204 protein-coding genes, 16 pseudogenes and 6 riboswitches (2 of these 226 cut by a window edge) are annotated in these 230,686 nt (G+C 49.8%); of the genes and pseudogenes, 78 read left to right on the top strand and 142 right to left on the bottom strand.

Annotated elements, in window-relative coordinates:
• The 5 genes from L0M14_RS29685 to L0M14_RS31730 all read right to left on the bottom strand — a co-directional run.
• On the bottom strand, positions 1-231 hold the 5' portion of the coding sequence (locus L0M14_RS29685) for a DUF4188 domain-containing protein (protein WP_235119981.1). It extends 285 nt beyond the left edge of the window; 231 of the gene's 516 nt are visible here — the first part of the coding sequence; its start codon is at positions 229-231; its stop codon lies off the left edge, out of view.
• A 2-nt stretch (positions 232-233) separates the two neighbouring features.
• Positions 234-404: a hypothetical protein gene (locus L0M14_RS31740; RefSeq protein ID WP_311198802.1), complete on the bottom strand. Its 171-nt coding sequence runs from the start codon at positions 402-404 to the stop codon at positions 234-236.
• An 11-nt stretch (positions 405-415) separates the two neighbouring features.
• Positions 416-889, bottom strand: coding sequence for a TetR/AcrR family transcriptional regulator (locus L0M14_RS29680; RefSeq protein WP_311198801.1), 474 nt, complete (start codon positions 887-889; stop codon positions 416-418).
• Between the two features lie 215 nt (positions 890-1,104).
• Positions 1,105-1,476 carry a hypothetical protein gene (locus tag L0M14_RS31735; protein WP_311198800.1) on the bottom strand — a complete coding sequence of 124 codons (372 nt, stop codon included), beginning with the start codon at positions 1,474-1,476 and terminating at the stop codon, positions 1,105-1,107.
• On the bottom strand, positions 1,460-1,780 hold the full coding sequence (locus L0M14_RS31730) for a stalk domain-containing protein (RefSeq protein ID WP_311198799.1): 321 nt from the start codon (positions 1,778-1,780) through the stop codon (positions 1,460-1,462). The genes L0M14_RS31735 and L0M14_RS31730 overlap by 17 nt, the downstream gene beginning before the upstream one ends.
• Before the next feature lie 331 nt (positions 1,781-2,111).
• Between L0M14_RS31730 and L0M14_RS29670 the strand changes: the two genes are divergently transcribed.
• The 4 genes from L0M14_RS29670 to L0M14_RS29655 are packed head-to-tail and all read left to right on the top strand — an operon-like array spanning position 2,112 to position 6,499.
• Positions 2,112-3,164, top strand: coding sequence for a cadherin-like domain-containing protein (locus L0M14_RS29670; protein WP_235119980.1), 1,053 nt, complete (start codon positions 2,112-2,114; stop codon positions 3,162-3,164).
• Complete coding sequence (locus L0M14_RS29665; RefSeq protein ID WP_235119979.1) at positions 3,128-3,736, top strand: Ig-like domain-containing protein; 609 nt, start codon at positions 3,128-3,130, stop codon at positions 3,734-3,736. Before L0M14_RS29670 ends, L0M14_RS29665 begins: the two co-directional genes overlap by 37 nt.
• A 37-nt stretch (positions 3,737-3,773) precedes the next feature.
• Positions 3,774-4,748, top strand: coding sequence for an immunoglobulin-like domain-containing protein (locus L0M14_RS29660; protein WP_235119978.1), 975 nt, complete (start codon positions 3,774-3,776; stop codon positions 4,746-4,748).
• Positions 4,745-6,499 carry an S-layer homology domain-containing protein gene (locus tag L0M14_RS29655; RefSeq protein ID WP_235119977.1) on the top strand — a complete coding sequence of 585 codons (1,755 nt, stop codon included), beginning with the start codon at positions 4,745-4,747 and terminating at the stop codon, positions 6,497-6,499. The genes L0M14_RS29660 and L0M14_RS29655 overlap by 4 nt, the downstream gene beginning before the upstream one ends.
• A 94-nt stretch (positions 6,500-6,593) precedes the next feature.
• On the opposite strand, the gene L0M14_RS29650 is transcribed toward L0M14_RS29655, so the two are convergent.
• The 4 genes from L0M14_RS29650 to L0M14_RS29635 form a co-directional block, all read right to left on the bottom strand.
• Entirely contained in the window at positions 6,594-7,094 is a 501-nt protein-coding gene (locus tag L0M14_RS29650; RefSeq protein ID WP_235119975.1) for a DinB family protein, read from the bottom strand.
• Between the two features lie 69 nt (positions 7,095-7,163).
• Positions 7,164-7,985 carry an MBOAT family O-acyltransferase gene (locus L0M14_RS29645; protein ID WP_235123070.1) on the bottom strand — a complete coding sequence of 274 codons (822 nt, stop codon included), beginning with the start codon at positions 7,983-7,985 and terminating at the stop codon, positions 7,164-7,166.
• Positions 7,970-8,590: an MBOAT family O-acyltransferase gene (locus L0M14_RS29640; RefSeq protein WP_235119974.1), complete on the bottom strand. Its 621-nt coding sequence runs from the start codon at positions 8,588-8,590 to the stop codon at positions 7,970-7,972. The genes L0M14_RS29645 and L0M14_RS29640 overlap by 16 nt, the downstream gene beginning before the upstream one ends.
• Positions 8,587-9,528 carry an SGNH/GDSL hydrolase family protein gene (locus L0M14_RS29635; RefSeq protein ID WP_235119973.1) on the bottom strand — a complete coding sequence of 314 codons (942 nt, stop codon included), beginning with the start codon at positions 9,526-9,528 and terminating at the stop codon, positions 8,587-8,589. The genes L0M14_RS29640 and L0M14_RS29635 overlap by 4 nt, the downstream gene beginning before the upstream one ends.
• Before the next feature lie 973 nt (positions 9,529-10,501).
• On the opposite strand from L0M14_RS29635, the gene L0M14_RS29630 reads away from it, so the two are divergent.
• Positions 10,502-10,822 carry a hypothetical protein gene (locus tag L0M14_RS29630; RefSeq protein WP_235119972.1) on the top strand — a complete coding sequence of 107 codons (321 nt, stop codon included), beginning with the start codon at positions 10,502-10,504 and terminating at the stop codon, positions 10,820-10,822.
• A 196-nt stretch (positions 10,823-11,018) separates the two neighbouring features.
• Here L0M14_RS29630 and L0M14_RS29625 read toward each other — a convergent pair whose 3' ends face one another.
• Together L0M14_RS29625 and L0M14_RS32365 are read right to left on the bottom strand one after the other, a co-directional pair.
• Positions 11,019-11,855 (bottom strand): sulfurtransferase, encoded by an 837-nt coding sequence (locus L0M14_RS29625; protein ID WP_235119971.1) that lies wholly within the window; start codon positions 11,853-11,855, stop codon positions 11,019-11,021.
• A complete protein-coding gene (locus L0M14_RS32365) occupies positions 11,840-12,358 on the bottom strand; it encodes a GNAT family N-acetyltransferase (protein ID WP_311198798.1) in 519 nt (172 codons plus the stop codon). The genes L0M14_RS29625 and L0M14_RS32365 overlap by 16 nt, the downstream gene beginning before the upstream one ends.
• A 98-nt stretch (positions 12,359-12,456) precedes the next feature.
• Here L0M14_RS32365 and L0M14_RS29615 point away from each other — a divergent pair, with 98 nt between their 5' ends.
• Positions 12,457-13,293 (top strand): HAD family hydrolase, encoded by an 837-nt coding sequence (locus tag L0M14_RS29615; protein WP_235119970.1) that lies wholly within the window; start codon positions 12,457-12,459, stop codon positions 13,291-13,293.
• On the opposite strand, the gene L0M14_RS32140 is transcribed toward L0M14_RS29615, so the two are convergent.
• From L0M14_RS32140 to L0M14_RS29605, 3 genes are read right to left on the bottom strand one after another with little or no spacing between them, the layout of a single operon-like run.
• Entirely contained in the window at positions 13,274-13,525 is a 252-nt protein-coding gene (locus tag L0M14_RS32140; RefSeq protein ID WP_350340531.1) for an acyltransferase family protein, read from the bottom strand. The genes L0M14_RS29615 and L0M14_RS32140 overlap by 20 nt on opposite strands.
• On the bottom strand, positions 13,411-13,758 hold the full coding sequence (locus L0M14_RS29610) for a hypothetical protein (protein ID WP_235119969.1): 348 nt from the start codon (positions 13,756-13,758) through the stop codon (positions 13,411-13,413). The genes L0M14_RS32140 and L0M14_RS29610 overlap by 115 nt, the downstream gene beginning before the upstream one ends.
• Positions 13,759-13,769: 11 nt before the next feature.
• Positions 13,770-14,507, bottom strand: a complete 738-nt coding sequence (locus L0M14_RS29605) for an acyltransferase family protein (protein WP_235119968.1) — start codon at positions 14,505-14,507, stop codon at positions 13,770-13,772.
• Positions 14,508-14,560: 53 nt separating this feature from the next.
• Between L0M14_RS29605 and L0M14_RS29600 the strand changes: the two genes are divergently transcribed.
• Positions 14,561-15,049 (top strand): GNAT family N-acetyltransferase, encoded by a 489-nt coding sequence (locus tag L0M14_RS29600; RefSeq protein WP_235119967.1) that lies wholly within the window; start codon positions 14,561-14,563, stop codon positions 15,047-15,049.
• Between the two features lie 149 nt (positions 15,050-15,198).
• Here L0M14_RS29600 and L0M14_RS29595 read toward each other — a convergent pair whose 3' ends face one another.
• The 3 genes and pseudogenes from L0M14_RS29595 to L0M14_RS29585 all read right to left on the bottom strand — a co-directional run bounded on the left by L0M14_RS29595 (position 15,199) and on the right by L0M14_RS29585 (position 17,700).
• Positions 15,199-15,501: a 4a-hydroxytetrahydrobiopterin dehydratase gene (locus L0M14_RS29595; RefSeq protein ID WP_235119966.1), complete on the bottom strand. Its 303-nt coding sequence runs from the start codon at positions 15,499-15,501 to the stop codon at positions 15,199-15,201.
• Positions 15,502-15,516: 15 nt separating this feature from the next.
• A pseudogene (recQ, locus tag L0M14_RS29590) lies at positions 15,517-17,324 on the bottom strand (DNA helicase RecQ).
• 82 nt (positions 17,325-17,406) lie between these two features.
• Entirely contained in the window at positions 17,407-17,700 is a 294-nt protein-coding gene (locus tag L0M14_RS29585; protein WP_235119965.1) for a hypothetical protein, read from the bottom strand.
• 252 nt (positions 17,701-17,952) lie between these two features.
• Between L0M14_RS29585 and L0M14_RS29580 the strand changes: the two genes are divergently transcribed.
• Both L0M14_RS29580 and L0M14_RS32295 read left to right on the top strand, forming a co-directional pair.
• Positions 17,953-19,545, top strand: a complete 1,593-nt coding sequence (locus L0M14_RS29580; RefSeq protein ID WP_235119964.1) for an SWIM zinc finger family protein — start codon at positions 17,953-17,955, stop codon at positions 19,543-19,545.
• A pseudogene (locus tag L0M14_RS32295) lies at positions 19,542-22,407 on the top strand (DEAD/DEAH box helicase). Before L0M14_RS29580 ends, L0M14_RS32295 begins: the two are co-directional and overlap by 4 nt.
• Positions 22,408-22,692: 285 nt before the next feature.
• Here the strand turns inward: L0M14_RS32295 and L0M14_RS29565 are convergent.
• Positions 22,693-23,118: an EAL-associated domain-containing protein gene (locus tag L0M14_RS29565; RefSeq protein WP_235123068.1), complete on the bottom strand. Its 426-nt coding sequence runs from the start codon at positions 23,116-23,118 to the stop codon at positions 22,693-22,695.
• Positions 23,119-23,232: 114 nt separating this feature from the next.
• A pseudogene (locus L0M14_RS29560) lies at positions 23,233-23,882 on the bottom strand (EAL domain-containing protein); the annotation flags it as partial.
• A gap of 252 nt (positions 23,883-24,134) precedes the next feature.
• Between L0M14_RS29560 and L0M14_RS29555 the strand changes: the two are divergent.
• The 6 genes and pseudogenes from L0M14_RS29555 to pyrH all read left to right on the top strand — a co-directional run bounded on the left by L0M14_RS29555 (position 24,135) and on the right by pyrH (position 29,536).
• Positions 24,135-24,434 carry a CHASE3 domain-containing protein gene (locus L0M14_RS29555; protein WP_235119963.1) on the top strand — a complete coding sequence of 100 codons (300 nt, stop codon included), beginning with the start codon at positions 24,135-24,137 and terminating at the stop codon, positions 24,432-24,434.
• Positions 24,406-26,559, top strand: a complete 2,154-nt coding sequence (locus L0M14_RS29550) for a sensor histidine kinase (RefSeq protein ID WP_235119962.1) — start codon at positions 24,406-24,408, stop codon at positions 26,557-26,559. Before L0M14_RS29555 ends, L0M14_RS29550 begins: the two co-directional genes overlap by 29 nt.
• Positions 26,560-26,579: 20 nt before the next feature.
• Positions 26,580-27,035, top strand: coding sequence for a response regulator (locus L0M14_RS29545; RefSeq protein ID WP_235119961.1), 456 nt, complete (start codon positions 26,580-26,582; stop codon positions 27,033-27,035).
• Positions 27,036-27,382: 347 nt separating this feature from the next.
• A pseudogene (locus L0M14_RS29540) lies at positions 27,383-27,943 on the top strand (MFS transporter); the annotation flags it as partial.
• Positions 27,944-27,989: 46 nt separating this feature from the next.
• Complete coding sequence (locus L0M14_RS29535; RefSeq protein ID WP_235119960.1) at positions 27,990-28,640, top strand: MFS transporter; 651 nt, start codon at positions 27,990-27,992, stop codon at positions 28,638-28,640.
• Positions 28,641-28,801: 161 nt separating this feature from the next.
• Positions 28,802-29,536, top strand: coding sequence for a UMP kinase (gene pyrH / locus L0M14_RS29530; protein WP_235119959.1), 735 nt, complete (start codon positions 28,802-28,804; stop codon positions 29,534-29,536).
• 75 nt (positions 29,537-29,611) lie between these two features.
• On the opposite strand, the gene L0M14_RS29525 is transcribed toward pyrH, so the two are convergent.
• Complete coding sequence (locus L0M14_RS29525; RefSeq protein WP_235119958.1) at positions 29,612-30,409, bottom strand: GNAT family N-acetyltransferase; 798 nt, start codon at positions 30,407-30,409, stop codon at positions 29,612-29,614.
• Positions 30,410-30,946: 537 nt separating this feature from the next.
• Here L0M14_RS29525 and L0M14_RS29520 point away from each other — a divergent pair.
• The 4 genes and pseudogenes from L0M14_RS29520 to L0M14_RS29505 all read left to right on the top strand — a co-directional run bounded on the left by L0M14_RS29520 (position 30,947) and on the right by L0M14_RS29505 (position 33,816).
• Entirely contained in the window at positions 30,947-31,147 is a 201-nt protein-coding gene (locus L0M14_RS29520) for a PspC domain-containing protein (protein WP_235119957.1), read from the top strand.
• A gap of 51 nt (positions 31,148-31,198) precedes the next feature.
• Positions 31,199-31,552 (top strand): PspA/IM30 family protein, encoded by a 354-nt coding sequence (locus L0M14_RS29515; RefSeq protein WP_235119956.1) that lies wholly within the window; start codon positions 31,199-31,201, stop codon positions 31,550-31,552.
• On the top strand, positions 31,489-31,857 hold the full coding sequence (locus L0M14_RS29510; RefSeq protein ID WP_235119955.1) for a hypothetical protein: 369 nt from the start codon (positions 31,489-31,491) through the stop codon (positions 31,855-31,857). The genes L0M14_RS29515 and L0M14_RS29510 overlap by 64 nt, the downstream gene beginning before the upstream one ends.
• A 463-nt stretch (positions 31,858-32,320) precedes the next feature.
• Positions 32,321-33,816, top strand: a pseudogene (locus L0M14_RS29505) (malate:quinone oxidoreductase).
• Between the two features lie 445 nt (positions 33,817-34,261).
• On the opposite strand, the gene L0M14_RS29500 reads toward L0M14_RS29505, so the two are convergent.
• Positions 34,262-35,818: an ABC-F family ATP-binding cassette domain-containing protein gene (locus tag L0M14_RS29500; protein WP_235119953.1), complete on the bottom strand. Its 1,557-nt coding sequence runs from the start codon at positions 35,816-35,818 to the stop codon at positions 34,262-34,264.
• A 249-nt stretch (positions 35,819-36,067) separates the two neighbouring features.
• Between L0M14_RS29500 and L0M14_RS29495 the strand changes: the two genes are divergently transcribed.
• The 3 genes from L0M14_RS29495 (at position 36,068) to L0M14_RS29485 (ending at position 39,610) form a co-directional block, all read left to right on the top strand.
• Positions 36,068-38,254 carry a PAS domain S-box protein gene (locus L0M14_RS29495; protein ID WP_235119952.1) on the top strand — a complete coding sequence of 729 codons (2,187 nt, stop codon included), beginning with the start codon at positions 36,068-36,070 and terminating at the stop codon, positions 38,252-38,254.
• Between the two features lie 114 nt (positions 38,255-38,368).
• Positions 38,369-38,920 carry an EVE domain-containing protein gene (locus L0M14_RS29490; RefSeq protein ID WP_235119951.1) on the top strand — a complete coding sequence of 184 codons (552 nt, stop codon included), beginning with the start codon at positions 38,369-38,371 and terminating at the stop codon, positions 38,918-38,920.
• A gap of 39 nt (positions 38,921-38,959) precedes the next feature.
• Positions 38,960-39,610, top strand: coding sequence for a histidine phosphatase family protein (locus tag L0M14_RS29485; protein ID WP_235119950.1), 651 nt, complete (start codon positions 38,960-38,962; stop codon positions 39,608-39,610).
• 11 nt (positions 39,611-39,621) lie between these two features.
• Here the strand turns inward: L0M14_RS29485 and L0M14_RS29480 are convergent, their stop codons facing one another.
• The 17 genes and pseudogenes from L0M14_RS29480 to L0M14_RS29400 form a co-directional block, all read right to left on the bottom strand.
• Complete coding sequence (locus L0M14_RS29480) at positions 39,622-40,917, bottom strand: voltage-gated chloride channel family protein (protein ID WP_405031165.1); 1,296 nt, start codon at positions 40,915-40,917, stop codon at positions 39,622-39,624.
• A gap of 77 nt (positions 40,918-40,994) precedes the next feature.
• Positions 40,995-41,054, bottom strand: a riboswitch (Fluoride riboswitch).
• Between the two features lie 67 nt (positions 41,055-41,121).
• Positions 41,122-42,348 carry a Fic family protein gene (locus L0M14_RS29475; protein ID WP_235119948.1) on the bottom strand — a complete coding sequence of 409 codons (1,227 nt, stop codon included), beginning with the start codon at positions 42,346-42,348 and terminating at the stop codon, positions 41,122-41,124.
• Positions 42,349-42,520: 172 nt separating this feature from the next.
• Positions 42,521-43,192 carry a GNAT family N-acetyltransferase gene (locus L0M14_RS29470; RefSeq protein ID WP_235119947.1) on the bottom strand — a complete coding sequence of 224 codons (672 nt, stop codon included), beginning with the start codon at positions 43,190-43,192 and terminating at the stop codon, positions 42,521-42,523.
• A gap of 12 nt (positions 43,193-43,204) precedes the next feature.
• Entirely contained in the window at positions 43,205-43,918 is a 714-nt protein-coding gene (locus tag L0M14_RS29465; protein WP_235119946.1) for a GNAT family N-acetyltransferase, read from the bottom strand.
• A gap of 30 nt (positions 43,919-43,948) precedes the next feature.
• A complete protein-coding gene (locus L0M14_RS29460; RefSeq protein ID WP_235119944.1) occupies positions 43,949-44,812 on the bottom strand; it encodes a carbon-nitrogen hydrolase family protein in 864 nt (287 codons plus the stop codon).
• A 224-nt stretch (positions 44,813-45,036) separates the two neighbouring features.
• Positions 45,037-46,028: pseudogene (locus tag L0M14_RS29455) on the bottom strand (acrylyl-CoA reductase family protein).
• Positions 46,029-46,116: 88 nt separating this feature from the next.
• Entirely contained in the window at positions 46,117-47,025 is a 909-nt protein-coding gene (locus tag L0M14_RS29450) for a response regulator (protein WP_235119943.1), read from the bottom strand.
• Positions 47,026-47,030: 5 nt separating this feature from the next.
• The gene (locus L0M14_RS29445) at positions 47,031-48,314 is read right to left on the bottom strand and encodes a sensor histidine kinase (protein WP_235119942.1); all 1,284 of its coding nucleotides are present in this window, start codon (positions 48,312-48,314) and stop codon (positions 47,031-47,033) included.
• 294 nt (positions 48,315-48,608) lie between these two features.
• Entirely contained in the window at positions 48,609-49,259 is a 651-nt protein-coding gene (locus L0M14_RS29440; protein WP_235119941.1) for an amino acid ABC transporter permease, read from the bottom strand.
• Positions 49,260-49,594: 335 nt separating this feature from the next.
• Positions 49,595-50,248, bottom strand: a complete 654-nt coding sequence (locus tag L0M14_RS29435) for an amino acid ABC transporter permease (protein ID WP_235119940.1) — start codon at positions 50,246-50,248, stop codon at positions 49,595-49,597.
• A gap of 72 nt (positions 50,249-50,320) precedes the next feature.
• Positions 50,321-51,145, bottom strand: coding sequence for a glutamate ABC transporter substrate-binding protein (locus L0M14_RS29430; RefSeq protein ID WP_235119939.1), 825 nt, complete (start codon positions 51,143-51,145; stop codon positions 50,321-50,323).
• Between the two features lie 81 nt (positions 51,146-51,226).
• Positions 51,227-51,955, bottom strand: a complete 729-nt coding sequence (locus L0M14_RS29425) for an amino acid ABC transporter ATP-binding protein (RefSeq protein WP_235119938.1) — start codon at positions 51,953-51,955, stop codon at positions 51,227-51,229.
• A gap of 522 nt (positions 51,956-52,477) precedes the next feature.
• Positions 52,478-52,783, bottom strand: coding sequence for a hypothetical protein (locus tag L0M14_RS29420; RefSeq protein ID WP_235119937.1), 306 nt, complete (start codon positions 52,781-52,783; stop codon positions 52,478-52,480).
• A gap of 322 nt (positions 52,784-53,105) precedes the next feature.
• Complete coding sequence (locus tag L0M14_RS29415; protein WP_405031163.1) at positions 53,106-53,159, bottom strand: hypothetical protein; 54 nt, start codon at positions 53,157-53,159, stop codon at positions 53,106-53,108.
• A gap of 594 nt (positions 53,160-53,753) precedes the next feature.
• Positions 53,754-55,331 carry a UDP-glucose--hexose-1-phosphate uridylyltransferase gene (locus L0M14_RS29410; protein ID WP_235119936.1) on the bottom strand — a complete coding sequence of 526 codons (1,578 nt, stop codon included), beginning with the start codon at positions 55,329-55,331 and terminating at the stop codon, positions 53,754-53,756.
• 102 nt (positions 55,332-55,433) lie between these two features.
• The gene (galE, locus tag L0M14_RS29405) at positions 55,434-56,423 is read right to left on the bottom strand and encodes a UDP-glucose 4-epimerase GalE (RefSeq protein ID WP_235119935.1); all 990 of its coding nucleotides are present in this window, start codon (positions 56,421-56,423) and stop codon (positions 55,434-55,436) included.
• A complete protein-coding gene (locus L0M14_RS29400) occupies positions 56,424-57,605 on the bottom strand; it encodes a galactokinase (protein ID WP_235119934.1) in 1,182 nt (393 codons plus the stop codon).
• A 207-nt stretch (positions 57,606-57,812) separates the two neighbouring features.
• Between L0M14_RS29400 and L0M14_RS29395 the strand changes: the two genes are divergently transcribed.
• Positions 57,813-58,670: an AraC family transcriptional regulator gene (locus tag L0M14_RS29395; protein ID WP_235119933.1), complete on the top strand. Its 858-nt coding sequence runs from the start codon at positions 57,813-57,815 to the stop codon at positions 58,668-58,670.
• A gap of 238 nt (positions 58,671-58,908) precedes the next feature.
• Positions 58,909-59,188: pseudogene (locus L0M14_RS32135) on the top strand (chorismate mutase).
• A 141-nt stretch (positions 59,189-59,329) separates the two neighbouring features.
• On the opposite strand, the pseudogene L0M14_RS29385 reads toward L0M14_RS32135, so the two are convergent.
• From L0M14_RS29385 to rluF, 16 genes and pseudogenes are all read right to left on the bottom strand, one after another.
• Positions 59,330-60,314 (bottom strand): annotated as a pseudogene (locus L0M14_RS29385) (ABC transporter permease).
• 1 nt (position 60,315) lies between these two features.
• Positions 60,316-61,395 (bottom strand): ABC transporter permease, encoded by a 1,080-nt coding sequence (locus tag L0M14_RS29380; protein WP_235119931.1) that lies wholly within the window; start codon positions 61,393-61,395, stop codon positions 60,316-60,318.
• Positions 61,388-62,935: an ABC transporter ATP-binding protein gene (locus L0M14_RS29375; protein ID WP_235119930.1), complete on the bottom strand. Its 1,548-nt coding sequence runs from the start codon at positions 62,933-62,935 to the stop codon at positions 61,388-61,390. The genes L0M14_RS29380 and L0M14_RS29375 overlap by 8 nt, the downstream gene beginning before the upstream one ends.
• Before the next feature lie 120 nt (positions 62,936-63,055).
• Positions 63,056-64,123, bottom strand: coding sequence for a BMP family lipoprotein (locus tag L0M14_RS29370; protein WP_235119929.1), 1,068 nt, complete (start codon positions 64,121-64,123; stop codon positions 63,056-63,058).
• Between the two features lie 281 nt (positions 64,124-64,404).
• Positions 64,405-66,069: a putative bifunctional diguanylate cyclase/phosphodiesterase gene (locus L0M14_RS29365; protein ID WP_235119928.1), complete on the bottom strand. Its 1,665-nt coding sequence runs from the start codon at positions 66,067-66,069 to the stop codon at positions 64,405-64,407.
• A gap of 84 nt (positions 66,070-66,153) precedes the next feature.
• A riboswitch (cyclic di-GMP riboswitch) is annotated at positions 66,154-66,240 on the bottom strand.
• 71 nt (positions 66,241-66,311) lie between these two features.
• Positions 66,312-67,567 (bottom strand): annotated as a pseudogene (ilvA, locus tag L0M14_RS29360) (threonine ammonia-lyase IlvA).
• 210 nt (positions 67,568-67,777) lie between these two features.
• Positions 67,778-70,129: an S-layer homology domain-containing protein gene (locus L0M14_RS29355; protein ID WP_235119927.1), complete on the bottom strand. Its 2,352-nt coding sequence runs from the start codon at positions 70,127-70,129 to the stop codon at positions 67,778-67,780.
• A gap of 196 nt (positions 70,130-70,325) precedes the next feature.
• Positions 70,326-70,925: a response regulator transcription factor gene (locus tag L0M14_RS29350; RefSeq protein ID WP_235119926.1), complete on the bottom strand. Its 600-nt coding sequence runs from the start codon at positions 70,923-70,925 to the stop codon at positions 70,326-70,328.
• Positions 70,849-72,057 (bottom strand): sensor histidine kinase, encoded by a 1,209-nt coding sequence (locus L0M14_RS29345; protein ID WP_235119925.1) that lies wholly within the window; start codon positions 72,055-72,057, stop codon positions 70,849-70,851. Before L0M14_RS29345 ends, L0M14_RS29350 begins: the two co-directional genes overlap by 77 nt.
• 31 nt (positions 72,058-72,088) lie before the next feature.
• A complete protein-coding gene (locus L0M14_RS29340) occupies positions 72,089-73,195 on the bottom strand; it encodes a Delta(5) desaturase DesA (protein ID WP_405030809.1) in 1,107 nt (368 codons plus the stop codon).
• A 208-nt stretch (positions 73,196-73,403) separates the two neighbouring features.
• On the bottom strand, positions 73,404-74,294 hold the full coding sequence (locus L0M14_RS29335; RefSeq protein WP_235119923.1) for a carbohydrate ABC transporter permease: 891 nt from the start codon (positions 74,292-74,294) through the stop codon (positions 73,404-73,406).
• Between the two features lie 15 nt (positions 74,295-74,309).
• Positions 74,310-75,200, bottom strand: a complete 891-nt coding sequence (locus L0M14_RS29330) for an ABC transporter permease (protein WP_235119922.1) — start codon at positions 75,198-75,200, stop codon at positions 74,310-74,312.
• A 70-nt stretch (positions 75,201-75,270) separates the two neighbouring features.
• On the bottom strand, positions 75,271-76,932 hold the full coding sequence (locus L0M14_RS29325; protein ID WP_235119921.1) for an extracellular solute-binding protein: 1,662 nt from the start codon (positions 76,930-76,932) through the stop codon (positions 75,271-75,273).
• 238 nt (positions 76,933-77,170) lie between these two features.
• Positions 77,171-78,577 (bottom strand): response regulator transcription factor, encoded by a 1,407-nt coding sequence (locus L0M14_RS29320; RefSeq protein ID WP_235119920.1) that lies wholly within the window; start codon positions 78,575-78,577, stop codon positions 77,171-77,173.
• 2 nt (positions 78,578-78,579) lie between these two features.
• Positions 78,580-80,286 carry a sensor histidine kinase gene (locus L0M14_RS29315; RefSeq protein ID WP_235119919.1) on the bottom strand — a complete coding sequence of 569 codons (1,707 nt, stop codon included), beginning with the start codon at positions 80,284-80,286 and terminating at the stop codon, positions 78,580-78,582.
• A 335-nt stretch (positions 80,287-80,621) separates the two neighbouring features.
• Positions 80,622-81,323, bottom strand: coding sequence for a 23S rRNA pseudouridine(2604) synthase RluF (gene rluF / locus L0M14_RS29310; RefSeq protein WP_235119918.1), 702 nt, complete (start codon positions 81,321-81,323; stop codon positions 80,622-80,624).
• A gap of 133 nt (positions 81,324-81,456) precedes the next feature.
• On the opposite strand from rluF, the gene L0M14_RS29305 reads away from it, so the two are divergent.
• On the top strand, positions 81,457-82,035 hold the full coding sequence (locus L0M14_RS29305) for an NAD(P)-dependent oxidoreductase (RefSeq protein ID WP_311198797.1): 579 nt from the start codon (positions 81,457-81,459) through the stop codon (positions 82,033-82,035).
• 358 nt (positions 82,036-82,393) lie between these two features.
• Here the strand turns inward: L0M14_RS29305 and L0M14_RS29300 are convergent, their stop codons facing one another.
• The 3 genes from L0M14_RS29300 to L0M14_RS29290 all read right to left on the bottom strand — a co-directional run bounded on the left by L0M14_RS29300 (position 82,394) and on the right by L0M14_RS29290 (position 86,882).
• The gene (locus tag L0M14_RS29300; RefSeq protein ID WP_235119917.1) at positions 82,394-82,705 is read right to left on the bottom strand and encodes a hypothetical protein; all 312 of its coding nucleotides are present in this window, start codon (positions 82,703-82,705) and stop codon (positions 82,394-82,396) included.
• 101 nt (positions 82,706-82,806) lie between these two features.
• Positions 82,807-84,855, bottom strand: a complete 2,049-nt coding sequence (locus tag L0M14_RS29295; RefSeq protein ID WP_235119916.1) for an ABC transporter ATP-binding protein — start codon at positions 84,853-84,855, stop codon at positions 82,807-82,809.
• A gap of 281 nt (positions 84,856-85,136) precedes the next feature.
• On the bottom strand, positions 85,137-86,882 hold the full coding sequence (locus tag L0M14_RS29290) for an ABC transporter ATP-binding protein (protein ID WP_235119915.1): 1,746 nt from the start codon (positions 86,880-86,882) through the stop codon (positions 85,137-85,139).
• A 460-nt stretch (positions 86,883-87,342) separates the two neighbouring features.
• Here L0M14_RS29290 and L0M14_RS29285 point away from each other — a divergent pair, with 460 nt between their 5' ends.
• Positions 87,343-87,522, top strand: coding sequence for a hypothetical protein (locus tag L0M14_RS29285; protein ID WP_235119914.1), 180 nt, complete (start codon positions 87,343-87,345; stop codon positions 87,520-87,522).
• A gap of 337 nt (positions 87,523-87,859) precedes the next feature.
• Here L0M14_RS29285 and L0M14_RS29280 read toward each other — a convergent pair whose 3' ends face one another.
• From L0M14_RS29280 to L0M14_RS29270, 3 genes are all read right to left on the bottom strand, one after another.
• Positions 87,860-88,360 (bottom strand): DUF2231 domain-containing protein, encoded by a 501-nt coding sequence (locus L0M14_RS29280; protein ID WP_235119913.1) that lies wholly within the window; start codon positions 88,358-88,360, stop codon positions 87,860-87,862.
• 238 nt (positions 88,361-88,598) lie between these two features.
• Positions 88,599-89,438, bottom strand: coding sequence for a M56 family metallopeptidase (locus tag L0M14_RS29275; protein ID WP_235119912.1), 840 nt, complete (start codon positions 89,436-89,438; stop codon positions 88,599-88,601).
• Positions 89,439-89,441: 3 nt separating this feature from the next.
• Entirely contained in the window at positions 89,442-89,858 is a 417-nt protein-coding gene (locus L0M14_RS29270) for a BlaI/MecI/CopY family transcriptional regulator (RefSeq protein ID WP_235119911.1), read from the bottom strand.
• A gap of 417 nt (positions 89,859-90,275) precedes the next feature.
• Between L0M14_RS29270 and L0M14_RS29265 the strand changes: the two genes are divergently transcribed.
• Complete coding sequence (locus L0M14_RS29265) at positions 90,276-90,872, top strand: pirin family protein (RefSeq protein WP_235119910.1); 597 nt, start codon at positions 90,276-90,278, stop codon at positions 90,870-90,872.
• A 67-nt stretch (positions 90,873-90,939) separates the two neighbouring features.
• Here the strand turns inward: L0M14_RS29265 and L0M14_RS29260 are convergent, their stop codons facing one another.
• The 9 genes from L0M14_RS29260 to L0M14_RS29220 all read right to left on the bottom strand — a co-directional run bounded on the left by L0M14_RS29260 (position 90,940) and on the right by L0M14_RS29220 (position 101,396).
• Complete coding sequence (locus tag L0M14_RS29260; RefSeq protein WP_235119909.1) at positions 90,940-91,197, bottom strand: hypothetical protein; 258 nt, start codon at positions 91,195-91,197, stop codon at positions 90,940-90,942.
• Between the two features lie 129 nt (positions 91,198-91,326).
• Positions 91,327-93,828, bottom strand: a complete 2,502-nt coding sequence (locus L0M14_RS29255; RefSeq protein WP_235119908.1) for a trypsin-like peptidase domain-containing protein — start codon at positions 93,826-93,828, stop codon at positions 91,327-91,329.
• A gap of 240 nt (positions 93,829-94,068) precedes the next feature.
• Entirely contained in the window at positions 94,069-94,908 is an 840-nt protein-coding gene (locus tag L0M14_RS29250) for a MerR family transcriptional regulator (RefSeq protein WP_235119907.1), read from the bottom strand.
• A 45-nt stretch (positions 94,909-94,953) separates the two neighbouring features.
• Entirely contained in the window at positions 94,954-95,907 is a 954-nt protein-coding gene (locus L0M14_RS29245; RefSeq protein ID WP_235119906.1) for an SDR family oxidoreductase, read from the bottom strand.
• A 49-nt stretch (positions 95,908-95,956) separates the two neighbouring features.
• Entirely contained in the window at positions 95,957-96,541 is a 585-nt protein-coding gene (locus L0M14_RS29240; protein ID WP_235119905.1) for a hypothetical protein, read from the bottom strand.
• 172 nt (positions 96,542-96,713) lie between these two features.
• Complete coding sequence (locus L0M14_RS29235; RefSeq protein WP_235119904.1) at positions 96,714-97,112, bottom strand: MmcQ/YjbR family DNA-binding protein; 399 nt, start codon at positions 97,110-97,112, stop codon at positions 96,714-96,716.
• Between the two features lie 139 nt (positions 97,113-97,251).
• On the bottom strand, positions 97,252-98,046 hold the full coding sequence (gene fdhD, locus L0M14_RS29230) for a formate dehydrogenase accessory sulfurtransferase FdhD (protein ID WP_235123065.1): 795 nt from the start codon (positions 98,044-98,046) through the stop codon (positions 97,252-97,254).
• 416 nt (positions 98,047-98,462) lie between these two features.
• Positions 98,463-100,817 carry an FdhF/YdeP family oxidoreductase gene (locus tag L0M14_RS29225; RefSeq protein ID WP_235119903.1) on the bottom strand — a complete coding sequence of 785 codons (2,355 nt, stop codon included), beginning with the start codon at positions 100,815-100,817 and terminating at the stop codon, positions 98,463-98,465.
• 219 nt (positions 100,818-101,036) lie between these two features.
• Positions 101,037-101,396, bottom strand: coding sequence for a Na-translocating system protein MpsC family protein (locus L0M14_RS29220; protein ID WP_235119902.1), 360 nt, complete (start codon positions 101,394-101,396; stop codon positions 101,037-101,039).
• A gap of 339 nt (positions 101,397-101,735) precedes the next feature.
• On the opposite strand from L0M14_RS29220, the gene L0M14_RS29215 reads away from it, so the two are divergent.
• Positions 101,736-102,377, top strand: coding sequence for an NAD(P)H-dependent oxidoreductase (locus L0M14_RS29215; RefSeq protein WP_235119901.1), 642 nt, complete (start codon positions 101,736-101,738; stop codon positions 102,375-102,377).
• Positions 102,378-102,560: 183 nt separating this feature from the next.
• Here the strand turns inward: L0M14_RS29215 and L0M14_RS29210 are convergent, their stop codons facing one another.
• On the bottom strand, positions 102,561-103,079 hold the full coding sequence (locus L0M14_RS29210) for an NADPH-dependent FMN reductase (RefSeq protein ID WP_235119900.1): 519 nt from the start codon (positions 103,077-103,079) through the stop codon (positions 102,561-102,563).
• A 107-nt stretch (positions 103,080-103,186) separates the two neighbouring features.
• Positions 103,187-104,038 carry a DUF72 domain-containing protein gene (locus tag L0M14_RS29205; RefSeq protein WP_235119899.1) on the bottom strand — a complete coding sequence of 284 codons (852 nt, stop codon included), beginning with the start codon at positions 104,036-104,038 and terminating at the stop codon, positions 103,187-103,189.
• A 184-nt stretch (positions 104,039-104,222) separates the two neighbouring features.
• Here L0M14_RS29205 and L0M14_RS29200 point away from each other — a divergent pair, with 184 nt between their 5' ends.
• The 5 genes and pseudogenes from L0M14_RS29200 (at position 104,223) to wsfD (ending at position 109,633) form a co-directional block, all read left to right on the top strand.
• Entirely contained in the window at positions 104,223-105,707 is a 1,485-nt protein-coding gene (locus L0M14_RS29200) for a spore germination protein (RefSeq protein WP_235119898.1), read from the top strand.
• A pseudogene (locus L0M14_RS29195) lies at positions 105,704-106,902 on the top strand (Ger(x)C family spore germination protein). The gene L0M14_RS29200 and the pseudogene L0M14_RS29195 overlap by 4 nt, the downstream one beginning before the upstream one ends.
• Entirely contained in the window at positions 106,899-107,843 is a 945-nt protein-coding gene (locus tag L0M14_RS29190; RefSeq protein WP_235119897.1) for a GerAB/ArcD/ProY family transporter, read from the top strand. Before L0M14_RS29195 ends, L0M14_RS29190 begins: the two are co-directional and overlap by 4 nt.
• A gap of 152 nt (positions 107,844-107,995) precedes the next feature.
• Positions 107,996-108,121 (top strand): hypothetical protein, encoded by a 126-nt coding sequence (locus tag L0M14_RS31280; protein WP_260115408.1) that lies wholly within the window; start codon positions 107,996-107,998, stop codon positions 108,119-108,121.
• Between the two features lie 66 nt (positions 108,122-108,187).
• Entirely contained in the window at positions 108,188-109,633 is a 1,446-nt protein-coding gene (gene wsfD, locus L0M14_RS29185) for a glycan biosynthesis hexose transferase WsfD (RefSeq protein WP_450091466.1), read from the top strand.
• Between the two features lie 140 nt (positions 109,634-109,773).
• Here the strand turns inward: wsfD and L0M14_RS29180 are convergent, their stop codons facing one another.
• The 8 genes from L0M14_RS29180 to L0M14_RS29145 form a co-directional block, all read right to left on the bottom strand.
• Positions 109,774-110,064 (bottom strand): hypothetical protein, encoded by a 291-nt coding sequence (locus L0M14_RS29180; protein ID WP_235119895.1) that lies wholly within the window; start codon positions 110,062-110,064, stop codon positions 109,774-109,776.
• Positions 110,065-110,180: 116 nt separating this feature from the next.
• Positions 110,181-110,350, bottom strand: a riboswitch (cyclic di-AMP (ydaO/yuaA leader).
• Between the two features lie 203 nt (positions 110,351-110,553).
• The gene (locus L0M14_RS29175) at positions 110,554-111,138 is read right to left on the bottom strand and encodes a hypothetical protein (RefSeq protein ID WP_235119894.1); all 585 of its coding nucleotides are present in this window, start codon (positions 111,136-111,138) and stop codon (positions 110,554-110,556) included.
• A gap of 81 nt (positions 111,139-111,219) precedes the next feature.
• Positions 111,220-111,447, bottom strand: coding sequence for a hypothetical protein (locus tag L0M14_RS29170; RefSeq protein ID WP_235119893.1), 228 nt, complete (start codon positions 111,445-111,447; stop codon positions 111,220-111,222).
• A 119-nt stretch (positions 111,448-111,566) separates the two neighbouring features.
• Positions 111,567-111,800: a hypothetical protein gene (locus L0M14_RS29165; protein ID WP_235119892.1), complete on the bottom strand. Its 234-nt coding sequence runs from the start codon at positions 111,798-111,800 to the stop codon at positions 111,567-111,569.
• A gap of 20 nt (positions 111,801-111,820) precedes the next feature.
• Complete coding sequence (locus tag L0M14_RS29160; protein ID WP_235119891.1) at positions 111,821-112,045, bottom strand: Blp family class II bacteriocin; 225 nt, start codon at positions 112,043-112,045, stop codon at positions 111,821-111,823.
• A gap of 279 nt (positions 112,046-112,324) precedes the next feature.
• Positions 112,325-113,083: a hypothetical protein gene (locus L0M14_RS29155; RefSeq protein ID WP_235119890.1), complete on the bottom strand. Its 759-nt coding sequence runs from the start codon at positions 113,081-113,083 to the stop codon at positions 112,325-112,327.
• Positions 113,084-113,146: 63 nt separating this feature from the next.
• Positions 113,147-114,553 carry a sensor histidine kinase gene (locus L0M14_RS29150; protein WP_235119889.1) on the bottom strand — a complete coding sequence of 469 codons (1,407 nt, stop codon included), beginning with the start codon at positions 114,551-114,553 and terminating at the stop codon, positions 113,147-113,149.
• Positions 114,547-115,251, bottom strand: coding sequence for a response regulator transcription factor (locus tag L0M14_RS29145; protein ID WP_235119888.1), 705 nt, complete (start codon positions 115,249-115,251; stop codon positions 114,547-114,549). Before L0M14_RS29145 ends, L0M14_RS29150 begins: the two co-directional genes overlap by 7 nt.
• A gap of 160 nt (positions 115,252-115,411) precedes the next feature.
• On the opposite strand from L0M14_RS29145, the gene L0M14_RS29140 reads away from it, so the two are divergent.
• The gene (locus L0M14_RS29140) at positions 115,412-115,618 is read left to right on the top strand and encodes a hypothetical protein (RefSeq protein ID WP_235119887.1); all 207 of its coding nucleotides are present in this window, start codon (positions 115,412-115,414) and stop codon (positions 115,616-115,618) included.
• Between the two features lie 8 nt (positions 115,619-115,626).
• Here L0M14_RS29140 and L0M14_RS29135 read toward each other — a convergent pair whose 3' ends face one another.
• A complete protein-coding gene (locus tag L0M14_RS29135; RefSeq protein ID WP_235119886.1) occupies positions 115,627-116,178 on the bottom strand; it encodes a GNAT family N-acetyltransferase in 552 nt (183 codons plus the stop codon).
• Between the two features lie 157 nt (positions 116,179-116,335).
• Positions 116,336-117,987 (bottom strand): annotated as a pseudogene (locus tag L0M14_RS29130) (glutamine--tRNA ligase/YqeY domain fusion protein).
• 84 nt (positions 117,988-118,071) lie between these two features.
• Between L0M14_RS29130 and L0M14_RS29125 the strand changes: the two are divergent.
• Positions 118,072-119,301, top strand: a complete 1,230-nt coding sequence (locus tag L0M14_RS29125; RefSeq protein WP_235119885.1) for an aminopeptidase — start codon at positions 118,072-118,074, stop codon at positions 119,299-119,301.
• A gap of 166 nt (positions 119,302-119,467) precedes the next feature.
• Here L0M14_RS29125 and L0M14_RS29120 read toward each other — a convergent pair whose 3' ends face one another.
• The 3 genes from L0M14_RS29120 to L0M14_RS29110 all read right to left on the bottom strand — a co-directional run bounded on the left by L0M14_RS29120 (position 119,468) and on the right by L0M14_RS29110 (position 121,366).
• Complete coding sequence (locus L0M14_RS29120) at positions 119,468-120,271, bottom strand: hypothetical protein (protein ID WP_235119884.1); 804 nt, start codon at positions 120,269-120,271, stop codon at positions 119,468-119,470.
• A 116-nt stretch (positions 120,272-120,387) separates the two neighbouring features.
• Entirely contained in the window at positions 120,388-120,879 is a 492-nt protein-coding gene (locus L0M14_RS29115; RefSeq protein WP_235119883.1) for a CBO0543 family protein, read from the bottom strand.
• Complete coding sequence (locus L0M14_RS29110; protein WP_235119882.1) at positions 120,872-121,366, bottom strand: CBO0543 family protein; 495 nt, start codon at positions 121,364-121,366, stop codon at positions 120,872-120,874. Before L0M14_RS29110 ends, L0M14_RS29115 begins: the two co-directional genes overlap by 8 nt.
• A gap of 302 nt (positions 121,367-121,668) precedes the next feature.
• Between L0M14_RS29110 and L0M14_RS29105 the strand changes: the two genes are divergently transcribed.
• The 6 genes and pseudogenes from L0M14_RS29105 to L0M14_RS29080 all read left to right on the top strand — a co-directional run bounded on the left by L0M14_RS29105 (position 121,669) and on the right by L0M14_RS29080 (position 128,052).
• Positions 121,669-122,577 carry a helix-turn-helix transcriptional regulator gene (locus L0M14_RS29105; protein ID WP_235119881.1) on the top strand — a complete coding sequence of 303 codons (909 nt, stop codon included), beginning with the start codon at positions 121,669-121,671 and terminating at the stop codon, positions 122,575-122,577.
• 101 nt (positions 122,578-122,678) lie between these two features.
• Complete coding sequence (locus L0M14_RS29100) at positions 122,679-123,179, top strand: DinB family protein (protein WP_235119880.1); 501 nt, start codon at positions 122,679-122,681, stop codon at positions 123,177-123,179.
• 212 nt (positions 123,180-123,391) lie between these two features.
• A pseudogene (locus L0M14_RS29095) lies at positions 123,392-124,545 on the top strand (glycoside hydrolase family 30 protein); the annotation flags it as partial.
• Between the two features lie 94 nt (positions 124,546-124,639).
• Entirely contained in the window at positions 124,640-125,212 is a 573-nt protein-coding gene (locus L0M14_RS29090; protein ID WP_235119879.1) for a fascin domain-containing protein, read from the top strand.
• A 244-nt stretch (positions 125,213-125,456) separates the two neighbouring features.
• Positions 125,457-125,612, top strand: a riboswitch (cyclic di-AMP (ydaO/yuaA leader).
• A 133-nt stretch (positions 125,613-125,745) separates the two neighbouring features.
• Positions 125,746-127,563: an APC family permease gene (locus tag L0M14_RS29085; protein ID WP_235119878.1), complete on the top strand. Its 1,818-nt coding sequence runs from the start codon at positions 125,746-125,748 to the stop codon at positions 127,561-127,563.
• Between the two features lie 114 nt (positions 127,564-127,677).
• Complete coding sequence (locus tag L0M14_RS29080) at positions 127,678-128,052, top strand: hypothetical protein (protein WP_235119877.1); 375 nt, start codon at positions 127,678-127,680, stop codon at positions 128,050-128,052.
• 243 nt (positions 128,053-128,295) lie between these two features.
• Positions 128,296-128,384: riboswitch (cyclic di-GMP riboswitch) on the bottom strand.
• A gap of 129 nt (positions 128,385-128,513) precedes the next feature.
• Here the strand turns inward: L0M14_RS29080 and L0M14_RS29075 are convergent.
• The 4 genes from L0M14_RS29075 to L0M14_RS29060 all read right to left on the bottom strand — a co-directional run bounded on the left by L0M14_RS29075 (position 128,514) and on the right by L0M14_RS29060 (position 132,006).
• A complete protein-coding gene (locus tag L0M14_RS29075; protein WP_235119876.1) occupies positions 128,514-129,560 on the bottom strand; it encodes a zinc-binding dehydrogenase in 1,047 nt (348 codons plus the stop codon).
• Positions 129,561-129,715: 155 nt separating this feature from the next.
• Positions 129,716-130,324 carry a TetR/AcrR family transcriptional regulator gene (locus tag L0M14_RS29070; RefSeq protein ID WP_235119875.1) on the bottom strand — a complete coding sequence of 203 codons (609 nt, stop codon included), beginning with the start codon at positions 130,322-130,324 and terminating at the stop codon, positions 129,716-129,718.
• A 107-nt stretch (positions 130,325-130,431) separates the two neighbouring features.
• Positions 130,432-131,343 (bottom strand): alpha/beta hydrolase, encoded by a 912-nt coding sequence (locus L0M14_RS29065; RefSeq protein ID WP_235119874.1) that lies wholly within the window; start codon positions 131,341-131,343, stop codon positions 130,432-130,434.
• A 54-nt stretch (positions 131,344-131,397) separates the two neighbouring features.
• Entirely contained in the window at positions 131,398-132,006 is a 609-nt protein-coding gene (locus L0M14_RS29060) for a TetR/AcrR family transcriptional regulator (protein WP_235119873.1), read from the bottom strand.
• Between the two features lie 278 nt (positions 132,007-132,284).
• Here L0M14_RS29060 and L0M14_RS29055 point away from each other — a divergent pair, with 278 nt between their 5' ends.
• The gene (locus L0M14_RS29055) at positions 132,285-132,941 is read left to right on the top strand and encodes a DUF421 domain-containing protein (protein ID WP_235119872.1); all 657 of its coding nucleotides are present in this window, start codon (positions 132,285-132,287) and stop codon (positions 132,939-132,941) included.
• Positions 132,942-132,988: 47 nt separating this feature from the next.
• On the opposite strand, the gene aguB is transcribed toward L0M14_RS29055, so the two are convergent.
• The 6 genes and pseudogenes from aguB to L0M14_RS29025 all read right to left on the bottom strand — a co-directional run bounded on the left by aguB (position 132,989) and on the right by L0M14_RS29025 (position 141,910).
• Positions 132,989-133,867: an N-carbamoylputrescine amidase gene (aguB, locus tag L0M14_RS29050; protein ID WP_235119871.1), complete on the bottom strand. Its 879-nt coding sequence runs from the start codon at positions 133,865-133,867 to the stop codon at positions 132,989-132,991.
• 106 nt (positions 133,868-133,973) lie between these two features.
• Positions 133,974-135,008 (bottom strand): agmatine deiminase family protein, encoded by a 1,035-nt coding sequence (locus tag L0M14_RS29045; protein WP_235119870.1) that lies wholly within the window; start codon positions 135,006-135,008, stop codon positions 133,974-133,976.
• 548 nt (positions 135,009-135,556) lie between these two features.
• Positions 135,557-137,295 (bottom strand): annotated as a pseudogene (locus L0M14_RS29040) (glycerol-3-phosphate dehydrogenase/oxidase).
• Between the two features lie 124 nt (positions 137,296-137,419).
• The gene (gene glpK / locus L0M14_RS29035) at positions 137,420-138,928 is read right to left on the bottom strand and encodes a glycerol kinase GlpK (RefSeq protein ID WP_405031161.1); all 1,509 of its coding nucleotides are present in this window, start codon (positions 138,926-138,928) and stop codon (positions 137,420-137,422) included.
• A 26-nt stretch (positions 138,929-138,954) separates the two neighbouring features.
• Entirely contained in the window at positions 138,955-139,521 is a 567-nt protein-coding gene (locus tag L0M14_RS29030; RefSeq protein ID WP_235119868.1) for a glycerol-3-phosphate responsive antiterminator, read from the bottom strand.
• 379 nt (positions 139,522-139,900) lie between these two features.
• Positions 139,901-141,910 (bottom strand): GTP-binding protein, encoded by a 2,010-nt coding sequence (locus tag L0M14_RS29025; protein ID WP_235119867.1) that lies wholly within the window; start codon positions 141,908-141,910, stop codon positions 139,901-139,903.
• A gap of 289 nt (positions 141,911-142,199) precedes the next feature.
• On the opposite strand from L0M14_RS29025, the gene L0M14_RS29020 reads away from it, so the two are divergent.
• The gene (locus tag L0M14_RS29020) at positions 142,200-143,189 is read left to right on the top strand and encodes a cation diffusion facilitator family transporter (RefSeq protein ID WP_235119866.1); all 990 of its coding nucleotides are present in this window, start codon (positions 142,200-142,202) and stop codon (positions 143,187-143,189) included.
• A 141-nt stretch (positions 143,190-143,330) separates the two neighbouring features.
• Here L0M14_RS29020 and L0M14_RS29015 read toward each other — a convergent pair whose 3' ends face one another.
• Genes L0M14_RS29015 through L0M14_RS29005 form a run of 3 tightly spaced genes read right to left on the bottom strand, consistent with a single transcriptional unit; the run spans position 143,331 to position 144,776 of the window.
• Positions 143,331-143,801 carry an SRPBCC family protein gene (locus tag L0M14_RS29015; protein ID WP_235119864.1) on the bottom strand — a complete coding sequence of 157 codons (471 nt, stop codon included), beginning with the start codon at positions 143,799-143,801 and terminating at the stop codon, positions 143,331-143,333.
• Positions 143,802-143,832: 31 nt separating this feature from the next.
• A complete protein-coding gene (locus tag L0M14_RS29010; RefSeq protein WP_235119863.1) occupies positions 143,833-144,273 on the bottom strand; it encodes an SRPBCC family protein in 441 nt (146 codons plus the stop codon).
• Between the two features lie 5 nt (positions 144,274-144,278).
• Positions 144,279-144,776 carry a MerR family transcriptional regulator gene (locus L0M14_RS29005; protein WP_235119862.1) on the bottom strand — a complete coding sequence of 166 codons (498 nt, stop codon included), beginning with the start codon at positions 144,774-144,776 and terminating at the stop codon, positions 144,279-144,281.
• Between the two features lie 354 nt (positions 144,777-145,130).
• On the opposite strand from L0M14_RS29005, the gene L0M14_RS29000 reads away from it, so the two are divergent.
• Positions 145,131-145,829: a DNA-3-methyladenine glycosylase family protein gene (locus tag L0M14_RS29000; protein ID WP_235119861.1), complete on the top strand. Its 699-nt coding sequence runs from the start codon at positions 145,131-145,133 to the stop codon at positions 145,827-145,829.
• Positions 145,830-146,190: 361 nt separating this feature from the next.
• On the opposite strand, the gene L0M14_RS28995 is transcribed toward L0M14_RS29000, so the two are convergent.
• Together L0M14_RS28995 and L0M14_RS28990 are read right to left on the bottom strand one after the other, a co-directional pair.
• Positions 146,191-146,778: a TetR/AcrR family transcriptional regulator gene (locus L0M14_RS28995; RefSeq protein WP_235119860.1), complete on the bottom strand. Its 588-nt coding sequence runs from the start codon at positions 146,776-146,778 to the stop codon at positions 146,191-146,193.
• Between the two features lie 33 nt (positions 146,779-146,811).
• Positions 146,812-147,525, bottom strand: coding sequence for an MBL fold metallo-hydrolase (locus L0M14_RS28990; protein WP_235119859.1), 714 nt, complete (start codon positions 147,523-147,525; stop codon positions 146,812-146,814).
• A gap of 273 nt (positions 147,526-147,798) precedes the next feature.
• Here L0M14_RS28990 and L0M14_RS28985 point away from each other — a divergent pair, with 273 nt between their 5' ends.
• Positions 147,799-148,878, top strand: coding sequence for a M42 family metallopeptidase (locus tag L0M14_RS28985; RefSeq protein ID WP_235119858.1), 1,080 nt, complete (start codon positions 147,799-147,801; stop codon positions 148,876-148,878).
• Positions 148,879-149,267: 389 nt separating this feature from the next.
• Positions 149,268-149,705 carry a GNAT family N-acetyltransferase gene (locus L0M14_RS28980; protein WP_235119857.1) on the top strand — a complete coding sequence of 146 codons (438 nt, stop codon included), beginning with the start codon at positions 149,268-149,270 and terminating at the stop codon, positions 149,703-149,705.
• Positions 149,706-150,107: 402 nt separating this feature from the next.
• Here L0M14_RS28980 and L0M14_RS28975 read toward each other — a convergent pair whose 3' ends face one another.
• Both L0M14_RS28975 and L0M14_RS28970 read right to left on the bottom strand, forming a co-directional pair.
• Complete coding sequence (locus L0M14_RS28975; protein ID WP_235119856.1) at positions 150,108-150,980, bottom strand: ABC transporter ATP-binding protein; 873 nt, start codon at positions 150,978-150,980, stop codon at positions 150,108-150,110.
• A 29-nt stretch (positions 150,981-151,009) separates the two neighbouring features.
• A pseudogene (locus L0M14_RS28970) lies at positions 151,010-151,240 on the bottom strand (iron chelate uptake ABC transporter family permease subunit); the annotation flags it as partial.
• Between the two features lie 199 nt (positions 151,241-151,439).
• On the opposite strand from L0M14_RS28970, the gene L0M14_RS28965 reads away from it, so the two are divergent.
• Entirely contained in the window at positions 151,440-152,339 is a 900-nt protein-coding gene (locus L0M14_RS28965; RefSeq protein WP_235119855.1) for a helix-turn-helix domain-containing protein, read from the top strand.
• 79 nt (positions 152,340-152,418) lie between these two features.
• Here L0M14_RS28965 and L0M14_RS28960 read toward each other — a convergent pair whose 3' ends face one another.
• From L0M14_RS28960 to L0M14_RS28950, 3 genes are all read right to left on the bottom strand, one after another.
• Positions 152,419-154,464, bottom strand: a complete 2,046-nt coding sequence (locus tag L0M14_RS28960; protein ID WP_235119854.1) for a bifunctional diguanylate cyclase/phosphodiesterase — start codon at positions 154,462-154,464, stop codon at positions 152,419-152,421.
• A gap of 549 nt (positions 154,465-155,013) precedes the next feature.
• Entirely contained in the window at positions 155,014-156,108 is a 1,095-nt protein-coding gene (locus L0M14_RS28955; RefSeq protein ID WP_235119853.1) for a sensor histidine kinase, read from the bottom strand.
• Positions 156,105-156,782, bottom strand: coding sequence for a response regulator transcription factor (locus tag L0M14_RS28950; RefSeq protein WP_235119852.1), 678 nt, complete (start codon positions 156,780-156,782; stop codon positions 156,105-156,107). The genes L0M14_RS28955 and L0M14_RS28950 overlap by 4 nt, the downstream gene beginning before the upstream one ends.
• Before the next feature lie 215 nt (positions 156,783-156,997).
• Between L0M14_RS28950 and L0M14_RS28945 the strand changes: the two genes are divergently transcribed.
• Positions 156,998-157,483 (top strand): hypothetical protein, encoded by a 486-nt coding sequence (locus tag L0M14_RS28945; protein ID WP_235119851.1) that lies wholly within the window; start codon positions 156,998-157,000, stop codon positions 157,481-157,483.
• 8 nt (positions 157,484-157,491) lie between these two features.
• On the opposite strand, the gene L0M14_RS28940 is transcribed toward L0M14_RS28945, so the two are convergent.
• The 8 genes from L0M14_RS28940 to L0M14_RS28905 form a co-directional block, all read right to left on the bottom strand.
• Positions 157,492-158,748 (bottom strand): ATP-binding protein, encoded by a 1,257-nt coding sequence (locus L0M14_RS28940; RefSeq protein ID WP_235119850.1) that lies wholly within the window; start codon positions 158,746-158,748, stop codon positions 157,492-157,494.
• Between the two features lie 219 nt (positions 158,749-158,967).
• Complete coding sequence (locus L0M14_RS28935) at positions 158,968-159,657, bottom strand: Na-translocating system protein MpsC family protein (RefSeq protein ID WP_235119849.1); 690 nt, start codon at positions 159,655-159,657, stop codon at positions 158,968-158,970.
• 78 nt (positions 159,658-159,735) lie between these two features.
• Positions 159,736-161,523 (bottom strand): methyl-accepting chemotaxis protein, encoded by a 1,788-nt coding sequence (locus L0M14_RS28930; RefSeq protein WP_235119848.1) that lies wholly within the window; start codon positions 161,521-161,523, stop codon positions 159,736-159,738.
• A 230-nt stretch (positions 161,524-161,753) separates the two neighbouring features.
• The gene (locus tag L0M14_RS28925) at positions 161,754-162,290 is read right to left on the bottom strand and encodes a PadR family transcriptional regulator (protein ID WP_235119847.1); all 537 of its coding nucleotides are present in this window, start codon (positions 162,288-162,290) and stop codon (positions 161,754-161,756) included.
• Between the two features lie 192 nt (positions 162,291-162,482).
• Positions 162,483-163,277, bottom strand: coding sequence for an ABC transporter ATP-binding protein (locus L0M14_RS28920; protein WP_235119846.1), 795 nt, complete (start codon positions 163,275-163,277; stop codon positions 162,483-162,485).
• Positions 163,277-164,182 (bottom strand): ABC transporter permease, encoded by a 906-nt coding sequence (locus L0M14_RS28915; RefSeq protein ID WP_235119845.1) that lies wholly within the window; start codon positions 164,180-164,182, stop codon positions 163,277-163,279. The genes L0M14_RS28920 and L0M14_RS28915 overlap by 1 nt, the downstream gene beginning before the upstream one ends.
• Positions 164,183-164,258: 76 nt before the next feature.
• Complete coding sequence (locus L0M14_RS28910) at positions 164,259-165,311, bottom strand: ABC transporter substrate-binding protein (RefSeq protein ID WP_235123064.1); 1,053 nt, start codon at positions 165,309-165,311, stop codon at positions 164,259-164,261.
• Between the two features lie 185 nt (positions 165,312-165,496).
• Positions 165,497-166,474, bottom strand: a complete 978-nt coding sequence (locus L0M14_RS28905; protein WP_235119844.1) for a Gfo/Idh/MocA family protein — start codon at positions 166,472-166,474, stop codon at positions 165,497-165,499.
• 362 nt (positions 166,475-166,836) lie between these two features.
• Here L0M14_RS28905 and L0M14_RS28900 point away from each other — a divergent pair, with 362 nt between their 5' ends.
• Positions 166,837-167,208, top strand: a complete 372-nt coding sequence (locus L0M14_RS28900) for a VOC family protein (RefSeq protein WP_235119843.1) — start codon at positions 166,837-166,839, stop codon at positions 167,206-167,208.
• A gap of 474 nt (positions 167,209-167,682) precedes the next feature.
• On the opposite strand, the gene L0M14_RS28895 is transcribed toward L0M14_RS28900, so the two are convergent.
• From L0M14_RS28895 to L0M14_RS28880, 4 genes are all read right to left on the bottom strand, one after another.
• Positions 167,683-169,461, bottom strand: coding sequence for an ABC transporter ATP-binding protein (locus tag L0M14_RS28895; protein ID WP_235119842.1), 1,779 nt, complete (start codon positions 169,459-169,461; stop codon positions 167,683-167,685).
• Positions 169,462-169,582: 121 nt separating this feature from the next.
• Positions 169,583-170,530 carry an alpha/beta hydrolase gene (locus L0M14_RS28890; RefSeq protein WP_235119841.1) on the bottom strand — a complete coding sequence of 316 codons (948 nt, stop codon included), beginning with the start codon at positions 170,528-170,530 and terminating at the stop codon, positions 169,583-169,585.
• A 300-nt stretch (positions 170,531-170,830) separates the two neighbouring features.
• Positions 170,831-171,781 (bottom strand): DMT family transporter, encoded by a 951-nt coding sequence (locus L0M14_RS28885; RefSeq protein WP_235119840.1) that lies wholly within the window; start codon positions 171,779-171,781, stop codon positions 170,831-170,833.
• A 176-nt stretch (positions 171,782-171,957) separates the two neighbouring features.
• Positions 171,958-172,110, bottom strand: a riboswitch (FMN riboswitch).
• A 95-nt stretch (positions 172,111-172,205) separates the two neighbouring features.
• The gene (locus L0M14_RS28880) at positions 172,206-173,162 is read right to left on the bottom strand and encodes a YbhB/YbcL family Raf kinase inhibitor-like protein (protein ID WP_235119839.1); all 957 of its coding nucleotides are present in this window, start codon (positions 173,160-173,162) and stop codon (positions 172,206-172,208) included.
• Positions 173,163-173,317: 155 nt separating this feature from the next.
• On the opposite strand from L0M14_RS28880, the gene L0M14_RS28875 reads away from it, so the two are divergent.
• The gene (locus L0M14_RS28875) at positions 173,318-174,112 is read left to right on the top strand and encodes a PaaX family transcriptional regulator C-terminal domain-containing protein (protein WP_235119838.1); all 795 of its coding nucleotides are present in this window, start codon (positions 173,318-173,320) and stop codon (positions 174,110-174,112) included.
• A gap of 141 nt (positions 174,113-174,253) precedes the next feature.
• A complete protein-coding gene (locus tag L0M14_RS28870) occupies positions 174,254-175,417 on the top strand; it encodes an iron-containing alcohol dehydrogenase (RefSeq protein WP_235119837.1) in 1,164 nt (387 codons plus the stop codon).
• A 205-nt stretch (positions 175,418-175,622) separates the two neighbouring features.
• Here the strand turns inward: L0M14_RS28870 and L0M14_RS28865 are convergent, their stop codons facing one another.
• The 3 genes from L0M14_RS28865 to L0M14_RS28855 form a co-directional block, all read right to left on the bottom strand.
• Complete coding sequence (locus L0M14_RS28865) at positions 175,623-176,204, bottom strand: NAD(P)H-dependent oxidoreductase (protein WP_235119836.1); 582 nt, start codon at positions 176,202-176,204, stop codon at positions 175,623-175,625.
• On the bottom strand, positions 176,201-176,620 hold the full coding sequence (locus L0M14_RS28860; RefSeq protein WP_235119835.1) for an SRPBCC family protein: 420 nt from the start codon (positions 176,618-176,620) through the stop codon (positions 176,201-176,203). Before L0M14_RS28860 ends, L0M14_RS28865 begins: the two co-directional genes overlap by 4 nt.
• 66 nt (positions 176,621-176,686) lie before the next feature.
• Positions 176,687-177,340 (bottom strand): TetR/AcrR family transcriptional regulator, encoded by a 654-nt coding sequence (locus L0M14_RS28855; protein ID WP_235119834.1) that lies wholly within the window; start codon positions 177,338-177,340, stop codon positions 176,687-176,689.
• A gap of 190 nt (positions 177,341-177,530) precedes the next feature.
• On the opposite strand from L0M14_RS28855, the pseudogene L0M14_RS28850 reads away from it, so the two are divergent.
• Positions 177,531-177,898: pseudogene (locus L0M14_RS28850) on the top strand (VOC family protein).
• A gap of 13 nt (positions 177,899-177,911) precedes the next feature.
• On the opposite strand, the gene L0M14_RS28845 reads toward L0M14_RS28850, so the two are convergent.
• Positions 177,912-180,452, bottom strand: coding sequence for an ATP-dependent DNA helicase (locus tag L0M14_RS28845; protein ID WP_235119833.1), 2,541 nt, complete (start codon positions 180,450-180,452; stop codon positions 177,912-177,914).
• A gap of 146 nt (positions 180,453-180,598) precedes the next feature.
• On the opposite strand from L0M14_RS28845, the gene L0M14_RS28840 reads away from it, so the two are divergent.
• From L0M14_RS28840 to L0M14_RS28805, 8 genes are all read left to right on the top strand, one after another.
• Positions 180,599-181,036: a MarR family winged helix-turn-helix transcriptional regulator gene (locus L0M14_RS28840; RefSeq protein WP_235119832.1), complete on the top strand. Its 438-nt coding sequence runs from the start codon at positions 180,599-180,601 to the stop codon at positions 181,034-181,036.
• A gap of 34 nt (positions 181,037-181,070) precedes the next feature.
• The gene (locus L0M14_RS28835; protein WP_235119831.1) at positions 181,071-182,924 is read left to right on the top strand and encodes an ABC transporter ATP-binding protein; all 1,854 of its coding nucleotides are present in this window, start codon (positions 181,071-181,073) and stop codon (positions 182,922-182,924) included.
• On the top strand, positions 182,917-184,932 hold the full coding sequence (locus L0M14_RS28830; protein WP_235119830.1) for an ABC transporter ATP-binding protein: 2,016 nt from the start codon (positions 182,917-182,919) through the stop codon (positions 184,930-184,932). The genes L0M14_RS28835 and L0M14_RS28830 overlap by 8 nt, the downstream gene beginning before the upstream one ends.
• A 313-nt stretch (positions 184,933-185,245) precedes the next feature.
• Positions 185,246-185,716 carry a hypothetical protein gene (locus tag L0M14_RS28825; RefSeq protein ID WP_235123063.1) on the top strand — a complete coding sequence of 157 codons (471 nt, stop codon included), beginning with the start codon at positions 185,246-185,248 and terminating at the stop codon, positions 185,714-185,716.
• Positions 185,716-186,228 (top strand): hypothetical protein, encoded by a 513-nt coding sequence (locus tag L0M14_RS28820; protein WP_235119829.1) that lies wholly within the window; start codon positions 185,716-185,718, stop codon positions 186,226-186,228. The genes L0M14_RS28825 and L0M14_RS28820 overlap by 1 nt, the downstream gene beginning before the upstream one ends.
• A gap of 158 nt (positions 186,229-186,386) precedes the next feature.
• Positions 186,387-186,725 (top strand): TM2 domain-containing protein, encoded by a 339-nt coding sequence (locus L0M14_RS28815; protein WP_235119828.1) that lies wholly within the window; start codon positions 186,387-186,389, stop codon positions 186,723-186,725.
• A 73-nt stretch (positions 186,726-186,798) separates the two neighbouring features.
• Entirely contained in the window at positions 186,799-187,131 is a 333-nt protein-coding gene (locus L0M14_RS28810) for a TM2 domain-containing protein (RefSeq protein ID WP_235119827.1), read from the top strand.
• 289 nt (positions 187,132-187,420) lie between these two features.
• Positions 187,421-188,485: an ion channel gene (locus L0M14_RS28805; RefSeq protein WP_235119826.1), complete on the top strand. Its 1,065-nt coding sequence runs from the start codon at positions 187,421-187,423 to the stop codon at positions 188,483-188,485.
• 190 nt (positions 188,486-188,675) lie between these two features.
• On the opposite strand, the gene L0M14_RS28800 is transcribed toward L0M14_RS28805, so the two are convergent.
• The gene (locus L0M14_RS28800) at positions 188,676-190,148 is read right to left on the bottom strand and encodes a M23 family metallopeptidase (RefSeq protein ID WP_235119825.1); all 1,473 of its coding nucleotides are present in this window, start codon (positions 190,146-190,148) and stop codon (positions 188,676-188,678) included.
• A 213-nt stretch (positions 190,149-190,361) separates the two neighbouring features.
• On the opposite strand from L0M14_RS28800, the gene L0M14_RS28795 reads away from it, so the two are divergent.
• A complete protein-coding gene (locus tag L0M14_RS28795; protein ID WP_235119824.1) occupies positions 190,362-190,898 on the top strand; it encodes a hypothetical protein in 537 nt (178 codons plus the stop codon).
• Between the two features lie 126 nt (positions 190,899-191,024).
• On the opposite strand, the gene L0M14_RS28790 is transcribed toward L0M14_RS28795, so the two are convergent.
• Positions 191,025-191,252: a cold-shock protein gene (locus L0M14_RS28790; protein ID WP_235119823.1), complete on the bottom strand. Its 228-nt coding sequence runs from the start codon at positions 191,250-191,252 to the stop codon at positions 191,025-191,027.
• Between the two features lie 108 nt (positions 191,253-191,360).
• Positions 191,361-191,561: a cold-shock protein gene (locus L0M14_RS28785; RefSeq protein WP_054817005.1), complete on the bottom strand. Its 201-nt coding sequence runs from the start codon at positions 191,559-191,561 to the stop codon at positions 191,361-191,363.
• A 447-nt stretch (positions 191,562-192,008) separates the two neighbouring features.
• Between L0M14_RS28785 and L0M14_RS28780 the strand changes: the two genes are divergently transcribed.
• Positions 192,009-192,506, top strand: a complete 498-nt coding sequence (locus tag L0M14_RS28780) for a PepSY-associated TM helix domain-containing protein (RefSeq protein WP_235119822.1) — start codon at positions 192,009-192,011, stop codon at positions 192,504-192,506.
• A gap of 83 nt (positions 192,507-192,589) precedes the next feature.
• Here the strand turns inward: L0M14_RS28780 and L0M14_RS28775 are convergent, their stop codons facing one another.
• From L0M14_RS28775 to L0M14_RS28760, 4 genes are all read right to left on the bottom strand, one after another.
• The gene (locus tag L0M14_RS28775; protein WP_235119820.1) at positions 192,590-192,967 is read right to left on the bottom strand and encodes a PH domain-containing protein; all 378 of its coding nucleotides are present in this window, start codon (positions 192,965-192,967) and stop codon (positions 192,590-192,592) included.
• A gap of 70 nt (positions 192,968-193,037) precedes the next feature.
• Positions 193,038-193,529 carry a hypothetical protein gene (locus L0M14_RS28770; RefSeq protein WP_235119819.1) on the bottom strand — a complete coding sequence of 164 codons (492 nt, stop codon included), beginning with the start codon at positions 193,527-193,529 and terminating at the stop codon, positions 193,038-193,040.
• A gap of 70 nt (positions 193,530-193,599) precedes the next feature.
• Positions 193,600-193,977, bottom strand: a complete 378-nt coding sequence (locus L0M14_RS28765; protein WP_235119818.1) for a winged helix-turn-helix transcriptional regulator — start codon at positions 193,975-193,977, stop codon at positions 193,600-193,602.
• A 97-nt stretch (positions 193,978-194,074) separates the two neighbouring features.
• Positions 194,075-194,995 (bottom strand): DMT family transporter, encoded by a 921-nt coding sequence (locus tag L0M14_RS28760; RefSeq protein WP_235119817.1) that lies wholly within the window; start codon positions 194,993-194,995, stop codon positions 194,075-194,077.
• Positions 194,996-195,240: 245 nt separating this feature from the next.
• Between L0M14_RS28760 and L0M14_RS28755 the strand changes: the two genes are divergently transcribed.
• The 3 genes from L0M14_RS28755 to L0M14_RS28745 all read left to right on the top strand — a co-directional run bounded on the left by L0M14_RS28755 (position 195,241) and on the right by L0M14_RS28745 (position 197,679).
• The gene (locus L0M14_RS28755) at positions 195,241-196,161 is read left to right on the top strand and encodes a LacI family DNA-binding transcriptional regulator (protein WP_235119816.1); all 921 of its coding nucleotides are present in this window, start codon (positions 195,241-195,243) and stop codon (positions 196,159-196,161) included.
• 250 nt (positions 196,162-196,411) lie between these two features.
• Positions 196,412-197,419: an MFS transporter gene (locus L0M14_RS28750; protein ID WP_235119815.1), complete on the top strand. Its 1,008-nt coding sequence runs from the start codon at positions 196,412-196,414 to the stop codon at positions 197,417-197,419.
• Positions 197,416-197,679 carry an MFS transporter gene (locus L0M14_RS28745; RefSeq protein ID WP_235119814.1) on the top strand — a complete coding sequence of 88 codons (264 nt, stop codon included), beginning with the start codon at positions 197,416-197,418 and terminating at the stop codon, positions 197,677-197,679. Before L0M14_RS28750 ends, L0M14_RS28745 begins: the two co-directional genes overlap by 4 nt.
• Positions 197,680-197,685: 6 nt before the next feature.
• On the opposite strand, the gene L0M14_RS28740 is transcribed toward L0M14_RS28745, so the two are convergent.
• Both L0M14_RS28740 and L0M14_RS28735 read right to left on the bottom strand, forming a co-directional pair.
• Positions 197,686-198,408 carry a response regulator gene (locus tag L0M14_RS28740; RefSeq protein ID WP_235119813.1) on the bottom strand — a complete coding sequence of 241 codons (723 nt, stop codon included), beginning with the start codon at positions 198,406-198,408 and terminating at the stop codon, positions 197,686-197,688.
• 11 nt (positions 198,409-198,419) lie between these two features.
• Positions 198,420-200,012, bottom strand: a complete 1,593-nt coding sequence (locus L0M14_RS28735) for an ATP-binding protein (protein WP_235119812.1) — start codon at positions 200,010-200,012, stop codon at positions 198,420-198,422.
• Positions 200,013-200,249: 237 nt separating this feature from the next.
• On the opposite strand from L0M14_RS28735, the gene L0M14_RS28730 reads away from it, so the two are divergent.
• The 9 genes and pseudogenes from L0M14_RS28730 to L0M14_RS28690 all read left to right on the top strand — a co-directional run bounded on the left by L0M14_RS28730 (position 200,250) and on the right by L0M14_RS28690 (position 208,453).
• Positions 200,250-201,320, top strand: a complete 1,071-nt coding sequence (locus tag L0M14_RS28730) for a Bug family tripartite tricarboxylate transporter substrate binding protein (protein ID WP_235119811.1) — start codon at positions 200,250-200,252, stop codon at positions 201,318-201,320.
• Between the two features lie 63 nt (positions 201,321-201,383).
• Entirely contained in the window at positions 201,384-201,845 is a 462-nt protein-coding gene (locus L0M14_RS28725; protein ID WP_235119810.1) for a tripartite tricarboxylate transporter TctB family protein, read from the top strand.
• A 1-nt stretch (position 201,846) separates the two neighbouring features.
• Positions 201,847-203,373 (top strand): tripartite tricarboxylate transporter permease, encoded by a 1,527-nt coding sequence (locus tag L0M14_RS28720; RefSeq protein WP_235119809.1) that lies wholly within the window; start codon positions 201,847-201,849, stop codon positions 203,371-203,373.
• A gap of 95 nt (positions 203,374-203,468) precedes the next feature.
• A pseudogene (locus L0M14_RS28715) lies at positions 203,469-204,391 on the top strand (AEC family transporter).
• Between the two features lie 54 nt (positions 204,392-204,445).
• Entirely contained in the window at positions 204,446-205,906 is a 1,461-nt protein-coding gene (locus L0M14_RS28710) for an NAD-dependent malic enzyme (RefSeq protein WP_235119808.1), read from the top strand.
• Positions 205,907-205,930: 24 nt separating this feature from the next.
• Positions 205,931-206,620: a TerC family protein gene (locus tag L0M14_RS28705; RefSeq protein ID WP_235119807.1), complete on the top strand. Its 690-nt coding sequence runs from the start codon at positions 205,931-205,933 to the stop codon at positions 206,618-206,620.
• 34 nt (positions 206,621-206,654) lie between these two features.
• Entirely contained in the window at positions 206,655-206,897 is a 243-nt protein-coding gene (locus L0M14_RS28700; protein WP_235119806.1) for an HPr family phosphocarrier protein, read from the top strand.
• 530 nt (positions 206,898-207,427) lie between these two features.
• Positions 207,428-208,045 carry a TetR/AcrR family transcriptional regulator gene (locus L0M14_RS28695; RefSeq protein ID WP_235119804.1) on the top strand — a complete coding sequence of 206 codons (618 nt, stop codon included), beginning with the start codon at positions 207,428-207,430 and terminating at the stop codon, positions 208,043-208,045.
• A gap of 72 nt (positions 208,046-208,117) precedes the next feature.
• Entirely contained in the window at positions 208,118-208,453 is a 336-nt protein-coding gene (locus L0M14_RS28690) for a hypothetical protein (protein WP_235119803.1), read from the top strand.
• Between the two features lie 155 nt (positions 208,454-208,608).
• Here the strand turns inward: L0M14_RS28690 and L0M14_RS31725 are convergent, their stop codons facing one another.
• Together L0M14_RS31725 and L0M14_RS28670 are read right to left on the bottom strand one after the other, a co-directional pair.
• The gene (locus L0M14_RS31725; RefSeq protein WP_311198796.1) at positions 208,609-212,937 is read right to left on the bottom strand and encodes a rhamnogalacturonan lyase family protein; all 4,329 of its coding nucleotides are present in this window, start codon (positions 212,935-212,937) and stop codon (positions 208,609-208,611) included.
• Positions 212,934-213,218 carry a hypothetical protein gene (locus L0M14_RS28670; RefSeq protein ID WP_235119802.1) on the bottom strand — a complete coding sequence of 95 codons (285 nt, stop codon included), beginning with the start codon at positions 213,216-213,218 and terminating at the stop codon, positions 212,934-212,936. Before L0M14_RS28670 ends, L0M14_RS31725 begins: the two co-directional genes overlap by 4 nt.
• A gap of 495 nt (positions 213,219-213,713) precedes the next feature.
• Here L0M14_RS28670 and L0M14_RS28665 point away from each other — a divergent pair, with 495 nt between their 5' ends.
• A complete protein-coding gene (locus L0M14_RS28665; protein ID WP_235119801.1) occupies positions 213,714-214,475 on the top strand; it encodes a DUF3800 domain-containing protein in 762 nt (253 codons plus the stop codon).
• Between the two features lie 310 nt (positions 214,476-214,785).
• Here L0M14_RS28665 and L0M14_RS28660 read toward each other — a convergent pair whose 3' ends face one another.
• Positions 214,786-216,009, bottom strand: a complete 1,224-nt coding sequence (locus tag L0M14_RS28660) for an RNA polymerase sigma factor (RefSeq protein ID WP_235119799.1) — start codon at positions 216,007-216,009, stop codon at positions 214,786-214,788.
• Between the two features lie 6 nt (positions 216,010-216,015).
• Positions 216,016-216,363, bottom strand: coding sequence for a YciI family protein (locus L0M14_RS28655; protein WP_235119798.1), 348 nt, complete (start codon positions 216,361-216,363; stop codon positions 216,016-216,018).
• Positions 216,364-216,894: 531 nt separating this feature from the next.
• Here L0M14_RS28655 and L0M14_RS32130 point away from each other — a divergent pair.
• Together L0M14_RS32130 and L0M14_RS31275 are read left to right on the top strand one after the other, a co-directional pair.
• Positions 216,895-217,119, top strand: coding sequence for an FRG domain-containing protein (locus L0M14_RS32130; protein ID WP_350340486.1), 225 nt, complete (start codon positions 216,895-216,897; stop codon positions 217,117-217,119).
• A gap of 31 nt (positions 217,120-217,150) precedes the next feature.
• Positions 217,151-217,273: a hypothetical protein gene (locus L0M14_RS31275; RefSeq protein WP_260115403.1), complete on the top strand. Its 123-nt coding sequence runs from the start codon at positions 217,151-217,153 to the stop codon at positions 217,271-217,273.
• A gap of 182 nt (positions 217,274-217,455) precedes the next feature.
• Here the strand turns inward: L0M14_RS31275 and L0M14_RS28650 are convergent, their stop codons facing one another.
• The 9 genes from L0M14_RS28650 to L0M14_RS28610 all read right to left on the bottom strand — a co-directional run bounded on the left by L0M14_RS28650 (position 217,456) and on the right by L0M14_RS28610 (position 229,711).
• Positions 217,456-218,940, bottom strand: coding sequence for a methyl-accepting chemotaxis protein (locus tag L0M14_RS28650; protein WP_235119797.1), 1,485 nt, complete (start codon positions 218,938-218,940; stop codon positions 217,456-217,458).
• 244 nt (positions 218,941-219,184) lie between these two features.
• The gene (locus L0M14_RS28645) at positions 219,185-220,075 is read right to left on the bottom strand and encodes a glycoside hydrolase family 43 protein (protein WP_235119796.1); all 891 of its coding nucleotides are present in this window, start codon (positions 220,073-220,075) and stop codon (positions 219,185-219,187) included.
• Between the two features lie 84 nt (positions 220,076-220,159).
• Positions 220,160-221,809: an MGH1-like glycoside hydrolase domain-containing protein gene (locus L0M14_RS28640; RefSeq protein ID WP_235119795.1), complete on the bottom strand. Its 1,650-nt coding sequence runs from the start codon at positions 221,807-221,809 to the stop codon at positions 220,160-220,162.
• A 78-nt stretch (positions 221,810-221,887) separates the two neighbouring features.
• Complete coding sequence (locus L0M14_RS28635; protein ID WP_405031158.1) at positions 221,888-223,201, bottom strand: ABC transporter substrate-binding protein; 1,314 nt, start codon at positions 223,199-223,201, stop codon at positions 221,888-221,890.
• Positions 223,202-223,362: 161 nt separating this feature from the next.
• Positions 223,363-224,202 carry a carbohydrate ABC transporter permease gene (locus L0M14_RS28630; RefSeq protein WP_235119793.1) on the bottom strand — a complete coding sequence of 280 codons (840 nt, stop codon included), beginning with the start codon at positions 224,200-224,202 and terminating at the stop codon, positions 223,363-223,365.
• A gap of 4 nt (positions 224,203-224,206) precedes the next feature.
• On the bottom strand, positions 224,207-225,124 hold the full coding sequence (locus L0M14_RS28625) for a carbohydrate ABC transporter permease (RefSeq protein ID WP_235119792.1): 918 nt from the start codon (positions 225,122-225,124) through the stop codon (positions 224,207-224,209).
• 86 nt (positions 225,125-225,210) lie between these two features.
• Complete coding sequence (locus L0M14_RS28620; RefSeq protein WP_235119791.1) at positions 225,211-226,821, bottom strand: response regulator transcription factor; 1,611 nt, start codon at positions 226,819-226,821, stop codon at positions 225,211-225,213.
• Positions 226,796-228,622 (bottom strand): sensor histidine kinase, encoded by a 1,827-nt coding sequence (locus L0M14_RS28615; RefSeq protein WP_235119790.1) that lies wholly within the window; start codon positions 228,620-228,622, stop codon positions 226,796-226,798. Before L0M14_RS28615 ends, L0M14_RS28620 begins: the two co-directional genes overlap by 26 nt.
• A 183-nt stretch (positions 228,623-228,805) precedes the next feature.
• Positions 228,806-229,711, bottom strand: coding sequence for an NAD(P)/FAD-dependent oxidoreductase (locus L0M14_RS28610; RefSeq protein WP_235123061.1), 906 nt, complete (start codon positions 229,709-229,711; stop codon positions 228,806-228,808).
• A 299-nt stretch (positions 229,712-230,010) separates the two neighbouring features.
• On the opposite strand from L0M14_RS28610, the gene L0M14_RS28605 reads away from it, so the two are divergent.
• A protein-coding gene (locus L0M14_RS28605) for an MATE family efflux transporter (protein ID WP_235119789.1) crosses the window boundary here: on the top strand, positions 230,011-230,686 show its 5' portion. The gene runs 689 nt beyond the window's last position; only the first 676 of its 1,365 coding nucleotides appear in the window; the start codon lies at positions 230,011-230,013; its stop codon lies off the right edge, out of view.

Raw genomic sequence — 230,686 nt, 5'->3', positions numbered from 1 at the left:
CGATCTCCAATACTGAACGATAGATACTCCACGCCAAGACAAATGAAAACTAGCGTCTAAGAAACCCAAATCTTTGTTGCGGTATAATTCTTGAAGCATCGGATTCATAGCCATAAAAACCGGCAGCCACTTATGTAAGGCCCAGAAGTTATTCACTCGCATTCCAATGATAAATACAACGAAAGACCCTTCCATCTGAGCCGTATATCGGCCAGGTATCACTTTACTCATGGTCACATCGCCCCTTCGCCCGGACTTTCCAACAGTTTAAGTTGGCCTTCATAGAAATCCATAATCTCCGTGGAGCCGTACAACTGCGCAGTTAGAAAGGCTCCGTAAAAAATCGTGAACAAACTCTTAACCGCCATTTCCGGCGTAACGCCTTCTCGAAGTGTTCCATCCATACGCGCCTCTATCATGCAGCGATGAAACAGCCCGAACATGTTCGGGGTCTGGGAGCCCAGCTCCTCCTGTTCTGAAACAGCAGCCTAACCTCAGCTCTACTCAGCACCGGCATGCAGGGATGCATATTCATTTCAGCAAGAAAAGCAATTAAACTTGGCATGATTCCGGGCTTTTCTCGAAAAGATTCCGCCACTTTCAGCAGTACATGCCGAATAGCCGAAAATCCCCTTTTGCGCTTAGCTTCGATCTCAATGACACGTTCTGTTAGCCAGATTCGCATAAAATAAACAAGGAGCTCCTCCTTTCTTTGAAAAAATTTAAAGAAGGTTACTCGAGATACTTCCGCTTTTCGGCAGATATCATCCAGCATCACTTCCTTAAACATCCTAGTTTCAATCAATTCCAAGGCAGCTTCATACAATGCTACTTTGTTACGTGCTTTTTTCAATTCCCTCAAGGAAAGATCCTGATCTGAGTAAGTCATATAAACCGCCCTAATAAAAGTTAACTTCAATAAATAAATTAACACAAGTAAACTTTGTTTGTCAAAATAAATTGCAGTTGTGACTCAGGACGATAAAATGAAAAAGAGCCGTGACCGCTGCCTCTCGGCAGCTTCCACGACCCTACAACCCGCGTCTAACACGGCCTCCCTCTACCTTCTCAACTGTTTCCTTCCCAGCTCATCCACAACTTACGTTATTTGTAATAGGACGTAGTCAGCGGGATAAATACGCCTCCGCCCTCTTGTACATCTTCAGCGTGGACATATAGCTCCTTCGATCCGGCTATATCGACTTCAATCGTCTTCATACCGTCACTGATGGACACCTGGGTGGACTTCAGGATGACGTCCTTATCACTGTCCTCAATGATAAACTCATCGATATCTGAGCCGGTTGCCGCAACCTGAAGATAGAGCTTCTGATACTTGCCCTCCGGATAGAGCATGAAGCTTGCGGAGCGCCTGCTAGGATAGTTATTGAAATACACGTCCTTATAATCTTTGCCTTTGTACACCGTATATTGAGGATCTTGATAGTGGAACGAATCATTAAATCCTTTTCGCAATCGGCACTCCATCCTGTTTTTCACCGAGGTAGACCGTATTGGTATCAGGGTCGTAGTCAACTGCTGTTTTTAGTATGTTAGCAACTCCTCGCAAAGGCATGTACGTGGAACCTTCATATGTAATGGGCAGAACCACTTGACCTTGTTCATCCTGTAACTGTACCGGTTCTCCGTTATACTTAATCTGGATATCTCCGTTTAAATAGGCCTTAATCTCCTGTAGATTGGAACCTGCATATACCCCTGTCCCCAAACTCACAAACATCCCCAGACCAATCGCGACTGCAGCTAGTTTCTTCTTCATTATTTCCTCCTGTTTAGGTATTCAGTTAACATTACAATGCCCTAGGATGAATTGTACCAACTCCGCTTTGTAGATAGTGTCGAACCATGCTCAAAACATGTAGGGCAGCGGCAGGAATTTACATAGGCTTCTGTCCCCCGATTTGGCTGCTGCCAGCTACTATGAAGGATGCAGTTAGCGTACTTATTTTCATTAAAATCAAAGGCGATTGCAGTATTTTCATGATATTCAAGCATTGTGTTGCATCTTAGAGGGGTTTTTCTTTTTTTTGTCGAATGAAAATGTAGATTTTTGTCGAACCGCAACCATACATCAGAGAGGACTGCTTTCATTGAAAAAGCATTTTATCGTTCTAACCGTTTCATCTTTCATTTATCTAGGTTCACAAGCAGCATTACCGGCACATGCCATTACTGTACCTGCCAATGACCCTATTGTAACAACCGCAACCATCGAGGAAGACAGTATTAATTCTTCCGGTTTGGTCATTACAGCAGATGCTTCAAATGGGGGGACGACTAATTTTTATAAGATTACAGGAATTACTGGTGGAGTTTTATACAAAAACGATGAAACTACGACCATCTCTAATGGGGACTTCATTACGTTAAGTGAAGGGCAAGCAGGATTGAAATTCAGACCGGATGAAAACGCTTATGGAACATCAGGTTTTGGTTTTGATGTGCAAGCAGCTACGACATCCGACGACACAGGATTAAGCAGCAAAGTTCCTGCCAGCATTACGGTTACTGAAGTGAATGATTCGCCTACTGCAACAAATGATACACTAGATAGCATTAATGAAGATTCCACATCTATTCGCATTCCCGTCGAAGCTTTGTTAGCTAATGATTCTGCAGGGCCTTCCAATGAAAGCGCTCAAGAATTGACTGCCATACCTACGGGTGTCGCCACAGGGGGAACTATCTTTCAAGATGGTAGTGACATGGTTTTCACCCCTACTCCTAACTATAATGGACCGGCAAGCTTTGGATACCAAATCACAGACAACGGAACTACCGATGGCTTACCTGCCCCTAAAACTTCCATGGGAACCGTATCCTTTACCATTGATTCGATTGCAGATATCCCTACGGTATCCGATGCTTCTACAGAAGAAGACAGCCAGAGCATGTCCGGGTTGCAAATCGAAAGAAATAGCAATGACGGTATCGACGTTCAATATTTCAAAATTAGCAATATTCAAGGCGGAACGCTGTATAAGAATGATGGATCGTGGGAGCTTGGTAATAATAGCTACATTACAGTCTCTGAAGGAGAAGCCGGTTTAAAGTTTACCCCTCTGCAGATGCAAATTCAGAGACCGGCGGCACGTTCTCGTTTGACGTGCAAGCATCCCTTGATGACAGTGGCACAGGTCTGAGTGGAAAAGCAACAGCAACCATTACCGTTAGTGCAGTTAACGACGATCCTGTTGCATCAGATGATACCTTGGACCCCATTGCTGAAAATTCTAGTGAGTTTGAGATACCAATTAGCACTTTACTGGTAAACGACCGTGTAGGACCAAGCAATGAATCCGATCAGACTTTACAAGTTACCTCCGTTCTGAAAATCGATGGTGGCGAAGTGAGACTTGACGACAGCAAACAGCATGTTATTTTCACCCCAGAGCAGGACTTCACCGGGACTGCTTCATTTACGTATACGATTCAAGATAGCGGCAGTTTGGAGGGAGAAGCTACTGCTTCATTCACCGTTCTTTCACGCCCAGACCTGCCAACAGTAACCAATGCAACTACTCTTGAAGATACACTTAGTACGGATGGTCTTGAAATCACCCCCACTGCGGCTGGCGGAGCTACTACAGAATACTTCAAAATCACCGGCATTTCCGGCGGTACGCTGTATCAGCACGATGGAATGACACCAATTATAGATGGTGACATGATTAACGTCGCAGAGGGAGCAGCAGGATTAAAATTTCTTACCTAATGCCAATGCGCATGGTACCACTGACTTTGGTTTTAACGTGCAAGCTAGTGCAGATGCAGCCGGTACTCTTGTAAGTGATGCTGTTCCAGCTTCCATCTTAGTTAGTGAAGCAAACGATGCTCCGGAAGCCTATGACGATACGTTAACCACGGTGGCGAAAGGAACTTCGCTGGTCGCCATACCCTATGGAAATGTTACGGTGAATGACATTGTAGGACCAACGGATGAACAATCCTGGCAAACCCTCACGATAACAGCTGTACAGTCCATTACAGGTGGTACCGTTCAATTGGCGAACGGCCAGATTGAATTTAGTCCTGACCCAACCTTCATGGGTAACGCACAATTTTCATACACTGTGGAGGATAATGGCCGAACTGACGGCATGGATGACCCGAAGACAGCAACAGCTACAGCCAGCTTTGCCATTGCGGATGAAGAAAAGCCTGAATTAACTCTAAATGGTGATGAAACCCTGTACCTACTACAAGGGGAATCCTATCAAGAGCCTGGCTACAGCGCTAATGACGAAACGGACTCCGACTTAACGGATCGCGTAGTCGTAACAGGCTCCGTTGACACCAGTACCTTGGGCACTTACGAGCTGCACTACAATGTACAAGATAACAGTAATAACGCAGCCATAGAAAAAGTTCGAACTGTGAAAGTTATATCCAAGAAATTGACATCTTTAGCCGTTGAGACCAAGACGCTAACGCCAAGCTTTGATCGAGATCAAGAGTCCTACAGCCTCACTGTTCCAAGCAGTAAAGGCACAGTCACCATTTCAGCGGGCAGCGAAGATCCGACAGCTACAGTATCCATTAACGGTGAAGTCACCGAATCAAAGGCGATCAACCTAAATGTGGGTACCAATTCTATTACCCTTGTTGTTACTGCCAAGGCGGGGCCACAAAGCTTTATACGATTAACATCACACGCCAAGCCCCCGATGAAACCAAGCCGATCATTAGCGGGGTTGCTGAAGGAGAAACGTACAATCACGATGTGACCATTACATTTAACGAAGGCCAAGCGACCTTAAATGGTCAACCTTTCGAAAATGGTGCATCCGTAAGTGCAGACGGACTTTATACGATCGTGGTTACAGATGATGCAAACAACCAATCGACCGTGAATTTTGGCATTGATACAAGAATACCCGCGCTAGCAAGCTTAATTATCAGTGATGGCGATCTTAGCCCTACTTTTAGCAGGGATGTGATGACCTATAGCACTACGGTATCTAATGGTGTATACGGCGTTTCGGTAACTGCAGCCACGTACAGTCCGAATACTGAACTAATGATTAATGGGCAAACCACAACGAATAATACACCTATTTTTGTAAACCTGAAGGTGGGAGCCAACGAAATCCCAATTACGGTTAGCGTGCCGAATAGTGTACAAACCGAGACCGTAAAGACTTACACCATTAACGTTTATAGAAAATCTAAATCCTCAGGCGGTTCTAACGCCTCCGCAGGAAGCTCTCCGTCGAACACCGGATTCGCTGTCATTGTAAACGGGGTCAAGCAAGAACAAATTGCAACAGCAACAACTACGCAAGAGGGCAACCGTACAGCGGTGACCGCTACTCTTGATAACGCTAAACTAGCGAATCAGCTTGCTGCTTTAGGTGAAAATCCTATGGTCATTGTCCCCGTAACTACAAGTGCAGACAAGGTATCCGCTGTGCTCACAGGTGAATCTGTTAAAATGCTGGAAAATAAGCAAGGTACACTTCGTATCGAAACACCAATAGCAGCCTACGACATTCCGGCAAATCTGATTGCGATCGACAATGTCTCTGCGCAATTCGGAAGTACTTTGCCACTTTCCGATGTTATGGTTCATGTCAGCATTGAGATCAGCTCTGCAGACAAAGCTTCCAAGCTTACAGCTGCCGGGAACCGCCAAGGCTTTACGTTATCGGGCGCGCCAATCGACTTCTCGATTCAAGCTTCACATGGCGAACAAACAGTGACTGTAGACAAGTTTCCTACTTACGTGCAGCGTGAAATTGTAATCCCTGACGGTGTAGATGCCTCAAAAATCACAACAGCTGTAGTACTTAACCCGGACGGCACCGTACACCATGTTCCTACAACCATAACTGTACGTGACGGCAAGTACTTTGCTTCCATTAACAGCTTGACTAACAGTACTTACAGCCTGATATACAACCAAAAAACGTTCGATGATATCAGTAGCCATTGGTCCAAAGACGCTGTGGAAGATATGGCTTCCCGCCTCGTCATCAATGGTGAAGATGCCACCCATTTCAATCCGGATGCATCTATTACGCGTGCTGAATTTGCTGCCATTGTCGTCCGCGGTCTTGGCCTAGCTGAAGATCAAACAACGAACCAATTCAAAGACGTAACAGCAAGCGACTGGTTTAGCGGCGCCGTAGCCAAAGCCGTGGAATACCATTTGATCCAAGGCTATGAAGACGGCACATTCGGTCCTAATCAGACAATTACTAGAGAAGAAGCCCTTGTGCTTGTATCTCGCGCCATGGATGTCGCTGGTAAAGAAGGCATTTCCGTGAATGTCCATTCAGCATTAGGAAAATTCGCGGATCATCTAGAAGTTAGTGATTGGGCCGCTAAGGATGTAGCCAAAACCGTAACTAGCGGACTTGCGCAAGGAACAGGTGAAAAGCTGGAGCCTCAAACCAACATCACCCGCGCGGAAACAGCCACATTGATTCAACGGTTACTGTCGAAGTTTAGCCTTATTAATAAACGGATGAAGTAAGTTATGGATGAAAAAAGCAGAGGGGGCGTTAGTAGTGCCTCCTCTGCCTTTTTTTCGTTGTGCAGCAATTACGGCTCTTCACAGCAATACCGATTCAGGTAAAAAGTCCGCCTAAACGATCATCGGCTGGAGGCGGGCAACCCAGAATTCTTGCCATCGATACGATTTGGCCTTTGTGATGGAATTCATGTGTTTCCACATGAGTTAGCAGCAGTAAAGGAGTAGGTGTCTTCGGGTAGCCCTGCCAGCTCTCATCCTGCTCGATAGGCTCAGACCACCGCTCGCAATATTCGTTTAAGAACCGCTGTACCAATTCGTCCACTTCCGCAAATTTTTCACGGACGTACTTTACATCGGCTCGATCTATCTCGTGTACGGCTATATCCCTATGTTCATTTAACTTCTTAAACGCGAAAGATCCCAACCAGAACTGATAACAATCAACAACATGTACATGGGTTCCCATGATCGTCCCACGGCCAAATCCGGGAACCGTTTGATGTAAGATTTGAGGGGGCAGCTCTTCTAAGAACGTAAACATGTTTTGCCTTACCGATCTGATATAATCGTATTGTTGCCGCAGCTCTTCCAACAAACTCAATCACTCCTCGAAATTTCGAATCCTATCTATCCATCTTGCCATTTCAACTTCTCCGTTATTAATCTAAAACTGGAAATAAATAAAAGAGCTTTGTTCATGTTTATAAAAGAGGATCAGCACAACTAAGAATAAAGTATAGACCGCACCTCTTACTGGAGCAGGAAAAAAACGATGCCATTTCATCGATACTTGTTTCATATTGTTCATAACTAAATGTTCAATTACATGGAGAAGCATCATCAGCAGTATGACGATCCAAAAGCTTTGCACCCATGTCGGGAAGATAAAGGCTTCTGGAAAAGTCAGCATTTTTTTCATAAGAACTAAAGCATCCGTTAATCGTTCCACTCGAAATAATACCCATCCCAAGCACGTTAGTGCAAAAAAGACGATTACGCTAACCGTCGTATATAACCAGGACTTTCTGTAAGTTGCAAGACCAAGTTTATCGAGTGCGGTCACCCAAAACTTGTGCCCGATCAGCAGTCCTCCCTGATACATCCCCCAGGCGACAAAGGTCCAACTGCTGCCATGCCAAAGACCTGATAATGTCATTGCCATGAATAGGCTTGCATATTGACGAAGTTTGCCGTGACGTGATCCTCCAAGAGAAATGTAGATGTAATCTTTAATCCAACTAGATAAAGTAATATGCCACCTTCGCCAGAAATCTGTAGCGCTGCCGCTTAAGTAAGGCGTACGAAAATTCACGGCTAATTCCAGTCCAAACAGATACCCAATGCCAACGGCCATGTCACTGTAGCCAGAGAAATCAAAGTAAATTTGAAAGGCGTAAAGAACGGCAGCCGTCCATCCTTCCGCACCATTTAGCCATTCCGGATGTGCAAAAAAGCTATCGCAATAGGGGGCTAGATGATCTGAGATAAAAACCTTTTTACAAGTCCAAGGCCGATTAAGAAAACACCCATTCTCATATTTCCCATTTGGAAGCGAATGATGGCTAACTTCTTGATTTGTGGTAAAAATTCAGATCCCCTCATGATCGGTCCTGCTATCATATGCCCGAAAAACATGATGAACATCCAAAATCGAAGGATCGAAGTCTCTGGTTCAACCTTCTCTTTGTACACATCGACTACATACGCAATAAGCTCGAAGGTATAGAAGGAAATCCCCAGCGGCAGTGCAAGCTTCAGCCAGCCCGTGTCTGGAGAAACGAGTGTAAATGAAAAAAAGCGCTCGATAGATTTGAAAATAAAAGCTGTATATTTAAAGAAAATGAGATTGATGAGCGATACGCTAATCCCAAACCAAAGGAAAAATCGCTTGCTGCCTCTCTTCATGCATCTGGCGCATATAAATACAATCCCAGACACCACAGCAAAAAGGAGCAAGTACCTCAATCCCACCACAGCATAAAAAAGGATATTAGCAATAGTTAAAAGCATGAGGCGCGTCCTTGGCACCGCATAATACAAAATCATAGTTACGATAAGCAGCAAAGCGAACTCCGGCGTATTAAACATCATGATTGAATCCGCTCCTTGTTTGTGAAAGCTTCCCATACGAAATGTCCAAGTTCCCGATAACCCTCTGGCAATAAATGTGTATGATCTGTAAACAGGTTATCTGGGACTTTACCTTCAAGATTCAAAAATTGCACGGGCAAAGCAGATAAGTATTCGTTTATTCTCTTTGCGTTTTCTTGATAGCCAGGCATATCGATAAAGGATTTCATAAGACTATGATTCGTTCCCGTCATGACAATCAGTGTATCTTTCATTTTTTGATGATTAATAATTTTATTCAAAAAGTATATGTCCACATTCCGCTCCGACAAATCGAAGGGAGCGTCCGAGAAGGCCCTTTTGATTTCTAATTGCTCCAAAGCGTCTGATGTATCCTTCTCATACCAGGGTATAGAAGGACCGAGCTCGTCGCTGGGAATAACTCCGCCTGTTCCTCGCGCCCAAGCATGGTTCAAGGCTTCATTTAAATAATCTCTATAAGCATATAAACGGTAATAAGGCAAAATCACTTGTTCGAGCTCACCCTTGAATTTCACATAAAGGTTGTTTGGCCGAGCAGTCTCTTCACTAGGCAGCGATCGCTGATAGGCTATTGGATCTACAGAGCGCAGGTCGTCCAACCACCAGAATAAGGCTGATTCATAGCTGAGGCGTGGAACAAAACTTGCATATCGGACATTGAAAATAAGATGGTTTGTTGAAATCCCGTACTGGTCTAACTTTAACAGCATGGCATAGATGTCTCCTATTTGCGAAGCCGGTAAAGATAGATTATAAATCTGCCGTGGGTGTTCATTGGTCAACTCCTTATCAATTACTGCGGTAAAGGCATCTTCCGATTTTCCAGGACTTCCATAGAAAACGGAATCCCCTAAAACAATGACATAATCCTGTAATTGTTTGGCGCTAATATCTCTTTTTATTGCCTCCAGTGCCACATTTAGATCATGACGGTTATTGATGATAAGTTTGTAAGACAGCCGATTATGATAGATTTCATTTATAGGAACGAATAAGGGCATGAAGAATTGAAGAATGAACAGAAATAAAATAATAAACACAATCGAGATGGGGATTTTCTGTAGATTCCTTGAGGCAACTTTCGTTAAAATGGTTGATACCTCCCAACAAGTGCAATTCCTTGAAAATACTAACATTATTATAAACCACAAAGGGTATTTTTGGAATTAACATGGTAAGAGTACAGCCAAAGGCCGACCTAATTGAAAGGGATTTGCGACTGGCGTTGGCTTCTCGTTGACTTCAAATAATCCTGGAAAATGAAAACACTAGTATCTGATGATCTACTAGCACAGATGTGAAAGCGTCCCCTTCACTTTACTCGGGGGACTTAGGAAGCACAAAGCGAGGAAAACCACTACTGAAAGTAAAGATAGGGCCTATAAAAAAGCATTTTCCATAAATATAGAGGAGCATGTTTAGGTGAGAAGAGCTGAAGATGAAGACGTATACGAGGAATATAAACTGCAAGCTTAATGTTAGTTCCAAGACAGCAATAACTCTAAGTCTACTAATACATATTATAAATAACCCCATTTCATACTATATATATTATATGTGTTAAATTCTGTGATATTGATACTATTAAGATGATTCTACTTATAAAGGAGAGATACCGTTTATGAAGCAAACTTTTAAGAACGCTTTTCTATTCACTGCTCTTAGTGCCACATTAGGCCACCTATAATGTTATAGAATATCTCCAATGTGATGACCTTGATGTCTCAGCATGGGTGTCGAACAGCTAAACTACATATAAATTACTGGTCTAGTGGAAAACACCGCTAGGTCCTGTTGTATTCTGACAAATCATAGTATCAGCGCAATCAATCTTGGTATTTCCTTAAACAAATGTTAATATTTAGTTATTAATGAAAGGAGGAACTACCGTTGAAGATCTGGAGCCTGTTTCTTATCCAGCTGCTAGAGGCTATCTTTATACTAGCTATCGGTTATATGTTAACTGACTATGTACTGAAGCCTATGTACGTAAACTATGGTATCACCTTCATCGGCAATGTATGGGTGAACTGGGTTAGCGTCTCCTACTTTGTTTTTTTTCTTTACACCGTTGTCAGAGCTTGGCTCGGTTTAAGGCGCAACCTTGCGTACTTCACGAAGCGCATAACCTCCGTCCTTTTTACCGTTCTCTTCTTTTGTTCGGTGTATGTAATGATAATTCCCTTTGTCAAAGGGTACAATCCCTTCTAAATTTCGCACTTCTAAACTATACAACGGCCCTTAGAATGGCATGTTAACAACAACATACACAACTTCCCATTTTGAAATGCACATTTGGATATATGACATGACATTATAGACAACGTCTAAAAAGAGCTGTGAGCAGCCCGCCTCCCGGCAACCTGTCACAGCCCTCCATCTCGTGTCCGACTCTGCCTCTTCGCTTTTACTCCTCACCCGTCGCAATCGGGTTCTCTTCCCAACTGATCCAGTCGCTCCAGCTTCCGCTGTATAGCTTCACATTCGCAAAGCCCGCTTCCTGCAGCGCGATCACGTTCGGACATGCGGTTACACCGGAACCGCAGTATACGATGATCTCTTCTGCGTCCCGAAGCTCCGCGAAACGCTCCCGCTGCTCCTCCGCAGATTTCCAGGCGCCGCCCTCATTCAGCACGCCTTTCCAAAAGAAATTGCGCGCGCCCGGAATATGTCCGGCAGCAGCGTCAATCGGCTCCTCGAGACCGAGGTAGCGTCTCTCCTCGCGGGAATCCACCAGCACGGTGCCTTCGCGTCCGAGCTTATCCTTCACCTCATCCATGCTGGCCAGCATGGCGCGGTTGACCTTCGGGGAGAAGGTGCGCGGATGTACCGCAGGCACTTCATCAGTGACCGGGTGGCCTGCCGCCTTCCAGGCGGAGTAGCCTTGGTCAAGGACATAGACCTCGGTATGTCCGAGGAAGCGCAACATCCACCATAGACGAGAAGCCATCGCTCCGCCCTGGTCGTCGTAAGCAACGACAGTCTTGTTACCGTCGATACCAAGGCTGCCCACAAGGATCGAGAACGCGCCTAAGTCCGGCAGCGGATGTCTGCCGCCGTGCGCCATAATCGCACCGGATAAATCTTTTTCCAGATCTACATAAACAGCACCGGGTATATGATCCACGTTGTAATTCGTTCTGCCTGACTCCGGTTGGCCCAGTGCGAATCTACAATCCACAATGACCGTGTTTGCATCTTCCAGTTGGCCAAGCAGCCAGGCCTGGCTTACGATATTTTCCAAAATAAGGGCACCACCTTCGTTAGATAACGTTTAATCTCCGATCCCGATGGTCGGGTTGATAGAGTATGTGAGCCAGTCCCCCAGCTCTCCTCCCATTTTATCGTAAAACCGCTGCGCGCGGAAATTATCCTTGGCCGTTTCCCAGGACATCGAGGCATAGCCATATCTGGCCGAATACCCTTTGCAAGCGGCGAACAGCTTCTGAGCCGTCCCTTGTCCCGCTCCGCGTCCACGACAAACATATCATTCATGATGGCAACCTTCGATGCCCGCAGTGTGCTGTATGTAAAGTATAACGTAGCGAAGCCAACCAACGCGCCCTCTTCCGTCTCAGCAACAAACTGAACGCCTTCCTTTTGCTCCAGCAGCGTACGGATTAGTTCTTCCAGCTTGCTGTCTTCGGGCTGCCGATATTCGTAGAAGTCGACGATATAAGCGATCATAAGTTCTTTTAGCCGAGGAATGTCCTTCTCTAGGGCTTCCCTTACCGTGATTTGAGCCATGCATGTACCTCCTTAGCCAATCTCATATGCTATATTTTACATGATAGAGAGCGTTTTGAATAACTTATAATGGATATTATGTAGGAGGTGTCGCCACTTTGTATAAAGCTCTTGTAATTGATCTGGACGGAACGCTGCTTCGCTCCGACAAACAGCTATCACGTCAAAGCGTTGATGCCCTAATCCAATCCGCTGCCCAAGGAATAAAAATCATCGTTGCAACCGCCAGGCCTCCACGTTCCGTCAGGCAAATTTTGCCCAAAGAAATTGTAAGCATATGTTCGTTTGTTTACTATAACGGTGCACTCATTGAAGATGCCCAAACTGGGTTTGAAACGCATATATCCATCGACAAGTCCGTCACGTCAGCGCTACTGGATTATTGCAGCATCCATATGCCGAACTGCAGTATTAGCGTAGAAGTAAAGGACAAATGGTTTGCCGACGACGGCGTTATTGATGAAGAAATATTCCAAACCTCTCACTTCCAGCCTCATATCTGCAGCCATGAAGTATTGAAGACTCTAGATGCCACGAAGCTGCTCATCACCTATTTTGAAGATCCGCAGGACCTCATTCAAGTCTTTAAAGAGCAAGCACATGTCGTGCTCACTGACCGCGGAACACTGATACAAATGATGAACTGCTCCGTCAGTAAAGCTACAGGTATATCACTGTTGCTTAACCGCTTCGCTATTTTTTTGCCTCAAGTTATAGTATTTGGAGACGATTATAACGACTTAGAGCTATTTACGCTGCCCTGCTGCAAAGTGGCTATGTCAAATGCCATAGATGAGCTGAAAGCGCTGGCGGACTTCGTTACGGACAGCAATGACAATGACGGCGTCGCAAAAATCATAGAACTTGTTTTGAAGCAACAACTGCCTGCATCCTTCCCTAGCCCAAACTCCTTCGCTAAATCACCTTCCGCATGACCGCAAACCGCCGCAGCACATAAGTCAAGGCATAGCTGGTGACGACACCTAATATCGCAGCTAGAATAAATTTGGCAAACGGACCCAGTTCGATTCCATCCAACGCATATTGATAGACTACGAGAATCGGAAGATGGAAGATGTAGACGCCGTAGCTGTTTTCCGATAAGATCCGATACAAGCGGTTTGTACCGGAGACCCTTCGATGAAAAAGTAAATGAGTCCGACACATAACCCGTAGCACATCGCTGTCTCTGTCACTGCATAGACGAAAGCCTCTGCACCAGCGCCTCCTCCTGCATAAGGAATCCAGTCCGTCGAGTAGCGGAGAACGGCGATACAAATACCAAGCAAAAGCCACGTCAGTCCTACCCGATGCGGGATCCGATCCAGCCACTTGTTCCGGTAAGCTATCATGCCGAATAGAAAGCAGCTGATATACTGAATGACATGCGCGTATTCCATTTGAATGAACCCTAACAGTCCTGTCCATTGGTCAATTGGAGCTTCGATACGGACCCAATAGGTAAGCAGCGCGGTAGGCAGTGCAAACAGCAGGATCGTTCTGTGCAGCAAGCTCTCGCCAAAAAAGTGGTGCAAACTCCCAGCCGATTCCCCACTGCGAACCTAATGATCGCATAAATAACGGAATAAAAGAGCAGCTGCTCAATGAACCAAAGATGACCAAACTGCAAATCGGGAAAGCTCGGCCCCGTCCAATCCGATGGCTTGCCTGCTAAACCGAAATAGACATTCAAATAATAGTCTGAAAATGAGATGAAGCCATATCCGCGATAGTGGATGTAATAAACATACAACAGCAGCGGCATGATGATGAGGAAGCCGGCAAGCAGCGGAATGCCGAATCTAACCAGGCGGTCTTTTAGAAATGCAGCAGCTCCTTTACGATCCAGGGATCCCGGTAAGAAATAAGCCGATATGAGGAAAAATAAACTCATGAAGAATCCGGCATTCACAGAGAAGAACCGTCCCAGGTCGGCTTGCTGAGACGTCTTGAAATACCAAAAGCCATTGGAGCCGCCATAAGGCTGGCCCGCATGATGAATGACAACCAGTATCGTCAGCCACACCTTCAGATTGTCCAAATCATATCTGCGCCCCGAAATGCCAGTTTCTTGAACAAACTGACCCGGAAGGGCATTGCCTTTGAGCGGCGCCTGCACCTCCGCCATATTCGATTTTGCCGTAACCACAGTGAACCTCTTCTCTTGGATCTAGTATCGATATGAAAAGGATGAATACAAGAATGAATCCTTATATGAATAAAATCGTTCCCTTTACGGAGGACCATGGCATAGAAGTGTGTACATGGATCTATCCCCCGCCCTATGAAACCTATAACTGGCCCTCTTGGCAGGCTATGCTCCAGCATGAATTCGAGTTTGCGGATCCGGACATTCGCAGAGATCAGTATGCGGCCATCGTTGACCAAGACGGAAAGCTGAGCGGGTTTGCACAGTTCTTCCCCTTGGCTGGAGTTACCCGACTAGGCCTGTCCCTGCGGCCGGAGCTATGCGGACAGGGCCACGGCGCCCAGTTCATGGGTATCATTGTGCAAGAGGCCAAGCGGCGTGCGCCAGGTCAAGAGATCGACCTGGAGGTGCTTGTGAGCAACGAGCGAGCCATACGTACTTATGAAAGGAAGGGCTTTGTCATCACCGACACCTATGAGAAAATGACTCCCGAAGGTTGGGACGCCTTCCACTGTATGGTCTACCAGGACCAAGAGTCGTAGCGTGCTTCATCCATCTGGGAGCCGGCAGCGGGCAACGGGTAGCAGTAGCAGTAGCAGTAGCAGTAGCAGTAGCAGCAGTAGCAGTAGCAGTAGCAGTAGCAGTAGCAGTAGCAGTAGCAGTAGCAGGCAGCAGGCACCGGTCACTGCCCTTAAGCATGCTCGCCGTATGCCTGCTCGACCAAAGCGGCTGTATGAAAGTCCAGATCCGTTAATCCCCCAGCGCTCCAAGTCGTGAACCGAACGGTGACCAATTTGTAATCAATCGCGATCATTGGATGATGATTGTTGTCTTCGGCGATACGGGCGACCCTGCCGACAAAGTCGACGCCCGCCATAAATTCGGCAAAACGGTATCTTCGAACGATCCATTTGCCGTCCTCCACTGTCCAACCAGGCAGCCCCTTCAGTCGGGCTATAAAGTCCTCAGCAGTTAGTTTTCCAGCCTTCGCCATCGGCACACTCCCCGCCTATTCGTAATCGTATACGGCCATGTCGGCCTCGCTTTCTCCTGCGTACGTGCGCAGCAGCTCCAGGAAAGGTTGTCCGTAATTGCGGAACTTGACTTCCCCGACTCCTTTGATACGAAGCATACCCGCAGCAGTCGTTGGACAGGTCTCGCTCATCTCACGCAGCGTGCTGTCGGAGAAAATAATATAGGGGGCACCTTCTCGCGCTGAGCAATCTCTCTGCGCAGCAGACGAAGCTGCTCAAACAGCGTATTATCGACGGCTGCAGCCTTGATAACCTGCTTGCGAACCTTCTGGAACACCTGCTGCCTACCCTGCAACACTTCTACAGCAGCCTGCTGCAGCTTCACGACCGGATACTGACCTTCGGACAGCTGCAGGTAGCCTTCGGAAATGAGCACGTTGATCAGGTCAGAAATTTCCTTTTCCGGCAGATCCCGCATGATGCCGTGGGTCGGCAGCTTGTCGAACCGATAATCCACAATTTTTTTAGCTTTCGAGCCCTTAAGTACGGATGCCACCATCGAGATACCGAAACGCTCCTGCATCCGGCGGATGCACGAAAAGATCTTTTGAGCCTCGACTGTGATGTCCACCGTATCCCGGTCGTCCTTGCAGGAGCTGCAATTGCCGCAGGTGTCCTTCACATTCTTCTCGTCGAAATACTCCAGAATAAAATTGCGCAGGCAGCGGGGCGAATAGCAGTAATCGATCATCGTCTGCAGCTTTTTGTATTCATTCGCTTTGCGTTCCGGTGACAGCTGATTCTGCTCGATCAGGAACTTCTGCGTCATAATGTCCTGCGCGCTGAAAAGCAGAATGCATTCGCTCGGCTCGCCGTCTCGTCCCGCGCGTCCGGCTTCCTGATAGTAAGCCTCCATATTTTTCGGCATGTTGTAGTGAATGACATAACGCACATTAGACTTGTCGATGCCCATACCAAAGGCGTTGGTAGCAACCATCACCCGGATATCGTCGTAGATGAAAGCCTCCTGCATGTACGAACGCTCATCGTCCGTCAAGCCCGCGTGGTATTTCCCTGCTGAGAAGCCTTTTTTACGCAGCAGCTCATGCAGATCCTCGACTTCCTTCCGAGTAGCCGCATAAATAATGCCTGGTTGATGGGTGTGTTCCTTCACGTAATTGAGAATATAATCACGTTTGTTCTCACCGCGCAGAATGGTCAGCTCCAAATTATCCCGGCTGAAGCCATTGATAAAGACGCCTGCCTCGCCAAGCTCCAGCAGACGGGCGATATCTGCCGTAACCTCCGCTGTCGCAGTCGCGGTAAAAGCTGCTACGATCGGGCGCTGCGGCAGCTCGCGGATGAACGGAGCGATCCCGACATAGCTCGGGCGGAAATCATGCCCCCACTGCGATACGCAGTGCGCTTCGTCGATCGCGACAAGCGGAAGCTGAAGCGCTGCCATCTTGGCGCGGAACCGCTCCGACTCCAGCCGTTCGGGTGCAATATAGATCAGCTTGTACTCCCCCTGCATCGCGCCACGAAGCCGTCTCTCCACTTCCCTCGCCTCCAGCGTGCTGTTGATGAAGGTAGCCGATACACCTAAGCTGTTCAGCGCATCGACCTGATCCTTCATGAGGGAAATCAGCGGTGAAATAACGAGCGTCACTCCATCCATCAGCAATGCCGGAACCTGATAACAGATCGATTTGCCGCCCCCCGTCGGCATGATGCCGAGCGTGTCTTTGCCCTCCAGGAGGTTAGCGATGATATGCTTTTGCCCTTCACGAAATTCGGGGTACCCATAGACTTGCTGCAGAACCTTCCTTGCTTCTGAAAGCATAACCTTACTACTCCTTGAAATCGTTGTCGTATTGTAAAATGAAGACAAAGCTAGTTCCCATCACCAGTCAGCCTAGACTAGCCTAGACTAAATATATGACCGAAACCAGCTTCTCTCCATCATGCACTTTAATCACATGATTGTCCGGATCATGACGCACCGAGCCAATCCCCACTTGCATCACAGGCGTACTGCCCAGACCGTAAAAAATATCGTCGGCCAGCGTACGCAAGCACTCCTCCTGCTCCTCGGGCTCAAGCTCCAGCCACTCTTCCTCTGACATTTCAAATAAATCATAGCAGCCATCTACCAGCGCGATGCCGCGCATGAAATCGTTGACGATGTCCTTATACTCCCTGCCGTATTTAATTCCCATATGTGTTTCTCCTTTCGAGACGCCTCGTCTGCTGAACCAACAGCTGGATTGCCCGTTAGAGCCTGAACCTGCTTCTGTCATTTTGCTGTATCTATCACTTTACCACATTATAGGCAGGAAAAGCAGGGATAATCACCTGATCCTACTTATAAAAAAAGATGCATTGGCATACACTATGGAAATGGGCAATTTCGGAAAAAATCTGTTACTATGGAAGAAGGAATGTACGGCTCGGAGGTAGAAAAAGCGCACATGCTGAAACTGCAGATTCCCAAAAATCGAATGAACTACCTAATGAAGCAGGTCCAGCACCACTATGACGCCGTCATACTGGAGAATGGCTGGGAGTATTACCATAAAGGCCGTGTGAGCGATATCGAGCTGCAAGGCACGAGCATCCACGCACGGGTCAAAGGACAAAAGGTTCACGAGACCATCATAAATCTCGAGGACTTCACCCATAGTGAGTGCAGCTGCAACTATGATGGATTTTGCAAACACATAGCCGCGGCTTTTTTCAGCTTATATGCGCCATATGGACGCCCTGAGCTGCTCCTGCAGCAGCTGAAGCAGGCCATTCACAGCCGCAAGAAGACGGTGCGCAGCGCTGCATCCGTCCTGCAAGGCAAGAAGCTCGAGAAGCCAAGCAGCCCGCTTGAGGATTCCATGCCTGTGGAATGGCACCGTTTCTTTGAAGGCAAATTCCACGGCTTTTCCATTTCGCATCAGCAGTCAATCGAGACTTTCTATGAGTCAGCCCTGGAAACCCTGCCCGCCTATGCGTCCGCCTGGAAACCTTCCGTTCAGGAAGTGTACCGGCTGCATATTATTCTCTTCATGATGAGAAAAATCGAGCAGTTCTACCAGGAAACCAAAAGCTCCTACCTCTCTTATTACCATGAGAATGGCTGTAAAATCACCGCGAAGCAGTGTGAGGAAAGAATGGAGGAGACGCTTCAAGCTATCGATGTGAAAGCATCCACCCGGGCGGAGCCGAAGCATTGGCACGCCACTCTGAAGATGCTTAGCGAATTCGCTCTGCACGGCAAGGACAGCCCGATCGATTGGCTGCTTGTGTACCGCCTGTTCTGGTGGGAGTTCAAGAACCACCCCAAAGTGCTGAAGGAAGAAACCCAGCGCCTCGAGCTGCTGCTCAGCAAGAAAGAGCTGACAGCCCGCAGAAGAGACACGCTCATCATCGCGAAGGCGCATTTTGATATTATACAAGGCAATAAGGAGGATGCTTTCCGACTTTTGGCAACGCTCAAGCATCCGAATACGAAGGATTTTTTCATCTATTTGCATCATTATTACGAATCGAAGCAATGGGAAGAGACGCTGGTATGGCTCCGTTATCTGCTGCCTACGGTTGATCAAGCGAATCACGAGGATTTCCGCGTGTTCTGCCAGTATTGGCAGGATACCGCCAAGCATTTGGATTCCGACGCGGAATGGGTGCAGGTGATGGAGTCCCTTCTCCCGCGCTCCTACTACTATTACACGGCGTACCTGCTCCACACGAAACGGTATCGTCAGTGGGTCGATTTACAGCTCGCTAACCGGATTTCTCCGCTCAGTCTCTACGCAATGGAGCTAAAGGCGATTGAGGAGCACGACGCCGAGCTCCTGCTGCCGCTCTATCATCAAGCTGCGGAGCGCGCCGTTCTGGAGAAGAACCGCGCGTCTTATACAACGGCTGTTCGTCTGCTAAAAAAGCTCCATGCTTTCTACAAGCAGCTTGGGCAGGAAGACCGATGGGAGCATTATGTATACCGCTTATCCGATAAATTTTCCCGTCTGCGCGCCTTCCAGGAAGAGCTGAAGAAAGGAAAGTGGATCCGATGATTGAAACTAGCAGACTCACTGTTCATCTCAGTTCGATGCCGAGCGGCAATCTGTTTATCTGGGGTGCGCGCGACAACGGGGGCGTCTGGGATGCCCTCGATTTGAAGCACCTGCTGTTCGCTTGGCATCGGGCCTCCTTCTACGGCACGTTCTACGAGCCGAGCGAGTGGCAGCACCGGGAAGGAATCGAGCTGCAGCCGCTCGAGGCGCTGGATTATTTCAGCAGCCCGCGGGCGGCGCAGCATCTGGATTTGGAATGGGCGCAGGAATGCAAGGATTTGATGCTGCTGGCTCCGGCTGTGAAGGAAGCGCTCGCAGAAGGGCGGTTTATGCCCGATTACGATAAATGGAAAACCGGTCAGATCGGCTGGAAGCTGCAGCTCCCCGAGGAGCTGCAGTATCTCGAGACGCCCACGAATCTGGCCTGGATTCACTCGCTCATTCCCGAATGGGTTGAATCCGACGGACTCATGAAGGACAATCTGCGCCAACTCGAGACCGCTTACCCGCTCATGCGGCGCGGCGAGCTGAGCGCCGATCTCTGGCTCGACGAGGAAGATTGGCTCGTCGCCATCGGCTGGCGCCAGGACCGCTCGCCGATGCGCACCTGCCTGCAGCTCGTCGAGCCCGACCTGGCCCGCAGCACGCCCGGCTGGCAGCTGCGCGTCGTGCTGCAGGACCGGCTGGCGCCGGACGTGCTGCGCACGGTCACGCCGCAGGGCGAGCCTGCGGCGGGCGAGCTGCCGCTGCCTCAGGCGTGGCAGCCGGAGCTGGGCCGCGTCGAGCGAGACGCGGCGAAGTGCCTGCGCATCCTGCCTTGGCTGGATGCGGGGGACGGCACCCTCCGTCAGCAGCTGACGGAGGAGGAGGCTTGGCGCTTCCTCGCCGAGGGAAGCGTCCGGCTGGTAGAGGCCGGGACGAGCGTCTTCCTCCCGGCCTGGTGGGACCGCATCCGCAAGCTGAAGCCGCGGCTGCGCGCGAAGATCAAGTCTTCCCGTCGGCGCAGCCCGGGAGACGATGTTTGGGCTCGGCCAGCTGATGCAGTTCGACTGGAAGCTGGCCTTAGGTGACATTGAGCTGACGGAGGACGAATTCCGTCAGCTGCTGGAAGAGAAGCGCAAGCTCGTGCAGATTCGCGGCAATTGGATTCAGCTCGACCCGCAGTTCATGGCGCAGGTCGAGCAGATTATGAAGCAGATGCAGAAGAAGAAGGGCCTGTCCTTCCGCGATGTATTGGAGCTGCATCTCTCCGGCGATGTGTCGGGGCTGATACCGGAAGAAGACGACCCGGACGCGATGCGGTACTTGGAGATGGAAGTCGAGCTGAACGAACAGCTTCGGCACATGATCGACCAGCTCACCCAGACCTCGACAATCCCGCGTACCGAGCCGCCGCTTAGCTTCCGCGGCTCTCTGCGCCACTATCAGGTGGACGGCATCTCCTGGCTCCTGTTCCTGAGACGCTTTGGACTCGGCGGCTGTCTGGCCGACGACATGGGTCTCGGAAAGACGATCCAATGGATTACCTATCTGCTCTCCGTCAAAGAATGGGAGAAGCCGGAAACCCCTTCCCTTCTGGTCTGCCCGACCTCCGTGCTGGGCAACTGGCAGATGGAGCTCAAACGGTTTGCCCCGACGCTGAACGTGCATCTGCATTACGGCCCGCAGCGGTTAAAGGGGGACGCCTTTAAGGAAAACCTCAAAGACATCGACCTTGTCCTGACTTCCTACACGCTGTCTCATCTGGATGAAGCTGAGCTGTCCGCCATCTCTTGGAACTCCATTTGTCTGGATGAAGCGCAAAATATAAAAAATGCCTACACCAAGCAGGCTTCCGCGATTCGCCGACTCGACGGTTACCATCGCATCGCGCTGACAGGTACGCCGATTGAGAACCGATTGACCGAACTGTGGTCGATCTTCGATTTTGCCAATCCGGGGTATCTCGGCACGATCCGGGAATTCACGCATCGTTACGTCAACGCCATCGAGCGAACCCGCGATACGGACACGATCAACAAGGTGCAGAAGCTGATCCGGCCCTTCCTGCTTCGGCGCGTCAAGAAAGACCCAGCCATTCAGCTGGATCTGCCGGAGAAGAACGAGTCCAAGACCTTCGTCTCGTTAACAGCCGAGCAGGGCTCGCTCTACGAGAACTACATCCAGGACATGTTCGAGCGGCTGGATAAGCTCTCGGCGATGGAGCGGCGCGGCCTCATTCTTGCCGCGCTCACGAAGCTCAAGCAGGTGTGCAATCACCCTGCTCTTATGCTCAAGGAAGGGCTCGCTGCCCCGTGGAGCGGCTGCTCCAACAAGCTGGAGCGCCTGCTCGAGATGGTGCAGGAGCTCCGCCAGGAGGGCGACAAATGCTTGATCTTCACGCAATTTGTCGAGACGGGCCATCTGCTGCAGCACGTGCTGCAGCAGGAGCTTAGCGAGCCCGTACTGTTCTTGCACGGGGGCACGTCCAAGACAGCGCGCGATGAGATGATCGCGCACTTCCAGGATGCCAGCGTGCCGGCAGCTGAGCAGCGCAGCATCTTCATCCTGTCGCTGAAGGCCGGCGGCATCGGGCTCAATCTGACGGCGGCGAATCATGTGTTCCACTACGACCGCTGGTGGAACCCCGCCGTCGAGAACCAGGCAACGGACCGCGCCTTCCGGATCGGGCAGACGCGTCATGTGCAGGTACACAAGTTCGTGACACTCGGCACGCTCGAGGAGCGCATCGATGAGATGATCGAGCGCAAGCTCGGCCTCAGCCAGCAAATCGTCGGCACCGGGGAGAACTGGATCACCGAGCTGACGACCGACGAGCTGCGCGATTTGTTCTCGCTTCGGCGTGAATGGGTCGAAGCCTAAACGGAGAGCTGCTCCACGACAATTGGAGCCAGAATGTTGCTAAGGTAATGTGGTCTCAGCAGTTTTCGGAGATCTAATGCAAAGCCTAGTCATACAACATATACTTTCAACTAAAAGAAGCCTTCTGTTTGCAGGCGATACCCGCAGGCAGAAGGCTTCTTTTAGTTGATGAATTGATGGGGGTTTGAGCACCGCCATGCGTCGGTTACAACGCGCGCCCAAGATTCACGCTCGTTGGGTTTCATTTGTTCATCCAATCATCGACTTCTCATAACCCCCATGCCCTCATGACTGCAAATCCAAAAACACGTAGTATCCCTCCGCTAGCACGCAGGAAAACGTCTGGATGGAACGGGACGTCTCCAGATCGGTATAAACCTGCGATAATATCCCCTGCTTATGCATGTCCATGATCAATAGATTCGAGATAAAATACGGCCTCCAGATCCAGTTCGAGCCGCGATATTGCTCACTTCTTTCCCATCCGAGGGGACCGCGGAAAAAGTTGGACGAAATTTGATATCCATCTTCTTGGCAAATATAAATGCGGATACAGGATTCGGTAACTGCGCCGGTAATACCTTCAATTACACGGTCGGCATCCTCTGCATCATAAATACATACCGAAGCATCGACAACATGCACTAAGCTTTGTTTAATTTGAAGCAGTTGACTGTACCGCTGAAGTTCCCCATGGCTGTACAGATTCATTTCCTCTCGCAGCATCGGCTTGAAGGTGCCCTTAGGCTGAAAGTGCGCCTCGGCTCTGGAGAACAAGAAGCCCTGTACATACCTGGCTCCGCTCTGCAGCGCTTGATGAAGCTCCTGCTTCGTCTCTACACCCTCAAGAAGAAGGGATGCTCCCATTTGCTCCGCCAGCGAGGAGAAGGACTGCATGAGTGCCTTATAGCCTGCATGGGTGGCACTTTTTTCAAGATATGGAGATCAATCTTTAGGATTTTCGGCTGCAGGCTGGCTATCCGCTCGAAATCGCTGAATCCGCTGCCCACGTCATCAATGGCAATGGTGCAACCGGCCTCCCTGTAAAGCTGCACGATCTGCGTGAGCTCCTGCAGGTTGCCCTTGAACTCTTCTTCCGTGATTTCGATGACTATGCGTTCCGGTTTGATGTTATATTTTTTCAACAGCTCAATCGTAGGAAGCATACCGGTGCGCTGATACGTTTTATAAATCCAGGACGGCTTCAGATTTAGAAACAGCAAGGATGTCTCCTCAGCAAGGGCTAGTTTTTCAATGGCAAGTTCCCTGACATGCCTATCCACACGCAGCTGTTCCTCTCCTGAAATATCCGGATTTGTAAAAAAAGGACCCAAGCTCTCTACCTTCTGATTCCGCACCCTTCGTCCTAATGATTCATATCCAACGATCTCCTGGTTCTGCAGCGAAACAATAGGTTGAAAATAAGGTGAAACTTCACTTATCGACGGAATTCTGCTGTTTACGTCCTCTACCATGGTGACCTCCCCTCGCCGATACCCCTTCTGCCTAGGGTCCACAAAAAGCCCCCCAATCTAGCTGTAAAGCTGAATATATGCAAATATTGATTGACTGTATTGTAAACGACAATTTCATATTACGCAATTGAATGTTAGATAACCTGACACATATAAGAATTTGAAGGAATTTGACGGAACCTGTCGAATTTAAACACGATCATATGAAAGATATTAAATTTTAGTCAGAAAGTCAGGTGACCCCTTCATCATATGAAGCCCTTTTCGAGATCCCGTATCTCTATTTCTTATGTCATTGCCATCATCGCCCTGTTAGCTCTAGTGAGCACATCGAGCTATATTGCCAGCCGCAATATGGAGCGCGAGAACAATGCGATCGTCAACGACGCCATCCCTATTGCAGCGGCTATCAACAATTTGTTAACTGACTTGCTGAATCAGGAAACGGGCATCCGCGGTTATTTGCTGACTGCCGACGAACAATATCTGGATCCCTTCACCTCCGGTAAGGACCAACTGCAAAATGACCTTTACCACCATAAGAACCTATGAAGACAAGTATCCCTCCATTCGACTATTGGTAGAAGCCCAGGCAGTTCCAGCCATTAATAATTTACAGAACTACTATTCAACTCAAATTAGTCTAGTGAAGTCCGGAAAGATGGAAGATGCGAAGAATCGGGCTAGCAGCGGCAAGCTGCAGATGGATCGATACCGCTCCGTCCACGAAAACATTTTGAATGACATCAATAAAATTACGAGCAATGCCTCCAGCGCTTCCAGAAAAGCCGGGCTCTATGCACGAACCATTGCACTGTTCGGCAGCTTGGTCGCTCTGATCATCGGCGGCTTATCCGCTGTGATCTTCTCACGCGCCAACCGGGCCGAGACCGAGCTTCGCAAGAGTGAAGAAACCTATCGGTATATGGCGGAAAGCCTGGAAATTCAGAATGAGGAAATCATCGCCCAGCAAGAGGAGCAGCAGGAAACGCTCGCCAAGCTCTCCGAGCGGGAACGGGAGTTGGAGCTGATTAGCACCTATCAGGAGAAGCTGACGGGATTTGTGGAGATCAACGATTTTCTCGACCATTCCGTCCCGGCCTTACTGGACTCTCTTGCGATGGATGGCGCCTTGGTGGTGATCAAGCACGACGACCGGAGCCCTGTCCAATTTGAGGTCATTTATTCGGCAGGCTATCCCCAGCAGTACGTTTCTCGTCTGGAAACCTCACTGTTCGGTCCTGCTAAGCGGGTCTTTGATGAGGACAAGCCGATTAGCCGTCTTCGTGAATTGAATGGCAGTGAACGTGGACTCCACGATGGCTCCGCCCAAGCGCTTGATCAGTATTTTCCACTTCATGATGACAAGCAGCAGGTCATCGGTTTCCTGCTGCTTACGAAATACACGTCAAGCCAGGATACGAATGAGCGGCTAACTCGCGGATTGGTTCGCCAATTCGGCCTTGCTTTCTATGCGCAAGCACTGAACGAAGAACGCCGCCGGCAATCGGAGCATCTCGCCGTGCTGAACGAGCAGCTCTTAAAGGAGAAGCTGCTGATCGAAGGACAGCGCGACCTGATTGAAAGCATATTGGAGTCCGCCCATGAAGGCATGATGATGTGCGACTCGGAAGGCACGATCTTGTTCTCCAATCAGCGTATGAGCCGTTACTTCAACTTACATGAGCATATCGGAGACAACCTGCTGCAATGCTGCTACGCGATTTCAGCTGAACAGGTCAGCTTTACCGGCGCCACCTCGTCGATTCAAGCGATGCTCGAAGGCAGCCTGCCCTACTTGACCCAACGTTTTAGCTTTGAGCATGAAGGCGCACCGCAGCACACAGAATTATATGCTACCGCCGTTGGCGAAGACACGGATCACAAGGGTTTCCTCTTCGTATTCCGCGATCGTACGGAAGAAGAACGCGTGGATGAGATGAAGAATGAATTTATCAGTATCGTGTCCCATGAGCTTCGCACCCCGCTTGCCAGCGTGCTTGGCTTCATCGAGATTTTGCTTCATCGTGAGCTGAGCAAGGACAAGCAGATGAGATACATGAATACCATTCACAAAGAAGCGCTTCGCCTCTCTAATTTGATCAACGATTTCCTCGACCTGCAGCGCATGGAATCGGGCAAGCAGGTGTATCATTTCTCACCTGTCAACTTGGTCCCTATGGTGCAGGAAGTCGTAGATCAGTGGCACAGCAAGGAGCACCAGATTAACATTCATCATATGTCCCCAGAGCTTTGGGTACGCGGTGATGTAGACCGGCTGCGTCAAGTGCTGCATAACTTGATCAGCAACGCCATCAAATATTCCCCAGGAGCCGATCGGGTCGATGTGCATGTAACTTCGTCAGAAGGAAAAGTTTCATTATCCGTACAGGATTACGGTCTCGGTATTCCCGAAGATGCTCGCGAGCAATTGTTTACGAAGTTCTTCCGTGTCGATAACACCGACCGACGCCAAATCGGCGGCACAGGGCTGGGCCTGGCTATTGTCAAAGAGATTGTCGAAGGCCACTATGGCACGATCGGCTTCCAATCCGAAATGGGCGCAGGATCGACCTTTACGTTGGAGCTGGATGAGTTCGAGCTCTCCTCCATGGATGGAAAAATCGTCATCTTCGAGGATGACGATAATTTGGCCAAACTCATCCAGTTGCACTGAATAAATTCAACCTCCCTTCCATGCAGCTTCGCTCTGCAGAAGAAGGAATTCTCTCTCTGCAGCGCAAGCCGGGAGAACGCCCGCTGCTGTTTATCGTGGATATCCTGCTGGAAGGCGCCAAAACAGGATGGGATTTCCTGGCCGAGCTTTACCGCCATCCGGTATATGCACAAACGCCGGTAATCGTCTCTACCGCCCTGGAAGCGCCGCACGATTATCACGAGAAAGAAGTAGAGAAATATCTCAAAAAGCCATTCACCATGGAACGCCTGGTCGATGTCGCCAAGCATCTGCTCGAATCCAGAAGCCATCACGCCTACATCTTCCCGGCTCAAGACAAAGAGTTCCTCTCCTCCGCGCTGGAGCGAAGCGGCATCCAGATTTCCGACATGAAGGAAAACCTCGATATGATCGAAGTGGAAATCAAACGAAGCCACGATACGCAAGATACGGACGCCGAAGCCGAAGCCGAGTAAATTTGAGATAAACCTCTATCGAGGTTTTCCGAAAATAATTGACCTCCATCAGAGGTTAAGTTGACTTTAAAATTCCCGTTCTGCCGCAGCAGACGGGAATTTTTCTTTTTCGAGGCGAAGTGGGAGGAGTTTTTGCTGGCAGCGGCCAATATACTAGAAGGAGCGCTCCGCTGATCCCGTGACCGAAAACTGGGCTCCTCGTGAATGCGTTGCTCCAAGAGGGCGTTCAGCGAGTCCGCACAAAGAAAGGTGTGACCTGAGTGACACGTTACGAGCCTGCTTCCAATATCGCCTCAGCCCGTACGGCCTGGAGCTTGCTATTCTCTCTCCCTATTTTTTCTTGGGCCATGTACGATTTCGCCAACACCATCTTCTCTTCCAACATTGTGACCGTATTCTACCCTTTCTACTTATCCGGCGTCCTAGGCAAAAGTGAAGCCATGAAGCAGATCGCCAGCACATTTATCACCTACTCGAATTCGCTTTCAGCCTTGTTCATCGTCCTGCTCTCCCCGCTATTCGGCGTATGGATTGATCGGACCGGCAAGAAGAAGGCGTATCTCATTCCCTTTACTTTGATTTGCGTAGCAGCAACGCTCGTTATGGGGGCTTCCTCACTCTGGCATACACATCTACAAATTGCCGGGCTAAACGCAGCGATTCTAGGTGTTATTCTTTTTTTCATGATCGCCAAATTTTTCTACAACTCCTGCCTGATCTTTTATGATTCGATGATTTCGGATCTAGGCAATGCCCGCGAGCTGCCCGTAATATCAGGAATCGGTGTCGCGGTAGGCTATCTTGGAACGTTAGTAGGGCTGGTTGTATATCCATTGATCGGGGATAAGCATTATGAGAATACGTTCATCCCCAGTGCGCTGATGTTCTTGCTGTTCTCGCTGCCCATTCTTTTGTTCTATAAGGAAAAGGCTTCACTTGCACCCTCACAAGGGAATGCGATCGACCGAAAGCCTACCTCCCTCTGGAACGGCTATCTCGAGATTTGGACGACATTCAAGGAGGCTAGGCAGTATCAAGGCGCTTTCCTTTTTTATGATCGCTTATTTCTTTTTTAACGATGCGATTGCAACGGCGATCGCCGTAATGGCCGTCTACGCCAATACCGTGATGGGCTTTACGACCGGGCAGTTTATTCTCCTCTATCTCGTCTCTACCGTGTCCAGCGTTGTCGGCTCCTTCTTATTCGGTTACTGTGCGCGTGCATTCGGCTCAAAACGTGCTGTCGCTGCTGTTGCCTTCATTCTGCTTGCTGCCATCGCGATCGCGTCGCTTGCCACAAGTCAAAGCCTCTTCTGGATAGCCGGGAGCTTGTACGGGGTATCGATGGGGGCCATGTGGGTAACCTCCCGCACACTCATCGTCGAGCTGACGCCGGAGAACAAGCGCGGCCAATTCTTCGGGCTATTCGCTTTTTCAGGCAAGGTATCTTCGATCGTAGGTCCTGCTTTATACGGCTCCATCACATGGGCTCTTGCGGAGTCAGGCAATCACGCAAGCCGAGTAGCGCTAGGTTCACTCATGCTCCTCGTACTCGCGGGCTTGATCGTTCATTTCAGAGTGCCTTTCAAGAAGCCCAACTCGTAGTTCATCCTAGACTGGACATTTCCAGATTACCCTAGATTCCTCTACATTGCTCCGGACTGCTCTACTGCTCAGGATTACTCTAAAGCCCCGGATGCGGAAGTTGCTTTCCAACTGCCTTCTAGCTAAAATAGGAAATATATAAGGCGGAGAAGGAGAAACCCATGCGATACAAAAGAGTTCTGATCAAGCTTAGCGGCGGCGCTGTGGCAGGAAGCAGCGAATTCGGATTTGATCCGCGCAGTCTCGACCATATTGCTGAAGAAATCATGACCGTGATAGGCATGGGCGTAGAGGTTTGCATTGTCACCGGGGGAGGCAATATCTTCCGTGGAAACATGGGTGAAAGCTGGGGAATTGAGAAGGCCGAAGCCGATAACATCGGCACACTGGCGACAGTCATCAACAGCTTGATGCTGCGCGGCGTGCTGAAAGCGAAGACAGATGCCGAAGTCCGCGTAATGACCGCCATACCGGTCGCCTCGGTCGCAGAGCCTTTCATCCGCCTGAGAGCCATTCATCATTTGGAAAAAGGGTATATTGTCATCTTTGCCGGAGGCAATGGACAGCCCTACGTTACCACCGATTATCCTTCGGTCCAGAGAGCGATCGAAGTGAATTGCGATGCGATTCTGGTAGCTAAGCAGGGTGTAGACGGGGTGTTCAACAAAGACCCTAAGCATCATCAGGACGCAGTTCAGTATAAATCACTACATTACAACGATGTCATTCACCACAATTTGAAGGTGATGGATCAATCGGCCTTCATTCTGGCTAGAGATTATCATCTGCCGATTCATGTATTCAACTTCGACAAACCCGGATCGATGAAGGAAATCTGCGAAGGCCGAAACACAGGCACTTTGATCAGTCAGGAGTGCGAGCTTGCTTATATGTGAGTTAGTCCTTTTGTAAGGTTTACAAACATAAGAAGGATAGAGCTGCAGATTTGGCCTCTGCGCCCTATCCTTCTTTTACTTCCTAGTAGTATTACTTTTATCCAGATAATAGTCGTTCGCACTGACGGTTACAAAGCCACAGGATTCATAGAGCCCCAATGCGCCCTCGTTGTCCACAGCAACCTCTAGCTTGGTAGCACCTGTCTGCCCGCGTTTTATCAAAAGGTCAATTGTCTCTCGCAGAATTTGGCGTCCGTAGCCCTTGCCCCGCTTCTCAGGGAGTACGCAAAAACCATAAATGAACGAGGAACCGTCCATTTCCACCATAGCGCCAATCTTGCCGATCGGCTCATTGCTCTCCGCCAACTCCGCTATCCACGTACGCTCTTTACCGCCCTCCATCGTTTGAAGCACATATTCCCGGGTGTCGGATTCACTCATACCAAAACCTTGCATGTTGAGATGGACCAGAAGCTCTATGTCATGCCGCCCCGCTTGCCTGAGCTTAATGGAGTGCAGCACCAGGCTGTCTTCGTAAGTCTTCTTGGTTTCAGCAGCAAGTTCCATGACATATTCAGAGAAGCTGTAGGCCGCTTCTATACGCATGAGAAAAGCTTTGCCGCTAGCTGAACCGCGTTGGTTGATATAGATCACGTTCGGTATGTCACGGCGGCTGCATTCAGCAATGGCGGCTTGACGCAGACCGCTGAAGATGCCGCGGCGGCGATAGTCGGGATGGACCATGCCGGTGAGCTCAGCCTCACTTGATTGAAAGCTGAATACAGCCAGGAAGCCTACAAGACGGCCCTGATCGTAATACAGAAAATCATTCGGACCCCCGATTGTTCCGAACGATCCGTCAGTACACCCCAATTTAATTTGATGTCAATGCCCTCTTGCAAATTGCATATCTCGGCTAGAGCTTTGATCTCTGCCAATTCTTCCGTGTTTAATCTTTTCCGCTGATGTATCCCTTGGTTCAAACCATTCACTCCATTCCGTTGGCACCGAACTCCCATAGGGAGCGGATACGATCCGACGTCAGGACCAGCTGATAAGCAGCTCAGTTTGTCGATAAAGTAAGGTCGAAAACTACGGAGCCGTTCATTTCCCTTAATCGACAGTCTCAGCTGCTGCAAGCCGCTAATCCCCTCACGTTTACAGCACTACAATTAACCTTTGGTCATTAAAATCCATTATACCTGCCTTTCTTTGGAGGTGTGAAGTCTTGCGTTATACCCTCCCAAGGAAGGAGCCTTCCCCCGCCTTAAGGCTAGGAGCAAAAACCGCCATCAGTCCGTTTTGGCCGCGAGCTCCTCATACTACAATAGATTCATGAAGCAGCGAACCACATTACCAACATCCAAGAATCTATTCGTCAATATCACATACACAAAGGAGAGCATGACAATGAATAAACTTCGACGTTCGATTACAGACAAATGGTTTACCGGGCTTTGCGGAGGGCTTGCAGCGTTTCTTGGAATTAACGCCACCGTGATTCGAATCCTCATGGTCATCGCCGCATTTTGCAGCTTTGGCACCACCTTGCTCGCATATTTCATTGCCAGCTGGATCATCCCCAAAGATAGCTACATGTCGTATTTATAAATGTTCGGATGAAATGGAACTCAATGGATCACACTAAAGGAGGCTACCTATATGGGAATTTTACAACGAATCATGGACGTGTCCAAAGCAGCCATGAATGAGGCGCTCGATAAGCTGGAGCAGCCTGAAATGATGATGAATCAGTACTTGCGAAGCAGCAAAGAAGAGCTCGAAGCTCTGCAGCAGGAGCTTGTAAAGGAAGCCGCAGCGCAGCGGATGTGGGAGCAGCAAATCGCCGGCAGCAGCCGCTTGGCGGAGCAATGCGAGGAGAGAGCCGGCGCAGCCATGGCGGACTACCGGGAAGCTGAGGCGCGGAAGCCATTGAAGCGAAGCTGGCTTACTTGGAAAAAACGGCGGAGTACACGCAGTGCTATGAAGCGTCCAAGCTGCGTACAGCCGTGTTAGAAAAGCAGCTGAAGCAAGCGGAAGCGGAATATGCCGCCATGCAGGCAAAGCGGGAGGAATTGATGCGCCGGTCGCAGAAGATGGAGTCCCATGCAGCCTCACGGAGCTGTTCCAGCTCAAATGCCTTCCCAGGCTTGGAGACAGGCTCAGCACTGCGCGGATTTCAGCGGATTGAGGATATGATCAAGCATAAAGAGGCTCAGTTTGAATTGGAGCAATCCATGAAAGCGGAAGCTGCCGCAGCCCGCGAAGCGCTTGTACTGGAACAGCTGACTCGTCTGCGGAGTAATGCGAAACAAGGATAACTACCTAGTTATCCACAAACTTATACACATTATATACAGAGGTCGGGATAACCCTGTGAATAAGGTATGATTTTCGGGCGAGTTATCCACAAAACTTCGTTACTGAATATGAATCAAACGTGATGAACCGTGTCAGATGATGCACTTCCATATGCAAAACCAAGGCCACTACCGTGTACACCTACGGTTCATGGCCTTGGTTTTTTAGGTACAGCCTTTTGTGAACATTTTCTTACTTCTGCCTGACAGCCGTTCATTACTGAATTTACCGTCTTTTAAATCAAAACTAACTATCATATAATAGTAAATATATGAATCTACTTGCATTAGTGATACACTATGTAAAGGTTTTTGATCGATCTAGACAAGGCATTGATGAGGCGCATCCCGGCTTGCTGCAACAAGCTTGAACGGGAGCGCCTGCCATCTTTCCTTCAAATATTAGCGTGTTAGGACGGTAAACATGAGTAACAGACAAACACAATCAGACGTTATCTTAATTGGTGCCGGAATTATGAGCGCAACTTTAGGGGCTCTGCTGAAAGAATTAGTGCCGGACTGGAAAATCACAATTTTTGAAAAGCTTGAAAAAGCAGGGGAAGAAAGCTCTAACGAATGGAATAACGCGGGTACTGGACACTCCTCATTGTGTGAGCTTAACTACACCACGGAGAAATCGGATGGTTCCGTAGATATTTCCAAGGCAATCAAGGTCAACGAAGAATTCCAAGTATCCAGACAGTTCTGGTCCTATCTGGTGAATAGCGGGCTGATCTCGAATCCGCGGGACTTTATCGCATCTGTGCCTCATATGAGCTTTGTACAAGGAGAGAAAGACGTTACCTTCTTGAAAAAGCGCTTTGAGGCTTTGTCTACAAGTCCACTGTTTGACGGGATGGAGTATTCCGAAGACCCGAGCAAACTCGCGGAATGGATTCCGCTCATGATGGAAGACCGGGAACTTAATAAACCGATTGCGGCTACAAGAAGCGAAGCCGGGACGGACGTTAACTTTGGCGCTTTAACGCGTAGATTGCTTGAACACTTGCAAAGCAAAGGCGTCGATATCAAATACAAGTACAGCGTAGATGACATCAAACGCGCCAGTGACAGCACATGGAAGCTGAAAGTGCGCAGCGGCAGCGGAGCTGTGGAAAGCCACTCGGCTAAATTCGTCTTTATCGGCGGCGGCGGCGGAAGTCTGCACCTGCTGCAGAAGTCAGGAATTATCGAAGGCAAAGGCATCGGCGGCTTCCCTGTTAGCGGTCTGTTCATGGTGTGCAAAAATCCGGAGGTTGTGGCCAAGCATCACGCCAAGGTATACGGTCAGGCACCGGTTGGCGCGCCTCCGATGTCCGTACCGCATCTTGACACCAGATTTATTGACAACAAAGAATCGTTATTGTTCGGACCTTTCGCTGGTTTCTCACCGAAGTTTTTGAAAACCGGGTCCATGCTCGACCTTATCACTTCCGTAAAGCTGCACAATCTGTTAACCATGATTGCCGCAGGCATGAAGAACCTTTCGCTTACCACTTACCTGATCAAGCAGGTTATGCTTTCGAAAGAGCAGCGCATGGAAGCTCTGCGCGAATTCGTTCCGGATGCAAAAAGCGAGGATTGGGATCTGCTCGTTGCCGGCCAGCGTGTCCAAATCATTAAAGATACAGCTGCCGGTAAAGGAACCCTTCAATTCGGCACAGAGGTTATCAGCGCAGCTGACGGCTCAGTAGCCGCGCTGCTGGGGGCTTCCCCGGTGCTTCTACCGCAGTTTCCGTTATGCTCGAAGTGATGACCAAATGCTTCCCGCAGCAGATCAAAGAGTGGGAGCCTAAGATCAAGGAAATGATTCCTTCCTACGGTGTGTCGCTGCAGAAGAATCCAGATCTCGCTCGTGAGCTCCAAGCTTCCACTGCGAAGACGCTTGGTCTGATCAGCCCTCAACCGGCCGTAAAGTAACAATGAGCTACCGAACGTTATGGTCCTCATCCCTAAATTCCAAGGGATTGAGGACCTTTTAGATACTTCCATGAGATGAGATGAGTTAAGGAGAAATGTCCCCTATCTTTCCGACATGTTCCTGTAAACAAAATGAAATGTGTTTTTCATCTGGCTTTAAGGTTCGAGGCCTATAATAAATCTCGACCCCCTTTAATCATATATACACTTAAGGCCCGTAGCCCGTTGCTGCGGGCCTCTTTGTTTGTCCAAGCGCGCTAGCTGCACCATCCCCTGATAAATGGAGCTTCCAAAAGCGAGGTCCGCCCTCCATGCATCACGCTCGAATTGACTGAGTAATTTGGCCGGCGGAGCCCCCGACTTCGGTTTCTTCCTACAGCAAAAAAGCCCGCCCGCCTATATGCGCGGACAAGCTTAGACTAATAAACTTATACAATTTCGCCGATTAAAATACTTTCGTCGTCCAGGATTCGCAGTTCCAAGTATCCGTTACGACATCGCGGTAAAATTCAGGCTCGTGGGAAATCAACAGAATGCTGCCTTTATAGGCTTTAAGCGCACGCTTAAGCTCATCCTTAGCATCCACGTCAAGATGGTTCGTCGGCTCATCGAGTACGAGCAGGTTTGTCTCGCGGTTGATCAGCTTACACAGACGAACCTTCGCCTTTTCGCCCCCGCTGAGGACGGCAATCTTACTTTCGATATGTTTGGTCGTCAGACCGCATTTGGCCAACGCCCCGCGCACTTCAAACTGCGTGAAAGATGGGAACTCGTTCCACACCTCTTCGATACAGGTGTTGTAGTTAGCCTCCTTCATCTCCTGCTCGAAGTAGCCGATATGCAGGAACTCACCCAGCTCTACAGAACCGGAGAGCGCCTTGATCTCGCCCAGAATGCTGCGCATAAGGGTCGTTTTACCGATCCCGTTGGCCCCGACGAGGGCAATCTTCTGGCCGCGTTCCATTCGCAGGTCCAGCGGTCTGGACAGCGGAGAATCGTAGCCGATGACAAGCCCCTTCGCTTCAAAGATCAGCTTGCCGGATGTGCGAGCCTCCTTGAAGTTGAACTGCGGCTTCGGCTTCTCCTTCGCCAGCTCAATCACATCCATCTTATCCAGCTTCTTCTGTCTGGACATCGCCATGTTCCGAGTTGCTACGCTGGCCTTGTTGCGGGCTACAAAATCCTTCAGGTCCGCGATTTCTTGCTGCTGGCGCTTGTAAGCGGACTCCAGCTGCTGCTTTTTCATCTCATAGACCTGCTGGAAGTGCTCATAATCGCCTACGTAGCGATTCAGTTCTTGATTTTCCATATGATAAATCAGGTTGATAACGCTGTTCAGGAACGGAATATCGTGAGAGATCAGAATGAAAGCATTCTCATACTCCTGGAGGTATCGCTTCAGCCATTCGATATGCTGCTCATCCAAATAGTTGGTAGGCTCGTCAAGCAGCAGAATATCCGGCTTCTCGAGAAGCAGCTTCGCCAGCAGCACCTTCGTCCGCTGACCGCCGCTCAAATCATGTACATCTTTCTCGAGTCCAATGTCGGTCAAGCCCAAACCGCGGGCCGTTTCCTCCACCTTCGCATCAATCATATAAAAATCTTGATTCGTCAGCGTATCCTGAATCGTTCCTACATCCTCAAGCAGCTTCTCCAGCTCTTCCGGCGATACTTCGCCCATTTTGGCGTACATATCGTTCATTTCTTGCTCCATATCGAACAAGTATTGGAAGGCTCCCTTCAGAACATCGCGGATCGTCTGTCCTTTGCTCAGCACAGCATGCTGATCGAGGTAGCCTACGCGCATCCGCTTCGACCATTCCACCTTGCCGTCGTCCGGCTGAAGCTTGCCTGTAATAATATTCATGAAGGTCGATTTACCTTCACCATTCGCCCCGATAAGTCCGATATGCTCGCCCTTAAGCAGGCGGAAAGAGACGTCATTGAAGATCGCGCGGTCTCCAAAGCCGTGACTGAGTCGTTCTACGTTTAATATACTCATGCATGACACCTTTTCTTTTAGCTGTATTATTCTTATATTATAAGCGTTAAACGGCCCGGAACTCAATGGAATAAGATGTTGCGGCATACCCATTATATAAATATTACCTAATGGAAAGAAATTTTATTGAATAATCTCGTTCTCTTTCCTAAAATAAGTTAAGTACTCATTTTCTTCTAGCTTATTTTTCTCAAGCAGCGCTTGAGCTATGGTTTCCCATTCACAGCAACTCAGGAGAGAAGATACATCATGACCATGAACCCATTTTATAACCAATCAGAGTTATATGAATATGCTTTTTTTCAATCGCTGAGCGGCAAAGCATTACTTACCTTAGAAGGTAATTTCGTTGAGGTGAATCCCTCGTTCTGCCGTATGATCGGTTATACAAGAGAAGAGCTGCTTCAGATGAGCTTTCGGGATATCACCTTCCCCGCCGACCTGGATCTGAGCTCTACTGTCAGCCAGCGAATCGCAGAAGGCACCTTTGCTACGCACCAAACCGTCAAGAGATATATCCATAAGGAAGGACGTCTGATCTGGGCGCTTATTGAATTAAGCCTCCTGTCTGATTCAGACGGCAAGCCGCTCTTCATTGTCTCTCAAGCCATCGATATCACCGAAAAGAAAGAAACCGAAAAGCAGCTTCAGGAAAGCGAGCAAAAGCACCGTTCCTTGTTCGAGAACCATCCTGATCTTATTTTTATCGTATCGTTACAAGGCAAGCTGCTCAGTATGAACAGCTCGGTAGCCGACGTACTGGGTTGGTCCGAGGAAGAGCTTTTTCAACAGCAGCAATTTTGGGGGAAGGAAAGTTTTGCTCCGGGAAACTACGCTACTTATACGCTGCACTTTGGTTGGGCTCTGCAAGGCGATTGCCAAGACTTCGAGGTTCAGGCTTATCATAAGGACGGATCCCTCCAGTTCCTCCGCATCATCCTCATTCCCATGATCATAGACGGGCGTATGGAGGGCGTTTACGGTATCGTAAAAAACATTACGAGGTTCAAAGAGAACACCCAAAAACTCCGAAAGACCGAGGAGCTCTACAGGCTCATTTCTGAGAATGCGCGGGATTTGATTGTATTTATGAGTCCGGACGGGACCCTGCGATACATATCGCCGAGTGTGAAGCAGCTGTTGGGCTACACACCCGAGGATGTGGTTGGAAAACCGGTCACGCATTTTTGGCATCCTGACGATGTCACGTATATGCGGGAAAGCAATTTTTTGAACAAATCGGAACCCTCCTCCCTCATATGCCGCATTCAGCATCAACACGGTCATTATGTCTGGGTGGAAACGTTAATTACTCTGCTTCGCAACGAGGAAGGGGAATTGCAAAAAATAATTGGCGTAGGAAGAGACATCACTGATCGAAGAAACGCAGAGCAGGACATCATGCAGCGTGAGGAGATCTACAGACGTCTTGTAGAAGATTCGCCGGACGCAATCGCCATCTCTGTTAATCGCCAGTGGACTTATGTGAATAACACCTTAGTCAAGCTACTTGGCGGCACGAGCAAGGAAGAATTGATTCAGATTCCTTCCTACTCTTTTGTCCATCCCGATTATCATGATATGAACAAATCCCGTATCACACAGGTAGAAGAAGGTCACACCGCCGACCTGGCTGAACAAGTTCTGCTGAAGCTGAACGGCGAAGCCTTCATAGCAGAAACTTTCTCCATCCCTACGATTTATCAAGGCGAGAAAGCCGTGCATACCATTATCCGCGATGTCTCCCATCGAAAAAAGGAACAGGAGCATCTGGTCAACTCCGAAAAGCTGTCCATCGCCGGCCAACTGGCCGCGGGAATCGCTCATGAAATTCGAAATCCGTTAACTACGATTAAAGGCTTCATCAAGCTGATGAAAACCAGCAAAAAACCGGAATATATCGACATTATCGCCGAAGAAGTAGAGCGGATGGAAGGCATCGTAACCGAGCTGCTCCTATTGTCCAAGCCAAAGAAGGAAAAGTTTGAAAAGAAAAATATCGTCAGTGCCCTGCAGCAGGTCGTTACCTTACTTAAATCGCAGGCCCATCTGAAAAACATCGAGATTGAGGCGTCCTATGCGGCTGAGCACATCCATATCGAATGCGACGAGAATCAGCTGAAGCAAGCCTTCATTAATTTTTTGAAAAATGCCATAGAAGCCATGCCGGGGGGCGGTGTCATTCAGATTCATCTGACCTTTGCGGATCAGGTCCTCAAGATCTCCTTCAAGGATCAAGGAATCGGAATGCCGGAGGACATGCTGCAGAAGCTGGGAGAGCCTTTCGTTACAACAAAGGAAAGCGGCACAGGACTCGGTTTTATGGTGAGCAAGAGCATTATTGTCAGCCATGGCGGCACACTTCATGTTAAAAGCGCCTTGGGTCAGGGAACGACGGTGGAAATCGAATTCCCCTTTGCCGGTGAGGCTAGTTGATTGTGTTAACTAATCTCGTATCCTGGGAAAATTGTAAAAACGCTACTGACAGGCAGTTGTCAGTAGCGTTTGTTTATAGTAAAGCTATCCCAAGGAAAATGAGGAGTGGCGCCCATGAAAAGATCAGCTGATGCAGTACAGGAGTTTGTAGCAAGTGTTGAGCGGTATTTACTTGAATCGGAACATTCAAATGAGAGCATAGCCAAGGTTAAAGACAATCTTCAGCACAGTCGCTACTGGATCGGCGTTGTATCTGCCTCCCATGTACAACGAGGTGTAGAAGGCGGGTTTTCGCAGCTCTGTCATGGTAAAGCCGCGCCCTTACGCCGGATGAGCCCTGGAGATTGGCTCCTCTACTACTCCCCAAAGACGGACATGTCAAATGGAGCGCCGCTGCAATCTTTTACAGCCATTGGACAGGTTGTGGATGACCTCGTCTACGAATATCGCATGTCGGACTCGTTTGTACCCTTTCGCAGGAATATCCGCTATGTTCCGTGTCAACAAGTGAAAATTGCTGATCTCTTAGAACAGCTCACCTTTACGCGCGGAAACCGCAATTGGGGATATCCATTCCGCTTTGGTCATTTCGAGATTGAAGCTGAAGACTTTCTGACTATCGCTAGTTCCATGATTACCAATACAAATGAGCTCCTTTGCAAATAATAGGTCATAGGTTTACGACCTGAAGGGAGCTTACTAACTATGAAGAAGCTTTTGCTTGTCCATTTCTTTTGCATGTTCCTCCTAATTCACACTCCATCGGTTGAAGCGTCAGAACGTACCCCGAACTCCATGCCCGTAGACTCCTCCCTACTACACGCACTACGTAAGGGTGGCTATATTCTTTATGTCAGACATGGAGAGACAGCGGCGGGAGAGGACTTACCGAATTTCGATTTCAATCATTGTTCCACACAGAAGAATCTTTCTGAGGCTGGCAGGAGACACGCTGTACAGTATGGCGAGGAGCTGCGCCGTTTGCAGATTCCAATCCACATTCCTGTACAAGCAAGTCCTTTTTGCAGGACAAAGGAAACTGCAGCGTTAGCCTTCGGAGGAGGAAATATTCAAATTGATCCGTTCTGGGTTCGCATCTATCAGTTAAGCGGCCCCCTGCCCTCTTCCGAGCAACAGTCCACTCTAGACCACTTAACGTCTGTACTAGAAATCTTACCGCCCCCTGGAACTAACAAAGCTATTGTTGCACACGGCTTTCCTCAAGGAGTTGGTCTAGGTGAAATCACAAATCTAGGTACCGTCATTGTAAAACCAAGAGGACCCGACAATGGCTTTGAAGTTGTAGGGCGATTCTCTTTACAAGATCTTGCAGGTACAGAAACCGCGGAGAACTAGAATCACACGAATCATCGCTTCTTCACTTTAATCGAAGCCAAGGTCCTGTTCTCTACAGCCCCGTGCAGGCGGGACTTGGATACGCCAATTTGTTGGGACGTGTAGATGCCCGTGTGCCCGGAGAACAAGAAGCTGATGATGCTGGCAAGGAACAGGTACACAAGTCCCTCCGAACCGAACATCTCAATACCTAGCACAAAGCAGGCAATCGGCGTGTTCGTCGCGCCGCTGAATACCGATATCAGACCGAGAGCAGCCAGGAACGGAGCCGAGAGATGCAGCCATTCTCCTAGTGAATGACCCAAAGTTGCTCCTACGGCAAACAGCGGCGTCACCTCACCTCCGAAGTAACCGGCACCAAGCGTCAAAGACGTGAACAACGTCTTCCACAAGAAAGCGAATGACGGAACATCGCCGTCAAACGAATGCTGCAGAAGAGGAATCCCCAGTCCCAGATAATCTCTAGTTCCAAACGCGTAGGTTAAGCCGATGATCACAATCCCGCCCACTAGCGACTTCCATACGGCGTTAGGCAGCAGCTTTGTATACAGCTTTTTGAAGGCGTGGGTCAGTTCACTGAACAGGATACTGGCCAGACCAAACAGCACAGCAGCAAAACTAACCTTTAACACAACACTTAGCGAGAGCTCAGGGACGGCCCCCATATGATAATGAAGATGATGAATACCCCAAGCTGTAGTCACTAGATTGCCCACAAAGCTTGCAATGAAGCATGGGATCAGCGCCTGATAACGAATCAAACCAAGAGCTACAACCTCCATACCGAATATCGTTCCTGCCAGCGGAGTTCCAAACACAGAGCCGAAGCCGCTGCTGATTCCGCACATCAATAGGATCTGCCGGTCGAAGCTGTCCACTTTAAGGATTCTGCCGAGCCACTCCGAGAAGCTTCCTCCCATCTGAACTGCCGTACCCTCACGCCCCGCCGAACCTCCGAACAAATGCGTAATGATGGTGCCAAGCAGCACCAGAGGCGCCATGCGAAGAGGCACCGTTTCCTGCCCTCCCTGGATTTGCTCGAGAATCAGATTGTTCCCCTTCCCTGAATTGCGCCCCCACTTGAGATATAAGAAGCTCATCATAGCTCCCCCAAGCGGCAGCAGAAACAGCAGCCAAGGGTGGTCCATTCTCTGCTCCGTTGCCATATCCAAGCCCGCTAAGAACAGAGCCGAAGCCGATCCTGACAAGATGCCGACAAGCCCCGCATAGACAGCCCACTTCAACACGAAACCCGCTAAGGCGGCGTGCATATACCTCTCTCCGAATTCAACAGCTTTCTTCCCTATACTCAACCTAAGTCCCTCCGATCAACTTCACGCACACATATTCCATAAAATAAACAGACCCCTACCAGCGCACCGTTCCACTGGTAGGAGTCATTAGCCCAAGGGCGGTTATGGCGAACTCCATCGCCTTATGAACACATTGATTTCACTTTAGAATAAAACGTATGACGTGTCAATAGAGGGAGCCCTTTAGAAATAAGGCGCCTAGTCTTCGAGTGTGGCTCTCAATGACCCGCTTAACGTAATTTCTAATGGCCTTTTTCTCAGTACCTCAATAAGAGATCTATCTTTTAGTACTTCAACAGCTTTTGAAATAACGTAACTAGAGTCCCCAGAAATAGCTTCTAGCTCTTTTTTCAATAACCCTTTGCCACTGATGCCAAAAATATAGTTTTGTCCAAGGTAGAACAAAATTTTACTGCAAATCTCATCCTCGATAGGCAAAACGCTGATCAATTGCTCTAATTGTTTTATTTTAATTTGTTTTTCCGAAAGTTCAACTAGGATATCGTTTTGAGCTTTGTGTATGATTTCAAAGAAAGCTTCACAAAAAAACGTAAGTTCACCTTGGTTATGAGGGTGATTGCTTTCGGAAAATGCATCATAGTAAAGGTTTCTATGTTTATTGGTAGAGTAAGAAAGTGTCAGTGCAGTTAATCGGTCCAGTTCACTCAATAAGTACATACTGCTTATATATCGGGAAGTACGTCCGTTACCATCATAGAATGGATGGATATAGCCAAATAGGTAGTGACTAATGGCAATTTTGTAGAGCATGGGAGTAGGATGTTCATTTAAGTACTCAATCATATGTTTTAAATAATTGTAAATAGAAGACTCCGGGTATACCCCTTTATGAATAACCTTACCTGTGGCCGTAACCACATCGACTGGCTGTTTTCTAAATACCTTCCCGTCCAAATGATCCTCTGCCTTCATTTCTTGTCGAACCAAGTGATCATAAATTTCACGCACTTGCTCAACTGAAGTTAAAAACGAATGTTTTTCTGAAAGCAGGCTTACATATGATTTCATCAGGCTAAAATGTCTAACATTTTTTTTCTTAGAATTTTCATTTCTAATTACAACCTCAAGAACAATTTCCATTTCAGCCTTCGTACTGCGTACTCCCTCAATCTCATTGGTGCTTAATAGTTCATCGATTAGCTTCGCGCGAATATATTGGTCTATAGCAATTTCTGGCAATTGATCTGCAATGAGTCTAATTCTTCTGCTTTGATGTAGAATTTGGTCATGCATCAAATCTAACTTTGCATGATTGACATAAAAACACGAAAACTCCTCATTACTTTTAAACGGTTTTATTGAGAAAGGGAGTTTTATCGTTCCATAGCTATTTATACGCCGCTCAAATTCAAAACTATATGTACCAGGATCTTTGTAATATAACTTAGATAATAACTCATACATCGGCTTCACCCCCCTCAACAGTATCGACAAACTCTTGTTTTTTATAATTATAGACTAAATTTTATTTTTGATAAGATTTATTTTCATGTAAAATTAAAAAAACAACCTTTTTTACAAAATAAAAACCCCCTTTGATGAAATCTAAGGAGGTGTGGCATTTATTTAATGAACACTACAAAGGCAATAACGCTACATCCTTACTATGTTCCAGCTTCTCAATCATAGCAACCCATGCAGCGGGCTTGTTTGACAAAACCGTATAGTACCGCTTTAGAAACTTAACGATAAGCTCCGATGAAAGATGCGCAGCATCTTCGTCAGCAGGAAGGAAGCACAAGTCCAGTTCTTCCACGGCCTCCCCGTTGTTCTCCCAAGACGGATGTACATACGGGAAATCCAACCGTTTATAGCCGAGATGTGACAGTACCTCGCGTCTTACATAAGGGTTCATCGGCTTCACCCCGCCAAACTCATGTTCAATCCCGCGGTATGGATTGTAGATCTCGGCGAACATACCGAGCATCGGCTTGCCGGAGGCGGCAGCCAGCTCCTTCAGATCCTCGGTTCGTTTACGCGCCAGGAAACGTCCGATGCCGAGACCCTCGCGACCGATAATCGTAAAGTCAGTCATCGCCACTTGAAAATCGTCGTAATAGCGATACTCCGTAGCGCCGACTACTTCGCCCTCATGAACAGCAACGAACACGCGAATTCCCGGGTCCTCAAGCGGCTCTTTCCACAGCGAGTACTCGAGCACCTCCTCTGGAGGGAATACTTCCTTCATGAGATCGTGCATGGAGCGGAACAGCGGGTTTTCGATACTTTGAATACGGATATAGTCCATTGGTAAACACCTCTATTGTCGAATAAATGGGTTCCGCCACTCCATTAGGAGCGCGTAATTACAGGAGTCTTCATCCTCCAAGTACTGCGCGACTACTTGCACAGGTGTACGACCGCAGCGGAGGAGAAAGGTAATTACCGGGTCCTTGATTGCGCCGTTCAGGACGGCTTGGACGTATTCCTGCACGCTGAGCGTATCCACGGCTTTATGGTAGCCTGGCATCCGTCCTCCGCCAAGGAGTCTGGTCATGCCCAGCCCGACCACCGTCTCGTACATCGACTGCATCAGCCATTTTCCCAAGCCAAGCTTGCGGTAGGAAGGTCGGATACAGATGTCCACGATGTAAAGCGTGTCTCCATCGGGACGGTGTGTACGAATGTAGCCGTTATCCGTCACTGTCGCCCAGCTGTGATCCTCTGCGCTGGGGTCAAAGTGAATGCGCAAGCCCGTCATGGATCCGGCTATTTCCCCTCCGATCTCCACACAGAGCGCCCCTTCCGGGAAACGAGTTACATGCTCATGCAGCTGTCCCTTGTTCCACCAAAGCTCCGAGGGAAAGGGCGGAGGAAAGCTCTCTCGCTGCACGTCAATCAGCGCTTCGAAATCGTCATGCGTGTAGTTGCGAATGATAGCCTCCACGGGGCGGTCCCCGTCGAAGACGTACATGCTTTTGAAGTATACGTACTTATCTCGCTTGCTGTTTGCAGATATTTGCGGTTCCTTCATCCCACGATGACCTCCTTCAAAACGAATGGATTACGACCAATCTGTGTATAAATCCGTGCGGCGATCCCGCCAAGTGGTAACCGACCCGCGTTCACGCACTTCCGTCAGCAGCGTCAGGTCCAGGTCTGCTGTGACGACCATGTCGCCATTAATTTCGCCTTCCACCAGAATCCCTTTGGGAGGAAACGGAACATCATTGGGCGTAATAACCGCCGCCTGGCCGAAATTGCCCCGCATGAAATCTACGGTCGGCAGCGCTCCTACGGTACCTGTCGTGACGACGTAGATCTGATTCTCGATCGTTCTCGCGTGACATGTATAACGAACCCGATGGAAGCCGTGGCGATCGTCCGTGCAGGACGGACAGAATAAGACATCGGCACCTCGGGCACGCGCCATGCGCACGATTTCCGGGAACTCCACATCGTAGCAAACCAACACAGCGATACGGCCCTTGTCCGTATCGAACACCTGAAGGCTGTCGCCGGCTCCCATGTTCCATTCCTTCACTTCCGTCGGCGTAATGTGCAGCTTCTTCTGTTCTCCGATACGGCCGTCCGGATAGAACAGATGGGCGGTATTATACAGCCGATTTCCCTCTGATGTGATGTGTGTACCGCCGATAATATGCATGCCTGTCTGCTTGGCCAAGCCTTGGAACAGGCTGCGGTAAGCTTCTGTGAAATCCGGCAGCGCTTCAATTGGAAGCGCCTTACCGCTCCCGCTGCCGTCGCCAATCGACATCAGCTGGGTGGTAAACAGCTCCGGGAACAGCACAAAATCGGCGTCAAACTCCTGCGCCGTCTTGACATAATGCTCCACCTGAGCAGCAAATTCTTCAAAGCTATGTATGGTATGCAGGCGATACTGCACGGCTGAAACTCTCATTTTCACAGTATGCTTCCTCCTATCCTGTGTTTTGCTGATATCGCGACGGAAAGCTTCATAATGGTGGGTTCGTCCCGGATCCGACGATCCGCGCATCTTCGTCGCCTCGTTTAGTATCATACTCCTAACCGCTCATAGTGCCGCATTCACCGGTCACACTAAGTACATTTCATGCTGCTGACGCATTGTGCCGATTCAAAACGTCCATTGCTCATCTGTCTCTGCGGCCCTCAGGAGAGCCGAACAAGCACGCGTCCCCGAATCCCGCCCTTCAGCAGCTGTTCTGCCGCTGTGGGGATATCCTCCAGCCCAATCTCACTATGAACCATGCCGTCCAAGCGGGCAGGCTTGATTGCCGATGCCATCTGCTTCCACAATTCCTCACGAAGCGGCATCGGACAATAGACTGAATCAATCCCGATCAAGCTGACGCCGCGCAGGATGAAGGGATATACCGAAGCGGCGAAGTCCGCTCCTCCTGTGAGGCCGCTCACGGCTACCGCGCTGCCGTAGCGCATCTGGCCCAGCAGCGGCGCTAGCGACGCGCCTCCCACCGGGTCCACGGCCCCGGTCCAGCGCATCGCCTCGAGCGGCTTGCCGGACGCGGGCGTCAGCTCCTCCCGCGCGAGCACGCGGCTCGCGCCAAGCTCGAGCAGGTAGCCGTGCTCCGCAGGCTTCCCCGTGCTCGCCTCGACCTCGCAGCCGAGGCGGGCCAGCATCGCCACCGCGTGGCTGCCTACGCCGCCGGTGGCGCCGCGCACAAGCACGGGCCCTTGCCCCGGGCTGAGGCCGTTTTGCTGCAAGCGATGGATCGACAGCGCCGCCGTAAAGCCGGCCGTGCCGAGAATCATGGCCTCGCGGTGTGTGAGGCCAGGGGGAGAGGCACGAGCCAGTTGGCAGGGAGGCGGACGTACTCGCTGAATCCGCCGAAATGGCCCGTGCCGAGCTCGAAGCCGGTCACGAGCACGTCGTCGCCTTCGCGGTACCGGCTGTCGCTGGAAGCGACAACTGTGCCCGCCGCGTCGATGCCCGGCACCATCGGGTAGGTGCGCACAACGCGGCCTTGCGGGCTGCAAGCCAGTGCATCCTTGTAATTCACACCAGAGTAACGGACCCGGATGGTCACTTCGCCTTGCGGCAGGTTATCCAGCTCCATTTCGTTCACCTGCAAAGAAAATTCACTCTCAGATCGGCTTGCTTGAAGCGCCCTAAATACCCCCACCTGTACTCCCCCTCTATTCAATTGCGAGACACATGTATACTTTCAGTGTACTAAAAACAATCCGTGGTTTCCAATTCACTGGGGGGGGTCACAGCCCTTCGTTCTTCGATCTATCCAGCACTTCCAGATAGAGCACCTGGATGAATTTCTTGATATTCACTTTGCCCTTCTCCTGCTTCAAGCCCTCGTCCATTTCTTTCATCTTCATGCGCACATCCTGAAAATCAAAATAGAGCGGAGCATAATGCTCAAATTTGGCGTTGCTATAGTCTGTCAATCCAATACCCGCTATATTGGATAGCGCTGCAGACACCGTTCGACGAATCCGCTGCTCTACGGCTTTGCCTTCCTTCTCAATCTCCTGCTCCTCGTCTCTATGCATGCGCGCCGCAGCCTCATACAGCTCTTTAAGCGAAGGTATACTGTCATCCTTATGCCAGCGAAGCAGATGCTCGATAATTTCCGTCAAATCGCGGCTTCCGCTCTCGCCGACAATGCCCATATCCATCAGAATAGGCTGAATCCATTCCCGCGCCGATCTTTTCCTCCTTCCGGCTGCTTGCGTTCCTGCGCCCAAACCGCCCAGCTTTGTCAGCGATTCTTTAATCTCATTCAGGGATCGGCTGATGGTACACTGCTCGTTGATCTTCGTGAGTACAGCCTCTACTTCAACACGGTTGATCGGCTTCTGAATATAGAATTCAATACCGGCCAAATAAGCCTTACCGATCATTTCCTTGTTCTCGATTTGTGAGATCATCACGTACTTCCCCGCATAGCCGTGATCCTTCAGCCGCAGAATCGTCTCGATCCCATCCTGATCCGGCATAAGCAAATCAATCAGCACTACATCCGGCTGCGCGTTCAGAATCGCCTTCTCACCTTCTCTGCCACTTCCAGCCGAGCAGACGACTTCGCCAAGCTCTGCTTTCTCGATAATCCGCTGCAGCATCACCCTGCTGACGGCATCATCGTCGACAATTCCATATCGCTGCATCCTCTTTACTCCCCTTTCCTGATGACATCCGTCCTCAGCTCGACGGCGAATATCGTCTCCTTACCCGGGGAGCTCTCTAGCGAAATCCTCCCGCCAAACGACTCCACAATATCCCGGACATGAGACAAGCCAATTCCAGTTGCCGCAATTCCCTCTATGTTGTATTTCGTGGTATAGCCCGGCTCAAAAACGAGCGCCTTCTCCTGCTCCGCAATGCCGTCGCCGTTGTCAGCCACGATCAGAATCGTCATATCCTCACGCTCATGCGCCTCGATCCGAATCGCCCCCTGCTCCTCGACGGCTTCTACGGCATTCGCCACCAAGTTATTAAGGACCGTCAGCAGCGGAATATGCTGCAGTGTTCCATAGTCCGTCTGCAGCTGCATGTGAAATTGAATCTTCTTGCCAAGCATACCGCTGTACTTCTTGTTGGAGCGCACCACAAACTCCAAGACCTCGGAAAGCCTCATATCCGGAGCGGTTTCTTTGTCGAACAATTTCAGCAGTCCGGCTAGAATTCGTTGGGAATCTTTTTTCACTTCATGAATCTGTTGTGTAATTTCCAAAATAGAGCGTGCCACTTCGCGATCTCCTGCTTTTCCGGCCTTGCCGTAAAGATCGTGGCTTTTCGCAGTGATTTGTTCAATCGTATTCATCGATTTACGCAAATAAAACACTTCGCCGTACAAGCCGCTGTTCGTGCTCAGCAAATGCTCCAAATGCTTCTGCTGCTCCGCATGCAGCTCTCTCATCTGACTGATCGAGATGCTGCTGTAAATCCCCACTACAAAGAAGCTCCGCACCACAGCAGTAACCACGATCACCAGCCATTGGCCCGGGTACATAAACGGCAGATGGAAGATCAGGCTTCGCACCAGAAGCTCAGATTCATTCGACAGCAGGTCCGCTACCGAAATAAAAGTGCCCAGAATCAAGGGATGCACACGATGAAGCGTATATTTCATAAAGCTTAGGATAGCTGCAAACACCACATAATAGAGCGCTGCCGAAAAATGAACCTGAAGCGCATGATTCGACTCGAACTTGCCACCCAATACAACGGCATCCTCGCATGTCCGAAATAGAATCACACTGATTCCGGTTACAATCCCCGTCAGCACATACGGCAAATGCTTCAGCAGCAGCAAGCATAATAAAAACGCGCTGCTCCCCAGTCCGATGCGAAAGACCTCCCCGCTAAAGGGCATGATCTTAAACTCGCCTGCAATAGCTGTCAGGAGTGCGACGAGGAGCATTTGCATGCCGTCTTTTTTCAAGTAAATAGACACTGAATATCCCCCTCCTCTACGACTCTATTGACCTATGGGCAATAAAGGGCTGCATGCATCGCCCTCGTCCTTCGTCCTCCCTCTATTGTAACAAGGTTTGCCTTGAAGAGGTGCAATGATTTCTCGCAAAATAACACCACTTAATGCCTCGACTTGGAGGCGGATTTGACTCTATTTCAAGGGCCTCCTACGAATCATAAAAGAAAAAAGCCAACGCCTTCTACCGGCGCCAGCTTGTTATTCAAATAAGGTTCGTTGCATCCAAGGAAGGATTAGCAAGGCTTTCTTCAAGCTTCACGCGAATTTGGTTTCCATTCTTCTCGCAGCAAGCGACAGCAAGTAGTTCACTACAAAGTACAGACAGGCTGCCATAGCGAGAACCGGAATGGTGTAGCTGTAGCTTTGGCCGATGACAATTTTGGAATGATGCATCAGCTCCGGAAGCGAAATGACAATCGCCAACGAGGTATCCTTCAGCAGTGAAATAAATTGACTGACGAGCGGGGGCACCATTCGCCTCAAACCTTGCGGAAGCACAATATGCCAGAGCGTCTGTGTATAGCTAAGCCCCGAAGAGCGCGCCGCCTCAATTTGGCCTTTATGAATCGAAGCCAGACCGCTGCGGACAATCTCCGATATCATGGCGCCTTCAAATAAGGTTAACGCAACGATCGCCGCATTCATCGGCCCCAGCTTAATGCCAATATCCGGAAGCGCGAACCGGGCAAAAAATATAATGAGCAGCAAAGGCAGGTTACGAATCAGCTCCACAAGTACGCCCAGTACCTGCGAAACAACCGGCAGCTTCGTATAGCGAAGTGTCCCGACAACGCTTCCAAGCACAAAGCTCAGCACAATGGAAATAAAAGCGACTTCTAACGTAACCAGAAATCCTTCTAATATAAACTTGATATTATCACTGGAAAAAGCGTGAGTGATGTCCACGGAAACTCCCTCCTCTCTTCATTACGCGTATTCAGCTCGCGCCCCCATGCTGATGCATCAGGCATATCCATCGAGCGTGCGCGCTGCTCTGCCTTCGATCGCCACAGCACTGCCGCCGCATTGCCGATTAACTTCACGTTGTCTCAGCCTTCGTGAATTCCGAGCACACGTTCTGTCGCTACGATTTGGCGGTTTTCAGAGCCCCATAAGGCGTACGCTTTGAACACTTTGCACGGTTTACACACGTCGCACGTTTTGCATACGTCACACGTTTTGCCCAGTTTGCCTACTTAGCATGCTCTGCACGTTTGCCCCATCCAGGACGGTTCGCCCCCTTAGTTGGTTCGAGCCAACCGACGTTCCAAACGGAGCGCTCCATAGCTTAGTGGAAGCGTAAGAACCAGATACAGCGCCGCAACAAAGATGTAAGTGTCAAAGGTTGCGTAAGTATCGCTGGCCACCTGGTCGGCGAAGTACATCAAATCCATGCCCGCGAACACGCCGAGGACGGAAGAATTTTTCACCAGATTAATGAACTGGTTGCTGAGGGGCGGGATCACAATCTTGATCGCCTGCGGTAAAATGACATACCTCATCGCCTGCACATAAGTCAGGCCTGAAGACTGAGCCGCTTCCATCTGCCCCTTGGGAACGGACATAATGCCCGCTCGAATCGCTTCCGCGATAAAGGATGCCGTATAGACGGCTAGACCTGTTGTACCGCATACAAAACCACTTAACGTTACTCCTATGGACGGAAGCCCGTAGAAAAAAACAAACACAACCAGCATCAATGGAATATTGCGGATAAACTCTACATAAATCGTACCCAGCCAGCGCAATGGCTTAACGGACGAGATACGAAAGACAGCAATGATCGTACCCAACACAAAACTCCCCGCCAAAGCGATGATACTGGACAGGATGGTATTGCCGAAGCCCTTCATGTAGACATCCCAATATCCCGTGAAAATAGAGAAATCCGGCATCTGCCTTCCCTCCTTATCGGTGTATATAGAAGAAGGGCGGCCTAAGCCACCCGACTCCTCCTGATTACCCGCTTATTTCGTCGGCTCAGCGCCAATCCACTTCTTATAAATCTTGTCATATTCGCCGTTGTCGTGCAGTGTCTTAAGTCCTTTGTTGACCGCATCCACCAAAGCGCTTTCGCCCTTTTTCATCGCGATGCCGTAAGGCTCATCCGTGAACGGCTCACCTACAACTTCATAGCCAGGATCCTGCGCCATCATACCGTAGAGAATCGCATTGTCCGTAGTCAGCGTGTCTCCTTGACCGGCTTTTAATGCGCTGAATGCATCCTGATAGTTGTCAAATTCCAGAATCGTTGCGTCCGGGGACTTTTCTTTGATGTTCTTGACGGAAGTGGAGCCTTTAACAGCTAGTACCTTCGTGCCTTTTTTCACGTCAGCTACGCTTTTGATCGGGCTGCCCTTTTTCACGAGCAGGGACTGTCCCGCTTTAAAGTAGATATCAGAGAAATCGACCTGCTTCTTACGGTCCTCCGTAATGGTCATGGTAGCCACGATCATATCGATTTCTTTATTATCAAGCATAGGAATCCTTGTTTTAGAGGTTACTTCTTTAAACTCGATTTTGTTCTCATCCCCGAGAATTTGCTTCGCTAGAGCTTTAGAGATATCGACATCGAAGCCTTCCACCTCACCGCTAGTTGGGTTCTTCAGACCAAACAGCTTCGTATCGTATTTCACGCCGACAACCAGCTTACCTCTGCTTTTGATTTCATCCAGAGCGGATGCGGAGCCTGATGCCTTTCCGCCGCTTGGCGTGCTGCTTGCCGCCGGACTGCTAGCCCCAGCATCTTTATTTCCTGCAGTAGAGCTGCTACCGCAACCCGAGATTACCATGACCGCTGCGCATACGAGCGCCAAACTGCCTGCATACCATTTTTTTCTTCATCATCTACCTATCTCTCCCCTATGTATAAATTAGTGCTGCAAAACACGCTGTAAAAACAACTGGGCTCTCTCCACCTTGGGATTTGAGAAAAATTCCTCCGGAGGAGACACCTCCATGATCTGTCCCTTGTCCATAAATACCACTTTATCGGCAACCTCACGGGCAAATCCCATCTCATGCGTCACTACGACCATCGTCATGCCTTCCCGCGCCAACGTCTTCATGACATCCAGCACCTCTCCCACCATCTCGGGGTCAAGGGCTGACGTCGGCTCGTCAAACAGCATAATCTTCGGCTTCATCGCAAGTCCCCGGGCAATCGCCACACGCTGCTGCTGTCCGCCGGACAGCTGGGATGGGAAGCTATGTGCTTTTTCCTGGATACCGACCTTTTCCAAGTAATGCATGGCAATTTCTTCGGCTTCCTTCTTGCTCATGCCCCGCACCTTCATCGGCGCTAACGTAATGTTGTCTATCACTTTCATATGCGGGTACAGGTTAAAATGCTGAAACACCATGCCGATATCCCGCCGCAGCTGGTTGATATCCGTCGACCTGTCATTCACCTTGCACTCGTCTACGATGAGGTTCCCGCTTGTGATCGTCTCCAGCCGATTGATGCATCGGAGCATCGTACTTTTGCCGGAACCGGAAGGTCCGACCACGACAACGACTTCGCCCTGCTTGATCTCCAGGTCAATCGTTTGGAGCACATGGAAATCACCGTAATGCTTCTCTACTTGCTGAAATAAGATCAATTGCCTTCCTCCTCTCCGTATGAGCGGCCGCTTGTATTCCGCAAGCCGGCTCATCCTTTTCAGTAAACTTGTGGTCAAGTTATATAACAGTTTATGTTTTTAAATATTACATATTACCTATGAAAACCTATACAATCCTACAAGATCTACTTGAAAAAATATTTAGATTTTTTACAATTTTTTAATATTTCCGATTCAACGTACGACAAGATCGCCCATTGAACCCATCCGAGCAATAGGAATGGCGCGAAACGTGCGTATTCATACTTATGTTGCATGGTGGGGTATTATGTGGGGCCGTGCTGCTTTAAAAGAGGGATTTACGAAAGGGCACACTCATTACTTCGCTGCACTAAAATAGTTTCTGCATATGCTAGCCGTAAAGACTAACCCCATATAATGACGAGAGGCAGTCTTGACTTAGAAAATAAAGTCGTAGACTGCCTTTTATTATGGAGCTATCGTTCTCCGTAGCGTATAAACCTCTGTCAAATGCCCATCCGATATTTCACTTAACTCATATTACGAAAAACCATCCTCGGGTTCACCAACATCAAAACCTAATACTTTTGTTGCTTCCGATTTAAACCTCTCAATCCAAGAATTCCAGTCGCTATTATTCAACTGTGCATAAAATGATAATCCGCTCGGTTCGACTGAAGCTGTAATAAATATGTCATCTTCTTGTCCGAACCAATATGCAGCTCCATTTTTATACCCTATCCAGCCTGGCATACTTTCATATAACTTAGAAAGCTTACTCCATTCTTGGTCAGGTAGATAGTACCAAATGTTTAGGTTGCAACTGTGAGGGCTTTTATTAATCAATGTTTATTCTCCCTTACTTTGAGAGTTATATGAAATTATTCTCCTGTTGATGTCGTATAACGTTCTTGGATTCACGAACCCACACAACCTTAAGGCACATAGTAGTAGTCCCAGCCGTGATGCGGTTATGCGGTGCAGGGTTTGTAAGGTTCTTATTCAGGTTCATTATCGTGTTTTCTTTGTCTTTTAGTTATGGTATGATTTCTATAAGAAAGACCGAGTGCTACGAACACTCGGCCATACAATTGGCTTGGATGGGGTTATCCCTTCTAGTCAAAAGGACAAAGACCCACCTCCGGCGCTGAAACCTTGGGGTGGGTTTTTACTTTCTCTTGTAAGTAATCGCGATGTATGTTAAAAGTGCAAGGATAAACATTCCAAACTGGAACATGGTCTGCAATGCATCTTTAACTTCCACGGCCTCACCTCCTTTCGAAGGGAAACCATGCCCACCCAAGATTCAATTGTACTTTACCATTCTACCATATCATTCCAATATTAAATAGAACTTTTGTTCGTATTTATCTTTATACAATCTCTTGTCGGAATTTCCTATAAAGTTGTTGTTGCGAACTTCGTAAGACCCGTCCACCTTATGTATTCCGTGAAGTGATTACACTATCCTACATTCGCTTAATGCCGCCCCAAGTGTCTAAAGCTATATTCTCCTAGTTTATTAATACCTCCATTTTGAAGAGACAGATATAATAAAGGGCTCCACATATTAGACATGTACAATATGTAGAGCCCTTTATGTTTTACCAAATTATATTTATTCCTTAAATGAGTGTTTATATAACTGCCCATTAGGCGTCTGTTACCAGACTACAACTGTATTTTCCCAGTCTAAACCTTTAGCTTTAAGACATCGATTTAAATTCCTTCTACCACCCAAGCAAATGGGACCACGCCAAAAAAACCAACCCACCGCCAATAAAGCGGTTCAGGTTGGTTCTTAATCATGCTGCGATTAGTTTTCTTCAAAACCAGCCGAAGCCAGGAATCGGCGGAAGGCCTGCTGGCCGGCTTCCGTGCGCTTGAACACACCGGCGTCCAGAAGGACTTCCAGGAACTTGGCGCCGACTTCCTCCTGCAGCGCAGCGTCAGCCGCTGCGGCTGTCATCGCTGATCCGTGCTTCGCGATCAGCGTCTCAATCCACGCTGCATGCTTATGCAGCGGATGCTCTGCGTCCTCGCGGATCTCGCGGCCGAGCTCGGCTTCGCCGGCGAGGAGCTGCGCAATCTGCGCCAGCTCTTGCTGCAGGCGGCCCGGCAGCACCGCCAGCCCCATGACCTCAATCAAGCCGATGTTCTCCTTCTTGATGTGGTGCAAGTGCTGATGCGGATGGAAGATGCCATCCGGATGCTCGCTGCTGGTGCGGTTGTTGCGCAGCACCAGGTCCAGCTCGTACTCGCCCCTTGCGTTGTTGCGGGCGATCGGTGTTATCGTGTTATGCGGGATCTGCTGTCCGTCCTTCTTGCTGAAGGCCAGGACGTCCGCTTCCGCATCGCTGTAAGCACGCCAGTCGTCCAGCAGCTTGCTGGCCAGCTTTTGCAGCGTTTGCTTGTTGTGGCTGCTTAGACGAATGACCGTCATCGGCCACTTCACGATGGCCGCTTTCACGTTCGGGAAGCCGCCGTGCGTGAATACCGCTTCGCTCGGCGCCTTTTCCATCGGAAATTGATGACGTCCGCCCTGGAAGTGGTCATGGTTCAGAATGGAACCGCCGACGATCGGCAGGTCGGCATTCGAACCGATAAAGTAATGCGGGAACTGATCGATGAAATCAAGCAGACGCTGGAAGGTCTGTGCCGTTGTCTTCATCGGAATATGCTTCTCATGGAAAATGATGCTGTGCTCGTTGTAATACACATACGGCGAGTACTGGAAGTACCAGTTCTCTTCATCGAGCCGCAGTGGAATCACACGCAGGTTCTGTCTGGCCGGGTGATCTACACGTCCTGCATAGCCGAGGTTGTCGGCGCACAGCAGGCACTTCGGGTAGCTGCTTTGCGGCAGCGTCTTGAGCAGTGCAATTTCTTTTGGATCTTTTTCCGGCTTGGACAGATTGACCGTAATTTCCAAATCGCCGTATTCCGTTCCTGCGAGCCAGTACGCATTCTTACGGATGCGATCCATGCGGATATAGTTCGAGTCAATCGACATTTTATAAAAAAAGTCCGTCGCCGCTTCCACGTTCTGAAGCTTGGCCGTATTCCAGAACTGATGTACAACCTCGGATGGACGAGGCAGCAGCAGTCCCATGATTTTGGCGTCCAGTAAATCGCGGTACGTCGTAATATTGTCCTCCAGAAGGCCTGCCTCATAGGCATCATCGAGCAGAAGCTCCAGCAGCTCTACAGGGCTTTCCAGCTGCTCAGCAGGCACTTCGCCGGCATACGGCTCAGCAAGACCGAACAGGTCCAGCAGCGCGTTCCGTGATGTGTAGACATCCAGCGCTTCTATCAGCCCTTGCTGTCTGGCGAACTGCAATAGCCTCTCGATGGTAAGAGCCGCGCGAGGCGGCGTTTGTCCGTTGCGTTCCATATGTTCCTTACCTCTCTTCCGATAACTCTAAGTTGAACGTGTGAATGGCGGCTTACAGCCGGTATATTTATCGTTATAGCCGCCGGGGCAGCTTACATCTGCTTATTTATCGTTATAGCCGTCAGGACGGCTTTGATGCCAATTCCACGCGCTCTCAATGATCGCTTCCAGCGAATCGCGAGTTGGCTTCCAGCCAAGCTCCGCTCTGGCCCGCTCGGAAGAAGCGATCAGCACGGCCGGGTCGCCTGCACGGCGAGGCTCAACCACCGCAGGAATCGCATGCCCCGTTACCTTGCGGGCAATGTCGACAACTTCTTTAACCGAGAACCCTTTACCGTTACCCAGGTTGTAAATGGCGCTATCCGCACCTTGACGGAGCTTCTCAACAGCAAGCACATGCGCGCTAGCCAGATCGCTGACATGGATGTAGTCGCGGATGCAAGTGCCGTCTTCCGTCGTATAGTCATCACCGAAGATCGAAATGTGCGGTCTTTGACCCAGAGCCACTTGAAGGATAATCGGAATGAGATGCGTTTCCGGGCTGTGATCTTCACCGATTTTACCGCTGGCATGAGCACCGGCCGCATTGAAGTAGCGCAGCGACACGTATTTGATACCGTGAGCTGTATCGAACCACTTCATCATTTTTTCCATCGCAAGCTTTGTTTCCCCATACGTATTCGTCGGCAGGGTCCGATCCGTCTCCAGAATCGGGATGTTCTCCGGTTCTCCGTAGGTAGCCGCCGTGGAGGAGAAGACGATTTTTTTCACGTCGTATTGATTCATTTTCTCCAGCAGGCAGAGCGTTCCGTACACATTGTTGTGGTAGTACTTCGCTGGATTCGTCATGCTCTCGCCCACCAAAGAATTAGCTGCGAAGTGAATGATCGCATCGATTGAATTTTCTGAGAACACCGTATCCAAAAACTCGCCGTCGCGCAAATCCCCTACATACAGCTTACCGCCTAGAACCGCTTCGCGGTGACCCTGCTGCAGATTATCTACAACAACGACCTCTTCTCCTCTAGCAAGAAGCTCCGCTACCGTATGGGAACCGATATATCCGGCTCCACCCGTTACCAAAATCGCCATTTACAACGCCTCCCCGACTTGTTCGACCCCGTTACCGATATCACATACATAGAAGCTTGGAACCAGACCTGTTTGCTCTGTATATTCTTTGCCTACTTGATCGATGAATGTCTGTACGCTATCTTCATGCACCAACGATACGGTACATCCGCCAAAGCCCGCGCCTGTCATCCGCGCTCCGAGCACACCTGGAACCTTCAGCGCCGCAGCAACCATGGCATCGAGCTCCGCTCCGGTTACTTCATATAGATCGCGGAGGGAATCGTGGGAGCCGATCATCAGCTTGCCGAATGCCTCCAGGTTGTTTGCCTTCAGCACCTCGATCGATTGCAGAACGCGGTCGATTTCTTCCACAACGTGCTGCGCTCTGCGGCGTACCGTTTCATCCGTAATTAGATGCTTGTATTCATTGAACTGAGCCAGCGAAATTTGTCCAAGAAGCGTGATGTCCGGGAACTGCTTTTGCAGATCGACTACCGCTTGCTCGCATTGGCTTCTTCTCTCGTTATAGGCGGAATCCACCAGACCTCTGCGTTTGTTGGTGTTTCCGATCACCAGCTTGTAGCTGCCGCTTTGGAATGGAACATGGCTGTACTCCAGCGTATCGCACATCAGCAGAATGGCATGATCCTTCTTGCCGTTAGCGACAGCGAACTGATCCATGATGCCGCAGTTAACGCCGACGAACTGATTCTCTGTTTTTTGCGCAAGAAGCGCGATCTTCACGGTATCTGTAGGGTAACCTTCCAGTGTCATAAGCCCGTATGCCGTTACCACTTCGATGGATGCGGAGGAAGAGAGGCCTGCACCGTTCGGGATTTCCCCGTGGAACAACAGATCGTAACCCTTGGTCACAGGGAAGCCTTCCAGCTGTAGGTGGCGCACAATGCCTTTCGGATAGTTGATCCAGTCGTCCTCTTCGGTGTATGCAATGTCCGCTATGGAAATTTGTTTGCGCAGCTTCATATTGGTGGAGGCAAAGCCGATGCTCTGGTCTTCTCTCGGACGTGCCAGCATCGTAGTTCCGAACGTAAGCGCCGCCGGGAATACATAGCCGCCGTTGTAGTCGGTATGCTCACCGATCAAGTTCACCCTGCCAGGCGCATGAAATGCCGCAATCGGAGCTGCGGATTCGCCGTAAATTTCTAGAAATTTTTGTTTGAGTGCTTGTAAGTCTGCCATGATGGCACCGCCTTTGTATGAGAATGAAATGCATGTATTCGTCTGTTTGTACTTTCAGTATAAGAGATCGAGCCCCTATTTACTATGGAGCGATGTTATCTCTACATGGAAAAATGTGATTTTTACACCGGTGATGTTCGGTGCCGTTTATGATAAAGTAAGCATGTGGAGATTTCATCAAGTTGCAAAAGAAAGGGAAGCAAAGCCATGACCAAGCCTGACAGCTACTACGTCGTATCTAACCCTCTTTCTGCGCATGACAGCGAGCTGACGGTGCTTTTTACAGGTGAGAGCCAAACGAAGCCTGAGCATCGGCTGGGACCGAAGGTATATGACTATTACCTTGTTCATTATGTCATCTCAGGGAAGGGCGTATTTACCTGCCAGGGCGTCGAGCATGCGCTTGGTGCAGGAGACAGCTTCATCATTGAACCCGAGCAGTTAATCAGCTATGTATCCGATTCTGATGACCCTTGGCATTACTGCTGGCTTGCATTCACAGGATCCAAAGCAGCTCCGCTAGTTGCGGACAGCGGTGTGAATCCGGCATATCCGATTATTCGCATGCGACGAAGCCGGCATATCCCGGTTCTTTTTCATCAGATTCGCCATGCCTTCCGCGCACGGAAAGCGAATGCCCAGCTCAAGGCAGCCGGCTATCTGCTGCTGCTGTTCGCTGATTATTGCGATAGCCTGTCATCTGGCTCCGCCTCTTCAGCTGTCAGCGACGCGGAAGGCGACCGCATTGTGCAGCAGGCTATCCACTACTTGTCCACCCAGTATGCGGAGCCGATCACGATCGAGCTGATGGCGGAAAGCCTCGGATATAATCGCGCCTATTTATCCCGATTGTTCAAGCGGCACACCAAGGTGACACCCGTGACCTTCCTGCTGAAGCTGCGGATTGATAAAGCCCGGCTGCTGCTGCGTGAGCGCGAGGAGCTGACCGTCGAGCAGATTGCCTCCTCTGTGGGCTTTCACGACCCTTTGTATTTTTCCAAGCAGTTTCGCCGCTGGTACGGCATGTCGCCAACGGAATACCGAAACCAAATGAAACACCTGTAATAGCGTTCGGCACATACTTTATCCATGTTTAATTTACCATAGTCTTCCAAACAACTAAAGCTGACAACCTTAACAATTCTAGCTCAGGCAGTTCCGTTTCAATTGTCAGCAAGAGACAGGATGGACTCCGTAGTTATCAGATCCTCCTAGCTGCGAAATGAACAATTTGAACTTCGCTTGGCGACTTTTATAGTATACTAGTGAAAACATCATTGACCGCGAATGGAGGCACAAAGCTATGACCACGGATCTACATTCACTTCGGGAAGAGATCGACCGGATTGATCAAGAGATTATTTCATTACTGGCCCGAAGATTCCAATGCACCGAGCAGTCGGCTTGTATAAAAAGAGCACCAGCTAGGCGCCCAGGATACCGCTAGAGAGTCTGAGCAATTTATGAAAATCCGCAAGCTAGCTGAAGAAAAAGGCTTGAATCCCGACTATGCCGTACATATATACCGCTGCATGATCGACGTCGTCATCTCCCGCCACCGGGAGCTGCAGCAAATCGGTTAGCAACGGCTCTGGTTGACGACCGTCATGGCGACGCCACACCCGCACGTTGGGGGGGAGCTTCCCGCGGCAAGAAATCAATAATAAAAAAACATGCATCCCATCGGCAGGTTACCCTACCGTCAAGATGCATGTTTTTTTGTTTTACCGCTTACCCGGATCGTACGGCTCGCCCAGCGCAGACGGCGCTTTCGCGCGTCCTACCGCCCCAGCAAGCACAAGAATAGTCAGCACATACGGCAGCATGAACAAGAATTCTTGCGGGATTGCTTTCGAGAAATCGAACAGCTGCAAGAAGTTGTTCAGCGCTTGCGCCATACCGAAAAATACGGCTGCGCCTAAAGCCCCCACCGGATGCCACTTACCGAAGATCATGGCTGCCATCGCAATAAAGCCTTGTCCGGAGATTGTATTATGCGAGAAGTTACTGGTTGTAGTGAGCGTAATCGTCGCTCCGCCCAGTCCTGCCAAAGCACCGCTGATCAGTACGGCCATATAACGGATACGCTTCACCTTGATCCCTACGGTATCGGCTGCGCTCGGATGCTCGCCCACAGAACGCAGGCGAAGACCGAATGGCGTTTTAAACAACACATAGTACGTGACCGCAACCAGTATCAGTGCGAGATAGGTAGTTGGATACGCATTGAACAGCGCATAACCGAGATAAGGAATTTGGGATAACCCCGGAATGGCCACTTTACTGAACACATCGTTCAGCGTCTCCGTCTGCCCCGCTCCTTCGAACAAGATTTTCACCAAGTATACGGTCGCGCCTGCAGCCAGAAAGTTAATGACAACCCCGCTGATGACTTGATCTGCTTTGAAGGTAATGGAGGCTACCGCGTGGATCAAAGCAAAGATAAGAGCAAAGGCCACCGCCGCCACCAGTCCAATCCAAGGTGACCAAGCTCCAAGCCCGGCTTCCTCCGCATAATAAGAGCCGACAGCCGACGCGAATGCTCCGGAGACCATCAACCCTTCAATGCCGATATTGACCACTCCGGACCGTTCGGAGAAAATGCCCCCGAGCGCCCCGGAAAATAAGTGCTGTCGAGAACACAAGAGTAGTGTTGATCAGCTCACTGCCTTTGGAAAGGGTCGCATCCAATATCGATAGAAAACTCATGTTACAACGCCCTCTCTTTCTTGCGTTTGGCATAGAACGGAAGCAGGACCCATCTCACAATCCCTTGTGTAGCGACGAAGAAGATCACGGATCCGATCACGATTCGAATAATTTCCGGCGGAACATCCGCACCGAAGCTCATCCCGGCCGAGCCATAGGTCAATCCGCCGAACAGCGCGGCGCCTAGGATAATGCCCCAGGGATTGTTCGCTCCAAGCAGCGAGACCGCAATGCCGTCAAAGCCGTAGCCCGGCGATGCCGCAGCCACCACCTGATAATGGAACACGCCGAGAATTTCAAATACGCCGGCCAGTCCGGCAAAAATACCGCTGATAAACATCGCCTTCACGATGTTGCGACTCACATCCATGCCCGCATACTGCGCTGCGTGGATGTTGTAGCCTACGGCGCGCAGCTCGTAGCCCATTTTTGTTTTCCACAGAATGATATAGAAAACAACGGCCGCAAGCACGGCGACTACAGTCCCCCAGTGAAGCCGGGCATTATCCATCAATGCGGATAGCGAGTCGAGGCTCAGAGAGGCGGTATCCTGAATCATATAAGAACGCTGCTGCTTCGGCTCAAGCAGGAACGTGTTCACGATGTAGTTGGACAAGAAAAGCGCGATCCAATTGAGCATGATCGTCGTGATGACCTCATTCACGCCGCGCTTCGCCTTGAGATATCCGGCAATCGCCCCCCACAGTCCTCCCATCAGCGCTCCTACAATCACAGCAAGCGGAGCATGGATGATCCATGGCAGGCTGTGGATTTTGACACCAATCAGCGTTGCGCCTGTCATCCCCATGATGACCTGGCCCTCAGCGCCGATGTTGAACAACCCCGTACGGAATGCAAATGCAACAGATAGCCCGGTAAAAATAAGCGGTGTCAGTGCGCGAATCGCCTCGCCAATATCATAAGCGCTGCCGAACATCCGCTCAAATAGCGCCGCATAAGCATCAATAGGATTATAGCCCCCGACCAGCATGACAAGCGCGCCGAATAGAAGACCAAGCAGGATAGCTACCAACGGCGTGATGAGCGAGTCAGCCGAAAACACTTTTATAGCTTTATTCATGTGTAGCTCCCTTCTTCACGCTGTTCACGCTGCTGCCCGCCATCAAGAGCCCGATCTCCTGATCGTTCGTCTCGCCAGGCAGTACCTCACCTACAATACGCCCCTCGTAGATGACCGCAATGCGATCGGATACGTTCATGATTTCATCCAGCTCAAAGGAAATGAGCAGGACCGCTTTCCCCTTGTCCCGCTGCTCAATCAACTGACGGTGCACGAATTCGATTGCTCCCACGTCAAGTCCGCGAGTAGGCTGAGCTGCGATGAGCAGGCTCGGATTCTTATGTATTTCCCTGGCAATAATCGCTTTCTGCTGATTACCGCCAGATAGAGAACGCGCTTTGTTATAGATGGACGGCGTACGCACATCAAACTTTTGAATTAACGCCTCGGCATGTTTGTCAATTGCTTTGTAGTCCAGCAAACCGCTTCGGTTGAATTCAGGATGGAAATACGTCTCAAGCACCATATTCTCACTCATGGTAAAATCAAGCACCAAACCATGCTTATGACGATCCTCCGGAATATGGGACAAACCCGCCTCCGAAATCGTTCTGGCAGACAGTCCTGTGATGTCTTTGCCCTCCAGCAGCACTTGCCCACCATCTACCGGACGCAGGCCTGTCAGGGCTTCGATCAGCTCGCTTTGTCCGTTCCCGTCCACACCTGCGATACCGAGGATCTCCCCGGCGCGCACTTCAAAGCTAAGCCCTTTCAAAGCCGCAAGACCCTGCTGATTACGGGCTGTAAGTTCCCGCACCTGAAGGACTGGAGCTTCAGGCTTCGCTTCCTTCTTATCTACCTTAAAGGAGACGTCGCGTCCTACCATCTTCTCCGCCAAAATTTGCGGATTCGCCGATGCACAGGCGAGCGTATCAATGACCTTGCCTCTACGAATAATTGTGACCGTATCGGCGATCTCCATAATCTCCTTGAGCTTATGGGTAATCAGAATGATCGATTTGCCCTCTTTCACCAGGTTCCGCATAATCTCAATCAGCTCACTGATCTCCAGCGGCGTTAAGACCGCGGTAGGCTCGTCAAAAATCAAAATATCCGCTCCGCGATAGAGCGTTTTCAAAATTTCTACGCGCTGCTGCATACCGACGGATATATCCTCGATTTTCGCTTTGGGATCTACTTTCAAGCCATACTGCTCGGATAATCTGCCTACCTTCTCCTGAGCAGTTCGGTAGTCCACACGCATGCCCTTCTTCGGCTCCATACCCAGAACAATATTCTCTGTTACGGTAAAAGGCTGCACCAACTTAAAATGCTGATGCACCATGCCGATTCCAAGCTCAATCGCCCGATTCGGACTGTCGATCCGCACCTCTTTGCCCTGCACCTTGATCGTACCCTCGTCAGGCTGATAGAGACCAAACAAAATATTCATTAGCGTTGATTTCCCTGCGCCGTTCTCCCCTAGCAGAGCATGAATCTCTCCCTTACGCAGTTGGAGACTGATGGAATCGTTGGCGACGATACCGGGAAATCTTTTTGTAATATGGGATAGCTCAACCACAGGGGCTGCTGTACTCATGTAATCACCCTACTGAGTTATTTGAATAACGGAACCTCATAATGACCCTTAGAACTAAAGAACAAGGCCAGTTTTGCAACCAGCCTTGCTAGTAAGTATCGATCTGCCGCTAACCGTTCTTTATTGTTCAGGAACTTTAATTTCGCCGCTGATGATTTTGTTTTTATACTCTTCGACTTTAGCCAAAATTTCAGGAGTTACGTTCTTCTTGGACGTTTCAGGCAATCCCACACCATTATCCTTCAAACCAAGGACTACCACTTTACCGCCTTGGAATTTATTGTCGATGACATCCTTGGACACTCTCTCAACCGCTTCATCTACACGCTTCATCATGGAAGTCAGCGTGATATCGTCGCCGAACTCAAGCGACTGATCTTTATCTACACCGATAACCCACAATTTTTGACCAGCCTTGAAGCGGTCTTTCGCCTCATTGAATACACCGTTACCCGTTGAACCGGATGCGTGGAAGATGATATCTGCGCCATCGTTGAAGATCGTTGCTGCCGCAGCTTTACCAAGGTCCGGCTTATCGAATGCTCCCGTGTAGATCGCCTGGATCTTCGCGTCAGGATTCACCGCCGCAACCCCTGCCTTGAAGCCTGCATCAAAGCGTTTGATAACCGGAATGTCCACGCCGCCGACAAAACCGATTTTGTTCGTTTTTGTCGTCAAGCCTGCTACAACACCAACCAGGAACGCACCTTCATTCTCAGAGAATGTTACGGATTCTACGTTAGGAGCTTCCACAACGTTATCGATGATCGCAAATTTGGAATCTGGATTTTGGGTAGCTACGGTTTTCAGTGAATCTCCCATTAAGAATCCGATTCCCCAAGTCAAGTCATACTTATCTTTAACAAATGTATTCAAGTTGGGAGTATAATCAGAGTCGCTTTTGCTTTCCAGGTTTTTCACTTTAACGCCTGTGTCTTTTTCCAGCTTCTTAAGGCCTTCCCACGCGCTTTGGTTAAAGGATTTGTCGTTCACTCCGCCAATATCGGTAACCATACCGATCTTCAAGTTAGCCGCCTTCGCAGAGCCAGGAGTGGCAGATGCCGCTGCGCTAGCAGCAGGAGCCTGAGATGCACCGCCTGTGTTCGTTTCCGGTTTCTTGCCGCAGCCCGATACAACCATAGCTGACACGGTGACAGCCATTAAAGCAGTAGTAAGCATTCTTTTCATTAGTTCGTACCCCCAACGATAATTTTAAAAACACTTCCATGGAATTCCAGTATGTAGTATGACCTTCACGCCGCAAAATATGTAGCCCGCTTCGAGTACGAGTGTATCACTATTTTCTATGTCAGGGAAGCTCCCATTGTCAGCCATACACACAATTCGTATCGTCACACAAGGTAACACTGGGGTTTTGTCATCAGCTACAATTTGGAATTCATGTCCGACTTCAAATTATACAACCGGAGGTCAATAATTGTCTATAGGACACTTTCAAAAGTGTCCTATCAACTGATTTTCTCTTTCAGCAGCCGGGTAAATTCGGCAGAATCGAGCGGACTGCTGAACCATTTCCCTTGTGCTTCCGCGCAGCGAATGATCTGAAGATGCTCAAGCTGCTCTTTCGTTTCTACGCCTTTGGCGATCAAGTTCAACTGCAGCCTTTGCGCCATCGTAACGATCGCTTCGGCAAGCTCTTGATTGTCTCCATTCTCAGGGAGGCCTTTGATCAGCGTGCTATCAAGCTTCACACTATCAGCGGGGATGTAGGTGCCGCCGGTTCTTGTAAACAAGCCGGTGCACATGTCGTCCATAGCAATCCGGAATCCCAATGCTTTCAGAATCCTCAGCTTCTCCCCAACCTCTTGAAGGCTCGATGCTGCAATGCCCTCCGCCATATCAAGCTCAATCCATGAAGCATCCAGCCCGGTTGCCTTCAATATATCCGTCATTACATCGAGAAATTGTCCATCTTTAAACTGAGATGCCGTGACCCCTACCGTGAGACGAAGAGGCGGATAACCCGCATCGCGCCAGCTCTTAGCCTGCAGACAGGCCGTCCAGATGGCCCAGCGGCCAATGGGAATCATGAGCCCGCATTCCTCCGCTAGACGCATCCACTCACTAGGGGCGGCAGCAATCTGTTCTGATTTATTCCAATGAATAACTGCTTCCATCCCAATTAGCCGTCCACTGGCTACTTCATACTGCGGTTGATAGCGCAAATCGAATTCTTTACGTTCAAGCGCTTCGGTCAGTTCTTTCTCCAACCGCGCTTTGCTCGCCACCATACTATCGATATCCGCCGCATAGAATTGATAACGCGTATCTTTCTTCTGCTTAGCCCCATACATGGCCTCGTCCGCGCGGATCATCAGCTTCTCTGGAGTATCACCATCCAAGGGATACAGTGCGATTCCCATGCTTGCCGTAACTTCGAACGAATGCCCCTCCAGCAGAAAAGGCTGTTCGAGCGCTTTCTGAATGCGGGCTGCGACATGTCTTACATCCTCGGGCTTTGTAATGAAAGGCAGCAAAATAGTGAACTCATCTCCACCCTGCCGATAGACGGTATCGTCGCCTCTCAGGCAATGAAGCAGCCGCTCCCCCGCCTGACGAATCAGCAGATCGCCATACGCATGTCCCATGGTATCATTAATATCTTTAAATCGGTTCAAATCCAGAAAAATAACGGCTACCAGCTGCTGATGCCTCTTGGCATGAAGCAAATACTGCTCCAGGCGGTCTTCGAACAGCCGGCGATTGGGCAATCCGGTCAGTGCATCATGATTCGCAATATACTCCATCTGCGAGCTGTGTGCTTTATAGTATTCGCGAGCCGTCAGCAACCGGCGAATGCTGTAAGCCAGCACCGTACAAATCACCGTGTGCAAGCATAAGCTGACCAACTGCACGGGTACCGCCAGCAAGGCTGCTGCAACGAAACATGCAGCTGCTCCGCTTGCAAAGAGAACCGCAGCCAGCTTCTTCCTCACCAGCAGCGCCGAACAAATGAAGACGGAGAAAAGTACTCCCGGCAGCATGCCGTTTGCTTGCACGGAAACCGTGCTGAGCAGATTCACGGTAAGGAGAGCAACGCAGATCAAGCAAATATATTCCCAAGCGTAACGCCTGCTAGGGACATGCTCTTTTAAGACAGGACGACTACTCACACTTATATCCTCCTCCAATCAAAAAAAAGGCTATTCCATCAAATGGAATAGCCGCAGGAAGTATCATGAAATAAGATGCTTCTTCTCGGTAGCCCAGCTGCCATTGTCATCCACGACATTAGGCCTGTAGCTTTGCGTCCTTGCCTTTCGGCAAGTTTGCCTTTTTCGAAAATATGAATGCTTTATATAGGACTAATTTACTATACCATAATTCCCCAATTTTAGCCAATAGTATCAACGTGTCAAATCAGCAGATTAAACAGCTTCGGATCTTTATTGATCTCCATATACCCATAATCCTTGCGGGCAAGCCGCTCGATTAAACCATGGTAATCGTCTTTATTCTTGAGTTCGATTCCGACCAGTGCAGGCGCATCGTCTCTGTTATTCTTCTTCGTGTACTCAAATCGGGTAATATCGTCCGTCGGTCCGAGCACTTCCTCCAGAAACTCGCGAAGCGCTCCCGCACGTTGAGGAAAGTTCAAGATAAAGTAGTGTTTGAGACCCTCGTAAATCAACGATCGCTCTTTAATTTGCTGCATCCGGTCAATGTCGTTATTGCCTCCGCTAATAATGCATACCACGTTTTTACCGCGGATTTGTTCACGATAGGCGTCAAGAGCAGCTACAGGAAGTGCACCGGCTGGCTCGATCACAATCGCATTGTTGTTGTAGAGCTCCAGAATGGTCGTACATTCCTTCCCTGCTGGAACTACGACAATATCCTCGAGCAAATCCCGGCAGATCTCAAAGGTTAGCTGGCCTACCTGCTTGACCGCCGCCCCATCCACAAACTTATCAATGGAAGACAACGTGATGACCTCTCCCATTCGAATCGCTTCGGACATGCTCTCTGCGCCTTCCGGCTCAACGCCGATGATGCGCGTCTGGGGAGATACGCTTTCAGCGTAAGCGGCAACCCCGGCAGCAAGTCCGCCGCCGCCAATGGTCGCAAATATATAATCAGGCGTCTCCGCCATCTGGTTAAGGATTTCCAAGCCTACGGTACCTTGACCGGCAATCGTCCGAACATCATCAAACGGATGAATGAATACCTTATTCTCTCTCACGCAGTACTCCTTAGCTTGTGCGGAGGAATCATCAAAGCTGTCGCCGGTAAGAATGACTTCTACAAAGGAGCCCCCGAACAGCTTCACCTGCGAAATCTTCTGGCGAGGGGTTGTTGTGGGCATGAAGATCTTGCCTTCAATGCCAAGCTGCTTGCAGGAATACGCCACCCCTTGAGCATGGTTGCCAGCGCTCGCGCATACGACGCCAGCCGCTCGTTCCTCGGGAGACAGGCTTTGAATCACATTGTAGGCGCCGCGAATTTTAAACGAGCGGACCACCTGCAAATCTTCTCTTTTAAAAACACATTACATTCATATAGATTGGATAAAAGCTCATTGCGCTGCAATGGCGAAGGTTCGAACACCCTGCTAAGCACATGATTCGCTTTAATAATATCTTCCAACCCTACTTTTCCATGAACAGCCACGCGCTTCTACTCCTTTACCATCACTTTTTCAATTCACATGTAGACCCTATTGTATCATATCGGCAGGCCGCCGTCGCTACCTGCAAAAGTTAACATAACTAGATGAATCTATGAAAATAAGGTGCTCTCCGACTCATCCTGAGCAGGGCTCAACACAAAGAAAAAAGAAGAGCACGCCGACACTCCGGCATCCTCTTCTCGCTCTAATTACTAGTACATACGTGGGCTATCCTGCAAATCGGAACGCTTCTGCAAGTAGCGGTAGAAGGCCACCGCCGCTTGCGCCTTGGTCACTTCCTGGTCCGGTCCGAAGCTTCCATCGTTCAGAGACATGATATCCAGTCCGACTACGATGGCTACTTCGCCGACGTTCTTCAGCTGCGCTTTATCCGCAAAATCTTGATTGAACACTTTCTCATACTTCGTCAATGTCTTATAGCCAAGGGCTTTGACAATCAGCTGCGCCATGTCCTCGCGAGTCATCTTGGCATCCGGATTAAACTCGGTTCCCGGATCCAGCAGACCGCGATCGACCGCATTCTCAACATAGGCGAAATATTTGGAGCCATTGGCTACATCTTTGAACGATGCGGCACGGTCCATCGAGTAGTAAATACCATGATTGCCGCCGTTCATCGCGATAACGAGCATTTTGACCATTTCACCGCGCGTAATGGCTTGGTCAGGGTTCACTTTTCCGTCTTTGACGTCCAAAGCACGATAGTCGAGCATGAGCTGCAGCTCATTTTTAGCCCAGTGGTTGTCGATATCATCCACTTTCACACGGTCCAGCGTGATGACTTCGCCTGAAGACGCACTTAGCCACTCTCCGCTCTGAGCATTAAACATGTAGGATTCCTGCGTATATTTAGGCACCAACGAGTAAACAAGCTTGGCTTCGATTTTTGCATTCGTGTCTGCGGAAGGAGCTGGAATCGTCTCGCCTGCCGCCTTCATCAGGTTGTACTTGGCTAATGGAATAGCGATTGGTCCACCATGGGACGTCACGTAATTCAGTACAATGTCATACTGCGACAGCAGCGTTTCTTTGGCCTTGTCGACCGCGATTACTTCCGGCTTCTGCTTCGGGTACTCCATATTGCTGAAAGAGGAATAATAGTTCATCACGCTTCCGTCCGTACGGTCTACACTGACAGTAACAGTCTCGTTGTTGGCGATCACACCGTCAATTACGCGTTCAAAGGTAATATCCCAATTGCGCATAAACTTCAGCTGATCTTCCGTCATACCTTCCGCTGAAGGCGTAACGAGAACCAGTTGATCGGTATACGCAGGCATTTCTTTCTTCACCAATTCAACCGCAGTCTCGGTTGCCTTCTCCAAGGAAACCTTAGCGTCTACCGGCTTAGAGGAATCATTGGTATAGGATACGTATCGGTTAAAATTCTGGATTTCTCCCGTCTTGCTGTTGATCGAGGCCCAAGCACCTTCGCCGCCTCTTTTTCCTGCAGGGTCATCATCTGTGGCAAGATTCCAGTTAAGGTTCCAGCTGGAGGTCGTCTCACCGGTGTCAGGATTTGTGTATTCGTTATAGGACGCATCCTGCAGCTGATAGCTGGATGGGATTTGGAAGGCATCCGTTACTCGCTTAACGGCCTCATCCTTGCTCAAATTCAGATCGGGAGCCGGTTGTTCGGATAGCGGCTTGTCAGTGAGCGGCTTCTTCGTTGCTGCAGCGCCGCCGTTATCGATGTAGCCGTCATTCCATAGCTCCCCTTTAGCAGCATCAAGGACAAACGGATTCAATTGATACGTAATGATCGGTTTCTTTTGGCCCGGAGCATTATATGGAATTTGATACAGCAAAGAGATGTTCGCCTTGTCTTTGAAGGTATCCGCAATCTTATCCTTATCAATTGGTGTTATGCCCTTCTCAAACTCAACCTCATCATCCCAATTGTAGTTGTAGCTCGTCACCTGGCCATCACCATTAACCATAACATTAACGCCATTCTGCATAAACGGAACGCCGTCTACCGAACGATCGAACCGAATATTGTATTGGTAATTGCCATCAAGAGGCGTCCGGAATGAGTTCTCTTCCATCTGGTTATACAAAAGCTCTTGCTGTTTACCTGGCAGCACCTTCTCGATCCAGGCAGACGCAATCGCTTTCGCTCCTGTGAAATCTACCTTAGGCGGATAGCTCGGCTTATGGTCCGGATCGCTATCGTTCATGTTGTAGCCGGTCAGCGTCCCGTCCATGCCGTTAATCGTCACATTGATATTGCCGTAGTATTGATCCTTAACTTTCTTGGAAAAATTCAAGTTCCATGCCGGAACGTTATGTCCATTCATCATGTAATACGAGTTGAGATTGGCCGATTGGAGGGTGTACCCTTCCGGAATGGTTATATAGGTCTTGGCAAGTTCGAGGGCTTTATCTTTGGTAATTGTCGGTTCCAAGTCTGCATTGGTCTTGGCTGGAAGCGTCACTACCTTACTTGCCGCCACGGGGGTGCTTGCCCATACTTGCGGAGCTGCCGTAAGCAGCAAAGCTGATGCAATCGCTACTGTTCCTACTTGTTTGAATAATTTCAAATCCATCTTCCTCCTCTACGAATTTGGCTCGGCCATCCCATGCCTTGGCGATGATCTTGAGCAGTTCTACACCCTAAACGTAAGCAATTGGAAAAAGGTTGCTGAACATGCTGAGAGAAATGGAGATAAATAAAAAAAGCCTTTAACAGGAGCCGCGCGGGCATTCTGTTACAGACCTCGAAAGAAGAGTCTACGCTTATCTGAACCATCCCTTATCTTTAAAACGCTTAATCGCCTCGATCCGGTTACTCACATCGAGCTTTTCCAGGATGACCGAAATGTAATTTCGAACTGTACCTGTCGTAATGTATAACTCGCTGGCGATTTCCTTTGTATTTTTGCCGTCAGCCATCAGAACGAGGACCTCATTCTCCCGATCCGTAAGCGGATTGGATTGACCGAACACATCATCCACCAGCTCCGGTGCATAGATACGCCTTCCCGTCATGACGCTGCGAATGGAAGCAGCCAGCTCCTCACTTGGGCTGTCTTTAAGCAAATAACCGTTAACTCCCGCCTTCACCGCACGTTCGAAATAACCGGGCCGGGCGAAGGTCGTCAGAATGATGACCTTGCAGCCGCTTCCCTTGAGCTCCTCTGCAGCTTCCAGGCCGCTCTTCCCCGGCATTTCGATGTCCATAATACAAATATCGGGTTTATGCAGCGAAACTAATTGGAGGGCATCTTCGCCGTTATTGGCTCTTCCTACAACCGTGATATCACCCTCCAACTCCAACAAGGCAGATAGCGCTCCCAGCAGCATTTTCTGGTCTTCCGCAATGACAACCCGTATCATTGGCCGTCCCCCTTTCCGGTCGTTTGTAAGAATTAGGCACCCTCATGATCACCGCCGTCCCTTGATCGGAGACGATATCTAGACTGCCATTTACAAATTCAAGCCGCTCTTTCATTCCTCGTATGCCGCTTCCTCTCATACAGCTATCCGTATCCACGATACCAATACCATCATCTCTAACCGTGACGACAGTCTCGTTCCGGACAGGTTCGATAACCAGGGAGCAGGACTGGGCGCCACTGTGCTTCACCACATTATTAACCGCTTCCTTGATGCACATGCTGATTACATTCTCATCGATTAGCGAGGTGTTCGTCAGCTTGGAGTCCCCCGTCATGTTGAATTCAATTTGTGCTGCCTTCAGGATCTGCCTGATGCGGTACAGCTCATCCTCCAGCTTCGTCCCGCGCATTTGCGTGACCATCTCACGAACTTCCTTGAGCGCGGTACGTGCTGTTTGATGGACATCCTTCATTTCAACAGCGGCCTGTTTCGGATTTTTAATGATTAATTTACCGGCCAACTCACTCTTCAGTCCGATTAATGAGAGCTTCTGTCCTAGTGTATCATGCAGATCGCGGGCAATCCTTTGCCGCTCTTCCAGTTTTACCAGCTCCGAAATGCGTTTATTCGCATCTTCCAGCTGTCCTTGCAGCCTAAACTCTTTATTCTTGTTATATGTGCTAATAGGCAGTAAAACAACCGCAATAAGACTAAGGAACACAAACGGAAGCTGTTGAAAGAAGACGGGATTTTGCACAACAAATCCATAATTAACCGTAGCGAACGTACTAATAATGTGAATCGTATATAATGTAAAAAATACCGCCCTGTTCCTCAGATTGCCAATAAAAAAGGCCAGGAATAACGAGAAATACACATAACCGAACTGCAAACTCATCGCACATGAGATCGCAATTTGCACACTCGTCCAAAAATAAACAAGCCACCCTTTGGATACAAAGGATAGCACGTAACAAATGAAGTACACGATGATCATCGAAATCCCGATGACAATCTCATGTGTAGACGAAGAGCGGAAGATAAAATAGAACGGGAGAATGTAGAAGACCACCCACACGTATGGACTTAGCCCCGTATTTTTGCGCGACACTTGACTCCAATTTTGCATAGATGCCCTCCTCTCCCCCGCATTGATTTCCTTATTCGCCTTGCCAATTCGGTCTGCGTCCTGCAATCTGCTCTTTGACGGATGCCGTTATAGCATCAGCTTTACGTAAGCTCCGCTTGACTTCCTTAAAGGTAACAAACTGCTTGCTCTGCTCATTCCATAGACGGTAGCGAAGCGACTTCAAGCTAGTAGAAACCGTAATGGTTGTCGCTCTCTGAAGCGGCGGAGTCGCGTCATGCGCCTTCTCCAAGTTATAGTTAGGAACTTTAGGGCTCAAGTGATGGACATGGTGAAATCCGATATTCCCCGTGATCCATTGCAGAACCTTGGGAAGCTTATAATAGGAACTGCCTTCTACCGCGGCTTGTACATAGCTCCATTCTTCTTCATTCTCAAAGTAGGAATCCTCAAATTGATGCTGGACATAGAACAACCATATTCCCAGTAAGCCGGATACCATAAAGATCGGAACCTGAATCATCAGAAAGGCCTGCCATCCGATAGCCCAGGATAACAAAGCATACAACGCTATAATAGATATATTAGTTATATACGTATTGATTCGTTCCTTGCGTTTGGCTCCCTTGCGATTAAAACGGTATTCAATAAGGAAGACCGCGATCGGACCCAAGCCGAACATAACAACGGGATTTCGATAGATTCGATAAGCGATTCTGCGCCATAATGGAGATTCGGCATATTCATCAACAGTAAGCAGCCACATATCGCCAGTGCCCCGTTTGTCCAGGTTGCTGCTTGTTGCATGGTGAATGGCATGCGTGTGCTTCCACTGCTGATACGGGACAAGGGTAAGAACACCTGTAATTGTACCTAGTATATCATTAGCCAAGCGGCTCTTAAAGAACGATTGGTGGCAACAATCATGGAAAAGGATAAACGTGCGGACCATAAAGCCGGCCGTTACGACCGCGATCAAAAGCGTCAGCAAGTAAGATACGGTAAGGGATAAATAGGCACCATACCAAAGAAGTAGTAAAGGCCCTATCGTATTCACGATTTGACGAATACTTGATTTCGTATCGGTCTTCTCATAAGGGGCAATAGCGTGCTTCAGCTTAGAAATCTCGGTTTTTGACACGGATGTATAGTCCTCCTCGGATTTTAACAGTATGTTCATTATAGAGAATAAGACTCATCTGTTTAAGACATAAACGTCAAGCTGCGGGTATGACAAATGTCATGTATGTGAGATAAACGACTTCGTCGTCCTTAAGGGACGAGCGCGTTTGTCAAGGTTGATGCGAAGCAAAAGTATACAACATATACTTTCTTATCTACGAAAAAAAGCCGGGACCCGAAGTCCCGGCGTGACAGCCGAACAGCATCTATTCCTTTACAGAGCCAAGCGTAATCCCATGAATGAAAAACCGTTGCAGGAAAGGATATATAACCAGTATCGGAAGCATCGCGATAAAAATTTTGGCCGCATTCAAGGTCTGGTTGGAAATTTCGCTTAATCGCTTCAACGATTCCGCATCCGTGTTCATTTGGGACGGGTCAATCTGGATGACCATTTGCCGAATATAGGTTTGCAGCGGGTAATGATCCGGTTTTGTCATGAAGACCAACCCGCTGAAAAACTCATTCCAGTGCCCGACAATCGTAAACAAGGTAATGGTAGCAAGGACCGGTACGGAAAGCGGAATGAACAGCATAAACAGGGTGTACCAAGGACCCGCCCCGTCTACCAAAGCCGCTTCTTCCAGTTCTTTGGGCAAACCTCTAAAAAAGTTGATGACTAAGATGACGTTGAACATCGGCAATCCGCCGGACAGAACCAAGACCCAAATGTTGTCGATCAGCCCATAGGCTTTCACAGTTTGATAGAGTGGTATTAAACCGCCATTAAACAGCATCGTAAATACTAAAATCCACATGAGGACGTTTCTCGAACGTAAATCCTTCGTCTCCTTAGATAGAGGGTATGCCATCAGCACAGTCACGATAAAGCTGAGGGAAGCACCCAATATCACTCGCTCAATGGACACCCAGAAGGAATGAAAGAATTGGCCGTCTCTCATAATCTGCTGATAGGAAACCAGATTAAAGCCGATCGGCCACGCACGGACAATGCCGGCAGCAGCGGCAGACTTTTCGCTTAGCGATACCATCAGGGTATACCAGAGCGGAAATATACATGAAAGCGCAATGACTCCTAAGATGGCAATCAGGATGACATCGAATGCTTTGGAGGCAGCTGTTGTTTCTCTAACCATGTCCAAGCTCCTTTATCAGAAAATCCTGTAATTGGTGAAGCGGTTAGCCAGGTAATACGAACAGGTAATCAGAATAAAGCCCACCACGGATTTGAGCAGCCCGACAGCCGTAGCTAATCCATATTGCAATTTGAGAAGCCCCTCTCGGTACACCCAGGTATCCACGATGTCTCCTGAGGAGTAAACAAGCGGATTATACAAGTTAAACACTTGGTCGAAACCTGCATTCAGCACATTCCCCAGACTTAAAATAAGCAGCAGGAAAATGGTTGGCGAAATGCCTGGGAGCGTGACGTTCTTTAGACGCTGCCAGCGGTTCGCGCCATCCAGTGCCGCGGCTTCATACAGCGAAGGATTAATGCTCGTCAAAGCGGCCAAATAAATAATCGTGTTAAAACCGAATTCCTTCCATACGTCACTCCCCACAACTAGAAACGGAAACAAGGTCGGCTTCCCCATAAACAGAGTCGGCTCCACACCGAATGAGGACAGTATGTTGTTGATCGGTCCCGTGTAGGATAAAACATCGATGATAATCCCACTTAAAATAACCCACGATAGAAAATGGGGCAAATAAACCAAGGTCTGCACCCATCTTTTAAAAACAGCCAGCCGCAGTTCATGAAGCATAAGAGCAAATGCCACCGGTACAATGAGATTGGCTATAATTTTCATCACCGCGATAAAGACTGTATTGAAAAAAATGACCTTACTATCGTTCAGCATGAACATATACCTGAAGTTTTCGAGCCCCACCCAGTCGGAATGGAGTACGCCCAGCACAGGCTGGTAATCCTCAAAGGCTATGAGAATCCCGAATAACGGAACGATGCTGAACATAACCAGCCATATATACCCGGGGAGCAGCATGAGATAATAATGAAAAGCCAATCCCTTGAATTTCAAGCTTCTCTCTCCTTTCTCCTAATGGCGAGAACGCAGGACCTATGCCTGCGCCCCTCATTTGAATCTGACCCTATTGGATAGCTTCCGCTATTTCAGCCGTCACTTGATCGCCGCCTTGACTCTTCCAGTCCTGGACGAATTGATCGAAGGCCTCAATGGGAGCAGCACCCATAATAATTTTCAGGTACGTTTCTTTCTCCATTTTCGTTAAATTGCTCCACTTGTTCTCCATAGTCTTGGTGCGAGTATAGGACAAGCTCTTGATTTTATTCAGATTTGGATCCAGGTTGTTCTTCCCGCCGATAAATAAGGAGTAGGAACGCATGAAATCATTATCGTCCTGCTTCCAATACTGAATGTCCATCTTGTCATACGGCTGCAGCTTCGTATTTGTAATCGTTTTAAGCGTATTGTTAAGCAGCTTGTATTCCGCGCTTTCTGCGAAATCCTCCGGCTTCTTGGTTCCTGCCAATACCTGTTGAGCCGCTTTCATTTCAAATGGAACCTCATCTAAAGGCGCAAAGAAATTGCGAATTAGCATGAATTCATTGCCGTATTTCGACTCATCTCTTAAATACATATTATTGATCATGACAGGAGCTTCAGGATGCGCATATCCTTTACGCACAACTAGGAAGGAGTTGGACGGGTTGGTCGTCATGACGTTGTACTTCCCTGCTGCATCCAGCGGTAATGCATAGGACTGCCAGTTCGCCTTAGGATCATTCTTCCAAGCAGCCGGCAGCGGCCAATACCCGCCATAGAAGCCGCAGAAGAACATGCCCGCTTTACCGTTAATCACCGTTTCTTCCGGGGCCTTGCGGATACCAATTTCCTTATCGATCAGACCCTTCGCGTACATATCACGCAGTTTGAGAAGTGCCTCTCTTGCCTCCGGCATCAGAGATCCGTACATCGGTTTTCCATCTGATCCCTTCACCCAGAAGCCTGGATAAGCGTGGTAGGCTGCAAAAATAGCCTCAAAGTCAAAGTTAGGCGGACCCTGGGTAAAGTCATTGAACAATCCATTGCCCGCAGCCAGACCAATCGTATCTGCTTTGCCGTTGCCGTCAGGGTCCTGTTCTACGAAGGCTTTTGCTATCTTCTCTAAGTCTTCGACTGTTTTCGGCGGCTGCAAGCCCAGCTTATCCAGCCAGTCCTTGCGAATCCACAGCCAGCTGAAATCCTCAGCGGTTACGGATGGGATCGCCATCATTTTTCCTTTAAACGTCACTTGGCTCTTAGCAAGACCATCCGTGCTTTCAATGATTTTCTTCACGGTAGGAGATGCATATTTATCGTACACTTCTGTTAAATCCGCTACTTCCCCCGCCCGCACCATTTGATTCAGCTGCACTTGATTGACAACCATCGCGTCCGGCAGATCGTTGCTGGCGATAGCCAAATTCATCTTCTGATCAAAATTATCCTTGGCAACCTGCCATCCGATTTTGATATCAATATTCAAATTGTCTTTAATAGCCTTGTTCCAAACGTTATTTTCCGGCGTCTCCCCTTTGCTTGACTTAAAGTTGGGGTCCACGCTATACGCAATATTCAGCGTCACTGGCTCCGCATATTTACCGAAAGGATCCGACGAGGCCGCGGGTTCAGAACTCGCCCCCCGCTTACTCGGTGTGCCTGGTGCACTTGGCTCGCTTACTTGACTGGAACAAGCTGTAACGGTAAGCATGGAAGCTGCAAGGAATAGCATGGGTAACTTTTTAGACATTTGCTCGCCTTCTTTCTCATTCATTTTTGCTTGTTTTCAGTATAAACAATAAAATCGCAGCTCTGAGATAGGTATCTGATGCGCATTCAGGTAGGGAAATGCACGTAAATGTTCACAGGTCTGACCGTGGTGGCCAACACTTTCCAACATCTGCCCACCTATGTATGACACATTTATCTACCTGAATAGAGAAAAAGACGCCGAACAATGTGCGTGCGGACGCCTTCCTGTGCTCCTTCTATTTGCCAGTGCGATGAGTAAGCCGGTATTCACTTGGGAGCATGCCGGTGATTTCGCGGAAAACCCTGCTGAAATACTTCTCATCGGTATACCCCGTCTGTTCCGCAATCCAAAGGATCGTTTTATTCGTATTAAGCAGATACTCCTTCGCTTTCTCGATTCGGACGAAACGGGAATACTCGTTGAACGGCTTGCCGATGATCTCTTTAAAGCATTGACTGAAATAGCTGCGGCTCAAATTCAAGCGCTGCGCCATGTCGGCTGCGGTAATCTGGCTGCTCATCTCCGCTTGAATTAGCAGCACCGCTTTGGTCATACATGCCATAATCTCCTCGGAGTACGAGGCGTGATGCGCGGATTCTTGAATCACTTGGCGGATTCCCCGTATCCACTGCTCGGCTTGATACCAGGAATGCACGCCCTTAATCATATGGATTTTGCCTATCAAGGTTTGAGCAAACAATCGGTTCCATTCGATCACAAGTGAATATAGCAGGCCCATCAATTGACCTCCCTGCAACCGCAATGCTTTCAGATCCTGAACCCGTTGTTCAAATACCTCGTCGTCATAGAACCACGCGGATAATACCCACTTCTCCTTCACCATCTCCAATTGTAATTGATTAGGCTCCGTGTAGGGTGCCTGATCATCACGCATAGAAACCTCAATCAGCTTGCGATCAGGATGATACTCATAAAATAATGCTCTCTCTGTGTACTCCCTTACCCATCGTTGAATTTCTTTCCAAGTGAATCCTCGGAGGTCAGACACCATGAGCAGCGTGCTTTCCGGCAGCGCGGACACCTTTTCCGACAGTATGTTAAGCAGCTTGCTCTCATCTGTATTCGTGATCAGCCACATCCAGCAGTTGCGGTCAACCTCCATTACGAGGGCATCCGTCGAAAGCTTCCATTCACTCGGCCAGTTCGGGTCGAACTCGGAATCCAGGGACAACACCACATACCCCAGGTCGTATTCCTGAATGAGTTGATCCGGCATAAGCGTGTGGGGATGGGGGCTTTGCTGATCCTGAATCCGGCTTGCTATCCTGCCGAGGATCACCTCAAACTGCTCTTTCTCCAGCTGCACCTTGGCAATATAATCGATAGCTCCAAGCCGCAACGCTTCCTGGATATATTCAAAATCTTGATGAAGTGTCAAGACGACGATCGGAAGACGCGGATAGCGTTTGCGGGCCTCCCTCATTAATTCAATTCCCGACATCACAGGCATAGCCAGATCGGTTAGCAGCAAATCAACAGGGTTACCTGCAAGGAACTCCAATGCTTTCGCGCCGTTGCTCGCTTCCCCTACAACCTGCATGCCAAACTCCTGCCACGGCATCGCCGATATCAGGCCCTTACGAACTAACTTATCATCATCCACCACAAGCACTTTGATCATGGCTAGTCCCCTTCCCCTGCAATAGGCAAAGATAACAAGATACTCGTCCCTTTGCCCACTTCACTCTTGATTTCCAGCTTAGCTTTATTCTCATAGCGAGCCTCCAGCATTCGCTTTACATAGTTCATGCCAATCCCCATTCCAACCTTCTTCTGTTCCACCGTCCGGCTATTCAGAAGCTCTCGAATCGTTTCCTCCGACATCCCCGAACCATTATCCTGTATGGATATCTGAATATCGTTATCGAGCCTAACACCCACTTGAATGTATCCATCATCACTTAAACCGTGATATAGAGAGTTTTCGACCAGAGGCTGAAGAATAAATCGGGGAACGGGCAATTTCAAGACATTCTCTTCAACATCAATTCGAACATCGAACTGAAAATCATATCGAACCTGCTGCAGCGTCAAATACTGCTTAAGTGCGTCGATCTCTTCCTCAATCGTGGATACTTCCCCCAATTTACCCAGGTTGTAATACAGCAATTTGTTTAATGACTGCACGAGCCGGTCTATTTCGTCCTGTCCGTTCATGACCGCTAGCCAATGCACCGTGTCCAGGGTATTCATCAGAAAATGGGGATTGATTTGATAGAGCAGCTTTTCCACTTCGAGATCGACGCGGTTCTTCTCTTTGCGCTCTATTTCTGTAAACAAATTCCGGAGCTGCTCTTTCATCCCCCAAAATTTACCTAACAAATAATCAAATTCGGGAATCTTCGTCTGCACATGGTGATCGGCCATTAACCGACTCTGGGACATCCATTTAATCTCGGAATGAAAGAGGTTCAGAGGCCTGTACACCATCTTCCAAAGCAACCACGCCAGCAGAAGGGTCACACAAAGGAAAAACAAAAAGACAACCAGAATTTGCAGCAGCCATCGATCTTTCTCCTTGTTATAATTAGCTTGGGAAATGACCGAAACCACGCTCCAATCCTGATTAGAGGTCTGTTTAAACCAATGATAACCCCGGAAATTTCCGGTCGCCTCCCCCTTCGTGAAATCGGGAAATTCCGCTCCATTCGAGAAAATTTCCGGAACCTCGCTATACGCAATTCGACCTTTGCCATCCAAAATCAGGTGAGACAATGCCCCTCCATATTGATCGTTATTTAAAATATTTTGCGTCGTAAGAAATCCGGTTTCCATGTAGACATAGACATCATCGCGGTCAGGCAGATCGACCTTCCTTAAGGCAGACAAAACAACCTTATCATTTACTTGGTTCATACTGACGTGAGGCCCATAATAAGATATGCCGTAATACTCAGCCAGCAGAGGGAGTTTGTCCGGCGAAAAGTCATCCCTTACCGGGAAATTCTCGAAATCGATTTTACCTTCATCCCGGAAATAATACATCGTTAGATCTATGCTTGGGTTTGTAAATGTAATCACATTCAGCTCTTTTTTCAGTTGGTCGCGAGATTGCATCAATTGATAAGTCGCATCCTTCGGCTGGTGCAGGACCTCGTCCAGCTGCTTCCCGATCGTGCCGCCATACGCCAATTGCTGAGAGACATGATTTAAGTTGCTTAGGGAATCCCCCAACGAGAGCTCAACCTGCCTCAGGTTACTCTGGATCCCGCTTTTAATTTTGTTGTCAAAAATAGAATCGATGGTGTAATACGAAATAACAAAGATACTGAGAAAGGGAACCAATGAACTAAATGAGAATATGAGAAAAATTCTTCTTTTTAAAGTCATGTTAAGACAGCACCCCTTTCTTAATATCTTAAGAAAACGCATACAAAAACTATGGGAGATGAATCCAAAAAAGTTTTCTTGAGTATATGCGCCGTAAAACGATTCAGTCAACCTAAAATATGGGACTTCTTGGCAACCAACCTCTCATTCGAATGCGCCAGAATAGGAAAAAGACCTGAGGCTGGGCCTCAGGTCGAGTTTGCCAATCAAGTAGGTTCCATTACGAGCTTCGGTGGATGTTCTCCGCTCGCTGGATTAGGAGCTTCCCCCCTCCATTTGTCTTGCTACATAGTCTGAAGAGCGTTTCTCACGGTTTGCTCATCATCTGCCTACACTTACAGCTCCGCCGTTCCAAGCGTCCGCATCAAATCCTGAAGCTCCCCCTGCGTGAGGTTTCTCCACTTGCCGACCTTTAAATTGCCCAGATGGATATGCATAATCCGCACCCGCTGCAGCCGCACGACTCGATAGCCGAACGCTTCGCACATGCGTCTAATTTGCCGATTGAGACCCTGCGTCAGGATGATCCGAAATACGCGTTCGCCCACCTTGTGCACCTCGCACGGCTTGGTGGTGGTGCCCAAGATTTTTACTCCGCTCGCCATTCCTTGCAGGAACATAGGAGTGATCGGGCGATTGACCGTTACGATGTACTCTTTGTCATGGTTATTTTCCGCCCGTAAAATCTGATTGACGATATCCCCATTATTAGTAAGGAGAATAAGGCCCTCCGAATCCTTGTCCAACCTGCCGATCGGGAAAATCCGCTCCGAGTGGCCGACGAAGTCGACAATGTTGCCTTTGACATGCGCTTCGGTCGTGCTCGTAATGCCGACGGGCTTATTCAGCGCGATGTAGACGTGCTCTTTCTTCGCACCGATCGGCTTTCCGTCTACTCTGACGTCATCCCCAGGACCAACTGTGCTGCCCAGCTCTGCCGTAATCCCGTTGATCGTCACACGCCGGGCTTCGACCCATTTATCCGCTTCGCGTCTGGAACAGACGCCTGTTTCACTAATGAATTTATTGATTCTCATCCGTGGGAAGTCCCCTTGCTTGTTATAGAGTGCGCCGTGTCATCGTGGCTACGACTATTATGCTAGATATGCGTCCCTGGTTCAAGTTATAATACACGTATTTAATTTGAATTACATAAAAGGAGATTCCCTTATGCATATTGCTCTTCTGGGTGCAACAGGCCGAGTAGGCCGGCGCGTATTGGCGCTTGCTTTGCAGGACGGTCATCATGTAACAGCAATGGTACGTAATCCGGACAAGCTGATCTGCCAGTCCGAGCGTCTGATCGTTCAGCCAGGTGACGTCTGCAGGTATGAAGATGACCTTGCTGTCATGAAGCAAGCTGACCTCGTGATCAGCTGCCTGAGCACGGATGGCGCTGAGGTACTGACCGAGAGTATGCCGAAGCTCATCGGGGCTATGAAAGAACATAACTTGGAGCGGATCGTAACCGTCGGAACCGCGGGCATCCTAAACAGCCGGGAGTACCCCGGACTGCTCCGTTATGAGACGCCAGACACTCGTCGTTCATCCACGCGTGCGGCAGAAGAGCACCGCAGAGCTTGGGAGCTGCTGTCGGCCTCCGGACTGGCTTGGACCGTGGTATGCCCTACCTATTTACCTGATGGCGATGCAGTAGGGGAGTACCGTGCGGAAGCCGAGTACCTGCCCGAGGGGGCATGTCGATTTCCGTTGGAGACACGGCAGTGTTTGTTTACGAAGAAGCTCTAAGCCGCAAGTATGTTGGCGAGCGGGTCGGTTTGGCATACTAGCCTCACAGACGGGAGCAGGAAAATCATTGGTTGGGAAAAGGGTAATGCTAGGGGAAGGTAACTATACAGCAGTGACCTATGTTCGGAAAAGACAGACGCCCGTAAACATCAACGTATCCCAGGTGAATGCAAATTTGTGAGCGCTGCCCTATTTCATAGTTTTTGGAGTAGCCCAGAGAAAAACTGCTAGCCTCGTAAGGGAGACTGCTATCTCTGCAAAACAGAGCCCAGTGCCGATTCCGGCAACTGGGCTCTGTTTGTGTGCTGTAAAAGTCCGGCAGACGGTCCAGCACTCACGTCTTTTAAATCTCCACAACCTAATAACGTCCCTGCCCGCCCGTAATACGGCGGATATTCATCCACGAAACCAGGATGCCTCCTACGCGGAACACGTAGCCGACCACAGGGATAAAACTCAGAAACGACAAAACAATATTGATGACAGCCATATTCGTTGTTCCGTTTCGTACCAGCCAGGCGATAATCGCGCTGACGAATACTAACGGAAGTACCCAATTACAGGACACCATATACATAAATGGAATAAGCCCTACCAAGTAACCAACAGCAATGCACATCTCTGAAATCAGCTGAATCAGGTTTAATACTCGAATGGTATCGGGACGCATGCAACCTCTCCGTTCGTTGTGAAATGGATGACCCTTCCATTCTATCATACTCAAGCTGCGCTTTCGTTAGCACGTATACGAGCTTACGGGGTAAGGGCTCGTTATACGCTGCGTTCCGCCTCTTCAGCGGCGGCGGCAATGCCCGGATGTCCCTGCTGCAGCTGGTACATCTGATAATAACGGCCGCGCTGCTGCATCAGCGCGTCGTGGCTGCCCTGCTCGACAATGCGGCCGCGGTCGAGCACCAGAATGAGGTCGGCGTTCTTGATCGTCGACAAACGGTGGGCAATGATGAAGGTGGTACGCCCCTTCTTCAGTACATCGAGAGCGGCCTGAATGACCGCCTCGGTCTCCGTATCGATGCTGGCCGTCGCCTCATCGAGAATCAGGATCGCCGGGTCGAAGGCCAGCGCCCGGGCGAAGCTGATCAGCTGCCGCTGTCCGGCGGACAGCGTGCTGCCCTTCTCGATGACGGGCTCATCGATGCCGCGGGGCAACGCCCCGAACATCTCCGCTGCGCCGACATCGCGCAGCGCCTGCTCGACCCGTTCCCGGCTGATAGCCGGATCGTCCAAGCTGACGTTGGACGCAATCGTGCCGGTGAACAGGAACGGGTCCTGGAGCACGATGCCCATATGCTGGCGCAGCAGCTGTTTGGGCATCTCGCGCACATCGCGGCCGTCTACCGTGATGCGGCCCTCTCTCACATCATAGAAGCGGAACAAGAGGTTCAGGATGGAGCTTTTGCCCGAGCCTGTATGCCCCACAAGTGCTACGGTCTGCCCCTGCTTCGCCTCGAAGGATATGTCCTTGAGGACGTCCTCGCCCTCTTTATAAGCGAAAGACACGTGCTCGAACTTGACGTTGCCTAAGTATCGGTCGGCTCTGCCCTCCGCGACGTCTAGCCCTTTTTCATCCAATAGCTCGAAAACACGATCCGCGGAAACGATGGCTTTTTCCAAGTTGGGCAGTTGGTTTACAATTCCGACCATAGGATGGAACATCCGATTCAAATAATCGACGAAAGCGTACAGCACCCCAACGGTGATGAAGGTGTTCATACCTCCGCCGCCTACCATCCAAATCAGCGCAAAAAAGAACACATTCCGAATCACATTCATCAAGTTATGAGAGGTAAAAGAGTTCAGGCTGAGCATCTTGTTTTGGTAGTCGGTGTATTCATCATTCAACTGCTCGAACTCGCGCTGCGTCTCCTGCTGTCTGCGGAATACTTGGATAATGGGCATGCCTTGGATCGCCTCGTTGATCATGCCGTTAATGCTGCTGAGGCGTTCGCGGATTTCATGGTTATAGCGAGTGGCAAACTTGCGGTATACCCGAATCCAGACGTACAGCATCGGAATCACGGGCAAGGAAAGCAGCGCCAGCCGGTAATCCAGCACGAATAAAGCGGCGATAATGCCGACAATGTAGATCGTTCCTGTAAAGAAGTTCGCAAGCACCTGCACGTAGAGATCACGTACAGCCTCGGTATCGTTGGTGATTCGGGAGACAATTTTGCCCGCGGGCTGATTGTCAAAATATTGAATCGGCAGGCGCTGAATCTGCGCGAATACGTCCGTTCTCATGCGCTGAATAATGCGGTTCGCTGCGGATTGAAGCAAGTATCGCTGTCCATACGTAAAAATGGCGCCGAGTACGATCAGTCCCAGATAAAGCAGCGCGAGGTTGATCAGATGCCGCCACTGCGGCTCATAAAAAAGGAACAGCTCTTGCATGCTCAGCTTTTGGGCGGGATATTCCGCACGCTGGTCGCCCTTCGTTACTATCAACCGGCCATCCTTCAGCTCGCGGTTCCCGTCAAATGGCAGCGGTTGATCAATAAATACAAAGGCTGATCCCGCCTGCAAAATGCGAACCTCCTTCCCCTTGGCCTCGCCAGGGGCGTAGTTGTCGCTTCGCTTGAAGAATGTTCCGTCATAGGGAACGGCCATGTCAGTTTGCGTAGCGGATCCCGTTTCATACCAGGGCTGCTCGATGCCTAAAATGTGGCGGTCGATCATCTGCCTCGCGATAAATGGGCCGGCCAATTCGGCCGACACTGCTGCGGCTAACAGCAGGAGTGCAAGCAGCAGCGGCTTTTTGAACAGCGCTGCATATTGAAATAGTCGCTTGCCTGTATGTTTCATGAGCGCTTTCACCTTCTTTTCTTTATAGATAGGGCGTTGCAGGTACGTGTTTCTCAGTTTTTATTTGGGTTTTTATTTGGGCTTTTACTTGAGCTTTTACTTGAGCTTTTACTTCGCTTACACTTCGGCTATTGTTCCAGCTTACTCAATTTACACATCAGCATTAATTTGAGCTTCCACTTCAGCTTCCTCAGCTTTCTCAGCCTTCTCAGCCTTCACTTTAGCTTTTACTCAATTTATCCCTGGCCCATGTTACGCGCTTATTGAAGCTTCAAGTTCGTTTACGCTTCAATCTCAGCCTCCAGCTGCTGACGGTCATACTGCTCTTTATACCAGCCGCCGCGTGCCAGCAATTGCTCGTGCGTGCCCTCTTCCACGATATAGCCTTCATCGAGGACGACGATCCAATCGGCATGCTGCACAGCAGACAGGCGGTGAGTCGTAATCAGCGTCGTTTTGCCCGCTCTTTCGCTGCGGATGCCGCGTAGAATTTCCGTCTCCGTCTTCGCATCCACAGCTGAGAGGGCATCGTCCAGCATCAGAATCTCCGGATCGACGTAGAGCGCCCGAGCGATCGATACGCGCTGTTTCTGTCCGCCGGACAGAGCGACGCCTTTTTCCCCAACGATCGTGTCCAGCCCTTCAGGCAGGAACTCCACATCCTTGCGGAAGGCTGCCAGCTCCAGCGCCTTGTTCAAGTCCTCATCAGTACCGTCGCTGCGCCCAAATTGAATATTTTCTCGCACAGTTCTGGAGAATAGAATCGGTTCCTGCGGTACATACCCCATCCATCCGTGCAGCGTATCCATCCTCAGCTGCTTAATCGGCGTACCGGAGATCGACAGCACACCCGCGCCAATCGGATATTCCCTGAGCAGTTGCTTCAGTAAAGTCGTCTTGCCGCTCCCTGTACGCCCGACGATGCCCAGTGTCTGCCCGCGCTGCAGGCGCAGCGAGATATTCACCAGGTTATCGATGGACGAGGACGGATAACGGAATGTCACTTGTTGGAAAGAGATTTCATTCGGAAGCAGCATCGCTGACGCCTCTGGAGCATCCTTCACATCTGGCTTGTAACCCAGCGTCTCATTGACCCGATCGAGGGAAGCGTTCCCCCTCTGCATAATGTTCATCAGCTCTCCAATAGCGAACATCGGCCAAATCAGCATACCGAGGAACGTGTTGAACGACACGAGCTCACCTAGTGTCAGTTCACTATGGAAAACCATGTATCCCCCGTAGCACAGCCCGATGAGATAGCTGATACCGACCAGAATCTTAACCGTCGGTTCGAAAAGGGCGTCAATGCGAGCGACAGCGATATTTTTGCGATATACATCATCCGTCATTTCTTTAAAATTGTCTTGACTCGCTGTTTCCTGTACGAAGGCACGGATGACCCTCACTCCGGCAATCGTCTCCAGCACACGGTCATTCATCTCGCCAAAAGCATCCTGAGCTTTCATGAACCGTTCATGAATCCGTCCGCCGTAAATCGTTATGGCAACCGCCATCACAGGCAGCGGCAGAATAGCCGCAATAGTCAGCTTCCAGCTAATAAAGAATCCCATCATGCAAAGGATCGTCAACATAAACAGCGTAGAATCTACAAAGGTCAAAATGCCGAAACCTGCTGTCGTAGACACAGCCTGAAGGTCATTGGTCGCTCTGGCCATCAAATCGCCCGTACGGTTGCGCTCATAGAATGTAGGCGTCATACGGAGCAAATGCTGCATCAACCGGTTGCGCAGAATGCGCTCCAGCACAAAAGCGCCGCCAAAAAGCTGGTACAGCCACACATAGGTCATCCCGTAGCCAATTACAATGAGAACGCCCCAAAAGGCTAAAAGCCGGAATAATGCGGAACCCGTCAGTGTCCCCAAATGGATGCCGTCGATGGCATAGCCGATTAACTTAGGCGGGATCACATCAATAATGCCGACAATGATCAGCAGCCCCACGGCAAGCGTGTAACGCTTCCAATGCATCCGGAAGAACCAATCCAATTTTTTCAATACGGTAAACATCTATATCTTCACTCCCTTCGATTGACACAGCAAAAGGGCACACCGCACGCAGCGATATGCCCCTTAAGAATGAAAAAGCGCACGTTACGAACTGATTCGCAACCCGCGCTCCTATGCTATATGTACACATGCAGCCTATGATGAGCAGGCAGCAGCAAGCGGGCGGGTTAACGGATATGAAATTGTATGGCATCCGAAAATGCTTTGAGGATCGAGCCCGTGTCGAACATCCATAATCATCCATTCCATCTTAAAACCCTCCCTTTCCAAATGTTGGTTGTTTTTCTTTACAGAGGTGATCTTACCACCGGTCAGTACAAAGTGTCAATCGGAGAATTTCGTTATAGTCAACTCCCATAACTTACCTGAATACGTTTTCCCTCAACCTAACATTCACATTGTCATACATCTTTCACATTATCCATGCATATGTTGGCAATAAAGGCTGGGAGGGGATTGCATGGTCGAACAGGTATTTTCGCTAATGGGCTGGATTACGGTGTTTGCCGTTATCTCGGGAGGAGTCATCTTCGGTATCGCGCGGTTTGTTGAAAGCGATTCAACCGCCTATGATATGGAATTTTTGTGGGAGCATCGTTACACACTTGAGGAGCTCGAGCTTGAGGAGCCTAGCCGTTAAAAAGAAAAGAGGCTCGTCCGGGATGAATCCCTGGATAAGCCTCTTGGTATATGCTTTGGTTATGATTTTCCACCCTGGTCGGCCGCATGTCCTTGGGCTTGAACCCGGGCTTGTCCTTTGTCCTTTGTCCTTTGTCCTTGGCCTATTCCTTGTCCCTGTCCTTATCCTTGACCTTGACACTGCCCCTGCCCTTGTGCTGTTCCTTGTTCCTTGTCCTTTATCCTTATCCTAGGCCTTATCCTTGAGCTAGGGCTTAACCTTGCCCTTGGCCTTGACCCTGTCCTTGCCCTTGGCCTTGACCCTGTCCTTGAACCTGTCCTTGCCCTTATCCTAGACCTTATCCTTGCCCTTGCCCTTGACCTTGGCCTGTTCCTTGCCCTTGCCCTTGTCCCTGTCCTGGCCCTTGACCCGGCCCTCCCTGCATGTTCATGCCAGGTGTAAACGGCCTATGTACCATTTTGCCTCCCAAGTGCCCGGTATAGCTCACTAGCAGCACCGCGACTAAAGCCCCCACTAAATAAACGGGATGGCCGCCGATATGCTTCTTCTTCCAGAGCAGCAATCCAATCCGGATGACCGACAGCAAGATGGACGCGATCATCGTCAGCTGTGCATACAGGGCATGCGTAGGCAGGAGTGGATTCCGCGACATCTCGGGACCTGTTATGAACGAGGCGATGGCTCCCAACGTTCCGACTAGCAAGGCGAGCATCCCCGCTGAATGCCAATCCTTTTTCTTGAGAATGAGCGCCAGAAGATCAAAGACAAAGCTGAATATCAAGAGCGCAATCGGAAAATGAGTAAAAATAAAGTGCGAATTTCTGAGCAAATAGTCCATTGTTTCTCTCCTCACAAATTTGAATTTTTACACTACATTGTGTAGTTTTATAACGCAAAAAAATATAACTAATTCCTCAAATTCATTTACACTACAGATTGTAGTTGTAATTCTCTGGAAAGTCAAGCTCTGCATCCCAACCGCTCCTAGCACACGCGAATCTCGGTTACACGATGCGTCACGGGTTTCGATTTCTGCCAAGCAGCACCTACTCCCCGCACACGCACAGACCTATGGATCAAATCAATCCCACCACAATAATCATAGCAACAGCAGATATCACCGTCCGTACAAGCGGCAGTTTAAAGGAAATCGGCAGCTGCGGATTCAAAATATGCTGGATTCTCAGGTTCATGGATGTCTCGGCAAAGGAGGCATGAGACAAAGAAACATGAGGGGATTGTCCCCGCTTCCACAGCTTGAGAAGAGCGCTGCCCAACTCAGCGGTATGCTCCATAACAGAAATCGCGTGCTTATCGGCGCTCAGCTCCATCATAATTTTATATTTGTCGGCGATCCATCTGAAAATAGGGATATACCCCAAGGAAACAGAGCAAATCATCAGAGCAAAGATAGTAAGCGGATCTTTTTGCTGCAAATGATATTTCTCATGCTCGACTACAGCCCTAAGCTCTCCTTCGGTCAGCATGTCCAGGAGGGCGGTTGAAAGGATGATCCGCGGCTTCCACAGCCCCATAGTTAGAGCTATAGGAGCTTGGTGACGGATGACCAGAAGCTCTTCGTCTGCAAGACCATACTGCGTCCGCAGCTTCTCTGTGACAGCATTTTCCGTTCGGAGCTCAAGCTCCCTAGATGAGCGCGCGAAGGATCTAGCATGGCGGATGGCAACCCATGCCGCCGCTCCAAACGTATACATCACCAGGCCGTGTACAAGATTTCCGGCAACCAGCGCAGGAATGTGGAGCGTACGAAATAGAAAGAAGCACATATCGAATAGGTTAAAAAGCGGCTTCAGCCGCAACAGGTGACCAATCTCATAGCTGATCAATTGGCACCATAAAAACCCGGATGTCAGCAGCGTGGCAAGCAACATGAATCTGGGACGCAGTCCGATCATGCGTCATCTCTCCTTCTTTAAATCATGGATATGCTGTTCAAGCTGATCCAGGAGCTTAGGGTCCACCTTATCCAGCGCATCCATCATGTGGGTGACGGCCAGAGACCCGAATTCCTCAATCAAATCATGCGTGAGCTCCTTCGACTGCTCTTCCATAAAAACGCCCCTGCTTACGACAGGACTATAAGCAAAGGAACGCGCTCTGGCCTGCTTCTGCAGCACACCTTTTTCCACTAGACGATTCATGACTGTCATCACCGTATTAAAGCTTAACGACTTTTCTCCTTCAAGCTTCCCGTGAACCTCTTTAATCGACATTTCTTCCGAGTCGTCCCAGAGAATCTCCATGATCTTAGCTTCAAGCGGCCCAAAAAAACGATTCAGCCCGCTTCCCTGATATTTAAAATTATTCAATTTCATCGCGTATACACCCCTTACACTACAAATAGTAGTGAAGGAAGTATCGGAAGTCAAGGTCAAAACAAGCGCTGCCTTGGTTTTAACCGTGAATGAACGTTTACGCAAAAGGTTTGCTGTGCAATGTGACTGGTTCGCCCCTCCCAAGATGCTTCCCATTACTCCCCTTTTGACTTTGAAGATAAAAAGCCCTACACTAACTTACATATAGTAAGTTGTTTATAATTTTAAAGTATACGAGGTGGTTATGATGGGTTTACAAAGATATGGAGCCGACCAGCAAGGTGCCGGAGCGTTTGACGGAGGAAAATTCATCGAGCAGCGCCCGGTTAATTTCCGGGAGAAACAGGAGCTGTAGACCGCGTAGGGCCGCTCTTCTATTGGGCTTGGGGCAAAGCTATAGGTGAAGCGGAGATTGGCATGCACCCACATAAAGCTTTCGAAATTATGACCTATGTGATCGGCGGAACCGTTGAGCACCGCGACTCGCTCGGGACCCTTCAGACGGTAAGTGCTGGCGGCGCTCAGGTGATGCAAGCAGGCTCCGGCATTTACCATGGCGAAGCGTTTCGCGGGGGCAGCGCGGAGGGGCTGCAAATTTGGTTCGAGCCCCATCTCAGCGAAGCGGTGAAGCATCCTGCTACGTATAACCAGTACGATCACGAGCAGTTTCCGACTAAGGCTCAAGAAGGTACAAGCCTAAAAACAGTGATTGGCGAAGGCTCGCCGGTCCACATTCAAACCGAAGCCCGGATGTACGATATTCAATTGGATCCAGGCGCGAAATATTCATACCCGCTATCCGAAGGAGCCCTAGTTGCCTTCCTTGCTATCCGTGGATCAGGAGAGGCCGTAACCGGCAATGACGCGGCAGTTCCGATCGCGCACAAGGACTTTGCCGTAGCCAAGGCGGATGCCTCCGGCGAGTCGCTGTCTCTTACCGCCGGTGAAGAAGGCTTGCGCGTCGTAGCAATTGAGCTGCCCGAGAAGCCTGGGTACCCGCTTTACCGGAAATAATGGTAAACCAACAAAACAAGCCCCTGGACGATAACATTCCAGGGGCTTGCTGCTGCCTTTAGCTCGCTTATTGCAAGCCCTGCAGTCTGGATTTCTCATTGTGTAGTTCCTCTTCAGCCTGCTCGACGGCCGGCTGGTTGTGGTGGGCTTTCGCCTGCTCCACAGCACGCTCCGCTTGCACAATGGCGTTGTGAGCCTCCTGAATCGTTTGCTCAGTCGGATGGGACAGCGCGCGGGAAACCGCATTGTGAACGTTGTCTACCGAATTCTGCGCAGATGAAACGACATTCTGTGACTGCAGGGTGGAATCTTCTACTCTTACCATAACTGCCTCCTAGTGTTTGGGATGGGTAACACGGCTATCTTGAGGCAGTTCCCGTTTTTTTATGCAAAAAAACTTCCGCCTGCAGCATAGCGGTCAGCTGCAAGCGGAAGTGCAAGACATGTTGAGCTTTTATTTATCCTGGAACTTGATCGAATCAAAAGCTTTATTCAGTCGGGCTTCATTCTCGTCCGTACGAACCGCATCGCTGATATGCAGGGTCGCCGTGTAAGAAATATGGTTATGATGGAAAATATAAACCGTCTCCTGATAAGGCTTTTTGTCATAGGAGTAATGTACGACATATTTCTTCGCCTGTTCGCCGCTTGGAAGCGTCACTTCGGAATCCGAATACGTGTATTCGCTGTCGTTATCGTGATTTTTCTTCTGTGAAGCGTCCTCCTCTTTGACCAGGTCCTCATAGCTTTCCTTCGTATCCGCTTGGATCGTAAGATTGCCCCCGTTGAAGTAGAAGTTTTTACGAGCCTCGTCTTTATCGTCGTACGCATCACCGATTGTCCACGTTTCCGGAACATGCAGCGAATACTTGTATTTATCATTTTTATAAGTGACAGTGCGGTCTGGATCCATCAGTTCATGAATGTCCTGAATAAAGCCCAGCTCTTTATCCATCAGGTTTTTATCGACCTTGATCGAAGAGGTCAGCTCGCCCAACGTCTTGCTTACCTCATCCTGGTCTTCATCCCCCGGATAGGTGAAATCAATCTCATACTTGTACTTGTCTTTGATGAAGTATAACGAATACCCTGCATCCCATTCATCATCGCCATAGGTTTGTGAATAAGCTACCTTCAATGCAGGCACACCAGCCAGTGTCAGCGCCTCGGGATGCTCAATCTTGCGATAATCAGCGACATACTCATTTTCAAAATTTTTGCTCTCCCGCTCCACCCATGCCTTGAGCGTCTCTCCGGAGGAAGCCGAAGTAACCGTGACGTTCACATTTTGAGAGTAATCGTCATTGTAGAAGGACGTTCCTCCCTTGTAGCTGCTTTCTTCCCAGCCTGAAGGCAGGTCGAGCGACAAACCGTACTCATTCGTATGAGTAGCGCCGTCTTCCGAGTACACCGAAATATCCTTCAATGCTTCATCCTTACTGTCAAAAGAAAGCTGGAAGCTGTCGAGCAGGTCGTTAAAGCTATTTTGTTTAAAGCTGTTGTTGTACTGCTCTTTGGCTACATAAAGCTTAACCGTGTACAGCTTGCCATTATGCAAGTAGCCGCGCGTCTGCACGTACCCGTTATCGCCGGAGCGGCCTACGATTTTGCCGTAAGGCGCCTTATCCTGTTTGACATATTGTCTTTCGAGAATGGTCGTCGAAGCTCCGTAATCCTGCGTATCGCTGCCGTCCAGCTTATTCAGAAGCGCCGATGGGGAAAGCTCATCGCTCAAGTTGCTCTCCACTTCAATCGACAAGTAGAATTCACCCTTCGCATCCGCAAAACTGACCTTATCGCCCTCTTCCGACTGCTGGCCCTTCACAAGACCCGACGGATATTTCATCGACCAGCCGTAGTGACTGTCACCGATTTTGGTTTTACCGCGGTCTGCATCGATGTCCGAGCCTTCCTCATCATCGATGGACGCCGTTTCCGAGCTCTGCGCTTCTCCTAGTGTAATGGTCTTGGATACCGATTCTGCGCCGGACTGCAGCTTGATCTCTACAGAATCATTAGGGAGATACTTCTTCAGCGCCTCGTTGTAATCCACCATGGTTTTGACCGAGGTTCCGCCAACGGACAGAAGCAGATCGTCCTGCTTAATCCCTGCCTCAGCCGCAGGTGAATCGGGATCCACATAAGCAACGCGAAGGCCTGTGGAGCTAGGCAGACCCACTACCGCTTCCCAGCTTTCCTCCAGCTCTACGCCCAGGTAAGGACGCTTAACCTTCCCGTACAGTTTAAAATGATTCAGAACATACTTGACGGTATCTACCGGTATTGCGAAGCCTAGGTTCTCTACGCCCACATCGGCGTATTTCATCGTATTGATACCGATGACCTCGCCTTTCATATTGATCAAAGCGCCGCCGCTGTTCCCCGGGTTAATCGCCGCATCCGTCTGGATCAGCTGATACTGGGAGTTGACGGACCGGTCAATGCCGCTCACAATCCCGACCGTAACCGAGTTTCTCAAAGCAAAAGAAATCGGCGTCCCGATCGCCGCCACTGTCTCGCCTACTTCAATATCCGAGGACGAGCCGAAGGTAGCTGCGTGCAGGTTCGTTGCATCAATTTTCACCAGCGCCAGATCGCTTTCCTCATCAATATTGGTAGCACGTCCGTTGTATGTAGTGCCGTTAGAAGTAACGACCACAATGTTCTTCATATCCTTGACGACATGGGCATTCGTGACGATCACACCGTCTGATTCGACGATCACACCTGTCCCGTGCGCCAAATTGTACCGATTCTTCTCCCACGATTTATTCGTATCGGAGGTCGGCTTGCCTATGATCGCTACAACCGAAGGCGTATTCTGCTCCACGACAGCTGGGACTTCCGAATTACTTTCGGACGCGTAGATCGGCGCCGCCCCTAAGCAAGATGCGATCAATACGACAGACGCAGCCGAAACGATGCTCTTCTTCGCTAAACTCTTCCATTTCCTCATGTATGGACTTCCTCTCCCGGACGTCATTGTGCTTATAGCACCAATGCATTCTATGTTTCTAGCACACCTATGAAAAATGTGCGGTAGATAGAATCTAGCACAATTATCGGAAGGAAACAATACAATTTTTGGTACAAAAAGGGAGGCAAATATGTTCAAAAAATCCCTGTCGAAATTCAGAAAAAAACGGAGAACAGCGATGGGATTTTTTCCTCCCCAGAGCCTCTCCGTTTACTTACTTTATGGGGATATCGGCACCTGCAGCTCTACCAATACCTGATTGAAATCATGATGGTTATTTTCACGCCCAAACAAGTGAAGCTCCCTGACAGGTCCTGTCGGTGAATAACCATTCACCCCCAGCCAGGTAAACAGCTCTAGCAGCGCATCCCCTACCCCCATAAAAGGCCCCTGATAAACCAAGCTAGCTACCATAGGTTCCGGGGGAAGCTCGAATATTGTCGTATTGCCATCTGGCATAAGCTGCTCCTCCCTACTTATGCTGTAGGCAACCTCGATATCGAAATTTTCTTCGATAAATTCGCTCATATGATAAAAGACATATTCCTGCTCGGCCGTACACTTCGTTCTGGATAACCATTCATCAAGCTCACCAAACATTCGGCATCGGTAACCGGGCATATCCTGAGGTTTGGGCACGATTCTGCGTAAAGCGGCCATGCGCAGTCCTGGGACTCGCTTGATCACGATTTCATACTTCGGCTGCTCGCCGAGCTGTTTTAATTGATTCAGCCTTACTTCAATGCTCTTGATTTGCTGGGCGGCTTCGCTAATTTGCTGGGCCAGATGGTCTTTCTTTTGCTGCATCATGCGCTGCATGTCTTCGATCGTCATCGCCTTGTCAATCATGGATGCAACCTGCTCCAAGGAGAACCCGGCATCTTTGAGGACCAAAATCTGATTCAGCCGAATGAGCTGATCGTACGTGTAATAACGGTAATTCGTACTCGGTTCGATCCAAGCAGGCTTCAGCAACCCCAGTTCATCGTAATGACGCAGCGCTCGAATCGTAACCTGAGCGATTTTCGAAAACAATCCGATCTTAATAAAGTTCGACATCCTGCCCCTCCCAACAAACCCATGACCCAGTATTTACCACATGAATTATTTTACCACACTTCTATACCAAGAGAGGGTTCGTCTTATCGCTTCTTGGTGGGAAGTCGTCTGCATGGGCCCGAAAGCATTCGTGAACTTGCTATGGTCAACGACAAAAGGCTGCTCAAACTCATACATGATTTCTTTCATCTCCTTCATGATCGGGCTAAATAGGGACATGAGTGAAACGATTTTGGCGGAGGTTGCACGTATCTTGGGCTCTGAGCCGATCTCTTGAAAAAGCAGGGACAGCAGCTGTCGGGTCGTCACCGTCTCCGCGCTAGGAATATGCCAAGCCTCTCCTAAGGCCCTATCCTCCTGTCCCAAGGTCACTAACCCTCTGGCGAAATCCTCAATGTACGTGTAAGTGTGCGGCATATCGATATGGCCCAGCACGTCGGCCGGCTTACCTTTTAAAGCGAAACCAAACACTCTTTCCCCCATAAAAGATTGCAAGACGCCGGGGCCGAAAAAATCGGACGCCCTCCCGATGGCAGTGCGCACCTTACCGGCTTTATGGGCATCAAGCAGTTGTTTCGCCATTACCGCTCTGGTAACGCCCTTGTGTCCTTTCGCCTTGTGAGGAAGGCTCTCCGTAATCGGCCCATCGACATGCCCGTACATGTACAGATTATCGGCATACACCAGCTTCGCATTGGCTGCAGCCGCACCCTGCATAATGGCGTTCGTCAGTGTGGGGAACTGCTTCGGCCAATTCATATAGCCCGGCTGTGCGCAGTGATAGACAACAGATGCGCCTTGGCAGATATGTGCCGTCTGGAAGGCATCTGAGGCATCCCCGCCAATTACTTGTATATCCCCGCGGTCCGCCCCTTGTACACGGCCGCTGCGGTTCACCATGCGGATATCCTGCACCCCTCTGCGTTTCAGCTCGTGCATAACCGCCAACCCTACAGGACCCGTTCCAAAAATAATATGAGCACCGTTATTTATCATCATGAGCTCCCCCTTGTCAATTATGGTAATTGCCTGTTAGACATCGCATTAATTAAGCTCTGCTGTGCAGACGCAGGCTTTTAACCACTGCCATCCACAGCCAGCTTGCAGCTGAGACGGTGACTCCCACATAAGTGACGCCAAACAGTGCAAATTTCGCAGCGGCAAACGTAGAGTAAAGAATCGTCAATGGATTCGTAATTTCATTCGGATAAGCGATAAAGTAGAAGGAGACTGCATTCTCCAACACGTCGAACACGGGAGCAGCAAGCCCTGAAAATAGAATTCCAGCAGCTAGTCGGCGGTTGATGCGATGGTTAAGGTGAAGCTTCCACATGAGCAGTCCCACAGCACCGTGCATAAGGAAGGTAGCCGCGATAAAAACAAAATCGAACCATTGAGTCTGCAGATAGATCGATAAGCTGCCGTGCTCCACCATAAAACGGTAGTAACCTGCGAGCTCACTAGCATTGAATGTCATTTGCCCCTTATAGAAAGGTACCGGGTATAAGGATTTGGCGTACATCCGGTCGAGTGCGTCATTCACCACCTTTTTGAAAATAAAGACTAACGGGAACAACAGCAGCAAGTATCTTACCTTGATTTTTTCAACCCGAGCGCTTATGAACTGGTTCATTTGTATGACCTCCTGATTGGTTGTCGTTGACTATAAACCGAGTGTACGGTCTACCGTAACGAGAGAGTCAATTCCCTTTTCCGAAAAAAATTCATAACAAATAAGCCGACTTCAGATATTCTGAAATCGGCTTATTTTATCGATATGAATGCTGCTCACAGATCCCCACCACCTACGCTTGCTCGGTGTCGTCTATGCCTATGCCTTTCCCGCCCTTCAACACCTGCTGAGCCAATCGTTTCGGAGCCGCTAAGAGATAAGCCTCTTTGATGTGTCCGGTAAGCTCATCCCAATTCGGGTTACTTCCTTTATCTATGGAAACCCAGCCGTGATGGCCGATATACGGTGTTTTAACATAACCGCTCTGGTGAAGGAGCAGGAACTGCGTCTCCTTGTCCGATTTAAACGATAGCCCCGGCGTACCGTCATTTTCCCCCATCATAACAAACGTCTTCCCCTTCACTTTCATGACCGTATGGCCAAAACCGTCAATCAGCTCCTCCGTCTCCGGTAAGGTCTCAACGATTCGCCGTACACGCTCCAGCATGTCCAAGCCCTGTTTCGATTGCATGAAGGAATCCTCCTTTATCCATGAGTTAAAAGGTCTCTCCTTTCAGTTCGCCAATGAGGTTCTGTTTCCTCTGAACGCAGCTTTACATAGCCGGAAACAGCCTGTTCCCTTGCTGGAAAAGGCTATTTCGTATAGGCTTTCACTCCTTCCACTCGGCAATTCGCTGAGGGTGCGTGTACACCGTCAGATGATCGCCCCGAATAAAGCCAACCACAGTGATCCCCAAATCCTGCGCGAGCCGCAGCGCCAGATCGGTCGGGGCTGACTTGGAGAGCAGAATACCCGCTCCGATCTTTGAGACCTTAAGGAGCACTTCAGAAGAAATCCTTCCGCTGAAAGCAATGAGCTTATCGCGAACAGGAAGACGGTTCATAAGCACATGTCCAAAGATTTTGTCCAGCGCATTGTGCCTGCCGATGTCCGAGCGGGTAAGCAGCAGTGACTCTGGCGAGCAAAGGGCCCCATTATGCAGGCCCCCGGTTGCTTGAAAATCCGTAGATTGCTCCTGAAGCGCCTTCATGAGCTGCAAGCACTGATGGATCGACACACGGAGATCGGTTCGCACGGTTTTAGCCGTCTGCACATCATTCTGAAAATAAAACTGACGGCTCTTGCCGCAGCACGAGCCAATCCACCGCTTCGCCACCTGCTCCGTACTTCGCTGATGCCTATTGACCAGCTTTACGTAAGCATATCCCCTCACGGCATCCACCGATAGCGACTTCACTTGATCTGCAAACCGAATTAGTCCCTCTGATGCTAAGAATCCGACGATGAGCTCTTCAACATCCGTTGGTGTACAAACCAGCGTCGCAAACTCCTCTCCATCCACCTTAACGGTTAAAGGAGCTTCGACGGCAATGTCGTCCGATTCTACTTTATAACGAGGCCCTTCAACTGAAGAGCCGGCATATCGGTGGACTTCCCAAGTCACAACGGACTTGGATAGAGAGGTAGTAGGTTTGTCGTCGGTGGAAATGGGCTGATTGAACTTAGATTTCGTGTTGCGGCAAGAGCTAGAGTTCGGTTCTGGTTCCCGCTCCCCATCCCGCTCCTTATAAGATCGACTACTTGCCGGGTTATCCGATCTGTTATTTGTTCTATGATCCACTCTATCATCCGGTCCGCGGCTCGACATCTCATCGAACTTATCACTATCATCTATTTTATAAATAACCTCGGTCTCGTCGGCCTTGTCCGTCTCTTCTATCTCTTCCGTTTCATCTATCTCATTCAGATCATGTAGGTCGTTTATTTTACTTCTATCATCCAAGTTGCTCACCACATGCCTATCATTCATGTCACTCAAATAGTTGGGTGCATCTTTGCCGTTCGCTCCGTTCATTCCGTTCATTCCGCATCCAGCTCCAGCTCTTCAATCCGCCGCTCCACGTAACGCGTATCCTTCTTTGCATGGAAGGTTTCCGCCTTTTCCACGATCACGGCCGTGTTGTACTCGGGTATGCCTGCATGCTGCTCATAGACTCCTTTCGGAATCAAGGAATTCCCTTCTGGCCAATGCACCTCGATGTTCCCCTTCTTAACGCCGGCCCGCTTCACTCTCCCATGCATGACGCCATAGCGGTTATACACCACAATCGCCTCACCTTCAGCCAAGCTCAGCTCTCCGGCATCCTCGGCATGAATGAGCACATCATACCGGTCAGCCGCATTGAACGGGTCCGTCTCGCTGTAGATCATCGAATTAAACTGCTTGCCGCGGCGCGTCGTCACGTAAAAGTGTCCTTCCGGCTTGCGAAGCTCCGGTAGCACAATCGGCAGCAGCGCGCCGCGCCCGTCAGGCGTCGGACAGACGCCGTCCTCGCAAAGCCAGGCGCCGCCCCACTGGAACACATCCCCGCGCTCCCGCAGGTGCTGGATGCCGTCGTAATTCGGCGCCGCCCGTGCGATCTCGGCGCGGATCGCTTCTGCTGTGCCGCAGCCAATCAGCGCTGCGGCTTCCGGCTTCACGCGCCGGGCCAGATCGACGTAGATCGCCCACTCGGCGCGAGCCTCGCCGATGCGGGGACCGTCGATCTCCGGCGAAAAATAGACCATCCGCTCCGTGGACGTGGATGTGCCTCCTCCGGGCTGCTCGTAGCGCGTCATCGCGGGCAGCACCACTACCGCCTCACGCGCATCCAGCAGCGTGGAGGTGTTGAGGATGATGTCCTGGTGAACCCGGACATCCACGGCCTCTAAAGCCTGCCGGATAAAATCCGGATCCGGCATCGTTTCTAGGAAGTTGCCGCCAGAGGTGTAAAACAGGCGGAGCTTGCGCTCCTGCTCCTCTGGCAGGAGCGCGTTCTCCAGGGTGACACCGACGATGTCGCCCTGCCAGGAAGGCAGCTCGAAGCCCCAGAGCTGCTCGATGCGCTTGCGGTCGGCGTCGCTGCTAAACTCGCCGCCGGGCAAGCTGAAAGGATCCGCGCCCATCTCGCCGGAGCCCTGCACGCCGCTGTGGCCGCGTATGGGCATCAGCCCGCAGTGCTCGCGGCCAAGGAAGCCCCGCAGGAGGGCGAGATTCGCCACCTGCGAAATATTGTCCGTGCCGAAGCGGTGCTGGGTGAGCCCCATGCTCCACACGAACACCGCGCTCCCGGCACGCGCCAGCAGCTCCGCGAACTCGCGCATGCGTTCGCGGGTCAGTCCGGACGACTCCTCAAGCGTCGTCCAGTCCTGCTGCGCGATATGCGCGCGCAGCTCGGCAAAGCCGCTCGTGTGCGCCTGCACGAACGCGTGGTTGATGGCGGAGCCGGGTTCGCGCTCCTCCATCTCGAACCAGACCTTCATGACGCCGTTCATGAAGGCGATGTCGCCGCCGATGTTCACTTGGTACACGTCATCGGCAAGCTTGGTGCCGAATAACGCCGATTCGGCGATCGAGGGAATCCAGTATTGCTCCATCGAAGGCTCGTAATACGGATTGATTACAATGATCTTGGTCCCCTTGCGCTTAGCGGCGTACATATATTTGGTCGAAACCGGTTGATTGTTGGCTGCGACGCTCCCCCAGAACACCAGAACATCCGTACCGATCCAGTCCTTGTAATTGCAGGTAGAGGCGCCGACGCCGACGGACCGTTTGAGCGCCGTCTTCGAAGGAGAGTGACAGATCCTTGAAGCGTTATCTATGTTGTTCGTACCGAGCAGCCTCGCTACTTTAGCCGCTGTATAGTAAGACTCGTTCGTAATGCCGCGAGCAGTGAGATAGAAGGCCATCTGCTTCGGGTCGATCGCCCTGATTTTGTCGGCAACCGTATCTAACGCTTCATCCCAGGTCAGACGGCTGAATCTACGCTCACCCGCTCGGCGGATCAGCGGATATGGGATTCTTCCGAGCCCTCTCAGCTCCGTGCTGTCCATACGCCGCAGTTCATCGATTTCAGCGTGCAGCACGTTTTCGCTGATCGCCGGCATCGTATTCAAGCGCAGCACATTAAGGCGCGTCGTACAGAGATGCGGCCCTGCAAGCGTCTGATCATAAAGACCGGAAACGCCTAGAGCGCAGCCGTCGCAGACGCCTTGTGTTAAGATCCTGTAGGCATAAGGCAGGCTATCCCGGTTCTGCCAGGCAATTTTGGCCGTCTCCCGAATATGATGAGGCTTTACTTTGCCCAATCCAAAGGGCATCTTGCTGACCCACAGCTTGGGGTCGGGTTTGGCGGGTAGTTTGATGGGTCCAGTATGCTTCGTTTTCCCCATAATAGGATAAATCCCCTCTCTTAACTGCTGAGGCTGCTTGCTAATCTTGACACACGGGCGACTTTGCGACCTACAGAAGCAAAAAACCACTGCAAAGCTATCCCTCTGGTTCTCTTTTCAAAAAACCAAACAGACAGTCTCACAGCGGTTAGTCTCCGGCAGGATCGCTACCAAGTGCCAACAGCACCATTATTCTATTTATATGTAAGCAGACAGCTTTTACTTGCAAAATTTCTGTTCCAAATTCTGATCAAAAACAAACACCGACATCCCCGTATCCTTCTCGATATCGATATCGACGAACAGCTGGACGAACTTCGCTCCAAGCAGCTCCTCCATCTCTACCGGAGGGTTGTCCCGATACGTTTCCTTGACCATTTCCGTACGAGCCGTGCGGAGCATGTGCCTGCCATCGCCGGACCTCGCAATAAATTTTTCGACAGGAGACAGATTCCCCTCCATCTCGCAAATCGCCCAATGCTTGCAAAAGGTCGTCGTCACCCGCTCGGGCCCTTTGCCCATATGCCTCTTGCGGTAAGCCTTTACAAGATTGCTGAATTCGGCTTCGATTCGATTCATCAGCCAGCCGCCTTTACCCTATATTCAACCAGAAACGCCTGCAGTGTGATACAGGTAAGTTTTATCTTAGCAAGAATGCTTATGGATGACAATATGAACACAGTCCTGCAAGATGGTGGTGATCGGAGTATGAACATCGCCACGAAATGCCTGCTTTGAACCCGACCCGATTCTAGGATTCTAGGCAAGTACCTGCCTCTGGATTAAGACCGCGCCCCCCAATACGTTGCTGCACTCACTCCGCCCAAAAAGTAGTTGCAAAATAAAAATAAAGTCACTATAATAAAGTAAGCAATTAATTATTATATATAAATATACGACTTGTAGGAGGAATTATTAATGTCTAAAGTTCTTTATATCACAGCAAACCCTGCCAACGAAGAAACCTCTTTCAGCCTTTCGGTTGGCCGCGCCTTTTTGAATACGTATAAGTCCCTTAACCCTTCCGATGAAATCGTGGAGCTAGACCTGTACAACATGTCCATTCCTTTGATCGATGCGGACATTTTGGCCGGTTGGGGCGCGCTTCGCAGCGGTACGGCTTTTGAAGCCTTAAGTGAAGTTCAACAACAAAAAGTCGCAGCTCTTGATGCATTGACGAACCAATTTGTCGAAGCGGACTCGTATATCTTCGTAACTCCGATGTGGAACCTGGGTCTGCCTCCGCTTATGAAAGCTTACATCGATACTGTAATAGTAGCAGGCAAAACGTTCAAATATACAGCAGAAGGCCCTGTCGGCTTGATGAAAGGCAAAAAAGGCGTTCACATCAACGCTCGCGGCGGCATTTATTCCGGCGATCTCGCAAGCATCGAGTTTGGCGATAGCTACCTGAAAACGATCATGGGCTTTATCGGCGTAGAGATGGTCGATTCCATCGTTGCGGAAGGAATGGCTTACGCACCGGATAAAGCGCAAGAAATCAAAGAGGCTGCCATCAGCTTGAGTGAAAATGCTGCAAAAGCGTTGGCTCTGAAGTAATTGTGAATGGTGCAGAAATTTCTGTCTGATCTTTACCTGTAAAGATTTTCAGCGTGTAAACACACGGGTGCCCCTCAACCGTTTGGGTTGTGGGCACCCTTATTTGTCTGTAGAGATCTTCTCTACACTACTCACTGTCCTCACTTCAGGCCCTTCACTTCAAGCAGCTTTGCCCTAACCCTCTCAGCAGCTCAGCCATTTCCTTTTTACACCAGGGTCGATGACCGAACCGTCATCTCCCAGCTTTTTGTTGATATGAGGAATCATCAATGTACAGCCATCCCCCAGGCTTGCCGACATCATTCGCAGCGTCACCATGAGGGACTCATGGGCCTGCTTTCCTGCAGTAGCCAGCGGCGATGCACTGATCACCGCAGTCGGTTTGTTCATCAGCTCGCCCGAGGACACCAGCCAGTCAAGCGCGTTCTTGAGAACGCCGGGTACGCCTCCTGCATACTCCGGGGTGCAGACCAGCAGCCCATCGGCGGCTTGGAGCTCTGACCGAAACTGCTTGACGGTCTGCGGCGATAATTCTCCGTCCAAATCAGGATTGAAATGGGGTAATTCACCTAGCCCATCAAATACAACTACATGCATAAAAGCCGGGGATTCCTCAGCAGCAGCACGAAGCAGTCTGGTATTCGCAGAAGCTTGGCGAAGGCTGCCCGATATAGCCATAATCGTGACAAGACGCTCACTCATCCTCATTTTCCACCTTTCATTCAATCTGATATGTAGAATAAGCGATGACACTAGTGTGAGTGTCAAGTGACATTCCCACATTTCCCTCACGATGCTCATGCCGTCAGCTACTCAAACATCTCCAACTGTTCCGGAGGGAGCTCCTTCTTATCCAAGCCCAGCAGTTCGATCAGCTGCATCGCATTCGCCGCGGCATCTCCGCCGGAGTTATTGTTGAAGATGACACAGATGTCGCCCGACTGCTTCTCCAAAACCGTTAGGCGGGCCGCCCACTCGCGCAATTCCTCCATGCTGTACCGGTACAAATACCGCACTTCTCTCCAATCCTTCGCTCCGCCCCCCGATGTCCATCCTCCAGCATTCCGTCCGTGAAACCGCACAACTGTTATCTTCGAATCCGTAGGCTCTAGTACCATCGGGATCGACCCAGGGAACACCTGCGGTTCATCGCATATGCTGTGAATCCAGCCTTCATCACGCATGAAAGATAGCGTCTTCGAGCGCATTTCCGGGGTGAACCAGCTCTGATGGCGAAACTCCAGAGCAACGGGAATGTCACCCATGCGCTCCTTTGCAGACCTTATCAAAGAGACATTACCGCGACTGCAGTCGAACCAAGGGGGGTATTGAAACAGCACCGCCTTCAGCTTGCCCCCATCTTGGACAGGCTCAATGGATTCTTTAAAGCTTTCAAACATCTGATGGGTCTCTTGCTCCGAGTAGCTTTGCCTTGTATGTCCTGTCATGCCTTGATAGGCCTTGATCAGAAAGGTGAAGTCACTAGGGGTTTCTGCCGCCCACCTCTCCATTAAGGCAGGCTTATGTATCGCATAGTAAGAGCTGTCTACCTCTACCGTGGAAAAGTACTTGCTATATTGCTTCAGCCGGTCCTGCGGCTTTATACCAGTCGGGTAGATCAGTTCATGATCTCCCCAGCCTGCCAATCCAATCGATATCATGATCCCACCAACTTCCGGTCCATAACGGCTTTATGACTTTATTCTAGCTCTAAACCCTGCTTCATCCAAGCTGTATGGGAACCTTCCGCTTCCGCATTGAATTCCCTCGTTTCGGGCATATTACCTCACAGACTTATTCTGGCAATAATTGGCCACATTCTGGGACAAATGAGGTACGAACCCGATGGAACTCCATGATTCATCGATGAATTCCACAATCGGAAACTTATCTGCTAACGAAGCCAGTCTCCGCTCCATGTTTCTGCACTGTGACGATGTTGTATTCAAGAAATTTAGCTTACAGAACGCACAGGAAGGACTTCTAGTCTATACAGAAAGTCTGGCGGATGAGAAGCGGATTGTTTCTGACATATTGAAACCGCTCCAAGGTTGCAGTTTGCCGAGTTCGGGGAACTGGGACGAGAAGATTACATGGCTTCTCTATCAAGTGCTTCCCGTGGACAACATATCCATACAGATACTGATGGAAGAGGCTGTGGACTCCGTATTTAACGGAAACATTATGCTGCTCCTTGACGGCTTTGTAGGGGCTCTTCTGATCAGTATGTCATCCTATGAAACGAGGTCCATCGAGGAACCGGCGACCGAACCCGTTATTCGGGGTCCCCGGGACGGCTTCACGGAGCACCTGCAGACGAACATTTCGCTGATTCGCCGCAGACTGCGCACCTCTCAGCTCAAATGCGAGGCCATGCAAATTGGCAGCTTGTCCCGAACTCAGGTCATGATCATGTATATCGATCAAATCGCATCACCGGTGTTGATCGAGGAGGTAAAGAGGAGAGTTCAACAAGTTAAGCTAAAGATTGTCCTGGAGAGCGGTTATATCGAGGAACTTATCGCAGACAACCGTTTATCCATCTTTCCTCAGGTGCTGCCTACTGAAAGACCAGATCGCACCGTAGCCGGACTAGCATCCGGCAGGGTCGCCATATTGGTGGACAATACGCCATTTGTTCTCATAGCACCGACAACACCGTTCGAAATGCTTCAAGCTGCGGAGGATTACAGCCAGCAATACCTCGTCGCATCGGTTATGCGTTGGCTGCGGATGTGGCTGAGCTTCAGCGCATTGGTGTTTCCTTCCCTGTATATTGCGTTAACGACTATGCATCAAGAAATGCTGCCGACCAGCTTGCTGCTTAGCATCGCATCTTCCCGGGAGGCTGTACCTTTCCCCGCTATCGTCGAAGCATTTTTGATGGAGCTTGCTTTCGAAGCATTGCGCGAAGCCGGTATTCGTCTGCCCCGCCCTGTCGGGCAAGCAGTCAGTATCGTCGGCGCGCTCGTAATCGGCCAAGCAGCCGTCCAGGCGGGACTTGTCTCCGCATCACTTGTCATTGTCGTTTCATTCACAGGAATCGCCTCCTTTATCTTCCCGTCGTATTCCCAAGGATTGTCCATTCGGATGCTGCGATTTCCATTGATGATCTTTGCCGGTGCGTTAGGACTGTACGGCATCCTTCTAGCTCTCCTAGCACTGCTGATTCATTTGCTTAAGCTCCAATCTTTCGGCGTTCCTTATTTATCTCCTACAAGTCCCCTTCATGTCAAAGGGCTTAAGGACGTGCTGTTCAGAGTGCCCTGGTGGAGCAGATATAAGGACAACAAGCTGTCCGAAGCGAAAAAGGGAGGCCCTGCCTCATGAAACGAGCTCTCTGCAAGGTCTCCTGCTTCCTCCCTTTACTCCTGCTGCTCTCCGGATGCTGGGGCCGCAATGAAGTGAATGACATCGGGATCGTAACCGCAACCGGGATTGACACAGGCGATCATGGTGAAATAAGGCTGTATCTGCTATTAGCTGTTCCACGTCTGGTGGGTACCTCCTCCATGAACGGAGGAAGCGAATCCAAGCTGTCGACAAGTGCTGGATGGGTGGTCTCGGAAGATGGAAGGACCATTATGGATGCCTACCGCAATATTCAGGGAAAGCTTCCCCGTAAAATTTTTTTCTCGCACAACCGGGTCGTGATTATTGGGGAAAAGGTGGCCCGACAGGGGCTCATGCCTATCCTGGATTTTTTCGAACGAAACCGGCAATCCCAGTTAAACAGTTACGTCTTGATTTCCAAATCGAATGTCGTCGATGCCTTGGAATTCAAACCAAAATTCGAAAAATTGGCATCGGAAATCATGAAAGAAGAGTTGAAAGTGAAAATCGGCACCTCCGTGCATTTAGGTCGCTTTCTACAAATGATGATGGAATCCGGCGAGGAGCCCTACGCACCTGAAATATTAATTAAACCTTCTAAGGTGGATGAAGACTCTGCCAATGGCCCACTCAACTTAGTTACCTCGCTTGAAACAGCTGTTTTCAAACAGGATAAACTAATTGGCTGGCTTACACACGAAGAGACCCGCGGGCTGAAGTGGATTCAGAATGAGATGAAGGAAGGCGTCATTACCGCACCTATCCCGGAAGAGCTTGGCAGCGGGAAGGCCAGCGCCGAAATCATTGAAGCCCGAGCAAAATCAAGCCCATGCTGGTCCAGAACGTTCCTCAATTTGTGATCGATGTCCATGCTAAGCTGAATGTATCCGAAAATACGTCCGATCTTAATCTGGCCGAACATATCGATACGTTTAATACCATATTCGCTCAGATGATCGAGAAGCGGATACAACTGGTCTGTGACAAAGTACAAAAGGAGTTAAAATCGGATATTTTCGGCCTTGGCCAAGCCTTCTATCGTGAATATCCGGCTGTTTGGAATCAGCAGTATGCCTCACAATGGAATGAAAAATTCCCTGAGGCAAAAATCGTGATCAAAGCCAAAGTGACTATTACTCAAACCGGCTTAGTGGGCAAAGATCAAAACTGGAAGGAGCATCCGGGAACGTGATATCCGCCTATCAATTATTTTCACTCATCGTGCTCTATCAATTTGGCACAACGGTTATATTCGGCTTTGCTTCCGATGCCGGACGAGACGCCTGGGTTGCTGCCGCGCTTTCCTCTCTGCTCGGAGCCGGCTTGATTTGCGGCTATGCCCTCCTAACCAAGCTGAACGGTCACTCCTCTCTGGTCTCTTGGTTTACCCGTAACTTCGGCATCTGGGCAGGAACGCCGATCGCTTGGCTGTACCCTCTCCTGTTTCTTTATGATGGAGCACGGGTCATCTGCGATCTTAAATTTTTGCTCCCTCTGACGCTGCTCCCAGCCACGCCTCCTTGGTTCTTTTTGCTCGCTTTTATGCTGGTCGTCATTTATTTGCTGGATGCAGGCGCGCAGGTACTTTTTCGTATGGCCGGCATTCTGCTGCCGGTGCTGCTGGTTTTTATATTGCTTGAAGCGCTGCTGCTGTGGGTCTCGGGCAGCTTGCACCTTAGCTACGTAAGACCCGTACTAGGACAGGGCTTCGGCAAGGTCTTGTCCAGTGTTTGGCCGCTTGGTATTACACAAACCTACGGGGAAACGATCGAAATCGCTGTCCTCTGGCATTTGATGAAGAAAGAATCCAGACTTGGGCTGATCAGCATAGGTGCAACATTATTCGCTGCCATGTTTATCGTCTTATTCGATATTCTGGCCGTGACCGCGTTAGGCGAGCGTCTTTTTCAGGAAATGATCTTTCCGGCTTTCACCATTCTCAAGCTGTCCCGAATCGCAGATTTTCTCGAAAATCTCGATGCTCTGGGAGCGCTGTATTTTATGTGCACAGCTTTTATAAAGCTATCCGTTCATTTGCTAACGGCAGTCCTATGTATCCGCGAGCTGCTGCAGACCAAGAGCTACACCCCTGTGATATGGACCTGCGCAGCAGCTTCTTCACTATGGCCATGACCATGGCCAGTTATTTTGCCGAACATCTGAAAGCCGGAACAAAAGCGCTTCCTATGAACTTGTGGGTTCCCTTGTTTCTCGTCCTCCCTGCCACCACATTGCTAATTACCATATTTAGGAATAAAATACGTAGAAAGGGAGCTGTTTCGTAAATGAAGTTTCCTTGGGAGTCCAGCATGATGATCGATCATCGTTGGTATATGCAGACAGCTATGGTATCAGCTGCTTTGGGACTTTCCCTCATGAGCTGGTATCGACGCCGAAAAGGGGGCAAGTAACGTTAGCGGTTTAGCAAGCTGCATATTCGCTGGATATGCGTATGGAAGGAGAATGTAGGTTTGAAAATGAAGGTTCGGCTTGAATGGGTGGTTGTTCTTATCGCTGCCGGTGTTTTGTTTGAGATGTTATTTACGAAGCCGTTTATCGGTGTTGCCAATAACGGGGACTTTTTAAGAGTAATGGGAGCAGGAGGCATTGATTTCTTACATGTAGGTGAGACGGCACACGATCAATATTATGGCTATGCCCACTCCACATATGGATACGGAAGCTTTCAATTTGGAGGGTATTTCTCCTCACAAATCGTACTTGTTGTCCTAGCCTCTCTGATCGGGAGAATGCTAAGCCGTGAAGTGTTCGACATTCATGTATTGTCGGCCATTTACAGCCTTGTCATGCTTACGGCTATCTATGTGTTTTTCAAATATAGACCTGTTGCTTCCGGTTTTACGACGGCGGTTTTGTCGCTCTTGATTCTGTTCGTTTTTTTCGACACTGCTTACTTGGCTTACTTTAACTCGTTCTTCGGCGAGCCCGTATCTCTCGTATTTTTCCTGCTGACGCTTAGCTTGGCCTTTGTGATTGTGAGGCACCCCTCGCCGTCTTTGACGCTGCTTGTGTTCTATTTTATCGCTGCTGGATTTCTGGCTTGCTCGAAAATCCAAAATGTACCGATCGGGGCCGCATTCGCTCTTCTCGGACTGCGCTTTTTGCCGCTCCAAGAAGGCAGGGTTTGGCGACGGAGGGTTCTCTCCTTATCCGCTTCTTTGCTGGTGCTTTCGGCAGGCGTGTATCTGGCCGCTCCCAAGGAGCTCAAGCACATCAATCTGTACCAAACCGTATTCTTCGGCATCCTCAAAGACTCTCTGCACGTGACAACCGATCTACACGAGTTAGGGCTGTCCGACGAACTTGCGGTGCTGGCAGGAACGAACTTTTTTCAAGACGATACCGCGATCAAACAGACAGATCCAAGGCTCCAGAGCGCTTTTTACGATAACATTTCACATAAAGATGTGATGCTCTTTTATCTTCGTCATCCAGCAAGATGGGTAAGTAAATTAGAGCAGGCTGCAGTGAACAGCATGAGCATTCGTCCTTATTACCTTGGCAATTTCGAGAAGTCGGAGGGCCAGCCGTACGGCGCCTTATCTTATCGTTTCAGCCTCTGGAGCGAATTCAAACACACCTATATGCCGAACCATCTATGGTTTGTCGTTAGCTTTTATCTTGCCTATTACCTGATCGCGTTCATTCAATATGTCCGGGCCAAGCTTGCTTCTGAGAAGACATTCATTGAGATCTTCTTTCTAATCGGCGCAGTCGGCCTATTTGCGCTTATGATTCCTTTGCTGGGCGATGGCGAAGCCGATTTAGGCAAGCATTTATTTTTATTCAATGTCACCTTCGACGTCATGGCCGTGAGCAGCATGGGCTGGCTTCTTCACACAGCCGTTCAGCTGTTTCATCGCTTAGCAGCAAAAAGCCGGACAACGGGGTCCAGCTTCTAGGCTAATCCATAGTTAATTAGAAAACGGAGCCCGCAAATCGCGGCGCTCCATTTTTTCATAATGGATTAGATTCAATTTATGAATGTATGATAGCGATTTGGTCTATAAAATGAAGGAAATCAATCTAGCCGATGAGGGATCTATTCGATACCGTCTTTAAAATGAGACTTGTATCTTTTATCGCCTTTGTGGTTCTGGTCATCAATGGTATCCTCCAAAACCTCCAAAATCGCTTTACGTGATAATTCGAGTCCCTTTCGAAATCCTGCTTCATATTCCCCTGTTATTTCTTTATCCCCGGCTATTCGAGCCAGAGCAACCTCCTCATAATGACTTTGTTCTTTATCGTTTATTCTTTCAGCAATATGCATTACAAATTTGCCTACATCCCGATGTTCACCCATTAATTTTTGTGCTTCTTCTTTAAGCATCACACATCATCTCCCATATTCGTTGTTTTACTTAACATAGAAAGAATGCAAGTATAAATAAAAAACCACAGAGGCACACGACTCTCCGTAGTCAATGTTCATTGATCATGGTGACCATCCTCTCTCAAACTACGCTTACGAGGTTAGCTGACGGATTCGGACAGTGAGATTGCCCTTCCTTTATTCTTACAAACAAACCTAAGGATTCACCCCATGCAGTATCCCGAGTCTTATCGGTTACGCAATTCGGTTCCCCCGTTCCCTAAGGATTCAGCGTTAGATATGATATTTAATTAATGGATAGAATTTTACGCTTGATTCAAATAAATGTAAAATGACAATTAAAAAGCCACCCTCCGATATGTAATCGAAGCATGGCACTGACATCTGGACAGTTTTATGGATATTGAAAAACTGCGATACAATGGTCCGGCGCATGGCAGCCTTCTCGGAACCGATAACGATTCCTCATTTTGTATTTCCAAGCCTCTAAAGATCCAACTCCAGAAACACTTCGTTGTAGTAGATATACTTGCTTGCAGGATATTTGAAGCCCAGTGCCAGACCCGAGGGTTCGAACTCCAGCTTAACAAGCCTTCTAGATGGCACTACACTTCGGATCAGGCGGTTCAAAAACGCCTTGTTCTTGCGGTGGATCGCCTGCACGATGAGAGCGGCAAAGGGTGTATTCGAGGCGATTTCCCAATATAGCGGGAAGACGGCTTTTGCAATCGCACGGTGGATCGGGCTGCTAAAGGTGAACTGCACCTGACCTGGACGAATCGATGTCGCATTCGTTATCGGATATATGGGACTGCTTAGCGGAAAGCTGATAAAGTAACCGATGGCATTCGATGATAGCGAGGCCAGCGGCACCTTGCCGATCACGGACTGCAGCATGCGGTCCATCTCCGCTACGTCAGCTTTCCGAACTGCTTTGGCCCACCGGTCTGCAAATGTTTTACTCAGCACTACTCTCCTGTAAAAAGGCAGCATCAGCCTCGCGGCTTTCTGCAAGGCTGACACCGTAAGCCTGCTGTTCTTAGCGGATTTGCTCCTTCTAGTCTTCGTCATCCTTCTCCCTCCTTGAACATTCGTCTATATGTATAGATTATTGTCGCAGGAAGGAATTAGTGAATCTCGGTAAACAAATCCTTATTTCTTTTGCCGCTTCAAGTTGGTAAATAAGATGATGGGCAGTGCGATTGCGAATGGAACTGCCCAATTGGCAGTAAGTACCAATCTGCTTATAACCGCTATTCCTACGAAGAAAACAATAATGACCCAATAATGACGATTCAAATTAAACTTCGTATAGAGAATGGGTGCTACCGCCAGTAGTGAAGTAAAGATGATCACCTCGAGTATATGCAAAACAAGCATCCCTTTACTCCTCTCTTCCCTCGTAATAAGTTCATTGTAACCCGCTGAAGGATTTATGAAAATAAACTTCAAGCCACTCTATTCGAGTGACCTGAAGTTTCATACATGCCTTTATGATCTTATTCTACAAATGAGTGCGCAATCATTCCAATCCCTGCTGTATGTAGGGCGGCGCCTCCTACGATCAGTGCAGCCGGAGCTACAACTGTAGGTGCTGTGGCCATAGCGGCCACATCGCAGGCAACCGCACCTGCTAAGCAGGCAACTCCGGCAGCAAATGAGCCAAAGCTAAAGCCTCCGTTAATCTGTTCAAGGTCGCCTTGACTTAGTTCTTCAATACGAAATGAATTCATTGTTCTTAACCCCTTTTTGTTTAGTTTCTGAATGCTTTTTCCCATTGGTCAACGGCTGTTGCCCCTGTACTGAATGCGCCTGCTACCGCCCCTACTTTGGTGACAGGCTCAGGGTCTGCGACTGCTACTACCACAGCAGCTACTGTTGCTACCGTTAATAACGCCCCCATGGAAGCGTACCAAATACTAAAACCGCCATTGATTGATGTTAGCTCTTCATGAGAAATAACTTCAAAACTGTTCATTTTATCTTACACCTCAATTTCTTTTTTAAGATATTCCAAACCCAGGGCCCCTCGGGTGTAAAAGAGTATCTTTCTGTAACATCTTATTTCAAGTTTGCTATTCCTAAAATATCCCAAATGGGATACATGCCATTAAAATCCCTTCGATGAAGAAATTCAACTCTACTATCGCTCCAAATGCCAAGCTCATACACAAACAAGCCGCAGGCTGCCAATCGCCCACGGCTTGTTTTCTATGTTACCTGCATATTACTTCGCAGTCCTTACGCGTGTTACCCCTTATTCCACTGCAGCGTTCTTATCCGCTTTCGCCTGCCACTTAGCTTTCAACGCAGCTTCGACCTCTGTCAAAACTTGCTCCTGCGTTTTACCTTCCGTGCTGATGCCGAGCTTCTCGGCGCGTTTGTTCAACGCGTCAGATTTCTTTTGCTCCAATGCCGATTTGATGGCCTCGTGAATTTGCTTGGCTGTGAGTCCGTCTGTTTGAATCCCTAGCTTAGCTGCACGTTCTTTCTGCTTATCCAGCTCTGCCGCTTTAATCGCATCTTTGATTTCCTTTGCAGACTTGCCTTCGGTGCTGATGCCTAATTTGTCTGCTTTTTCTTGGAGCTTGCTCGTTACAGCGGATTTCAATGCTTCCTTGATCTCCTTCGCTGTTTTGCCTTCCGTGCTGATTCCCAGCTTCTCGGCTTTGGCTTGCAGCTTCGCCAGAACTGCAGCCTGAATGTCTGTTTTAAGCTGTTCTGCCGTTTTTCCATCTGTGCTAATGCCCAGCTTGGACGCAGCTGCCTGCAAGCGGTCCAATTTTCCGGTTTCAAGAGACTGTTTGATAGCCGCCTTGATCTGCTCATTGCTTAGACCTGTTGTGTCGATACCGAGCGCCTCGGCTCTATCGAGAAGAATTTGCTTGAAAGGATGGAACCCTGAACTTGCGGAAGCCGCTGCATCCGCTTGTGTCGTTTCGGCAAATGCCGCTGTCGGCAGAGCAGCCAGAATGGCACCGGCAATAGCAATTCCTAGAACTTTTTTGTACTTCATCAACCAACACTCCTCTGCGATAATTGTTTTTCCTTACGACACCTATCATAGCGGATAAATATGTCATAAGTTTGACTTCGGAGCCGGCGGTAAATAAATCGAAAATACCGTGCCCTTAGTAGCCGCAGAGGTTACCCGTATGAAGCCCCCGTGGGCTTCCACAATGCTCTTGCAAATGGCTAAACCGAGACCCGCCCCCGTCCGGTTGCGGCTCTCATCCGCTTTATAAAATCTGTCAAAGAGATGAGGGAGTTTATCCAAAGGAATTCCTGGTCCGCTATCCCACACCTCCATCCAGCAATCTTGCTTGAGATAGCGGAATCGGATTCCTGCGGACGACCCCTCCGGGATATGATTGATCGCATTATCGAGCAGATTAAGTAGCACTTGCTTGATCCGGTCCGTATCAACAGATAAGAGCACGGGTCCCTCTGCCAGTTCCACATTCAGCTCGATTTGCTTCGCCTTCGCCTTCATGGTCAGCCCGGTCACGACCTCCCTGGACAGCTGGACCAGATCAGTCTCGGACACGTTCAGCGTGACCCGCTTCTCATCGAAGGACGACAGCTGAAGCAGGTCGTCCACCAGCTTGCTGAGCCGCTTCGTCTCGGCCAGCGAGACTTCAATGAACTCGCGCGAATCCTGCGGCTCGACGACACCGTCGACGACGCCCTGCAGCGAAGCGCGAATCGTCGTCAGCGGCGTGCGCAGCTCATGCGAGATCTCAGAGAGGAAGCGCTTGCGCCCCTCCTCGACGGTCTCGAGCTTGCCCGCCATGCGGTTGAGGGAGCCGGCGAGGGACGCGATTTCATCTTGTCCGCGCACCGGCACCCTGCGGCTGAAATCGCCCGTGGCAAGCGCCTCCGCGGTGCGGCTCATCTGCTGCAGCGGCTTCACGAAGTGCCGTGAAACGATGTAAAGCACAGCTATCGCTAGCAGTGAAATGAGCACAGCTGAGCGAAATATAGCGCGGTAGATGTCACGCGCGGCGCCCTGAATATTGCGGATCGGCGTGTACAAAAATAAGCCGCCCGCTACACGTCCATCCTTCATGACAGGCTGTCCAACGATCAGCATCGTACCTTTATTTCCAGCGGCAAAGGTGCTGGTGACCGTCACCTTTTCCCCCTCCAGAACGCGCTCCACCCACTCCTGGCGCTCCGGCATTTCGCCCATCGGAATGATCCACTGCTGGACTAATTTAGGATGTTTAATGACCGAAACCTTTACTTCCGAGTTCTTCTCCAAGGCATTAATTTGCTTGCGAAATTCCTTTTGAGTCGTCGATCCGTCGAACAATCCTTCGGCCATTTGCTCGACTTGGGCCAGCTTTTCCTGCAGTAATTTTTCACTGCGATCATAGGTTTTTCGCTCCATTGTGTATCCAACTGTGACAGAAATGGCAAGGATGGAGACCAGGGTAATGCTGATGTAGATAAATAAAAGCTTACGATAGAAGGAGCTTAGCATGGGGCCGCACCTTCAAACTTATAGCCGACGCCCCAGACGGTGCGAATGTTCCAATCCTCAGAACGGGAGGTCATGGCTTTAAGCTTCTGGCGAATTCGTTTGACGTATACATCGACAACGCGGTCATCCCCGTCGAAATCCCAGCCCCATATCTTGGCGATCAAATCCTCGCGGGTAAAGACTTGATTCTGATTTCGGACCAGGAATAGCAGCAGCTCATACTCGCGTTTTGGCAGAGTGACCGGCTGGCCTTCGACGGTAACTTCATGCGCAAGCGCGTCTACGCGAAGACTGCCGATTTCGTAAATGTCCGTCCGTACCGGCGACTCGGTTCGTACAGGTGACCTGCGAAGAACAGTCATGACCCGGGCAACAAGCTCGTTAGGGTCAAAAGGCTTGACGATATAATCATCAGCGCCCATATGCAGGCCTTCAATGCGATCTTCTACTTGTCCCCTCGCGGTCAGCATGAGGATAGGCATATCGCTTTTGGCACGGACCTGGCGGCATACACTCCAACCGTCCTGACCTGGAAGCATCAGATCCAGAACCATGCAATCAGGGCGAATTTGTTCAAACAGCTCGAGGGCGGCATCCCCGTCATGAGCCGTTGCAACCTGAAATCCGCTCTTCTCCAAATAGAGCTTCGTAATCCGGCATATATTCACATCGTCATCGACGATCAGGATCGTTTTCATCGTTATCGGCTCTCCTCGCTTCCAAATTGCATGGTTTCATTATACTTGGATGCGTGTGTAATGACGAGAACGACAAATTTACACAGTTTTCATTGTTATTTTTCAAAAAGAGGGAGGCAGTTGGCGAAAATGTGAACAAAATCGGCGATGACGTCGAAATTTGAAAAGACTCGTCCTCCATCAGCAGCCCGTGCAGAAGACGCAGGAGACGGAAGCACATGAGCGAAGTGCTCGAGCAAAAGCGAAACCTTTATTTCAATCGAATAACAAAATGTCAACAGCGATTGGAGAAAAGCTGCGGCAGCTCGTAATGGACCCGAATTTATCGGCAAAAAAAGACAGCCGTCTACAAGAGACGACTATCTGAGATTTTTACTATATGGATCGGCTGTTCCATTCCTCAGCAAGAATTCCGTATACCACATGATCTACGAAATGATCATATAGCCACTCCGCTTGCCGAATACGGCCTTCTTCTACAAATCCTAAGCGTTCAGGAACGCTTCTGCTTTTTTGATTCGATTCTGCCGCCCTGATTTCAACCTTATTGAGATGTAGTTCACGAAACGCATAGTCCGTTAATGCTGCCGCTGTCCTGGTCATAATGCCTTGACCTTGGTGCAGGCTGCTTAGCCAATAACCGATGTATGCGGTTTGATTCGACCAATTAATCTGATTGAACCCGGCAACTCCGACAATCTCCTCTTTAAACAGGACCACCGTGGTCAAGCCGGTATTGTTGGCATAGCCTTGTAAACACCCCTTGATGAATCCCTGTGTGTCTTCCAGCCGCTGTGTCTGATCCAGCCAAGGAAGCCATTCCCGCAGATATTTCCTCGATAGGTTCGTTAGCTCAAAGATGCGCTCAGCATCTCCTATATGGATCAGCCTCAAAGACAAATCGCCGTCAATCTTATGCAGAAACATGTCTATTCTCTCCTTACCATTTTCTAATGGGATTTTCGAAGCTGATGAGATCAACCTCTATCGAGTTCTTTCAAAGTTGGTCAAAAAAAGACATAACCCTAAGCAATATAGGGCTATGTCCTTCCTTTACTTCTTATTCTTGCAGCCATGAGACTGCTTATATTTCAAAAGAGCTCTTAAGCGACACAATCAAGTTAAAGACAAGCTTGTCGTCCGTCGTATCCTTCGGATCCACGTTAAAGTAACCGTGACGGAAGAATTGGAATTTGTCATGCGGCTTCGCCTGCTTCATGTTACCCTCTACAAAGCCCTGCACGACTTCCAGCGAGTTCGGATTCAGCTTCTCCAAGAAGGAGGCTCCGTCATCTTCGCTATCGTCCAGGATGAGCGGCTCGTACAGGCGGAACTCCGCTGGCACCGCATGCTTGGCGTCTACCCAGTGAATGGTCCCCTTCACCTTGCGTCCGGTAAACCCGCTGCCGCTCTTCGTTTCCGGATCGTACGTGCAGTGCAGCTCAACGACTTTGCCGTTCTCATCCTTAATGAATTCGTTGCACTTGATGAAGTAAGCATGCTTCAGACGCACTTCATTGCCCGGGAACAAACGGAAATATTTATTCGGCGGGTTTTCCATGAAGTCGTCCTGCTCGATATAAATTTCACGTGAGAACGGAATTTGGCGGTGGCCCATTTCCGGGTTCTCCGAATTGTTCTCGGCATCCAGCATCTCGGTTTGATCTTCCGGATAGTTCGTGATCACGACCTTCAGCGGATTGAGAATGCCCATCGTACGCAGCGCTTTCAGCTTCAAGTCCTCACGGATGAAGTGATCGAGCATTTTCGAATCAACGATGCTGTTGCTCTTGGTAACAGCCAGCTCGCGTGCGAAGGCGCGGATGGATTCCGGCGTGAAGCCGCGGCGGCGAAGGCCTGAGATGGTAGGCATGCGGGGATCGTCCCAGCCGTCGACCTTGCTCTCATCCACAAGCAGCTTCAGCTTTCTTTTACTCATAACTGTGTTCGTCATATTGAGGCGCGCGAACTCGTACTGTCTAGGCACGCTTGGCATTTCGCATTCGCGTACGACCCATTCGTAGAAAGGACGTTGATCTTCAAACTCCAGCGTACAGATGGAGTGAGTAATGCCCTCAATTGCATCCTCGATCGGATGAGCGAAGGCATACATCGGGTAGATGCACCACTTATCCCCTGTATTATGATGATGCGCGTGCACCACGCGGTAAATGACCGGGTCGCGCAGGTTGATGTTCGGCGAGGACATGTCGATTTTGGCACGGAGCACTTTCGTTCCGTCCTTGAATTCGCCTGCCTTCATCCTTGCAAACAAATCCAAATTCTCTTGGGTGCTGCGTCCGCGGTACGGGCTCTCTTGCCCAGGCTCTGTCAACGTTCCGCGCGTTTCACGGATTTGATCAGCCGACTGGTCGTCCACATAAGCAAGACCCTTACGGATCAGCAGCTCCGCGCGGTTATACATTTCATCGAAGTAGTCCGATGCGAAGAACAAGCCGTCCCATTCAAAGCCAAGCCAAGCTACGTCAGCCTTGATGGATTCCACATATTCGGTATCTTCCTTAACCGGATTCGTATCGTCAAAGCGCAAGTTTGTACGTCCCTTAAATTCGTCCGCCAACTCAAAATTAAGACAGATCGATTTCGCGTGCCCGATATGAAGATATCCGTTCGGCTCCGGGGGAATCGGGTGACAACCTGGCTGACTTTGCCTGATTGTAAATCTTCGATTACAATGTTTTTAATGAAATTGGATGGAGTGCTTTTCGGTTCCATTGATGCCAGCCTTTCTCCCGGGGGTTAAAGTTTTATTTTCTATCATACACTAAATCTTAGTAAAATATAAAGGAGCCGAGCCTGATGGACAATTTCGAGCAAAACCTGGACAAATACGCAGAGCTTGCCGTACGCGTAGGACTCAATGTGCAAAAGGATCAAACCGTCGTCATCATGACTCCGATTTCCTGCGCAGACTTTGTGCGTAAAGTCGCCAAGAAGGCCTATGAGGCCGGGGCGAAGGATGTTGTCGTCGATTGGGATGACGATGAAGTGAAGGCGATTCGCCTGAAGCACGCACCTGAAGCAACCTTGAAGGAGTACCCCATGTGGCGGGCTAACGGCCTGGAAGATCTGGCTAAGCAAGGCGCTGCCTTCCTGCAAATCTATGCGCCCAACTCCGATTTATTGACGGGCATCGACCCGGACCGGGTTGCAACAGCGGCCAAAACCGCAGCAACGGCGAGGGAGGGCTTTCTGAACTACCTGCGCAACAATCAGGTCAGTTGGCTGATGGTCTCCTATCCGACTGCCGAATGGTCGGCTAAGGTCTTCCCTGAGCTTGACCAAGCCGAGCGTATAGAGAAGCTGTGGGAGCAGATCTTCACCCTAACCCGTGTGAATACGGAAGATCCGGTGAGCGCGTGGAAGCAGCATCTGGAGACACTTATCAGCAAGCAGCACATGCTGAACGACAAAAGGTTCAAGCAGTTACATATGAAAGCACCTGGAACCGACCTATACATCGAGCTTGCGCACAAGCACCAATGGGTGGCCGCCAGCAGCGATACGGAAAGCGGCATCCGGTTCGTACCCAACATGCCGACCGAAGAGGTGTTCACCATGCCTCACAAGCATGGGACCAGCGGCACAGTCCGCAGTACGCTGCCTCTCAGCTACCAAGGCTCGCTCATCGACGGCTTCAGCCTGACCTTCGAGAACGGCAAGGTAGTCAGCGCTACAGCCGAGAAGGGCCAGGAAGTGCTGGAAAAGATGCTCGATATGGACGAGGGAGCCCGTTATTTAGGTGAAGTTGCGCTTGTTCCCTATGACTCACCCATCTCGAACTCGGGCATTATTTTCTACAATACCTTGTTCGATGAGAATGCTTCGTGCCACTTGGCGCTAGGCAACTCCTATCCGTTTACCATCGAAGGCGGCTCCTCCATGAGCGCTGAACAATTAGCCGAACACGGGTATAACAAAAGTCTGATCCATGTCGACTTCATGGTCGGCTCCGCCGAAATGGATATCGACGGTATCAAAGAAGATGGCACTCGTGAGCCGCTGTTCCGTAAAGGCAACTGGGTGTAAGGCACACGGATAAACGACATCGTCGTCCTTAAGGGACGAGCGCGTTTGTCAAGGTTGAAGCCAAGCAAACGTATACAACTACCACTTTCTTATCTACTGAGAAAGGGACGTATGGATGAAGCTTCTGCCGTCTAGCAGAAGCTTTCCGTACGTCCCTTTCCATTTCCTATAGCTCCTTCGTAACTTTGGAGGAAGCGAGCGTCCACTTGCCGTCTTGCCACTTCCATAGAGATTTCGCATAGCCAATCGTATCTGCATTTGCTATTCCTGTAATCCGCTGCACGCCCTTCAGCTCGCAAACACCATCCTGGTCTATGTCAATCGGCTGCAGTGCGCCGTAGGCGTTCACATTGACGATAAAAGGCTTCACCAATCTATTGTTTTTGTAGATACCGAATTCGTCATAGTCCTTTTTCTTTTCCTTCAGGTCAATTTTATACGATTTGCCCGTCTCTTCGATTTTCAGCTTCACTACATAATTGTGCTTAAACTTATTCGTTACGCGCAAAGGCTCGGGAAGCGGTATGGCCGTAGGCACGTTACGCTTTAGAGAATACAAAGCATAGTTGGATAAACCGCCGCTCCCTCCTGTTTCCGAGGAGACATACACCTCCGGCAGCTTGTCTCCGTTAAAATCGCAGAACAGCATTCGGGGATTGTAGCCTCCCTCCAAAGGGATCATGACCGGATTGTGCCCCAGCCCGGACACCATGAGGGCAAGCTTCGCAAAATATGGGCTGGAAGGATCCAGCTTGCTGCCCGCCAGTACAACCGTATCCGGCTTCCCGTCGCCGGTCACGTCAATTTGTTTGCTTTGCAGTACTTGGTTCTGTTCCGGTGACAGGGACTCCGGGGTAAGCTCTTCGGCCTCTTCCGCAGCGGCCAGACCGCCCCCGATTAGAAGCATTCCGCTCATGATCGTGCTGAAGGCAGCCGTATAGAACGCACTTTTCCTATGGTTGATGAACAATGCACTCAGCTCACTTTTTCACAAATTTTGGTAGGTCCTACTTCATATTTCATTGGTTTACAAGCGGTATTCGAATGCAGTTTGAACGTGTGAGCCCAACCAGAACCAGAAACGCGTCACTGCACTCCTTCCCTTTGCTGAGGCACATGCTTCACATGGAAGAACCACCTCGTGAACGCTCTCGACATGCCGAACGTAATGAACAGGGACAGCCAGGTCCAGTACCAACTCCAGTGAATATATTCGATAAACGTCGAGTTTCGCTCAATCATCCATTCGATCAACGTCATCGCTGAGGTATAGGCAGCAAAGTAAACAAGCTTATAAGGAATACTCCTCCCTTCCGGGTATCGGGAGTTGAATACTGCGCAAATGCAAGGATAGGCAAAATATTCAAACGTAAAGCTGGAACGATTCACAGAAGCAAAAAAACGCACCGGATATTCAATAAGGTCGAACTCGACGACAATTAATCCTAATATCCAGGTCAAAAACTGTTTAAACAAGAAGGCTATTTGCGCAACACGCCGCTTGCCCCGAGGAACTGCGCTAATAAAGAGAATAATTCCAATCCCCCACACAAGATACAAGTAAATCCGATCATCCATAGGCAGATTCTCCACCGGTATCAGAACGCATGCCTTTAAAGAACCATCTGGTATATGTATTGGAGATCCAATAAATAACGTACAGCTCCACCCAAGCACAGTACCAGGTGTAGCGGATATAATGCACAAGGTTTGTATATTGGTTAAGCAGCACATCTACAGCAACCGCTATCGACACCCACAACGCGATTCTGCATAATTGCTTTAACCGAGAATCCTTAGGCTCATAAATAAAGCTGATCGCGCAAAGGAATGGATAGAGGAAAAATTCCAACGTAAACGACAGATTGGTCGCCTTCGGAAATTCTCTAACAGGAAATATATATAATCCCCATTGAACATGAATTAACGAATTAATCCAGGTAAGTGCTTGGCACGCCAGCAGCGCAACGCACAACTCCCGCCATTTGGACCGGGGCAGGATCCAGACCCACAAGACCAGCGAAATCACATAGATTATCGTCAGAATCACACGCTCAAGCGTCACCTCTATCACCACCTAGCTGCTAGTGTATGCTTCTATTCGAGACGTATTATACCCATTTCCCGGTATTTCCAATTCATGCTTACCTATAAAAGGCTCAGCTTCGGAACCTTTCCATCATACATACCTGCTTGTAAGCGGAAGCTTTTCAGCAGCTAACAAACTCATTCTCTTCACCCAAAAATACTCATGACTTCACAGTTGCAAGGAAGGATATCTCCCTTCCTCCTCGAAATCTACTGAACAACTACTCACGAGCAAGGAGTGTACTTGTATTGTAACTGGATCGTCTGCTTGCCATTACGATGCTGCTGCTGAACCGCAAACGAGTCAGCGCCAAGGAGTTATCGGACCGTTTTGAGGTATCGCTGCGAACGATATATCGGGATATTGAAACGATCAATCAGGCGGGAATCCCCGTCGTATCTTACCCTGGACTAACGGGCGGTTACGAAATTATGGATGAGTACCGGATCGATCGACAATTTCTTTCTATGGAAGAGTTACAATCCATCATTATTGGACTGAAGGGAATCCGTTCTACCGTAGGGGAGCAGGAGGTTGGTACCCTGCTAGATAAGGTCGGGGCTATGGTTGCCAAGTCGGAGCAAAAAACCGGGACCAGCCTTCACAATCAAATCGTGATTGATATGAACCCTTGGCGGAGAAACCAAGCCGACCAGGAAAAGCTCAGCCTCCTTAGGGAAGCGATTCGTCAGACGAAGCTGATTCGCTTTCAGTATACAAGCTCCCAAAGCGAGCTATCCTTGCGCACTGTGGAACCTATGGGAATCGTCGTAAAAGGCTTTGGCTGGTACTTATACGCATACTGCCTGCTGCGGGAGGACTTTCGCGTGTTTCGTTTATCGCGGATGAAAGAGCTTGAAGTGCTGTCAACTGTCTTTACCCCCAGATCGGATATGGTGGACGGCTTCTCCTTCCATATGAGCAGGCACAGACAGGAGTCCTCTCTCGTTAAGCTTGTCCTCCAGATTCAGCCATCGTTCCGCGCTCAAGCTGAGGATTACTTCCAACCGGAGCATATCGCAGTGCAGCCTGACGGTACGCTGATTGTTACAGCCAGGCAGCCGGATGAGCCCTGGCTGTACGGCATGCTGTTGAGCTACGGACCCGGTCTTCGCATTCTCGAGCCTACCCACATCGCCGCAATCATCCAAGAACGTGCGCGGCAAGTCGTTGATCTTTATAGATGAATGACTGCCTGGGCTAGAATTGCTGACATACAGTTGTCAGGGGAGTTGGCTATACTAAGTAAGGAATACATACCCAAACTATTTTAAGGAGGCTCTATCTTATGTTCACTTCCATCGAAAGCTTTGTCGCCGAATGGACGAATGAGTCCAAAGCGACACAGCGCGTACTGGACGCGCTAACAGATGCATCACTTTCCGAGAATGCCAATTCCACATTCCGTCCGCTAGGACAGCTTGGCTGGCATATCGCCACGACGATCCATGAAATGCTCTCCCGTACAGGACTGCAATTCGAAGCTCCCGAGGGAGATGAGCATGCTCCTGCTTCAGCAGCCAAAATCGCCGATACGTACCGCGCTGCTTCACAAGGAATGCTTGAAGCCATTCGTACGCAGTGGTCAGACGGCAAACTCACCGAAACCAGCGATATGTACGGCGAACAGTGGCGTAACGGCATGACGCTTCGAATCCTTATTTCCCATGAAATCCACCATCGCGGACAAATGACGGTATTAATGCGGCTTGCCGGTCTTCGCGTACCAGACATTTACGGACCTACCCGCGAGGATTGGGTCGAACGCGGCATGCAGCCACTGGTATAGATTGCTGAGCCCTACTCTACCCCTTGGCAGCCCTGCGAAGAAAAGCAGGGCTGCTTTTCCATTTTCCTGAAGAACATACAAGAAAACCTGAAAAATAACAGCTAACGAACAAGGAACCATAGAGCTACAATACTTATATAGGAGGTGTCTTAGCGTAACCATTTATTCCAAATGAAATCGATTCCAAAGAATAAGAAAGGTGGTAATAACAAATGAAACGAAACCTGTGGAAAAAACTCTCCTTAATCGCTGCAGCAATTGTAACGACAAGCTCCGCCATACTTCCAGCATCCGCCCTAGCAGCCGGTGAACCTGTCGAGGTATGGCTCACGAAGGCTGACTTAAGTACGGCATTAACCCGGCAAGCTGATAAAGCTTTTGCGGCGGATTATGGAAGCGCTTCCTATACCATTGATGTGAATGAGGACTTGAAGTACCAGCAGATGGACGGATTCGGCGCTTCCATGACTGACGCCTCGGCTTGGCTGCTCCAAAACAAGCTGAGTGACAGCAAGAGAGCTGAAGTGATGGAGAAGCTCTTTGGACAATCAGGCATCGGGCTCAGCATGCTGCGTCAGACCATCGGAGCCTCCGACTTTAACTGGGAAGCCTACAGCTACGCGGATACGGCATGGGATTGGAATCTCGACCACTTCTCGATCTCCAGAGACCTCCCTTACATTGTGCCTATGGTCAAGCAAGCTATCGCCAAGAACGCAAATCTCAAGGTAATCGCAACGCCTTGAGTGCGCCAGGTTGGATGAAATCCAGCGGTTCCATGACGGGAGGAGGCTACCTCAATCCGGAAGCCTATTCCGTATACGCCAATTACATGAAGAAGTTCATTCAGGCTTACCAAGGCCAAGGCATTCCGATCTATGCCATTACGCCGCAGAATGAACCGCTTTACACCACTAGCACCTACCCTACGATGTCCATGTCCACGAACGATCAGATCGGCTTTATCCGCGATTATTTGGGACCGACGCTCAGAGGCGCAGGACTGAATACCAAGATCATCGCCTACGATCACAACTTTGATAACTCGTACTATCCTGAAGCAATTCTGAACGATTCGGGGGCAGCCGGCTATACCGCAGGCAGCGGATTTCATCATTACGGCGGCGACCCTTCTGCCATGACTACGGTCCATAACAATCACCCGGACAAAGATATCTGGTTCACCGAGGGCGGCTTCGGCTCCTGGAACGACAGCTTCAGCAACATCATGCACGAACTCATCACCATACCTAGAAACTGGGCCAAATCCTTCATCGCTTGGAACATTGCGCTGGACCAAAACAACGGTCCGACACTTCTGAGCAGCAGCATTAACTACGGTATGATCAAAATCCGCTCCGACGCTACCGATCAAGTGACCTACAACCAGCACTACTATTTAATCGGACATTTCAGTAAATTTGTCGTTCCCGGCGCTTACCGCATCGATACGCCGAGCTATGACGGCAGCCTCCGAGAATGTCGCTTTCAAAAATCCGGACGGCTCCAAGGTCGTAGTCGCTTACAACCGGACTTCCAGCAGCCAGAATGTGAAAATCAAATGGGGAAAGCAATCGTTCATCCAGTCCATACCGGCAGGCGCAGCCATGACCTTCAAATGGAACGGCACGCCGACTCGTGACCTGGTTTCGATCAAAGCCCTGGCCAATAATCAGTACGTTACAGCTGAGAACGCAGGAGCCAGCGCGCTGATTGCTAATCGTTCATCCGTAGGCGGCGCCTGGGAAACCTTCGAGAAGGTAGACCTAGGTAACGGCAATATTGCTTTAAAATCGCTGGCTAACGGCAAGTATGTGGCCTCCGAGAACGCCGGAGCTGACGCGCTCATCGCGCGAAGCACCTCCATCGGAGCCTGGGAGACTTTCCAAGTCGCTTCCGTATCGGGCGGGATTACTTTGAAAGCTGCGGCCAACGGCAAATATGTCTGCGCCGACAATGGGGGCGCCAGCCCCTTGATCGCCAATCGTACAACTGCCGGTGGTTGGGAGACCTTCCAGCTCATCACCCCATAACGATTCTTGTAAGGCTTGGTCAGTACCGGCTCTTCGCTGCTGACTGAGCCTTTCTTTTTTCAATTTTCATGAAATCCGGTGCTACAACTACATTTCGGGAGATAGCGTAAGATTGATACACATGTAAGCGCATTCCTGTTCATAAGTGCAGTACTGCCGAGCATTTTGTGGCTGCAACCCACCTTTACTAAACAAGATATCGAGCGTAATATTCAAAACGTAGCTAAAACGAACAATTGAATAATTCCTTTTATCGCTGAGTTTTCGTTAAGAAAATCGGGGGAACCAACAAGGCTTTCACGCCTTAGGGGTGAATCGTACCGGCCACGCCGGGAACGTAGGGCTGCTCTCATTGCCCGAATCCGACAGCTAACCTCGTAAGCGGAAGATGGGAGAGGGATGAATCCATGCTGATATTTACGAAACCGCAGGGCTCACACCCTGTGGTTTTTTGCTGTCCAAAACCGGCCTGGCAAATATGGAATTTATTCAACTTGGGCAAACTAACGGAAAGTTAAGGTGGGGGTTACCTGATGGGAAACAAACTAAAACGTGTTGTGATCGGTAAACCGATGAAATCGGGAGAACTTGAGGAAGAGAAGCTTTCCAAGATGAAAGCGCTGGCTGTCCTGTCATCGGATGCCTTGTCATCCGTCGCTTACGGAACGGAGCAAATTCTCATCGTGCTCGTCACGCTTGGATTCGCAGCGGTATGGTACTCCATCCCCATTTCCATAGCCGTCCTCGGACTCTTGACGATTCTCATTCTTTCCTATCGCCAGACCATCTACTCGTATCCCTCGGGGGGAGGCGCCTATCTTGTCGCCAAAGATAATCTAGGCGTGGGCACCGGCCTGATTGCCGGAGGCTCCCTGCTCGTGGATTATATATTGACCGTCGCAGTTAGCTCGTCCGCGGGGACAGACGCGATTACGTCAGCATTTCCATCCTTGCACGATCATCGCGTCCTCGTGTCGCTCATTATGATTTTGTTTCTAACCATCATGAACCTGCGAGGCATCACGGAATCGGCCTCCATTCTGGCTCTGCCGGTATATCTGTTTGTCGCGGCCATCTTCGTTCTCATCATCGCGGGTTTAATCAAATATGTGATGGGCGGCATCCACGCAGAGGTACCTGAGCTAGGTACGGCCGTAAGCAACGTGAGCCTGTTCCTGCTGCTCAAGGCCTTCAGCTCGGGCTGCTCCGCATTAACAGGTGTCGAAGCCGTCTCGAATGCAATTCCCAACTTCAAACAGCCTGCTGAGAAGAACGCGGCCAAGACGCTGGTGGCCATGGGCATGATTCTGGGCAGCATGTTTATCGGTATTAGCTTGCTGGCCTATTGGTACGGCATCTCCCCTACACCGGAGGAAACCGTAGTCTCCAAAATTGCGGAGGCGACATTCGGCCGCGGCGTGCTGTATTATTTGATCCAAGGCGTGACTGCCTTGATTCTCTTCCTAGCTGCGAATACGGCGTATGCTGCTTTTCCTCTCCTTGCCTTCATGCTGGCAAAAGATAAATTCATGCCGCATATGTTCAAGGTACGGGGCGACCGTTTGGGATTTTCCAATGGTATCATTATCTTAGGTGTGTTATCAGCCCTGCTCGTCATCGTGTTCCATGGGGATACGGAGAATCTCATTCCGCTATACGCAGTAGGTGTTTTCATCCCTTTTACCTTATCCCAATTCGGCATGATGGTTCGCTGGATCCGGTTGAAGCCGGAAGGCTGGATCATCAAGCTGTTAATTAATACGATCGGCATGATCACAACGCTGACGATTACACTCATCTTCATTTTCACCAAGTTCAGCCAGATCTGGATGGTGTTCATTTTCCTGCCGCTCGTGATCTTCCTGTTCTTCCGTATTCATCGCCATTATATGAACATTGCGGACGAACTTAGGATTAACCTGGAATCGGATAAACCCGAAATCAAGGGCAGCACCATTGTCATCCCAGTAGCAGGCATCACTCGGGTCGTGCTTCATTCCATCAGTTATGCCAAATCGCTTACCGATAACGTCGTGGCGGTGTTCGTTGCCTTTGATGAGGAAGAAATCCGCAAGATGGAGGAGAAGTGGGAGGAGTGGAATCCCGGTGTCAGACTGATTATTTTGCGCTCCCGCTACCGCAGCGTCATGCGGCCTCTTATGAAGTTCATCGATACAGTAGAGTGGAAAACGGCGGAGACGGATCATATCACCATCTTGATCCCGCAATTCATTACGAAACACTGGTGGCAAAATCTGCTGCATAACCAAACTAGTCTGCTGATTCGCGCTTATCTGTACAACCAAAAAGATATTGTGATCGCAACCGTTCCTTATCACCTTAATCGGTAGTAGGCTCTGCCCACCAATCTTAACTTGTACTTTTATTTATAAGTAGGTAGTTATCTAGTCAACAATCTCCTTGGGACATATTCTATAGGGAATATAAACTTGAGGAGGAATCCTATGCAGCTATTAGCTCAGTATCCTGTAGCAGCCGAACATGTAATGCCGCATATCGGAAGACCTATCGCTGCCATGCTGCCCGGCGGGGATGTTGTCTATGGGATTGTTGACCGTGTTCATGATGGTAACCTGGTGCTCCGCCCTATCGAGAATGTACCGGAAGCCTCTGTCCTTGCCTTGAAAAATAACCTGCAGGCTCAAGCCCGCAAGAAAAACCTGAAAATCAATCAGGAGAAGGCTCGCACGAAGGCTTGGGGATATCCATACGGCCTAGGCTGGGGATATGGTAACTATGGATGGGGACTTGGCTGGTGGGGGATTTGGCCGTTATTTTGGTTGACAGCTTTAGCTGTCCTTCCCTTCCTTTGGTGGTAATCAAGCCCCGAATGAAATCCTCATAATCCGGTCTAGCCTTATACTAATGAAAAAAAGCAAGCATCCCCGAGCTGCGGCCGGGCTGCTTGCTTTTGATTTGTTTACGCTTCTTCTACTGGATGAGCGTCTTGGCAAATATGTAAGGAACCATACCCACAGCCAACAATCCATATACGAACCCTTTCATAACTGCTTTCAAATTCACCATAATAAGTCTCCTCCTAGATGTTACATGAATGGTGGGTTGGCAACCGGCTATCCTAGCCCTTACAAGGACCTTAGACCCATAGCTTTGCGCCCTTATCTTTCGATTAAGTTTGCCGTAAAGCAGATGATGTAGTTCTTTAAACCTATTATATGAACATTCTGTGAACAAGTCAATATGAAAGAGTCGAATTTCGTCGAATATTTTTCCACTACTTTCCGTCCGCAATTGGATTAGACCAATTACGGATGCTTATTCAACGACCTTCCTGCCCTGGCAGCAGAACAAGTTTGCCTTTTACCCCGCGCCGCTCCAGCCGTTCATGCGCCTGCTGAGCTTCTGTCAGCGGCAAGCGCCCCGCGATGACCGGTTGAATGTGCTTCTCGGTAAGGAGGCTGAACAGAGCCTGCAGATCATTCGCGAATCGCTGTGGGTCCTTCTTTTTCCAAGATGTGATTGAGTAGATAAGCGCCTGTTTCCCGTACAGTCTGCTGAGGGCCATCACAGGTACGATGTTGGCATACATATGGATGTCTTTCCAGATACTCCGAACTCCCTTGCTGTTCACTCTGTGTGTTACTCCATAAAGCACCAATCTCCCCCCCTTCTTCAGCAGCCCCAGCGAGCGCCGGAATTGAGGTCCGCCCGTTGCTTCCAATATCACATCGTACCCGCCTGGAGCCGCTGCTCTCAGATCCCGTTGGAGCCCATCCATCGGCTGTGAGTGGTCTATTGCCTTAGCGCCATAGCTCGTAATTAGGTCATGCTTCCCGGGTGATGCCGTGCCTACCATGTGAATGCCATGTATCTTTCCCAGTTCGAGAAGCGCTGTGCCTACACCTCCACCGGCACCGTACACAAGCACAGTCTCCCCTCTCTTCGCAGCTGCAGCATGCAGCAGCATTTGATAGGCTGTCACGTAATTCAAAACCAAGGCAACCACCTCAGCAGCGTCAGCCTGCTCAGGAACCCGATGCAGTTCACCCGCATCAACATACACGTACTCGGCGAAGCTCCCGATAATTGTCAAAGCCGCGACACGATCGCCTACTTGAATGTGCTTGACGGCAGGATCCACCTCTTCTACGACCCCTACCATGTCATAGCCCGGCACAAATGGAGGCTTCGGTCCTTGCAAATACACGCCCTGCCGCATCATCACATCTGCATTGGATACACCTGCCACACTTACTCTCACCAGCGCTTCCCCATGCTTGAGCGGTCTAAATGGCTTCTGAACGGCCTTCATAACACCTGGTGCCCCGAATTGGTGAACCTCAATTGCCGTGTACGTGGACTTCATTAATTACACCCCTCTTTAAAATGAATAATGACCAATTACGTTTAATATTCATTTATAAAGTAAAACTATTTTCTGCATTTGTCAACAAAAAAACACCGTTCTTAGAACGATGTTGATGTTATCAGTTTTACAGATATAAAGGTTCGTGTTGCACTTCAGCAGCTTTTCTCCGAGCCCTTGCTGATTGAAGCTAACAGCGTATCTGTATACAGGTCGACATGCCGTAGCAGCTCTTCGAAAGAGCTTACTCGCTTGTAGGGAGGTTCAAAGGCATGAGTCATAAAGCAAATATGATCAATGAGTGCAGGAATATTAGGAACTTCGAAAATTCCTTTCTCTACACCTTGCGTCAAAGCCTGCTGCAGCATGCTGATTTCGATGCCAAATAACTGCTCCCCGCCGTCCTGAAGCAGCTCCCCCTGCTCCAAATGCGGGATCATCTCCACAGCATCGGGAAATTGCTCGGTAAAATGATGCATAGCTAATACTCTGCCCCGGATGATTTGCCGGATTTTCCAAGCTACGTCATCGCTGTGAGCCAGCTCCCGCTGCAACTGCTCATGTGATTCCAGCAGGGTCTGCATGCCGATCCGCACGAGCAGCCGCTTTTTGTTCGAAAAATAAATATAGACGGTTCCTTTGGCAATCCCTGCCGCCTGCGCAATATCCTCTATCGTCGTTTTCTTATAGCCAAACCTGCCGAACAATTGCTTGGCGGACTGAATAATCAGCGCTTCTTTATTCTCATCGAGTGTCCTGGGCATGATGACTAGCTCCCTTTTCTAGAAATACGGTTACTCGCATTCTACCTCAATACGAGCTTCTCGACAATAAAGCGCTGTGCCCTTCTCTCCTTCAGGCCTGTGCCGGCTCAGGATATCATCATCCTGCGTACAAATCGTCCAATCTGCCGGATGGCTTGCCCCGACTCCTCCACCATAGAGGCAAACAGCTGAAAAACGTGCCACATCTCCTCCCACACCTCCAGTTCAACTGACACACCCGCTTCCGTGGCGCGTTCGGCCAAGCTTAGAGAATCGCTTAGAAGCACCTCTTGATCCCCCACCTGAATCAATAAAGGAGGGAGACCCTTCAGATCGCTTCGCTGTGGAGAAAGCACTGATGGATTCATCTGAGCGGTCCCAAAGTAGTATTGCGCACACTTCCTGGACACCTCGATACTACCCGTACCATCCACATCCGCTCTGCTCTGATAGGACTCACCGTCATAGGCAAAGAAGTCTGTATGAGGAGACAGCAAGAAGGACGCTGCGGGCAGAACTTCCCTGCTCTCACGGAGCGTTAGCAGGGTCGTCAGAGCTAAATAGCCCCCGATAGACTCTCCGCCAATGACAATCCGATCGGGTGAGTAACCTCTATCCAAAAGCGCACGGTACACAGCAAGGCAATCTTCATTAGCTGCAGGGTAAGGATGCTCCGGGGCAAGTCGATAATTGAACAGAAGCACGGGAACACCGCTAGCCTGCGATATGCGGGCGGCCAAATCTCGGTGCGTTTCACAGGAACCTGTAATAAAAGAACCGCCATGCACATACATCACCACGCTATCGTCTACAGCCGGAACTTCTTCTACCGTGACCCATTCCGCATATAGACCGCCTAGATGATCCGGCTTCACCTTTGTGCCTTGAAGCAGCTGAATATGCTGCAAAGAGGCCTGCTCAGCCTGCCTGATCTCCTCTACCGTCTGCTCCAAAAAGCGAAAATTCATTTTCATATGCAGCTTAATGGCTTGGATCATAGCGGGATTGCTGACTGTCATCCTGCACGCCTCCTCATCGGACTGAACATTCAGTCCTAATTGTTTACATTAACTTTACGTGTGATTCTTGTGGTACGCACCATGTGTTTCTTCGAATACCTTGGCAAACATCTCATCCAAGGCCTTCCGCGGCACCTGAAAATGCTGAGTCCAAGCCTCTGAAAAGCACAGATAGGCATAAATGGGGATGATGTTGGTAAAAAATTCAGCAACCAAACGCTCCTGACGGTCATATCCCTCTTCATCTCCCAGCTTCTCCGAGCTTTCCTCTGTTTCAACCAGTGCTTCCACCACTTCGAAGATCATGGGCTTCTCGGAAGACTTCTTCAAGGAATCCAGGAAGATGATTCGAATCATATCCGCATGGCGAATGACAAAGTCCTTGTGCAGCTCCGACTTCTCCGAGATATGGGCTGCCTTGGTTTGATGCGTCTCACCACTCCCCGGACGGACCAGTTCCTTATACGCCTCAATAAACTGCTTGGTGAGAACGTGATACATATCTTCCTTGCTTTTAAAATGGTAATAAATCAGCGATTTGGGCACTCCTGCTTCCTTAGCGATCTCCTCGATACGAGATCCTTCAAAGCTTTTTTGCGCAAACACATGTAAAGCCGCTTGTAAAATTCGATTCCTTGCGTCCGGAGTATTCTTCTTCTGCATCATCATGTCCACCTTACTTATGACTTCATCAAGCGATTCTGATATTTTAATACTGAATGTTCAGTCTTACTGTATCATAATTGACTCAAGGTTGTAAATATATGGATTTCCCCTTTCTTAAGTAGTATGGATTGGATGCATGATCCCCCTGTATATTGGGGAAGTTACCCAGTATCTATGCGAATTTTTTGAAAACCATCTTCACGAGGTGATGCACCATTTGGGATTTCTATAAAAGCCAAGAAACCTTAACTGCGATCGAATGGGGCCTGCGTGCAGTGGTTAGCTATCTCTTTCTGCTGATCGCTGCCAAATCAATGGGGCAGCGCACCATTTCACAGCTTCGGTTTCTCGATTTCATCATCGCACTTATCCTGGGCAACATCATTGCCCAACCGCTCTCGGATGAGCGCCTGGGATTAATAGGATCTATGATTTGTACGATTATCCTGGTCATTCTGTACATTTTCACGTCATGGCTCAGCCTCAAATGGCACCTGCTTCAGCGGTATTTCGACCCTCCTCCGGTTCTGCTGATTGAACACGGACAAATCCGGCTCAAAAACCTGGGCAAAGCACGAATATCTATCGAGCATTTATTTTCAGAGCTGCGCAAACAGCAGGTGGACGACATCAGTAAGGTAGCTTTGGCACTCTGGGAGCCCGGTGGAACCATTTCTATGTTTATAGAGCCCTCCCATCAGCCTCTTACTCCCATGGACATGTCCCTTAGCCCACAACCGTTCTCCCTGACATGGCCATTGATCATGGACGGGCATATCAACACCCATATCCTTCAGCATATTGGAAAAGACACTATCTGGCTGCAAAGCAAGCTTGCCGAGAGCGGCACGGATATCAAAGAGATTGCATTGGCGACCGTTGACCAACAGGACAAACTCAGCATCCACAAGTATGCGGAATGCTCTTCATAAACGTACAAAAGGCGGGCAATCCTTTACAGGATCATCCGCCTTGCTTTTTACTTGATGATTTGCTCTCCGTCATAGCTGGCGATAGCACGGTACAAGTCCGGACGTCGGTCGCGGAAAATACCCCACTCAATGCGCTGCACTTCCAATTGATCCAGATCGAATTCAGCCACCAGCACCGTCTCTTCCTCACGTCCCGCTTCGGCAACCTTGTTGCCCGCCGGACCTGCAATGAAGGAAGAACCATAGAACGTAATGCTCGAATCCTCATCGGATTCCATGCCAATACGGTTAGATGCAATGACCGGCATCAAGTTCGCCGCGGCGTGACCGCGCATGCACATTTGCCAGTGGTCCTTGGAGTCGATCGAACCGTCCTGCGGCTCAGAACCTATCGCCGTCGGGTAGAAGAGCAGCTCCGCGCCCATCAGCGCCATGCAGCGGGCCGCCTCCGGGTACCACTGATCCCAGCAGACGCCGACGCCGATCTTGGCGTAGCGGGTTTTCCACACTTTGAAGCCGGTATCTCCCGGATTAAAATAAAACTTCTCCTCATACCCCGGACCATCGGGAATATGGCTCTTCCGGTAGGTGCCAAGCACTTCGCCGTCTGCGTCAATGACTGCCAGCGAGTTATAACGGGCATAGTTTTTCTTTTCATAAAAGCTAATCGGCAGCACAACCTGAAGCTCTTTGGCGATCTTCTTAAAATGATTGACCGCTTTATTCTGCTCCAGCTCGGTTGCGTAGCAGTAATAGTCGGATTTCTCCTTCTGGCAGAAATACGGTGTCTCGAACAGCTCCTGAATCAAAATAATTTGCGCGCCCTGCTCTGCCGCCTGACGAACAAGCCCCTCTGCCTTGCGGATGTTCTCTTCTATATTCGTAGAGCAGCTCATTTGCGTTGCCGCTACTTTTACATTTCTCACTGTAAGTCACCTCTCTTGTTTCTCTCGGCTTACTACTTCAAGCCTTTTTTTAATTCTTACTACTTCGCTGCTTACTACTTCTTCAAGTCTTACTTCATCACGCGTTCTAGCCGCGTTTTCCGGCAGGCATCTGCTGCGTAGTGCAGTGCACATTGCCGCCTTCTTTAATAATCGCCATACCGTTAATCGTGCGAATCTTGCGGTCCGGGAACGCTTCACCAAGCACTTTCGCAGCCAGTTTGTCCGTTTCCTCAGCAGCTCCTCCGAATACCGGCAAAATAATACCGCCGTTTACAAAGTAAAAGTTCAGGTAACTTAGCGTCAACCGGCTGTCCTCAAACATCGCCTTCGGCGGTTGCTGGATCGGGATCACTTCCAGCTTGCGGCCGCGGGCATCAACAGCTTCACCAAGAATGCGCAGATTCTCCTGCGTAATTGCGTAGTTCTCGTCCTCCGGATCATCGCACACTTGCATGATGATTTTGCCGGGTGCTGCATAACATGCCACATTATCTACATGTCCGTCCGTCTCATCGCCGCTGAGACCGTTCTTCAGCCAAATGACCTTCTCTGCCGCCACATACTCCGCCAGGTAATCTTCGATTTGCTCCCGGCTTAGATCCGGATTGCGGTTCGTATTTAGCAGGCATTCCTCTGTTGTAATGAGCGTGCCTTCTCCATCAACATGAATCGAGCCGCCTTCCATAACAAGAGAAGCGTCAAACCGCTTTACCTTATAGTGCTCCAAAATTTGCGGCGCAACCGCATCGTCCAAATCCCAAGGGGAATACTTGCCGCCCCATGCATTGAACTTCCAATTCACCCCGGCCACTTCCTGCTTGTCATTCACGACAAATGTAGGTCCATTGTCTCTCAGCCACGCATCGTTGTGCTCAATCTCCAGGAACTCAATGCGGTCGTTATCAAAAAGAGCCTTCACCTGCTCAGCCTCAGCCGGATTCACCAGCACCGTGACCGGCTCGAATTCAGCCAGCGCGCGCACTAGCTCTGCATATCCCTCACTCACCGAAGCGTGATCCTCCGGGTACACCATGGAGTCCTTCACCGGCCAAGAGATGAACGTACGCTCATGGCTCGTCCATTCCGCAGGCATTTTATAATTCAATTCTCTAGGGTTCATGTTATTCATCTCGCTCCATGACATAAATTGTATCGGACATTACCGCACTGCTCTCCATCATATAACAAAAGTTCTTTCGTCTCAATGTGGGAAAAACTAAGTAAAAATTCTGGGAAAAGGCCAATTTTTGAAAACGGAGAAATCGCTAGCACTAATGATCTTTTCACAAACTCGGTGTTTCCTGCAGACTCCTTACTAATATCTATGAAGCCTAGCCAGTACATACCAGGGGCTAAGCAGCCCCCTTTAATCAGCAGCACAGTGTACTTTGCAGATGTTGGAGTAAGCACCCCGTTTGGAAAACCTCCATTCGAAATCGTAACAATTGATCAAAACATGTATGTAAAGGCACCTTTAGAAGCAATTCCTAATGACGTTGCGCAATCCTATGTTGCCTATTACGTGTACGGGTTTAAATTCTTAGTAGATGGCGTTTCCTATGAGACTAATGATTGCTTAATCCCTATTAAGATCTATTCCAAATAAAAAAACAATCCTGTCTCTGCGTAATAACCGGAGACAGGATTGTTTTTTATGACCAGCCGCGCTCAGTCCGCAAGCGGCTGAACGGCATCAAGCAGCAGCCGCTCCAGCTCAGCGGCGTGGGAGGCTCTCTGCGCTTCGCTCCAGCCGAAGCGCTCCGCCATGAAGGCGGTCACCCCCGCCTTCCACTGGTGTACCCACGCGATGTCGAAGAAGAGGGCGCCCGTCCGGCGGACAAAGAAGTCCGCCGGTGTCACCGCCATCTCGCGCTCCATCGCGTACGCGAGCGCAGCGAGCACAGCGGCGGGCAAGCCCCGCTGCGCCGCCTCAGCCCGTTGCTGCTCCAGCAGCTCGTACACGGCTCCCACATTGGAGCCGTACCGGCGCGCGAGCAGCGCGGCCTCGCCTTCGGTCAGCCCCAGGCCTACGCCTTGGCGGACCGCTGCTTCAACATACGGCGCCAGCCGCGCCGAACCGCCCACATCGCCGCCGGAAATCGGCAGCGTGCGGGTACGGCTCGGCGGCACAGGCGCCGTGAGCAGCCCTTCCGCCGCCAGCTGCGCGGCGACGAGATCCACGACCGTCTCCGCCATCTTGCGGTAGCCGGTCAGCTTGCCGCCGGCCATCGAAATGAGGCCGGACTCAGAAACAAAGATTTCGTCACGGCGCGAAATCTCCGAAGGATCCTTGCCCTCTTGATGGATCAGAGGACGCAGCCCGGTCCAGCTCGATTCGACGTCAGACGCCATCAAACCGAGGGACGGAAACATGTACCCGATCGCCTCCAGCAAATACCGGCGATCGGATTCCGTCATGCGGGGATGAGCCGTATCCCCGCTGTAGTTCGTATCCGTCGTGCCGACGTAGGTTTTGCCATCCCGCGGGATGGCAAACACCATCCGTCCGTCCGGCGTATCAAAATACACAGCCTGACGCAGCGGAAAGCGCGCCTGGTCGAAGACCAGATGCACCCCTTGGTCAAGTGCAGCGTTTTGCCCCGCTTGGATCCGTCCATCTCCCGAAGCGAGTCTACCCACGGCCCGGCTGCGTTAATGATTTTCGTCGCATACATAGAATAGGATGGAGGCTGCTCCGAATTGGAACCGTTCGAAGCGTCGCCACCTGCTCCACAGGCCGCACTCAATTGATCCACAACCCTAACCCCGACCAGCTTGCCTTGCTCCGTCAACAGCTCCTCAACCTTGGCATAATTGACCGCGAGCGCCCCAAGCTCCACCGCCTTCTTCATCACTTCTATCGTTAGACGGGCATCATCGGTACGGTATTCCACATAATGACCCCCGCCTTTTAGCCCATTTCGCTTCAGAAGCGGCTCCTGATGCAAGGCATCGGGCGCACTCAGCATCCGGCGTCGCTCGCTCCTTTTGACGCCGGCCAGGTAGTCATACACCCTAAGACCTAAGGAAGTGCTCCATTTGCCAAACGTACCGCCTTCATAAATCGGCAGCAGCATCCATTCGGGCGTCGTGACATGCGGCCCATTTTCATAAACAATAGCACGTTCCTTGCCCACCTCGGCGACAACCTTGACATCCAGCTGCTTCAGATAACGCAGACCGCCATGAACCAGCTTGGTCGAACGGCTCGATGTCCCCGCTGCGAAATCCTGCATATCCACAAGCGCTGTACGCAGTCCCCGGCTTTGCGCATCAAGAACGATTCCCGCCCCTGTGATTCCTCCTCCAATGACAATTAAATCCAGAGGCTGCTCGGCCATTGCTTGTAAGACCGCCCCTCTATCCGTACCTGAAAACTGAAAAGCACCGTTCTTCTCCACACCCATCTCTCCTCTCCGGCAAACAGCAAAAAACCACAACAAACCCATACGTATCAACGTACAAGCTGCTGTGGTTTCTCCTGATCTCCAACCGTTTATTAACTTGATCTAACTATACCATGACTCTGTCTTATTTAAAAGCCATGGCAGCTTTTACTGCTTTCTGCCAGCCGCTGTATAACTTCTCCTGCTCCTTAGATGCCATCTCCTGATCAAAAGCGCGATCCACCTGCCACTGAGCGGCAATCTCCGCTTGGTCTTGCCAGTACCCAACAGCGAGCCCGGCCAAGTAGGCGGCTCCCAGCGCCGTTGTTTCCCGAATGCGCGGCCTCTCCACCGTCACCCCCAGCATATCGCTCTGGAACTGCATCAGGAAGCTGTTACCTACCGCGCCACCATCCACCCGCAGCTTCGTTAGCGCAATACCCGAGTCATGTTCCATGGCTCGCAGCACATCCTTGGTTTGATATGCAAGGGACTCGAGCGTAGCCCTAATAAAATGCTCCTTAGACGTGCCTCGCGTCAAGCCAAAAACGGCTCCGCGAACCTCACTGTCCCAATAAGGGGTACCCAGCCCGACGAATGCAGGCACCACGTAGACCCCATCTGAAGACGTTACTCGGGTCGCATATGCTTCCGTGTCTTGCGCGCTGTGAATCAATTGCAGTCCGTCGCGCAGCCATTGGATGGCGGAGCCCGCTACAAATATACTCCCCTCCAGCGCGTACTCCACACGTCCGTTAATCCCCCAAGCAATCGTCGTGAGCAGTCCGCTTGGCGAAGGAATCAACTGACTGCCTGTATGCATCAGCATGAAGCAGCCCGTGCCGTACGTGTTCTTCGCCATCCCTGGGTCAAAGCACGCCTGCCCAAACAAAGCCGCCTGCTGATCTCCAGCAATACCGGCAATCGGGATTGAAGCGCCAAAGAAATGACTTTCTTCCGTATAACCATAGATTTCCGACGAGGACCTCACGTCAGGAAGCATCTGGATAGGGATATCCAGCACAGCAAGCAATTCTTCATCCCACTTGAGCTCGCGAATGTTATAGAGCATGGTCCGGGAAGCGTTGGAATAATCCGTCACATGCTGCTCTCCCCCGGTCAGCCGCCAGAGAATCCAGGTATCAATCGTGCCGAACAGCAGGTCTCCCCGCTCGGCCTTCTCCCTAGCTCCTTCGACATGATCCAGAATCCATTTGATTTTGGTCCCGGAAAAATACGCGTCAATTAGTAGCCCTGTTCGCTCCTTAATCATCGCTTCGAGACCTTGCGCCTTTAAATCTTCACATATATCCGCAGTTTGGCGGGACTGCCATACAATAGCCCGATAGACCGGCATACCCGTATGACGGTCCCATACCACCGTCGTTTCCCGCTGATTCGTAATCCCAATGCCAGCAATTTGCTCCGGTTCGACCCCTGATTCCGCTAGCACGGTAGCGATAACCCCAAGAACAGATAGCCATATGTCATTAGCATCATGCTCCACCCAGCCCGGCTGGGGAAAATGCTGACGGAATTCCTGCTGAGCGGTATGAACAATATCACCTTGCTTGTTAAACAGGATCGCTCTTGAACTTGTCGTCCCCTGGTCGAGAGACAAAATGTATGTAGGTTTCACGCCTGCAGCCTCCATCTTCAGGTATAAATAGCTTTTAGAATTCACCTTTTTTCCGAAATAAAACGGTCCCATAATTGAGCATTGGATGTCGTTACGGCAGAGGCTCCCGCATCAAGAGCGCGCTCCACATCTTCCGGGGTTCGAATGAGTCCCCCTGCCAGAATGGGAATGCCGGTTTGATCCTTCACCTCTGTAATAATAGGAGGAATGACACCGGGCAGAACCTCAATATAATCAGGCTGTGTTCGCTCCAGCAGCGTATAGCTCTTTTCTAAGGCACTGCTGTCAAGCAAAAAGAGCCGTTGGATGGCAATTAAACCGTTCTGCTTCGTCTTTGTCACCACACCTGCCCGCGTTGAGATGAGACCCGCAGGGCGAATATTTTGACATAAGAATTCAGCCGCGTATTCATCATTCTTCAAGCCCTCGATTAAATCCGCATGGAGCAGCAGGTGCTTGCCGTTCGCCTTCCCCAGATCAACGATCTGTTTAATCCTTGCAATGTGGCTGTCGAGCAGGACGATATAGGTATAGGGGGTGCTTAGCAGCTTTTCTAAATCCTTGATTTTACGAACTGCCGGAACAACGGATTGCTCTTGAAATGTCATGCTGCCATCACCTCAAACGTTCGCCATGAGCGGATTGCTTTTTATGAAAATCGCTTTTATGTTCACGGGAAATTCCCCTTCTTTTCTTCCTATTGTAAAACATTATGAATACGCTTACAATTCCATTCTTTGATTCCATGTTTTTTTCCGCTTTGTCGAAAAAGAATCCCCCTCCTTCCATCATAACCTGAATGGATAGCAAAAAGACCCCTAGCGGTTGCGTCACTTTCAGATGAGCAGTTCCGTATGGGTCCCTTGTGCGAAGCGGATAGGTTCCTATCCTTCTATTGTCGAGCATGGCCTGAGGTAGTGCTATTCCGGCCAAACACACAGAAGTTGCGCCAATATCCAAACTCAAGCTCACGTAACCGTGACGTTATCAGGACGAAGACAATGCCTTGCGCACGGCCAAAATGTATTTGGACTGATCCAGCGGGTTGACACCCCGCCGCTTGCGCTCCGCATGGACATCAGGAGGACAGTCTTGGTACCCCGCGAACGAGGAAGTAATGACCCCACGCCCGCTTGACATAGCGCTGAGCTTAACTGGATAATCCAGAGAGGTGGCTGCCGGCAGCTTGCCCTCCACTGAGAACCGTCCGCCCGCCACGCTTGGCGGCTCGAATTCGGCGCGCATTTGAACGAGGTCGCTCAGCACTTTGCCGCCGTATTCCTCAGGAACGGTAATCCGGACTTGCAGCATCGGCTCGAGCAGTGTCGTCCCGGTCTGCGCCAGTCCCTGCATAATCCCCATAGGGGTCGCAACGGCAAAATCAAGCGGATGCGTATGCCAAACATGATGCTCGCCTTCGACCAGCGTCACCTTGAGGTCGGTGACCTCCCAGCCGAGCAGCCCCTGCTGAAGCGCCTCGGGCACGCGGCGCTCCACCTCATTCTGGTACTGCGCGAGCAGCTGCTCACCGCGTACCGTCGATTGATACACAAGCCCGCTGCCTCGCTCGCCGGGCTCGATGTGAAACCGCAGGATCGCCCAGCATGGCTTGGGCATCGTATAAGCAATGAAGCCTTCACCTGTTCGGGAAGGCGTTTCCTTATAAATCACGGACGGCTGGCCGAACGCAGCCTTCAGTCCAAAGCGGGACTGCAGAAGGCTCGTCAGGATCTCCAGCTGGATCGCGCCCATCACCTTCACGTGCAGCTCCCGCTCATCCTGCAGCCACTGCAAATCCAGCAGCGGGTCCTCATCCGTCAGCTCCTGCAGCGCAGCGACCAATGCCGGGTACTGCTGCTCGCTTTCGGCGTGCACCTGCACGGTGAGCAGCGGCACCGCCAGGCGCGGCAATGCCGGTACGGCATCCGGACGGCCCAGCACGTCGCCGATCCGCACCTGCGAAAGGCCGCACACCGCCGCGATGTCCCCGGCCATGACAACTCCGATATCTTCGGCTCTGCGGCCGTCGATCTTGCGAATCTGGGTCACCTTCTCTTCCACGCCCTGCGTGGCGTTCAGCACGGTGTCCCGGTTACGGATCGTCCCCTCGTAGAGGCGGACGTATGCCATACGGCCCATGGTCTTGTCTCGCTCGACCTTGAACACCACCGCCGAGAGCGGCTGCTCCGCGCAGCCCCCCGGCTCGGGCAAATAATCGAGGATCGCCTGCATCAGCTCCTCGATCCCAAGCCCTTTGCTGGACGCGCCCGTCAGCAAAGGAAAGGCTTGCCCCTGCCGCGCGTATCGCCGCAGGGCTTCCTTCACCTCGCCGGCTTCGATCGGCGAGCCTTCAATATAGCGCTCGAGCATGCGCTCATCGAGCTCAGACAGCTTCTCGACGGCGGACGCCGCGTCGAAGCCCCGTACCCCGGCGGCATCGGCAGCCTCGCCGCCGGCCCAAATGCACACGGACCCGCGGAACGTGTCCGATTGCCCCAGCGGTGCGGTGACCGGCACCGCGAGCGGGGTTAGCTGCTTGTGGATCTCCCCAAGCACCCGCTCCGCATCTGCGCCGATGCGGTCCATTTTATTGATATAGAAAATCGTTGGAATCCGAAGTGTTTGCAGCGCATGCCAAATCATCTCGGTCTGCGATTGTACGCCCTCTACGGCGGAGATGATCAAGATGGCGCCATCCATCACCCGCAAAGAGCGTTCCACCTCCGATAAAAAATCCACGTGACCCGGCGTGTCTACCAAGTTGATATAGGTATTTTTCCAAAGAAATGACGTCGTTGCGCTGCGTATCGAAATCCCGCGTTCCCGCTCCACATCCAGCCAATCGGTTTGTGCAGTACCGCTGTCTACACTTCCAAGCGAACGGATGCGCCCGCTCCGGTACAAGATATGCTCTGTCGTTGTCGTCTTCCCCGCATCCACGTGTGCAAAGATGCCCACGTTCCTCATCAGAACCGGCCGCGTATCCGCTTTCATCATCTTCTGCTCCCTCGTTTAGCCATGTATGCTTTTTATTTTATTACAATAAAAGCGCGTTCACAACATTCCGGAGAGTAGGTATGCGGAGCATTTTGCAAGTCCTGAAGCAGCTTCCCCCATGTATTCCTGCAAATTTCACCCCACCGACTTGCGCACCATGCTGGAATATGGCATACTTTGTCAAATCCTATTGTACGAGCCTGAATACCCGTATGAAACTTTACATTCCCTTCTACGTAAAAATCGATATACCCATTTTAATTATGAATTAGGAGGCTCACCCATTACCATGGATTCTGAACCGGAACGAAATGAATTTTGGAGTTTGATCAAGAAAGGTAATACCTCTTCAGCGTCAGCCGCTATAGGCAACACGCTCGTCGCCATTATCAAAGGCATTGCAGCCGCCATGACGGGCAACGGCGCTATGTTCGCTTCAACGATGCACTCTGTGGCGGATGCCGTTAATCAAGCATTCGTCTTTGTAGGTAGTGTACTGTCCGAGAAACAACCCACTCGTCGATTCCCAACGGGTTTCGGCCGCGTGATTAACATATTTTGTATGGTCGCTGTGATTGTCGTAACGATTATGGCCTATGAAACAGTAAAAGAAGGCTATCACTTGATCCTTCACCCCGTCCATTCGACCGGCTTTATCCTGAACCTGCTTGTGCTGCTTCTTTCCATCTCAGTCGATGGCTTTGTGCTGATTAAAGCAATGAAGGAGGTCGTTCACGAATCCCGAGTAGAAGCAAAGGGTCTGGGAATTGTGACCGCCGCATTCCGCAATGTCAATCGAGCTGCGCCTCCTACACGCCTGGTGTTCTATGAAGATTTGGTCGCCACCTCCGGTGCGCTTTTGGCGCTGATCGGGGTCGTCGTTACTTCCTTGACCAGCTTCGCCGTATTGGACGGCGTCGTAACCATCATGATCGGTCTGCTAATGGTTGGTGTCGCGTTCCGTGTCGGCTACGACAATATGGTCGGACTGATCGGTGTTGCTGCGCCTCCCGATGTGGAAGACAAGGTGGCCAAGCTGATTTTGTCCGATGGCAGCGTCACCGATATTTATCAACTGCGCGTGCTGCAGGAAGGCCGCTATTACCACGTGGAAGGCTTGATCGAGCTGAAGCCTGGGTTATCCCTTGCTGTAGCGGACGACATCAAGTTCAAAATCCGCGATAAACTCCTGCTCGATCCTGACATTACAGACGTCACGCTGGGCATCATCGAGGATAACGGTGTCCGCAACTGGATTCCGGTGGAGCAGCGGACGTAACGGATTCTAATGCTTGACGTAAGACGAAAAACCAGACATTCTCCGTCCATGGAGCTGTCTGGTTTTTTCTGCTTATAACATCCTGATTCACCTTGTAGGATTGCCCTAGCTTTTAAATGAACATTCGATCGCTGACGAACTTCACATAGACATCCTCTGCAAATGTGCTTCGAGCCGGTCCAAATTTTGTTCGTTAGCTGGGGTGCAGATTGCTTTCATCGCATTAAATTCTGTAGCGTCTTCAAAAAGCTGGCGCCAAGTTAGTCTCGTCCTACCGCCAAGGTCCTCGAGGGTTGCCGTAAGTTGAAAATAAGGGGCGCAAAGATGCCGCAGGACGATCCGTTCAGGCCCGATTTCGACGAATTCGCTTTTGTTGGGGTAATCCGTTCCGCCAGGCCCATGCATCACGAATTCCCATAGCCCCCCGGGACGCAAATCAAACACGTGAAAGGTATTCGTAAACCCGCTCGGCCCCCACCACTGTGCCAAATGCTCAGGTTGTGTCCAAGCTTTATAGACGAGAGCAGGAGATGCATCTATCACCCGCGTATTTACAATTTCACAAATTTCCACTTGACTGGCTTCCATGTTTACGTCACGATTCTCTGCCATGTAAGCTCCTCCTCTGCAAATATGGGATGGATTATTCCTTCTCCAATAGCTCAACCAGCTTGTCCAGCATCTCCTTGGTGCCGTGCTCTCGCATAGCGGGTGTATCGTGACCATCCAAATAGACACCTTGCTCGGTGAAAATCAGCTTGGTACCGCCGCCTTCCGGCTTGAACTCTACAGTCGTTGCGGAAACCGAAATACGCGTCTCCCCCATGTCGAGCGTATAGGTGTATAGGATTCGCTCGTTCGGCACAATCTCATGATACTGAGCATCAAAAGTGAATACCGGACCTCCGGGAGGCCCGCCTTGGCTGCGCTCTCCGCCACCGGTGCGAAAATCGAACTCATCTGCTTTCGTAAACCATTTCTGTTTCAGGCCGGAATCGGCCCAGTATTCAAAAACCTTTGCAGGTGAGACGCTATATACGCGTTCGACGACAAACGTGTTATGTACGGTGGATCTTTCGTTCAAGCTACTCAGCTCCCTTGATTGGATTCATTGGATTCCTTGTCAAGGAGATCGCCCAGCAGATCCAGGCGGTGCTCCCAATTCATTTGGCGTTCGAGGATGACTTTCCCGGAACTCTTTTTCATCAATTCTAATACTTTCGTAAACTCCCCGAATGTCACGGGCTGTTTCATCTGCATGAGGTGAGCTACATTTTGCAGTTGGTCCAGCAGTCTTTGCTGCATGCGAATCGTATCCGACAGACGCTCGATTTGCAGGGATACAATCTCCAGCGGACTGAAGCTCCCGCCACTTACAACGGACTTGATCTCCTCTAGAGATAATCCGAGCTCTTTCAGCGATAAAATCTGCTGTAATCTCGATAGGTCGGCTTCATTATAAAGTCTGTGCCCCGAATCGGAATGCGCCGACGGCGAGAACAGACCGATTTGGTCGTAGAACCTTAAGGTTCGTATGGTAAGTCCCGTAAGCCTAGCAAGGTCACCTACCTTCCAAAGCCGCTTCATAATCATCTTCCTTTTCGATGCGCATCTATGTACCGGTAACTACAGTATAAAACATGACGTTACGTCAGGTGCAAGTGTAAAGTTGCCTTTCAAACAAGAAGATCCTCCAGCAGCTGCCGGAGGACCCCCTTCCTATTTGTAATTCTCGCGCTTTCAGCAATACGCTGAAGCAGAACGGCTGCCTGCGCTCTTAACCCTTTGCGGCTTTCAATCTTTTTAGATACAATACGTAACAGCATAAAAGATTTTTGTGAGAAATACAGTATGCTTTTTTATAAAAGCCCGGAATGCAGCAAAAAGTTGAAATCAAGATCAACCTACATCCTATACGTGGAAATGAGAGGGGAACATTCCTTGTCAAAAACAACCATTCACCTAAATTACCAGCATCCGGCTATTGAAATGTTATGTAATGCTGACCCCAAGCTGAGGATGCTCATTCGCCTTGTCGGCGAGCTCAGTCTCACTTATGGAGATGACCCCTTCCGATCTTTAGCCATGTCCATCCTCTCCCAGCAATTATCAGCTAAGGCAGCTGCCACGATCCAAGCAAGAGTGCTGGAATTAATACCGGAATTCACACCGGAGCAGCTCCTTGCCGCCGACCCTGAGTTACTTCGAAGCTGTGGAGTATCCCGTCCCAAAATAAGGTATATTCAGGACCTTAGCCAAAAGAGCCTCTCCGGTGAGTTAAACTTCTCAGATCTAGATATTAAAAACGATGCGGAATGGATCAAAGAGTTAACAACCATCAAAGGCGTGGGCACCTGGACCGCAGAGATGTTTCTCATCTTCAATTTAGGAAGGCCGAACGTTCTATCGTTAGGGGATGCCGGTCTTCAGCGTGCAGCAAGATGGCTGCACCAGATCGATGAGCGGCCTGACGGCAATTACTTGGGACAAGCAGGGGCGTCGTGGTCACCTTACCGCAGCTACGCTTCCTTGTATCTGTGGAGAGCCATCGACCTGGGCTTTGTCGACTCCGGGCACGATGTGGAGGGTTGCTTGGACAAGCAAAACGCCGTTATGGAAGAGGATGTGGAAAACGGATAACGAGTTGTGAGCAGCAAGTAGTGGAGGGCGAGTTAAGGGGGTTGAGCGGCCAACAACAAGTGTCGGGCTGCGACATGATACATCTTTCCAGGCATACTTGTATCCATTACTTCCCAGGGCCATGTTGCCGTTTACTGTTTTTTTACTGTTAAATCTCCCCTATACCGTCCTCTATGCTTTTGCTACTTCGCCTGTTTAGCCGTTTTTATCACTTTTTTACTACTTTTACTGCTTTTACTGCTTTTACTACTTTTACTAATTTTACTACCTTTACTGATTTTACTACCTTTACTGATTTTACTACCTTTACTGATTTTACCACTTTTACTTCTTTACTGCTTTTACTAAGCTTACTAGGTCTTTACTGCTCTTCCCGACGCACCTTTCTCTCCGCTTCCAGCCCGCGCAGGTAGGTGGTCAATAACATGTGTAAACTCGTATCACGGTTCAGACCAATTTGAAAGCCGTTCTTCAGCTCAATGGAGGCGAATCCATGAACGAGACTGCGAAAGCCACGCACGATATGCAACGCTTCTTCTTCAGCGTACGCAAATTCCTCAAGGATACGTAGAATAAGACCGACGGTCTGACTGCTAGCCTCCTGGAGTTCAGGATCCGTAAAATCCTGCGTAGATGAAAAAGCATCATAGAGTCCAGGATTATCCCTGGCAAATTGAACATAAGCTAGGCCTGCTGCCAATAAAGCCCCGCTGCCTGATTTCCCTAACACTGCATCTACCATTTGCTCCCGTATCCGGATCATCCCAAGCAAAGACAACTGCTTTCTTAGTGCAGGCAGGCCGTTTATGTGGTTGTATAAGGAAGGTGTTTTGACGTTAAGCTTGGCTGCCAACGCAGCTAAGCTTACTTGCTCAATGCCGCCGTTATTGGCAATATCAATAGCCGCGCGCAAGACGGTATCTGTATCTAGGCCTGGTCTGTTTGCCATAGTCGATCCTCATTTCCAACTTGTTGTCGTTCATTACACTACTATAATCTTTCGGGTTGCTTCTTCCAATGCCGACTCCATCGCAGCAACCGGATTGGACACCATCCGCCCGTGCCCGACTGCTAGTAAACTTGGTTGTAAATCCTTCAGTCTCCTCGCGCTTTCCAGAGAGCTTGCCTTGTTCCAAGTTGCCATTGCCGGAAACGGAAACCAAGGCTTCATTACACCTGAAACAGCAATCCCCCCACGGACTTGAAAGGCATCGCCGGCGATCAGAGCCCGGGTGCGCAAATCTAGAAAAGCCATTGAGCCCGGTGTATGTCCAGAGGCGTTTACCGCTTGAAGCGAGCCAATGCTGTCGCCGCTTTGCAGCTGGACATCCGGCTTCGTTTTGATGGATTTAGGTACATCCCCTCTTATAGGCAAGTTCGGTTCTCCCTCATTCAACGACCGATCTCCCGCCAGGAGCTTGGCGTCCCTTTGTGAGATGTAGACCTTCGCATCGGGCAGCGCTTCTTTTAATCCGTCTAAAGCTCCTACATGATCACCGTGTGCATGCGTAAGTGCGATGCGGGTAATCGGTTTGCCGATTTGCCGAGCCGCCTTAAGAATCCCTTTTACGGAAAAAGGAAGAGCCGCATCGATAAGAGTTAGCTCCCTCTCCTCTTCTACCAAATAGCAATTCACAGGAAAAATTCTTGGCATAAAAGCAATTTGAATCAGCTTACCATCCTTGGTTATCTTCATAACGTACACCTCCGCTAAAACTCATTATAGTAGTATAATAACTAACTACATTAGTTTTGTAAAGAGGCGAATGTTCTGTTGTTCTGTTGTTCTGTTTGTCCTCAGAATGCTCTTGATTTTCCATCGATCTGCTCTAGATCTACTCTAACTATGTTCCTGCTAGCTACTTCTCCTTACCTATGCCCCGGTGACAGTACGCATGGATAAGCCCTACTATGCTAAAATAAATCCGTGCAACTACCTTAACTCTGGATTGAAATGAGGGCTATCCATATGAACGAGAATACGTTGGAACTGTTCCGCACACTCACGGAGATGCAGGCGGCGCCTGGGTTTGAACGAGAAATTCGAAGCTTTGTACGCGGTGAAATGGAGAAATACACGTCAGAAATCGTAATGGATGGGCTAGGCAGCATCTTCGGTGTCAAGCGAGGCGATGAGAACGGCCCGCGTATCATGGTAGCCGGTCACCTGGATGAGGTGGGCTTCCTCGTGAACGGCATCACCGAGCACGGCACCGTCAAATTCCAGCCCCTCGGCGGCTGGTTTAGCCAAGTTCTGCCCGCCCAGCGTGTGCAGATCATGACGGACCGAGGGCCGATCATCGGCGTGATCGGCTCAACGCCCGTGCACTTGCTTGACGATGCTTCGCGCGGCAAGCCCATGGACATCAAGTCGATGTTCATCGACATCGGCGCAGAGAACCGGGCCGATGCCGAGGCCATCGGCGTTCGAGTCGGGCAGCAGGTCGTACCCGTCTGCCCGTTCACACCCTTAGCCAATCCGAAGCGGATATTGGCTAAGGCTTGGGACAATCGCTACGGCGTCGGCCTCGCGATTGAGCTGCTCCAGGAGCTTCACGCAAGCGGCGTGAAGCTTCCAAACGTCCTGTACGCCGGTGCCACCGTACAGGAGGAAGTCGGCGCGCGGGGCGCACGCACCGCGACGCATCTGATCCAGCCCGACTTGTTCTACGGGCTGGATGCGAGCGCAGCCGGAGACGCCACCGGCGACCGGCAGGCTTTCGGCCAGCTCGGACGAGGCGCGCTGCTGCGCGTGTTCGACCCGACGATGATTACCCATCGCGGGATGGTCGAATTCATATTGGATACGGCGGAAACCTATAAAATACCGTATCAGTATTTCATTTCGGCCGGCGGCACGGATGCCGGCGTCGTCCATCAGCAGGGAATCGGCATTCCCTCTGCAGTCATCGGCGTGTGCGCCCGGTACATTCATACATCGGGATCGATTCTGCATGTAGATGACTACGCAGCAGCTAAAGAGCTGCTGGTCAAGCTTGTGCAGCTCAGCGATCGCTCGACGCTGAATACGATCCTCAATCAAGCTTAAGCTATAAAGGTACCTCAAGCTACACAGCGAGCATTTTTACCCTAGAATCACCAATTTCAGGGTCTAGGGATTTTGGGATTTTAGGGCTCTGGGGCTCTGGCGTTCTGGCGTTCTGGCGCTCTAGAATCTCGGGTGATGGACATTCTAGGCATTCTAAAAGGAGCTAAGCACATACCTGCTGCTTAGCTCCTTTTCCAACTCCATATTCATTTCTTTTTGCCGTAGACACTCTCTCAGACTCTTATCATATCCATTCGGGAACAGCCTCTTATTTCGCGAAGAAAGTTACATTTTCAGGATGTTTTACTGTATAATAGAACTTATGTTCCAGTTTATGGCAACATTTATCATTTGCTCTATTATTTATTGTTAAAGAAAGAAGGCTGCTCATGGATTATGTCATTCGCGAAGCTGTATCAGAAGACACCAAGGAAATAAGCAAGTTAATGTCTCAATTGACCGGCAAGGTCATCGCGCCTCTACACATTGAAAACAGGCTTCATTTTATCCGTTCAAGTCCTTTTGATTCCTTATTCGTTTGTGTGGAGGACGGATGCATTCAAGGAACTCTCGGGTTTCGAATCCGCGAGAACCTCGAAGAGGTGACCCGGTACGGAGAGGTTTCTGTCATTGTTGTTGACGAAGAAGCCAAGCGGAAGGGAATTGGGCGAATCCTGATGGAATATGCAGAACAGCTGGCTGTAGAGCATGAGTGTGTGGGACTATGGCTGGTTTCCGGCTTTCAGCGGGAAGATGAAGCCCACAACTTTTATAAGCAGTTGGGCTTTGAGGAAACAGGGTATCGTTTCGTGAAACGTTTTTTATAACCCTATTCATAGGCTCTTTCCCTTTATTTTTTGAACTCTTTCCTACATACATACTTAGCTCCCCCTCACCACTTGCCACCGTTATACGCAGTGAACCACCCACCCGGCTTGTACAAAAGCAGCCCCGGAATCGAAAACGGATCCGGATTGGCTTTGGTTCAAGCTGCGATGGCTTCCCTCGGAATCTACTACGGGCTCCTACTAAAGTTGGCCTCTGTCGAGATCTAGCGAAGATGATGGCCCGAACTAGCGGAAGTGGATCGCGGTTAAGAATGCTTCGTGCAAAGAAAGCGCAGCTGCCAAATCGAGCGTGGCATTCATGCGCTTTCAGGATCCGTTTACTGGGCTCTATCCCCCATTACACATTCCTTACAGATAACACACGCGGCAGTACTCCGCAGCTTACACAGGCTGCAGCGCTTTGCCGGCTTCCTCCGCTTGCTGATTCTCCGATCGGCTGCCGGTTCTGTCCGCAGCGCCGCTATTTGGCTCGGATGCCAGCTCAAAGGGCAAGCAGAGCGGTACGCCTGTGCGAGGGTCGGGAATGATGTCGGCCTCGATGCCGAACACTTGACGCAGCACGTCCTTCGTTACCACTTCCGCAGGCGAGCCCTCGCTTACCACCGTCCCGCTCTTGATGGCTACCACATGGTGTGCGTAGCGTGTAGCGTGATTGAGATCGTGGACGACCATAATGACGGTGCGCCCTTCTTCCTCATTCAGCTTCTGGAGCAGCTTCAGCACTTCAAGCTGATGAGCCATATCTAGAAACGTGGTAGGCTCATCCAGGAACAAAATATCCGTCTGCTGGGCAAGCGCCATAGCAATCCACGCCCGCTGCCGTTGTCCCCCGGACAACTGGTCCACAGGACGATCGTAGAACATATTCATCCCCGTTACTTCAATAGCCCATTGGATGATATCCTTGTCGTGCTTCGTTAAGGAGCCGAAGCCCTTCTGATGCGGGAAGCGGCCGTAGCCTACCAATTCGGACACGGTCAAGCCTTCAGGCGCCGTCGGATTCTGTGGAAGAATAGCCAGCTGTTTGGCTACTTCCTTCGTCGATTGACGATGAATGGACTGTCCGTCCAGATACACGCCTCCGCCCTTGGGTTTCATAATCCGTGCCATGGTCTTTAAGATTGTCGATTTACCCGAGCCGTTGGCACCGACTAGCGCCGTAATTTTACCGGATGGGATCGATACGTTTAAATCCTCGACAATTAATCGGTCTTCATAGGCAATATCAAGCTGTTTGGTCATTAAACGGTCCATTGTAAACTTCTCCTTCTCTCCGTTATTCATTAGGCTCTAGCCTTTACCGGCAAATACAAGAAGTACGGTGCGCCAATAACGGCCACTACAATACCGGTTGGAATCTCTGAAGGCTGCAATATCCACCTTCCTATCGTATCGGCAACAATCAGCAGCAGCGCTCCTGCAAGTCCTGCCGCCGGAAGCGAATATTAATGCCTGGCACCGACCAGTCTTCTGGCCGGATGAGGGCCGAGAAGCCCGATGAAGCTGATACCTCCGCAATTGCCTCCCACTGAATGCATGAGCGCGCTGCTCCTGTATTTAATGATAATGATTATCACTTTCAATATTCTTTATGATAGAGGCACCTCGCTTGTTTTGTCAATGTTTTCTGCTGTTAAGATTGACTACTTCCCCTTATTTTGCGATAATGATAATCATTATCATTTATTAAACAATGAATGTGAGGTATCTGACGTGAAATCTCCTTTAGGAACAAGCCCCAGCCTGCCCACTTCCTGTCCAGGACTCAATCTTCGTAAAGCCCATAGACATTTGGAATTTTCCGGTCTTGCTTCTTTAACGATAGCCGGGGTGTTCAGCGGTACCCTGCAAGCGGATGAAGAGGTGAGAAATTACAGAACGCCTGCTGCCGCTTTTATCATGATCACCCAGGGCGCAGGTTATATACGCTGTAACGAGACCTTTTATACCGCGCAGCCGAACAAGATCATCCATGTAGGCAAAGACATGATGATCCACATGAAGGCCTCAGAGGCCCCGCTGACCTATTTCTTCGTCATGTACCAAGCAGGGCTTCCAGACCTCATGCAAAAGTCGAGCTCTTTGCATGCCTCGGAGGAATCCCCAGCCCAATCGCATTATGAACTAAGCTTGGTATCCGCCGAATACCTGTCCGAAACCTTTCACCATATGCTCAAAAATTGGTCGTACCCCGGCATTCTGGAGAAAATACATACGAAAAAGCTTTTTTACGAAATCATATATGAGATGTTCGCTCAGCTTCAAGAGCAGCTGCGTGGAGTTAAGCATGAGGATCCCGTTGCCCAAACCATTCAATACATTGAGGAGCATTACATGCAGCCGCTCAGCTCTGACTCACTAGCCGCGCTTGCAGGCTACAGTACAGGCTACTTATCACAGCTGTTCAAAACCCAAACCGGTTACAGCCCCATCGATTATTTGATCCGCTACCGAGTTAACAGGGCGAAAGAGCTGCTTGCAAACTCTGCTTATTCCCTAAAGGAAATCGCTGCGCATGTCGGGTACGCCGATGCCAGCTATTTCAGCCGCATTTTCAAGAAAATTGAGGGTATTTCCCCTCATCGCTATAAGCTGTTCCGATTGAATCGATAAAATTGCTTAAATTTTCATATCTACAAAAAAGGCTGCTCGGCCTCGATCTGAACTAACAGATCTGCCGATACAGCCTTCTTTATATAGACTCACTTGGGACGTGAGCTTCGAGTTGCTTCGCTTCAAACCAACGGCTCATATCCGCTGACGACATCGGTTTGCCATAATAATATCCTTGCATGATGCTGCAGCCCTTGGAGCGCAAGAATTGAATTTGCTCCTGCGTTTCCACGCCTTCTGCCACCACGTCCAGATCCAGGTTCTGAGCGATGGCGATAATGTTGCTGATAATGGCCTGCTTGGATCGCTGGTCACTATTGCGAATGAAGCCCTGATCGATCTTCAGCGTATCCACGGGGAGCTGGTCCAGACTTCCTAGTGAGGAATAGCCGGTTCCGAAGTCATCCAAGGATACCTTGACCCCAAGTCCACGCAGCGCGATCAGCTGTTCGATCGTATTGGCTACATCGCTCATGGCGATTGATTCTGTGATCTCGAGTTCAAGATGCTCGCCTTCCAGCTTGGAGACATTCAGCGCCTGCTCCACCATCTCATAAAGCAGCTGGCTTTCGAACACTCGGATGGACATGTTGACGGAAATGCTCACCTTCATCTCATTGCTGTCATGCCAGTGTTTATTCTGACAGCATACTTCTTGGATCATCCACCGGGTGATCGGAACGATCAAACCGGTATCTTCCGAGATGGGGATGAATTCAGCTGGAGATATCATTCCTAATCGGGGATGCTGCCAGCGGAGCAGTGCTTCCATACCGACCAAGCGATCTGTCCTCGAATCCCATTTGGGCTGGTATACGATTTTAAACTCCTCATGCACCAAAGCTTTGCGCATGTCCTTTTCGAGCTCCATCTTGCGCGTTTGCGTGCGGTTCATTTGCTCATCGTAGAAACGGTAACGGTTCTTCCCTGCTTGCTTTGCACTGTACATGGCCGTATCGGCTGCCTTGAGCAGAGACACCCTATCCGTACCGTGATCCGGAGCCAAGCTGATCCCGATACTTGCGGTCACATACAGTTCATGCTCTCCTACAAAATAAGCCTGCTTCACAATCTTCAGCACATTCTCGGCAAGAGCTCGAATTTCCTGATCATCCGTTTGGCTGCTGATAATGAGGAACTCATCACCGCCAAGTCGAAACAATGTTTCGCGGGAGGTGATACTGTCTCTCAGCCTTCCCGATACCTGCTGAAGAAGCTCATCCCCGTAATCATGCCCGAGTGTGTCGTTAATCGTCTTGAAGCGGTCCAAATCAATAAAGAACAGTGCGCCTCCCGGCGGGTTTCTAAACTTTTCTTCAAAGTAGCGAAGTAAATCGTGCCTGTTCGGCAGATTGGTCAGAGGGTCGCTGTAGGCCATCCTCTCAAGAACATGCCGCTCAAAGAAGATAGCCCCAAGCGAAACTGCCAGCATAGAGAAGGTCGCCACGACCACGCCTACCAGAAGAAACAACTCGCCTTGTCCCGAATCGGGCATCACCATAGGAGGGAGAGTTCCCTGCGTGTAGGTGTACCGAACTGCTGACATGCCTGTGTAGTGCATGCCGCTGATCGCGATGCCCATTAATATCGCGCAGAAAAGCTTCGTTACGCTGAATTCCGCGGCATGGCGTAGACGGTGAAATAAATATAACGCCGCGTAGGAAGCAGCCAGCGCAATGAGCACCGACAGCGACCAGCGAAGAGGGTCGTATGACATCTCCATATCGCCCTTCATAGCCGACATGCCCATATAGTGCATAATGACGATGCCGCACCCCATCACCGCCCCGCCAATTCCATATCTGGAACGGCTTGAGTGCTGCCTCGCTGTAATTTGAAAGGCGATAAAGGATGCAATAATACTACCAAATGAAGATATAACCGTAATGACCGGGTCATACGTTACCGGCATATTTAGATGATAGGCCATCATACCGACGAAATGCATGGACCATACACCGCTCCCCATGACAAGCGATCCGGCGCATAGCCATACAGTTCGACTCTTGCCTTTAGAACGGACAATTTTGCCTGCAAGGTTCAAAGCTGAGTAAGAGGCCATGACGGCAATGATCACAGAGAGTAAAATAATCCAGCCATTATAATGGCCTTGAATAGTTTCCATTAGGTGCACCTACTTCAGCTTGAGTACGAAACTATGAAAAAAGTCAGACATGATTTCAAAACTATCTCCTTATTATACATTTTTCGACAAAAAATACACGTACTTTTTCTTTTGTAAAGGTGTCTATCTCCTGAATTTTACAAGGCTCTACTAGGACATTAGTTAGAAGCTTTGAAAGAATCTAGTTCCTACTACCTTTTTAATTATCTGAATATTTACAATTTTATAAAAATAGGTTACTATACAGGTAGATGAACGGAAAGGGGATAGTCCAATGAAGCAGGTTAGCGAAGCATGCCCTCCCGATTGATCCTAATAAAGAGGGAAGGAGTACCGAATAGTCAAGGTTATTGAAAGTAAGATTTTGAATTTCGGGGCATGTGGGTATGGAAATGCATGACACTACGAGGAAAGGTTGTACATTTGGGGTAAGATCGTTCATTACAACTCGCAAGTTCGCCATTGATAGGAGAGTGTCTTTGTACAATTGAATACGTCCAACGAAACATAGGGATTCCGGTTATCATGGATAAGCGGGATCCCTATTCATTATGCTGTCTCCACGGCAGGCTCGTCGTAAGACACAGGCAGCTTCACAGTGAAGACCGTCCCTTCGCCGATACGGCTCTGCACCGTAACCTGCCCGTTGTGCATCTCAATAATTTTCTTCGCAATCGATAGCCCCAAACCGCTGCCGCTTTGCGTCCGCTGCCTCGCTTTATCCGCTTTGTAAAAACGCTCAAAGATGTGAGGCTGGTCTTCCTCCGCAATCCCGATTCCCGAATCCGCGATATGGACAACCGCAAGTTGATTCTCATTCTCGAAATCCAAGCTTACACGGATCGTTCCGCCAGCAGGGGTGAACTTAATCGCATTATAAATCAGATTCGTCCAGACTTGGCTGAGCAGTTCTCCATCGCCTGTCAAGCTGCCCGGACTCAGTTGAACGTCCAGCTCCAATTCTTTCTCCTGCCACTGCGGTTCGCAGGCCAGAATGACATGGCGAAGCTGCTTATCCAGCCGGAAGATTTCGGGCTCAAAGGGATGCTGCTGCGATTCGAGCGACGTCAGCTTCAGCAAGTTATCGCTGAGCTTGGATAATCGCCTGCTCTCCGCTTCAATAATCTCCAAGTAATGCTTCCGATCCTCCGGTGAAATATCGTCACTTTGCAAGGCCCGCGAGAATCCGCTGATCGAGGTAAGCGGCGACTGGATTTCATGAGATACGTTCGAAATAAACTCCTGACGCATTTTCTCCATCTGTCCCAGCTCCACAGCCATGTCGTTAATGCTCTCCACCAGCTCAACAAAAGGTCCGTTATACGGATTGTTCTCAATGGATACATTGAAGTCTCCCTTGGACATCCGCCGAATCACATTGATGATGGCTTCAAAGAATCTCATTTGATGCGAGCGGAAGTACCGCCCCAGTATCGCCATGGTCAGTCCCCAGATCAGCATGCCGCCAATCGAGTTAATTAACTGCTTGAGCCACTCTCCCGGCTGCATCCTAAAGTACGCATATAGCCATTCCGTACCGAAGAACACCGCTGTCCAATACACGATAATCAGGGTAAATATGCCCGCGGCAAACAGAAAGCTGCGAAAGCGATGCTTCCTCTCTTCTCTGCTCCTTGCCTTCATGAGCTCGTGACCTCCATACGGTAGCCGAGCCCCCGGATCGTGCTGATCCGGAACGAATACTGCTCCTCCGGAAACCGCTCCCGAAGCCGGTTAATATGCACATCGACTGTACGTTCGTTGCCCTCGTAATCGTATCCCCATATCTGCTCGATGAGCTGATCCCGCGAGAAGGTTTTGCCCGGGTAACTCGCCAGCTTATACAGAAGCTCGAATTCTTTGAGCGGCAGCGTCATACTTTCGCCATTCACACTCACCTCAAAGGTCTTGCGGTTCATGATCAGCTCGCCAATCTGGACCGTCTGGGAGGCCGCGATTTTGTACCTCTTGAGCAGTGCCTTCACCCGCATCGTCAACTCCAAAGGTTCGAAGGGCTTCACCAAATAATCGTCGGTGCCTAGCTCAAAACCTTTGACCTTCTGAGATGTCTCGCCTTTAGCTGTAAGCATCAGCAAGGGGAAGTCGTAATGATTTCTAAGCTCTCTGCAAAGCTCCCAGCCGTCCATGTTCGGCATCATAATATCTAATATCACCATGTCTACCTGAACCGTTTCCAGCAGACTCAGCGCCTCTATTCCATCAGCAGCTTCCACAATGGAGAAGCCTTCCTTTTGCATGAATACACGAACCAACTCGCGAATAAACGGATCGTCATCGACAATCATAATGTTAGCCATCTCATCAGCCTCATTTCTACCGGCAATCCTAAGGTTTAGCTTACCCTAGTTCCCATGATGAGAACAATATATTCCCTTTATATAAACTCAATATAAAGTGAAATTATTGATAAAGCTTCAGAGGTACTAACCAAACTGTCAGAGGTTTTTTATAGCCTGTATTTATGTTACATTTTGGAGAGGGGCTTTTCACTACGAACAAGGTGGGTACTGTGATGCAAACAAACCTATTGGAAGCTTTTGAAAAGATGCAAACGGTAGAAGAACTGACGGCATTTCAAGCGGGCATTACGAGACAAGGCTTTTCAGGCTTTAAACCTTTTTTGGACAGCTTTACCGAGCTGCTGAAGACGGCAAAAGACGGCGATCTGGAGCGAATCGAGGCTCTCCTAGCCAAAGCATGTCACCTGTTCCCTGAGCCTGCCGCCTTCAGCCCGTCCTGGGAGACGGTATGGCAGCAGCTAAGTGACTCAGCAGCCGCTAAAAGGCAGGTGCTTCAGACCGTTGCTGAATCGGAAAGAGAGGGAGAATGGCAAATTATTATGGATAACCCTCATGCCGTTCAAGAGGTTGTCTGCTATCCCGGCCTTTCCTTTCAGGATGCAGCTTACCTGTATGCCTACTTCCGTCCTCAGCTCGAGAAGTCGGAATACATCCGCATGCAGAAAATCCAGACACTTATTCAAGAGACAGGCAGCTAGCGCGGGCCTTATGGCAAGCGGGACAATCGTATAATGGCGATCGTCCCCTTATTCTCTTCACTCTCGAACCGGAGTTCTCCCCCCATCGCTTCGATGATCCGAAACGCAACCATCAGCCCGAGCCCCGTCCCCTTCTCCTTCGTTGTGTAATAAGATTGGCCCAGACGTTCGACCTGCTCTTCTGATATTCCCATCCCCTGGTCCATGACATGAATATGAACGTCCAGCCCCGAGGCAAATGCTTTCACCTTCACACTTTTCCCCTCATCCGTAGCTTCTACCGCATTTTTGATAAGATTCATCAGCACCTGTTTCAGCTTCTCATGATTCCCTTTTACCCAAAGCTCACTCTCGAGCTCCGTCTTATAAATGACTCCATACATCGCCGCATATGACTGAATAAGGACATCTATCGTCTCTATCAGGTTCGATATCTCTATGTGCTCTTCATGTCCAGGATGCGGATCTGCCAGGTTTAAATAGTCCTGAATAATCGACTCCGTTCGATCCAACTCACTGATGGCCGTGGACATATAGCCCTGTACTTTTGCATCTGCGGAGGCCTTGGCGACCTGGATAAATCCTTTGACAACAGTCAGCGGATTACGGATTTCATGAGCCACTGAAGGTGCAAGCTCACTGATAATATGAAGTTGGTCAGCTTGTTGCTCGCTCATCCGTTTACCCATAAGCTCGACGATACTCTCGATGACATAGAAGCAAAGCCAGGTTAGGAGGAGCTGAGAAACACAGCTAAGCACTAGCTTAAAACCGAACGATTGAAGCTGCTCTAACTTCCCCCTGCTTTCTAAAAAAAGCATCAGCAAGAAAAACATATACAGATGGGAGAACGTCACTAGCCCCAGCACCATGATCAATCTTCCGCTTCGCTTCACCTTCTGAAACCAAGAACCGGCAAAAAAAGATAGCGCAGTGCATGCTAGATTACCCATGATCGCATAATACACAGCATCTCCACCGATCCAGCTGCGATAAAAGACAGCAAACAGCAGTGCAGTCCCCCCGGCATAATGACCGCCATACAGGATAGCCAGTATAAGAGGTGTTATTCGAAAATCCCAATGCATACTTTCTGATAAAGGAATCGGAAAAGACATACATACCGTGACAGACAGTCCGCTTAGCAAGCCTAACAATAGGCTAGAAATCACTCCTTTCTTCACATCGCGCTGCTTGAGTACATACAGTTGAATGGCAATAGCCGGTAAAAGCACTGTTAGGCACTGGAGCCATACATCTTTCATTTCATCTCTCCTATTAGTAAAACTCCACGCAAAAAAGCCCAAATAAGGACCCACATTGCAGTGAGTCATTATTTAGGCTTATGTCCAGCTTCCTTGCTGAAGCATTGCTGCCTCTATTCAATTGGTTGAGCTGTTTAGGCTAAGGTATCTATTGCGCAGGTGCAAAATCTTGCATCTTCAAAGAGACGGCTTTATATCCTTCTCCCGACCTGTATCATATCACATACAGAACACAATCACACTCTTGTTTTTCTCAAAATCCCAATCTACGAAGATGTCATGCACCCTGCTGCCCAGTATCGCTTCAAAATGATTGTTGTTGTGCAGCAAGGCTTTTTCCAGCGAACGCTTTGCAAGCTTCAACGTCTCGGCCATCCCCATACGGATGAGCTCCCTTTCGATAGCAACTAGAATGCCTTCTCTCTCTACGATCACCGTACGCGGATTAACCAAATGGGAGAAGATATCGTCCGGCTGTTTCTCGGATTGTTTGCTAAGGTTGATGATCTCTTGGTGAAGAGCGTCCCTCATGGCTTGAGGTTGTCCTACTGCGTTTTCCTGTGGAAGCATTTCTGTGTCTCCGCTCATCACAACAAACATAGCCGATCGATTGTGAAGACCCCAGTCATAATAAAAGCTGCCGATCTCATAGCCGGTTGTAATTGCCAGATACGCTTTGATCTCCGGGATTAAGCTCGCCATAACCAAATCTCTGGTTTTCTGTAAGATCACCTCTTCCTTCTGAGCCATCAGCACCTTCTCTGTAGGTGACATAAACCCGCGGATATACACGGTGATATAGGGTTGTCCAATTGCGACAAATACGGACTCCGGCCCCTTACCAAAATGACCGCGCAGCAGCTTGCCTATGAAGCTGGAGGCATCGGCCTGCATGTTAGCTGTATCCATGTACCGGCATTCCTTTCCATGATTGGATTGTGCCTACTCAACTTGCGCAATATGCCTCAATCCTATACTTGAATGCCATTATACTTGGAAGCGGCTGAGCTGCTCCTCCAGTCCTTGAATCATTCGCTTCAAGCTATCCGCTGCCTGTGAAATTTCGCTCATCGTGGCGAGCTGCTCTTCGGATGCGGCTGCGACGCTTTGTGAGTGGGACGCATTGCCCTCAGAAACACCTGTCATCTCTTGCAGGGAAGACGCTACTTGCTCAGACCCTGCTGACATTTGCTCAACTGCTGCGGATACATCCTGCATCTCGTCGGCAACCATCTGCGAAGAACGAACAATGCCGCCGAAGGTCTGCCCAGCTAAGGTAACGACATCGATACCTTGGACTACTTCTTGCGCAACTCCATGCATGACCTCAACCGATTGCTCCGTATCCTGCTGAATCAATTGAATCAGCTCCGAGATCTGAGCGGCCGATCGGGTAGTTTGATCAGCTAGCTTGCGAACCTCAGAGGCAACAACCGCAAAGCCCCGTCCATGCTCACCTGCACGCGCTGCCTCAATGGCGGCATTCAAGGAGAGAAGATTCGTCTGGTTGGAAATCTCTGAGATCATCCCAGATATTTCGCCAATTTCTCTGGAACGGTCCCCTAGCCTCCTAATCGTGACGGAAGAGGCCCTCACCATTTCATTAATGTGCATAATCTGCCGAATCGCCTGCTGGATGGACTCATCCCCTTGCGAAGCTGCGCCAGCCGTCTGGATGGACAGCTCCGTGACTTGAGTCGTAGATTCGGCTATACGCTGTACCCCGCTCGACATTTCGCTCATGGAACGCGAGCTCTCCGCTGAGCTGCGAAGCTGCTGCTGCGCCCCTTCGGCAACCTTCACGATCGAGGAGGCAATCTGATCGGACGCCCGAACCGACTGCTCCGAGCTTGCAGATAGGGATTCCGCCAGCTTGAGAATGCCGGCGCCCATCTGGCCCGATCGGCCTATCAAATCCCTCAGATTGCTTGCCATCAAATTCACAGAGGCGGCAACCTGGCCGATCTCATCCTTGGTAAGCTGCTTCATCTCAGGAACCCTTAAATCCCCGGCGGCAATACTAGATGTAATTTCATACATGTGATGAATCAATTTCATTCTGCGTCTGATTAGCAGGTAGAAAGTCAGCATCCCTACCAGAACCGAAGCCAAACAAATCGAGATAACGGTAACCTTTAGCTGCTGCAAAGGCTTATTGAACTCCTCGTAATACGCTCCGATGCCGATTACCCAATCCCAAGGCGCATAGTAATCGATATAAGCGATCTTCGCCCGCGGAGCCGGGTCATCCGCATTTTTCCAGGCGTAATCCAAATATCGTTCTTCCGGATTCGCCAGCTTGGATAGACGAACATATTCGTCTACAAGCGGCACCCCGTTCGCATCTCGCGAGTCCTTCATATCCTTGCCGACGGGAAGTGTTGTAGATAGGGCGATCTGGCCTTGAGTCGTGTAGCCAAAGATGTAACCTTGATTTCGATAGACAAAAGACGATTTGGTGATATCCCGCTTGGGTTCAACGGATTGCATCAAAGGGCCGTCGATTTGGATGCGCGCAAGCTCTTGCGCCTCCTCTTTGGTCAGCTTGCCGGCCTTCACCTCATCATCCAAATGTTGAATGACCGATTTCGCTCCGGACACGATATCCCGCATATTCTGTTTGCCGGCTTGGATGAGCTCATGCTCCGCATATACATAGGAGATGATGCCAATCGCGCTGGCGCTGGCTAAGACAATAAGCGTGACAGCAAGCACCAGGTGAAAAGAGAAGCTCTGATGCAAGCGTAATTTGTTCTGATCTTTCGTTGTATGCATGGCTGCCTCCTATACTTGTAGTTATATAATAAGGAGGTAATTCCATGCGTGAATGGCTGCCACCTGCCGGAGAGGTACAAGCAAGTTTTGGATGGAACGACTAGTGGAGCATTAGCACCACTTCTGGCAAAAAAAGAAGCCTTCAAAGGATAAGGCTTCCTATTTGTCGAGGACAATTTAGAAGAAGCCCTTTAAAAGGCTTCATTATCATGATGTTAATCATTTTATCCTCAAAGCCTGCTCTTCACCCATTCGCACCACTCGATGTTCGCCCTCAAATCAAGCAGCGCCTTCTCCAGCAGCACGTAGGGACCGAAAAGCGGGTCGCCGAGTGTGAGCTCTTGGAGGGGAATCACACTTTCTTCAGCTGTTATCTTCATTCGTTCTTCGCAGAACTCCGCCATCTTCCTGTAATACGCTTCGCGTTCTTCCACAACCTGTTTGGCCTTCTCTGCATCAACCATCCCGATACAATAAATCTTGAGAAGCAGCTCATCACGGTGGACAGGCTCACCGGTAGGCTGATGAATCCATGTCCGCAGAGCCTCTTGACCGGATGAGGTAATGGAGTATACCTTCTTGTCCGGCTTGTCCGTCTGATGGACGTGCACGTGCTGCACAAACCCGTTCTGCTCTAATTGAGCAAGGAGCGGATAGATTTGGCTGTGCTTGGCTTTCCAGATTGGCTGAATGTGCTGCATAAGCTCGTAACCGGATTTGGAGGAACGAGTAAGAATACTTAGTAAACCATACGAAAGTGTGTTCATGTGCTTTTCTCCGTTATGTCTGCGTAGTTTTTGTACTGCCGTACCTATCAATTACTCAAATTATAGAAAAACACCACCTCAAGATCAATGGAATTTCATGATAAAAAGCCCCAAAGATTATGTGGATCATAATCAATGGGGCTTCTATATGCTTTGTAGTCTTATTAGGTTTGATTTAGGCTTACATTTCTCTTAACCAAGGACAACCCGATCGTCGGACAGTTTGCTGCCGCTAATCTGCTCGAATTCACCGAGCAGCTGCTCAACCGTGAGATGCTTCTTCCGCTCTTCGTTCACGTCGAGAATAATGCGACCCTTATCCATCATGATCAGACGGTTACCTAGTCGGATCGCCTGCTCCATGTTGTGAGTGACCATGAGGGTGGTTAATTTCATCTCACGCACAATTTCGTCGGTAAGCCGTGTGATCAGCTCGGCTCTCGCCGGATCCAGCGCCGCGGTATGCTCGTCGAGCAGCAAAATCTGCGGCTTCGTGAAGGTCGCCATCAGCAGGCTCAGCGCCTGCCGTTCGCCGCCGGATAGCAGCCCGACCTTCGCGCGTACGCGATGCTCAAGGCCAATGCCGAGCCGCTTCAGCTGCTCGTGAAAGAACTTGCGCTTGTGAGCCGTAACCCCGAAGCCAAAGCCGCGCTTCTTGCCGCGCATATAAGCCATAGCGAGGTTCTCCTCGATGCTCATCCGTGGAGCTGTTCCGGCCATCGGATCCTGGAAGACTCGGCCGATCCAGCGGCTTCGCTGATACTCGGAGAGCTGTTGAATAGCCTCTCCTTCGATACGCACATCGCCGGTATCCGGCGTCATCACGCCTGAGATGATATTCATCAGCGTGGATTTTCCCGCTCCGTTACTGCCGATGACAGTTACGAAATCACCCGGGTTCAGCTTCAGGTTGATCCCGATCAACGCGATTTTCTCATCCGGCGTGCCAGGGTTGAACAGTTTGGAAACGTTAGAAAGCTGTAGCATTAGCGGGCACCTCCCTTCGGTCCTGCAGCAGCCAGAAGCTCTGCCGAGCGCTTCTTGGCCATACTCTTCTGCTTCAAGGAACGCTGAACGGAAGGCAGCACGAGCGCGATGATCACGATTAGCGCTGTGATGAGCTTAAGATCAGAAGCTTTCAGCCACTCGACCTGGTAGGCGATAGCAACAATGATGCGGTACACGATGGAGCCCAGCACCGCCGCAAGTGTAGCGAAAAACACCGAACGCGCGCCAAAGATCGCTTCACCGATAATCACCGAAGCCAGACCGATGACGATCATACCGATTCCCATGGAGATATCGGCAAAACCCGACTGCTGTGCGATTAATGCCCCGGACAGAGCCACCAGTCCATTCGACAAGCTGACGCCTAGAATGGTGGTATTGTCCGTATTTGCTCCAAAGCTGCGAATCATCCGAGCGTTGTCGCCTGTCGCGCGCAAAGCCAGACCGAGATCTGTTTTAAAGAACGCATCCAACAGGACCTTAGCAATAATGACCACGATAAGTACCAGAAGCATCGGGGAAACGGAGGTGAAGATCGTGTCTCCGCCCAGCAAGGAGATGTTCGGCCTGCCCATAATTCGCAGATTAATGGAATACAGTGCGATCATCATTAAAATCCCGGACAAGAGTCCGTTTACTCGTCCCTTCGTATGAAGGAGACCTGTACAGGCTCCTGCCGCAAGACCTGCAGCAAAAGCAGCCAAGCAAGCAAGCCATGGCGAAACACCATGCGTAATCAGGACCGCGGCTACCCCGCCGCCCGTTGTAAAGCTTCCGTCAACCGTCAAGTCCGGAAAATCTAGAATGCGAAACGTGATGTAAACGCCAAGCGCCATCAGAGCGTACAACAATCCCAGCTCAATAGCTCCCATGAAGTCAGGCATGTCGGATTCCTCCATTATTGTGATTAGTAATGAAAAGGAGTGAACGAAGAGCCGCTCACCCCTGTTTCCGATTCAATTACTGAATAATGTTCTTTTCTTGGTCTTTCACTGCTTTTTTCATGGCATCGGTTACTTCGATACCTTGTGCCTTAGCCGCTTTGAGGTTCAAAATCAAATCCAGCTTATCCGGAACGGATACTTTCAGATCGCCGACATTTTTACCGTTTTTCAAAATATCAACGGCCATTTGTCCAACTTGGTAGCCATGATCATAATATTTGAAGCCGACAGTCGCGAACGCGCCTTTTTCTACCGTATCTCGGTCACTGGAGAAGAAAGGTATATGCTTTTCGTTAGCAACCTGCAGGATCGCATCCACGCCGCTTACTACCGTGTTATCCAGCGTGATGAAGAACGCATCAGCTTTACCTACCAGAGATTCAGCTGCCTGCTTCACTTCGGATGTGTTGGTAACAGGCGCTTTAACCAGCTTGATGTTGTGCTTCGCCAGCGCATCTTCTGCATTTTTGGCCATAATCACGGCGTTTGGTTCGCCTTCATTAATAACAACACCGACTGTTTTCACATTCGGAAAGTTGCCCGCTACGAAATCCATCAGCTGTTGAACGGCTGCAGGATTCGTATCGGAAGCACCAGATACATTGCCGCCCGGCTTGTCGAGGTTGCTGACAATTTTAGCTGCAAGAGGATCTGTTACAGCTGCGAACAGCACCGGAGTCTTCTTCACTTGCTGTACAACGGAAAGCGCCGAAGGAGTAGCGATACCGAGTACCAAATCGTTGTCAGCTGAAGCCAGCTTTTGAGCGATGGACAGGTTATTCGCTTGGTCACCCTGCGCATTGTTGTAATCGACCTTCAGGTTCTTACCTTCCTCAATGCCTGCATCTTTCAGTGCTGCCAGGAAGCCGTCACGCGTAGCGTCCAAAGATGGATGCTCTACAATTTGGGAAATTGCGATTTTATACGTTTTCGTCGCCGCAGCTGTTGCCGCAGGCGTTGTGCTTGCGCCTCCTGCCGCTTGATTGCCGCTGTCAGCCTTCTGTCCGCAGCCCGCTACCGCCATGAGCGCTGCCGATAATACCAAGGAAACTAATGCTTTTTTCTTCATCATACTCTTACCCCTCTTTTCAAAATATACCCTTACCTTGCAAAGATGGAACGCACAAACTCTTTAACGCTTTCGCTCGTCAAAGCAAATGCGTATGGGTCGACAAAAATCGAAAATTAGCCAAGCTGCTGCCTAGTTATAATTAACCATAGTTTAATTGCCTGACACGTTTCCGTCAATTCTTTTTATCTATAAAAGGACTGTAAGAAAGCATCCATCACTCGATTCGTTCGGGCAGCGCTGATGCCTGTGCTCGGGCTTTGTCCCATTCCCCTTAGTTCATTTACAATGAGCTGAATCAAGGGCTGCTGAATATGCGGAGGGTTGGCAATCGTGAACTGCTGCACCTCTCCATTACTCCGTTCGACCCGGATGTCTTCACCGAAGGTGGAGAAGGTAATTTTGCCCTCACTGCCTATGATTTCATTCTCGTCGATCCTTGCGTAGGCTTGAAAGCACCATGTCCCCATACCGGTAATACCGGAGGCAAATCGATATGTACCTGAAACAAGATCCTCCGCCTTATGCTGACCTGCCTGGTTTAGCGCAAATCCTGCCGCTTCTTCGATCGGACCGAGCAGGTAATCCCATATATCCAGCGTATGACTGGCCAAATCGACAAATAACCCCCCTCCGGACAGCTCCGGCTGGACCCGCCAAGGCAGCGCTTCGCCATCCCAAGGTCTTAGGGTCTGCAGCTGCATGGTCCGAACGAAGCGTACATGGCCGATCACGCCGCTGTCCAGCATACGTTTGATTTCTTGAAAGCGCGCCAGCCCTCTGCGGTAGTAGGCTACATAGAGCGGAACGCCGGCGGCTTCGCAAGCCTCTATCATTTCCACGCATTCGCTGTAATTACGAGCCATCGGCTTCTCTACATAAACCGGCTTGCCCGCACGGGCCGCCATCAACGTATAGTCGCGATGAAAAGCTGGAGGCGTAGCGATATAGACTGCCGTTACATCCGGGTCATGGATCAGCTCTTCCGCCTGATCATACCATTTGGGCACGCCATGTCGGCGTGCATAGTCTTCGGCTAAATCTCCACTGCGTCTCATCACGGCCACGAGCTCGGAGCCGTCTGCTTTTTGCAGCGCCGGACCGCTTTTTACCTCTGTTACGTCACCGCACCCGATAATGCCCCATTTGACTTTATCCATCATGAAATGGCCTCCTCTTCAACCGGATATTTCCCGGAAAATAGTTGATACCTGTATTCGACGCGCACTTCATTGTTCCTTGTATGAAAAGTCAGCCTGCGGCTAGGTTTGTTTGTTGGAAAAGTAGGAGGCATTTGCGAAGCGAGAAGCTAGTTTGCCTTTCACGTGACCTTTTCAACAGTTTCATTGTCTGGTGAAAGTTAAGTTGTGGACTAGGAATGCAAAGTTCTGGATTGGAAGATTCGGTGTTAAACTAACTGGCAGGTTAACGGAGTAACCGTGGATTCTAAAGTCAAAGAAGAATTAATTGTTATATAATGTATTCTATATTGAAGAACAATCTGTTTAAGTCTAGGAGGTTTGAAATGAAGGTCAAACGAATCGTCGCCAATATAAATACGAAGGACATCACGGCAGCTAAATGCTTCTACCAGGATGTACTCGGTCTTAATTTAATGATGGATCATGGTTGGATTAGAACTTATGGTTTAAACGAGGAGATGAGCATTCAAATAAGTTTCGCCTCACAGGGTGGATCAGAAACGCCTACGCCTGATCTATCGATTGAAGTGGATGATGTCGATGCTACATTAGAAAGCATGAAGAGATCTGGTTTTCCTATAGAATATGGGCCTGTCGATGAGCCTTGGGGAGTTAGACGATTCTATGTCCGCGACCCGTTTGGTAAGCTTATCAACATTCTCACTCATGAACAAGGGCTATCAATCAGTACCTAGTGCATAGTTTAGCGCGAAAAACTGCTACTTCCCAGACCCTGGAAATAAACTCGAGCTAATACGAGATAACCAGAGCTGGTCTGCTGTGTTAATATGTTCCAAGGTGTGCAGAAGCGAAGGGAAAACGTTTTTTACTGGTTCCTCCAACAGCACTGCTGGTAATCCTTCAAGATGAGCAATTACTTTATGAATAGACCAACAATTAATAAAAGATCGATATTCCCCAGAATCCCACTAATGAATTATAATTCAAACAATTTAATAAATTCACAAAAAATAGTTGTTCGATAATTGTAACCATGATCGAAAAATTTCCTCTGTATTGCGTTACGCTAACTATGGGAGACGATAGTTGAACGATCAATCTACAACTTACGTCTCATTCAACACTCAAAACGCAAAAAAACGCCCCGCCCTAAAAATAGGTGCGAAGCGCCCAATCCCCGCCCCTACAAGGGCGTGAAGCGTGATTCATTAATGTGCAGCGGAACTAGCTTGGTGCTGAAGCTGCTGCTCAGCAAATTCCCGGTACAGCTCATGATGGTCCAGCAGCTGCTCATGGGTTCCGCTGCCGGTGATGCGGCCTTTTTCGAGAAAAATGATTTGGTCTGCGTCCACAACGGTGGACAGCCGATGCGCAATGACCAGCGTGGTGCGGCCTTGCATCAGATTGTTGAGCGCCTGCTGCACAACGATCTCGGACTTGCTGTCGAGGCTTGATGTGGCTTCATCCAGCATGAGGATCTTCGGATCTCGCAACAGCGCTCTGGCAATGGCAATGCGTTGCCGCTGCCCGCCCGATAGCTTGATGCCGCGTTCCCCGACCTGCGTGTCATAGCCATCCGCAAGCTCCTGAATGAATACATCGGCGTAAGCCATCCGAGCTGCACGCTCAAGCTCCTCCGGCGTCACTTCCCGCTGCATGCCGTAACAGATATTATCTCGGATGGTGCCGGAGATCAGCGGACTCTCCTGAGAGACATACCCGATCTGACTTCTCCAAGACTCCAAAGAAAATCGTTCCACCGAATCGGAGCCTAACCGGATGCTTCCGGCTTGCGGAGAATAGAAGCGCTCAAGCAGCGCGAACAAAGTGGTCTTACCGCTTCCGCTTGGCCCCACAATGGCCGTCACTTTGCCGGCATCCATGGTGAAGCTGACACCCTTCAGCACGGGTTCTTCCTGTTTGTAGCCGAAGATTACGTTCTCGAGGAGGATCGGCTGAGCCGCATTCGTAACGGTATCGCCGGTATATGGATCCTCTTCCTGATGATCCAGCACGTCAAGAATTGTTTCTGTTGCGCCCATCGCCTTCTGCGCTTGATTAAAAAACTGCGTAATTTGCGTAATCGGCATGACGATCTGGAACAAATACAGCATGAACGCAACTAGCTGCCCCGCTGTAATGGCCCCCGAGGACACGCGCATGCCGCCGTACCCAAACAGAACCACCAACAGCATCAGCATCACGAAGGAGATCAAGGGCGCCATCATCGCCTGAATTTTGCCTTCCTTCAGTCCAAAACGGAACAAACTCCGGATCCCTAAGCTGCCTTCCTTATACTCCACCGGTTCCGCGTTAGCGGCTTTGACCAAGCGAATCTCGGATAAAACGCGGGTTAGCGTCGAGGTGAAGCTCGCCGTTTCCCCTTGCATACCCTTCGATACTTTATACATCTGTCTGCCTAGCGGAAACAGAATCAAAAACGCGATCGGAAAGACGCTGAACATAATCAAGGTCATTTTCCAGTCCATATACATAAGCACAGCAATAGAGCCAATAATCGAAATGATGCCGGTGACAAATCCCGTCATATGCTCGGTGATAAGACCTTTAATGACAGAGGTATCATTGGTCATTCGGCTGACCGTATCCCCTGTTTTGTTCTGATCGTAGAAGGAAACTGGCAGGACGAGCAGCTTTTTCCACAGCCGATCCCGAATCCCCGCCACGATATGGTGCCCGGCATAGTTCAGCAAATAGACGGAAATACCCGAAGCGATCGCTTGCGCCACGAATGCGCCCGCCATGCCCACAATTTTGCCTGTGCTGAGCGAGCTGATGGTGAAGCTATCCACCACATTCTTCGTAAACAGCGGGATCACAAGCCCCACTAAAGTAGAAATGATACTCAGTGCCAGCGCGATGCCCAGGATGAGCTTCGGCGGTTCGGATTGCCGGATTAAATGCAGAAAGGCGCGCCAGTCAGTGCTTTTCACAGTGTTACTTGTGTTTCTATGATGATCCCTCATAAGGCCTCTTCTCCTTTATCATGGTCCGATTTGTACCCATATAGCGTGGACCGCAATTCGTACTTGATACTAGGAGTATAAGAGACCTATATAAACGGAATATAAACAGCGTTCCCTTCCATCACCCTCCAGATGAGCTCTCAGATATCCCGGCGTAGAAGAGCAAATAATCCTTCACATGAGCGGACCAATAATCACCATCATGCTTTCCGGCCTGCAAATGGTACTCCGCAGTAACTCCGCGGCTAAGTAACAGCTTGTAGAGCACTTCCGTCCCTTCATAAAACCGGTAGCTATCCTCGTCACCGCAATCCAGATACACTCGCATTCCCTGCAAATCTTTCGTTTGGGCTAAAGCAATCGGATCCCGCTCCATCCTAAGCGTCTCATTCGGATATAGCCAGGCTTTCAAGCCGCCCGCATTCACAAACGTGTCCAGCCAAACGGCCGGACTATGTCCACCCACTTTGCTGAATAGCTCCGGGTGTCCGAAGGCCAGATGCAAGCTCGCGAAACCGCCCATGGATAAACCGCCGATAAACCTATTCTTCCGGTCCGCTAAAGTCGGATAATGGCTGTCGATGTAGCCAATGACATCCTGGTACAAATAATCCTCATACCTGCCCTCATCCATACAGCTGGAACAAGCTCTTCTCGTCGTATCCGCAGTATTGATTCCGTAGCTGTTATTGATTTGCGGGGAGACAATAATTAGTGGAACAATCTCTCCAGAACCGATCAGAGCATCAGCCGCTTGATCCGTGCCAAGCCCCGGCAGCCAGCCCTGCTCGTTACCTGTATAGCCATGAAGCAGATACAAGACGGGATAGCGCTCCTGTGATTCTGCTGTATAACCCGGAGGCAGGTAAACGTTCATCCTCATCTCCTGCTGCAAGGACTTACTGAAAAATGTCACTGAATGGACTCCAGGCTGCATGAGCTTCGCTTCTTCCGTTACAGAAGCCTGCGCAGAGGCTGCAGCTGCAGCTGGCTGCTCCGCTTTATGGCTGCAGCTTACAAGTGACAGCATTGCCGTCAAGATCAACAGTCTAGCTATTACACCGTACATCCAAGTCCCCCTTGTAAAAATACCCATTTTTTACCACAATAAATGGGTTTATGCTTGGCGTCAATAGGTAAGGGTTTGTGGTCGTCTTATTTGGTACGCGCGGGTTTCAGTTTCAGGCATACTTATGACTGCCCTTGTCTTAATCGATACTTCTGAGCACAAGGAAGAAGTTATAGATATGAGGCTCTTACCGCAGACGTTCCGCTTGTAACTGACAACCGTAAAAAAATTCAAAAAGGCTCCGCACATAGCAGAGCCTTCAAATTCGTATTCGTTCTCTTCTATAGAAGAAACTCAAGCTCACCGCTGTCTGGACAGCTGAATCAGCATCACCCAAATGAGCACAAACCCGACCAACTGAGCCACTGTAACTGGTTGGTGGAAGACCAGCCAGTTGATGATTAATCCAATGGCCGGGAAGAAGAGCTCCGCTAGCGTAGCATACGAGGCCTTCGTTCCAGACAGGCCGCGATAGTACAAGAGCAGGCTCAGCAGCCCTGGCAGAAATGCCTGCAGCAGGAGGTTGCCCCCTACGGCAAGCCAGTCATGGGCGCCGACCAAGGGCTGCAGGTCACTTCCGCCCACCGAAGTCAGGGCGAACAGCAGCGGGAGTGCGCAGGCAAAGCGCAGCGCAGTCACGGTCTCGAACTGCATCTTGCCCAGCAGCAGTCGGCCCATCACTGTGGAGCCGCCCCACAGGGCAGCGGCTCCGATCGACAGCAGGCCGCCGACCGCGGCCATGCCGGACAAGCTGCTGACCGGGCTGCCTAAGCCGAAGGTCAGCAGGTAGGTTCCCGCTAGCGCCATGAGCAGCAGCAGCGGGAACTTGGCAGGCAGCGACTCTTTCAGCAAGAGGCGCGCCATAAGGATAGCGAAGAGCGGCTGCAGCTTCTGAAGCAGCAGGACGGCATTCGGATCGCCATGGGCGAATGCCGATGTAAACAGAATGGTGGCGAGCGCCGAGCCGCCCCATGAAATAAAGAGCAGCGCGCCCAGATGGCTAGCGCGGAGGCCCTTCAGCTCGCTGCGGTGCAGCCACAGCACAGGCAGCGCGTAGATCATCAGCAGCAAATGCTCGAAAAGCACGATTTGCGAAGAAGTAAAGTACTTCAGCAGCAGGATGCGGAACAGCGGATCGATCCCCCATAACGCAGCACCAGCCGCTACCAGCCATATCCCTCTCCTTGTGTTAGCAGCCGTGTGTGTCCGTTCACCGGTCACAGCGGCCCCCATGGCCAAACTTTTTTCCATATTCAACGACCTCCTGCGGCTATCCGAATTCGAATCGGAAAAGCCTTGTAATGTGGGTTGAATAGGACACTTCGAAAGAAGACGCCCCGTCACCTAAACGATCAGATAACGGGGCATACACAAACAGACCGGAGCCCCTGCATTTTTTTACAAAAACGCGGGTCTCCCTGTCTGTTATTGACCTTCTCCCATCCGGACTGTACCGTCGGCCTTGGAATTACACCAAGTCAGTCGCTTTTGCCTCAAAGCATCAAGCGAGTCGCGGGCTCAGGTTCAAACGGTGAACCATTACCGCCGGTCGGGAATTTCACCCTGCCCCGAAGGTCCTTATTCAATTAAACAGCATTATACAACACGATTTTAATTCCGACAAGGATTATTGGAAATATAGGTTGTGTTCTTTTACAACGCGACTCTGCTAATCTTATTGCTTGAAAAATCCGTCGTACTCCGCGAAGCCCAGCGCATGAGCAGCCAACTGAGGCTCCAGCTCTTCAAAGAACACCGGCGCACCCTCAACATCCAGCTTCTCGGTATCCAGCGCATAGACGACCAAGCGGTAAAGATGATCGCCCGAATAGGCTGGAGGCTCCATACCAAAGTAGCTGTTCAATTCGACTCCGTCTTTGATCGACCCTGCTGCTCCCTCTGCAAGCTCCTTCGTATCAGCAGGAAGATTCAACACGCTCCAATGGATGAAATTGTCCGCGATTGGATGCAGGTCGTACATCACCACGGCAAAAGATTTCGTCCCCTCCGGCGCATGGCTCCAGCTGACCGGCAAGCTGATATTTTGTCCTCCAGGCACACCGCCGTGAGCATATTTCACAGGGATATTCCCATACTTTTGGAACGCAGAGCTCTGTACTTGAAGGCCGCCTTCGCTTTGTTCGGAAGATGCTGTCAGCGTGCGGGCAGCTGAATCCCAGTGAAGCGAAGCGTCAATGGCCAGAGGCAGAACCCGCTCCGATACCATCAGCACACCGTCTACCAGCTCGGATTCATGGTCCAGCACATAGCTGCTTCCGTTCACTACAACCTTCGTATCCCCCAGCTGCTGGCTGACCTCCTTACTTCCCATCACAGCATGCACAGTCTGGTCCTTGTCATCCCAAGTCACTTTACCGCCTCCGGCTTCCACCGCTTCTCGGAAAGGAACCAAGATTTCTGTATTTTTCATCAAGCCTTTTGTAGGAAGCTCAGTCTGCCCAACTTTAATCGTAACCGGCGTATTCCAGCGTAAATAGTTGCTCACGTTGCTCATGACATCTTTTTTAACCACTGCAGCGGTCTCCTCTGCTGAAACAGCGGCCGGTGCGATACTCAGCGCCAATAAAATTCCTGTTACCAACCATGTACGTGTACGAAATGTTTTCCCCATTGTTCCCACTCCCAATCATTTTTTTACCGCTCCGCTTATTTTTGCGCTAAAATAAAACAAAGAACAGTTTTTAATTTATAATCAATATAACAACGATCGTTGATATTTATGTTATATGTAAAATTTACCTATGTCAATAAGGACGTGAGGTTATTTTGTTATCCATCGAAAAACAGCTGTTATTTTTGCTCTCGCGCTCCACAGGTATGGAGTCCCAGGAGCTTATTCGCATTTATGAACATCGTGGCTATTCAGCCGCGTATATCCGCAATGGCTTATCCCGACTCAAGAAAGAGGGGTATGCGGTCAGTCCGTCCCGCTCGAGCTACCAAATCACCGAAAGCGGCCGAGCCTTTATTTATTCCATTAATCAAAAGCCCCTGCTGTATTCCCGGACTTGGGATGGAAACTGGCATTTGGTCATGCTCGAAATTCCGGAAAGCGAACGTAAAAAACGCGACCAGTTCCGCGCAGACATTTTACAAACAGGCTTCGGCCTCCTGTATAACAGCGTCTACATTGCTCCATGGTCTTACAGCCAGGAAATTACTCAGCTTATCGAAAAGTATGAACTGCATGGCCGAGTCACTCAATTTCAGGGAACGATTCAAGGCAAATCTCTTACACCTAACGACGCGGTATCACTATGGGGACTGGAGCAAGTAGCCGGTATCTATCAGGACAAACGGAGCTGGTTCCATCAGGAGTTTGAACCCAGAATGGACGCAGCGCTTCGGCACAGTGATCAGCTCTTGGAGCTCTTCGTCTGCTATCTTCACTTGGGAGAGGTCATCAGTGAGCTTTATTTGGCTGACCCTATGCTGCCGGAGGAGCTGCTGCCGGAGGGCTGGGAGGGCCGAACCATCTTGCAAACGTTTCTAGGACATATGGATAGGCTCACTCGGGCTATTCCAGAAAACTCGTTATATGCGCAGTTTGTACGGTCCTAGCGTAGTTGAGAACTAGTGTCATTGAGTGTAAGTGGGTTAGATTCAATTGGGGGATGCGCCTTTCCGCCTGATTTTGCTTTCACCTCCAAGTTAGCTACAATGGATAAGGTAAAGCCAAATTCAGTTGGGAGGAACCGACGCATGAACAACTTTACTTTTCATAATCCAACGACACTTTACTTTGGACAGGATCAGCTATCCCAGCTAACAAAGGAAGTGCCTAAATACGGCAAGAACGTGCTGCTCGTATATGGCGGAGGCAGCATCAAGCAAAATGGCATTTACGACCGTGTCTTGAGGCTGCTTGATGAGGTGGGAGCAACGCTTGTGGAGCTTAGCGGCGTAGAGCCGAATCCGCGTCTTACAACGGTTCATAAAGGCGTGGATCTGTGCCGCGGTCATCAGATCGATCTGATCTTGGCCGTAGGCGGCGGCAGCGTGATCGACTGCGCGAAAGCTATCGCTGTAGGAGCTAAATATGATGGGGATTTCTGGGATATCGTCACCCGCAAAGCCGCAGCTACAGGCGCACTGCCCCTGGGTACGGTGCTCACCATTGCAGCCACGGGCTCGGAGATGAATTCCGGTTCTGTTATTACTAACTGGGAGACAAAAGAAAAGCTGGGTTGGGGTAGTCCTTATGCCTTCCCTAAATTCTCAATTCTAGACCCGGTGCATACGCAGTCCCTACCCGCCAATCAAACCGTGTATGGCATGGTAGACATCATGTCCCACGTCTTTGAGCAATATTTTCACCATGGCGAAAACACGCCGGTGCAGGACGGATTCTGCGAAACGATTCTCCGCACCGTCATCGATACAGCGCCTAAGCTTGTCGCGAATCTTGAAGACTACGATGCCCGGGCGACCATTCTCTACTGCGGCACGATGGCGCTGAACGGTGTGCTCAGCATGGGCATTCGCGGCGATTGGGCTACGCACAATCTGGAGCATGCCGTATCGGCTGTGCATGATATCCCGCATGGCGGCGGTCTGGCCATTTTGTTCCCGAACTGGATGACCTATACACTGGATGCCCATGTTGCCCGTTTCAAACAATTCGCGGTGCGCGTGTTCGGTATTGAGGAGAGCGGCAAGTCCGATCGTCAGATAGCGGAAGAAGGCATCGCCGCGCTGCGTCAGTTCTTTACTTCGATCGGTGCACCGAGCCGCTTGGCCGACTACGACATCGATGACTCCACGATCGAAACGATGGCCGATAAAGCCATGGTGTACGGTGATTTTGGGAACTTCAAAAAACTGACACGTGAGGATGTCGTGAATATTTACCGCATGTCTTTGTAAGGAATGCTATTAAAAAGCAAGCCTGCTTACCTGCTTCCACTAGGAAGGAGTTAAGCGGGCTTTTTGAGTTGGTGGAAAGGTCTGAACAACTAGCTGCAAGATGCTCAATTCTGGAGTAAAAACCCTCATAGAGATTGTGCTCGCGTAGTTCGGGACGGTCATGTGGTGACCAGTGGCGGCGTAACAGCCTCGACTGAAGACCTTGTTATTGGATCTTGCTCATTTCGCTCAGCATGCGATTTCGGACTTTGATAGGATCGAGATCAGGAGAAGTAATGTGGCTCACATAAGAGGTGGCGCTATGTTCAATTTGACCATCCGCCGCCTTGACCGCACCATAAAATGGATATGGCGGCAGGAACGTCATGCCAACCTGATTGGAAAAGACCTGCAGGGGCCGGATCAGTTCACTAATTGTATATCCAATTAAGCCTCCTGACTGGTAGGCCGATTCATCGCCTCCAATCGACATGGCAAGTACGAACTCTTTTCCCGCAACAGCCTTGCCACCAGTACGGAACAACCAAGCCGTTGTAAACACATCATCGAGCCATTGTTTGAGCAGCGCCGGTGTGCTGTACCACTGGATGGGAAATTGCAATACGATTCGGTCATGCTTGGCAATAAGCTCTTGCTCAGCCTCCGTGTTAATTACGAAATTAGGATACCGTTTATATAGTTCATGAACCGTAATTTTATCAGAATGTCCTCTCAATTCCAGCAACCAGCGCTGATTTACTCGTGATTGCTCGATATTCGGATGAGCCGCAACGACCAGAATTTTCATTGAATCCCTCCATTAACCTCAGCTTCGATGGTCGCTTTCATGACCTCCGCCCCTCGATTTACGCGCGCTTGTATCTCGGTATAAAAATCTTCCGGAAGAAAATCAGTGATCCATAAGAGCTTGGAGCATGTATTACCATGTGGGGTAACCTGAAAGGAAGCGTGATGATGCAATAACGGCATGCCACCCTCGATGACAGCATAGGCCATTCGACGTTCTTTTTCATCCATAGAGACGATGAGCTCGCGAACCTTACCGCCTTTTGGCAGGAGAAGTGTTCTTTCATAACCGTTCATTAGGGTATCCTCGGTATAACCGGGAACAAGCCGACGATGGACAGCACCTACGTCGCGAACTGCATCCCATACTTGCTCGGGCCTTGCATCAATTAAAATTTCTTTGTAAATAGTTGGCAAAATATCACGCTCCTTGCCTACATTATATTTTTGATTGAGTTCTCAGTCAATAATAAAATAGGGAAATTACCCCAGTTTAAAAATAGCAACTGACGACAGGGCAATTTGCCGGATTTTCTCACCTATTTCCTCTTTAATTTCTATCTCCGTTAACCCTATGGAGGTTAGCTCCTGAAGTCGTTGATCTAAATAACTCAAGCCTTGGGAAACAGCTCCCCAAAATTGCATGGCCAAAAGATAGGCGTCCCCCTGTCGGATCATACCTTGATGAATGCCACTTTCAATGGCTTGTGCCATCGGCTTCATAAAGTTCTTCATCCATTCGAACGGCGATAATTCCTCAGGCTCGTATAAGTGATGTAAGTCCAGACTAATTCTCATATAGAAACGCTGAGTCAGAGGATCCTCGATAATACGCTCGCAGATGAGGAAAGCATAATCTTCGAATTTTTCGAGCACTGGTGCATCTCGTTCAAAATATGTTGTCGTGTACGAAAGAGACCTGTCCATCATGTTTTCATACAACTCACGAAATAGCATCTTTTTATTTTTAAAATAATAATAGACCAGTCCATGTGCAAGACCCGCTTGGTCCGCAACGTCACTCAACGTCGTGGCCGAGTAGCCCTTTAATACATATACGTAAATCGCAGCTTGCAGAATCTCCTGCTTCCGCTGCTCTCGAATAGATTCGTTTTGTTTCTTTGTTCGTGGAGACATGTTCACACACCCTGCCAAGAGTTTTTTATACTAGTATACGTGATAGCATGGAAGATAGAAAACCGCTTTACTTGGCCGCGGAGATTATAACGGACAGGAACAGCTGGCATATCCTTCAATTTTGGTGTAAAATAAAATTATGAAACTTGGTTTCATCAAATGAAACAACGTGTAATAGGAGGAATTCTCCATGAGCTACCAATTCGCCGGTATCGACCATATTCAATTAGCTGCACCTGCAGGCTGCGAGGAAAAGGCTCGTGCTTTTGGGGCGGTATTCTCGGTATGCCCGAGATCCCTAAGCCTGCCAAACTCCAAGCCCGCGGAGGCGTCTGGTTTCAATGCGGGAAGCACCAGCTGCACATCGGCGTACAGGCCGATTTCACACCTGCGACTAAAGCTCACCCTGCCTTGGAAGTACAAAACCTTGCTGCGCTTCGGAATCATTTGGAACAGCAGGGCGTTCCTGTCAAAGACGATGACGCGCTCGAAGGAGCAGATCGCTTTTATATCGATGATCCTTTCGGCAATCGGATCGAGCTGTTGGAGTGGAAATAGTCTTCATTGCCGCTCAACGCAGCACGCTGTATTCACGCCACTCCTCCGGGAGTAGGCGCTGATACTGCGGCTGCAAGTAGCGGTCGTCGATGAGCAGCAAGGTGCCGCGATCCGTTTCGGAACGGATTAGGCGTCCGCCGGCCTGCAGGACTTTGTTCATACCGGGGTAGACATACGCGTAGTCGTAGCCATTTTTGCCCTGCCGGGACATGTAGTCCTTCAGGATGTTGCGCTCCGGCCCCAGTTGTGGAAGCCCCACACCTACAACAACAACGCCGGTCAATCGGTCTCCCACAAGATCGATTCCTTCCGAAAAGATGCCCCCCATCACAGCAAATCCTATCAAAGAGTGCTCAGCCCCTGCCTGAAAGGCATTCAAAAATTGCTCGCGTTCTTCCTCCGACATCGCCATCTGTTGAACCAGTGTTCTTGGCTGTCCGCCTGACTCTGTAGCAGCTTCTGCTTCTGCTTCTGCTTCTGCTTCTGCTTCTGCTTCTGCTTCTGCCTCTGCTTTTGCTTTTGCTCCTGTTTCTACTTCTGCTACTGCTACTGCCCCTGTTTCTGTTTCTGTTTCTGTTTCTGCTACTGTTTCTGTTTCTGCTCCTGTTTCTGCTTCTGCTCCAGCTTTTGTCCCTGTTTCAGCCCCTGCTTCCACTTTTCCCTTTGCCCGCAACTCAGAAACACCTTCCGTCTGTTCCGCATAGGCCTCATAAACACGATTCATGTATTCATAGGAGGGGAAGAATACCAGGTAGTTACCTGGCCGCTCCACCGTCAGCTTCCGAATGCAATCAGCAATCGGTACGAAGCTCCTCTCCCTGTCTTGATACCTGGTAGACAATGGCTGTATCAGCACATCAAGCTGCTCCTTGTGAAACGGAGACGGCACCGAGACGGAGTAATCCTCCTCGCCGCCCCCAAGCGTATCCATAAAGTAAGATAGCGGAGTTAACGTAGCGGAAAAGAACACATGGGATCGATACCCCTTCCCCATTTGCTTCAGCAAATGGGAAGGATCCAGACACATGAGCTTTATCCGCACTTCACTCCTGAGGCATTCCGTAAACGTAACATAACGCTCGTCGTAAAGCTTGGCGATGCGCGTGAAATTTTGAGCGGCAAAATAGGCCTCGAGCAGTAGTAGACTTGTCTCACCTGAACGTGAAGCTGTGAGTTCTTGCTCCCCCGCTTCAACAAAGGCCTCTACAAGCTCAAGCAGAGCCCCTGGCAGCATGTCCTCCACGAGCATGCCCCGCTGCCCAACCTGCTTGCGAAGCGCGATAAAGCCATCATTCAAATCCTTGGCAGCGCGGTATACAGCTGTATGTACACCTTTAAACTCGCGCTGTACGGCCAAAATATCTGATTTATTCAGCTCAGCGGAATACATCTCCCTGGCGCGGTCCACCATGTTGTGCGCTTCATCAATGAGCAGCACCGTCATCTTTTTCTGCTCATCAAACAAACGCTTCAGGTTCACCTTCGGATCAAAGATGTAATTATAATCACAGATGACAGCGTCCGCTGCGTAGGCAGCATCGAGCGAGAATTCGAACGGGCATACCCGATGCTTACGCGCATACTGCTCCAGCACTTGCCTGGAGATTAGGGTTTCATTTTGCAGCAGATGGAGCACGGCTTCATTAATCCTGTCGTAGTAGCCGTCGGCATATTCGCAATGCTCCTTGGAGCAGCGCATCTCATCTTTCAAACACACCTTTTCTTTCGCCGTAATCGTAACGGCCTGCAGCACAAGCCCCTGATCCAGCAATAGGGAGAAGGCCTCTTCAGCCGCAGTACGGGTAATTGTCTTGGCCGTTAGGTAGAACATCCTCTGCAGATGCCCTTCGCCAATCGCTTTGACAGACGGGAAAATCGTTGAAATCGTTTTGCCGATTCCGGTAGGCGCTTTCGCAAACAGCTTATGTCCGCTTACAATGGATTGATAGACAGCTCCTGCAAATTTACGCTGACCCTCGCGATAAGAAGGGAACGGAAAGGCCAGTCGCTTGATGCTCTCATTCCGCTGCTGTTCATGCTTCCTTCTTGCCTCTGCATAGGGGGCGAATCTCGCGGTCACCTCATGTACGAACTGCTCCAGCTCTGCAAACGATGCTTCCCTGACAAACTGTTTTCGCGCATCAGCGTTCACCTGTACATAGGTTAATTGAATTCGCATGCGGTCTAGCCTTTGCTCCTTGGCATACATGTACGCATAAAAGGTAGCCTGCGCCCAGTGAACAGGGGCCCCTTCCCGCTCCATCTGATCAAGATCTCCTGACGTCGACTTGATTTCATCTATCGTGAATATTTCCCCGTCCCATAGCAAGCCGTCACAACGCCCGTCGACGATGAAAACCATAGAGTCTATGACGACCTCGGCGGATACGTAGACTTCTTTTTGATCCTGCTCGCCGTACTGCTTCTGTATCTTCTGGTGCGCCTTCGTGCCCTCCGTCAGAGCCGTGTTCGTCCTGAAGCCGGATTCTATACTTCCGCTTCGAAACACATATTCGACCAAAGAGCGCACGGACAGCTTCACGATATCGGACATCACAACTCTTCTCCGTTCTAGAACATTTGTTCCTTATTGTATCATACTGTCACAGGTAATGCCTCATCTGCCATTTTCCCATTGACAACCAATTCCTTACCCACTACTCTTTTAGTTAGCTAACTAAATAAAAGGAGTGTTCCTTGATGAATCGTCACGATTCCCTTATTCACCTCATGAAGCATGCCGTTAAACTGCATCGGCAGACCGTGGATAAACAGATTCAACCCTACGATGTGCATCCCGGCCAGCCGCCACTGCTGCTGCGTTTGTCGGAGCAGGACGGACAGAGCCAGAGCGAGCTGGCTGCGCGCATTCACGTCACTCCCGCAACGCTAACGGTGATGGTGGACCGTATGGAAAAGGCAGGAATTGTTGAACGCCGGACCGACCCGAACGATCAACGCGTATCTCGGGTGTATGTGACCGATAAAGGGCGTCTGGCTACGGAAGCCGTAAAAAAGGCTATCCTTGAAGCGGATGAGAAATGCTTTGAGCACTTTCTGCCGGAAGAGAAGCTGCTGCTGCGCAGATTTCTCCTGCAAATTCACGAGAATTTGCAAAAACCGGACGCTTCAAATTGATTAGCTAGCAAACTAAAATGGAGGTTACACATCGATGTGGAGACTGCGTTCTTTTGTTAAACCCTATTTGATTCCCGCTCTCCTTGCTCCCTTGATGATGATCTTAGAGGTCTGTATGGACTTATCCCAGCCTAGACTCATGGCCATAATCGTGAACCATGGAGTCGTTCAAGGAAATATTCAGCTGGTTTGGTCAACCGGCATTCACATGATCGAGGTCGCACTCATCGGCCTTGTGGGCGGCGTAGGCTGCACCATTTTCTCCAGTAAAGCCTCTCAGAGCTTCGGAGCTGACTTGCGTATTGCCTTATATACCAAGGTTCAATCCTTCTCATTCCGCCAAATGGATTTGTTTCAAACCGGCTCGCTCATCACCCGCTTAACGGGAGACGTCGTGCAGATGCTCAATCTGCTGCAAATGCTGCTGCGCCAATGCGTGCGCGAAACTTCTTTATTAACAGGCAGCATCATCATGGCCGTTATGATCAGCCCGCGACTTTCCTCCATATTAGCCATCGTCATTCCGGTTCAACTGTTCATTCTAATCACACTGATGCGCCGAACAGCACCGCTTTTCCGCACGCTGCAAGGTCGGCTGGATAAAGTAAATACCGTTCTGCAGGAGAATACAGCCGGAATGAGAGTCATTAAAGCTTTCGTTCGAAGTGCCTTCGAGCAGAAACGCTTTGGCAAAGCGAACTCGGACTATTTGGAAACAGGACTGAAAGCGGCTCGGATTTTCGCTACCAACACACCGCTTATGACATTGATCCTCAACGCAAGCGTTGTAGCCGTTATTTGGTTCGGCGCAGGGCAGGCCTGGAAGGGCAGTATGGCCATCGGCGATCTGGCTGCTTTTTTGATTTATATCACGCAAGTGCTATTTTCTCTTGTTTCCATTAGCAACACCTGGATGAATATCTCCCGCGCCAAAGTTTCTGCAGACCGCATATGCGAAGTGCTCGAAACCGAGCCGGATCTGTATGAGCGGCTTTCCGCTGAGGGAAGTGCCAGAGGCGACGAAAAAGAGGCAGGAAATATTACTGCGAATACTAGCACCTTACAAGGGGGACTAACCATCTCTCATGATGCTCAGGCCTTGTACAACAGCAGGGAGGATGTCTCCATCCTTCCATCAGGCCGAATTGACTTTGAGCAGGTTTCCTTTGCTTACGATTCGTCACCGGATCAAACTGTTTTGGAAAATATCAGCTTTACCGCGCTGCCGGGGCAAACCATTGGAATATTAGGTGCTACAGGCGCCGGTAAGTCGACACTCGTTAGCCTGCTCCCCCGTTTGTACGAAGTAACGAAGGGACGCATTCTCATAGATGGTACGGATATACGTGAGATGCCTGTGCATACACTCCGAAGCAAAATCGGCATCGTGCTGCAGCAATCCATTCTGTTCACCGGCACCATCGGGGACAATATTCGCTTCGGGAATCCTGGGGCATCCCAAACCGAGGTGGAAGCGGCTGCGCTGGCAGCAGAGGCGCATGAGTTTATCTGCCGTTTGCCCGAGGGCTACGAGGCCCGATTGGGTCAACGCGGGGTTAATCTCTCCGGTGGGCAAAAGCAGCGTCTATCCATCGCCCGCACGCTGCTGCTCAAACCTTCCATTCTGGTGCTGGATGACAGCACTAGCGCTATCGACCTGAGCACGGAGAGACGCATTCAGCGATCTCTCCAGTCGCTTATGAAGACTAGCACCTGCATCGTCATCGCGCAGCGCATCTCCTCTGTCATGAGCGCCGATCAAATTCTCGTGCTGGATCAAGGACGAATCGCTGCACAAGGCACACATGAAGAGCTTCTGGCAAGCAGTCGGATTTACCAAGACATCTACCAATCTCAGCAGGGAAAGGAGACGGCTGCGCATGGCTAGTGACGGGGAAAACAACAACAACAACAACAACAACAACAACAACAACAACAACAACAACAACAACAACAACAACAACAACAACAACAACAAGAACAACAAGAACAACAAGAACAAGAACATGAACATAAATATAAACTTGAACATGAACATGAACAACAATAACCACAACCGAGAGCTTGATACAGCAAAAATAGCGATACAAGAGCCTGATCCAGCTACAACTGCGAAGCAAGCGCCAGCCGCAAGCAAGCCCAAAAAACCGCGTGCCAAAGATGCTGGAGCAGCCGTCCGCAGGCTATGGCACTACCTGAAAAGGCAGCGCGCCAGCCTAGTGAGCGTGCTGGTCATCACCGTGCTCAGCAGCGGGCTTGCCCTGCTAGGTCCATACTTCATCGGCCGGGCCATCGACGTTTACATCATCCCGCGCGACTACAACGGGCTGATCGGCCTTTGCCTGCTGCTTCTTGCCGTCTATGTAAGCAGCGGAGTCATGTCATGGCTGCAAGCCTATATCATGGCAGGAATTTCCCAACGGACCGTATGGGAGCTGCGCCGCGATTTATTTGCACATTTACAGAAGCTGCCTATCCGATTTTTTGACCAGACTACGCACGGCGAATTAATGAGCCGGACAACGAACGACGTAGAGAACGTAGCTACAACACTCAGTCAAAATCTTACACAGGTCCTGACAAGCGCCATTACCATTATTGGCTCGTTGACCATGATGCTGACCTTGAACGTCTGGCTGACCTTGATCAGCCTGCTGACTGTTCCGACTGTGCTGTTGACGACGAAGCAAATAACGAAGCGGACACAGCGGCTTTTCAAAGAACAGCAGCAGCAATTGGGCGAGCTGAACGGCTTAATTGAAGAGACCATTTCCGGTCAAAAGGTGGTCAAAACGTTCCGGCGCGAGGCCGCCTCCATAGAGCGGCTGCAAGAAATCAACCTTCGGCTCAAGAAGGCCGGCACAACCGCACAGAATTTATCAGGGCTCATGGGGCCGAGCATGAATATGATCAATCATTTCAGCTTCATCCTCCTTGCCGCGATCGGCGGTTGGATGGTGCTGCAGGGCTGGACGATGGTCGGCATCGTCGTCAGCTTCCTGAATTACTCCAAACAGTTTGGCCGCCCGATTAACGATCTGGCCAATCAGTACAACATGATTCAAGCAGGCATTGCAGGTGCCGAGCGGGTCTTCGAGATTATGGATACGAAAACGGAGCAGGACGCGGACAGCGGCAGCAAGCAGCTCGCCGAGGTCAAGGGCGAGGTTGTCTTCCGGGACGTGTCCTTCAGCTACAGCCACGGGCTTGCTACCCTAAGCGGCATCTCCTTTACGGCGAAGCCCGGTGAAACCATAGCGCTTGTAGGGCCTACAGGCGCCGGCAAGACCACGATCATTAACCTGCTCACCCGCTTCTACGACATTGATCAGGGCAGCATTACCATCGACGGCTGCGACATTCGCCAGCTGGACAAAGAAAACCTGCGCAGCAAGCTCGGCATCGTGCTGCAGGACGTATACCTGTTCTCGGATACAATCCGCGAGAACATACGCTTCGGCCGTCTGGGTGCGACGGACGAAGAAGTAGAAGCGGCCGCGCGCCTGGCGAACGCGGACGGCTTCATCCGCAAGCTGCCGAAGGGCTATGACTCCAGGCTGACCGCCGAAGGCGGCAATCTGAGTCAAGGCCAGCGGCAGCTGCTCACGATCGCGCGGGCGATTCTCGCGAATCCCGCGATTCTTGTGCTCGACGAGGCGACCAGCAGCGTCGACACGCGCACGGAAGCGGCCATCCAGGAAGCGATGGCCCGTCTCATGCAGGGGCGAACAAGCTTCGTGATCGCCCACCGCCTTAGCACGATCCGCGAAGCAAGCTGCATCCTGGTCATCCACGGCGGCGAGATCGCCGAGCGAGGGACCCATGAGGAGCTGCTTGCGCAGCGGGGACATTATTATGAGCTGTATTCGAACCAATTCCAACAGCACGCTGGTTAACAGCCATCGAAGCTGTACAAGAAGTAGACATGTAACATGGCGTGAGGACATCCAAGCATAAATAAAGATCATTCCTAAACTTTCAAAGGAGTTAAGTCGCGTGTAGTGACTTAGCTTCTTTGCTTTTTGCATCTACAACTGTTTTCTCCAGCTAATTGTGAGCAGGCCAAAGCCACCCGACCTCCAAACATACTTTTTGCAAGCCATATAAGCAGGCGTTTTTTAGCGGTGGTTTTATTTGTATATTTGGAAAAATCAAGGGGAATATAAGAGAAAATTCACACAGCGAGAAGGGGAGACTTTTAGCTTGATAATGGTCTTATATTTCTTTTTTGCTTGGTTCTGCATCCATACCTTAACTGGTCTTCCAAATAAGCTGCCTTTGGTTGTTAACTGCCTGTTATTTATGGTGATTGAAGTTGTGTTAACAAACAAACTGACCATACTTGGGTTCAATTTGAAGCTCTTTCAAATTAACAGCCAAAGTATTCCTCACTTTTTATCTATGATCCTGCATAATGATTTCACGATTACTTTCGTATTAATGACTTTCGTCAACGTATTCCTGACTACGTCTAGGGCAGGTGTTCGCTGGGCCATATCGCTCTATGCATTTCTCGCACAATTATTTCTTGGATCTACACTGAGATGGAACCATGTGCTCGACAATCGGGGGTGGACTTTGGGTATGGAGTCGGTGATGATCGTTTGTGTGATGGTCTATGCGTTATTATTAGGCTATCTCTTTCAACGAATGACTTCTAAGGAAGGGTGGACTCGTTGATGGACGGAAATACCATCTATGATACTCACTTTAATGGTAACGAGTGGTTCGTTATTGGAGTCACTGTGATTGCATTCGCTTTCATATGGCTATTACCCCGAACATTTTCATCTGTTCAGACTGCCTTTAATATGCTCATTGGTATCGCATTCGGACTTGTTATCGATCACACGCTTAATGTACCTCCATTTGATCTTTACGATCTGGGGGACCAAACAAAATACGAAATATTCGATATGATGTCCTATATCATGTATGCGCCATTTGGTTATTGGTTTATCTATTGGTATAAAAGGTTGAGAATGTACGATCTCTTGATTATCCCCTATATTTTACTATGGGTAGGAATTGCCCTTGGGCTCGAATGGATGGCGGTCAAAGTCGGGGTTTTCCATTACAAACACGGCTACCAGCTGATCTATTCCTTCCCCGTTTACCTGTTTCTCATGAGCACTCATCTTGTCATGTATCGCACCGCGTTTGCTCAGCATCGTTGGGAGAGGCCCTCATAGCTCTGCTGACACCCTGCGAGGACCGGAAGGAAATTTAATATTCCAGACTTAAGAACCACTTTTTCATCATAAAGCGACATGGTTTCCCAAAGTTTTGCTTTAAAATCCGGAAAGCCCGTTGTATAATTCTTACAACAAATGAAAAAGGAGTTTTAACCATGTCATCATTGTTGCAGAAACAGAGCTTGACTACAGAGCAGCTTCAACTGCTTGCGTCTGAAATGAGCAAAAAACAGAAATCTAGCGGAGTTGCTTGGTTATTGTGGTTCTTTACTGGAGGAATTGGAGGCCACCGCTTTTATCTAGGTAAGACCGGTACTGGTGTTGCTATGCTGCTGACCCTGGGTGGATTAGGTTTTTGGACCTTGATTGACCTATTTTTGTTATCTGGGATGATCAGAGATACCAACGATAGAATTGAAAATGAAGTCATTTCGGAGCTGCGATTAATCAATCAAGCAAAAGCAAACTCAGAAGTCGCAGCTGCTCGAGTATAATAGAAGTTTCATGGATAATCTCGAACAAAAGCGAACTTTAACTTTGGAAGAACTGGGGATGCTGGAGGCAGAGATGCTAAAGTTCCGAAAATCCAAAGAAGCAGCTTGGGGGCTGTGGGCAGGATTGTCCTTCTTCGGCGCACACCGCTTTTATACGGAGAATTACGGCTACGCAAGTATTATGCTTTCCACCAGTGCAGTGCCGTTTGTGGTGATCCTATTTATTGCGGCTTCGGACATGGACGGTTTAAACATGGTTCTGCTATGGCTCTCCATTATTCTTTTGGCAGGCTCTGTCATATGGAGCTGGATTGATGCCTTCTTTCTGAACAAGCGGATTGAAGAATTGAACCACGCTCAGGAAAGAGAGATTATTGCCAGGATTAAGGGATACATACCTAAATAAGCGTGAAGAGACTGCCCCGCAAGTAATCCTCTAAGAATCTGCGGGATAGTCAAACCGTAACAACCGGAATATTGGAATGTAAACAAGGAGCTACGCAGCTTGAATGTGCGTAACTCCTTTATTTTTAGCGTCTGTTGCCCTTACAGTTATTTAACGGGCTACCCTAAGGGGAGCATTTTACTGTCATGACAGCCCCTCACGTTTGATCTAGCGTATCCATAGAGAAGAATGGAGACTCATCACCGCCCCTATGCATAGCAAACCCCCAAACGTGTATATTACCAAATGAGTGAATACAACAAGCAGGAGGAGCGGTTCGATTGATTTTTTTACGCATATGCTGCTGCGGCTGCTGCGAATGAACAATAAATTCGTATTCGGAACGGCAGCGGTGCTCATTATCGTCAGCTCGATCGCCGCTTACCTGCTGGAGCCGAATAATTTTGGCAGTCTGTTCAACGGGCTGTGGTGGGTGATGACCACGGTAACCACAACCGGTTACGGCGATTTCACACCAAAGACGGTCCCCGGCAAATGCTTGGGCATGTTCCTCTATGTGTTTGGCATTGGTATCATTTCGGTTACCATCAGCAAAATCGCGGATTCTGTTTTTCAATTTCGCAGAAGAGAGGAGGAGGGCAAGCTGAAGTACCAAGGTGAGCAGCATTTTGTCATGGTCGATTGGAGTAAAAACACGGAGCTGGCGATCCAGGAGGTACTGCGCTCGGACCCCGACATGGACATTGTCCTGATCGATACCATGGACCGGACACCCATCGTGCACAACCGAGTTCACTATGTGCAGGGGATTCCCACAGAGCTTGAAACGCTGGAGCAAGCGAATATGACCAAAGCGCGAGCGGTTTTTATTTTCGCCAAGGAGACCACTCAGGATGATGCCTTGCTCCGGGACACTTCGTTCGTAGACGGAAAAACACTTCTCGTCGCTACCACCATTGAACGAAATTACAATCATGTACATACCGTAGTTGAAATTAAGGACCGCAGTAATATGCAAAATTTTATCCATATCAAAGTCGACGAGTTTATCCTCGGCTCAGAAACCATCTCTCAGCTTGCCGTCCGCTCTGCGTTCCATCCAGGCTCCTCACGCATTATTTCTCAGCTGTTGACCCGGGAATACGGGGATAATCTATATGAGGTGGAGCGCAGAAGCGGTTGGGTTACTTACCGTGATGCCTTCACCGCCCTTCTGCAGGAAGGGGCGACGCTCATTTCCGACGGCGATCAGTTGAACATCAATCGAAGGCTCGACCATTTCATACCTGAAGATGCGCGCCTGTTTGTCATTTGTGACAAAGACACCATCCAGAGATTGCAGCTCCGATTATAGCCACCCATGCCGCTAAACGCAGCACCATCAGATGTTGAACATTCAATGAAGGCCCTCAATTTGGCGTACCAAATTCGTGGCTTCCATAACTGCCCTCCACTTCATATAGACCCGTTATTTCAGGATAGACACAAGGAAAGACAAAAGCCAAGAAAGAGTCGAAAGCGCTCTGTCTTGGCTTTTTGCCGATTCAGGGCTTGCTTGCCGATTCCCCTTTTACCCAATGAAACGGGTTGGAATTGAAAAAGAGGTTCGGATTGGCCTGTACATTATGCGCCCAAAACGTAAAGTGCAGATGAGGTCCGGTAGAAAATCCCGTCGTCCCGACAAGCCCGATGATATCGCCTCGTTTGACCTTATCTCCGGTTTTCACCCTCAGCTCAGACATATGCGCATATTGAGAAAATAACCCCATCCCATGGTCGATGTAAACGGAATTGCCGGTTAAATAAAGGTTATCCGCCAATGCTACGATCCCGTCGTTCGTTGCCTTCACAGGCGTGCCTTCGTCAGCCGCAAGATCAACCGCCATATGCGCGCTGTCAAATTTATCGTTCACATAACGGGTGTAGCCGTATGGGGTTGTCAGAATGCCTTCGATCGGCTGGATAAAATCCGATGAGAACAAAAAGGTCTCCGCAGATTTGCTGCGAGCTGCATCGATTTTTTTCTGATCGGCATTGATCCTCTGCGTATCCTGCCTCATACTTTCCAGCTGCTCCGTCACCTTCAGATACTGGGTTTCGAACTCCTTGGCCTTAATCGTTAAGGTCTGATCACCAATGGGGTACGCACCGGGCTTGGTCTGCATTGTGATGGGGAGGTACGTGTAGTAGCCTGCTCCGAAGGGCTCCAGTGTGTAGGATTTGCCCAACCATTTTACGGTGCCCGGTCCGTTGTGTCTCACTAAGACGACATCTCCGCGCGAGGCACTCTCCGGGAATAGCCTCCATGCAGAAACGTTGGATCCCAGCACCTGACGAGCTGTCTCTTTATCGGGGAACCGCTCCGCTTCCTCCCTAAGCTTCTTCAGCTGCTCCGTCTCCGCGGCAAAAGCTTGCTGCACAGCTTGATCCTGCACATCCTGCCAAGTTAACCCGCCGTCTATCGTAACAAGAAGCGGATGATGGGATTCATCTGCTTCCGCGTGAGCTCCCGGCTGACTGGCCGGCAGCGCCCATCCGATCAGCTTCGTCAGGAACTGTGACTGCTTCACGGGAACTAGGGTCGAACCGATCGTCGCTTGCTTCGGGCTCGGCAGCGTGCCTCCGCTATTTTGCAGCTCGATCAGCTCTGACACGCTCCACTGCTTTGATTGCCCGTCCGGAGAGAGCGCTGCTGCTGCCGGCACACTCTGCCCCGTATTCCGCCATGTTGCGCCGCCATCATCCGTCACCATCGTCCCATCCGAATATTCGATCCAACCGTGATTGAGATCCGTCATCCGAAATTGCACCGCCTCCCTAGCCGGAAGCTTGACTGCCTCGTTAGAAGCTCCAGGAGCTGCTGGTACTGATGCAGGAGATTCCATTGCTGCTGATTCCTTATCTGAGACATGGAAGAAGTCCAACCGCAGCTTCCCTCCAAGTCCAACTACGACACCTGCTGCGAGGATAAAAGCACTGCCCATCAGCAGCCAATTCCAATTTTTACGGGGTTTCATAGCGTACGATTGACCTCCTTACGCGTTATGCTTTTTATCATGATACCATAGAATGTGCAGGGTAGGTGGCATGCAGCAAGAGGTAGAACCATTCCCAACGAGACATAAAGGTGAAACTTATACAAGCTTTACTGCGTTTACTTTTTCGATGATATTATGCCAACGAAAAGAATACGAATTGAGCGCAGATGAATCCCACAAGGAGGTAGATTGTTGAAAAAGAGAACATTCCTTGTTATTACACTTGCCATGTTGGTACTGCTTATCGGTTGCCTGGCTTGGTATAGGAACAAAAGTACACATTTGTACGGAAATGATCAAGATTCCATTGTAAAAGTCATACATGCTATTCATGGTTATGAAGATGCTGCAATAGAAATTTTGGAAGTCAGGGATTTCGATGATCAAAGGGTAGTAGGTTTTCTATCTAACCATCGTCCAGGCTGCATCCAATTCAGAAAAAATAGTGATGGTGATTTTGATTGGAGTTTTATACAAGTAAGGAATAACGAAACATTTAGCTATTTTATTCCCGACCATCTTCCCATGTTTATGCTTGTCGCCAGTCCCGAAAATGAAATTGCAAAGATACAAGTTCGTATAAATGGACAGAAATTAGAGCAACATGTTATTCCTCATAAGGCGGCTGTTGCTTGGATCGATTTCCCCGAATCTGAAGATCATCACTATGAATTTCGAGATTACACCTATTATGACAAAGACGGAAATCTCATGAAAGAGCTCAACTAGTCGAATTAGACCTCTTCATGTAAATAGCCCCGCAGAACGCTTTTGATGCGTTCCGCAGGGCTGATTTGTTTTACTATGAAAGATCCACGCGTATCTACCGGGTTATCGGCAACAGCTATGGATGTTTTATATGGAAGCACCTTTCTTGACCGGCTTCTGGTAGGTGCTGGTATTGGTTAATACAGGCAGCAGTTTCTCACTGCGAACCATCGCAGAACTGCATAATGGGCAGGTCGGTATCGACTCAAATGCAAAGTTATCCCGAATCCAGCCTTTACAGCTATCTTCGGTACAAGACCAGATCGGAGTATTTTCAACTGGGACCTCTTCCATTGGTTTTTTCCTGGAATACATGCTACCAAGCCTCCCTAACAGTATGCCTCTACATAAGGGCGCATACCGATTTTTTGCAATACGAAAAACTGCCCTTACACGGTGTTAAGGGCAGTTTTGACAATCAAATTACAGCTTTACAACGTTCTCAGCTTGTGGTCCGCGGTTGCCTTGAACAACGTTGAACTCAACGCGTTGGCCTTCGTCCAAAGTTTTGAAGCCGTCGCCTTGGATTGCGCTGAAATGTACGAATACGTCATTTCCGCCTTCAACCTCGATGAAGCCGAAACCTTTTTCTGCGTTAAACCATTTTACTGTACCTGTTTGCATGGGAATACCTCCAACAAATTAAATTAACATGTTATTTTATTCTCGAAGAGAAAAAAATTCACACATTGGAAAAGGTTCCATCTTACAAATGTTAACCCTTTGCAATATGTGAATCCATTTACACTCAATTGAATTCATCATACCACGACCGGATAAGAAAGGCAAATGGCATTTATTACAGCACGTTCCAAAGCCTTACGATGCAAGCTTGTCCATAGTAGAGTCCATTTATACATGCAGCACTGTGATCATGTGACGGCGATTCCTCGAATGAGGACTTACTTGATATCAGTATATGCATGGTTATGGCATTTATTCCATGGATCTCAAAATTTATGTGATGCGGGCATTTCCAATATTCAGCAATTGCTCAGCGTCCGCTCAGGGTGCCTTCAGAAGCCGTAATTATACTTGCTTTATCAATCAAATAAGAAAAGGATGTTTACGATGAAAAAAACAAGGCAGTTACACTTATGGATCGGCTTAATTTGCTCGGTATTTATTCTGATTCAATCCATCACAGGCCTCCTCTTAACAGAGAAATGGCTTCTTGGGGGAGGGGATGAGATGAGACCTCCTCAAGCGACGACACAGAACATGACGCAGCAGCCTGCAATGGGAGAGGAAAGTTCCGGAACTACCGGGGCAGCCGCTGACCCTTCAGCTGCAGCATCAAGCGGACAGAGTGCGCCAAGCATGGCCTCCGAGCAAGGGAGACCTTCCTTCCAAGGGGGAGAGGGACCCGGACAAGCAGGGGGCATCATCGGAATCGTGAAGGGACTCCATGAAGGCAAAATCGGGCAAACGGACGTCTCCTGGCTCATCGATCTGACAGCGATCGGCATGATTGTCCTCACTGTGACGGGCATTACGTTATCGATCAAAACGCTTCGGGCTCAGCGCGTGCAGCAGCGCAAACGCCGGGCAGCGGGGGCTACAGCCTAATACATAAACAACCACCGTTACGGGCCACACTTGATCATGTGCGATTTCCCTCCGCGGTGGTTGTTTCCTGTTTTAGCAGCTTTCTATTTCAATACATACTCAGCCAATACGCTCTGCAGCTCGTAGATATTCAGACTCTTGTTGAATTTCTTCTCGATAGGGGCATGCGTGCCGCTGATCCAGATTTTCATCTCTGCATCCAGGTCAAACGTTCCCGCCGTCTCGATGCTAAAATGCGTGATGCTCTTGTACGGGATCGAATGCATTTCCATTTTTCTACCGGATAACCCCTGTTTATCAACCAGAATCAATCGTTTATTCGTAAAAATAAACAAGTCGCGAATCAATTTGTACGCTTTTTCCACCGATTCCGTCCGCGATAACACATGGGCGAATTCCTTTTGGACGTCGGCCAAACTTAGCTCGGACGCGTTCCCCATCAGCCCGTCAAACAATCCCATCGTATCTCCTCCCATTCCGCTTGCTATCACCTAGTATATCATGCAGAATGGCGCCGGATGCCCCGCGGTCTCAGGTTTTTATCCGGTTAATCGTCCCGATGTGGACCTCAACATCCTCGCCCTCGACCCACATTTGAAACAAGTAGATAATTACAGACGACCCAACCATCAGCATATACACCTGCCAGTGGGCCATTGATCCCGTCTTGATGAGCCCTAAGTGATCCAGCCATCGGCTAATCCCGAATGCAAATCCTGCATCTACAAGGAGATTGGCAATCAGATAGCGGATAAATCTGCGATACGTATAGGCAAACAACCACATCGTACCTACCGGGAAAATGCTGTACACGAGAGGAACATCTATGATTTTTGACCAAGTAAATATCGGTTTCTCAATGGTCCACCAATGATAATGCCAGGCCAATTGACTAATAATCGTGTTGATGACAGTAACAAATAAAGCAACCGCGATATATCTGCGAATAGCTCCGCTTCTAAGGAAAAACAAGGACAGCCACGGAATCACCAAACCTGACCACATCACCATGCTAGCCGTCATTCGGATCTACACCTTTCCTCCTAGACTTCATGGTTATGTTACCCAAGCTATAATTATCCATTCACTGCTGCTAAGACCCGTTGTTTTCTAATTCCCTCTGTTCACGCAGGTAGCTTTTGTAGGTCTCGCCCCAGCTCCTAATGCTCAGAATGATAGGCTCCAACGTGCGGCCAAAAGTTGTGAGGGAGTATTCTACCTTGGGCGGAACCTGCTGATAAACTTCACGGTGCACGATGCCATCGGTCTCCAGCTCGCGCAGCTGAAGCGTCAGCATGCGCTGTGTAATCGTCGGACAAATCCGGCGAAATTCATTAAACCGCTTCGGACCATCGATCAAATGATAGAGAAGCACGCCCTTCCACTTACCTCCGATAACATCCAACGTAAATTCCACAGGACAGCCATCTTCATTCGGGCAATGTCCGTACCCGCTTTTCCGATCTCTCACGTTCGCCTCACCTCTCTACGGTATATTTTTGATATCTACACGTTAATTATTATGTATGCTTAATAGTGTAACAAATGTGCGGGGATTTTTCGATAAGTTATGTATCTTCTTTATTAACCAGCCATATTCCCAAAGAAACAAGAACGAGTGCAAGTAAGTTCTTTATCTCCAAAATCGCCTCACCCAAGAAGATAGAAGAAAGTGTGACACCGAAAACAGGAACCAGGAAATTATAGACCGATACACGTCCGACCTTGTTGTATTTCAGAAGCCAGTTCCACAGATAGAAGGATGCAGAGGATGATACAGCCAGAAACATTAGTAACGATGAAGACTCCCATGTAAAATGGTTGACCTTACCCCCAAAAGCGATGCCGATTACCGTAAGCGCAATGCCCCCTATTAAAAGGCTGTAGCTGGTGATTAACACAACATCCAACGTTTTCGTCAGCTTCTTGGCATAGAGCCCGACAGCAGAAAAAATAAATGCAGCGACAATCACAAACCCTTCTCCCGTAAAACGGAACGTAAAGTTGAGCAAATCCGCACTAAAATTAACAATAACGACACCAAGAAAACCAATCATACTGCCTAAGACTTTCCCTCGGCTGAGCTTATCATTTTTATAAACGTAATGTGCCAAAACGACGCCAAAAAATGCGGTCGTGGCATTCATAATCGAACCTTTCGTGCCACTTGTGTTTGATACACCTATATAGAAGATCGCGTAATGGATGGTGGTCTGAATTACACCAAGGATGCTCAGCTGTCTAAAGCTTTGTAAGGAAAGTGAAAAAACTTTGATGCCGTAGGCCCGTGCGACAAGCAATAATGCAATTCCGGCAATGGCAAATCGGTAACCGGCAAATACGAACTTGGATGGAATGTCATCCGGTGAAATGTCAAATAAGACCAGTCCAATCTTAATTGCGGGATAAGAGCTTCCCCAAAAAAAGCAACATATAGCTGCAATAATGGCTACAAATTTAGCGTTGGTATACAGTTGTTTGTTTTTCAAGAATAATCGCTTCCTGTTCTTCAAAATGTCTTGTTTGGAGGAACTTGGCCCTATCAACTATATCATAGAAAATGATGTATCTTATTGCGTATGTTGTTCACATTATGACGTATCTTGTCGCCAAGCAGGTTTACCAGACTCATGGCGCCTGCCCTCGATTAGGACAGCGGGCTGTAGACAAATAAATCCTCTCTGTGAGATAATCACTTAAACGATTAAGTTGTTGCTTGAGGAGCGATTGTACCATGAAAAAACCGACTTTAAAAGACATTGCAAAAGCTGCAGGCGTGTCGATTGCGACAGTCAGCTATGTGCTGAACAAGACGCCGAATCAGACGATCCCTGCGGAAACCGTATGCCGCATACAAGATATCGCCAATCAGCTGGGCTACATTCCCAATCTCGCCGCGCGATCCCTCGTCAAGCAGAAAACAGGTCTGATCGGCATCTTGATCAACCGTCTTGAGCACGAGAGCCTATCGAGGCAGCTGACGTATGCATCGCTGGTCAATCAGATGGAGCAGGAGCTGACCGGACAAGGGTATCACGTCATTGTCTCTAGTCTGGATCCGGCTGCTCCCAAGCTCGATATTATTGCCGAGCGAAAGCTCGACGGCGTGTTCCTCATTGATGTGAAGCAGATGAGCTTTCATACGATCTCCAGCAGATTCCCCTCGGGTGTTCCGCTGATTGTGATCGACAGCCTGATCGACGATCCGCTTTTTTATAAAGTAAACGCCGATCTGGAAGGTGCTTTACGTGAAGCGGCGGCGCAGGTGGGAGAAGAGGTGGCGCGCTGTCTGGTGATGGAGGCTTGCAATAACGTAGAGCTCGGCCGTTCTATCAGGCGGCATTCCGGCCTTCAGGACCGGGATATCCTCGTGATGCAGCAGGAGCGAGAATTGGAGCTTTTTTTGCGCAGCCGGAAGCAGCATAAGGTGATTGTGATAGGGGAGTTCCTTGGGGCTGTGACTGCCAAGTATGCAGCTGCATCCGATCTATGTGTCATTGCGGTGGCAGATTGCCCTCAGATCGTCCCGGCAGGCGCGGGTTTAGTTTCGTTTGCACAGAATAAGGCATCCGTAGCATGCAGACTCATGTTCCAGCTTATGGAGCAAAGTGCTGAGCTGCCTGAAGACAAGTACGTGTGGGTTCATGCAGAGTAATCTCTGCTCGGTTTGTCGATAAAGAAGAGGCAATTACGAGCTTCCGTAGCTTTTCTCCAATCGCTGTTGACATTTTGTTATTCGATTGAATGAAATGCTTTAAAGGTGATAACAAACTGTCAAAGGCGACCGCTACGCTTCTCCGAAAACTACGGAGCTCTCCATTTCCCTTTATCAACGATCCTCGCAAAGATTACCTGCTTTTCTTTTTATTAATTTAAACGTTTAAGTAACTAAAAGGAGGGATTGTATGCTCGGTTTATCTAATCAAACAGAGGGGCAGACAGTAGCCCTATCCAAGTGGGCGTCGAAGCCGATTTGGAGGAATCGGCCGTTTGTCTGCATCTTCGCCAGCCACTGTGTGTCTTTACTTGGGAATGCGTTCCACAGTATTGCTTTGAACCTCTGGGTGCTTCAATCGACAGGCAGCGCCAAGCTGATGTCTGTGGTGCTGATCGCCACCTTGATTGTTCAGATGCTTTTCGGCACCTTAGCAGGTACCATCGCCGATCGGGTGGACCGCAGAGTGCTAATGTACCTGTCCGACATAAGCCGGTTTCTGCTCGTCGCGGGAATGGCATTGTCCATGCTAATCCCCGGGACGTCTTTCTACGTCATTCTGCTGCTTACCGTTCTGACCTCCACAGCGGGTTTATTCTACTCGCCGGCGTTCCAAGCCTCGCTTGTGCATCTGGTGGCCAGGGAGCAGATTCAGCAAGCCTCGGGCGCCATGGTGATCGCGGATAATGTCATCCGCATCTCGGGTTTTGCCCTTGGGGGAATCGCCGTTGCGGTCTACGGTGGCGTATTCGCCCTCTCTCTGGATGCCGTCAGCTACCTGGTTTCAGCATTGCTTTTATTCGCTGGCGGGGCATTTCCCAGCAAGCCCTCCGGCACGCAGCAGCAGGCAACGACGTTCAAAGAGGATTTCTTCTTCGGGCTATCCTTCATCTGGAAGGAACCTATGGTTCGGGCTGCGCTCCTGCTGCTGCCCCTGCTGTTCATGTTCTTTCTATCGGCGCTCATGCTGACCCAGGTAATGGCTGTTCAGGTGTGGCTGGCGAGTCCGTTCATCTTTGGACTCATTGAGGCGTGTATTCCTCTTGGGTACGTACTGGGCTCCGGCTTCATTATGATCGCGGGAAACAGACTGAAGCACAGAGGTATATGGATCCTGCTCAGCGTAGTCATGCTTGGCCCCGTATATGTGCTTCTATCCCAAACGGGAAGCGGAGGGGGGCGTTACCGTTTATTTTGATGGCAGGCTTTATCTTCTCCTTTAGCACCTTGATTATCAATAACATGCTCCGCCTGGAAGTCGAGCCCTCTATACAAGGTAGGGTATTCGGAACGCTTGGTTCCCTATCCAGTATTGCGCCGCCAATTGGTCTGGCCTGTTTCTCCACAGCGTCTGATTGGTTCAGCCCGTCGATCAGCTTGCTCATCTGCGGGATCGGGATGACGGCGCTGGGAATCTTCGCTTTGGCGGGGCTCAAGACTATTCGTGCTTATGTGTAGGCTAAGCTACACTTGCTCCTTCTTGCGGTAAACTCTCTCCGGGCGTCCGACGACGCCATAGTTGAGATCGGCGAATACTTCGCCTGAGCTGACCAGATGCTCCAGGTATCTTCTTCCCGTTGACCGGCTGGCGCCGATTTCCTTGGCGATTTGCTCCGCCGTCATGCCGCCTTCAGCAGCTGAAATCGCCTGAATAATTTTATCCAGCGTTAATTTATCAATGCCCTTGGGGAGGAGAGGGACTTCCGCCCGATGCTCTTTCCTCCCCGAGCCGGACAACAACCTGTCGACATCGCTTTGGTCAACCATACCGCTGCCGTGCAGCCGGTAAATCTCCCGGTGAAAATCCAAATACCGCAGCAGCGTTTCCTGCAGCCGGTTGAAAATCAACGGCTTGATGATATAGTCAAACGCACCGCAGCGCACAGCTTCCTTGACGGTGTCGATTTCTTTGGCCGCTGTAATCATGATCACGTCCATGTCCCGGTAATGCTGACGGATGTAAGAGAGCAGCTCCAATCCGCTGCCGCCCGGGAAAAACACATCCAGCATGACCAATTGCGGCTGCAGGATATCCAGCTGCTCCTTCGCTTGTCCGTCATCTGTCGCGATTCCGACAACGCGAAAGCCCTCCACTTTTTCGATAAACCTGCGATTAATTTCAGCAATTTTTACATCGTCTTCGATGATCAGCACTTCAATATTCTGCCCGTCATGCTCCGTGCTCATATCAATCACTCCTATTTGCCGTTACCGGATTTGGGGATGGCTACCGTGAAAATCGTGCCGCCCTCGGGATTTTTTTGATACGTGATGTACCCGTTCAGCTTCTGAACCGCATGCTGCACTAACGACAAGCCGATACCCCGCTGCTCACCGGCTTTGGTGGAGAAGCCCTTTTCAAAAATAGCAGCCCCGATTTCATCTGGAATTCCGCCGCCCCGATCCTCGCATTCGATGATGAGATCATCTCCCAAATCGGTTAAGAACACCTTCACATAAGGCTCGACATGCTCTCCACCCGCCCTTACAGCCTCCATAGCATTATCAATCAGGTTGCCGATGATGGTAATCAGCAGGCTCCGGTCAAGCCCCTCGGGCACATCCCGAAAGGAGCTTTCGCGGTCAATTTCAAAGGTAACCTTCAGCTCCTGCGCGCGGTTGAATTTGCCGATCAGCAGGCCTCCGATCATTGGATCGGGGATTTCGTGCATAATGAACTGCACCCAGTTCTGATGGACATCTGATTCTTTGGTAATGAGATCGACCGCTTCTTGATACGATTCCAGCTGAATGAGCCCGGATATGACATAGAGCTTGTTGGAAAATTCATGCGTCTGCGCCCGCAATGCTTCTGCAAAACGCTTCACTTGGGAGAGCTCCTCCGCTAACCGGTACAGCTCGGATTTGCTCCGAAAGCTGGAAACGGCTCCGGTTACCGCCTGTTTGCGTGTCAGGATAGGTACCCGGTTGACAATCACCTCGTGATCGCCGATCAGCATCTCCTGGTCGAATTCGGCCGCGCCTGTTCGCACGACTTCGATTAATCTCGTATTCGGCAATACAGTTTCCACATGTCTGCCTATGATTCTGGCGGTAGGCGGCAGCTCCATCAGCTGCAGAGCATACCGGTTCGCCATCGTGATGATGCCTTCGCGATTAACGGCAATAATGCCCTCACGAATCGTTTGCAGGATCGCTTGCTTCTCTGTGTACAGCTCTCCGATTTCTTTGGGCTCGAGCCCGTGAATCGAATTCCTAACGCTGCGGGCGATCAGGAGAGAGCCAATGAGACCTACCACAAGCACGAGCAGGGAGATTAGCTCAATACGCGATTGATACACTTCCGTTATGGTATCGATATCTTCGGCTAGGAAGCCGACGGATACGATGCCGATCACATGTCCGCCTTCATCAAAAACCGGCGCTTTGCCGCGCAATGAAGGTCCGAGGGAGCCAACCGCTTTGGATATTATCGCCTTACCCTCAAGCACAGGTCCGTTGTCGCCGCCGACCATTTCTTTGCCGATTCTCTCTGGTATCGGATGTGAGTACCTAATCCCCTCTTTATTACCGACAACGATAAACTCGGCATCAATTTGCTCTCGAATGCTCTCTACGATGGGTTGAATGATTTTGGGAGGATCAGCCGTTCCAAATGCGCCTCGAATTTCCGGCATATTGGCTATCGTGACGGCCACTTTTAGCGCCCTTGTTCCGATTTGATCCTCAAGCGCAGTGGTCATAATGTAGTAGAAAATGGACCCCAAACTGAGAATAACGACCAGAAGAAGCGAACAAATAATCAGGACGAGCTTCGTTTGTAATTTCATCAGCCGCGGTTAGCCTCCATTTTTTTGAATGTATTGTATCATAAAGCATTCCCGTTTCGGTGATTCCCGCCTTCACCATGCCGTGAACAATATGAACAAAATGTCCAAAACGCTCTTAATACAACTAATCGTCACAAACTATTCAAGAGAAGGGAGCAAGTGTTATTCTGAAAGCGCTTCAAAGAAAGCGCATACAAGAATAGCAACCAACTAACATCTATATTGGAGGGGTTTCATTTGATAAAACAGCTTCTATCGATTTCCTGGAAGGTTACAGCCATCAGTATTCTCTCCGTCAGCTTAGCTGCATGCGGCAACACGGATAAACCGGCAGCTACAAGCGCACCTGCGGATAAGGGCAAAGAAACGACGGCTCCAGCAGCCGCAAAATCTAACTATCCCGAAAAGGCGCTCAGCATTATCGCTCCATCCGGGGCAGGCGGGGGATGGGACATGACAGCCCGTACTATCGCTAAGGTTCTCTCCGATACAAAAGCGGTCGATAAGCCGGTAACTGTTGAGAACAAACCTGGCGGCGGCGGCGCGGTATTCATGGCTGAATATGCGACCAAAGATGTCAAAGACAACTACAAGCTGTTCGTAAGCTCGCCTCCGATTCTAATCAACCATCTGAAAAAAGAAGGCAACACGCCTTATGGCTTCAACGACACCACGCCGCTGGCTCAATTAACGAAAGATTATGGAGCGGTAGCCGTTGCAGCTAATTCCAAGTATAAGGATTTGAAATCCTTACTCGATGATATGAAAGCCGACCCGACCAAGCTGACGGTAGCCGGCGGTTCCGCGCCAGGCTCTATGGACCACCTCGTCTCCATTCTGCCAGCGTTCAAATACGGTATCGATCCGAAAAAGGTGAAATATGTGTCCTATGACGGGGGCGGCGAAGCGGTCACCGCACTGCTTGGCGGTAACGCCGACGTTCTCGGAACCGATGCCTCATCTCTTGACCAATATGTGAAGGCCGGCAAAATCCGCATCCTGGCTGTCGCAGCGCCTGCTCGTTTGGGCGGCAACCTGAAAGACGTTCCTACGATGAAGGAGCAAGGCATTGATGCTGAGTTTCTGATCTGGCGCGGCATCTTCGGACCGAAGAATATGAGCGCCGATGCGAAGAGCTACTGGGAAGACACCCTCAAGAAAATGGTAGAGTCCGATACATGGAAAAAAGAAATGGAAGCGAACAACTGGGAGACGGATTATAAAAACGGGGACGATTTCAAAACATTCCTGGTCCAGCAGGAAACACAGCTGAAGGATATGTTGACAGCACTCGGTATGCAGAAATAAAAATCCTAAAGACATCAGGGAGAAGAGTAACCTTCTCCCTGATTTAGGGTAGGAGGCACAGCTATGAATACGACGTTTGACCGTTATGCGGGTATTGTCTTTTTTGCCATAGGGATTGCTTTCGTCATAGGCTCCCTAGGGATTTCGACAAGCGCTTACGGCAGTAATGTGGGAGCTAACATTTTCCCGATGATTCTGGGTTCATTCCTGTCTCTGATGAGCGTTCGTCTTATCTATGAGACATTTCGCAAGCAGCGTGCGGAGAAAAGCAAAGAACAGCTGGATTATAAAAGATTCGGAATCATCTTCGCTGCCGCCGTCTTGTACGCGTTTTTTATTGAAGACATCGGTTTCGTGATCTCGACCTTTCTATTCCTGATGATCGGCTTTCAAACGATGCAAAGAGGCAAAGTCTGGGTGTCACTACTAATCGCCGCCGGTTTCTCCTATGGCGTTTACTACTTATATGTGCATGTTCTGGACGGGTCGCTGCCCGGATTTCCGGCATGGCTAGGAGGGGCATAACATGAGTACGTTCGAGTATGTACTGCACGGCTTAGGTACTGCTATGCAGTGGCATAATGTGGTTTTCGTCTTCTTTGGGGTACTCATTGGCACCGTAGTCGGCGTTCTTCCCGGGATCGGCCCGATGAGCGGCGTAGCACTTCTGATCCCGATCACGGCAACGATGACTGCGGGGCTGGGCGCGGAAGAAGCGGCGACGAGCTCGATTATTTTGCTGGCCGGTGTCTATTACGGAGCAATGTACGGGGGCTCCACGACTTCCATCCTGCTGAATACGCCGGGAGAATCGTCTTCTGTTGTCACAACGCTGGACGGCTATCAAATGGCGAAACAGGGGAGAGCGGGCGCGGCTCTGGCTATCTCAGCAATCGGTTCATTCGCAGCAGGGATTATCTCCTTGATCGGACTGATTTTCCTGGCACGGCCTTTATCCGCTGTCGCCATCAAATTCGGTCCTGCTGAATATTTCTCCCTCATGGTTCTGGGCTTGTTGGCTATTAGCGGACTCGCGGGCAAATCGATGGTTAAAGCGTTGATCATGACGGCCTTCGGCCTGCTGCTCGCTACAATCGGAATCGACAACGTGTCCGGCGTCGAAAGATTTACCTTTGGTGTACCGGAGCTGTACCAAGGCTTGGAGTTCTTAACGGTTGCTGTCGGTATGTTTGCCGTTGGTGAAGTGTTTAAAACCATTCTGCACCGTGAAGGCAATGACGGCGAGCTGGCCAAAATCAATCGCATCCTGCCCACGAAGCAGGACTTGAAGGATAGTGCGGCCCCGATCGCACGCGGCTCCGTGCTCGGCTTCTTTATCGGCCTGCTGCCCGGCGCCGGCGCGATTCTAGCCTCTTTCTTCGCTTATATCGTCGAGAAGAAGATCAGCAAGAATCCGGAGAAATTCGGCAAGGGCGCTATCGAGGGCGTAGCTTCCCCGGAATCCGCCAATAATGCGGCGTCCGGCGGCGCAATGATTCCGCTGCTCACGCTGGGCATCCCGTCTTCAGGCACCACCGCGATCCTCATGGGGGCCTTCATTATGTACAACGTGCAGCCGGGTCCCTTATTGTTCCAGGATCACCCTGCGCTGGCTTGGGGCGTTATCGCCAGTATGTTTGTCGGCAACCTGATGCTGCTGATTCTCAATATGCCGCTGGTGAAGATTTTCGCGAAAGTCATTGAAACTCCAACCAAATATTTGATTCCTTTGATCATCGTGTTCTCGGTATTCGGGGTATACGCCGTTCAATACTCCATCTTCGATTTACTCTTGATCATGGGCTGCGGACTTGTAGGCTACTTCTTGTCGAAGAACGATTATCCGCTTGCTCCCCTTGTTTTGGGACTCATTCTGGGGCCTATGATGGAAAACAACATGCGCAGAGCGCTCACCATTTCAAACGGCGACTTTATGATTTTCTTGCAAAAGCCCATCTCCTTGGCCTTTCTTATTATCGGGCTGCTGTGGATCACCGTTCCGCTGATTTTGAAGATGAGAGGGAAAAACGTTCTGGTCAACGAAGAAGGATAACCGCTTTCGTAAGCCCCTGTTAGCGTGGATTGAGCCCTGATCTTGGTCAGACGCTTACCAGCTGCACAGGGGTTTCCTTAATGGAGTGAACCGTTATGAGTGTTCTTGGACTTATTATCTTGAATGTCATTGTACCTGTGTTTCTACTTATCGCAGCCGGAGTGCTGCTGCATCGAAAGTTTCATTTTGATATGAACACATTATCCAAGCTCAATGCCTATTTCTTACTGCCGACGGTAGGGTTCACCAACATCTATGAAAGCAAATTTGATGCGGACTTACTGGTCAAAATCTTGGGTTTCCTGCTCCTGCAAAGCGCGGCGCTTATTCTTATTAGCCGGATTACGGCCAGAGTGGCGAAATTCGATCAGGGTCTTACGTCATCGTTCTCTAACAGTATCGTTCTCAGCAACTCCGGCAATTTCGGCCTTCCTTCAGCCAGCTGGTCTTCCAGCATAATCCATTGGGTCTTTCTATTCAGGTCGTGGTTTCTATTTATCAGAATCTGCTAACCAATACGTACGGCCTGATGAATGCGGTATCCGCGCAAAAACAGAACCAGCGCTGGTACAAGGAATTGCTGACGAATCCTATGATTTATGCGTTCATCCTGGGCCTGATCATGCGGGGCCTACAGGTTCCCATACCTGATTTTATCTGGCATCCCGTCGAGCATGTCGCTGACGCTTTCCTGGCGATTGCACTCGTTACCTTGGGCGCACAATCCGCTTATCTGAAAATCAAGCAAATGAGTCTAGCTCTTATTCTTAGCCTGTTGGGCAGATTAATCATTTCACCTGTTATCGCCTTCTCCTTCATCATTCTGTTGAAGCTGGACGGAACAACGGCCCAAGCCTTGCTCATCGCAAGCTCTTTTCCTACCTCCAGAAACAGCGCAGCATTTGCTCTGGAATACGGGAATCACCCGGAATACGCCGCTCAGGCAGTGCTGCTTTCTACGCTGCTTAGCAGTCTGACGGTAACCGCGGTTGTCTATATGGCTACCAATCTGTTTTAACCAATACATCGATGTTGCGAAGTGTTCGCACGGATTAGGGAGGAAGAGGAAACTATGAATACGAAAATGGGCGGTAAAAGTATTATTCTTCGATTGGAGCTGCAGACCGAGCAGATTCACTTTGGACAATTGATCACGGTCATTACGGAAAATGGCGGTGACGTTATTGCCATCGACGTGATCCAAACCGGATCCAATTGGACGGTGCGTGACATCACGGTAGCCGCATCCGAGCAATCACAGCTGGAGGCTATCACAGCAAGAATGAAAGAACTCGAAGGTGTTCGCCTTATCCATGTGTCGGACCGGACCTTCCTGCTGCACCTCGGCGGAAAAATTGAAATGAAGCCCAAATCCCCCATTCAAAACAGGGATGATCTATCCCGCGTCTATACGCCGGATGTTGCCAGAGTGTGCCTGGCTATCCATGAGAAGCAGGAGAATGCCTACAACCTGACGATCAAACGCAATACGGTCGCTGTCATCTCTGATGGAACCGCTGTGCTGGGGCTTGGGAATATCGGCCCGTATGCCGCCATGCCGGTCATGGAAGGCAAAGCGATGCTCTTCAAGCAGCTGGCGGATGTCGATGCTTTTCCCATTTGCCTGAATACGCAGGACACCGATGAGATTGTTGCCACAATTAAAAATTTAGCCCCCGGCTTCGGCGGCATCAATCTGGAAGACATCGCAGCACCCCGCTGCTTTGAAATTGAAGACAGGCTGCGCAAAGAGCTGGACATTCCCGTATTCCACGACGATCAGCACGGTACGGCCGTTGTCTTATATGCCGGTCTTATTAATGCCCTGAAGGTTGTCGGGAAGCGGATCGATGAGGTCAAGGTCGTGGTCTGCGGTATCGGTGCGGCGGGTATCGCTTGCTCGAACATTCTGCTGGCGGCAGGCGTGAAGGAGCTGATCGGTGTTGACCGCAGCGGAGCGCTGGTACGCACAGAGGAGTACTCCAACACGACATGGAACGAGTACGCGCAGCGCACGAATCCTCATTTACGTTCAGGCTCGCTTCATGATGTGATTGAGGGCGCAGACATTTTCATCGGCCTATCCGCCGGCGGCATTCTAAAGCGTGCCGATGTCCAGCGGATGGCAGCTGATCCGATCGTATTCGTCATGGCGAATCCAACCCCTGAAATCCAGCCGGACGAGATTGAAGATATCGCAGGCGTTATTGCCACGGGCCGCTCGGATTTCCCGAACCAAATCAACAACGTTCTTTGCTTTCCAGGTATATTCCGCGCTGCTCTAGACTGCCGGGCAGCTACGATTAACGAGGAAATGAAGCTGGCTGCATCGGCCGCCATCGCTTCCGTTGTCTCCCAGCAGGAGCTGAACAAGCTGTATATTATCCCGAGCGTCTTCAACCAGGAAGTCGTAAGGCGAATCCGCACCTCCGTCATTCAAGCTGCTATTCAAACAGGTGTGGCGCGCCGGACTCCGCGAGAGTTCCTCCAAGGGGATGCGTCTGCTCAGGCTGAACTACAAGAGCAGGCTTAATCGGGGAGGAGGACTTTTAGCGGTATGGAATTGGAATTATTGGTCGTCGGACTTCTCAAAATTATCCTTATCAACATTGTACTGAGCGGCGACAACGCCGTAGTGATTGCATTAGCCTGCCGCAGCTTGCCTGGCGAGCAGCAGAAAAAGGCCATTTTCTTCGGAAGTCTTGGCGCTATTATCCTTCGGGTCCTGCTTACCTTTGCAGCCGTCTGGCTGCTGCAGGTTCCTTTTGTCCAGGTGTTGGGCGGTCTCTTGTTGATCTGGATTGCACTGAAACTAATGAAGAATGATGAGCAGGAGGAGCAGCTTTCATCAGGGCGTAATTTGATGGGGGCCATTAAAACGATTCTCGTTGCCGATTTAGTCATGAGCTTGGATAACGTGCTCGCTATCGCTGGAGCTGCAGGCGGGAATTATCTCCTTATCGTTCTCGGATTAGCGATTAGCATTCCTCTTATCATCTTTGGAAGCAAGCTTTTGATGTCACTCATGAACCGTTTTCCTGTCATTATCATGCTGGGTGTCGGCTTGCTGGGCTACACAGCCGGTGAAATGATTCTTGGAGATCACGCTGTAGCCTCTCGCTTAGAGGCACTTCCATCCGCTGTTCACTATAGTATCTCGATTATCCTTGCGATTGCTGTAATTGTTGTTGGCAAGGTATTATCCAGGAATCGAGGGAAGGAGCCTGCACAGCCGGATTGGGGGTAAACAAAATAAGACGTTTTAGCAGGGAGGGCACACAATGGGAGCGTTGGAAACCAAAGCAATTGTAGCCATCAATCAAACAGCCAATCAGTTTCAGTCCAGCATCGTCATTCAGGTAGGTGGCAGATACATTGATGTCAAAAGCATCCTAGGCTTAAGCATCACGCTATTCAATAACCAGGCCTACGAGCTCTACATTCAAGGTCCTGATGAAGAAGAAGCTAGAGCCGTCATGAAGAGTGTCTTTGAAAAGCATGGGTTTACTTTGAAAGTTATGTAATATACTTCGAAAGACATGTACTTTACTCAATAGATACGTGGGTTTTCTTTCAAAAGAAATGTAAGCTTGTTTTTATTTCTCACAGTAGAGTACCCCTGCGGCCATGGAAACATGGCAATGAGGGGTACTTTTTATCGTTTGTTACCACTCTTTCAAAAATCAACAGAAATGGTCATATTCGTTCCGCGTATAGGGCTCAGATTGTCGATAAAACGTACATTGCAGGGCTCAATAGTTTGCGGAGAAGCGTAGCGGATGTCTTTGTCAGTTTTGTTATCAGCATAGAAGGATCTCCTCTTAGTCAAATAACAAAGTGTCAATATCGATAACAGTCCACCACAGGCGATTTTCGGATATTTTACGGAAATTCGACTAATAAATACGGGTTTTACATAAGAAATTGGCATTTTTCTCATTTTCACACCTCCAATCTTGCAAAATAAATTACATACCACTACAATAAATGACACTAGATTCATTTTTGTGGATTTTGACAGATGGAGTCAGATGGGCTCGGAAGGGGTCGAAGTATGTCACCGAAGATTTCAGACGAACATAAGGAGCTGCGGCGGCAGCAAATCCTAGAGGCGGCAGAGAGGGTTTTTATTCGCAAAGGATATGAGCCTGCGACGATGAAGGATTTTGTAGAGGAAGCCGAAATGAGCCGTGGCTGGATTTATTTATATTTTCAAAGCAAAGAAGAAATCTTTGGAGCGTTAATGGAGAAGTTCGATACGGCTAATGCCAAAGAGATGAACGAACAGCTCGAAGAAACAGATTCCACTTGGGAGGCGCTGGTTGCGCTTTTGAATCAACAGAAGAAGGACCTGTCCGCAACGGCTGAAAGCCTATCGCCGACCTTCTATGAGTACTACTTGTCGGGATGGAGGGATTCCCTCAGAAGGGAGCAGCTCACCCGCCGATTCGAGCGGAGCATCGCAGGCTACACGCGGCTGCTGCAAACCGGCGTCGACCGCGGTGAATTTAATCCATCGCTGCCCATTGCGCTCGTTGCAAAAATCATTGTCTCTCAGCTCGATGGCATCTTGTCGCACACCTTAGCTGTAGGAGCTGAGCAAGCCGAGGCGGACCGGCTATTAGATGCATTAATCGTGTACACCAGGCAGCTGCTTGGGGTGAGCAAGTAGAGGGGGTAATCCCTACCACAAATAACCCAATACCTCACGGAATTCGAGTTAAGGAAACAGAAGTTAAACGAGATGCCAAATCACACTCCAGAAGAAATTGAGGCAACAGTTAAAGTTGGCAAGGAACTTAAGGAGTTTGGTAAGAAAGTGGCCAAAGAAGTGCGAAAAATTGACCCAAACGGTGAGCGGGAATTTGCTAACCAACTCAGATCTTCCATAGCTGCTTTAAGGGATTCTTTAGCTGAGATAAACCGCCAAGCAACACAGACAAATGATAGTACGTTTCAAAAGAAAGCCGAAGAAATAGAAAAGGAAATTATCAAGTTTGAAGAAGGACAGCAAGCTTATATAAAAAAGGAAAAAACCGTGAAACAATTACGTGAAGAATTAGATATTCCAGTAGATTAACAAAGTAATCTGTTGACTGAATGACATGACTATCCGTTTCTTCGTCGCGCAGTACGAAGGTGATCTCTCCCTTATCGCTAACGCTTCCTCAAAATAATTGACAAAAAGCCCCCACAGGCAACTAATGCCTGCAAGGGCTTCCCAAACTTGCTATTTTACTGCTGCAAATACAATCGATAGATCATAACGGCTGCTTGCGCCCTTGTAGCTTGACCTTGCGGTTCAAACGTCTCGGCGCTCGTGCCTTGAATGATCCCGCTTCGCTGCATCGCTTCCACAGCATCCACGGCGTAAGCGGAGATGTCCCCTTTATCAGCGAATGATGCCGCCGCTGCAGATGGATCCAGCTGCAGCCCAAGCTGCTTAGCAGCTCGGTACACCATAACTGCCATATCTTCACGCGAGATGGCATCATTGACACCGAAGGTGTGGTCGGCCTTACCTTCCACGATACCCAGCTTCTCAGCAGAAGCTACGGCGCTGTAGTACCAATCGCCCGCTTGGACATCGCTCAGGCTGCTGACGGCTGTATCGTCTTTGAGATCGAAAGCCTGCATCAGCATTTTGAGGAATTGAGCCCGCGTCACTTGACCGCCGGGAGCAAATACACCCTCCTCCATACCATCCACGATTTGTCTTGCCGCTAATGCTTCAATTCCTGACTTCGCCCAATCTGCTTGGGCTAGGTCGCTAAAGCTAACAGGCGTATACGCTGCTGCATATTTACTGAAATGAGCAGGCCTGAACTCCACTTTGCCTGTTGCCGCATTATATTTTCCGTTTGTGACAACCTCAAGCGTACCGTTGTCATTCAGGTAGTAGACTACTACGCTGTTCGGATTTTGCCCTGGCTGCAAGTCGTAGTCAATAGCTACCTCCACATCCCCGTTGAAGCGGCCTGCCTTTTGGCCATCTACTGATAAGCTGAAATCGTACACGTCACTAGCGCCAATCAGTTCTTTGGCTTGATCGGATAGCGATGCCGTATCCGCCTTCGTTACCGAAAGTTCTACCTGAGCCGACGTATCGCCCACATGCTTCTTGAACCAGCCTGCGTCCAGACGAACGGTTGCTAAGCCCGTCGCTACCTCAACACTCTTCACCTTCTCTGAGGTAAGCAAGGTCTGAGCGGGAAGCTTAACTTCTACAGCTTTCACATCAGCTGAAGCACTCAGGTCCACTTTCAAAGTACCTTTCTCAGCTGACTCCATTGCTTTCGTCACATCGTCGCTCTTCAAATCCGCTACTGCTTTGCCTTCGGCATCAGCCGTAAGCGATTGCTTGATGCTCCCTGCGGCTGTCTCGGTGCTAGCAGACGTACCTGACCCTGACCCGGAACCCGAGCCCGATCCTCCAGAGGAACCGGACCCTCCGGTGCTGCCAGAGGATGTAATGGTGATCAGCATATCTCCTGTAACACCAGAACCATCATCCGCTGTTGCCGTGACCTTTACCGTGCCTGCGCCGAGTGCGCTTAACAAGCCGTTTGTGTCTATGGTCGCAAGGGATGTGGCAGTTCCGTCTTCCGCCGTCACGCTCCATACCACATTTGCACTAGGTGCAGATTCCGGAATAAAACTTGCGCTGAATGGCAGCTGTCCGCGCTTCTTCACCGTGTTCGATGGAGCAGTTACCGCGATGCCCGATGCATGATGCACAGCTGTTGTGTAAATGTGCGGTGTAGGCGGAGCATCCATATCATTGCCAAGGTAGAAGCTTGTATGCGGCGGCTGATTGTAGCCGGTGTTCTGCCATGCGATACCGAGTCGATAAACCGGGTCATGCATCAGTGTGTAAATGCGGTGATCCGTTACATCGGTCGTCGAGTAAATTCGCAGTGCGCTGCTATCTTCTGTTCTCGCGATGACTTCTTCGCGCCAGTCGCCTAGAATATCCGCCTGCAGGGACGGATTCCCTTTAGTATCATTGTTCGAATAGGTTCCGTTGAACGTTGCAATATTTTCCAGTTGATTGGTCTCGTAATTCCATTTATCAATCTTTGGAATACCTACACGAAGCGGTTCATCCAACCACTGATGATCTAGCAGCTCTCTGCTAAGGTCCCCATCCCACCAAATGGCAAAGTTCGATGATGGAATCGAATCGGAGATTTTCTCCCCTTTTACCGTGAATAAAGAACCTGTCGTACTGTTCCATTCTCCGCCGATATTCCAAGCCTCTTCGCCCTTGTATCTAGGGTCGATATCCGCTGTCAGCCCACGGCCTACGTCCAGACCAATCTGTGGGAGACCCCAGATGACTCTACCTGTGCGGGCATCCTTCATGTCAGAAGAATAAGGCGAAGATAGTACCTCTTGCACAGCAAAGAATTCAAGCCCCAGACGGTCAGGGTCCAGGTCACCAAGATGCATGGCATCCCCGTGCCCCAAGTGGGAATTCCACAGCGGAGTACCGTCATCGTCAATGGCTGCAGCTCCGGAGAAGATTTCATCCTTACCGTCTCCATCGACATCCGCAACGCTTAATTGATGATTTCCTTGTCCGGCATAAGATTCATTGCCTGCATCGTTGGAATCAAAGGTCCACAGCTTGGTCAGCTTCCCGTCTCTCCAGTTGTACGCAACAAAAACCATTCTCGTATAGTATCCGCGCTGCATGATGATGCTTGGGCGTTCTCCGTCGAGGTAGGCAATTGCTGCACCAAAACGGTCTACCCGGTTGCCGTAAGTGTCGCCCCAGTCGCCGACATTGCCTCTTTCCGGTTCATAGGCGTCCGTCGCTAGCGCTTTACCTGTAGCTCCTTCAAAGATGGTGTGGTATTCAGGTCCCGTCAAAATATAACCACTCGAGTTACGATGGTCGGCCTCTCCGTCCCCAATGACGTTGCCTTGACCGTCGATCGTTCCGTCAGCTGTCCGGAAGGTCACTTCCGCCTTGCCGTCGCCGTCCAGATCGTACACCATGATATCCAGATAGTGCGCACCGGCGCGAATATTTTTGCCCATATCGACTCGCCACAGACGTGTACCGTCCATTTCGTAGGCGTCTACATAGGTGTTTCCTGTATAACCTGATTTCGAGTTGTCCTGAGAGTTAGTCGGATCCCATTTCAGCACGATTTCATACTGACCGTCTCCGTCCAAATCACCTACCGATGCATCATTGGCTCTATAGGAGTAGGAATCTCCCAGTGGGGTAACGCCGTCCGCCGGTTTTTGAATCGGTACGGTTAAATAGTTCATGTCCCATACACTAACCGTTTGGGATTGGCTTCCCTCGACTCCATTCTGTACGGTACGGATGAAATATTTGGAATCGACAGTTCCCGAAGCATCCAGATAGTTGGTGCTGTCCGTAATGGGGGCGCTGTTGATTTTCTCCCCGTCACGATAGAGATTGAAGGCAATTTCCTGCGGATCGGTGCCCAGCATTCTCCAGCCCACATAGACGCCGTCATCCTTCTTCATAGCAACCAAACCGCGATCCAAGGTTTCCATCTGCCTCGCAGGCAGCTCCTTTGGTGTCGCACTCACCGTAACCCCGGCTGATTCCGTAGGGTCTTCACCATCATATTGGTAGACGCCTTTCACGATGTACGTGTAAGTCGTTCCGTTAGTTAGGCCGTTAAGAGTCGAGATGTAGGTGCCTTTGGATACGGTATCCACAAGTGTTTGCGATTGATCCTCATTCACTCTGTAGATATTGGCTTTTACATACGAGGTATCCATCGTTTCTCCCCAGCCCAGCTTGATCTGAGAATCATGCGGTTCTGCCGCCACATAGTTCAAATCCGGTGCCTTGTTCAACTTATTTACGTTGATTGTGTACGTCTTAGTGATATCCGTATACACGTTGGAAGTTACGGTTACACCGATGCTTGTCGCCGAGCCGGTTAAAGGAACGGAAGCCGATGCTCCACTGGCTATCTCCGACCCCGCTACCTTTACCGTCGCTCCCTCCGGATAGCTGGCAGTCGGTGAAACGGAGAGCGAATTGACCGAATAAGGCACATCGACCGAGTAGCTGTCTACCTTAGGGTCAAAGTCTGGCGTCAGTACAGGTACAAAATCCCCGCTGTGCAGCTGCAAGGCGGATACGTTCAAATCAAGTGCTGTCACCTTAACGTTAGCCAGATTGAGCCTGCCTCCGCTGCGTGTCATCGAAAAGCCGAAGCTGCTGATCTTTGAAACATTCGTATTGTTGAACGTCTCGTTCCAGTTCACTTCTGTTCCGTCATTGAGGTCAACAACGTGTACCGTATTCGTCCGCTGTGGAATATTAAACACCATTTGGAAGCGGTACCAATGCGACGTATTATAAGTGATTTGGCTGGAGCCGTTATATCTTTTAATCAAACCTGCATCAAGCTGATAGCGAAGAGCAGCCGAGGTCGTAGCATTGACCTTGCCGTCCATCAAAAATAAGGCTGCGCCTTTGCTTGCCGGCAGATTCGCATCAAATTCGAAAATAAGTCCTGCATTCTGCGCAGCGAAACGCTGACCCACATATGCAGATGCGTTCACATCATGGCTGATTGCAGCATAGGTTGCGCCGGAAACGGTTTGCTCATGGACAATGTCAATGATGGGGGCAGTCCCTTCTTTTGTCCACGTGTTGCCGTCACCAATCGTAAAAGACCCGGACGGATAACTGCTGAAATCATCAGATACGAGTGCCGTGTCTGCGGCGTATGCAGCGGAACCGCACTCAAGGACATGACCATGGTTAGCGTAACCACGCCGGAAACTAGCTTGGACCAGATACGTTGAGCCTTGGATGAATACTTGGTTGATGATAGCATCATAGCCTCCTGAGAATTAAAATAGGTTGCTTACCTGTTATTTCCTCCTGAACAACTGTGCGCTATAGCCTCCCTACAAATTGGTTCGTGACCACTATTTCCCAACGGGATGAGGTCTATTATAGAACTTGCAGCCGAAAACAGAAGGCAAAAAACAGACTATTGCGTTTAAAATTCAGAGGTTTAGGTAAAAAATCTCTTGCGGGCGGTTGCACTTTTTTGCATTGTGCCGGAATAACGTATGCTTCTTGCTTTTGTTCATCCACATAAAAGAAGCCTGCTCCCGGGTTTGGGAACAGGCTCTTATATCTTTAATTTTTTAGAGTGACACTTGACTCTGTTCTCTTAAAATTAACTTCAGTATGTACTCAATTGTTTATATCGTCTTACATATTTTTTCAAAGTACATAATTACCCACAATTAATTTCGACAAACGGTGATATTATTCAGTTTTTTGGTATAATTATCCTATATTTACTTTGAAAGTAGGCGTTCAAGTGACTTTATATGGATTTTATACAGATGAATCCGGAAATAACGGCTTTGGTGATTTAAAAAACCAACCAGTACTTTGCTACGCTGGAATATTAGTACCTATACACTATCAAGTATATTTGCATAATGAGGTTCAGAAGATAAAAGACAACTTAGAAAAAGATATCAAAGCTAAAATTCATGGTATTCCTGTTGAACAGTTTTCGACCATTGACTTCTTCAAAAAGTTTGAAATACACGGGAAATCTTTTATTGATGGAGAAGATTTCTATTATAATTTAACAGATTCAGAAAGGTTTACAGTTGTCGATCATTTGCTGTCATTAGCAAATGCCTCTGATGTGAAAATTATAGCAGCAATCACGAATAAACAACTCTATCAAACCAATACGGGAGATACTAATCATAATCGGATGCATATCCACACATATACAGAACTCGTTAAATCTATCTCGACCGAATTGGGCCATTCTGATTCCTATGCTTTTGTAATTTGTGACGATGGAAAACCAAGCGAAATAAACAACTTCTGTGATGCTTTAAGAAATCCCGCAAATCATAGAGTCTACCCAGATCTGCAGATAAAGCTCTCACATGACAAAAATTGCAACTTAATTCAACTAGCGGATATGATCAATTTTATTACTTCAGTATACTTTCGTAACTGTTATGGTTTTCCGCCGAGAAAAAGACATCAGTCTCAAATTCTCGATTATTATGCTAAACATCTGGACCATAAAATGATGAAATGGGAATACAAATAAAAAGAGGAGGACGCACACAACGTGCGAACTCCTCTCTTCGGTCGTACACAACGTGCGACCCATTACCATGGTATCCAAAACCTAATACAAATATGACAAAAAAGTTAAGACATTCCGTTCGTAGGTCAAACACAACGTTTGAGCTACACACGGAATGTCTTAATTGCAGATTTAGTCGTACACAACGTGCGAGCAAATCTGTATCTTAATTATGGTGCTACCTAAATATTTTGTCAAGAAAGATTGTTGATAATGTTTGTTAAAAACACCCTAGTAGATCTCCTCCAATAATCTTTCCTCGATGCTGCATCTATATCCTAAAAGCTTGCCGGCTTAGAAATTGCCGAACTGACACATCTGTGCTTAACCCGATAGCCTGGCTATAAGCAGAGCGAGCATCTTCTTTTCGATTCATCTGCTTGTACAAATGACCGGCAAGAGCCCAGTAAGGCTGATAGCTTACTACTTCTTTAGCTGGAATAGCTTCTAGTAGAGCGATGCCGTGTTCCACCCCATACGCCTCTGCGACGGCTGCGGCGCGACCGACTAATGCGCCTAGTGTGGGAGATACGTGAAGGAGCCCCTCATAGAGCTGAGCAATCGCCTCCCACTCGATGTGCCCCGTCCGTGAACGCTGTGCGTGCACGGACTGGATCGCAGCCATGAGCTGAAAGCGGCCGATTCTTCCCGCTTGCGAGGCGGTATGCAGGTGCCGCTCCGCCTCCATGATCATGCTTTCATCCCATCGCGAGCAATCCTGCTCCGAGAGGGGAACATAATTCCCCTCATCATCCTGCCGCGCCCTACGCCGCGCTTCACAGTGGAGCATGAACGCCAGCAGACCGTGAACCTCCGGTTCGAGGGGAACGAATCGGAGAAGCAGTCTTCCCAGATAGATCGCCTCCTCCGCCAGCTTCCTGCGCGGCGAATCCGTGTCGGCTGCCTCGTCCCACCCGCTTCCATAAGCAGCATAAATGGCCTCCAGAACAAAATCTAGACGTTTTGGAATTTCTTCTGCCTCCGGCATTTCAAAAACGAGCCGATCCGCACGAATTTTGGCCTTTACCCGAGTCAGACGCTGGCCCATTGTGGATGGCTTGATGATGAATGCAGACGCAATTCGCGCTGCATCAATGCCAAGCACCGTCTGCAGCATGAGCGGTGCGCGCATAGCGGGGTCAATCGAAGGATGTGTACATAGAAACATCATCCTCAGCCGTTCATCCGGAAATGAAGCGCCTGAAGAAGTCAGACGCTGTGTATCCTCGGACATCGCGAGGAGTGTAGGCAGCGCGCTCTCGGAAATACGGGCACGCCGGGCACGGTCGATAAGCCGCCTGCGAGCCGCAGTAAGCAGCCATGCCTCCGGCTTATCCGGAGCACCGACCTTGGGCCAAGTTTCAAGCGCAGCGACAAATGCATCTCCAAGGGCATCCTCAACCGCTTGTAAATCCCGCCAATTTACAGCCAAATAAGAGAGCAACCGGCCGTAAGCCTCACGTGCCGTTTCTTCGATAATTTGATTAGCTTCCATAGACGCTTACTTCAAAGACGGAATGTTCTGTCTGACCTCAACCGTATCCACAGGACCTCGAGCAGCCCACTCTAAGGCGGCATCTAGATCCGGCACATCAATCACGAAGATCCCGCCGAGCTGCTCCTTTGTCTCGGGAAACGGTCCGTCTTGGACCATCAACTCGCCGCCGCGCCGCTTCATCGTTGCAGCCGTCTCAGGTGCACAGAGCCCAGAACCGAACACCACAATTCCAGCGTTCCGCAAAGCATGGACATAGTGCGTCCAGCCAGCTAAGTATTCTTGCTGACGGGCTGGGTCTATTCTCGCTGCAAAGTCCTCCTGAGTCTCGTAAAACATTAACGTGTAATTCATACACATGCTCCTCTCATTTATCCGTTTGGATTTAGGTTTCGTTATGATGTCGTTTCAGTTGGTCCGATTTCTACATAATCGGGACAATTTTTTTTCAAGAATTGTTACCTGGAATATATTTTCCATTTCCGATCCCGAACTCCCCTGGGCATTTATGCATAGTTTGTAGGGATTATGATAGGAATCGGGAGGAACACGAAAATGACAAAGTACAGCAAGCCCGTCCAAACATCAAGCGGGGGCATTTTCGAAATAACCGGAATCAACAGCGTAGAGAAATACTTAAAGGCCGTTGACCAAATATATCAAAAGGTATGCCCAACAAACATGCCAAAATCATGTGAGCTTTGGTTCAGAGGGGTTAAAAGCACGACATTCCATCTAGATCCGTCTATCGCCAGAGGTCTTGGAGCCCAATCCGAAATTGTGTATTTGTCAAAATTCCGTTCCCTTGCCTAACCTTATTTGGGGAGTGTTCCGTATTTCCCCTACTCAGAGGATCAAGACCACTCTTATTAGGGCTAGCTCTTTATGATGCAGCACTACGGGGTGCCTACTCGCCTTTTAGATTGGTCTCGGGAGGCACTAGTTGCCTTACTTTTTGCTCTCGGAGTACCGACGAGCGATATAGAGAAGACTTCTGACAAGGTAGTCTGGGTGCTGGACCCTGTAACATTAAATAAAGCCTTCCGTTTTTATAACAACAAAAACCGTCCCTCTAGATTTGCTGCCAGACAGTTCCAAGTACTTGTATAAAATTATTATAAGAAAAGAAGACCGCGAACGCATGCATGACCAACTGCTTCATTACGGACTAACGGAGCATGACTTATACCCGAGTATTGAAAATGTAGCTGCAGATATCAAACAGGAAATTGAAGCTGAGGGCATTACTCCAAACAATCCCTAATAATCATTTGATCAAATTATCATTTATTTACATGAGTCCGGCAATAATAATTCCTTATTTTTACATTCGATTCCTTATCGATAATATCCTGTTCTCACTTTTGTTCAACATAAATAAATAGCCTGCTCCCCAGTCATAGGAATGACGTTCTGGGAACAGGCTTTTGTATAAATTACTAAGTTTTAAGATTCCTTATGGTCCTCATCAGATAATACGACAACTTCAAGCCGCTTCGTCAATTCCTCCAGCTCCTTGAAGCCTTTGACGATGTCCTCGGTCATCTGCGCCTGCTCCTCCACACTAGCAAGCACTTGCTCCACACCGGCTGAGGTTTGCTGGGTTACACCCGAAACTGAGTTCATCTCATCGGCGATGACGCCGGTTACCGTCATGAAATCATTCATCATTTCATCCATGCTAACCGCACGCCCGAGTACGAGACCCGTATTACTCTCAATCTCTCCGAATGCATGCTTCGTTCTGCCCATCGCCTCTAGGCTGATCATGATCGCTTCGCTGCCGGACTGGGCAAGCTCCGTCGCACGTCTTGCCTGCGACTGGATGTTTCCGAGTATTTGCCCGATCTCTTCTGTAGAGGAGCCTGAGTTTACAGCCAGCTTCTTCACTTCATTCGCTACGACAGCGAATCCTCTCCCATGCTCACCCGCTCTAGCCGCTTCAATGCTGGCGTTGAGCGCGAGCAGATTCGTTTGTGAAGAAATCTCGCTGATTTGAGCCGTAATTTGCTCAATTTGACTCGACTTCTCGTTGAGATCCTTCATGAGCTGCAGGTTCGTGAGAATAATCTCGCCAACTCGTTCCAGCTGGTTGTTCAGCGTCGTCAGCTGCTCATTGCCGACCTCAACAATGTCACTGGTAGCATTGGACAATTCCCTCAGCTCTGTAGAAGTCGTTGCAAGAGACTCAATTTTACCGGTGACGCTCGCCATCGATTCGTTGACCTCGTTAGCACTGACCGCCTGTGATTCCACGCCTTTCGCAATTTCCGAGAAGGCACTACGGACTTCCTTGGCGATTTGGCCGGTAGATCCCACATTACTCTTCATACTGCGACTGAACTCGCCTAAGGTAGCAACCGAATGCTTGACTTCGTCCAGAACGAGCCCCATCCTTTGATTAGATTCCGCCATGACCGTCGTATCGGCCTCCCCCTTCTTCCGCATGCGCTGACCGATACGAGCTTGCATGAGCAGAGCCGCGACGAACATGAAGAAGGTGACATTAACAGCGAACAGATTACCCAGCTTCTCTGTATGAAATATTTCCGAACGGTTCAGAAGGAAGAAGTAATTGGTAAAAGCAATACCAATCCCGCCTGACAAATAAATCATGGCCGGCTCGTGATACACGGTCGTGATCGCAACCAGGAAGAACACGAGCATAAAGTTAATGGCAGTATGCGTATTGCTAACGATGACGAACACGATGACAGCGAGGCCGAGAGTTCCAATATACTTGGAGGCATTGATCGCTTTACCGCGAAAAATCAAGATCGACAGCAACATGCTTACGAATCCTCCACCGATCAAGATGGCTACTGTGTTGGAGATGTTCCCGTTCGAGTAGCTGGATACAGTACCTAAAACCGTGGAAAGCAATAGTACGTTGCGAACCAGCTTGTTAGCGTATTCAGTAGAATTCGCCAAGTACGTTTCACCCTTTCATAGAAGTAAGTTTGGTATGTGGATATACTATCGGCTGAAAGGGCACCATTTTTCTTAATAAAATATTGGAAGCCGTAGGTTATGCCAACTGGAAGGCCTGCAAAAGCTGTGCTGGGATGAATCGGAGTTGTAACCACAGACTTTGATCCAACATAAAAATGGCTTGCCCAATGACCACGCAGGTCACCGGCTAAGCCATTTTCCACAAACTCTAGTCATACAATCCCTAAGAACCTACAACCTCCAGCTTCCCATCCTGCTCCGTAACCTCCAGGAATATTGGCCGCTCGTTCGGTGTTTTGTTCGGCGTATGGATGGTGAGCATCAGCCGCCCGTCGAACGTGCGGAAGAGCATGTCGTGTCCGCCATCGCTGACGAATAGCGCCTTGTCTTCGTGAACCCACGGGCCAAGAATGCTGCCGGACGCGGAGCGTGCTACGCCCTGCGCATAGCTGCGCTCGATGAAGCTGGCCCAGAGGATCAGCAGCTCGCCATTCCCCGCTTTGTAGACATATGGGCCGTCGGTGACATACTTGTCGTTGGTCTTGATTTTATCCGATACGATATGGGTCGCCCATGGCGCGGTCGAAGCTTGAAAGAGCGTGACCGGCTCGCCGATCGTCCCTTTGAAATCCTCAGTCAGACGGACCGCGCACACCTCACCGTCAGAGATGTCCTTCCACTCATGGCAGAACACCATCCACGGCTGCTGCTCCTCGTCGATGAACAAGGTGCCGTCGAGCGAGTTCCAGGCCTCCGGTGTCAGTGGGCCGTCACTATGCGGCACGAAGGGGCCTAGCAGGCTGTCCGAGACCAGAATCGCCGTACCCAGACGGGCATTGTCTTTGCGGCGGAAGGTCGCGAACATATAATAGCGGCCCTGATGCTCGTGGACCTCCGGAGCCCAGAAATTCTCGTCAGAGAAGAAGTTCTCATCCGGGCGAAATGCCGGGAATGGCCCCTCCCACTCCTTGAGATCAGTACCCACGTAGACATTAAATCCCGTGCCTTTGCCCCAAATATTTGCATCGGTACTGCCAAATAAGTAATACTTACCCTCGCTCGGCACGGGGAACACAAACGGGTCTCTAATCTGCAGATCCTTATTCGCTACCATGTTTCGTCCACTCCTCTATTCTAGTCTTATATCCATGCTTACCGGTAAGTTGGGCTAACAACCCCTCTAGCCTACTATTCCCACTCACCGATACGTCGGGAAGACAACCCCGATATCTGACGTGCTGACGAAAGCTCCATCTACAAAATCCATCTGCTCATTGCCCTTCACTACTACTTCGTAATCCCGTCCCTCATAAGACAATATGCCTTGTACTGTTCCGGGTCTCATACCAATGATCGAGGTCAGTCGCCCCTCACGGTCAGTCACAACCCGAATTCCATAAGGAAAGCTTATGTGCAGCTCCCCGCCCCGATACACGGTCGCTCCCGCTCGCGTATTGACCAGCTCATAGCAAGCGCCGTCAACAGTGCGGCTGTATGCGATTTCCTCGGAAACTTCATCTCCATGATCCAACGGATATGGAAGGAGTCCGGTGAACCACAGCTTGCCCTCAGGCGTCGGCAGAATACCGCTTAGACGCTCCACATAATCGAGCAGGCACAGAATGGAAGGCGAATACGTTTCGGTAAAGCCCTCCGCTCCTGTCCATGGATTCAAGGTTTGAGGGAATCGCTCCATATTCGCCATCGCCGACATAATCGGATATAAAATCCAGGTTAATTCTACATAACGCCCATGATGCTCAAAGGCATGCGGAGTCCGAATTAAGCTTAGGAAGTTCGTCGGTCCTGCCCAGCTGTTATAGCTGAAAGACGGATCAAAGCGCGGATCATCCATAGCGATTGACGTTAGCGGATATTTGGTAAAAAACTTACTTGTGTTGAGCAGGTAACGCCTCAGTGCCGTATCAAAAAATTCCCGATCACCCGCTTCGCACGCGAGTACACGCAGCAGTACATCCGACTGCACCCGCACCAGCTCGCCGTTACGGTCCACATCGTAGAAGAAATGGTCCTCCGCATCAAAGCAATGCTCGAATAAGCTGCGCAGGCTTGCTTCCGCTTTCGCGTTCCAGTCGATGTCCGTCTCGCCAAGCTCCGCGGCCATCAGAGCCAAATAGCGGCGCTGGCAGTAGACATTAGCCGTTAGGTCCGGAGCCAGAAACGGAAGTATCGGTGAGTCCGGGTTATATTGCTTCGGATCTCCCTGATGAGGCGTATCCGGCACATGCCAGAAGCGCGGCGACAGGTCATGCCCTGTATCAAAGGTGCAGAACGCCTCCACACAGCCCGACCCGCGGGTATCGCGATACGCCGCCAGCCACTCATCTTGCCGCTTCATCGCCTCATACATGGGGCGCAGGAAGCTCTTGTCGCTGCCGTGCAGCTTGTAATGGTTCCATACGCACCGGGCGAGCGGCGTAACCATCTGGATTTGCCGGAAAACGGGGCCTTGCCCCGTAACCTTGTACGGCATCAGCCCGTCTTCGCGCTGAAACCGATGAAAGAGCCGGTACGTGGACTCCGACACGGAGGGGATGAACCTCGACAGCAGCTCCGCGTTGATCGTGCCTGTGCTCTCCAACCAGCAGCCGAGATAGATGCCTCCCTCGTGCAGCACCGGGTCCTCTCCGCCTGTCGGCACGATACAGTCCAGCAGCTTGCGGACCGCATTCACGAATACCTGCTCGAACTTCTCTGAGGAAGATGCGAAACCTACGCCTGAGCGCTGCCATTCTTCAAGTACAGCGTGATCCGTAGATTTTTTTAGAGTTCCAATCTGCTCCGCCAAATTGGCTTGACGCAGACGATGTAGGATGGATTCAGCCAAGTCTATCTCCTCTTTCTTTAGCAGGTTTCTGTTCGATGAAAAAAGAACAGGCTGCACGCAGCAGCCTGGCCTCTCCCATTACTGGTTCTTATTGAAAATTTTCATCGTACCGTTATAGAAATCTTCTACGCCCTTTTTCACATCTTTTTTACCGAACGAAATCTCTTGAACGGTTGTCTCCGCCAGCTTGGAGTACTCGGTGAAGCCCGGAGGGTTGTAGCTGACTTTGACGTTCTCTTTCTTCGCTTCTTCCGAAACGCGGCTAGTGTAGTCATAGATAATTTGATCGACAGGGTTGGCATCCTTCTTGAGCAAATCGCGCATCTTGGACGTAACCGGCACGCCGCGGTCGTTGCCCAGAATTTTAGCTGCATCCGGATCATTGATCCAGAAGTCCATCAGCTTCGCGACTTCGGCAGGATGTTTCGTTTTCGCATAGCCGGACAAGCCTTGGCTCGATTCGAATACGACAGCCGTCCCTTTGTCGCCTCTAGGCACTTGCACCAGCGTTAATTTGTCCTGCGTCAGGTTCTGGTGAGCGACCAGCTGGTTGGAGCCGATCAGCATCATAGCTGCTTTGCCGGTAACAACAAGGGATTTGCTTGTATCTGCAGGCGGATTGGAGACTTGCAGCTCCGGTGTAACGACGCCGCCGTTCTTATGCATCTCGTTCCAGTAGCCGAACCATTTCTCCGCATCAGCCTGATCGAAGCCAAGCTTGCTGTTATCCATGTCGTAAAGCATCTTACCGTTTTGCTTAAAGGAAATATCCATACCGTCTACGGTGAAATCATACGTACCGAAGTAGCCTTTGCCCAGCTTGTCGGAAATCTCTTTACTGATGCGAGCGTAATCATCCCAATTCCAGCCGTCTTGAGGGACGGGAATGCCAGCCTTTTTAAACATGTCTGTATTCACGATGATTCCACGGGCGTTGGCGCCTGCCGAGATATGCAGCAGCTTGCCCTTGATCGTACCGTAATCAATCATCGATTTATCCATATCAGATAGGTCCAGTTCTTTGCCTACATAAGGGTCTAGGTCAAGCAGAACGCCTTTGTTGGCATAATCCACAACGTTACCGCCAAGGAAGAAAGCGTCTGGAGCCGTTCCGGAAGCTAGCTGTGTATTCAGCTTATCGAAGTAACCGGAGCTGGGCGCGAATTCGCCGACAACCTTGATGTTCGGATTCTTCTCCTCAAACTTGCGCAGCGCTTCATTCGTGCGATCCGCACGCTTCTGATCTCCCCACCACATGACGCGCAGCTCAACCTGCTCACCGCTTGCCGCAGCTGCTCCCGCAGCCGACGTCGTTGCAGGAGCAGACGTACCTGCTGCTGCAGGTCCTCCAGCGGTTCCGCCACCACAAGCGGCCAGGACGGAAGCCATCATCGTCATCGTCATTGCCAGTCCCATAAAACGTTTCTTCATCTTGTAATCCCCCTTATTGGTAGTATGGAGCCTGTGTATTGATCTTACCCTAGCAGCGCCTCACGAATGAATGTCATTCCTTCGGCAGTTGACTATTCATTTTTTCAGGTATTGCTGCATGCTTATTTCAAACCTGTTGTCGCAATCCCATCGAGGAAGTACCGCTGAAACGACAGGAAGATTGTCATAATCGGAACCAGGGACAGGACCGACATCGCCAGCAATGCGCCCCAATCGGATTCACCGGAAGGATCGAACAAGGAGCGAATGCCGAGCTGTACTGTGAACAGGCTCACTTTGTTCAAATAGATCATTTGACTGAAGAAATCATCCCAGGTCCACATGAACGTGAAGATGGCCGTCGTAATCAGAGCGGGCACCAGCTGCGGCAGCATAATGCGCCAGTAAATTTGGCCTTGTCCGCAGCCATCGATTACAGCGCTCTCATCGAGCTCTTTGGGAATCCCCCGGATAAACTGGACCATCAGCAGAATAAAGAACGAGTCATGTGCGAGCCACTTCGGAACAACGAGCGGCAAATACGTGTTAATCCATTCAAGTTTGTTGTACATGATATATTGCGGCACCAGCGTGACGTGATAAGGAATCATGATGGTAACCAGCATGAGCCCGAACATCACCTTCTTGAAGCGGAATTCCAATCTGGCAAAAGCAAAAGCAGCAAGCGAGCAGGTCACCACGTTCCCCAGCATCGAAAATCCCGACACCTGCAAGGAATTGGCGAAGAAGCGCCCGAAGGAGATGCCCTGCAGCCCTTTCCAGCCATTCACATAATTTTGCAGCGTCCACTGCTTCGGCCACAGGCTGGTATCGGTAAAGATCATCGTATTCGGCTTAAAGGAGCTGAAGAGCAGCCATAGGACCGGATACATCATAATCAGGCCGAGGGCGATAATGATCACGTGTCTGCTTGTACGTCCTAATGCGGTTGAATGTGTCATGTTCTCATCCCCTCTCATCCTTGCCATCGCCATAGAAGACCCAATACTTCGAAGTCAGGAAGATGACGCCTGTGAACACCCCGATGATGATGACCATAATCCAAGCCAGAGCTGCAGCGTACCCCATGTTAAAGAAGGAAAACCCTTGCATATACAGGTTCAGTGTGTAAAACAATGTGGAATCCAGCGGACCTCCGCGTCCGTCCCCGATGACATAGCCCGGGGTAAAGACCTGAAAGGAGTTGATAATGCTCATCACCAGGTTAAAGAAGAGAACCGGAGATAAGAGCGGCAAGGTAATCTGGAAAAATTGCCGAACCTTCCCGGCGCCGTCCACCTGCGAAGCCTCATAGAGATCAGCAGGAACCTGCTTGAGCCCCGCCAAAAAAATCACCATGGCCGAACCGAACTGCCAAACAGCCAGTGTAACAATCGTATGCATGATGTAGTTCGGGTTGGCGATCCAGGCCGGACCATCAATGCCGAAAAATCCGAGAAAGTGATTCAGGAGACCATCGCCGTCGAAGATTTTACGCCAGACGATCGCGATCGCTACGCTGCCTCCGAGCAGCGACGGAATGTAGTATACGGTTCGGTAGATACCGAGCGCCTTGATGCCTTTATTCAAAGCCATCGCTACCAATAGAGCGAAGATCAAACGCAGCGGTACCGAGAAAAGCACATAGGCAAAGGTAACCTTCAAAGACCCGTAAAAGGTTGGATCATCCGTAAACATCTGTACGTAATTGCCAACCCCGAGAAACTCCGGCGGAGTAAGCAAATTATAATTGGTAAAAGACAAGTAGAGAGAGCCCAGCATGGGTCCCAGCGTAAGGCCAAAAAAACCGAGCAGCCAAGGAAGCAAAAATAGATAGGCCGTTCGGTTTTGGCGCCAAAGGTTTGTTCGTCGCGTCGTATTCATGCATGCCGCCTCCTAACGTGTAAGTATCGAGTACAGTGCTGTTATCTGTATCTCTATCATACGGAAGCGGCGCATTCGCTTGAATTCTATTTCTTCGGCTCTTCGTTATTAAATTTTTCGGATGCTTGCTGACGGTAGTCGGATGGACTCATGCCGTACAGCTTTTTGAATTTAGAGCTGAAGTAGCTCGCATTCGAGAAGCCGGTCAACTCGGAGATATCCGCAAGACCGAGCCCCGTGTCCTCCAGCAGATGGACGGCCTGCTTCATTCTCAGATCCGTCACGTACTGGATAAAAGTCGTTCCCACCTTCGCTTTAAACAGCTCGGAGAAATAAGTAGGATGATAATTAAAGCGTTCTGCGAGCATCGACAGGCTGATCTCGTACATATAGTTCTCCTGGATGTACTGCTGAGCTGCCTCAATCATAGATTGCTCGGCATCCTCGGACCCAGACTTCAGCTGGCGCATTATCGCGGTTCCCAGCGACATCAGGAATTCTTCGGCCTTCTCCACTGTGTTCAGACTGTGCACCAAGCCGGGACGAATCCAGAGCTGGCCGGAGCCGACCGGTCTGACTCCCGCGTTATGAGCGGTCGTATCCATCAACACATACAGCTGAAAAATCAGTTTAACGAACTGAACACCGGAATGAGAGAAGGCAGCGCCCAGCTCCCGGCGCAGTACTTGTCTGAACTGCTCGAATTCCCCGCGCAGCAGGTATTTTTGAACGATCTTGGCCGTATCCTCCGACAAGACAACCTTGCCGCCGGCCCCGGAGTCTTGCTCCCAGCCTTGCGTCCGGCTTTCCGTCATATTCCACGCCAACAGTGCGGATAAGTAGCCTTCCTTCCAGGCCTCAAAGCCGAGCACAGGCTCTCCGACGCCAACCACCGGCTCGTAGGCAAGCTGACGGCTCACGCAATCCTTAAACGCACGGGCAAAGCGCTGGGCGCTATCCAAATCGCCCTGGATCACAGCATGCAGCAGCCCCGGGTAATTCGGATCACGGAATACCTCAAGCGGCTCTTCCCACGATTCTGCAAATTCTCTGCCGATCAGCTCGAAAGGCAGTCGCAGCTTATCCGGTGTCCGTTCTTCATCCGTGCCCTGCCATGCACGTACCGGAAGTCCCGCGGCAAGAAACCGTACCGGGGCCGCCCCCCAAGAATCAAGCTGAAACCACTTGGAGCGCTCCTGCACAACGCTTGCCCCAGCCCACTCCTCTTTGACCAGGTGCACGAGAAAGTGCTCTTTCATCTCCTTGAAATAGCGCGTCATTCGCCACTGCGTCACTTCCTGCTGATTCATCGCGCTTCTGGCTTCCTCCAGTTCACGAACTACCTTGCTCAGTGCCTCGGTCAATTCATCCTGCGAGACTGGCTTCAGCAAATAATCACGCACCTTACTTTTCAAGGCCGCATGGGCATAATGGAAATCCTCGTACCCCGTAATCACAATCAATTTGAGTTGTGGATACCGCAGACGGCAAGCCTCCAGCAGTGATACACCGTTCATGGCCGGCATGTTCATATCGGTAACCACAATGTCGTAAGGATCGACCTCCAGCTTCTCCAACGCTTCGACACCATTGGATGCTTCCGCGGCAACCGTAAGCCCTAATAGGTCCCAATCCACCTTGAGGCGGAGCCCCATTCGGATTTCAGGCTCATCATCCACGATCATGACTCGATACATCCTGCTTCCCCTCCTGAATGGGCAGACAGAGCTCGATGCGAGTTCCCTCTCCCGGATTTGAATCAATAACAAAAGTGAACAACTCCCCATAATAGAGCTGACACCGGGCTAACACATTGCGAAGTCCAATTTGTCGGGTGCGGCTGTTCAAAATCTGGTCCACGTGCATAGCTCTGGCCTCCGCATACAGACTCTGTACCAGATCCGGCTGCATGCCGGGGCCGTTATCGGATACACACAGACTGAGCTTCCCTTCGTGCGTCCCCACCGTGACCCGAACCTCAGCTTCTGTCTGCTGCTGGAAGCTGTACTTCACCGCATTCTCCAGCAGCGGCTGAAGAATAAACTTAACGATATGCAGACGCTCCAGCTCCGGACCGGCATTCATTTCAATCGATACCGTCAGCTTCTCCCGGAAGCGGATTTGCAGAATCGAGGCATAGTGCTTAACGTACTGCATCTCCTCGCTTAGCGGCACGATATCATCGTTGCTGCGGAGCGAGAAGCGAAGCATTTTACCCAAGGACTCGATGACCCGAACTGTATCCTGCGTACGCTGCTGAATGGCAAGACTGCTGAGCAGCTCCAAGGTGTTAAAGAGAAAATGCGGATTGATCTGCATCAGCAGCGCTTTATATTCCGCTCTCTGCCGCAGCAGCTTGAGCTCGAATTCCATCTTAATATGATGCCTAAGCTGCCCGACCATGTGCCGAAACGTCGACGTAACAAAGCCAACTTCGTTGCGAACGCTCCTCTCGGGAGGAATCCGGCTCTCCGCCAGAGAAAAATCCCCCTGCTGCACATAGCGCATAGCCGAGGCCAGTCTCGATAACGGCTTGGTGATGCCGTAGGAAAGCGAGGTGGCAATGATGATCGCAGCAATCAAGAGAAGGCTGGCTACAAAGAAAATACTGGTCCGCAGCTTATTCAGCTTGGCGAAGAGCTCATTCTCAGGCACAAAGCATACGAGCATCCAGTTGCTTTCTTTCAGCTTTTTGTACACGAGAATGTCTGTGTACCCGCGTTCATTGTCGACATAGACGACTCCCTGCATGGACTGACTGTTACGAATTTCCTCGACCTTTTGCACTTCCTGCGTATGCGTCTTGTAATCATCCTGCGACAAGATGGGCTGGCCCTCTTCATCGAGGAGAAATATCGTTCCGCTATCCCCCAGATGAATGCGGTTTAGCGGCTCAAGGAAAAATTGCTCATTCACGTTCACCTTCATCACGTTCCTGGCGATGGACGGCTCGAAGGTACCGATCGGAAGCAGCAAGCTTACCACCTTGTACGGGCTTGAGCGCTTGGCTTCAAACTCATCTGTATGCGCATTCACCCACCGGTCGCCCTTCTGCTTGAACTGCTGATACCAAGACTCTTGCAGGAAGCTGCTATCCTCCATCACCTGATTGTCTGTGCCTACCCACAGCCCCTCCTGTCTATAGATGAGTACAGACGAAATACTGGAGTAGCTGTTCGTAGCCCTCGTCAGAAATTGGCTCATATCGATGTTCGCCAGCATCTTCTCGCCGTCTGATACGTTAGGATCTATTAATGTGTTATCCCATGTTTTGGTTGCATCGCTGTTAAATACGATCGAGGATAAGTCATAGATTTGCATAAGCGCCATATTGACGAAGGAGCCGTACTCGTCCATCTTTTCTAATGCGGAAGATTCGATATAATTACGGATCATGGACCGGGATTCATTGAAAATCAGAAATGATACCGCACTGAAGGATAGTACGAGCAGCAGCACAAAGAAAGCAATCAACCGGTTCTTCAGGGAGTAGAACATAAGCGCGCATCCTCTCGGTTATAGTTGCCCTTATTATAAGTCTTCGGGGAGCGCTTGCAAATTTGGAACGGCAAAAAAGCCCGCTCCTGCTTTCAGGGGCGGACAGAGTGGAGCTGTCGCTTACGACCATCCCGACGGGGACGAATTCGTTTCATTGAAATGTAGCTCAGAAATCATACCGTATCACCCGAATTCAGCCAGCAGCATATCCGAATTGATGCCAATAGCGGCCTTACTGCCATCCGCCGCGGCTATGACCAGCTGCGCAGGCTCCACGAGCGCAGCATCTCCGGCTGCATAGACACCCTTCACGTTCGTTCTGCCGAACCCGTCGGTCTTGATGCCTCCGAAGTCGGTCAATTCGCAGCCGAGCAGCTCGCCGAAGGGCAGTGCCTGGCGCCAGCCCGCTGCGGCAACGCCACCCGCTCGCTCGATCTCGGTCCCGTCTTCGAAGATGACTCTCTCCAGCTTGCCGTCTTGTCCGGCGAGCGAAATGATCTTTTGCTCATAATATGGAATCTGTTTGGCTTGCAGTACGGCCTTCTGTTCATCGGTCAAATAGGAATGTCCGTTAGAGGCGACGATAATATCCTTGCTCCAGTTGTATAACACCTTGGTGGTATGAAAGATGTACGGATTTTCAGAAATCAATATAAGCGGCTGATCCTGATGCTCCCATCCATCGCAATAAGGGCAGCTGAATAAGCTTTTTCCATAGAAATCTTCAATACCTTCAACAGCAGGAAGGATATTCTTTAGCCCAGTCGCCAAAAGCACGGTTTTGGCCTCATACTGCTCACCATTCTCGGTCGTGATCCGAAAGGTGCCCTCTGCTGCTTTAACGATATCCGTAACCGCAGCTTGCCGCAGCTCGATATTGGGGTATTTAGCTAAATCCTGATGTGCCAACTGCCTGAACTCTTGAGGCGTTACACCGTCACGGGTAATAAAGCCGTGTGACACTCCGGTAACAGCATTTCTTGGCTGGTTGTTATCAAACAATATGACCCGTCTTCTCGATCTTCCTAACACAAGAGCCGCATTCAGACCTGCCGGTCCCCCACCTAATATTGCGCAATCCACAACCATCTCCAACACTCAACACTCCCTTTATTTTAGCGGGTTCTGATGCTACGTCCTGGACAGGAGGCCGCGTTTCTATTCCTCACTCTCCTATACCCGTTCTACGAAGCTATCGTACACTGATTTATTCTACCAACAATTGGAAGACAAGAGCAACAGAAAGCTTGGACGACTTAATTGACCTTTGTAAGATTCATATAGGCGAATACAGATAACTCTGTTACAATCGTTTTTATGGCTGCGACGACTGCAATCTTCTACCCGCCATACTCGACAATTCAAGGTTTTTCGGAGGTAAAACACTCATGCAGCATGCAGCAACTTGGAAATCAAAAATTACATTATTTTTGCAAATTTTACTCCCTATTTTAGTTACACAAATTAGCTATAACGCTATGACCGTGCTCGATACGATGATGTCAGGACGTGCAGGAACCAGCGATTTGGCAGGTGTTGCGATTGGTGCCAGCCTCTGGATGCCGATCGCCATTGGACTCAGCGGCATTATGCTCGCCGTCACGCCCATGGTTGCAGGCTTATATGGCGGCGGACAGCATGAGCAGATTGCCAAAGTGGTCACGCAAGCCCTGTACCTCGCCGTACTGCTGGCTGTCGTCATCATCATTCTGGGGTCTGTCTTCCTAGAGCCTGTGCTGGGGATCATGCATCTGGATGCCGCTGTGCAGGATGTAGCCAAGCGCTACCTGACCGGTCTGTCCATCGGCATCATTCCGCTATTTGCTTCAAGTGTGCTGCGCAATTTCTTTGATGCGCAGGGATTCACGCGAATTTCGATGGTTATTCTGCTGATCGCCGTTCCGGTGAATGCCTTGCTGAATTATGCACTCATCTTTGGCGAGCTTGGCTTTCCTAGATTAGGTGGTGCAGGCGCAGGATATGCGACTGCCATCACGTATTGGCTGATTATGCTGCTCAATGTCATCATGGTATTTCGTGTTGAAGCCACCCGCCGTTACCGTC

The organism is Paenibacillus hexagrammi, assembly GCF_021513275.1.
Taxonomy (GTDB): Bacteria; Bacillota; Bacilli; order Paenibacillales; family NBRC-103111; genus Paenibacillus_E; species Paenibacillus_E hexagrammi.
Note: the sequence above shows the minus strand (reverse complement) of the source record. Positions and strands in the feature narration are given on the sequence as shown.

What these genes read in the sequence shown, in the direction of transcription:
- L0M14_RS31740 (WP_311198802.1), bottom strand. Translation starts at nt 404, where the DNA reads ATGGATGGAACACTTCGAGAAGGCGTTACGCCGGAAATGGCGGTTAAG.
- L0M14_RS29680 (WP_311198801.1), bottom strand. Translation starts at nt 889, where the DNA reads ATGACTTACTCAGATCAGGATCTTTCCTTGAGGGAATTGAAAAAAGCA.
- L0M14_RS31730 (WP_311198799.1), bottom strand. Translation starts at nt 1,780, where the DNA reads ATGAAGAAGAAACTAGCTGCAGTCGCGATTGGTCTGGGGATGTTTGTG.
- L0M14_RS29640 (WP_235119974.1), bottom strand. Translation starts at nt 8,590, where the DNA reads ATGATGTTTAATACGCCGGAGTTCGCTTTGCTGCTTATCGTAACTATG.
- L0M14_RS32365 (WP_311198798.1), bottom strand. Translation starts at nt 12,358, where the DNA reads ATGGCTCAAATCACGGTAAGGGAAGCCCTAGAGAAGGACATTCCTCGG.
- L0M14_RS32140 (WP_350340531.1), bottom strand. Translation starts at nt 13,525, where the DNA reads ATGTGTCGGACTCATTTACTTTTTCATCGAAGGGTCTCCGGTACAAAC.
- L0M14_RS29610 (WP_235119969.1), bottom strand. Translation starts at nt 13,758, where the DNA reads ATGGAATACGCGCATGTCATTCAGTATATCAGCTGCTTTCTATTCGGC.
- L0M14_RS29600 (WP_235119967.1), top strand. Translation starts at nt 14,561, where the DNA reads ATGAATCCTTATATGAATAAAATCGTTCCCTTTACGGAGGACCATGGC.
- L0M14_RS29595 (WP_235119966.1), bottom strand. Translation starts at nt 15,501, where the DNA reads ATGGCGAAGGCTGGAAAACTAACTGCTGAGGACTTTATAGCCCGACTG.
- L0M14_RS29585 (WP_235119965.1), bottom strand. Translation starts at nt 17,700, where the DNA reads ATGGGAATTAAATACGGCAGGGAGTATAAGGACATCGTCAACGATTTC.
- L0M14_RS29580 (WP_235119964.1), top strand. Translation starts at nt 17,953, where the DNA reads ATGCTGAAACTGCAGATTCCCAAAAATCGAATGAACTACCTAATGAAG.
- L0M14_RS29565 (WP_235123068.1), bottom strand. Translation starts at nt 23,118, where the DNA reads ATGAATCTGTACAGCCATGGGGAACTTCAGCGGTACAGTCAACTGCTT.
- L0M14_RS29555 (WP_235119963.1), top strand. Translation starts at nt 24,135, where the DNA reads ATGAAGCCCTTTTCGAGATCCCGTATCTCTATTTCTTATGTCATTGCC.
- L0M14_RS29550 (WP_235119962.1), top strand. Translation starts at nt 24,406, where the DNA reads ATGACCTTTACCACCATAAGAACCTATGAAGACAAGTATCCCTCCATT.
- L0M14_RS29545 (WP_235119961.1), top strand. Translation starts at nt 26,580, where the DNA reads ATGCAGCTTCGCTCTGCAGAAGAAGGAATTCTCTCTCTGCAGCGCAAG.
- L0M14_RS29535 (WP_235119960.1), top strand. Translation starts at nt 27,990, where the DNA reads ATGCGATCGACCGAAAGCCTACCTCCCTCTGGAACGGCTATCTCGAGA.
- pyrH (WP_235119959.1), top strand. Translation starts at nt 28,802, where the DNA reads ATGCGATACAAAAGAGTTCTGATCAAGCTTAGCGGCGGCGCTGTGGCA.
- L0M14_RS29520 (WP_235119957.1), top strand. Translation starts at nt 30,947, where the DNA reads ATGAATAAACTTCGACGTTCGATTACAGACAAATGGTTTACCGGGCTT.
- L0M14_RS29515 (WP_235119956.1), top strand. Translation starts at nt 31,199, where the DNA reads ATGGGAATTTTACAACGAATCATGGACGTGTCCAAAGCAGCCATGAAT.
- L0M14_RS29500 (WP_235119953.1), bottom strand. Translation starts at nt 35,818, where the DNA reads ATGAGTATATTAAACGTAGAACGACTCAGTCACGGCTTTGGAGACCGC.
- L0M14_RS29495 (WP_235119952.1), top strand. Translation starts at nt 36,068, where the DNA reads ATGACCATGAACCCATTTTATAACCAATCAGAGTTATATGAATATGCT.
- L0M14_RS29490 (WP_235119951.1), top strand. Translation starts at nt 38,369, where the DNA reads ATGAAAAGATCAGCTGATGCAGTACAGGAGTTTGTAGCAAGTGTTGAG.
- L0M14_RS29485 (WP_235119950.1), top strand. Translation starts at nt 38,960, where the DNA reads ATGAAGAAGCTTTTGCTTGTCCATTTCTTTTGCATGTTCCTCCTAATT.
- L0M14_RS29475 (WP_235119948.1), bottom strand. Translation starts at nt 42,348, where the DNA reads ATGTATGAGTTATTATCTAAGTTATATTACAAAGATCCTGGTACATAT.
- L0M14_RS29470 (WP_235119947.1), bottom strand. Translation starts at nt 43,192, where the DNA reads ATGGACTATATCCGTATTCAAAGTATCGAAAACCCGCTGTTCCGCTCC.
- L0M14_RS29465 (WP_235119946.1), bottom strand. Translation starts at nt 43,918, where the DNA reads ATGAAGGAACCGCAAATATCTGCAAACAGCAAGCGAGATAAGTACGTA.
- L0M14_RS29450 (WP_235119943.1), bottom strand. Translation starts at nt 47,025, where the DNA reads ATGCAGCGATATGGAATTGTCGACGATGATGCCGTCAGCAGGGTGATG.
- L0M14_RS29435 (WP_235119940.1), bottom strand. Translation starts at nt 50,248, where the DNA reads ATGCCGGATTTCTCTATTTTCACGGGATATTGGGATGTCTACATGAAG.
- L0M14_RS29430 (WP_235119939.1), bottom strand. Translation starts at nt 51,145, where the DNA reads ATGGTAATCTCGGGTTGCGGTAGCAGCTCTACTGCAGGAAATAAAGAT.
- L0M14_RS29410 (WP_235119936.1), bottom strand. Translation starts at nt 55,331, where the DNA reads ATGGAACGCAACGGACAAACGCCGCCTCGCGCGGCTCTTACCATCGAG.
- galE (WP_235119935.1), bottom strand. Translation starts at nt 56,423, where the DNA reads ATGGCGATTTTGGTAACGGGTGGAGCCGGATATATCGGTTCCCATACG.
- L0M14_RS29400 (WP_235119934.1), bottom strand. Translation starts at nt 57,605, where the DNA reads ATGGCAGACTTACAAGCACTCAAACAAAAATTTCTAGAAATTTACGGC.
- L0M14_RS29395 (WP_235119933.1), top strand. Translation starts at nt 57,813, where the DNA reads ATGACCAAGCCTGACAGCTACTACGTCGTATCTAACCCTCTTTCTGCG.
- L0M14_RS29380 (WP_235119931.1), bottom strand. Translation starts at nt 61,395, where the DNA reads ATGAATAAAGCTATAAAAGTGTTTTCGGCTGACTCGCTCATCACGCCG.
- L0M14_RS29375 (WP_235119930.1), bottom strand. Translation starts at nt 62,935, where the DNA reads ATGAGTACAGCAGCCCCTGTGGTTGAGCTATCCCATATTACAAAAAGA.
- L0M14_RS29370 (WP_235119929.1), bottom strand. Translation starts at nt 64,123, where the DNA reads ATGAAAAGAATGCTTACTACTGCTTTAATGGCTGTCACCGTGTCAGCT.
- L0M14_RS29350 (WP_235119926.1), bottom strand. Translation starts at nt 70,925, where the DNA reads ATGATACGGGTTGTCATTGCGGAAGACCAGAAAATGCTGCTGGGAGCG.
- L0M14_RS29345 (WP_235119925.1), bottom strand. Translation starts at nt 72,057, where the DNA reads ATGCAAAATTGGAGTCAAGTGTCGCGCAAAAATACGGGGCTAAGTCCA.
- L0M14_RS29340 (WP_405030809.1), bottom strand. Translation starts at nt 73,195, where the DNA reads ATGAACATACTGTTAAAATCCGAGGAGGACTATACATCCGTGTCAAAA.
- L0M14_RS29335 (WP_235119923.1), bottom strand. Translation starts at nt 74,294, where the DNA reads ATGGTTAGAGAAACAACAGCTGCCTCCAAAGCATTCGATGTCATCCTG.
- L0M14_RS29325 (WP_235119921.1), bottom strand. Translation starts at nt 76,932, where the DNA reads ATGTCTAAAAAGTTACCCATGCTATTCCTTGCAGCTTCCATGCTTACC.
- L0M14_RS29320 (WP_235119920.1), bottom strand. Translation starts at nt 78,577, where the DNA reads ATGATCAAAGTGCTTGTGGTGGATGATGATAAGTTAGTTCGTAAGGGC.
- L0M14_RS29315 (WP_235119919.1), bottom strand. Translation starts at nt 80,286, where the DNA reads ATGACTTTAAAAAGAAGAATTTTTCTCATATTCTCATTTAGTTCATTG.
- rluF (WP_235119918.1), bottom strand. Translation starts at nt 81,323, where the DNA reads ATGAGAATCAATAAATTCATTAGTGAAACAGGCGTCTGTTCCAGACGC.
- L0M14_RS29305 (WP_311198797.1), top strand. Translation starts at nt 81,457, where the DNA reads ATGCATATTGCTCTTCTGGGTGCAACAGGCCGAGTAGGCCGGCGCGTA.
- L0M14_RS29300 (WP_235119917.1), bottom strand. Translation starts at nt 82,705, where the DNA reads ATGCGTCCCGATACCATTCGAGTATTAAACCTGATTCAGCTGATTTCA.
- L0M14_RS29295 (WP_235119916.1), bottom strand. Translation starts at nt 84,855, where the DNA reads ATGAAACATACAGGCAAGCGACTATTTCAATATGCAGCGCTGTTCAAA.
- L0M14_RS29290 (WP_235119915.1), bottom strand. Translation starts at nt 86,882, where the DNA reads ATGTTTACCGTATTGAAAAAATTGGATTGGTTCTTCCGGATGCATTGG.
- L0M14_RS29285 (WP_235119914.1), top strand. Translation starts at nt 87,343, where the DNA reads ATGGTCGAACAGGTATTTTCGCTAATGGGCTGGATTACGGTGTTTGCC.
- L0M14_RS29280 (WP_235119913.1), bottom strand. Translation starts at nt 88,360, where the DNA reads ATGGACTATTTGCTCAGAAATTCGCACTTTATTTTTACTCATTTTCCG.
- L0M14_RS29275 (WP_235119912.1), bottom strand. Translation starts at nt 89,438, where the DNA reads ATGATCGGACTGCGTCCCAGATTCATGTTGCTTGCCACGCTGCTGACA.
- L0M14_RS29270 (WP_235119911.1), bottom strand. Translation starts at nt 89,858, where the DNA reads ATGAAATTGAATAATTTTAAATATCAGGGAAGCGGGCTGAATCGTTTT.
- L0M14_RS29265 (WP_235119910.1), top strand. Translation starts at nt 90,276, where the DNA reads ATGCACCCACATAAAGCTTTCGAAATTATGACCTATGTGATCGGCGGA.
- L0M14_RS29260 (WP_235119909.1), bottom strand. Translation starts at nt 91,197, where the DNA reads ATGGTAAGAGTAGAAGATTCCACCCTGCAGTCACAGAATGTCGTTTCA.
- L0M14_RS29255 (WP_235119908.1), bottom strand. Translation starts at nt 93,828, where the DNA reads ATGAGGAAATGGAAGAGTTTAGCGAAGAAGAGCATCGTTTCGGCTGCG.
- L0M14_RS29250 (WP_235119907.1), bottom strand. Translation starts at nt 94,908, where the DNA reads ATGTCGAACTTTATTAAGATCGGATTGTTTTCGAAAATCGCTCAGGTT.
- L0M14_RS29245 (WP_235119906.1), bottom strand. Translation starts at nt 95,907, where the DNA reads ATGATGATAAATAACGGTGCTCATATTATTTTTGGAACGGGTCCTGTA.
- L0M14_RS29240 (WP_235119905.1), bottom strand. Translation starts at nt 96,541, where the DNA reads ATGAACCAGTTCATAAGCGCTCGGGTTGAAAAAATCAAGGTAAGATAC.
- L0M14_RS29235 (WP_235119904.1), bottom strand. Translation starts at nt 97,112, where the DNA reads ATGCAATCGAAACAGGGCTTGGACATGCTGGAGCGTGTACGGCGAATC.
- L0M14_RS29225 (WP_235119903.1), bottom strand. Translation starts at nt 100,817, where the DNA reads ATGGGGAAAACGAAGCATACTGGACCCATCAAACTACCCGCCAAACCC.
- L0M14_RS29220 (WP_235119902.1), bottom strand. Translation starts at nt 101,396, where the DNA reads ATGAATCGAATCGAAGCCGAATTCAGCAATCTTGTAAAGGCTTACCGC.
- L0M14_RS29215 (WP_235119901.1), top strand. Translation starts at nt 101,736, where the DNA reads ATGTCTAAAGTTCTTTATATCACAGCAAACCCTGCCAACGAAGAAACC.
- L0M14_RS29210 (WP_235119900.1), bottom strand. Translation starts at nt 103,079, where the DNA reads ATGAGTGAGCGTCTTGTCACGATTATGGCTATATCGGGCAGCCTTCGC.
- L0M14_RS29205 (WP_235119899.1), bottom strand. Translation starts at nt 104,038, where the DNA reads ATGATATCGATTGGATTGGCAGGCTGGGGAGATCATGAACTGATCTAC.
- L0M14_RS29200 (WP_235119898.1), top strand. Translation starts at nt 104,223, where the DNA reads ATGGAACTCCATGATTCATCGATGAATTCCACAATCGGAAACTTATCT.
- L0M14_RS31280 (WP_260115408.1), top strand. Translation starts at nt 107,996, where the DNA reads ATGAAGTTTCCTTGGGAGTCCAGCATGATGATCGATCATCGTTGGTAT.
- wsfD (WP_450091466.1), top strand. Translation starts at nt 108,188, where the DNA reads ATGAAGGTTCGGCTTGAATGGGTGGTTGTTCTTATCGCTGCCGGTGTT.
- L0M14_RS29180 (WP_235119895.1), bottom strand. Translation starts at nt 110,064, where the DNA reads ATGCTTAAAGAAGAAGCACAAAAATTAATGGGTGAACATCGGGATGTA.
- L0M14_RS29175 (WP_235119894.1), bottom strand. Translation starts at nt 111,138, where the DNA reads ATGACGAAGACTAGAAGGAGCAAATCCGCTAAGAACAGCAGGCTTACG.
- L0M14_RS29170 (WP_235119893.1), bottom strand. Translation starts at nt 111,447, where the DNA reads ATGCTTGTTTTGCATATACTCGAGGTGATCATCTTTACTTCACTACTG.
- L0M14_RS29165 (WP_235119892.1), bottom strand. Translation starts at nt 111,800, where the DNA reads ATGAATTCATTTCGTATTGAAGAACTAAGTCAAGGCGACCTTGAACAG.
- L0M14_RS29160 (WP_235119891.1), bottom strand. Translation starts at nt 112,045, where the DNA reads ATGAACAGTTTTGAAGTTATTTCTCATGAAGAGCTAACATCAATCAAT.
- L0M14_RS29155 (WP_235119890.1), bottom strand. Translation starts at nt 113,083, where the DNA reads ATGAAGTACAAAAAAGTTCTAGGAATTGCTATTGCCGGTGCCATTCTG.
- L0M14_RS29150 (WP_235119889.1), bottom strand. Translation starts at nt 114,553, where the DNA reads ATGCTAAGCTCCTTCTATCGTAAGCTTTTATTTATCTACATCAGCATT.
- L0M14_RS29145 (WP_235119888.1), bottom strand. Translation starts at nt 115,251, where the DNA reads ATGAAAACGATCCTGATCGTCGATGACGATGTGAATATATGCCGGATT.
- L0M14_RS29135 (WP_235119886.1), bottom strand. Translation starts at nt 116,178, where the DNA reads ATGTTTCTGCATAAGATTGACGGCGATTTGTCTTTGAGGCTGATCCAT.
- L0M14_RS29125 (WP_235119885.1), top strand. Translation starts at nt 118,072, where the DNA reads ATGGACAATTTCGAGCAAAACCTGGACAAATACGCAGAGCTTGCCGTA.
- L0M14_RS29115 (WP_235119883.1), bottom strand. Translation starts at nt 120,879, where the DNA reads ATGGATGATCGGATTTACTTGTATCTTGTGTGGGGGATTGGAATTATT.
- L0M14_RS29105 (WP_235119881.1), top strand. Translation starts at nt 121,669, where the DNA reads ATGCTGCTGCTGAACCGCAAACGAGTCAGCGCCAAGGAGTTATCGGAC.
- L0M14_RS29100 (WP_235119880.1), top strand. Translation starts at nt 122,679, where the DNA reads ATGTTCACTTCCATCGAAAGCTTTGTCGCCGAATGGACGAATGAGTCC.
- L0M14_RS29090 (WP_235119879.1), top strand. Translation starts at nt 124,640, where the DNA reads ATGACGGCAGCCTCCGAGAATGTCGCTTTCAAAAATCCGGACGGCTCC.
- L0M14_RS29085 (WP_235119878.1), top strand. Translation starts at nt 125,746, where the DNA reads ATGGGAAACAAACTAAAACGTGTTGTGATCGGTAAACCGATGAAATCG.
- L0M14_RS29080 (WP_235119877.1), top strand. Translation starts at nt 127,678, where the DNA reads ATGCAGCTATTAGCTCAGTATCCTGTAGCAGCCGAACATGTAATGCCG.
- L0M14_RS29075 (WP_235119876.1), bottom strand. Translation starts at nt 129,560, where the DNA reads ATGAAGTCCACGTACACGGCAATTGAGGTTCACCAATTCGGGGCACCA.
- L0M14_RS29070 (WP_235119875.1), bottom strand. Translation starts at nt 130,324, where the DNA reads ATGCCCAGGACACTCGATGAGAATAAAGAAGCGCTGATTATTCAGTCC.
- L0M14_RS29065 (WP_235119874.1), bottom strand. Translation starts at nt 131,343, where the DNA reads ATGACAGTCAGCAATCCCGCTATGATCCAAGCCATTAAGCTGCATATG.
- L0M14_RS29060 (WP_235119873.1), bottom strand. Translation starts at nt 132,006, where the DNA reads ATGCAGAAGAAGAATACTCCGGACGCAAGGAATCGAATTTTACAAGCG.
- L0M14_RS29045 (WP_235119870.1), bottom strand. Translation starts at nt 135,008, where the DNA reads ATGAACCCTAGAGAATTGAATTATAAAATGCCTGCGGAATGGACGAGC.
- glpK (WP_405031161.1), bottom strand. Translation starts at nt 138,928, where the DNA reads ATGGAGGCTGCAGGCGTGAAACCTACATACATTTTGTCTCTCGACCAG.
- L0M14_RS29030 (WP_235119868.1), bottom strand. Translation starts at nt 139,521, where the DNA reads ATGACATTTCAAGAGCAATCCGTTGTTCCGGCAGTTCGTAAAATCAAG.
- L0M14_RS29025 (WP_235119867.1), bottom strand. Translation starts at nt 141,910, where the DNA reads ATGATGAAAGCGGATACGCGGCCGGTTCTGATGAGGAACGTGGGCATC.
- L0M14_RS29020 (WP_235119866.1), top strand. Translation starts at nt 142,200, where the DNA reads ATGGATTCTGAACCGGAACGAAATGAATTTTGGAGTTTGATCAAGAAA.
- L0M14_RS29015 (WP_235119864.1), bottom strand. Translation starts at nt 143,801, where the DNA reads ATGGCAGAGAATCGTGACGTAAACATGGAAGCCAGTCAAGTGGAAATT.
- L0M14_RS29005 (WP_235119862.1), bottom strand. Translation starts at nt 144,776, where the DNA reads ATGAAGCGGCTTTGGAAGGTAGGTGACCTTGCTAGGCTTACGGGACTT.
- L0M14_RS28995 (WP_235119860.1), bottom strand. Translation starts at nt 146,778, where the DNA reads ATGGCAAACAGACCAGGCCTAGATACAGATACCGTCTTGCGCGCGGCT.
- L0M14_RS28990 (WP_235119859.1), bottom strand. Translation starts at nt 147,525, where the DNA reads ATGAAGATAACCAAGGATGGTAAGCTGATTCAAATTGCTTTTATGCCA.
- L0M14_RS28985 (WP_235119858.1), top strand. Translation starts at nt 147,799, where the DNA reads ATGAACGAGAATACGTTGGAACTGTTCCGCACACTCACGGAGATGCAG.
- L0M14_RS28980 (WP_235119857.1), top strand. Translation starts at nt 149,268, where the DNA reads ATGGATTATGTCATTCGCGAAGCTGTATCAGAAGACACCAAGGAAATA.
- L0M14_RS28975 (WP_235119856.1), bottom strand. Translation starts at nt 150,980, where the DNA reads ATGGACCGTTTAATGACCAAACAGCTTGATATTGCCTATGAAGACCGA.
- L0M14_RS28960 (WP_235119854.1), bottom strand. Translation starts at nt 154,464, where the DNA reads ATGGAAACTATTCAAGGCCATTATAATGGCTGGATTATTTTACTCTCT.
- L0M14_RS28955 (WP_235119853.1), bottom strand. Translation starts at nt 156,108, where the DNA reads ATGAAGGCAAGGAGCAGAGAAGAGAGGAAGCATCGCTTTCGCAGCTTT.
- L0M14_RS28950 (WP_235119852.1), bottom strand. Translation starts at nt 156,782, where the DNA reads ATGGCTAACATTATGATTGTCGATGACGATCCGTTTATTCGCGAGTTG.
- L0M14_RS28945 (WP_235119851.1), top strand. Translation starts at nt 156,998, where the DNA reads ATGCAAACAAACCTATTGGAAGCTTTTGAAAAGATGCAAACGGTAGAA.
- L0M14_RS28940 (WP_235119850.1), bottom strand. Translation starts at nt 158,748, where the DNA reads ATGAAAGATGTATGGCTCCAGTGCCTAACAGTGCTTTTACCGGCTATT.
- L0M14_RS28935 (WP_235119849.1), bottom strand. Translation starts at nt 159,657, where the DNA reads ATGGATACAGCTAACATGCAGGCCGATGCCTCCAGCTTCATAGGCAAG.
- L0M14_RS28930 (WP_235119848.1), bottom strand. Translation starts at nt 161,523, where the DNA reads ATGCATACAACGAAAGATCAGAACAAATTACGCTTGCATCAGAGCTTC.
- L0M14_RS28925 (WP_235119847.1), bottom strand. Translation starts at nt 162,290, where the DNA reads ATGAACACACTTTCGTATGGTTTACTAAGTATTCTTACTCGTTCCTCC.
- L0M14_RS28920 (WP_235119846.1), bottom strand. Translation starts at nt 163,277, where the DNA reads ATGCTACAGCTTTCTAACGTTTCCAAACTGTTCAACCCTGGCACGCCG.
- L0M14_RS28915 (WP_235119845.1), bottom strand. Translation starts at nt 164,182, where the DNA reads ATGCCTGACTTCATGGGAGCTATTGAGCTGGGATTGTTGTACGCTCTG.
- L0M14_RS28910 (WP_235123064.1), bottom strand. Translation starts at nt 165,311, where the DNA reads ATGAAGAAAAAAGCATTAGTTTCCTTGGTATTATCGGCAGCGCTCATG.
- L0M14_RS28905 (WP_235119844.1), bottom strand. Translation starts at nt 166,474, where the DNA reads ATGATGGATAAAGTCAAATGGGGCATTATCGGGTGCGGTGACGTAACA.
- L0M14_RS28900 (WP_235119843.1), top strand. Translation starts at nt 166,837, where the DNA reads ATGAAGGTCAAACGAATCGTCGCCAATATAAATACGAAGGACATCACG.
- L0M14_RS28895 (WP_235119842.1), bottom strand. Translation starts at nt 169,461, where the DNA reads ATGAGGGATCATCATAGAAACACAAGTAACACTGTGAAAAGCACTGAC.
- L0M14_RS28890 (WP_235119841.1), bottom strand. Translation starts at nt 170,530, where the DNA reads ATGTACGGTGTAATAGCTAGACTGTTGATCTTGACGGCAATGCTGTCA.
- L0M14_RS28885 (WP_235119840.1), bottom strand. Translation starts at nt 171,781, where the DNA reads ATGGAAAAAAGTTTGGCCATGGGGGCCGCTGTGACCGGTGAACGGACA.
- L0M14_RS28880 (WP_235119839.1), bottom strand. Translation starts at nt 173,162, where the DNA reads ATGGGGAAAACATTTCGTACACGTACATGGTTGGTAACAGGAATTTTA.
- L0M14_RS28870 (WP_235119837.1), top strand. Translation starts at nt 174,254, where the DNA reads ATGAACAACTTTACTTTTCATAATCCAACGACACTTTACTTTGGACAG.
- L0M14_RS28865 (WP_235119836.1), bottom strand. Translation starts at nt 176,204, where the DNA reads ATGAAAATTCTGGTCGTTGCGGCTCATCCGAATATCGAGCAATCACGA.
- L0M14_RS28855 (WP_235119834.1), bottom strand. Translation starts at nt 177,340, where the DNA reads ATGTCTCCACGAACAAAGAAACAAAACGAATCTATTCGAGAGCAGCGG.
- L0M14_RS28845 (WP_235119833.1), bottom strand. Translation starts at nt 180,452, where the DNA reads ATGTCCGATATCGTGAAGCTGTCCGTGCGCTCTTTGGTCGAATATGTG.
- L0M14_RS28840 (WP_235119832.1), top strand. Translation starts at nt 180,599, where the DNA reads ATGAATCGTCACGATTCCCTTATTCACCTCATGAAGCATGCCGTTAAA.
- L0M14_RS28835 (WP_235119831.1), top strand. Translation starts at nt 181,071, where the DNA reads ATGTGGAGACTGCGTTCTTTTGTTAAACCCTATTTGATTCCCGCTCTC.
- L0M14_RS28830 (WP_235119830.1), top strand. Translation starts at nt 182,917, where the DNA reads ATGGCTAGTGACGGGGAAAACAACAACAACAACAACAACAACAACAAC.
- L0M14_RS28825 (WP_235123063.1), top strand. Translation starts at nt 185,246, where the DNA reads ATGGTCTTATATTTCTTTTTTGCTTGGTTCTGCATCCATACCTTAACT.
- L0M14_RS28820 (WP_235119829.1), top strand. Translation starts at nt 185,716, where the DNA reads ATGGACGGAAATACCATCTATGATACTCACTTTAATGGTAACGAGTGG.
- L0M14_RS28815 (WP_235119828.1), top strand. Translation starts at nt 186,387, where the DNA reads ATGTCATCATTGTTGCAGAAACAGAGCTTGACTACAGAGCAGCTTCAA.
- L0M14_RS28810 (WP_235119827.1), top strand. Translation starts at nt 186,799, where the DNA reads ATGCTAAAGTTCCGAAAATCCAAAGAAGCAGCTTGGGGGCTGTGGGCA.
- L0M14_RS28800 (WP_235119825.1), bottom strand. Translation starts at nt 190,148, where the DNA reads ATGAAACCCCGTAAAAATTGGAATTGGCTGCTGATGGGCAGTGCTTTT.
- L0M14_RS28790 (WP_235119823.1), bottom strand. Translation starts at nt 191,252, where the DNA reads ATGTATTCCAGGAAAAAACCAATGGAAGAGGTCCCAGTTGAAAATACT.
- L0M14_RS28785 (WP_054817005.1), bottom strand. Translation starts at nt 191,561, where the DNA reads ATGCAAACAGGTACAGTAAAATGGTTTAACGCAGAAAAAGGTTTCGGC.
- L0M14_RS28780 (WP_235119822.1), top strand. Translation starts at nt 192,009, where the DNA reads ATGAAAAAAACAAGGCAGTTACACTTATGGATCGGCTTAATTTGCTCG.
- L0M14_RS28775 (WP_235119820.1), bottom strand. Translation starts at nt 192,967, where the DNA reads ATGGGATTGTTTGACGGGCTGATGGGGAACGCGTCCGAGCTAAGTTTG.
- L0M14_RS28770 (WP_235119819.1), bottom strand. Translation starts at nt 193,529, where the DNA reads ATGACGGCTAGCATGGTGATGTGGTCAGGTTTGGTGATTCCGTGGCTG.
- L0M14_RS28755 (WP_235119816.1), top strand. Translation starts at nt 195,241, where the DNA reads ATGAAAAAACCGACTTTAAAAGACATTGCAAAAGCTGCAGGCGTGTCG.
- L0M14_RS28750 (WP_235119815.1), top strand. Translation starts at nt 196,412, where the DNA reads ATGCTCGGTTTATCTAATCAAACAGAGGGGCAGACAGTAGCCCTATCC.
- L0M14_RS28740 (WP_235119813.1), bottom strand. Translation starts at nt 198,408, where the DNA reads ATGAGCACGGAGCATGACGGGCAGAATATTGAAGTGCTGATCATCGAA.
- L0M14_RS28735 (WP_235119812.1), bottom strand. Translation starts at nt 200,012, where the DNA reads ATGAAATTACAAACGAAGCTCGTCCTGATTATTTGTTCGCTTCTTCTG.
- L0M14_RS28725 (WP_235119810.1), top strand. Translation starts at nt 201,384, where the DNA reads ATGAATACGACGTTTGACCGTTATGCGGGTATTGTCTTTTTTGCCATA.
- L0M14_RS28720 (WP_235119809.1), top strand. Translation starts at nt 201,847, where the DNA reads ATGAGTACGTTCGAGTATGTACTGCACGGCTTAGGTACTGCTATGCAG.
- L0M14_RS28710 (WP_235119808.1), top strand. Translation starts at nt 204,446, where the DNA reads ATGAATACGAAAATGGGCGGTAAAAGTATTATTCTTCGATTGGAGCTG.
- L0M14_RS28705 (WP_235119807.1), top strand. Translation starts at nt 205,931, where the DNA reads ATGGAATTGGAATTATTGGTCGTCGGACTTCTCAAAATTATCCTTATC.
- L0M14_RS28700 (WP_235119806.1), top strand. Translation starts at nt 206,655, where the DNA reads ATGGGAGCGTTGGAAACCAAAGCAATTGTAGCCATCAATCAAACAGCC.
- L0M14_RS28695 (WP_235119804.1), top strand. Translation starts at nt 207,428, where the DNA reads ATGTCACCGAAGATTTCAGACGAACATAAGGAGCTGCGGCGGCAGCAA.
- L0M14_RS28690 (WP_235119803.1), top strand. Translation starts at nt 208,118, where the DNA reads ATGCCAAATCACACTCCAGAAGAAATTGAGGCAACAGTTAAAGTTGGC.
- L0M14_RS28670 (WP_235119802.1), bottom strand. Translation starts at nt 213,218, where the DNA reads ATGATGCTATCATCAACCAAGTATTCATCCAAGGCTCAACGTATCTGG.
- L0M14_RS28660 (WP_235119799.1), bottom strand. Translation starts at nt 216,009, where the DNA reads ATGGAAGCTAATCAAATTATCGAAGAAACGGCACGTGAGGCTTACGGC.
- L0M14_RS28655 (WP_235119798.1), bottom strand. Translation starts at nt 216,363, where the DNA reads ATGAATTACACGTTAATGTTTTACGAGACTCAGGAGGACTTTGCAGCG.
- L0M14_RS32130 (WP_350340486.1), top strand. Translation starts at nt 216,895, where the DNA reads ATGATGCAGCACTACGGGGTGCCTACTCGCCTTTTAGATTGGTCTCGG.
- L0M14_RS31275 (WP_260115403.1), top strand. Translation starts at nt 217,151, where the DNA reads ATGCATGACCAACTGCTTCATTACGGACTAACGGAGCATGACTTATAC.
- L0M14_RS28645 (WP_235119796.1), bottom strand. Translation starts at nt 220,075, where the DNA reads ATGGTAGCGAATAAGGATCTGCAGATTAGAGACCCGTTTGTGTTCCCC.
- L0M14_RS28635 (WP_405031158.1), bottom strand. Translation starts at nt 223,201, where the DNA reads ATGATGGCTTCCGTCCTGGCCGCTTGTGGTGGCGGAACCGCTGGAGGA.
- L0M14_RS28630 (WP_235119793.1), bottom strand. Translation starts at nt 224,202, where the DNA reads ATGACACATTCAACCGCATTAGGACGTACAAGCAGACACGTGATCATT.
- L0M14_RS28625 (WP_235119792.1), bottom strand. Translation starts at nt 225,124, where the DNA reads ATGAATACGACGCGACGAACAAACCTTTGGCGCCAAAACCGAACGGCC.
- L0M14_RS28620 (WP_235119791.1), bottom strand. Translation starts at nt 226,821, where the DNA reads ATGTATCGAGTCATGATCGTGGATGATGAGCCTGAAATCCGAATGGGG.
- L0M14_RS28615 (WP_235119790.1), bottom strand. Translation starts at nt 228,622, where the DNA reads ATGTTCTACTCCCTGAAGAACCGGTTGATTGCTTTCTTTGTGCTGCTG.
- L0M14_RS28610 (WP_235123061.1), bottom strand. Translation starts at nt 229,711, where the DNA reads ATGGTTGTGGATTGCGCAATATTAGGTGGGGGACCGGCAGGTCTGAAT.